Here is a 227523-nt window from a genome sequence, read left to right on the forward strand (position 1 = left end):
GCCCCAGGCAGGCAAGCCCGAGGTCGGCCCGATCGAGGGCGCGCCGCCCGCCGACCTGGTCGTCGAGGACCTCACCGTCGGCGACGGCCCCGAGGCCCGGCCGGGCCAGCTGGCCACCGTGCACTACGTCGGCGTCTCGCACTCCACCGGGCAGCAGTTCGACGCCTCGTGGGACCGGGGCGACGCCTTCGAGTTCCCGCTCGGCGGCGGCCAGGTCATCTCCGGCTGGGACCAGGGCGTCGTCGGGATGAAGGTCGGCGGCCGGCGCAAGCTGACCATCCCGCCGCACCTGGGCTACGGCGCACGTGGCGCCGGCGGCGTGATCAAGCCGAACGAGACCCTGATCTTCGTGGTGGACCTGCTCGGCGTCCGCTGACCCCGGCGCCAACGGACCACGGCGGGGTCGTCGGCCACACCGGCCGGCGGCCCCGCGTCAGGCCACCAGCGCGACGGGCAGGTCGCCCGGCTGCTCCGGGCGTTGGCGGCCCGCGATCCCGCCGCCGATGGCCTGCGTCGGGTCGGCTCCGGTGATCGGGACGACCCGGTGCAGACCGGTGGCCCGCAGCACCCGCAGCACGGTCGGGGTGGGCTCGACCAGCACCAGCTCGCCGCCTTGGGCCCGGATCCGCAGGTGGGCGGCGACCACCGCCCGCACCCCGGCGGCGGAGAGCAGCCGCACGCCGGCCAGGTGCAGGCGCAGCACCGGTCGAGCCGGAGCCGACCAGAGGGCGGCACGCAGCGTGCCCACGGTGGCGATGTCGACCTCGCCGACGGCCCGCACGTCGACCGCCCGGTCGCCCACGCTCACGGTGACCGCGAAACGGTCGCTGCGCTGCTCTTCCATGCCCCGAACCTATCTCCTGCCACCGACATTTCCGGTCGGCTGAGACGCCCGTCTCGGGGTAGGTCCCGGGTAGTCCCCGAGGCACCTCCGGGCTCCGCCCGGATCGGAACTCCCGGCCCGGGCGCGCGCTGCCCGGGCCGGCGGCGCACGGCGCTCCCTTCCGGCCCCGGCGAGCCTGATGCCCGAAACGCCGCATCCTTGCCTGCACCTCGGGATCACACCCCGGAACGCCGCAAACCGGGCCATCACCGGCCCCGGAGACACCCACCTGCCGCGACTCGGCCCGGGTACGAGGGCGTATCCGACGTGCCGGTCGCGGGCCGCCGCCCTTCGACCCGATCGCCGGGGCCGGCGATCCGGGCCGATCGCCGGATGGGCGGGCGGACCGGCCGGGCCACAATGAGCGGATGGCCGTTCCTCATCCGCGTACCCCCCGCCCCCGGGCGCCCCGGCTGATCCGTCCGGTCCGGGAGCCGGCCACGGTGCCGCCGCCACTGACCGGGCCCTGGGCGCCAGCGGACCGCCGGCTGGACGCCGCCGACATGTTCCCGCTGCCGGACGGCGCGCACGGGCCCGAGGACGTGCTGGTCGACCCGGAGGGGCGGGTGATCAGCGGGGACGAGGACGGGCGGCTGTGGTGGTGGCCGGTGGGCGCGGTGGCCGGCACCCGGCCCCGGCTGCTCGCCGAGACCGGCGGCCGGCCGCTCGGCATCGAGCTGGACCCCACCGACGGCAGCCTGGTGATCTGCGACGCGTACCGGGGGTTGCTGCGGGTCACCCCCGACGGGGCGGTACGCCGGCTCAGTGAGGCCGGCGAGCCGGTGCACCTGGCGGACAACGCGACGGTGGGCGCCGACGGGACGATCTACTTCACCGACAGCAGCGACCGGTTCCCCGTCGAGCACTGGCGGCGGGACATCCTGGAGCACCGGCCCCACGGCAAGGTGCTGGCGTACTCGCCGGGCACCGGCCGGACCGAGGTGGTGGCCGCCGGGATGTACTTCCCCAACGGCATCGCGCTGGCCCCGGACGCCTCCGCCCTGCTGGTCGCCGAGACGGCCACCCACCGGCTGCTGCGGGTGTCGCTGCCCGACGGGGCGGTGACCGTGCTGACCGACCTGCCGGCGTACCCGGACAACGTGTCGGCGGTGGGCGACGGCACCTACTGGGTGGCGCTGCCCAGCCCGCGCCGGGCGATCGTGGAACGGCTGCTGCCGCATCCCCGGGTCCGGCAGGTGGTGGCGCTGCTGCCGACGGTGGCGCAGCCGCGGCCCGCCCGGTACGGGCTGGTCGCGCTGGTCGACGGCGACGGTCGGGTGCTGCGGACGCTGCACGGCCCGACCGGGGCGTACCCGATGGTCACCGGGGTCCGCCAGCACGGCGACCAGCTCTGGCTGGGCAGCCTGACCGGCTCGGGGATCGCCCGGGTGCCGTTGGGTTGAGCCGCGGCCGGCCCGCCACCGTGACGGTGGCGGGCCCGCCGATCCCGCGGTCGTTCCTCCCCTGCTGCCGTCAGCCTCCGCTGGCCGACGGGGCCGGTGCGGGCGAGCTGCCGCCGGCCACCGCACCGGGATGCGGGGCGGTGGTGGCCGGTGCGGGCCTCAGCCCGGCCGGCACCGGCAGGGCGCTGCCCTTCGCAAACTCGTCCCAGCTGACGTTCCACGCCGTCCAGCCGTTGCCGGGCCGCAGCGGAACCTCGGTGCCCTTGACGGTGACCAGGTCACCGACCTGGGTGATCCCCATCAGCCAGTCCGCGGCGGCGGAGGAGACGTTGGCACAGCCGTGCGAGGTGTTGGTGTAGCCCTGCTCCCCCTCCGACCAGGGCGCGGCGTGGATGAACTCGCCGCCCCAGGTCAGGCGCTGGGCGTCCTCGACGTCGACCACGTATCCGCCGTCCGGCTCGCCGCGGGTGTCGAACCGGGTCTGCTGGTGCTTCTCCATGATCACCATCTTGCCGCTGGAGCTGGGTGTGCTCGGCTTGCCCAGGCTCACCGGGATCTTGCGGACCAGCTTGCCGTCGCGGAAGACCGACATCTGCTTGGTGGCGTTGTCGATGTCGAGGTTCACCTGCTGGCCGATCTTCGAGGTGGCGGTGTGGTCGGCGTCGCCGACGTACTCCTTGCCGATCGGCAGCCCCGCAAGGCCGGTACGCACGCTGATCGTGGTCCCGGGGCGCCAGAAGTCGGGGGCCCGGTAGTAGACCTGGCTGCCGTCCTCCAGCCACGACCAGGCACCCGGCTGGGGCGGGTTCGTCTTCACGAACAACCGCCGCTGCACCGCCGCCCTGGCCTCCTTGGGAATTGCCGGCTCGAATGCGACGGTTACCGGCATCGCCGTTCCGTAGGTCTGGTTCCCGGCGAAATAGAGCACGCTGTCGACCGCCTGTTTGTCGGATTTCTTGGCGGTGCTGAACGTGGTGGTGCGGGTGGTCGTGCGGCCCTTCGCGCCGGTCGCCGTCACCTCCGCGGTGTAGGTGCGCCCGTTCTCCAACGGGGTGGCCGGCACCCAGCTCGACCCGTCCTCGCGGGGCTCGCCCCGGACCTGGCCGCCCTTGTCGTCGGTGAGCTTCACCGAGGTGACCTTCCCGCCCTGCACGGCGGTTCCCACCTCGGCGCTGACCGGGACGTCGCGACTCTTGTCGGCCGGCGTGACACCGACCGCGACCGGCTGCTCCTTCGCCTGCGCGTGGTCGGCCGCCTTCCGCTGCGCGGTACATCCGGCACCTGCCGACGGCACCAGGACGATGGCCACCGCGAGCAGTCCCACCCTTCGCCTCAATTTCATGACGCGCTCCCCGTTCCGGCTGGATTCCTGCCCATTGTGTGCAGCTCTACAACTGCCGGTATGCAATTCCAAGAAATTGCCGGAAGGCCAGCGTTCGCTATTCAGGCAATTGTTCGGAATGGGTGTGTGTCCGGCCGATCGGGCCGTGCCGTCCCCCGCTGCCACCGGTTCGCGCCACCCGTCGCCGGTGCCCGGTTCCGCCGCCGCCGGCCTCAGGTCCACTCCTCGTCGCCGTGGTTGCGGTCCCATCGGCCACCGACCGGCGGGGTGTCCAGCCGGGTGGGTCCCTCCGCGTTGCCGGCGAGGTCGTTGTCCTCCACCCGGCAGGCGACGCAACTGCCCCGGTCGGTGATCCAGATGCCGTGGCTCTGGGTGGGTCGATCCTGGTTGTCCCAGATCCGGTTCCCCTTGATCGTCGCGCCGTCCAACGCCGCGTTCACCGTGATCCCGGCCCGCGCCGCCGGCCCCGGCGGCAGCTCGTAGCGGGCGCCCGGATCCGGGACGTCACCGCTCCACCCGGTCAACGAGTCCGGGCGGATCGGGGCGAGGGTGAGCTGGGTGGCGTCGTTCGCCGCCACCACCGCGGTCCGCTTGCCGACCCGGACCACCTTGCCGCGGTGCCCGTCGTGCGGCCAGTCGGCCCGGCGGTCGACCACCGTCTTCTCGCTGTAGCGCACCGAGTCGCCCCCGCCGGTCGCCGCCTCGGGGCGCTGCCGCCCGTTGCCCCGGATCCGGTTGCCCACCACGATCGCGTCGCGGATCGGGCGGTCGATGCGGATCGCGTCGCAGCTGTTGCCGTAGAAGTCGTTGCTCTCGACCACGATCTCCTGGGCGCACGGCTGCTCCTCTCCGCCGAACGCCCGCTGGTGGTAGCCGTACCGCCCGTTCCCGCTGATCCGGTTGCCGCGCACCGTGTACGGGCCGGGGGTGTTGCCGATGCTCACCCCGTCGCGCAGGTTGCCGTCGATGACGCAGTCGGTGAGGATGCCGCCCCGTCCGGCGGTGCGCGTGGTGCCCTTCGCGGACACGCTGAAGCCGGCCTCCAGGTTCCCGGTCATCGTGCAGGCGGAGACGATCAGCCCGTTGGCCCCCCAGTCGGAGATGCCGAACCGGTTGCCCTGGGCGTGGCAGCCGATGATCCGGATGCCGCGGGGGCGCAGCCCACCGGCGTACTGCAACTCCAGGAAGATGCCGTTGGTGGCGTTGCCGACCGCCGAGCAGTTGACGATGTTGAGCCGCTCCACGCTGCCCCAGCCGCCGATCCCGATGCCGATGCCGGCCCCGCCCATCTCGGTGCCGTTGTCCAGCCGCCCGCAGCCGGCCACCAGCACCCCGTCGATCAGGGTGTCCTGGAGGAAGTCGCAGCCCAGTCCGGTGGCGGCGGTGTGGTGGATGTACAGGTTGCGGAACACGCCCCGCACCACGTACTGGAGGCCGAGCCCCTTGGCCAGCGGGTTGTACTCGGCCAGCGACACCCCGGACCCGTCGATCTCGAAGTCGGCGAAGGTGCAGTACGCCAGGTGCCGCTGCCGGTCGGCGCCGTGCTGCTGCGCGGTGTAGAACGCCAGCGGGGCCGGGTCGGCCCGGTTGCCGGAGTTGCTGAGCACGAAGCGGGTGGCGCCGGGCCCGGCGCCGACCAGGGAGACCCCGGTCCGCCACACCGTGCCCGCGTCGCGCATCGAGTAGACCCCGGGCGGGCAGTAGATGACCCGGGCGCGGCCGTCGGCGGCGTACGCGTCGCCCAGCCGGTCGACCAGGGCGGCGAACGCCGGCTGGTCGTTGGTCGTCCCGTCCCCGGTCAGCCCGTGCTCGCGGGCGTTGCACATCAGCGGCGCGCCGGCGACCGGGTGCACCCGGACCCCACCCGAGCCGGGCGTGCCGGGATACGCCATCTCGTCCCCTCCCCCTCGACGACCGGGGCCGCATTCCCGGTGCGCGTCCGGGGAAACCGGCGTACCACGGCAACGGCCCCGGCACCGAAGGGTGGTCGGTGCCGGGGCCGTTGCTGTCGCGGGATCAGACGTTGGCGACCAGCAGCGCCGGCTGCTCGACGCAGTCGGCGACGTGTCGCAGGAACCCCCCGGCCACCCCGCCGTCGCAGACGCGGTGGTCGAAGGTGAGGCTGAGCTGGGTCACCTTGCGTACCGCGAGCTGCCCGTCGACCACCCACGGCTTGTCGACGATCCGGCCCACCCCGAGCAGCGCCGCCTCCGGGTGGTTGATGATCGGCGTCGAGCCGTCCACCCCGAACACCCCGTAGTTGTTCAGGGTGAAGGTGCCGCCGGTGAGCCGCGCCGGTGGCAGGGTGCCGGCCCGCGCGGCGGCGGTGGTCTCCGCCAGGGCCGCGGCGATCTCCCGGGTGGTCAGGCGGTGCGCGTCGCGCAGCACCGGCACCACCAGACCCCGGTCGGTCTGCGCGGCGATGCCCAGGTGCACGGCGGCCGACTGGACGATCCGCTCGCCGTCGCTGTCCACCCGGGAGTTGAGCTGCGGGAACCTCCGCAGCCCGCTGAGGCAGATCCGGGCCAGCAGGGCCAGGACGCTCACCGGCTGGTCGGGGGTGGCCGCGTTGATGGCGGCCCGCGTCTCCAGCAGACCGGTGGCGTCCACGTCCACCCAGACGGTGACCTCGGGGATCTCCCGCCGGCTGCGGGAGAGCTTGTCGGCGATGGCCCGGCGGATGCCGGTCAGCGGGATGATCGTGTCGCCGTCGCCGGTGGGGGAAAGCCCGACGTGCGCCGCCGGGGTGTCCGGCACGGCGGTGAGCCGGGCGGCCGGGGCGCCGAACGCCGCCTCCACGTCGGCACGGCGGATGACACCCCCCGGGCCGGTCCCGGTCAGCGACGCCAGGTCGACGCCGCGTTCCTTCGCCAGCCGCCGCACGATCGGCGAGATGACCAGCGGGGCCGCTCCGGCCGCGCCCGTGGCGGCGTCCGCCACCGGGGCGGCGGGTTCCGCCCGGCCGGCGTCCGCGTCCGCCGGCGTTTCGGCGGTACGGTCACCGGCCGTCGCGGCGCCCGGCTCCGGGGCCACGGCGAGCCGTGGCCGGCGGCGCCGCCGGCCCGAGCCGCCGTGGCCGGTGCCGTACCCGATCAGGACGTTGCCGGAGCCCGCCCGCTCCTCCTCGCGGTAGGTCGCGTGGCCCGGCGGCTCGTCGCCGCCGGCGTCCAGCGGCGCGATGGTGATCAGCGGCTGGCCCACCGGGCGCACCTCACCGGCCGCACCGTGCAGGGCGACGACCCGACCGGCGTACGGGCAGGGCACGTCGACGACGGCCTTGGCGGTCTCCACCTCGACCACGCTCTGGTCCACCGTGACCAGGTCACCGACGGCGACCCGCCACTCGACGATCTCCGCCTCGCTGAGCCCCTCGCCCAGGTCGGGCAGGAGGAAGTCGAGGGTCCGGGCGGTGCGTTCGGTCATGCCGCCACCCACCGGGAATCGGGCTGGTCGTCCCACTGGAGGCGGGCGACCGTGTCGAGCACCCGGTCCACCGAGGGCAGGTGGGTGTGCTCCAGCATCGGCGCCGGGTACGGGATGTCCAGCCCGGACACCCGCAGCACCGGGGCGTGCAGGGCGTGGAAGCAGCGCTCCTGCACCCGGGCGGCGATCTCCGCGCCGACCCCGGCGAAGCCCTGCGCCTCCTGGATCACCACGCAGCGGCCGGTCTTGCGCACCGACGCGGTGACGGTGGCGTCGTCGAACGGCACGATGCTGCGCACGTCGACGACCTCCAGGTCCCAGCCCTCCTCGCGGGCGGCCTCGGCGGCCTCCATCGCCACCGGCACGGCCGGGCCGTACGCGACCAGGGTGGCGTCGGTGCCGGCGCGGCGCACCACCGCCTTGCCGAACGGCGCGGTCCGGGCCGGCAGCTCGGCCTCGCCGCTTGCGAAGTAGAGCTTCTTCGGCTCCATGAACACGACCGGGTCGGGGTCGTCGATCGCCTCGCGCAGCAGCGAGTACGCGTCCTCGACGGTGGCCGGGGTGACCACCTTCAGACCCGGGGTGTGCGCGTAGTACGCCTCGGAGGAGTCGCAGTGGTGCTCGACACCGCCGATGCCGCCCGCGTACGGCACCCGGATCACCATCGGCACGCTGAGCGCGCCTCGGGTGCGGTTGCGCAGCTTCGCCACGTGCGAGGCGATCTGCTCGAACGCCGGGTAGCCGAACGCGTCGAACTGCATCTCGACCACCGGCTTGAGGCCGGACATGGCCAGGCCGACGGCGAAGCCGACGATGCCGGCCTCGGCCAGCGGGGTGTCGAAGCACCGCTTGTCGCCGAACCGGGCCTGCAGGCCGTCGGTGATCCGGAAGACGCCGCCGAGCTGGCCGACGTCCTCACCGAAGACGAGCACCCGGTCGTCGTCGAGCATCGCGTCGGCGAGGGCGGCGTTGAGCGCCTTCGCCATGGTGGTGATGGCCATCAGCGCTCACCCTCGGAGTCGGAGTCGGCGGCCAGTTCCGCGCGGACCTGCTCCCGCTGCTCGACCAGCTGCGGGGTGGGTTCGGCGTACACGTGGTCGAAGAGGCTCAGCGGGTCGACCGCCGGCTTGTCGTGCATCCGCTCGCGCAGGTCGGCCGCGTACGCCTCGGCCTCCTCGGCGATGGCCGCGACGGCGGCGTCGTCGAGCACGCCACGGGCCCGCAGGTACGTCTCCAGCCGGGCCACCGGGTCCCGGTCGCGCCACGCCTCGACCTCGTCGGCGTCCCGGTAACGGGTGGCGTCGTCGGCGTTGGTGTGCGCCTCCATCCGGTAGGTGTGCGCCTCCACCAGGAACGGGCCGTGGCCGGCGCGGGCGTGCGCGACCGCGCGGTTGAGCACGGCGAGCACGGCCACCGGGTCGTTGCCGTCGACCTGCTCGCTGGGCACGCCGTAGCCGACGCCCTTGTAGGCCAGGCTCGGGGCGGCGGTCTGCCGGGACAGCGGCACGCTGATCGCGTACTTGTTGTTCTGCACGAAGTAGACGACGGGGGCCTTGAACACGGCGGCGAAGTTGACCCCCTCGTGGAAGTCGCCCTCGCTGGTGGCGCCGTCGCCGATGAAGGCCAGCGCGACGGTGTCCCGCCCCTGGTACGCCTCGCCGTAGGCCAGGCCGGCGGCGTGCACGCACTGGGTGGCCAGCGGGGTGCACTGCGGCGCGGTCCGCCGCTGGGCGGGGTCGTACCCGCAGTGCCAGTCGCCGCGCAGCAGGGTGAGCACCTCGACCGGGTCGATGCCCCGGGCGGTCAGCGCCATCGACTCGCGGTAGGTGGGGAAGACCCAGTCGTCGTCGCGGACGGCGAGGACCCCGCCCACCTGGCAGGCCTCCTGGCCCCGGGAGGACGGGTAGACGGCGAGCTTGCCCTGCTTGGTCAGGGCGGTGGCCTGGGTGTCGAAGCGGCGACCGATCACCATCCGGCGGTACAGCTCGCGCAGCGCCTCGACGGGCGGCTCGGGGTAGTCCTCCCGGGCCGGCAGCGGGGTGCCGGTGGGGTCGAGCAGACGGACCGGCTCGGCGGCGGGCAGCAGCCCGGCCGACGGGTCGGCGGCGGGGGCGGGCGTGGCGCCCGGCAGCCGCTCGTCGGCCGGGGGGCGGGGGCGCGGGGATGCCCTGCGGACCGCCTGGGGTGTGGTCGTCACGGCAAGGACCTCCTGGACGTGTGGTGGCCCTATGCTCCTGCTGTTGGATGATTGACTCAAGATCCCGGATGAACGCGGGACGAATGACCTCCCAGGGGAGCGGATGTGAGCCAGGAGACCGGCCCGGAGCCGGGCAGGCCGGTCGGATCGGGACGTTCGGTCGGACCACTGGACGAGGTCGACCGGCGGATCCTCGACGAGCTGGTCGGTGACGGGCGGATGTCCATCCGGACCCTCGCCGAGCGGGTGCACGTCTCGCGCACCAACGCGTACGCGCGGGTGGAGCGGCTGCTGCGCGATGGCGTGATCACCGGGTTCCGCGCCCAGGTGGCGCCGGAGCCGGCGGGCCTGGGCACGTCGGCGTACATCGCGCTGACCATCGAGCAGAACACCTGGCGGGAGGTGTCGGCCGAGCTGGCCCGGGTGCGCTACGTCGAGCACGTGGCGCTGCTCAGCGGCGAGCACGACGTGCTGGCCCTGGTCCGGGCGCCGGACAACGCCACCCTGCGGGACGTGGTGCTGGACCGGGTGCAGCACATCGGCGGGGTGCTGTCGACGCGTACCTGGCTGGTCTTCGAGGAGTTCGACGGGGATCGGAGCCCGTGGCAGGGTTGACCACCCACGAACGTGATAACCGCTCAAAGCAGGACAGAACGCCCCTAGCATTTGGGCTGTGCTGATAACGACCGAGTCGCGGTCCGAGGCCGGCCTGCCGACGCGGGGGCCCGCACCGGCGTCACACCGGCCGGGGTCGTTCCGCGGCGACATCGAGGGCCTGCGGGCGGTGGCGGTGCTGCTGGTGCTCCTCGGCCACGCCGGGGTGCCCCGGCTGGCCGGCGGCTTCGTCGGCGTGGACGTCTTCTTCGTGATCTCGGGCTTCCTCATCACCGGCCTGCTGCTCAAGGAGCACGACCGGCGGGGCCGGATCTCGCTCACCGGCTTCTACGCGCGACGGGCGAAGCGGCTGCTCCCCGCCGCCGCCACGGTGCTGCTGGCGACCCTGGCGCTGACCTGGCTCCTGCTGCCCCGTACCCGGTGGTCCGCGACGGCCTGGGACGTGGTCGCCAGCGCCGGCTACGCGATGAACTGGCGGATGGCCGCCGAGTCCCTCGACTACGCTACCGTCGGCCAGGCGCCGAGCATCCTCCAGCACTTCTGGTCGCTGGCCGTGGAGGAGCAGTTCTATCTGCTCTGGCCGCTGGTGATGATCCTGCTCGGGTGGATCGCCCGGCACCGACGGCGGAGGCGCGACGGCCTGCTCCTGCTCGGGCTGGCAGCTATCGCGCTGCCGTCGTTCGGCTGGGCGCTGGCCACCGCGCCGACGGACCCGTCCGCCTACTACGTCACCACCACCCGGCTGTGGGAGTTGGCCGTGGGCGCCGCGGTCGCCGTGGCGGCAGGCCGGTCGAGCCGCGTCCCGAGAGCCGTCGCGGCGGTGCTGGCCTGGGCGGGACTCGTCGCCATCGGCGCCTCGGCCGCGCTCGTCGACACCGCGTCCGGCTTCCCCGGGTACGCCGCGCTCGGTCCCACCCTGGGCGCGGCGGCGGTGGTCGGCCTCGGCTCCGTGGCCGGCCGCGCGGGCCCCGCCCTGCTGCTCGGACAGCTCCCCCTGCGCGCGGTGGGGGCCATCTCCTACTCGTTGTACCTGTGGCACTGGCCGCTGCTGGTCGCCGCCGGGGCGTACCTCGGCGACCTGGCCGTCGGACCCGCGCTGGCGGTCGTCGGCGCCTCGTTCCTACCGGCCGTGCTCACCTACCGCTACGTCGAGAACCCGCTGCGGCGGTCGCCGGCCCTGACCCGCCGACCGCTCGCCGCCCTGCGGCTCGGTGTCGCCTGCACGGTGGGCGCGGCCCTGTCCGGACTGCTGTTCCAGCTGCTCGCCGTGCCCGGCACGCCGGGCACCGTCCCGTCCGCGATCCCGGTCCAGGCGCCCGCCGGCCCGGCGGCGTCGGCGCCGGTGCCCTCCTGGGGCGCCGCGGCTCTCGGGTCCTCGCCCCGCGACAGCCCGGCCGGGATCCCCGTCGACCGGGTCGACTCGATCTTCCCCGATCCGCTGCGGGTGGGAGAGGACGTTCCCGCGGCCTACCAGCGCTGCATCGTCGACCAGGCCACGGTGACCGCCCGGCGCTGCGTCTTCGGCGATCCGGCGGGACGGACCACCGTGGCGCTGGTCGGGGACTCGCACGCCTACCACTGGCTCCCCGCCCTCGATCCGGCCGCCAAGCGGAACCACTGGCGGATCGTCCTCTACGCGAAGGCCACCTGCCCCTTCGTCGAGGCGACGGTGATCTTCGCCGGCCGGCCGTACGAGACCTGCACCCGATGGAACGCGTCGGTCCGCGCCGCGCTGCGCGGCCCGGACCGGCCCGACCTGCTGCTGACCAGCGACGCCGGATATCTCGTGGTGGAGAACGGCAGGACCGCCTCGTCCACCATGGCGTTGAGCCCGAAGCTGCGGCAGACGTGGCGCGGGATGGTCGACGCGGGGGTGCCGGTGGTGGTGCTGCGCGACGGGCCGTACCACGAGCGGAACATCGCCGAGTGCGTCGCCGAGAACCGCAAGCGGCTGACCCGGTGCGCCTCGCCCCGGTCCCGCCTGGACAGCGGCGGAGGCCCCGCGCAAAAAAAGGCGGCCGAGGGGCTCGCCGGGGTGCACCTGATCGACCTGACCGACGCGATCTGCCCCGCCGACCGGTGCGCCCCCGTCATCGGCGGTGTCCTGGTCTACAGCGACAACAACCACGTCAGCGCGACGTACATGGCGACGATGGAGCCCCGCCTCGAGGCGGCCCTGCGACCGCTGGTCCCCGCCCGGTGAGGCACGGTTCAACGTCCTTCCGGTGGCGCCTGCAACCCCTCTCCGGACGAATAACCTCCGTCAGCACGCCCCGTTGTACAGGTCGAGAACCGTACATTTGTCGAAACGGGGCACAGAATGCGTCTGGGAATCGCGCCGGAGCAGTCCGCCAAGGCGGCCTTCCGCGGGGACATCGAGGGTTTGCGCGCCCTCGCCGTCCTCATGGTGGTCATCGGTCACGCGGCGCGCGACGTCGTCCCGGGCGGCTTCGTCGGCGTCGACGTCTTCTTCGTCATCTCCGGTTTCCTCATCACCGGCCTGCTCATCGCCGAACTCGAACGCACCGGCCGCATCTCCCTGACCAGCTTCTACGCGCGCCGCGCCAAGCGCCTGCTGCCCGCGGCGGCCATCGTGCTGGTGGCCAGCCTGCTGCTTACCTGGCTCCTGCTGCCCCGGAGCCGTTGGGCGGACACCGCCTGGGACGTGGTGGCCAGCGCCGGCTACGGGCTGAACTGGCGGCTCGCCGTCCAGTCGACGGACTACTGGGCGGCGGACGCCGCGCCCAGCATCGTCCAGCACTTCTGGTCGCTCAGCGTCGAGGAACAGTTTTATCTGTTCTGGCCGCTACTCCTGCTCGCCCTCGCCATCCTCGCCGGGCGTCGTCGGCTGCGCCGGGGCGCGCTGATGATCGGCTTCGCCCTCGTCGCGCTGCCCTCCTTCGCGTGGTCGGTCCATGAGAGTCTGGCCAACCCCGGGCCGGCCTACTTCGTCACCACCACCCGGCTGTGGGAGCTCGCCCTCGGCGGGGCCGTCGCCATCGTCGGAGCCCGGGCGCACCGGCTGCCCCGTGCGCTGGCCGCCGGTCTCGCCTGGGCCGGCCTGGCCATGGTGGCCTCGTCCGCCGTTCTCGTTGATCCGCAACGGGCCTTCCCGGGATATCAGGCGCTGCTGCCGACAGTCGGCACAGCGGCCGTGATCGCGGGGGCCCAGGCCGCCGGTCGAGCGGGACCGGCCGGCGCGCTCGGATGGGGGCCGGTCCGGGCCGTCGGCGCCGTCTCCTACTCGCTCTACCTCTGGCACTGGCCGCTGCTGCTCGCGGCCGAGGCGAGGTTCGGCGAGCTGAGCGTGCCGGCGGGCCTGGCAGTGGTGACGCTGTCCGCGGTGCCCGCCGTGCTCACCTACCGGTTCGTGGAGAACCCGATCCGGACGTCCGAGGCCCTGCGGTCGGAACCGGCCAAGGCGCTGCGGGTCGGCGCAGTCTGCACGAGCGCCGCCCTCGCCGCCGGCCTGCTCTTCCAGCTGACCGTGTGGCCGCCACGGCAGGCGCCGCCACCCCCGGTGGCCCTGGCACCGATCGGCGACACGGCCACCGCGACCGCCACCGCCCGGGCCATCGTCCTGAGCGGGCCGCCCGGAGCGGCGGTCCTCGGTAGGAAACCGTTGGGCGACCGCGCCGGGGCGGCCGTCGACCGGGCCTCCGCCATCACCCCCGATCCGAGCGTCGCCAAGAAGGACGGACCCGAGTACTGGGCCCACCCCTGCGCCGCCTCGGAACGGGACGGAGAGCTGTTCCCCTGCGAATTCGGGGACGGGAACGGGTCGGTCTCCGTGGCACTCGCCGGGGACTCACACATGACCCAGTGGTTGCCGGCCCTGAAGCTCATCGCCGAGGCAGAGGGCTGGCAGCTGCGTTCCTACGCCCGGTCCGCCTGTCCGTTCATCAGCATCGAGGTGGCCTGGCAGGACCGCCCGGAGCCCGGCTGCCTGAGCTGGAATCGCCTCGTACAGAAGGAACTGACCGAGGTCGACAAGCCGGACCTGCTGCTGGTCACCAACACCTTCTACCGCCCGTCGGGGGTGGCCCCCGACGCCGTCGACCAGGCAAACCGCGGCATGGCCGACGGTCTGCGCGCGACCTGGCGGAAGGTTGCCCAGGCGGGAACGCCGGTGGCCGTGATCCGCGACTCGCCCCACCTCAAGCGGGACGCCGCCGAATGCGCTGCCGTCAATCCCCGGAAGCTGACGCGCTGCGCGACGGACCGCGAGTCCGCACTGAGCACAGGCGGTGGCGGGGTCGCGCACGAGTTGGCGGCGAAGGGGCTGTCCGATGTCCATCTGATCGATCTCAACGACGCGATCTGCCCCGTGGATCCCTGTGCGGCGGTCATCGGTGGGGCCCTCGTCTATCGGGACAGCAACCACCTCACCGCCACCTACGCGGCCAGCCTGGCGCCCCGGCTCCGGGACTCGCTGACCAGGCTCCTCAACTGACGGCGGATAGGGCGCTCAGTGTTCGGGCGGGGCCGCCAGGCCCTCCCGGTCGGCCAGCTCCAGCAGCGGCTCCAGCGAGTAGCGCCGCTCGTCGAGGCCGGCGTGCGGGTCGCCCCGCTCGGCGAACCGGGCCGGCATCGTGGTCACGTCGAAGTCCTCCGGGCGTACGTCGGAAAGCTCCGACCAGTCCAGCGGCGCGGAGACCAGCGCCGCCGGCGTCGGCCGGATCGAGTACGCCGAGGTGACGGTGTGGTCGCGGGCCATCTGGTTGTAGTCCACGAAGACCGGCCGGTCCCGTTGCTCCCGCCACCATGTGGTGGTGACCAGCTCCGGCAGCCGGCGCTGCATCTCGCGGCCCAACGCCAGCACCGCCCGCCGGCACTCCCCGAAGCTCCACCGGGGCTCGATGGAGAGGTAGACGTGCAGGCCCCGCCCGCCGGTGGTCTTCGGGTAGCCGGCCAGCCCCAACTCGTCGAGGAAGGCCCGCACCTCGTGCGCCACCGGCACCACCTGGGCGAAGTCCACCCCGGGCATCGGGTCGAGGTCGATGCGCAGCTGGTCGGGGTGCTCCACGTCGCCGGCCGAGACCGGCCACGGGTGGAAGCGCAGGGTGCCCAGGTTGGCCGCCCAGATCACCACCGCCAGCTCGCTCGGGGCCACCTCGTCGGCGGTCCGGCCGCTGGGGAAGGTGATGTGCGCCGTCCGCACCCAGTCGGGCGCCCCCGCGGGCAGCCGCTTCTGGTAGAACGCGTCGCCCTTGTTGGTCTGCCGGGTGGCGACCTTCGCGCCCTCGAACACCCCGCGCGGCCACCGTTCCAGCATGGTGGGCCGGTCGCGCAGGGCGCGCAGGATGCCGTCGCCGACCGCCAGGAAGTAGCGGACCACGTCCAGCTTGGTCAGTCCCCGCTCCGGGAAGTAGGGCTTGTCCGGGCTGGAGACGCGGACCAGCCGCTCCCCCACCCGGATCTCCTCGGCCGCTGTCGCCATGCCTGACACCGTAACGGCCACCGACGCCCGACCGGGGCCGTCACGGCCGGTCAGCCCGCGATCATCACCCCGAGCACCAGCAGCGGCAGCGAGACGAACAGGAAGATGCCGACGCCGGTGAGCACCCGTCCACCGCCCGCGTCCTCCCGCTCGGGCGGCAGCCCGAACGTGGTCCGCGCACCCAGCATGCCGATCCTGCTCAGCGTCAGGTCCCCGGTGATCGCCAGCAACAGGGCGATCGCCACCAGCGCGATACCGAACCGGTGGACGAAGTCGCCGCCGGCGGAGGCCACCCAGATCCCGACCGCCACCGCGGCCACCAGCCCGGCGACGACTATCAGAAACAGGGCTTCCCGCAGCCCCTTGAGCACGGTCATCGACCGACACCTCCCCCGTGACACGACCGGAGCCGGTCGTACCCGACATGGTGCCCCGCAGGAGGCGGTCGCCGCTGTCCCGTCACCCAGGGTGACGGTTGGGTTCTCGCCAGCGCGCCACGCTTACCCGTCGGGTCCGGCTTCCCGCGAGCGCCGCCCGCGCGGGGTTACCGGGCGCGATGCCCGGGTAGGGGTTGGCCATGGCGGAACTGGCAGCCCTCTGGATCGTCCGACACGGCGAGAGCACGGCCAACGTGGCGGCGACCGCGGCGGAGAGCTCCGGCGCGGAGCTGATCGACCTGACCCACCGTGACGCCGACGTGCCACTGTCGGCCACCGGCGAGGAGCAGGCCCGGGCCACCGGCCGCTGGCTGGCCGGGCTGCCGGAGCACCGCCGGCCCGACGTGGCGGTGGTGTCGCCGTACCTGCGCGCGGTGAGCACCGCCGAGCTGGCGCTGGCCGGCACCGGGATCCCGGTCAGCCGCGACGAGCGGCTGCGCGACCGGGAGCTGGGCATCCTGGACGGGCTGACCGGGCACGGGGTGCGCCGGCGGTACCCGGACGAGGCGGACCGCCGGGCCCGGCTGGGCAAGTTCTACTACCGGCCGCCGGGCGGCGAGTCCTGGACCGACGTGGCGTTGCGGCTGCGCGGGCTCCTCGGCGACCTGCGCCGCGACCACGAGGGCCAGCGGGTGCTGCTCTTCGGCCACGACGCCCTGGTCTTCCTGCTGCGTTACCTGATCGAGGGGCTCACCGAGGCGGAGCTGATGGCCCTGACCCGGGAGCACGTGATCGCCAACTGCTCGGTCACCGGCTGGTCGGCGGACGCCGACGGCCGGCTGACCGCGGACACCTTCAACGACGTCGGCCACCTGCACCAGCAGGGCGCCCGGCCGACCAGAGAGGACGAGGTGCATGCCGAACCGGTCTGACAGCCTGGTCATCACCCCGGCGTTGCTGCGCGAGTGGGCGCTGCCCGTGCCGTCCGGCGGCAAGGACGCCCGGGGCACCGTGCTGGTGGTCGGCGGCTCCCGGTTCACCCCGGGGGCGGTGCTGCTGGCCGGGGTGGCCGCGCTGCGCGCCGGCGCGGGCGTGCTCCAGCTCGCCGCCGCCGAGTCCACCGCCGCCGCGCTGAGCATCCAGGTGCCCGAGGCGCTGGTGGTCGGCCTGCCGGAGACCCCGGCCGGGGCGGTGGCCGGCCGGGCGGGCGACCAGCTGCGCGAGCTGGCCGGGGAGGCGACCGTGGTCACCCTGGGCCCCGGGCTCAACGACATCGACGAGACCCGCGAGCTGCTGGAGCTGATCCTGGACGCGACCGGCCCGGAGACCTCGCTGGTGCTCGACGCGTACGCCCTGGGGGCGCTGAGCCACTCCCCCGACCTGCTGGTCGGCTCGGGGCGCCCGGTGGTGCTCACCCCCAACCTGACCGAGGCCCGGCACCTGCTCGACCGCGACCCCGGCGACGACCTGGACGCCGAGGCGGCCGAGCTGGCCCGCCGGTACGACGCCGTGGTGTCGCTGTACGGCCACATCGCCACCCCGCAGGGAGGCAGCTGGCGGGAGGAGAGCGGCGACGCCGGGCTGGGCACCTCGGGCAGCGGCGACGTGCGGGCGGGGCTGTTGGCCGGGCTGCTGTCCCGGGGCGCCGAGCCGGCGCAGGCGGCCTGTTGGGCGGCGTTCGCGCACGCGGTCAGCGGTCAGCGGCTGGTCCCCCGGTACGGCCGGATCGGCTTCCTGGCCCGTGAGCTGCTCGACGAGATCCCGCACACCCTGGCCACCGTATGACGAAGGTGGGTCCTCCGAACGGGTGTGTGTAACACCACAGTCGCTGCCTACGCTGTCCCTTCAGGAAGTGGAGCACCCCGCCCGCTTCCCGCCGGCCGCTTCCCGCCACGGAGCGTCACCCGGCTGGAGACAGCCCCTGGGAGTATGTGTGAAGAACCTCCGTCGCAAGACGCTGGCCGCGGCATCCGCCGTCACGCTCGGCGTCGGCCTCGCCGTCGCCGGCGGGCTGGCCCCGGCGGCGTCCGCCGCCGGACCGGACGCCACGTTCCTGGTCCTCGCCCCGCAGGGCGCCACCACCGCCAAGGCCGCCGCCCGCGTGGCCGCGGCCAACGGCACCGTGGTGGCCAAGTACGACCAGATCGGCGTGCTCGTCGTCCGCTCCACCAACCCGGACTTCGCCACCGCGGTGGCGGGGGCGGGCGTGGAGTCGGTCGCCTCCACCGCCGGCCTCGGCTCCGCCCTCGACGAGAGCGAGACCGTCGAGGTGGCCACGGCCGACGCCGCGGCCATCACCGCCGACCCGACCAAGGAGCCGCTGTACGGCCAGCAGTGGGACATGGACATGATCCACCTCCCGCAGGCCCAGGCGGTCAACGCCGGCAGCCCGAACGTCGTCGTCGGCGTGCTGGACAGCGGCATCTCCAGCACCCACCCGGACCTGGCGACGCAGATCGCCAAGGACAAGTCCACCTCCTGCATCGGCGGGGTCACCGACACCACCGAGGCGGCCTGGAACCCGACCACCAGCGACCACGGCACCCACGTGGCCGGCACCATCGCCGCCGCCGTCAACGGCGTCGGCGTGGCCGGCATCGCGCCCGGGGTCAAGGTCGCCGCCGTCAAGGTGGTCAACGACGACGGCTACATCTACCCCGAAGCCGCCGTCTGCGGCTTCCTCTGGGCCGCCGACCACGGGATGCAGCTGACCAACAACAGCTACTACATCGACCCGTGGGAGCTCAACTGCCGCAACGACGCGCGCCAGCGCCCGGTGTGGCAGGCGGTCCAGCGGGCCATCCGTTACTCGAACAGCAAGGGCGTGCTGAACGTGGCGTCCGCGGGTAACTCGAACTACGACCTCGCCCACAAGATCACCGACACCGCCAGCCCGGACAACTCGGACACGCCGGAGGTGCGGGAGAACCTCACCAACGCCTGCCTCGACCTGCCGGCCGAGGCGCCGGGCGTGGTAACCGTGGGCGCGGTCGGCCCGACCGGGGAGAAGAGCTACTACTCCTCCTACGGGCAGGGCGTCATCGACGTGACGGCGCCGGGTGGCGACACCCGCTTCCGCACCCAGGGCGTCCGCTCCACCCTCACCGACGGAATTCTGTCGACCACGTTCAACACGGCGACGAAGACCAACGGCTGGGGCTACAAGCAGGGCACCTCGATGTCCGGCCCGCACGCGACCGGCGTCGCGGCGCTGGCCCTGTCGGCCCACCCGGGTATGTCGCCGGGTCAGCTGGCGTCGTTCCTCGAGCGGACCTCGGTGACGAAGTCCTGCCCGCAGGGCGTCTACAACCCGGTTCCGCTGAGCGCGGCCGGCCCGCACGCCTACGACGCCACCTGCTCCGGCGGGGCGCGTAACGGCTTCTACGGCGCCGGCATCGTGGACGCGTACAACGTGGTGAAGTAGCAGTCCCGCAGCACCAGCGACGGGCCCGGCGCGAGCGCGCCGGGCCCGTCCGTTTTCGCAGCTCGGGACCGGGGTACCGGAGGGACCACCCGCACAGATCCCTAGGAGGTCCCCCGGTGTCCACCGATGCCATCGTCCTGCTCAAAGAGGACCACAAGGAGATGCGCCGTCTGTTCAAGGAGTTCCAGCAGGCCGAGGACGCGCCGGCGGCGCAGCGCGGCAAGCTGGTCGGCGAGATCCTCGAGGCCCTGACGGTGCACACCTACCTGGAGAACGAGGTGATGTACCCCGAGGTCCGCAAGCTGCTGCCGGACCTGGAGGACGACATCCTCGAGTCGTACGAGGAGCACCACGTCGCGGACCTGCTCTGTGCCGAGCTGTTCGCCATGGACGCCTCCCACGAGCACTACAACGCCAAGACCACGGTGCTTATCGAGAACGTGCTGCACCACGTCGAGGAGGAGGAGCAGGAGTGGTTCCCGAAGGTGCGCGAGGCGCTCGGGCGCAACCAGCTCCAGGAGATCGGTGAGCGGATGATCGCGCTGCGCCCCGACGCGCCGCGTACCCCCACCGACCCGAAGGCGATCAAGTCGGCGAAGGACGCGGTCACCGCCTGAGGCGAGGCTCGCGTCGTGGGGACCCGGCCCCGGTCGGGTCCCCGCCGCGTACCGGGCCACCCGTCGGCGGCTCAGAACCGGAAAACGCCCTTCGGCCCGGCGGGCGGTTCCTCGGGTACGGGCAGGATCTGGCGCAGCCGGCCGGGCGGGTTGGGACGGCGCCGCCACTCCCGGGGGTAGCCCACCGACACCTCCTCGAAGCGCACCCCGTCGTGCCAGGTGGTACGCGGGATGTGCAGGTGGCCGTAGACCATCGCGGCGGCGTCGAAGCGTACGTGCCAGTCGGCGGTGGCGTCGGTGCCGCACCACTGGGCGAAGATCGGATAGCGCAGGATCGCGGTCGGCTCGCGGACCAGCGGGAAGTGGTTGACCAGCACGGTGGGCAGGGCCGGGTCCCGCTGGTCGAGGCGGCGGGCGGTCTCCTCGACCCGGGCCGCGCACCACTGCGCCCGGTCGGCGTACGGCTCGGGGTGCAGCATGAACTCGTCGGTGCAGACCACCCCGGTGCGGTACGCCTCCGCCAGCGCCGCCTCCCGGCTGTCCAGTCCGGCCGGCCGCCAGCTGTAGTCGTAGAGCAGGAACAGCGGCGCGACCAGGGCCGGCCCCCCGGGGCCCCGCCACACCGGGTACGGATCCTCCGGGGTGAGCACCCCGAGGCGCCGGCAGAGCGCCACCAGGTGCTGGTAGCGGGCGACCCCGCGCAGGGTCACCGGGTCGCTCGGCGGCGTCCACAGCTCGTGGTTGCCGGGCGCCCAGACCACCCGGGCGAACCGTCGGGCGAGCAGCCCCAGCGTCCACTCGACGTCGGCCACCGTGTCGCCGACGTCCCCGGCGACCAGCAGCCAGTCCCGGGGCGACCGGGGCCGCAGGGACTCCACCACGGCCCGGTTCTCGGCGTACCGCACGTGCAGGTCGCTGATCGCCCACAGCGTGCCGTCGTCCGCCTCGGCCGTCATGGCTGTCGATCCTAGGCCAAGGATCTCCCGGCCCGCCGCCGCGGGCGGCGGGCCGGGGGCCTCACTCCCCCGAGCCGGGCTCGGCCATCCGGCGGTGCTGCTCGGCCTTCAGCCGGTCCGGGACGATCTTGCCCGCGACGGTCTGCACCTTGTTGATCAGGGAGCCGGCGGCGACCTTCTCGTCGCCCTTCATCAGCGCCTCGAAGGCGTCCTCGGCCACCTCACGCGGGTCGTCCTTCTTACCCTGGCCGACCTTGGTGTCCTGCATGTGGGCGCGGGCGAAGAACTCGGTGTCGGTCGGTCCGGGCATCAGCGAGGTGACGGTCACGCCGGTGTCCTTCAGCTCGTTGCGCAGCGCCTCGGCGAAGGACTGCACGAACGACTTCGAGGCGTTGTAGACGGCCTGGAAGCTCCCCGGCATCGTCGAGGCGATGGAGGAGGTGAAGAGCACCCGCCCCTGACCGCGGTCCACCATGCCGGGCAGCAGGCGCTTGGCCAGGTGCACGGTCGAGCGGACGTTCAGGTCGACGATGTCCAGCTCGTCGCGCAGGTCGGTGCCGCCGACGAAGTCCCCGCCCGCGCCCCGGCCGGCGTTGAGCGCCAACGCGTCCACCGGACGGCCGGTCGCGGCGACCGCCGCCGCCAGCGCCTCCACGCCGTCGTAGCTGGCCAGGTCCGCCCGGACCGGCTCGACCCGGGGCCCGTGGTCGCGGCGCAGGCTCTCCGCCGCCGCCTCGATGCCGTCGTCCTCGGCGGCCACGACCAGGTCGTACCCGTGTCGGGCGAACTGTCCGGCCAGCTCGAAGCCGATGCCGCTGGACGCGCCGGTCACCAGGGCCAGTGGCCGTTCGGTGGTCGGTGTGCTCATGATCGGTGTCCCCTCTCGTCGTCGGGCACCGGGCGCGCTCGCACCTTCCCCGCGCCGGCCCCTCCTCCTCCCAGTGCCCCGCCCGGTGCCGTCCAACCGTCGCGCGCCGGTCGCGGAGGTGCGCCGGGGCGGCCCGGGGCCGACCCGCTAGGATCGGCTGCGGGCCGTGACTGGCGCGTGGGGATGGAGCACCATCGGGAAGCGGTCCCGTCACGAGGACGCACGCCGAGCGCCTGGGCCTTCCGTACGTAACCTGGAGGTCGCATGTCGCCGAACGCCGAGTCCACCGCCTTCCGCAGCGCGCTGGAGGTCATCCGCGCCGTCGAGCCGCGGGTGGCCGACGCCATCGGGGCGGAGCTGGCCGACCAGCGCGAGTCGCTCAAGCTCATCGCCAGCGAGAACTACGCCTCCCCGGCCACCCTGCTGGCGATGGGGAACTGGTTCAGCGACAAGTACGCCGAAGGCACCATCGGGCGCCGCTTCTACGCCGGCTGCCAGAACGTCGACACCGTCGAGGCGCTCGCCGCCGAGCACGCCAGGGAGCTCTTCGGCGCCAGCCACGCGTACGTGCAGCCGCACTCCGGTATCGACGCCAACCTGGTCGCCTTCTGGGCGATCCTGGCCGACCGGGTCGAGTCCCCCGCCCTGAAGAAGGCCCAGGTACGCCAGGTCAACGACCTGACCGAGGCGGACTGGTTCGCGCTGCGCCGGGAGCTGGGCGACCAGCGGATGCTGGGCATGTCGCTGGACGCGGGCGGCCACCTCACCCACGGCTTCCGGCCGAACATCTCCGGCAAGATGTTCGACCAGCGCAGCTACGGCACCGACCCGGCGACCGGCCTGATCGACTACGACCGGGTGGCCGAGGCGGCCCGCGAGTTCAAGCCGCTGATCCTGGTCGCCGGCTACTCGGCGTACCCGCGGAAGGTGAACTTCCGGATCATGCGGGAGATCGCCGACTCGGTCGGCGCGACCTTCATGGTCGACATGGCCCACTTCGCCGGCCTGGTCGCGGGCAAGGTCTTCACCGGCGACTTCGACCCGGTGCCGCACGCGCACATCGTCACCACCACCACGCACAAGTCGCTGCGCGGCCCGCGCGGCGGCATGGTGCTCTGCGGCCCGGAGCTGGCCGACCAGGTCGACCGGGGCTGCCCGATGGTGCTCGGCGGCCCGCTGCCGCACGTGATGGCCGCCAAGGCGGTCGCCCTGGCCGAGGCCCGTCGCCCCGACTTCGCCGACTACGCCCGGCGGATCGTCGACAACGCGCAGGCGCTCGCCGAGGGGCTGACCCGCCGCGGCGCGAAGCTGGTCACCGGCGGCACCGACAACCACCTGGTGCTGATCGACGTCTCCGGCTACGGCCTGACCGGCCGGCAGGCCGAGCAGGCGCTGCTCGACTCGGGCATCGTGACCAACCGCAACGCGGTCCCGCAGGACCCGAACGGCGCCTGGTACACCTCCGGCATCCGGATCGGCACCCCGGCGCTGACCACCCGGGGCCTGGGCACCGCCGAGATGGACGCGACCGCCGAGCTGATCCACACGGTGCTCAGCCAGACCACCTCCGGCGAGTCCAAGGCCAAGTACGTCCTCGACCCGGCCCTGGCCGACAAGGTGAGCAGGCAGGCCACCGACCTGCTCGGCAACTTCCCCCTCTACCCCGGCGTCGACCTCGGCTGACCCACCCGGGTCCCCCAGCGCGCCCGCCCCGCGCCTGCGCGGTTGATCATGAAGTTAGCGGCGATGTGGATCTCTTCCACCGCCGCTAACTTCATGATCAACGCGGTGGGACCGGGCGGGGTGGGGTGCGGGTAGCCCGGGTGGGGTCAGACGATGGGGCGCTTGAGGTGGTAGCGGTGCACCTCGGTGCTGCCCTGGACGTTGTTGACGTCCTCGGCGGCGGAGACCAGCTCCCAACCCTCCCGGCCGGCCCGGTTGAGGTGGGCGATCGCGGTGTCGGCGTACGCGGTGATGTCGGTGCGGGACCCGTCCGGGCCGTACCAGACGAACGAGACGTGGAAATTGCGGCCCTGCCCCTGGTAGCGGCGGACCAACAGGGCGTACTCCCAAGCGACCATCCGTCCATTATGGTGGCCGGATGCGCCCCCTCGGAACACCAGGGGTCACCGCGGCTGGCCCGCACCCCCGCCGACCAGGGCGGCCACCTCGTCGGCGACCAGCTTCGCCAGCCGGTCCAACCCGAGGTCGATCTGGGCCGGGGAGACCGCGCTGATCGACAGGCGCAGGGCGTTGACCACGGCGCCGTCGTCGTAGAAGTGCGCCATCGGGGTCCAGAGCACGCCGTATTCCCGCGCGGAGCGGTGCAGCAGCGCGTCGTCCACGCCGAACGGCACGGTCACCACCACGAAGAAGCCGCCCGCCGGGGCGGTCCAGCTCACCCCCGGGAAGCGCTCCGGCGGGAAGCGCCGGGCCAGGCCGTCGAGCAGGTGCCGCAGATTCCGGGCGTACGCGGCCCGTTCCCGGGTGTTCGCCCCGGCCAGCGAGCAGTCGTGCTCCAGCAGCCGGCCGCCGATCACCGCCTGGGCGATCGGTGAGGTGTTCACCGTGACCATGCTCTTGATCTTGGCCAGGTGGTCGGCGAGCAGCCCCACCGAGCCGTCCGGCGCGGCCACCCGCTGGTCGGCCAGCACGTAGCCGACCCGCGCCCCGGGCAGCACCGACTTGGCGAACGAGCCCAGGTAGACCACCCGGCGGTCGGTGTCCAGGGCCTTGAGCGTCGGCGGCCGCTCGCCGTCCCGGGCCGGGAAGAGGCCGTACGGGTTGTCCTCGATCAGCAGCAGTTCCGCCTCGGCGGCCGACTCCAGCAGCCGGCGGCGGTGCGCGGTGTCCATGCTGACCCCGGACGGGTTGGCGAAGTCGGGCATCACGTAGCAGGCGCGCGGGCGCAGCCCCTCGGCCCGGGCCCGGCGCACCTGCTCGGCCAGGTCGGCCAGGTCGACGCCGGCCGGACCGCCGGCCACCGGACGGACCGGCAGGTCGACCAGCCGGGCCGCCCCGGTCAGCCCCACGTAGGTCGGCGCCACGGCCAGCAGAACGTCCCGCGGGTCGGTACGCAGCGCCCGCAGCACCAGGAACATCGCCTCCTGGCAGCCGACGGTCACCACCACCGCCTCGGGGTCGGCGGTGATCCCCTCGTCGACGGCCAGGTTGCGGGCGACCAGGTGGTGCACGATGCCCTTGGTCCGGCCGTACTGCAACAGGGTCCGGCGTGCCTGCTCCGGGCCGAGCCCCTGCTCCTGCACCAGGTGCCGGTGGAACCGGTCCAACCAGCGGTGCAGCGCGGCGACGTCGAAGTACTCCTCGTAGGGGCGGCCGGCCGCCAGCGACACCGCGTCCGGGTAGTGCTGGGCCACCTCGTTGAGGAAGTTCATCGAGTTCAACGCCGGGTCGTCGACCGAGGCGTGCAGGTCGGCGACCGTCAGATCCACCGGCTTGTCCACCGCTCAGCCTCCCGTGATCGTGCGTAGTGTGCGGGCCGCCGCCGGGTCGGCGCAGCCGGCCAGGGTCAGCGCGTCGCGCAGCTCCGCGGCGAGCAGCTCCAGCGCGGCCCGCGCCCCGGCCCGCCCGCCGGCGGCCAGCGCCCAGAGCATCGGCCGGCCCACCAGCACCCCGTCGGCGCCCAGGGCCAGCGCCCGCAGCACGTCGGTGCCGCCGCGTACGCCGCTGTCCATCAGCACCTGGCAGCGGCCGTCGACCGCCGTCACCACCTCCGGCAGCACCCGGGCGGTGGCCGGGGCGCCGTCCAGTTGCCGGCCACCGTGGTTGGAGACCACCACGGCGTCCACCCCGGCCTGGGCCGCCCGGGCCGCGTCGCGCGGGTCGAGGATCCCCTTGACCAGCAGCGGGGACGTCGTACGGGCCCGCAGCCACTCCAGGTCCGCCCAGCCCAGGGCGGGTGCGAAGACCGCGCCGGTGTGCGCGGCCACCGCCGACACCCCGGGGGTGCCGGCGTGCGCGAGGTCGTCGCGGTCGCCGGGCAGGTTCGCCGCGGCCACGTGCGGCGGCAACGCGAAGGAGTTGCGTACGTCGCGCAGCCGCCGGCCCAGCACCGGCACGTCCACGGTCACCATCACGGCGGTGGCGCCGGCCGCCTGCGCCCGGTCCAGCAGGTCGCAGACCAGCTGCCGGTCGCGCAGCCAGTAGAGCTGGAACCAGACCTGGCCGCCGGCCGCGGTGATCTCCTCGATCGGCACGCTGCTCAGGGTGCTGGCCACGTACGGCACCCCGGCCTCGGCCGCGGCGGCGGCCAGCGCCGGCTCGCCGTCGGGGTGCAGCAGCCGCTGGTACGCCATCGGCGCCACCGCCACCGGCAGGGCCTGCTCCCGGCCGAGCAGCCGGGCGGTGGTGGCGGGCGTGTCGACGCCGGCGAGCACCCGGGGCAGCACCGCCACCGCGTCCAGGGCGGCCCGGTTGGCGCGCAGCGTGGTCTCGGTGCCGCTGCCCCCGTCGATGAAGTCCCACACCGTGGCGGGCAGCACGGCGCGGGCCGCGTCGGCGAAGTCGGCGAGACTCGCCGGCGCCGGTGGGGTGTCAGCCATCGGCGTGCGCCCCGGGCCGCCCGGGACCGGTCGGCGGCGGGCCGACCGGTTCCGCCCCGGCGGCGGGATCGGCGGCGCACAGCCGGTAGCGGAGGAAGTCGGCGGCCTGGTCGAGGGCCCGCCCGGCGGCGTCGAAGGCGCCGGGCATGGCGAAGAAGCCGTGGATCATGCCCGGGTAGCGGGTCAGGTCGGTGAGCACGCCGGCCTCGCGCAGCCGGTCGGCGTACCGCTCGCCCTCCTCGCGCAGCGGGTCGTGCTCGGCGGTGATCACCAACGCCGGGGGCAGGCCGGAGAGGTCCTCGGCGAGCAGCGGCGACGCCAGCGGGTCGGCGGCGTCCGCCGGGTCGGCCAGGTAGTGCCCGCGGTACCAGTCCACCGAGTGCCGGTTGAACAGCAGCGGGTCCTCCGGCCCCCCGGCGGGCGTCGGCCGGGACCGCTGGTCGGTGTTGGGATAGACCAGCAGTTGCGCGGCGAGCCGGGGGCCGGCGTCGCGGGCCAGCAGGGTGACCGCCGCGGCGAGGTTGCCGCCGGCGCTGTCCCCGCCCACGGCCAGCCACCGCGGGTCGGCGCCGAACTCCTCGGCGTGCCCGGCGATCCAGCTGGTCGCCGCGTGGCAGTCGTGCACGGCGGCCGGGAAGCGGTGCTCGGGGGCGAGCCGGTAGCCGACGGTGACCACCTGGCAGCCGGTGGAGTTGGCCAGCCGACGGCAGATCCCGTCGGAGGTCTCCACGCTGCCCAGCGTCCAGCCGCCGCCGAAGAACCAGACCAGGGTGGGCAGCGGACCGTCGCCGGCCGGCCGGTACACCCGCACCGGCAGGTCGCCGGCGGGACCGGGGACGTGGGTGTCGCGTACCTCGTGCACCGGCTCGACGGCGCCGCCGCCGGCGCGGATCGCGGCCAGGTCGGCGGCGCGGGCCTCGGCCAGCGTCCGGGTGTACAGCGGTGGGACGTCGTCGGCGGCGCGGGTCGCCCGGTACGCCACCACCTGCGGGTCCAGGGACATGGTCGGGTCCTCCTACCGGGCGCCGGTGGTGACGAAGAGCTTGTCGATGCCCCGCAGGAAGAGGCTGCCGCTGTAGTCCGGGGTGCGGGTGACGGCCAGCCCGGGGAAGCGCTGGAAGAGCCGGGGCAGCGCGAGCCGGCCCTCGAGCTTGGACACCGCCGAGCCGAGGCAGAAGTGCAGCCCGATGCCGAAGGCCAGCGACGGCGGGCCGGCGCGGCGCGGGTCGAACCGGTCAGGCTCGGGGAACCGGGACGGGTCGCGGTTGGCCCCGGCGATCAGCAGCAGCACGTTCTCGTCCCGGCCCACCGGCACGCCGGCCAGCTCGGTGTCGGCCGGCGCGGCCCGGGCCAGGAAGTGCACCGGGCTCTCCATCCGCAGCACCTCGTCCACGCAGCCCTGGGCCAGCGCGTCGTCACCGGGCAGCGCGGCGACCACGTCCGGGTGCTCCAGCAGCAGCGGCAGGCCGTTGCTGAACATGTAGACGGTGGTGACGAAGCTGGCGTTGAAGAGCACGATCAGGTTGCTGATCAGTTCGGAGTCGGTCAGCTCCATCCCGCCGGCGTCCAGCGCCTCGACCAGGCCGCTGATCAGGTCCTCGCCGGGTCGGCGGCGGCGGTCGGCGATCAGGTCGCGGTAGTAGCCGCGCAGCTCGTCGGCGGCCTGGTTGGCCAGGGCGAGGCGCTGCGGGGTCTTGCCGGCGACGTCCATGAACTCGTCGATCCAGTCGACCCGCTGCCGGTACCAGGCCAGGTCCGCCTCGGGCAGGCCGATGAACTGGGCCATCACCAGCGCCGGTACGGGATAGGCGAAGTCGGCCACGAAGTCGACCTCCGCGCCGCCGGCGCCGGCCTCGGCCATCGCCGCCAGCCGCTGGTCGACCACCCGCTCGATCACCGGTTCCAGCGCGCCCAACCGGCGCGGGGTGAACGTCCTGGCGAAGACCGCCCGCATCCGGGTGTGGTCGGGCGGGTTGACGAACATCATCGAGGAGTTGAAGGTCCGCAGGATCTCCTGCTCCTGCCAGCCGGGCGGGGACTGCTTGTACCACTGCGGGTCGCGCAGCACCCGGTCGACCACGTCGTACCCGGCCGCGACGGCGACGACGCTGCTGTGCTCCGAGCGGCGCGGGATCGCCCCGATCGGGCCGTGCTCGTGCAGGGCCGCGTACCACGGGTAGGGGTTCTGTCTCCCCTGCTCGCTGTACAGGCCGGTCAGGATCTCGTCGAACTCCACGCCTCGTCCTCCCCAGGATCGGTGGTGGGGCGGCGCGCCTCGGCACGCCGCCCCACCGGTGTCACAGACCGAGCAGTCGCAGCGGTACGGCGTCCGCCATCGCCTGCGCGCCGGCGTCGTTCGGGTGGATGTGGTCCCCCGAGTCGTACGCGGGCAGCAGCCGGCTGGGCCGCTCCGGGTCGCGTACGACGGCGTCGAAGTCGAGCACGCCGTCGAACTCGGCCGCCCCCGCCCCGCGCAGCCACGCGTTGACGGCCTGCCGGGTGGCATCCTTCTCCGGCGTCCACACCCCCGGGCCGCCGTTGCCCTCGTACGGGGTGATCGTCCCGACCAGGCTGGTCAGGCCGCGGGCCTTGACCTGCTGGTTGAGCTGCCGCAGGGTGGCGATGATCGCCTCGGACGAGTCGTCGGACATCCAGATGTCGTTGATGCCCAGGTGGGTGACGACGGTCCGCACGCCGGTCTGCGGGAAGACGTCCTCGTTGAGCCGGGCCAGGGCGTTCGGGCCGAGCTCGTAGTAGCCGGGGAAGCCGCCCGCGCCGGGTTCGGTGCCCTCGTGGTTGAGTCGGTTGCCGGAGAGGCTGAGGTTGAGCACGCCGGGGGTGCGCACCTCCGGACGCTTGTCGATCAGCCGGGCGGCGAGCAGGTCCGGCCAGCGCCGGTCGGCGTTGACGGTGCTGCCGTTGCCGTCGCCGATCGAGTCGCTGAGCACGACCACCGACCCGGGGCTCATCCGGCGTTCCACGTCGATGCCGGACAGGAACATCCAGCAGCAGTCGATCTTGCGGGTGAACTCGGTGCTGGTGGCGACCGTCGTGAGGTCGGTCTGGCCGATGAAGTTGGTGGCCCGGGCCTGGCCGTGGAAGGTGACCGGGCCGGTGAGCACCGGGAAGAACAGGGTGACGACCAGGTCCTCCTGCTCGCCCACCGCGAAGTCCAGCGGGTCGCTGACCAGCTCGGCGCCCTTGTTCATGGTGGCCGAGGTGGCGCCGTTGAAGGTCAGCTCGTGGACGGTGGTCGTGTCGATGTCGGAGCGGTCCTCCGGCGTGGTGGTGTCCGGGCGGGCCACGGTGGCGTGGCCGACCTTGACGGCCTGCTCGCCGTAGAGGTTGGACAGCCGGATGCGGACCCGGTCGCCACCGACGGTGGTCTGCACGTTCATCCGGATGCTCTGGTTGTTCAGGCCGGTGTTGGTCAGCCCGACGGTGTTGCCCCGGGTCACCGCGGCGGCCCAGCTGCCCGCCCACTCGGTGCGCCCGTGCCGGGCGCCGTCGAGGTCGGCAGGGCCGGCGCTCGCCGTCACCGCCGGGGTCGCCGCCACCAGCAGGGTGGCCGCGGAAGCTATGAGTTGCCATCTCTTCGGGGTCGACATTGAACCTCCATCGTGGGCAGCCCGGGGCGCCACCCATTGACGGCGCCGTCCGGACGATGGGACAGAAACCTAGCCGCCGGTCCTGACGAGCGTCAATCGACCTGATCGACGTGATCAAATGTCCTGGGGACGGGGTGGCACGCCGTTCGGGCCCTGTGCCCGGTCGGCGCGGCCGGCCTAGGCTCGCAACCGGCGGCGGTGCGGTCGCCGATCGGCGCACCCTTCGTCGCGCCCGGCTCCGGCCTGCCCGTCGCGCTCGGCGACGGTCGGCCTTAGCGCCCTTGACCAGGGCGTACGCCGGTTCCGGTGGCATGTCGACGAAAGGCTGCGCGATGACCGACCGACCGACCTCCTACGTACACCGGGCGCTGGAGCTGTTCGCCGGGTTCGGCGACCGGGAGGCGCTGGTCGGCGACGGCCGCCGGCTGACCTACGCCGAGGTGGCCGCGGAGGTCCGGGCGACCGCCGCGACCCTGCACGGGCTGGGGGTCCGGCCGGGCGGCGCGGTGCTGGTGATGCTCGGCAACGCCGTCGAAGGGCCGCTGGTGCAGCTCGCCCTGCACCTGCTCGGCTGCCGGACGATGTGGATCGCGCCGGTGACCTCCCGCCGGGAGATCGACGAGTTCGTCCGGCTGGCCGCACCGGAGGCGTTCCTCCACGACGCGCGCACCGGGGACGGCCTGGGCGCGGAGCTGGCCGCCGGGCTGACCGGCACGCCGGTGTTCCGGCTCGGCGGCGAGGGTCCGGGCGTGGACCTGGTCGCCGAGGTCGCCGCGCGGCTGGCCGCCGGCCCCGTCGCGGACCCGCCGGCGGGCCCGGCGCCGGAGTCCTTCCTGCAGACCAGCGGCACCACCGGCACACCGAAGCTGGTGCACCACCGGCAGAGCTTCTACGACCAGATCCTGGTGCTCGCCGCCGAATTCCGGGCGGCCGGCTTCCCACTGCTGCGGCACCTGTCCCACTCACCGATGTGGTTGGCCAGCGGCCAGATCACCACCCTGTTCAACCTCTTCACCGGCGGCGTGCTCTTCCTGCGCCAGCGGTGGGACCCGGCAGCGTTCGTCGCCACCGTGCCGGCCGAGCGGATCAACTCGACCTTCGTCACCCCGCCGATGCTCTACGAGGTGCTCGACCATCCGGCGCTCGACGGCGCCGACTTCTCGACCATGTTCATGTTCAACGTGGGCGCGGGGCCCGCGGCGCCGGCCCGGCTGCGCCAGGCGATCGCCCGCTTCGGCCCGTGCCTGCGCATCGTGTACGGGCTCAGCGAGGCCGTGGTGATCTGCGCCCTGCCCGGCCTCACCGAGGACCCGGAGCACCCGGAGCGGCTGCGCGCCTGCGGCCGGCCGTACGGGGACGTGGCGGTGGAGATCCGCGACGCCGACGGGACGGTGCTGCCGGCGGGGGTCGACGGCGAGGTGTGGGTGCGGACGAAACTGAGCTTCGCCGGCTACCACGGCCAGCCGGAGCTGACCGCCGAGACCCTGGTCGACGGCTGGGTACGCACCCGCGACGTCGGCCACCTGGACGCCGACGGCTACCTGTACCTGGTGGACCGGCTGGCCGACCGGATCCTCACCCGGCAGCGCAGCTGGCCGATCTACTCCCGCCCGATCGAGGACGTGCTGGCGGGGCATCCGCAGGTGCGGGCGGCCGCGGTGATCGGGGTGCCGGACCCGGTCGCCGGTGAGCTGCCGTACGCGTACGTGGTGCCGGCGCCCGGCGCCACGGTCGGCGGGGACGAGCTGATCGCCCTGGTGACCGCCGAGCTGAGCGAGACCTGGGCGCCCGGCGCGGTGGAGTTCGTCGACGAGCTGCCGCTTAACCGGTCGGCCAAGGTGGACAAGCTCGCCCTGCGGGCCCGGTACGCGGCCACCCACGGCGAGGACGGCCGGTCGCTGACCGCTGCGGCGATCGGCGGCCCGGCGTGACGCCGCGCCGCCAGCTCTACACCCTGGTCGGCGCCGACCTGATCACCAACCTGGGCACCCGCATCTCGATCGTGGCCATCCCCTGGCTGGTGCTGGAGACCACCGGCAGCCCGACGAGGATGGGGCTGGTGGCCGCCGCGGAGGCCCTGCCGTACATGCTCTCCAGCGCGTTGGCGACCCCGTGGGCCGACCGGTTCGGGGTGCGTCGTACCTCGATCGTCGTGGACGCGGCGAGCGCGGCGGTGGTGGCCGTGGTGGCGCTCGCCCCGTGGCTGGGGTTCGGCGCGTTGGTGGCCCTGGTGGCGGTGGCCGGCGCGTTGCGCGGCATCGGCGACCGGGTGAAGCACGTGATGTTCCGGCCGGCCGCGCAGCGGGCCGGGGTGCCGCTGATCCGGCTGACCTCCGCCTACGACGGACTCAGCCGCGGCATCACCCTCTTCGGGGCGGTGCTCGGCGGGCTGCTCATCGACTGGGTCGGGGTGACCCGGGCGATCTGGATCGACGCGGGCACCTTCGCGGTCTGCGCGCTGATCGTCGCGCTGCTGGTGCGCCCGGCGTCGGTGGCGGCGCAGCCGGCGCCCCGGGAGCCGTACCTGGCGGCGTTGCGCGGCGGCTTCGCCCACCTGCGCACCGACCGGATGCTGATGACCATGTTGCTGGTGGTGTCGGCGTTGAACCTGTTCGCCAACGCCAGCATCGCGGTCTACATCCCGCTCTGGGTGGCCGACGTGCTGGCCGATCCGGCCGGGATCGGGCTGCTGCTGGGGATCTTCGCCGGTGGGGCCCTGCTGGGGAACCTGCTGTTCACCGTGGCCGGTCCCCGGCTGCCACGCCGGCTGCTGTTCGCCCTCGGGGTGGCGCTGAGCGGCGCGCCACGGCTGCTGGCGCTGGCGCTCTCCGACCGGCTGGCCGTGGTGGCGACGGTGACCTTCCTGTCCGGCATCGCGATCGCGGCGGTGAACCCGCTGCTGGGTGCGGCCCTCTACGAGCGGGTGCCGGACGCCCTGCAGACCCGGGTGCTGGGAATCGCCGGTTCGGTGGCCTTCCTGGGCCTGCCGGTGGGCGCGCTGCTGGGCGGGGCGTCGGTGGACGTGTTCGGGTTCACCCCGGCGCTGCTGGGGATGTCGGTGGCCTGCGTGCTGCTGACCGTCGTGCCGCTGGTCGCCGTCGGGGACGCCGAGCGGCCGCCGCCGGCCGACCGGCTGACGGCCGACGCCGGCCGGGACCCGGCGGCGGCCGGGGCGGGTACGACCCCGACCTGATCAACCCGGACGCTCCGGGCGTTCCTCGCCGGTGTCGAAACACCCGCAGCCATCGCGTCCCGGCCTCGCGGGCGTGGGGCCCGCCCTTCCTTCACCGGCCTGATTCCCACGCCAACCGTCGTCGCAGCGGCTTGAATGGCGGTATGCAGGTCGGTAGGGACGGGCGGAACTGGCGCATCGGCGCCGCCGCCGACGTGGGCTGGATCGCTGGTCACACCACTGCCGGCGTCTCGATCACCACCGCCATCCCGCCGGTCTTCGACGCCTACGCCACCACGCACCAGGCCGACGACGTCGACGCCGCCGCCTACGAGCAGGCCCTGATCGAGGACCTCTCCGCGCACACCTCCGACCAGCCGTGGTGGCTGGGCTACCTCGACACCGGCGCCCACGACGTCGTCCTCCCCCACGCCCCACGGGTGTTCCTCTACTGGAACTGGCCGTACGTGCTGGTCGAGGCCGGTCCCGAGCAGGCCCTCACCTGGCGCACCGGTGGTCATATCCGCCACCAGCACGGCGCGCTGCCCGACCTGTTCTTCCCCGCCGACCGGTCATGGCTGGTCTCCGCGCTCTGGGACGACACCTGGACCTGCGTCGGCGGCCCGGCGCCGCTGATCCACACTCTCGAACGCGACCCGGTGGCCAACGCCCGCCAGGTCCGCCCCGACGAGGACGCGCTGCCACCGGGGCTGGTCCGCGAGTGACGGCCAACACCGAGGCGCGGTCAGCCTTTGCTAGCCTCGCCACTTCTCCGCCGGCCGGCAACCACTTGTCGGTTTGCCGTAGATCCGCTTCCCGTCCGGGCCCGCGTAGCAGTGCTCCAGTTCGTCTTCGGCCTGGAACAGCGGACGCCTGTCGATCTCCGTCCCCTCGGCGTCGTAGCTGACCAGTTCGGGGTCGTTGGCGGCCCTGAGTCGGGCGTCGTCGGTCAGCAGACCGAACGCACCTCCGGAGAGCCGGGCCGCGGTGGTGTGGCCGTCGCCGTGGTCGAGCACGAGCCGGTGGACACGCCCGCTGACCCGGCCGCTGACGCTGACATCCCCGCCGTCGGACTCGGTGGAGGTCAGCAGCAGCCGCTGCACCGGTCCGGGCAGCCATTCGCCGTGCGGCCACGGCTCGGTGGCTCCTCCACCGGACTCCCGGGCCGTTCCCGCCCACTCCACGTCACAGGTGGCGTAGCCGGCGTCGTTCATGAACAACACCAGCGCGCGGTCACCCCGCTCGGTAGCCACCGCCAGATCGGCCAGGGACACCGGGACGGGCCGCTCTGCCGGGTCCTGCCGGGTCTGCCGTTGCGGGGAGTTCCACCCAAGGCACCGCTTTGCCGCATCCCGCAGCGTCGGCGACAGCTCCCCGGCCCCCATGGCCAGCACCTGCCCGGTCGAGCGCTCCGGCTGGTCCCACACCACCGCCGCGGCACCGGACGCCACGGCCAGCAGCACCGTGGCGGCCACGGCGATCCGCAGTCGTGGGCTCCGCGCCGCAGGCGGGCGCACGGAGCCGAGGATCCGGGCCCGCATCGCGAGCGCCGCCTCCGGCGGCAGGTCCCGCTCCGCGGGCAGGTCGAGAATGTCGTTCACCGTTTCCCCTCCTGGATCTCCTGCGGCAGCAGACGGGCCAGGCGGCTGCGCGCGCGACTGACCCGGGACCGCACCGCCACCTCACTGATGCCCAACACGGCTGCCGCGTCCGGGTACGACACGCCGGACCACAGGCACAAAGCCACCGCCTCCCGCTCGGCCGGCGGCAACCCGCGGACCACCGAGAGGACCTCGGCCATCCGCCGCTCGTCGTCGAGCCGCGCGGCCACCTCGTCGGCGAGGTGGCCATCGGCGTACCGCTCCGCCGGCAGGCGCCGGAGCAGCGCCAGCCACCGACGCGCCGACCGCCACTCGGAGCGGACCGCGTTGGTGGCGACCACCAGCAGCCACGGCAGCGCCGATCCGTCCACGAGTCGGGCGTCGTGGCGGCGGCGCCACGCGACGAGGAACGTCGCCTGGGTGACGTCCTCGGCGGTCGACCACGACCCGGTCAGCCGGAACGCGTGGTTGTAGACCGGGCGGGAGTACCGGTCGAAGAGCCGACCGAACGCGGACTCGTCACCGGCGGCGATCGAGCACCACAGTTCCTCGTCCGACGGGCGTACCTGATGTCTCACACCACACTATGGCCGCTCCCGCCGACTCTGTTGCAGGTCACGGTCCACCTGTTGAACGAGCGCGGCGGGCGGCCTTCGTCCGGCCCAGGACGGACCGCCTCGTCGTAGGTCGCGGCGGCGATGTCCGGCGATCGGCGTGCGCCCAGGTCCGACGGCTCAGGATCGAGCCGTTAGCCGGTCATCGCCCGGTTGCCCGGAGCACACCGCCGCCGGCCACCCCGCCGGGGGCCGTACCCGTACGCGTGGCGGACCGCCGGTTACGGCCTCCGTGGGGGCTCGCCGGGGCGGCTACTGGCGTTGTACGACTCCTTGGCGGAGAGCACGGCGGCCTGGCGGTGCTCGGGGTCGACGCCGTGCACATTGAGCGGCGGGTGCACACGCGCAACGAGTTCGGCCTCGATGGTCGCCGGTTCCGCGTCTTCCGCCCAGGTCAACCGCAGGTGCGTGTGCATCCACGCGGTCAGCCGCGCCTCATCCTCAGGGACCAGTACGACGCGGTCGGTCCAGGTCGTCCGGTAGCCCTCGGCCACCAGAAGCCCGGCCAAGGTACGGCGCAGCGTCGAGCTGCCCGAACGCCTCAGATGGTTGCGCAGGATACGCCCGCGCAGGCTGGTCGCTCGCCCGAGGTACAGCAGTCGTAGCGACGGGTCGTTCTCATTCGGCGGCCCAGGCAGGTCGGGCAAGATCGAGGGAGCAGCCCACCAGGCGTAGACACCACTGCCACGGCTGAGCCGCTTGACGGCGACATCGAGCTCCACCGGCACGCCGGAGAGCAGCCGCAGGGCCTCTTCGACCCGAGCTTCGTCGGTGGGGACGCGGTCGGGTCGCCGTTCGGGAAGGGTCATCGACACCATCATAGGTTCCGGGCAGATCGTGGCCGGGACGGGAAGGACCGGATGCCCGCACACCGGCACCGACGGCGCGCTCGACGCAACCGGGCCACGGATGCGGGGCGGTCAGCACCCGAACTTCTTCCACTGCCCTTCGGAGACCACGTCGACCGTGCCGTCGACGACCGTGATGGCCGTCTGTTCGTCGATGGCGTAGGCCGGGACACCGATCTCGGCGGCCCACCGTGCCGCGTGGGCCAGGGTGTTCGTCGGGAAGTGGTCCAGGTGCGGGAAGATCGAGAAGTCGACGACTCCCAGGGTGCGGTCGTCCGGGGCGGCCGGCCACTCGACGAAGTACGCGCCGATCCGGGGCGTCATCACCATGCTTCCGGCACTCACCCCCACCCAGAGCGTGTCGGGCAGCGACGGCAGCAGCTCGGCCAGCCCGGACTCCCGCATCCAGTGGCACAGGTACGTCGCGTCGCCGCCGTCGACCAGCAGGACGTCGGCCTCCCGGACCCAGGGGACCCAGCGCTCCGCGCCGATCGTCGGCAGGGCGGCGAGTTCGAGGACGCCGAGCGACGCCCAGCCCAGGCCGGTCAGGTGCCGGAAGGTGGGCTCGGCGGCCACGAGTCCGCGTACCGATGTCGGACCGCACATCGGGTGGCCCCACTGCGCGGTCGGGACGACCAGGGCGTGGCACTCGGCGACCGGCTTGCCGAGGAGCCGCACGAGCGCGGAGTGGATGCTGGGATTCGTGACGCCGCCCGAGGTCAGCAGGAGCTTCACGGTGCCTCCCGATTCGCGCGTGTGGGGGGACGGGGCGTTCGACAGCAGTATGGAGCCTCGGCGGCCGCCGGATGTGCCCGTAACGTCGGTGGGCGGCGTAGGGTCCGGCCCATGGCAACCTGGGACGACGTCCGGCGGCTCGCGCTGGCCCTGCCGGAGACCACCGAGCGGGGGACGTACGACGATCTGCCGGCCTGGCGGGTGCGGGACAAGTCGTTCGTCTGGGAGCGCCCGCTGCGCCGCGCCGAACTCGACGCGCTGGGCGATGCCGCCCCCGGCGGCCCGATCCTCGGCGCCCGGGTGCCAGACCTGGGCGCGAAGGAGGCGCTGCTCGCCGACGACCCGGAGGTCTACCTCACCACGCCGCACTTCGACGGCTACCCGGCGGTGCTGGTCCGGCTCGACCGGATCGACGTCGACGAGCTGACCGAGCTGGTCACCGAGGCCTGGCGCGCCCGGGCCCCGAAGCGCCTCGCGGCCGGGCTGGGGGCGCCGGTGGCGGACCGCCAGCGCCGGTCGCCCTAGGTCCCACCGCAGGGAGGGCGACCACGTGACGACGACCATCGCGCCCCTGGCGTCCCCGGTCACGGGTCTCGATCCGCCCTGCCTGCCCCTCGACCCCACCCCCGAGGATCCGCCGGACAGGGCCTAGCGTCGACGCCATGGCAGAGACACGGCAACCGGTGGCCGGCATCGTCTTCGACATGGACGGCACCCTGATCGAGTCGCACCGGGTGGTGCCCGCGGCGTACCGCGCGGCGGTGCTGGACGGGGGCGGTCCGCCGCGCTCCGACGCCGAGGTGATCGCGGGCTACCGGCTGGGCGCCCCGGTCGACCTGCTCACCCACCTGCTCGGGCGGCCGGCCACCGAGGCGGACCTGACCTGCTATCACGAGCACCTGGCCGCCCGCGCCGAGCACATCACCGTCTACCCCGGGGTGGCGCAGCTGCTCGCCGAGGTGGCCGGCCGGGTGCCCGTGGGCCTCTTCACCGGCGCGAGCCACCGCTCGGCCGAGATCCTGCTCGGCAGCGCCGGGCTGCTCGGGCACTTCCGGGTCGTCCTGGGCGGGGACCAGGTCACCCGCCCCAAGCCCGCGCCGGACGGGGTCGAGCTGGCGTGCCGGCGGCTGGGCGTGGCGCCGACCCGCGCGGCGTACGTGGGTGACTCACCGCTGGACCTGCGGGCCGCCCGGGACAGTGGCGCCCTGGCGGTGGCCGCAGCCTGGGGGCACATGCACGATCCGACCGCACCCGCCGACGTCACCGCCGACCATCCTGCCGACCTGCTGGCCCTGACCGCCTGATCGTCGGTCAACCGGTCCGGCGCAGGGCCACCCGGACGGCCTCCTCGGGGCTGTCGACGTGCTGCGGGCCCGGCACCGGCCCACCGGCGACGTCGAGGACGCGCCAGCCGTCGAGGACCACCACCGGGATCCCGCCGCGCCGCACCGCGAGGGCCACCTCGCTGAGCGTGCCCCACGAGCCGCCGACGGCGATCACCGCGTCGGCGCTCCACACCAGCACCGCGTTGCGGGCCTGCCCCATGTTGGTCAACACGTTCACCGAGACCTCGGCGGGACCCGGGTCGGCGCCGTCGTCGGGGCGTACCCCGACCACCAGGCCGTCGCGGGACCGGGCGCCGGCGGCGACCGCGGCCATCACCCCGCCGCCACCTCCGCACAGGACGGTCGCGCCCCGCTCGGCCAGCAGCTCCCCCACCCGGCGGGCGTGTTCCACCTCGGCCGCCGTGGCCGTCGCCGGCCCGCACACCGCCACCTGCACCGTGACCTCCTCCTGAGGCATTGTCCCCCGCCGCCGGTGAGTCGTTGCGTCCCGGCGCGCGGACGGCCGGTCGGGGCGCGGGCGCGACGCAACGGGCCGGTTACCGCCCGCACGCCGGCCGGCCGCCCCCTGCCGGCCGGCCGCCCGGTCGGCTACCGTGCCGGGCATGGCATCGCTGACCGAATCAACGGATCCGTTCTGCCTGCGCGAGGGGGAGAGCGCCGAGCTGCTGCGGGGGCATCCGTGGCGGCGGTTCGTGGTGCTGGGCGACAGCGTGGCCGAGGGGCTGTGCGAGCCGGCCGACGGCTACCCGGACCTCCAGTGGGCGGACCGGATCGCCGCCGAGCTGACCGCCGCCCGGCCCGGCCTGGCGTACCTGAACCTGGGCCGGCGCGGGCTGCGGGCGCACGAGGTCCGCGCGGCGCAACTGGCCCCGGCGCTGGCCTTCGGCCCCGACCTGGCGCTGGTGGTCTGCGGCGGCAACGACGCGTTCAGCCGGGCGTACGACCCGGACGCGGTGGACGAGGAGCTGGCCGCGATGATCGGCGAGCTGCGGGCGGCGGACGCCGAGGTGATCACGGTCGGCATGTTCGACGTCTCGCACAGCCCGGCCGTGCCGCCGGCCCTGCGCGGCGGCCTGGGCGAGCGGATGCGCCTGCTCGCCGCCCGCACGGCCGCGCTGGCCGCCCGGCTGGGCACCCTGCACGTGCACCTCACCGACCATCCGCTGGTCGCCGACCCGTCGCTCTACGGCAGCGACGGCCGGCACGGCAGCGCCCGCAGCGACGCCGTGGCCGCCGCGGAGACCGTCCGCCGCCTCGGCGCCCGCCTCACCGCCGCCCGCTGACCCCGCTCCCGTGTTGACCAAGGAGTTTGCGTCGAGGCGGGAGCCGATTCCTGACGCAAACTCCCTGATCAACGAGGCGGCCGGCGGGGCGCGGGGTGCGGTCAGGGAGTGAGGAGGATGCCGGTGAGGAGGACGCCGCGGGCGAGGTTGAGGACCTCGTCGCAGCCGGGGTAGCCGACCCGGGCCAGGGCGCCCGAACCGGTGCGGCCGAACAGGTACGGGGCGAGGCTGTACGGGACCTCGGCGGTGACGGTCTCCCCGGTCTCGATCTGCACGAAGTCCATCGGCACCCGGTCGGCGTGGTGGTAGCGCTGCAGGATGTTCCCGCCGGCCTCGATGGCGGCGCGTACGCCGTCCTCCCAGGCGACCGGGCTCAGCTCCCGGCCGATCAGCACGCCGTGCCCGGCGGAGCCACCGGCCGGCTTGGCCACCAGGTCGTGCTGCTCGGCGAGGGCCCGGTCGAGCTGGTCGGCGGTGAGCACCACGGTGTGCGGGACGTACCGGCGGACCAGGGTGCGGTCCGCCTCGGCCAGCTGGTCGAGGTCCGCCCAGAGCCAGGCGAAGTTCACCTTGTTGCCGAGCAGCCAGGCGGCGGCGCTGACGAACATCGGCAGGGTGCCGGCGGCGAGCGCCCCGGCGACGGCGTCCAGGCCGGCGCTGGGGGTGACCCGGTTGGGCACGAAGAGGCGGAACAGCGCGTCCACCGGGGCGCCGTCGACCACCAGCCGCCGCCGGTCGTCGAGGGTGGCCGCGGAGACCGGCCCGATGACCAGGTCGATGCCGAAGTGCCGGGCCCGGTCGGCCAGCGGGGAGAGGATCCGGACGAACGTCTCCGGGTCGTCCAGGCCGGGATAGTCGGCGTCGAAGTCCATCAGCAGCGCCACCCGGGCGCCGTCGGGCAGGTCCAGGGTCTCCCGGATGGCGACGAACCGCTGGTCCAGCAGGGACGGCGCGGGGTGGGCATCGTCGAGCAGGCCGCGGTCGGCGTAGAGCTGCCCGTACCGCTGGATGACCGTGTCGGCGTCGAAGCCGCCGCCGAGGCTGCTGTCGATGTTGTACTCGACGATGCACGGCACCCCTCCGGAGAAGAGCACGTCCGGGCGGTACGCCGCGAGCAGCCCTTCGTGCAGCGGCTCGTCCTCGTCGAGCAGCTTCGTCTCCCCCTGCGGCACGTCCAGCAGCCGGCGCAGCTCCCCGGCGGTGCCGGCCCGCCGCCGGCACGCCTCGAGGATGAGCTGGGCGATCCGGTCGCAGACCCCGTTGAGCTCACGGAACGCGTCGGCGGTGAACACCGGCGGCCGGGCCAGCCGCCACTGCTTGTTGTAGGTGGCCCGACCGTGGAAGACCTGCTCCCAGGCGGCGGCGCCGGCGGCCACCATGCCGGTGCGGGTGGCCTCGGGCAGCTGCTCCCAGGCCTGCCCGAGGGGCGGCCACGAGTAGTCCGGGTCGATCATGATCCGTCCTTCATGCACAGGTGGATGGCGGCGGTGAGCTGGTCCCGTCCGGGCTGCACGGCCCGGTCCAGGGCGGGCGCGAAGGGCAGCACCGCACCGTCGGGGCGGGTGACCCGCCGGGGCGGGGCGGCCAGCCGTACCCGTTCCAGCACGCTGGTGATGATCTCGGCGGCGATGCCGCAGGACCGGTTGGAGTCGTCGACGACCACCAGCCGCCCGGTGCGGGACACCGAGTCGACCAGCCCGTCGACGTCGAACGGGTAGAGGGTGCGCGGGTCGAAGACCTCCACCGACACCTCGCCGGTCAGCTCCTCGGCCACGGCCAGCGCGTCGTGCACCAGGTGGCCGACCGCGACCACGGTGACGTCGTCACCGGCCCGGCGGACCACGCCGCGACCCAGCGGCACCGGCGCGAGGTCGTCCACGTCGGCCCGCACCTCCAGCGCGCCGGCCGGGGCGAAGACCACCACCGGGTCGTCGCAGCGGATCGCGGACACCAGCAGCCCGTACGCGTCGGCCGGGGTGGCCGGCACCACGGTGGTCACCCCGACGTGGGCGAAGAGGCTGTACGGGTGGTCGGAGTGCTGCCCCGCCCAGCCGGTCCGGGAGCCGGATCCGGGCACCAGGTAGGTGACCGGCACCGCGCACTGCCCGCCGGTCATCAGCGGGAACTTGTGCGCGTGGTTGACGATCTGCTCGAAGACCAGGAACAGCAGCGACGGGATCTGGAACTCGATCACCGGTCGCAGCCCGGCCAGGGCGGCGCCGGTGGCGAAGCTGGTGAACGCCTGCTCCGACAGCGGGGTGTCGATCACCCGCTCCGGCCCGAACTTCTTCAGCAGTCCGGCGGTGACGTTCGAGGCGGCCACCCGGATGTCCTCGCCGAGCAGGAAGACGTCGGAGTCGCGGGCCAGCTCGTCGGCGAGCGCCCGGGTGAGCGCCTTGCGGTACGACAACCTGGGCATCAGCCACCTCCGGTCCGGGCGACCAGCCCGCTGGCGTACAGGTGGTCCAGGGCGCCGGCCGGGTCCGGGTGCGGGCCGGCGAGGGCGAACTCCACCGCCGCGGTCAGCGTCGCCTCCACCTCGGCGTCCACAATCCGCCGGGTGGCCTCGGGCAGCCGGTCGCCCTGGATCACCACCGGATCCCGCTCCCGACCGGCCGCCACCTCCTGCGGCGGGCGGTAGTCGAGGCGTACCGAATGTTCGAAGGTGTGGTGGGCGTCGAAGCGGTAGGTGCGGGCCTCGACCAGCTCGGGGCCGCCGCCGGCGCGCATCCGCGCGACGGCGGCGGCGGTGGCGTCGCGGACCCGCTCGGGGTCCTGGCCGTCGACGACGGCGGCCGGCATGCCGAACGCCTCCGCCCGGCCGGTGATGGTGCCGGCCACCGCGCCCTGCACGGGCATGGTGGTGGCGTAGCCGTTGTTCTCGCAGACGAACAGCACCGGCACCCGCCAGAGCGCGGCCAGGTTGAACGCCTCCAGCAGCATCCCCTCGTTGACCGCGCCGTCGCCGAAGAAGGTCGCCCCGACCACGTCGTCGCCGCGCCGCCGGCGCGCCCACACCGCCCCGGTGAGGATCGCGCCGGCGGCGCCGACGATCGCGTTGGCGCCGAGCACCCCGATCGAGAAGTCGGCGGCGTGCATCGACCCGCCCCGGCCCCGGTTCGACCCGGTCTCCCGGCCGCACAGCTCGGCCATCGTCCGGGCCGGGTCGGCGCCCTTGGCGAGCACGTGCCCGTGCCCGCGGTGGGTGCCGGTGACCAGGTCCGTGCCGCGCAGCGCCGCGCACACCCCGGCGGCGATCCCCTCCTGCCCGAGGTACGGGTGGATGCCGCCGACGATGTGCCCGGAGCGGACCAGTTCGATGGCCCGCTCCTCGAACCGGCGGATCAGCCGGACCGTCCGGTAGAGCCGGACCGGGTCGTCGGTCACCGGTCGCGTCCCTCCTTGACGGCGGCCAGGATGTCGTCCCAGAGCCGGGCCCGGGCGGTGAGCGCCAGGTTGACCGTGTCGGCGCACTCCTGCCACTTGACGTCGTCGTCGCCGCACAGGTCGGCGAGCATCTGCATGGCCATCGGGGTGTGCTGCTCCCCGTCGACCTCGATGTGCCGCTCCAGGTAGTCGACGAAGGTGTGCAGCCGGCGGCTGCGTTCGTTGACCGCGACGACCTGGGTGAACATGTCGGGGATCAGGTCCTCGCGGCCGAAGGCGAACGCGGCGGCCTGGCAGTGCACCGGGGTCGACTCGATGATCTGCCAGGTGGTGGCGGCGAACCGGGCCGACGGTGCGGGCACGCCGGCCGCGGTCAGCGCCTCGGTGACGCCGGTGCCGGCGCGCAGCAGGTCGATCAGCGCGTCCACGGCGGTGGTGTCGGCGCCGGCCTCCCGCATGCCCCGCACGTAGAGCTCGAAGTGGCTGATGTAGCCCTCGCCGAGCTCGTCGCTCTCCTCCACCATCACGATGTCGTTGATCAGCCGCCGGCTGCCGGTCGGGCCGGTGGGGATCCACGGCACGGACACGCAGGTCAGCTGCCGCTGCAACGACTTCAGCAGGGACATGAAGTCCCAGACCGCGAAGACGTGGTGCTCCATGAAGGTGACCAGCGCCTCGTGGGTGTCCAGGTTGGCGTAGAGCGGGTGCTGGACGACCGCGTCGCGGCGGTCGGTCACCGCCTGCTCCAGCCGCTCGATGCCCGGGTGGGTCTTCCCCCAGTCGTACCGTGACATGTTCAGCCTCCCTGCGGGGCGCGGTGGCGCCAGATGACCGGGCAGTATTCGGGGTCCGCGTAGTCCGGCCGCCCGTCGTGGGTGCGGCGGACCAGCGTGTCGTGGTTGTAGCCGGCGAGGGTGCCGTCGGAGAGCGGGTACTCCCGCCAGGCGTTGTCGCCGTCCTGCAGGTGCAGCGAGATCGCCCGGCGGGGGCGGCCGCTGACGTTGGCCCCGCTGCCGTGGTAGGTGCGGCAGTGGTGGAAGGACATGTGTCCCCTGGGGATCACCATCGGGATCTTGCGGATCGACGCGCCGTTGTGGGCCGCGTTCTCGGCCAGCATCTCCTCCAGCTGGTCGCGGTCGCGGTCGGCGAAGTGCCGCACCACGGTGTCGTCGGCGCCGATCTCCTTCCACCGGTGCGAGCCGTCGACCATGGTGATGGTGCCCATCTCCTCCCCGCAGTCGTGGAACGGGATGAAGGCGGTGAGCATCTTCTCCGACGACGAGGACGCCCAGTAGTGCTTGTCGAAGTGCCAGGGCACGATGTTCGACGGCTCGCCGGAGATCGGCGGTTTCCAGATCAGCGTGGACTGGAAGACCCGGATCTCCTCGGCCCGGGCCAGCCGGGCGGCGACCGCACCGATCAGCGGCTTGCGCAGGATCGCGCCGATCGCGTCGTGCTCGTGGTGCACGTAGTCGTTGTGCCGCTGTACGTCACCCTTCGACGGGTCCCAGTACGCCAGCTTCGGCGGGCGTACCGGGAGCAGCCGGTCGCGATCGCCTGCGTAGTAGCGGTCGGTGGCGGCGACCAGGGCGTCCACCTCGTCGTCGGTGAGCAGCTTCTTCGACAGGTACCAGCCGTGCTCGGCGTAGTGCCGCACGTCGTCGTCGGAGGGGAGCAGCTCCTGCTCCTCGGCGGTCAGGGTCGGGGAGAACTCGGTGGTGGTCATCGGGCCTTCTCTGATCGCGACTGCGGGGCTCGCAGGACCGGCTCACTCCTCGCGCTCACACCGACACCCCCTGCGGGACGGCCGCGGCCGCGGCGGCCAGCTCCCGTTCCTTGGCCTCGTAGAGCGCCTTGATGTTGCCGCTGCCGAAGGTCAGCGCCCCGCGCCGCTCGATCAGCTCGAGGAAGAGGGTGCGCCGCACGTGCATCGACTCGGTGAAGATCTGGAGCAGCTGCCCGCCGTGGTCGGAGTCGACCAGGATGCTCAGGTCGCGCAGCCGTTGCAGCGGCGCGTCGACCTTGCCGACCCGCCGCTCCAGGTGGTCGTAGTAGGCCGCCGGGGCGCCACCGGCGAAGCGCACCCCGCGCTGGGCGAGGGCGCCCACCGCGGTGACGATGTCGTCGGTGCGCAGCCCGAGGTGCTGCACCCCGGCCCCGGCGTGCCAGCGCAGGAAGTCCTCGATCTGGCCTGGCCGGGCGCTGGTGTCCGGTTCCAGCAGCACCAGCGTGACCCGCCCGGACGGGCTCTGCACCACCTTGGAGTTCATCGCCTGCCCGGCGACCTCGACGTGCTCGGCGAAGATCTCGGCGAAGCCGAAGACCGTCGTGTAGTGCCCGACCGTCTGGTCGAGCTGCCCGGGCGGCACGCAGACCGCCAGGTGGTCGATCTCGGCGAGCAGCCGGTCGTCGTCAACGGCCGGCAGCATGTCGATCGCGCCGGGCAGGAACTGCGTCCGGTCGCCGCGCCGCTGCACCAGCCGGTGCAGCACGTCGCCGAAGCCGCCGACCTCGGCGGTCACCACCTCGGCGTCCGCGCCGGTGTGGGTCCGTGGGGCGGTCACCCCGGTCGCGCCGCGTTCCAGCAGCTCCGCGTACGCCCCGACGACGTCGTCGACCTCCAGCGCCACCACGGCGATGCCGTCGCCGTGGCGTTGCACGTACGCCGACGCCGGATGCTCGGCGGTCAGCCCGGAGGTCAGCACCATCCGGATGTCGGCCTGGGCCAGCAGCAGTGACCGCTGGTCGGCCAGCCCGGTCTCCGGGCCGCCCTGGCCGCGCAGCCGGAACCCGACCGCCGTGCCGAAGTAGAAGGCCGCCTGCCGGGCATCCCCGACGTACAGCTCGATATGGTCTATTCCCTTGATTTCCATCTTCACCCCTTCCCATGTCCCCCCGTGCCAGCCGTCCGGGCCTCGCACCGCCCGGTTGGAGCACCGATCACCTCCCCGGCGCGGTCGCCCGCGTGCCGGCGGTCCGGCGCAGCAGCAGGCTGACGTTCTGGCCGCCGAAGCCGAAGGAGTTGGTGATCGCCAGGTCCGTACCGGTGGCCCGGGGTTCCTTGCGGACGTGGTCCGCCGGGCAGTCCGGGTCCGGGTCGTCCAGGTTGTACGTCGGGGGCAGCAGCCCCCGGGAAAGCGCCAGCGCGGTGGCCGCCGCCTCCAGCACCCCGGAGGCGCCGAGCAGGTGGCCGGTGAGCGCCTTGGTGGAGCTGACCGCCACCCCGCCGACGCCGAAGACCTCACCCAGGGCGGTGGTCTCGGCGATGTCGCCGAGTTTCGTGCCGGTGCCGTGGGCGTTCACGTAGCCGACGTCACCGGCGGCGACACCACCGCTGGCCAGGGCCCGCCGCATGCAGGCCGCCGCCCCGGCGCCGTCGGGCCGGGGAGCCGTCGGGTGGTACGCGTCGGTGTTCACCCCGTACCCGGCCACCTCCGCGTACGAGCCGACGCCCCGGGCGGCGGCGTGCGCGGTGCGCTCCAGCACCAGCAGCGCCGCCCCCTCGGCCAGCACGAAACCGTTGCGCCGCCGGTCGAACGGGCGGCTGGCCTCGGCCGGGTCGTCCCAGCCCCTGGCCAGGGCGCGGGCGTTGGCGAAGGTGTCGGCGAAGGTCGGGAAGAGCGGCGCCTCGCTCGCCCCGCAGACCACCACGTCGGCCTCGCCGGCGCGGATCAGGCGTACCCCGTCGGCGACCGCCTGGGCGCCGGAGGCGCAGGCCGTACCGACCGAGGAGCTGTAGCCGCGGATGCCGTGCGCGATGGCGACCCGCGCCGACGGCATGTTCGGCAGGATCCCGGTGAGCAGGTACGGGCTGACCGCCGCCCGGCCCCGTTCGGCCCGGGCCAGGACCTGCCGTTCCAGGGTGGACATCCCACCGACCCCGCCGATGATCACCGCGACCCGCTCGGGGTCGACGTCGCGCCCCACCTCGATGCCGGCGTCGGCGAGCGCCTCGGCGGCGGTGAGCAGGGCCAGCACCACGACCCGGTCCAGCACCCGGGTCTCCGGGCCGGACGCGACGGTGCGCGGGTCGATCTCCGGCAGCACCCCGGCGACCTCCAGCGACCCGGCCGCCGGATGGTCGGCCGGGGGCCGGACGAGTCCGGACCGGCCGGTGGTCAGCGCGGCGAAGGTCTCCTCGACGCCGTGCCCGGCCGGGGTGCGCAGCCCCATCCCGGTGATGACGGCGGTCATGACGCGGACCCGGTCAGGTACCGCTCGCGCAGCGCCACCTTGCGGACCTTGCCGGTGACGGTGACCGGGATCTGCGCCGCGTCGACCGGCACCACCCGGCGCAGGGTGGCCCCGACGTCGGCGCCGAGGGCGGCGCGGACCTCGGCGGTGCGGTCCCGCTCCGGGTCGGCGCCGGCGGCCAGTTCCAGCAGGGCGTCGGTGACGACGGCGTCGGCCTCCTGCACGATGACCACCGTGCAGTCGGTGACGTCCGGGCAGGCGGCGAGGATCCGCTCCTCGGACAGGGCGGTGAAGAACCGCTTCCCGTCGCCGGCCTCGACCGAGTCGACCGCCCGGTCCAGGTGGTAGTAGCGGCCCTCGTCGTCGGCGTGCACCAGGTCACCGGTGAGGTACCAGCCACGCAGCCGGGACCGCCAGGTGGTCACCGAGTCGTTCCAGTAGCCGCGGAACAGCGACGGAGAGTCGATGCCCAGCCAGCCCACCTGTCCGGGTGGCAGCTCGTTGCCGTCGAGGTCGAGGACGGCGACCTTCGTGAACCGGTACGGGCGGCCGACGCAGCGGCCGTACCGGTCGGTGTCCGGGGTGTGGGTGATGTGGAACATCGAGTGCCCCATCTCGCTGGAGCCCAACCCGTCGATGAAGACCGACCCGGGCACCCGGGTCACCCCCTCGCGGGTCACCACGTCCCGGGAGCCGACCGCGACCAGCCGCCGCACGTGCGGCTCATGCGAGCAGTCGCCGGTGTTGAACCACAGCCGCACCGAGTCCAGGTCGTAGCCGGACAGGTCGAAGCGGGCCAGCTCCGCCCAGGTGACCGAGAAGCCGAACACCCCGTCGGGCCGCCAGCGCGCGATGGCGTCGAGGACCTGTTCGCCGCCCTGGTCGGACACCAGGAACATCTCCGCCCGGTTGCCCAACGCCTGGTTGACCATCAGCACCGTGGCGGTGTGCGGGGCGGGCAGCGCGTTGAGGATCCGGCGGGTGCCCTGCGCCTGCGGCATCGACAGCAGGTGTCGGGTGGCGGCGAAGAGGCTCGAGTGGGAGTGCAGCACCGCCTTCGGCACGCCGGTGGTGCCGGAGGTGTGGGTGATGACGATCGGGTCCTCGGCGTGGTGGCGGTAGTGCGCCGGGGCGGCGGCCGGGTCGCCGGCGCCGGCGTCGGCCGGCTCGCCGAGCAGCGGAGCGCCCAGCTCGTGCCCGGCCAGCAGCGCGGTGTGCGCGGCGTCGGCGAGCACCCCGGCGGCGCGCAGCCGGCGGATGTACTCGGCGGCGATCTCCGGGCGCAGCCTGCCGTTCATCAGCGCCGGGATCGCGCCGAGCCGGGTCAACGCCAGGAAGCTCAGCACCATGTCGGCGGCCCCGGTGGCCCACACCGCGATCGGGTCGCGTGGGCGTACCCCGCGCTCGTGCAGCCAGGCCGCGCGGGCGGCGACCCGCTGGTCGAGCTGGCCCAGCGTGAGCGGGTGCTCGGCCGGGTGCCCGTCGACCGGGGTGTCGAAGGTCAACCCGGGGCCGTCCGGGTCGGCGCCGTGCGCCAGCACCCGGGCCAGCACGTTCCCGGCGCCCAGTTCCCCGTCCGCGGCGAGGGTGCCGCGCAGTCCCTTGGTCCTCATTGGCCAGTTCCTCCCCCCAGCAGCACCGCGACCGCCGTCCCGGGCGCGTCGGGTGCCTGTTCGATCAGGACCAGCAACGCCTCGTCGGCGTCGCCGTCGTGCAGCAGCAGGTCGACCTCGGCGGTGCCGCCGGCCAGCGGGTCGCCGGTCGGGGCGAGACAGACCACCGGGCCGTGCAGCCCGTGCCGCGCGGCCACCAGCCCGGCGACGCTGTTCGGCACCGACTGGAAGAAGAACAGCGGCCCGACCCGGGCGCCGCCGGCCACGGCGGCCCGCACGTGCTCGGCGCTGGCCCGGTCGCCTTGGGCGCTGACCAGCACCACCGCCGTCTGCTCGCCGGGTGGCGTGCCGGCCGGGCGGCGGTCCAGGCAGCGCCGCGCCACGGCGGCCACCAGCGGGTGGAACGGCGAGTGCACGAACCCGGGCAGCGGCGGTGGAGCGCCGTCGCCGGGCTCCGGCCACGCCGCCCGCGCCAGCACCACCGGCCCGCCGACCTCCCCGGCGGTCATGCCGCACCGACCAGCAGCGCGGTGTTCGCGCCGCCGAACGCCGCGTTGAGGCTCAACGCGTACGGCGTGCCGGCCGGGCGGGGCGCGTCGACGATCACGTCCAGCGGGCAGGCCGGGTCGGGGCCGAGCCAGCCGGCGTTGACCGGCAGCTTGCCGTGCCGCAGCACCTGTACGGTGACCACCAGTTCCAGCAGCCCGGAGGCCTCCAGCGCGTGCCCGTGCAGCGCCTTGGTGGAGCTGACCGGGACGCGGTCGGCGTACCCGCCCAGCGCGCCCCGCAGCGCCGCCGCCTCGGAGGCGTCGCTGAAGGCGGTGCCGGTGGCGTTGGCGTTGACGTAGCCGACGTCCGCCGGGCCCAGGCCGGCGCGGCGCAGCGCCGCCTCGACCGCCCGGGCCAGGCCCCGCCCGGTCGGGTCGGGTTGGCAGGGGTGGTACGCGTCCCCCGCCCGCCCCCAGCCGCGTACGGTGGCGACCGGCTCGGCGCGGCGTCGACCGGCCGCCTCCAGCACCACGGCGGCCACCCCGTCGCCCAGCAGCAGGCCGGTGCGGCCGGCGCTGAACGGTCGGACGGCGCCGTCGGTGGCCAGCGCCCGGCCGGCGTCGAAGAGCGCGTACTGGTCCGGCTCGACCAGGTAGCCGGCGGCCACCACGACCCGGGTGACATCGCCGCGGCCGATCAGCGCGGCGGCGTCGGCGACCGCGGTGCTGGCCGAGACGCAGGCGCTGGTGTAGGTCCGGGTGCGCCCGCCCAACCCGCACCGGTCGGCCAGCCAGCCGGCCAGGGCGGGCACCTCGGGGCCGCCGTCGGTGACCGGTCCGCCGTGGGTGGCCAGCAGCAGCGCCGACCCGCGCCGCCCGGTCCGGTCCAGTCCGGCGGCCCGGCAGGCGGCGTCGACCGCGCCGGCCAGCTCCTCGGCGAGCGGCCCCACGTCGCCGGCGGTGGCCCCCACGCCGACCCGCCGGCCGGTGACGTCGAAGCGGCGTACCGGCGCGAACGCCGGCACACCGGCGAGCACCCCGGCCAGCTGCGCCTCGGCGCCCCGACCGAGAGCGCTGACCGCGTGTACGCCGGTGACGGCCACCGGCGTCCGCTCAACCATCCGCGGCGGCGGTGAGCGAGGCGTGGAAGACCGCCAGGGCGTCGTCCACGGTGCGCACCGAGGCGAGCTGCTCGTCGGTGAGGTCGAGCCGCCGGTCGTAACGCTGTTCGACCAGGTGCACCAGCCAGGCCAGCTCCATCGAGCCGACCCGCTCGGAGACCTGCTCCACGGGTGTGGCGTTCAGTTCGGCGAGCATCGTCACCAGGTCAGCTCGCCCCAGGTCGGGCCGACCGGCCATCACGCGTCGGCGCGTCGCGCCCCGGCGACCCGGTCGGCGACCATCGTGGTGAACTCGCCGACCGTCATCAGGGCCAGCTTCTCCGACTCGTCGTCGGCGAACTTCAGGCCGTAGCGGTCCTCCACCCGGACGGAGAGGTCCGCCAGGGCCAGCGACTCCAGGTCCACCCCGGCCGGGCCGAGGGTGGTGTCGTCGTCGATCTCCTCCACGTCGTAGTTCATGTCGGCGAGCTGCTCGATGACGAAGGTGCGGACCTCGTCTCGCATGTCTGACCTCATTTCATTGACCGGCTACCGGTGCCCGGTCGGGGCACCGCGTACGGGGTGGTACTGCCGCGCGCACCGGGTGGGTCGCGCGGTCGTGGTTGGTCATGAGCCGGCGGCGCGCAGCGCGGTGGCGGAGCGGACCAGCTTGCCGGTGGTGGTACGGGGCAGCTGGTCGAGCAGGCGCAGGTTTCGGGGGCGCTTGTAGCCGGCCAGTCGTTGCGCGAGCAGCTCGTCGAGCGCGTCGGTGGTCAGCGGGCCGTCGGGCTGCACGTACGCGGTGATCCCGTCGTCCCAGACCACGACGGCGGAGGCGACGCCGGGCAGGCCGGTGAGGGTGGACTCGACCTCGGTGAGGTCCACCTTCATCCCACCGACCGAGACCTGCGAGTCGAACCGACCCTTGATGGTGACCAGCCCGGTGTCCGGGTCGACGGCGCCGGCGTCGCGGGTGTGCAGCCAGCCGTCGGCCCACCGGGTCGGGTCGGCGAGGCCGACGTACGGGTTGGTGGGGCAGCTGACCCACAGTTCACCGGTGGACGACTCGCGTACCTCGATGCCGGGGGCGGGGGCGATGGCCGGGCGGTGCCGCCCGTACAGGTCGGTGCCGATGACGCCGACCTCGGTCATCCCGTACATGTTGCCCAGCGGGACGCCGTACCGGTCGGTGAAGGCGCGGGCCACCGCGGCGGGCACCAGCTCACCGCCGGTGGTCATCCGCTTGAGCTGCGGCAGCGGCCCGGTCGGGGTGGTGGAGGCGAGCAGTCCGATGTGGAAGGGCACGCCGAGCACGGTGGCGGGGGTGTCCCGCTCGGCCACCGCGGCGAGGATCGCGTCGCCGCTGAGCCGCTGCGGCGGCACCAGCTCGACCCGGGCGTGCAGCCCGTAGAGCAGGCCGCCGACCAGGCCGAGCACGTGCACCATCGAGGGCAACAGGATGATCCGCTCGCCGGGCAGCGCCACCCCGTCGATGTGGGTGTAGCGGAGCACCTCGGCGGCGAGGTCGGCGCCCGTGCGGCCGATCACCTTGGACGGTCCGGTGGAGCCGGAGCTGAGCTGGATCACCGCGTGTCCGGTGCCGGCCGGTCGGTCGGAGTACGCCTGCACGCCGGCGGTCACGTCGTGGAAGATCCGCAGGCCCCCGCCGCCGGTGCGTACCGGCGCCACCACCACCTGCGGGGTGAGCCGTTCCAGCGCCCGGTCGACCTCGTGGTCGGTGAGCCGGTGGTCGAGCAGGATCGCCTGGCCGCCGCTGCGCCAGGTGGCCAGCAGGTGCACCACGTACGCCAGCGACGGCGGCAGGCGCAGCGCCACGGCGCCGCCGCGGCGCAGTCCGGCCCCGGCCAGCCGGGTCCGCGCGTCGGCCACCAGCCGGCGCAGGGTGGCCCGGTCGACGGGGTCGGGCAGCCGCAGGCAGACGTCACCCGGATCGCCGCCGAGCAGCAGCTCGTCGACCCATTCCGGGTCCGTTCCGAGGGCGTTCTCCGCCACAGGTTGCCTGGTCACGACCGCCCACCGCCCAGCATGAAAAGTGGGCGAAATACGCCCAACAGGTGCGTTCTTCGGGGTGCTGACGGAACCCTACGACAGCCGCGCGAGCCATTGCTAGATGCGAATGGCTAGATCAGAAAGAACGCCCGGCGGGATTGCCGACGCTTGATCGGACGGGCAGGATCGAGCGCGAGCGCCGGCCAGCGGGGACCGGCGGGTCGGCCCCGCCGTGCCCGTTCACGGCCCCTGTCCGAAAGCGACCAGGGGCGGTGGGTCAGTGGGCGCCTCCCAGGTTGAGCACCACGACCCCGGCGATCACCAGCGCGACCCCGACCACCTTGGTGACGCTCAACGGCTCGCCGAGGAACACCGCGCCGATCGCCACGATCGCGGCCGTGCCCAGCCCGGACCACACCGCGTAGGCCACCCCGACGGGGATGTCGCGCACCGCCAGGGCGAGCAGCCCGAAGGCGACCGCGTAGGAGGCCAGCATGCCGAGGGTCGGCCAGAGCCGGGTGAAGCCCTCGGTGGCCTTGAGCAGGCTGGTCCCGAAGACCTCGGACGCGATCGCGAGCAGCAGGTAGACGTACGCCATGCCGGTGATCCTCCCCCGGCCGGACCCCGCGCACCCCCGCGACCGCCCGACCGTGCGGCGTGGTGGCCGTGTGGTCCCGACCGCTACCGACCTGACAGCATGGGCGACTCACGGTCGCGGCGGGTCGGTCCGCGCGGCATCACCGGGTGCTGAGTCGTTCGCGCTCTCAGGTCGGTAGCGACGCGGGAGCTCCCTCGACCTGGGGGTCGGCAGCGTGGCGCACGACCGCTCATTCCAGCTCGGCGCGCTGCGCAATTCCGGCCACCATGGGGGTGGCGGCGTGCAGCCGGACCAGCAGCTCCAGCACCTCGGGCACGTCCTGCGGCCGGTGCGGCCCGAACCGGCCGGCGGCACCGTCGACGACCGGGAAGACCGACACCGCGTAGCGGGCGTCGAGCCGGTGCGCCGGCTGCCCGGCCGCGGTGGGCTGCGGGGCGACGACGAACTCCAGGCCCGCGTCGCGGCGCAGGGCCACCGCCGTGCGCAGGGCCCGGGTCAGCGCGGCGTGGACGGCGTCGGCCGGTTCGGGGTCCACGGTCAGGTCGTCGACGGTGACGAACCAGCACCGTCCGTCGTGGTCGGTGACCGTCCAGTGGTACGCCCCGAAGCCCACCGGACGGTACGTCAGCGCATCCGCCCGCCAGCCCCAGCCGGCGGTCAGCGCGGCGGCGAGGTCGGCGTCGTCGAGTCCCTCGGGTCGGTCCAGCACGGTCGCCGATCATGCCACCGCCACCGGCCGGCGCGACAGCGATTTCGCCGCGCCGGCCGGCGGCGGTCAGCGGTCTCGTCCGCGCCGGCCGGCGGCGGTCACGCTTCGGCCGGCCGGCGGGGTCGCGGGGCCGCGCCGCGGACCACCAGGGCGGTGTTGAAGCCGTCGAAGCCGCGGGCGGCGACCAGCGCCACCCGGTGCCGGGGGGTCCGGTGCTCGCGCAGGAAGTCCAGCTCGCAGCCCTCGGCCGGGTCGTCCGGCCCGGCCGAGGCGGGCAGCGTGTCGTGGGCGAACGCGAGCAGCGCGGTGGCCACGTCCAGCGCCGAGCCGCCCTGGTGGGCCCGGCCGGTCAACGGTTTCTGGGTGGACACCGGCGGCGGCCGGTCCCCGAAGACCGACCGCAGCGCGTCGGCCTCGGCCCGGTCGTGCGCCGGCACACCCAACGCGTCGGGGAACACCACGTCGACCTCCGACGGGTCGACCCCGGCCCGTTCCAGCGCCTGCCACATCGCCCGGGCGTAGTGGGTGGCCTCGGCCGCGTCCGGTCGGGTGGGCGCGGCGTCGTGGGTGGCCGCCCACCCGGTCACCTCGCCGTAGATCCGCGCGCCCCGGGACACGGCGTGGCCGAGTTCCTCCACCACGAAGACCGCACCCCCCTCGGCCGGCACGTAGCCCTGCGCGTCCCGGTCGAACGGCCGGTAGGCCCGCCGCGGGTCCGAGACGTCGCTGAGCAGCCCGGAGCGCAGCTGACAGGCCAGCGCGTACGGGCTCAGCGGGCACTCCGTGGCCCCGGCGATCACCACCGGGGTGCCCCGACGGATCGTCCGGACGGCGTGGGCCAGGCTGTCCAGGCCGCCCGCCGCCTCGGCGACCAGCACCCCGCACGGGCCCTTGAACTGGTGGTGGATGGAGAGCTGCCCGACGCTCGCGGCGTAGAACCAGGCGATCGACTGGTACGCCCCCACCGTGCGCGACGTGCCACCCCAGAGCCGTTGCAGCTCCCGCTGGCCGAACAGGTTCCCCCCGGACGAGCTGGCCAGGGTGACCGCGTAGCCGTACGGGTCGGGGGCCCGCTCCGGCAGCCCGGCGTCGGCCAGCGCCAGCCGGGTGGCGGCGAAGCCCAGGTGGGTCCAGCGGTCGGTCTGCACCAGCCGCCGCTGCTCGACCCACGCGGTGGCCTCGAAGCCGGGCACCTCCCCGCCGACCCGGGTCGGGTAGCCCGCCGGGTCGAACAGGGTGATCGGCCCGGTCCGGCGCTCCCGGGCGGTCACCGTCGCCCAGTGCGCGTCGGCGCCGATCCCGCTCGGCGCCACCACCCCGATGCCGGTGACCACCGCCCGGCCGCTCACGCCGTCGCCTCCCACCGGGCTCATCCGGTCACCCCGGCGAGCCGGCGGAACAGCATCGCCGACTGGAAGCCCCCGAAGCCGCTGCCCACGGAGAGCGCCACGTCCACCGGCAGCTCCCGCGCCTCGTTCGGCACGTAGTCCAGGTCGCACTCCGGGTCGCGGGTGGCCCAGTTGGCCGTCGGCGGCACCACCCCGAACTCGATGGCCAGGGCGCAGGCGGCCATCTCGATCGACCCGATGGCGCCCAACGAGTGCCCCACCATCGACTTGATCGAACTGATCGGCACCCGGTACGCGGCCTCGCCGAGGGCGCGTTTGAACGCGGCGGTCTCGTGCCGGTCGTTCTGCCGGGTGCCGGAGCCGTGCGCGCTGATGTAGGAGACCTGCTCGGGGGCGAGCCGGGCCTGTCTCATCGCCGCGCTGATCGCCAGCCCCATCTCCACCCCGTCCGGGCGCAGCCCGGTCATGTGGAAGCCGTTGCTGCGGCTGGCGTACCCGGCGACCTCGCAGTAGACGTGGGCGCCCCGACGGCGGGCGTGTTCGTGCTCCTCCAGCACCAGCACCGCGGCGCCCTCGGCGAGGACGAAGCCGTGCCGGTCGGCGTCGAACGGTCGGGAGGCGTGCGCCGGGTCGTCGTTGTCCGGGCTGGTCGCCCCGATCGCGTCGAACGAGGCCACGGTGACCGGGGAGATCGGCGAGTCGGCCGCCCCGGCGAGCACCACGTCGGCCTCGCCGTCGGCGATCAGCTGGTGGGCGTAGCCGATCGCGTCGATACCGGAGGTGCAGCCGGTGGAGATCACCTGCGCCGGGCCGTGCAGGCCCTGCCGGCAGGCCACGTCCGCGGCCAGGCTGCTGGGCACCAGGGCCTGGTAGAGGTACGGGCCGCCGAGGCGATGGTCGACCAGCCAGTGCCGGCCGGAGTCGCTGACCCGCACGTACTCCTGCTCCAGGGCCATGGTGCCGCCGACGGCGGTGCCGAGCACCACCCCGGCCCGCTCCCGTTGCGCGTCGGTGAGCTCCAGGCCGCTGTCGGCGACCGCCTCCGCCGCGCAGGCCAGCGCGAACTGCACGTACCGGTCGGCGCGCTGCCGCTCGGCGACGGTGATCCCCGCCGCGTCGGGGTCGAAGTCGCACTCGGCGGCGATCTGGGAGCGGAACGGTGACGGGTCGAAGAAGCTGATCCGCCGGGTCGCCGTACGCCCCTCGGTGATGGTCTTCCAGAACCGGTCCCGGGTGACGCCGCCCGGGGCGACCACCCCGACCCCGGTCACCACCGTGCGACGCCCGCTCACGGGTTGGCCGCCTCGGTGTCGACGTGTCCCAGCTCAGGGCGGGGGGCCAGCGGTCCGAGATGGAACACCACCTCGGCCGCCTCGTCGCCGGTGTTGCGCAGCCGGTGCCGCACGTTGCGGGGCACGAACAGCGCCTCCCCGGTGGCCAGGGAGACCGGCTCGTCGTCCAGGTCGACGGTGATCGCGCCCCGGGAGACGTAGAGGAACTCCTCGCTGTACGGGTGGTAGTGCTCGGCGATCCGCTCCCCCGGCCCCAGGGCGGCGACCCCCATGAACCCGGAGGTGGCGCCGACGGTCTTCGGGCCGAGCAGCACCCGCAGCTCGCCGCCGCGCCGCCGGTCGGCCGGTACGTCCCGGGCGGCCACCAGCCCGAGCAGGGTCTCACTCATCGTCGCCTCCCCGGTGGGCGCGCTCGACGCGCTCCTTGATCACGGCCAGCTGCACGACACTGTTGGCGTTGATCCGCGCGGTCATCCCCGCGTTGTCCAACGGCGCGCCGGGCTTCATCGCGAAGTCCTGCACCCAGGTCATCCGGGTGCCGTCCGGCTCGGCGTCGTACATCCACTGGATGTTCATGTACTCGAACGGCCCGGTCTCCACCCGGTGCGCCCGCACCTGCCGGGCCGCCGGGTCGGCGGTGCGTTCGCTGACCCAGCTCCACGACACCCCGTTGTCGTCGGGGACCATGGTCAGCCGGAACAGCACGGTGTCGCCGTCGCGGCGCAGCACCTCCACCGAGGCGTACTCGGTGAACAGCTGCGGCCAGTTCTCCACGTCGTTGGTGATCCGCCAGACCAGTTCCAGCGGCGCGTCGACGACGATGCTGTTCTCGGTGTGCCCGGGCGGGTCGGCCCGGCGGGCGACCAGGTCGGCGACGCCGGCGATGCTCAGCTGCCCGGCCTGCTCGGGGATGCGCACCTGCCAGCGGTCGGCGACCACGGCGGTCAGCTCCAGCAGGGCCAGCGAGTCCATGCCCAGCTCCTCCAGGGAGGCGGCGGGCGAGCGGGCGGCCGCGTCGGCGTCCAGGCCGCAGTGCCGCACCAGGATGTCGGTGATCTCGGTGGTCGGGGGTCGGCTGTCGGCGATGGTCATCGGGTCTCTCCTCAGCTTCGGTGGGGACGCGCGCCGGCCGCGACGGCCGGTTGCGCGGGCAGGGCGGGGGCCGGTACGGCGGGGTCCTCGGCGAGCAGCCGGTCGACCAGCGCGGTGGTGTAGTGCCCGGCGCGGAAGGCGGCGTCGGCGAGCACCCGCCGGGCGAACGGGATGGTGGTCCGCACCCCCGGGCCGTGCACGTCGAACTCGGCGAGCGCCCGGTCGAGGCGGCGCAGCGCCAGCTCCCGGTCCGGCGCCCAGGCGACCACCTTGGCCAGCAGCGAGTCGTAGTGCGGGGAGACCAGGTAGCCGGCGTGGCCGTGGGTGTCGACCCGGATGAACGGGCCACCGGGGGGTTGGAACCGGTCGAGCCGGCCGGGGGTGGGCACGAAGTCGCGGTCCGGGTCCTCCACGTTGACCCGGCACTCCACGGCCACCCCGTGCGGGCGCACGTCGGACTGGCGCAGCCGCAGCGGCGTACCGGCGGCGATGTGCAACTGCTCGTGCACCAGGTCGATCCCGGTGATCATCTCGGTGACCGGGTGCTCCACCTGGATCCGGCAGTTGATCTCCAGGAAGTGGAACCGGCCGGCGTCGTCGAGCAGGAACTCCACCGTCCCCGCCCCGGTGAAACCGACCGACAGGGCGCCGCGCAGCGCCGCCGCGGTGATCGCCGCCTCCGTCTCCGGCGGCAGCGCCGGCGCGGGCGCCTCCTCGACCAGCTTCTGGTGACGGCGTTGCACCGAGCAGTCCCGGGTGCCCAGGTGCACCCCGTTGCCGTGGCCGTCGCAGAGCACCTGCACCTCGACGTGCCGGGCCGCGGTGAGGTACCGCTCGACGTACACCCGGTCGTCACCGAAGGCGACCTGCGCGGCGGCCCGGGTCCGGGTGTACGCCCGGGGCAGGGCGGCCGGGTCGCGGACCACGGTCATGCCCCGTCCCCCGCCACCGGCGGCGGCCTTCACGATCACCGGATAGCCGATCTCGGCGGCCACCGCCACCGCCTGCTCGACGGTGGCGATGGTCTGCACGCTGCCCGGCGGCAGCGGCAGCCCGGCGCGGCGCATCAGCGCCCGCGCGGTGGACTTGTCGGCCAGCGCCGCCATCACCTGCGGCGGCGGGCCGATGAAGGTCAACCCGTTGCCGGCGCAGATCTCGGCGAAGTCGGCGTCCTCGGAGAGGAAGCCGTAGCCGGGGTGCACCGCCTGCGCCCCGCACTGCTTGGCGGCCTCGACGATCGCCGCCGCGTTGAGGTAACTCTGCCGGCTGCCCGCCGGCCCGATCCGGACCGCCTCGTCGGCCAGTCGCACCACCGCCGAGTCGGCGTCCACGCTGGAGTAGACCGCCACCGTGCGGATGCCCAGTTCCCGGCAGGCCCGCAGCACCCGCAGGGCGATCTCGCCCCGGTTGGCGATCAGCACCTTGTCGAACATCGCCGCGCCCCCGCCGTCTCAGGCCGGGTCCAGGGCGACCAGCGGCTGGTCGTACTCGACCGGCTTGCCGTCCTCTACCAGCAACTCGACCACCCGGCCGGCCCGGTCGGCGGTCACCTCGTTGAGCAGCTTCATCGCCTCGACGATCCCCACCACCTGCCCGGTCCGGACCTGGTCGCCGACGGCCACGAAGGGCGCCGCGCCCGGTTCCGGGGACCGGTAGAAGGTGCCGACCATCGGCGCCCGGACCAGCAGGGCGGCGGCCGGCTGCTCGGCGGCGGCGACCGGCTGACCGGCCGGCGCGTCCCGGGGCGTCGGCACCGGCTGGGCGGGCCCGTGCCACTCCACCTCCAGCACGGTGTCGCCGCTGCGCAGCCGTACCCGCCGGACCGGGCCGTCCAGCTCGTCGACCAGCTGACGGGCGTGCCGGCGCAGCTCGGTGAGGACGCCGTCGTCCGGCGTCGGCCCGGCGTTCACCGCTTCACCGCCAGCGAGCCGGCGGCGCCGAAGCGGCGGAACCGTTCCCGTCGGCGGCGCACCAGCGCGGCCCGGGGCACCTCCAGCAGCGGGGCCAGGTTCGCCGACAACGCCCGGCGCAGCTCGTCGGCCGCGCCCTGCGGGTCGGCCTGGGCGCCGCCGTCCGGCTCGGACACGATCTGGTCCACCACGCCGAGGCGGGACAGGTCCGGTGCGGTCAGCCGCAACGCCCGCGCGGCCCGCGGCGCGGCCGGGCTGTCCGGCCAGAGGATCGCCGCGCAGCCCTCCGGGCTGATCACCGAATACACGGCCCGGCGCAACATCAGCACCCGGTCGGCCACGGCCAGCGCCAGCGCCCCGCCGCTGCCCCCCTCGCCGGTGACCACGGCCACGACGGGCGTGGGCAGCGCGGTCATCGTCAGGATGCTCTCCGCGATCGCCGCGGCCTGCCCCTGCTCCTCCGCGTCGACGCCCGGGTCCGCGCCGGGGGTGTCCACCAGGGTCACCACCGGCAGCCCCAGCCGGGCGGCCAGGCGCATCAGCCGCAGCGCCTTGCGGTGCCCCGCCGGGCTGGCCATGCCGAAGTTGCGGGCCACCAGTTCGGCGGTGGTGTGCCCCTTCTGGTGGCCGATCACCATCACCGGTCGCCCGTCCAGCCGGGCCAGCCCGCCGACCACCGCCGGGCAGTCCGCGCCGAGCCGGTCGCCGTGCAGCTCGACGAAGCCGTCGAAGGCGCTGTCCAGATAGTCCAGGGTGGTGGGTCGGCCCGGGTGCCGGGCGGCCCGCACGGTGTCCCAGGCGTCGACCGGGTCGGGCGTGGCGCCGGGTCCGCGCCGGTCCACCGGGGACCGGACGGGTACGTCCGGCGCGGCGCCCGCCGGCTCGGCGGGCGCGGATCCGGCGGCCCGCGGGGCGGGCACGGCCGCGATCGCCGTACCACCGCTCGCCACCTGCGCGGCGGCGCTCCCCGCCGGCGCGGGCCGGGCGGCGCCGGCGGCCGCGGCGAGCAGCGCCGCGAGCCGGCCGCGCAGCGCCCGGCGCGGCACCACCATGTCGACCTGGCCGTGCCGGAGCAGGAACTCGGCGGTCTGGAACCCCTCCGGCAGCGGCCGGCCGGTGACCTGGCGGATCACCCGGGGACCGGCGAAGCCCATCCGGGCGCCGGTCTCGGCGAGCACCAGGTCGGTGTTGGTGGCGAAGGAGGCGGCCACCCCGCCGTACGTCGGGTCGGTCAGCACGCTGACCGTCAGCAGCCCGGCCTCCCGCAGCACCCCGATCGCCTGGCTGACCGTGGCCATCTGCATCAGCGACAGGGCGCCCTCCTGCATCCGCGCCCCGCCGGAGGCGGTGACCAGCACCAGCGGGACCCGGTCGGCCAGCGCCCGTTCCGCCGCGCGGGTGATCAGCTCACCGACCGCGCAGCCCAGGCTGCCGCCGAGGAACCGGAAGTCCATCACGGCCAGCACGGCCGGCTGACCGGCGATGGTGGCGGTGCCGCAGAGCACCGCCTCGTCCAGGCCGGTGCCGGTGCGGGCCGCGGCGAGCCGGTTCGGGTACGGCAGGACGTCGACGAAGCCGATCGGGTCGACCTCGACGACACGGTCCGGCAGCGCCCGGAACGAGTCGGGGTCCACCAGCTGCGCCAGCCGCTGCGGTGCGCCCAACCGGACGTGCGTGCCGCACTCCGGGCAGACGTCCAGGTTGCGCCGCAACCGCTTGCGATAGAGCAGGGAGGAGCAGCCCGCGCAGCGGGACCAGAGCTGCTCGTCGCGCGGAGCGGTGGTGGTCACGGCCGCCACCCGGTGGCCGAGGCTCCCCCGCGCCCGACCCGGTACGCCACCACGGCCCCGGCGACACCTGCGGCCCGTTCCTGCGCAGGGCGGACCCCCCTCGCGGCGATCGGCCAACGGTCCATCGAACATCTCCCCCTCCGGCGCGCGTCCGGCTCCGGCGGTGACGGCCGCAGCCCGGGACAACTGGTCGCGAGCATGCGGCGGGGGCCGTCAACCGGGCGTCACCACAGGCCGCCTTCGGGCCGCGCGCAGTCGTGACGATGCGTTGACGCAAGCTGTGCGCGAGATAAGCGTGAGCCGCACTCGCGTCGCCGCCGCTTACCTCTTATCCGCAGTTCAGAGCCGTTCCAGGAAAGAGCGGCGAGCAGTCGCCATGGCGACCATCTGTTGACTGAGTGTAACTATGATTGATAATCTTCAGCACGGCCAGCCCGGCGCACCGGGGCGGGTGCGACGCTCCGGCCGACGGCCCCGACAGCGGTGTCACGTGCCTAGCCGGGTCTTCTGGTGATTCCGGACTCGCTTCCGCTGCAGGGGGTGCCACGTGGCCTCTGATCCGTCCGCACCCGCCGGCCCGACCGGGGAGACCGTCCACCTGTGCCTGCTCGGCGGCTTCCGGCTGCTGCGCGGTGGCGCCCCCGTGATCGTGCCCCGGGGACTGCAACGGGTCATCGCGCTGATCGGGCTACGGCCCGGCGCCACCCGCAGCAACCTGGCCGGCCTGCTCTGGCCGGACACGTCCGAGGAACGCGCCCTGTCCTCCCTGCGTACCGCCCTGTGGCGGCTGCGTCAGGACCCGTGCTGCCCGATCCGCACCGACGGCGACACCGTACGGCTGGACCCGGTGGTCCGACTCGACGTCGACGACCTGGTCCGCACCGCCGCCCGGGTACGCGAGGGCGAGAACCCGCGTACGCTCGCCGACGCGATCGACGCCGGCCGACACGACCTGCTCCCCGGCTGGTACGACGACTGGGTGCTGCTGGAACGGGAACGACTGCGCCAACTGCGCCTGCACATGCTGGAGCAGATCGCCGGCAACCACCTGACCGCCGGCCGGCACGGCGAGGCGTTGCAGGCCGCCCTCGAGGCGATGGCCGCCGAGCCGCTGCGCGAGACCCCGCACCGGCTGGTGGTCCGCATCCACCTCGCCGAGGGCAACGCCTTCGAGGCCGTGCACGCCTTCTACGTCTACCGCGACCTGCTCCTGCGGGAACTGCGGCTGGAACCCTCCCCCGCGATGTCCGCCCTGCTCGACGACACCCTCGGCCCGATCCGACGGGCCACCCGCGCCACCGGCCGGCCCGGCGCCACCACACCGGCCGACGCCGCGTCACCGGCCCGGCGGGGCACGTGACGACCGGATGACACGCCCACGGCCATGGTGAACGCCCAGGGTGCCGTCGTGGTCCTCGACGGACACCCCACCGGCGGAAGGGGTGCCCCATGAGTCGTCTGCTGATCGTCAGCCGGATCAGTCCCGGGTCCGAGGGCCGGGTCGCGCAGATCTTCGCCGAATCCGACGCCACCGACCTGCCCGCGCTGACCGGCGTCCGGCACCGGTCGCTGTACTGCCTGCACGACCTGCTCGTCCACCTGGTGGAGACCGCGCAGGTGGACGCCGACGCGCTCGCCGCCGCCCGCAGCCACCCCCTCTACCTCCAGGTCAACGAACGGCTCTCCGCCCACACCACGTCCTACCTGCCCACCTGGAGCTCGCCCCGGGACGCCGTCGCCGGCTGCTTCTACCGCTGGGACGCCACCGGACCGGACCTGACCGGCATCCGCCGCTTCGCCGTCGGCGGCTGACCGACCCATCCCGCCGCCACACGCTCGGTCACCCGACCGCCACCGCTGGACACCGGCCGTCCCACCAGCGACGCGAGCCGCCGACCTCCCTGTCGCCCGCGCCGTACGTGTGCAAAGCTGCCCCGGGTTTTCTCGCGACTTTTTCACGTACATAAGAGGGAGGTTCGCCGTGCCGTCGACTGTCGGGCAATGGCTGATCGTGATCCTGGCCCTGCTGGTGGGCCTGGCAGCCGGATGGGTGCTGAATGGCCGGCGCACCACGGCGGATCCGGTGCGGCCCATCGTGGAGGGTGACCCGGTCGCCGGCGTCACCGACCTGGACGCCGAGCCGCCCATGCCGGCCACCGTCGACCAGCAGCGGCCCGAGGTCACCATCGACGAGGCCCCGCCCGCCGCGGTGACCGCCGACGCCACCCCGGTCGAGGCCGAGACCGCCCCGGCCGCCGCCACCCTGGCCGCCACCGCCACCCCGGTTCCCGAGGTCGAGCCGGCCTCCGCCACCACCGGCGCGGTGCCGGCCCCGGGCACCGGCGCGGTCGACACCGCCCCGCTCGCCGACACCTCACCGGCGACCGCCGCGTCGGCCGACCCGGAGACCGCCGACCGCGTGACCGCCGGGAGCGCCGACCTCGCCGAGGCGCAGACGGCTCCGGGCGACGCTTCCGTCCCGGCCACCACGACCCCGACCGACGAGGTCACCGCCGGGCGGTCGGAGACCGACGCCGGCCCGGCGGTCCTGCCCGCCCAGCGCACCGAGGAGGAGCGGGTCGGCTCCGCCCTCGACGAGGAGCAGGCCGGCTCCACGGCCGACGAGGACGCGCCGGCCGCCGGGACGTCCGCGATCGCGGCCGGCACCGTGCCGGCGCCGCGTACCGCCGTCCACGACAGCGACCTGGTCACCGAGACGGACCTCCCGCGCGAGACCGCCACCACCGACCAGGGCGACGCGCCGCTGCCCGCCGTCGCCGCGGAGCCGACCGCGACCGGCACCGACGTCGAGTCGACCCGGGCGACCCCCGCCACGTCCGGTGACGCCGTGACCGGCACCGGGCCGCTCGACGCCGCCACCGGGACCGCACCGGCCGCCCCGGTCACGGTCCCGCCCGCCGCGGAGCCGGCGGCCGACGGGCCGGCGGACGACTTCCGTCGCATCCAGGGCGTCGGCCCGAAGATGGCCGCCGCGCTCCAGGCGGCCGGCATCCGCACCTACGGGCAGCTCGCCGCGCTGGACGAGGCGGCGCTGCGGGACACCATCCGGGCGGCCGGACTGCGCGCCGCCCCCAGCCTGGCGACCTGGGCGCAGCAGGCCAAGGTGCTGGCCGGCGCCCCCGCCGAGGCCGAGCGGGTGCTGCCGGTCGGGACCGGCGCCGACGCCTGAACCACTCCCGCCGGGCCGGTGGCACGCCGCCACCGGCCCGGCGGGTCACCGGTGTCCGACGCGGATCGCGTCGAGCGTCGACCGGGCCGTCGCGGCCTGTTCCGGGTCGTCCCGGGTGATCAGCGCCTTCCACAGCGCCCAGCCCCGGGCCCGCGCCCACGTGTCGTGGGCGTACGGCAGCGCCGCCCGGAACGCCTCCCGGGCGGGGGCCGGCAGCAGGGTCCAGGCCACCGTCAGGTCGCAGGCCGGGTCGCCCATCCCGCAGCAGCCGAAGTCGATGACCGCCGCCAGCCGGCCCTCGCGGACCAGCAGGTTGCCCACGGCGACGTCGCCGTGGAACCAGACCGGCGGACCGGCCCACGTCGAGGCGAGCGCCTCGGCCCAGATCGCGGTGGCCTCGACGGCGAGGCCGCGGTCGGCGAGCTGCCGAACCGCCCGCCGGGTGTCGTCGTCGTAGGTGGACAGGGGCGCGCCCCGGAAGGCGCTGTGCGCCCCGGCGAGCGGACCGCCCGCCGGCTCCGGGCGGTGCAGCGCGGTGAGGAAGCCGGCGAGGTCGACAGCGAACTCCACCGGGTCTGCGATCTGGTCGAGCGTCGCCGTCCGGCCCTCGATCCAGGCGTACACCGACCAGGGGAACGGGTAGCCCTCGCCCGGCACGCCCCGGGCCAGCGGCGCCGGCACCGCCAGCGGCAGCCCGGGCGCCAGCCGGGGCAGCCAGCGCTGTTCCTTGTCGACCTGCGGCACGTACCCGGGGGCGCTGGGCAGCCGTACGGTCATCGTGTCGCCGAGGTGGAAGGTGCGGTTGTCCCAGCCGCCCGCCCGCACCGGCCGCACGTCGAGGTCGCTCCACCCGGGGAACTGCGCGGCGACCAGCCGCCGCACCAGGGCGACGTCGATGGTCGGCGGCTTCTCGTCCGGTCCAGTCATCCGGCCCAGCCTGGAGCGCCCGGGCGGCGCTGGCAATCCGTTTCCCGTGGCGGGATCGCGCGGAAAGCCCGATAACGGACACCTTCCGGCGGGTGGATCGCTAGCGTCGGTGCTGGGCCACCGGCCCACCGACCCGGCCCCAGGAGCAACCGTGCCGAACGCCGCGCCCGGGCCGCCACCGGACCGGGCCCACCCACCGGTACGCGACCCCGAGTCGCCCCGCCGGGTGACGCTGCTCGAGCTCTTCTTCGACCTGGTGTACGTCGTCGCGCTGACGCTGGTCTCCCGTGGACTCGTCCACCACATCGGCTGGGAAGGCGCGCTCCGGTCCCTGATCATCCTGATGGCCGTCTGGTGGACCTGGGCGATCACCACCCTGGTCACCGACATGTACGACCCGGAACGCCCCGAGATCAAAATGCTGATCACCGCGGTGATGTTCGGGGTGCTGCTGATGACCACCGCCATCCCGGAGGCCTTCGACCGGCGCGGGCTGGTCTTCGCCGGCACGTACGTGGCGATCCACCTCGGCCGTGGCCTGTTCCTCATCCCGGCGGTCCGGCGCCACCGGCAGACCCAGAAGCGGGCCGCGCGCATCTTCATCTGGTTCGCCGTGTCGGCCGTGCCCTGGCTGGCCGGCGCCTTCGCCCACGACGACGCGCGGGAGGCGCTCTGGGCGCTGGCGCTCGGCATCGACTACCTGGGGTTCCGGCTGGCCTATCCGGTGCCCGGGCTGGGCGCGGTGCCGGACGCGCAGCGCAACGTGACCGCCGAGCACCTCTCGGAGCGGTACCAGCAGTTCTTCATCATCGCCCTGGGCGACGCGATCCTGACCATCGGCACGATGTTCAGCGTCAACCACTCCGAGATGGAGAACATCGGCGCGTTCACGGTCGCCTTCGCCACCACGCTGCTGCTCTGGCGGATCTACGTGCACAAGTCGGGCCAGCTGCTGCCGGAGGCGATCGCCCGCTCCCGGCAGCCGAACCGGTTCCTGCTCACCGCGCCGTACACCCATCTGTTGATGGTGGCCGGCGTGGTCACCACGGCGGCCGGGTTCGACCTGGTGCTGCACGAACCCACCGGGCGTACGCCGCCGGCCTGGGCGGCGGTCATCCTGGGTGGACCGGCGCTGTTCCTGGCCGGCCGGGCCTGCTTCGAGTACGAGGTGTTCAGCCGGGTGTCGCTGTCCCGTCCCGGTGGCCTGCTGGCGCTGCTCACCATCGCCCCGGCGGTGCTCTTCGTCGCCCCGGTGTGGGCCGCGCTCGGGGCCATGCTGGTGCTGGCCGGGGTGGCCCTGGCCGATCACCGCCGCAGCCGCGGCCGGCCCCCCGAGGACCCCGCGCCGCCGCACTGAGCCCCCGCGGCGGGCCCCCGCACCGCACCTTCGTGGGTCCGCTTGCGAGCACCAACGGATTCGGACGGCGTGACCGACACCGATCACCGTTTGCGCGCGCCCCGGGACTGGGTACAACGCCTGCACCTCGAATCCACCACAACCCCGTGGAGGCAACCCATGCGCGGCACGTCGATCTTCGGTGTCCTGGTCGTCATCTGGCTCGTCATCGGCGCCATCGCCGCCGGACAGCGTGGCTACTTCGGCGGTGACGACACCAACTGCGCCGAGGCGGGCACCATCCTGGTGACCATCGTGGCCGGCCCGCTGAACTACATCGGCGCCAACCCGAAGGTGGACTGCAAGCTGCCCGAGCCGTCGAAGTAGGACGCAGCTCCGCCGGCCCGCGCCCCGCCCCCGGCGGGACGCGGGCCTTCTGCTGCCTGCGGCGGGGACCCCCACACCTCCTATGGCTTCCTAGGAGGATGGGTCGGTGCGGTGGTTCGGTTTGCCGGCGTTCGGAGCGGGAAGGGGCATGTTTTCGACGACGCATCGGGAGTGGTGAGCGGGCATGCAGATCGGCTACAAGCTGGCCTCGGAGGGCTTCGGGCCGCAGGAGATCATCCGGCAGGCGGTCCGCGCCGAGCAGGCCGGTTTCGACTTCGTGGAGATGAGTGACCACTACCACCCCTGGCTGGACGAGCAGGGTCACTCCTCGTTCACCTGGAGCGTGCTGGGCGCGATCGCGGCGAAGACCAGCACCCTCGGCCTGGCCACCGGCGTCACCTGCCCCACCGTCCGGTACCACCCGGCGATCATCGCCCAGGCCGCCGCCACCATGGCGCTGATCTCCGACGGCCGGTTCACCCTCGGCGTCGGCGCCGGGGAACGGCTCAACGAGCACGTCGTCGGGCTGGGCTTCCCCAGCGTCCGCGGCCGGCACGAGCGGCTGCGCGAGGCGCTGGAGATCATCCGACTGCTCTGGCAGGGCGGCTACCGGTCGTACGAGGGCAAGCACCTCCAACTCGAGGATGCCCGGGTCTTCGACCTGCCCGACACCCTCCCGGTGATCGCCGTGGCGGCCAGCGGCAAGGCGTCGGCGACGATGGCCGCCGAACTGGGCGACGGGCTCTTCGTCACCGAGCCGGAGTCGTCCATCATCGAGCACTTCACCGCGGCCGGCGGCAAGGGCCCCCGGTACGCCGAGGTGCCGCTCGCCTGGGCCACCGACGAGCAGCAGGCCGTGCAGGCCGCGTTGAAGACCAACCGCTGGGCGCTCACCGGATGGAAGGTGATGAGCGAGCTGCCCAACCCGGTGAACTTCGACGCCGCGTCCGCCACCGTCGAGGAGCACCACATCCGCCAGCAGTTCGCCGTCGGGCCGGACGCCGAGCAGCACGTGGCCAAGGCCCGGGCCTTCGTCGAGGCCGGCTACGACCACATCGTGCTGATGAACGCCGGCCCGGACCCGGACGGCTTCCTCGACTTCTGCCGCGACGACCTGATCGAGCGGGTCCGCGCCCTCGGCTGAGGCGCGACCCGACGCCGGCCGCCCGGCCCGACGCCGGCTGCCCGGCCCGACGCCGGCCGCCCGACCCGGCGCCGGCTGCGCGCGGCGTTAAGAAGGGGCCCCTGCTATACCGGAGGCGTTAATAAGGGGCCCCTGCTTGCACCTCAGCCGCCGACGTGGATGCCGGGGCGGTGGGTCGGGTCGGGCTCGGACTTGCGGATGATCTCCCGCACCACCGGCGGGGTGTCACCGCGGCCGAGGATCAGATAGCGCAGCAGGTGCGCGATCGGGTTGCCCTCGGACCACTCGAAGTGGGCGTGCGGCCGGACCCCGGTGGCGTCGCGCAGGGCCAGCAGGATCGCCGCGATCGCGTTCGGGGCGGCCGGGCTGCTGGCCCGCAGGATCCGGTAGCCGCCGGCCTCCACCCCGTGCACCCGCAGCACGTGGCTGAACTGGGACGGGTCGGAGACGTCGATCTCCAGGAAGAGCACGTCGGCGGCGCCCGGGACCGGGTTCATGCCGCGCTGCGCCCGCTCCTTGACCTTGTACTCCTTGACCGAGCCGCTCTGCCGCTTGTTGGCGATCAGGTGCAGCCGGCCGTCGTGGGCGATCGAGTCGGCGATGAACCGGCGGGCCGCCTCGTCGAACTCGATGCGCTCGGCCCGCAGCTCGGTGGTCCGGGTGACCCGCGAGATCAGGGAGACCGCGACGATGCCGGCGATGAACAGCCCGGAGATGGTGATGCCGTCCGGCTTCTCCACCACGTTCTCGGCCAGCGCGTAGAGCAGCACCGCGGTCAGCACGGTGAAGCCGATCCCGGCGAACGGGTGCCGGGACCGGTACGCCGAGATGGTCACCGCGATCGCCCCGGAGACCATCATCGCCAGGATCCCGGTGGCGTACGCGCCGGCCTGGGCGTTGACGTCGGCACGGAAGGCCACGGTGATGGCGATGCTGATCAGCGTGTAGACGATCACCACCGGGCGGACCGCCCGACCCCACTCCGGCGCCATGCCGTAGTCCGGCAGGTACCGGGGCACGATGTTGATCAGACCGGCCATCGCCGAGGCGCCGGCGAACCAGAGGATCAGCACGCTGCTGATGTCGTAGACGGTGCCGAACCCCTCCCCCAGGTGCTCGTGGGCCAGCCAGGCCAGCGCCCGACCGTTGGCCGCGCCACCCGGGGCGAACTGCTCCGGCGGGATCAGCACGGTGGTGACGAAGGTCGTCGCGATCAGGTAGACCGACATGATCAGCGCCGCGGTGGCGAGCAGCCGGCGGGTGTTGCGGATCCGGGCCCGCAGCCGGGCCTGCGCGTCCGGGCCGTCCCCCCGAACCAGCGGCATCATGCTGACCCCGGTCTCGAAGCCGGAGAGCCCGAGCACCAGCAACGGGAAGGCCAGCACGCTGGTCCGCAGCACATCGCTCAGGCCACCGATGCGGGTCAGCCGGGAGGTCCAGTCGGCCAGCACCGACGGGTCGCCGGCGATCTCGGCCACCCCGGCGGCCACGATCACCGCGTTGAGCAGGAGGAAGACCGCCACCAGCGGGATGGCCACCTGCACCGCCTCGCTGAACCCCATCAGGAACACGCCGCCCAGCACCAGCAGGAGCAGCACGGTCACCACGACCGCCGCGGTGGCGCCGTGCGGGAACGACTCCGGCAGGTACGGGTTCTCCAGCAGGTGCACGGTGGCGTCGGCGGCGGAGAGGGTGATCGTGACGATCCACGAGGTGGCCACGAAGCCGAGCAGCACCAGGACGAAGAGCTTGCCCCGCCAGAACGGCAGCAGCCGCTCCAGCATCGCCACCGAACCCTGCCCGTGCGGGCTCTCGCCGGCCACCCGCCGGTACATCGGCAGCATCCCGAACAGGGTCAGGGCGACGATCAGCAGCGTGGCCAGCGGGGAGACCGCGCCCGCCGCCACCGCGGCGATGCCGGGGAGGTAGGAGAGGGTGGAGAAGTAGTCGACGCCGGTCAGGCACATCACCTGCCACCAGCTGTGCGACTTCGCCTCGGTCTCCCGGGTCTCCGGGCCGACCGGCTGCACCCGGTGCTGGAACAGCCAGCGGGACAGTCCACTGGCCGGCTCCACCGGGTGGACCGGGCTCTGCACCACCGCCGGCACCGTGCGCGGTCCCGACCCGGGTCCGTTGCCCGGGTCCCGGGCCGCCCGTAACGCGCGACCGGGGCCGGCCGGCGCCGTGTTGCGCCGCCCGCGGTTGCGTCGGGGCTGCGGCCCCTCCCGACCCTGTGTCATGCCTGTGTCCCACCTTCCGGCCCTGAACCGACCGTAGGCGGTACCCACGGCCCCGCCCCGCCGAACCCGGGAAGCCGGGTGTCATCGGAGCGCGCAGGATCGTACCGCCGGGCCGGGAGGACGGCGCGGCGGCACGGCCTTCAGGTGATCAGAGCGCGGCACAACTCCTCGGGGTCGGCCACGGTGACGGTGGCCGCCGGGTGGGTCGGCCAGCGCCCCGGCGCCAGCGCCGGGACCGGGCTGGCGAACCGGACGCAGACCCCGGCCGCGGTGGTGGTGCCGAAGGTGACGCCCGCGTCGGCCAGCGACAGGTGCGGTCCGATCGCCCGCCACCACCGGTACGGGCCGCCGACCTGCGCCCCGGCGACGTTGCCGCGCGGGGTACGCAGTCGCCACGGGCCGAACCGGATCTCCAGCGCCTCGTCGTCGACGAGCACCCAGGAGGTCTCCGGACGGACCCCGAGCAGGGCCAACGGGACTCGGAAGGCCGGGTCGAAACGGAACGCGCTGCGGTGTGCCGGCATGGTCGGGGCGTACCCGTCCCGGGCCCGGGCCACACCCTGCCGCGCACCGGCGTGGACGCGTCCCCGCGCCCCGGTTTCCCCGGAGCGCGGGGACCCCCCGTCCCGGCTACTGCAGGAACGCCCCCAGCGGCGAGAGCAGCAGCCGGCCGAGCGCCGCGGCGTTGTCGTCCAGCCGCGTACGCTCACACTCGCGGGCGTCGGGATCGTGCCGGCAGCGCCAGATCTTCTGGGCGTTGCGCCAGGCCACGTTCCGGGTGTACTCCACCAGTTCGCCCTGGTACCAGTCGTCGATGTCGCCGTTCAACATGTCGATCATGAGCTGCCAGTTGTCCAGGTAGCCGCGGCGCAGCTCCGGGATCCGCTCCGCGAAGATCTTGTTGATCTCCAGGTAGTCGCGGTGCTGGTCGCTGCCGTCCACCGGCTCGGACTCCAGGCTCTCCAGCGTGGTCACCAGCGCGAACGGCAGGTCGTAGTTGATGTGCGCGTTCACCCCGGCGGCCGCCGACGGCAACGGGCGGGCGTCCGGCCCGCGCATCCGCCGGAACAGGCAGGACCAGGCCTTCGGGGTGCTCGGGCTGGACTCCGTCCAGTAGCGCAGCGCGTCGAAGTAGCGGGCCGCGAACTCCACGTCGAGCCGGGCCAGGAAGGCGGGGTCGGCGAAGCGGTCGTCGTACAGGCCGTCCAGGACGCTGCTGGTGATGGTGAGGTACAGCTCGTTGAAGTCCGCCAGCGGGCAGCTGCGTTCCAGCGGAGGCAGCCGGACCAGCAGATCCTGCAACTTGGTGAGATGGTCCACCACCGCCGGCACGTCCGCCGGACGGTCGGCCAGCAGGCCGGCGATGTCCTGGTGGACCGGGCCCCAGACCGGCTCGTCCATGACTCCTCCACTGTGTGCTCGTCAGGCGCCCCCGTGCCGCCCACGGAACTGTCCACAGCCTGTCAGCGCAGGGCGGGACGCCGGATCAGTAGAACGACGTATGTCGGCCGCCGCCGACCGACCTACGTACGCCTCAGCCGGCCGCGTTGCGCAGGAAGATGGCGCTGGCCTGGACCCGGGTGCGTACCTGCAACTTGTCGAAGATGTGGGACACGTGCACGCCGATGGTCCGCTCGCTGATGAACAGCCGCTGGCCGATCTCCCGGTTGGTCAGCCCCTCCGCCACTGCGGCGAGCACCTCCCGTTCCCGGGCGGTCAGACCGTCCAGCTCGTCGCCGCCGGACGCGACCGGCGGCGACACCGCCCGGGGCGCGGCCGGGCGCGCCGCGGCGGCGGGCCGCTCCTCCAGGGCCACCCGGGCCCGGCCGGCCAGGGTACGGATCTCCGAGCTCAGCGGCTCCGCCCCCAGCCCCTGCGCCATCCGGTACGCCTGCCGCAGCAGCTTCCCGGCGGTGGCCACCCGGGCCCGCCGGCCCAGCAGCGCCTCGGCCTGCCGCAGCCGCGAGTACGCCGCCGGGTAGGGGTGGTTGCGCCGGTCCCACTCGGTGACCGAGCGGGCCCACAGCTCCGGGTCGCCACGCCCGTCGTCGAGCCGGCTCACCTCGGCCGCGCAGAGCGCCAGGAAGCCCTCGGCGACGTAGCGGACCGGCCGGGCGGCCTGCTCGCTCTTGGCGGCCACCCGGTCGACCACGCCACGCAGCCGGCGTACCGCCGTGTGGTCCACCTCGGCGGTGCGGTCGGCGTACGCCTCGGCCTCGGCCCGCAGGCCGTGCCAGGCCAGGGTGGCCAGCACGATGACGTCGTCGGAGCGGCTCTCGGTCAGGCCCCGCGCGACGGCCTGCCGGGCCAGGTCGGGCCGCCCCTGCCACATGGCCAGCCCGGCCCGCAGGATCAGCATCGGCAGCACGTGCCGGGCGCCGCCGCCGGCCAGCATGGTGGCCACCGCGTCCAGGTCCCGGTCGGAGGCCTCGACGTCGCCGTAGCCGACGGAGAGCCGGCAGCGGGCCAGCAGCAGCTCCACCGCGTCGGCGCCCGAGGGCCGGTGCCGCAGCGCCGCCGCGACGACCTTCTCCGCCTCGGCCCACTGCCCGACCCGGAACAGCCCGTTGGTGGCGATGGCCAGCAGCCGGGTCTCGTAGGTGCGGCCCAGCCCCAGCTCGGCCACCCGCTCGGCGCCGCGACGGGCGACCACCACGCCCTCCTCGAGGACGTTGAGCGGGCCGGTCAGCAGCTCCGCGAGGTGCAGGTAGGCGCAGGCCACGTCCTCCGGCCGCCCGGATCGCTCGGCGACCTCGAGGGCCTCCCGGACGGCGGCCAGACCGCTCTCCGGATCCTCCAGGTAGGCCTGGCTGAAGCCCAGCGCCGCGCTGGCCAGCACCACCTCGGAGGCGGCGCCCTCGACGTCGGCGGCCAGCGCCAGCGCCTCCCGGGCCCGGTCGCCGGCGTCGGCGTACCGGCCGAGGTGCAGCAGCAGCTCGGCCAGGTGCGCGGCGGCGGTGGCGCGTTCCCGGGGCGAGCAGTCGGCCGCCGCCAGGGCCGACCGGTACTCCGCCTCGGCCGGGGCGGACCGGCCGGCGGCGGCCAGGTAGCGGGCCCGACGGATGTGCAGCTCACAGGTGGTCGGGGCGCCCGGCCCGGCGGCCAGCTCCGCCAGCAGCTCCAGCGCCCGCGCGTGCTCGCCGCAGTGGTGGGCGGCCTCGGCGGCCCGCTCCACCAGGCGCGCCCGGTCCGTCCCGCCCGCCGGGTCGGTCGCCGGCGCGGCCAGCTGCAACGCCGCCGACCAGTGCCGGTGCGCCTCGGCGAAGCCGTGCAGCCGCTCGGCCTCCTCGGCGGCGGCGATCGCTGCGGGCAGCGCGCGGGCCGGTTCCCCGGCCAGCCGCCAGTGGTGGGCCAGCCGGGCCTGGTGCAGGTCGGCGGGGACGGCGGTGAGCGCCTCGGCGTACCGGCGGTGCAGGGCGGCCCGCTCGGCCGGCAGCAGCTCGTCGGCCAGCACCTCGGCGACCAGCCGGTGCCGCAGTCGGTAGCCGTCGTCGGCGCCGACCAGCAGCCGGTGGGCGACCGCGGCCCGGACCGCCTCGATCAGCTCCTGCTCCCCCAGCGGCACCGCCCGGGCCAGCAGCCAGTGCTCCACCGGCTCGACGCCGGCGGCGACCGCCTGCATCACCGACCGGGTGGGGGTGGGCAGCGCCTCGACCCGGGCGAGGAAGATCTCCCGCAGGGTGTCGGAGAGACCGTCGTGGCCGTCGCGCAGGTCGCGGGCGAGTTCCTCGACCACGAACGGGTTCCCGCCGCTGCGCTGCCAGACCAGCTCGGCGGCCTCCGGGGTCAGCGCGGGGCCGGCGACCGCGGCGGCCAGCTCGTCGGTGTCGGCGCGGTCCAGCGGCGCCAGGTCGACCACCCGGACCGAGCGCAGCCGGCGCAGCTCGGTCAGCACCCGGCGCAGCGGGTGGGCGCCCTGCAACGACTCGGCCCGCACCGCGGCCAGCACCGACAGTTGCAGGTCACCCAGGCCGGCGAGCAGATAGAGCAGCAACTGCCGGGTGCTGCGGTCGGCCCACTGGAGGTCGTCCAGGACGAGCACCAGCGGCCGGCCCCCGGCGATCAGGCTGAGCCCGCGGGAGACCCGTTCCAGCAGCGCCCCGGCGCCGTCGGGCCCGGCGCTCTCCTCGGCGAACATCTGCAGCAGGCCGCGCACCGTGGAGGAGGTGCGCGCCCGGGTGGCGGTCAGCTCGGCGTCGAAGCGGCGCAGCGCGTGCCGCAGCGGGTGCAGCGGGGAGGCGTCCCCGATGTCCAGGCAGGAGCCGGTGAGCACCACCGCGCCGCCGCCGCGCAGCCGGTCCCCCACCTCGTGCAGCAGCCGGGTCTTGCCCACCCCGCTCTCACCGGTGAGGAAGACCGCCGCGGTGTGCCCGGGCGGTACGTCGTCGAGCAGCGCGGACCGCAGCGTCGCCACCTGGTCGGCCCGGCCGACGAGAGGCGGACTGTCCACGTCGCTGGCCATGGACGCAGCCTAGTCACAGGGTCGGGCGGCGCTCTACTGCGTTCCGGGACCCTCGGTACTCCTCGCGTCGAGATTGCGACTGAACGGTTGCGGGGGCTCGACATACGTCGTTCGGCAGATCCACCGTCGACCCGGTGGTGCGAGTGTCGGTGACGTCATCAGCCACCAGTGGGGGGAAGGCAGGTGCGACGCCAGTGTCCACACTCGTGACCGGCCCGGAGCCGGAGACGCCGATCCGCTGGCCGGCGCCGGAGGAACGGCGCACGGTCAGCGTGCTCTTCGCCGACATCGTCGGCTCGACCTCGTTGGTCGAACGGCTCGACCCGGAGGACGTCCGGGCCCTGCAGCACGACTATTTCGACACGGTCGCCGTGGTGCTGCGTCGGTGGGGCGGCACGGTCGAGAAGTACGTCGGTGACGCCGTGATGGCGCTCTTCGGCGCCGACCGGTCCGACGGGTTCGACGCGTACCGGGCGGTGCGCGCCGGGCTGGAGATCCAGCGGATGCTGGACGGGCGTCCGCTGGCCGGCGGCTGGCCGGTGCGGATCCGGGTCGGGGTCGCCACCGGTGAGGTGCTGGTGGACGTGCCCGCCACCCGCGACGGGGCGCACGGCACGGCCAGCGGCGCGGTGATCACCACCGCGGCCCGCCTCCAGGAGTACGCCCCGCCGGGCGCGGTGGCGCTCTGCCCGGCCACCCACCGGGCCACCGTCGACCTCATCGAGCAGCGACCGCTCGCCTCGACGTCGATCGCCGGCCGGACGCTGCCGCTGTGGCGGGCCGTCGGGACCGTCGCCCCGCGCCGCGGCCGGCACCAGGGCCCGCTGGTCGGGCGCCGCCGCGAGCTGGCCACCGCCGGTGACGAGATCGTCCGGGCCCTGCGCGACCGTCGACCCGCACGGGTGGCGCTGGTCGGCCCGACCGGCAGCGGGCGCAGCCGGCTGCTGCACGAGCTGACCCGGACGTTGTCGACCGTGGACGGTGCGCCGGTGCGGTGGATCGTCGCGCACTGCCCGCCGTACCCGGAGCAGCCCTTGGCGCCGCTGGCCGCCCTGGTCCGCGACCTGATCGGGGTCCGTGAGGGTGAGCCGCCGGCGGCCGTGCGGCGCCGGCTGGCCGAAGCGCTCGACGGCCTGCTGCCGGCGGCGCTGCGCGCGACCGCGGTGCCCGCGCTGGCCGACCTGCTCGCCGCCGCCGAGGGCGCGGGTACGGCCGGTCACGGGTCGACGGCGTTGCGGCAGGTGCTGCTGGCGCTGGCCGCCGGTCAGCCGGTGGTGGTGGCGGTGGACGACCCGGACCGCGCCGGCCCGGCCCTCGACCGGTTCCTACGGGTGCTCCTCGCCGAGGCGACCCTGGGCCGGGCCCAGCTGGCGGTGGTGACCACCCACGGCCCGGACCGGGCCGACCCGTTGCCGGCCGGCGACCGGGTCCACCGGGTGGCGCTGCCCGCCCTGGGCGCCGTGGAGACCGGACGGCTGCTGCGCCACCTGCTCGACCGGGCGGGCCGGCCGGCCGCGCTGGCCCGACTGCTGGTGCCCCTGGTCGGCGGCAACCCGGGCGTCGCGGACGCCTACGTGCGGTCGCTCGCCGAGGACGGTGCCGTGACGCCGGGCGCCGACGTGCCGGAGCGGGTCCGCCGGATCGCCGACGCCCGGTTGGACCGGCTCGACGGCGGGCAGCGGGCGGTGCTGGCCGCCGCCACGGTGCTCGGCACGGGCGTCACCGGCACCGCCGTGGACCGGCTGCTCGGCTGGTCGCCGGGGCGGGCGGCCGGGTTGCTGCGGCTGCTGGTGGCGGTGGGGCTGCTGCGACGCTCCCGCCGGGGCGGCCACCTGCTCACCGAGCCGGTGCTGGGTCGGGTGGCGCACGGCCGGCTGCCGCGTCCGGTCCGGGCCGAACTGGCCCGCCGGGCCCGCCGGCGTTCCGCGGTGGCGCCGACCGGCCCGGCCGTGGCCCCCGCCGACCTCACCACGGTCCCGGACGGAGTCACGATGGTTTCGGCGGGGGGCACCACGGCTCCGGCCGGAGTCACCACGGTTCTGGCCGCCGTCGCAGCCGTGGCCACCGCCGGCCCGGCCGGGTCGGTCGTGGGCGGGCCGCCGCGCCCGGTGGGCCCACCCTTCCGGGCCGTGCCCGGGTGGACCGGGTCCGGCACCGTCGCCCGGCCGGCCCGCCGCACCGGCCGCGCCACCCGGGCGGCGCCGGCCACCGGGATGACCGCGGCCTGACCCGGCACGCGGCGGTCACCCGGCACGCCCGGTCGGTGCTCCACCTGTGGTCCGGGCCGGCGGGCGCGGCCCGACCCACCGCCGCCGACCGCCGCCACCGCGCCGGCGCGCCGGTCAGCGGCCGTCGCGGGACAGGGTGCGGCTGCGGCCCCGGAACTCGGCGACCACCTCGTCGTCCCGGCGGACCGTCACGTCGTAGATGCCGCTGCGGCCGTACCGGGTGCGCTCGGTGGCGGTGGCCTCCAACAGGTCGCCCTCGCGGACCGGGCGCAGGAAGCTGATCTCGCCGCCGGCCGCGACGGTGACCGGACCGTGGCTGTTGCAGGCCAGCGCGAACGCGGTGTCGGCGAGCAGGAAGACGAAGCCACCGTGGCCGATGGCGGGCCCGTTGAGCATCGCGGCGGTGACCCGCATCCGGGCCACCGCGGCGCCGTCGCCCGCCGAGACCAGCTCGATGCCCAGCCCCTTGGAGGCCACGTCGGCGTCGAACATCGCGTGGGCGGCGGTCCGGTCCGGGTCGGGACGGTCGTCGGTCATCTCAGCGCTCCCGTCGATGGTCGACGATGCGGCGCATCTTGCCCATCGAGCGCTCCACGCCGTCCGGGGCGATCACCTCGACGGCCACGCTGACCCCGATGGTGTTCTTCACCTGCTCCACCAGGGCCCGGCCGGCCCGCTCGGCCTCCTCCGGCGTCACCCCGGGCCGGCGTTCCACCCGGACGGTGAGGCCGTCCAGCCGGCCCTGCCGGTCCAGCACGCACTGGAAGTGCGGCGACAGGGCGGGGGTACGCAGGATCAGCTCCTCGATCTGGGTGGGGAAGACATTCACCCCACGGACGATCATCATGTCGTCGGTCCGGCCGGTGATCTTCTCGATCCGCCGCATCGGGCGGGCCGTGCCGGGCAGCAGCCGGGTCAGGTCCCGGGTGCGGTAGCGGACCACCGGCATCGCCTCCTTGGTCAGCGAGGTGAGCACCAGCTCCCCCTGCTCCCCGTCGGGCAGCACCGACCCGGTGACCGGGTCGATGATCTCCGGATAGAAGTGGTCCTCCCACACGTGCAGGCCGTCCTTGGTCTCCACGCACTCGACCGCGACGCCCGGGCCCATCACCTCGGACAGGCCGTAGATGTCCACCGCGTGCATGTCGAGGCGCTGCTCGATCTCCCGGCGCATGTCCTCGGTCCACGGCTCGGCGCCGAAGATGCCCACCCTCAGCGAGGTGGTCCGCGGGTCGACGCCCTGGCGTTCCATCTCGTCCACGATGGCCAGCAGGTAGCTGGGGGTGACCATGATGACCTCGGGTTCGAAGTCGCGGATCAGCAGCACCTGCCGCTCGGTCATCCCACCGGAGACCGGGATGACGGTGCAGCCCAGCTCCTCGGCGCCGTAGTGGGCGCCGAGGCCTCCGGTGAAGAGCCCGTAGCCGTACGCGACGTGCACCCGGTCGCCGGGGCGGCCGCCGGAGGCGCGGATGGACCGGGCCATCAGCCGGGCCCAGGTCGTCAGGTCCTGCTTCGTGTAGCCGACCACGGTGGGGCGGCCGGTGGTGCCGGAGGAGGCGTGCAGCCGGGCCACCCGCTCCCGGGGCACCGCGAACATGCCGAACGGGTAGTTCTCCCGCAGCTCCGCCTTGCCCGTGAACGGGAAGCGGGCCAGGTCGGCCAGGTCCCGGCAGTCGTCGGGGTGGACCCCGGCCGCCTCGAACGCCCGCCGGTAGTGCGGCACGTTGTCGTACGCGTGCCGCAGCGACCACCGCAGCCGCTGGAGTTGCAGCGCCCGCAGCTCGTCGACGCCGGCCCGCTCGACGGGCTCCAGCTCCTCCGGACGAGGGGTGCGGTCCTGCACGGTGGCCTCCCGGTCGGCGTTCGCCGGTCCACGCCGACCGGCCCTGCGTACCGTACGCCCGTACCCGCGGCGCCGCCCAGGTCGGCCGGCCAGGCAGTGCCGGGCGTCGATGACCACCGTGCGGCAGGGCAGAATGGCGCTCGGTCGAACATCCTGAAGAGACGAGCCTGATGACGCGTACGCAGACGGCGCCGGCGCCGACCGGTGGACGGGGCCGGCGCACCGGTCACTGATTCGGCATGTGGTTGATCGGCAGGCTGTCGCCGTAGCGATGGCCCTCCCCGGTCAGAATCTGCGCCCCGTGCTCCAGCGACGCCAGCACGGTCGTGGCCAGGTCGATCCGACTGGTCGCCCCCAGCCAGTACGAGAGCTCCAACCAGTCCTCGCCCCACGTGGGCAGCACCGCGCAGGCGTCCATCGCCAGCAGCGTGTGGAGGTCTGCGCGGTCCTTCGAATCGGTCACCAGCTTCAATGCCTCAGCCACGGTGACGGCGGTGACGCCGAAGCGCTGCCGGTCGGTGATGACCTCGCCCACCGGCTCCACGGCGTGGATCGACCCGGCCACGTACGCCAGCAGCGCCGAGCGGTCGAGCACGAGCGTGATCGGGGGCAGCTCGCCCTCGGGGGTCACCCGGCCGACGCCGACTGGTCCCCGCCAGCCTGCTCCTGCTCCAGGTGCTGGCGGACCCGCTCGCGGACCGCCGCGAATCTCTCCGCAGGCCACTCGGCCTGCACCGCGTACCGGCGCGCGCGGGCGGCGGCCATGCCCTCCGAGGTCAGCGTCACCCCGCGGCGAGCCTGCTCGTCACGGAACTGCTCCCACGCCCGCTGGGCGCGCACGGCCCCGGTCACATAGGCGCTCGCCTTGCCCGGACCCTGCTGCTCCAACGTCTCAGCTACATCCTGAGGGACGGAGATCGACAGCTTCTTCACCGTGGTCATACCGATCAGCATACTTCGGTAGCACCTCCCCTCATGCCAGCAACACGGGAGCAAAGTCGCCGGCCGCCACACGGTCGCACTCGGCCTGCTGGGCCGCGCGTTGCGGCTGGGCGATGCGGATACGGTCGCCGGGGCGGGAGCGGGTCGACCCGGCGGCCCGAGTCGGCCGGCGGAGCGGCGCTATGCTCGCCGCACCGTGACCACGCCACCGCCCGAGCACCGCGTCGACCCCGACGTCGACCTGCGCGTACCCGCCGACCGGGGGGAGCTGACCGCCCACCCGGCGGCGGTGCTCGGCGCGATCTCGGCCGGCGGGGTGCTCGGCGCGCTGGCCCGGGCGGGCCTCCAGGCCGCCTTCCCGCACCCCGCCACCGGCTTCCCGTGGGCCACCTTCGGCATCAACGTCGCCGGCTGCCTGCTGATCGGGGCGCTGATGGCGGTGGTCACCGGCCGCCGGACCGGCCCGCTGGTCCGGCCGTTCCTCGGCGTCGGGGTGCTCGGCGGGTTCACCACCTTCTCCACGTACGCGGTCGACGCGCAGCGGCTGCTGGCAGCGGGCGCCGCCGGGACCGCGCTGGCGTACCTGGCGGTCACCCTGGTCGGGGCGCTGCTCGCCGTCGGGGCCGGGGACGCCGTCACCACCCGGCTGCTGGCCCGGGGAGCGCGGACGTGATCGTCCTGCTGATCGCGCTGGGCGCGGCCGTCGGGGCCCCGCTGCGCTACCTGACCGACCGGGCGGTGCAGGCCCGGCACCACTCGCCGCTGCCGTGGGGGACGCTGACGGTCAACGTGGCCGGGTCGCTGCTGCTCGGCGCGGTGGCCGCCGTCCCGGCCGACCCGGCGCTGACCGCGCTGGTCGGCACCGGGTTCTGCGGGGCGCTGACCACCTGGTCCACGCTGAGCTACGAGACGCTGCGGCTGACCCGGGACGGCAACCGCCACCTGGCGCTGGGCTACGCGCTGGGCAGCCTGCTCGCCGGGCTCGGCGCGGCGTGGGTCGGCTACGCGCTGACCCACGCCGTCACCGGCTGACCGGCTCGCTCAGCCGCCGACCCGGAAGCTGCGGGTGGCGTACGGGCCGAGCGGCACCCGCTCCCCCACCGCCTCCGCGCCGAGCGGTCGCTCCGCGAGGTCGCACTCCACCAGCTCACCCGGTACGCCCGCGACGGTGGCCACCACCTCGGTCGAGGTGGGGTTGACCAGCCGCAGCACGGCGCCCGCCCCGTCCTCGGCCGGCTTGTACGCCGACACCAGCGCCCCGTCCACCCGCAACCCGGTCGTCGGGGCGGGCGTGGGCGTACCCGGGCGCAGCTGCCAGGCCCGCAGCGGCGCCCGCCGACGGGCCGCCGCCGCGGTCGCGGACGCCTCGTCGTCGTCGAGCCGGACGCCGACCCCGGCGACGATCCGCCGCCGGCACTGCGCCTCCGGCGTGGGCAGCTGCGGCCCGGCGCCGGCGGTGCGGGTACGCAGGTCGGGGCGGGAGAGCCAGCCGACCGCCCGGAGCACGGTGACGGCGAGCGACGGCGGCTCGCCGTCGATGCCCTGCACCTCGGGCAGCCCGGGGGCGAGCACGGCCAGGCCGGGCAGCACGGCCAGCGAGCGCACCGGGGCGACCCCGGCGTCGGCCTCGTACCCGCGCTGCTCGGGCAGCGGGCCCAGCGCCGGCTTGAGCGGCCGGTCCAGCAGGCTGAAGTGGGTGTCGGCGCGCCAGATGGTGGCCGCCGCGTCGGTCGGGAAGTGGGCCTGGAGCCGGTGGTCGTCGGCGGTGTTGTCGAACTCGACCCGCCAGTCCAGCTCCGGCATGTCGGCCCACACGGTGGCGGTGACGGTCAGCGGGATGGTCACCCGCTCGGCGGAGCGGGCGGTGCGGTCGGCGGTCAGCCCGGCCGGCACGGTCAGCTCGGCGCGGGCCACGATCCGGGAGGCGACGGCGCTCTGGTGGACCCGGGCGTCGCGCAGCACCGGGCTGACCGCCTCGTCGAGCCGCGGCGGGTCGTAGGTGTAGGTGTCCCCGGCGTCGCCTGTGTCGACCAGCCGGCCCAGGCCGGGCAGGGTACGCCCGCTCGCCGCGTCGACCAGGGTGAACGAGGCGTCGTCGGCGACGGTCAGCGTCCAGTCCCCCCGGGTCACCGTCCGGCCGGGCACACCCGGGTCCGGGGTGGCCGGCCCGCCCGGGACGACGGTGGCGGTCCAGCCGGCCCAGCCGCCGGCCGGCGGGTCGGCGACGAACGCGATCCGGTGCCGCAGGGTGTCCCGGGTGTCCGGGAGGATGTCCAGGTCGGCGCAGAACAGCGGGGTCGGCTCGGTCTCCAGCAGCTCGTACGGCACCGGGGCGCCGGCCGCGTCGACCAGGCCGCCGACGGTGTGCCCCGGCGCGGTGTACACGTCCACCGTCACCGGTCCGGCCGCCGGCGCGGCGTGCGGGTTGACCACCACCAGGGCGGCGGCGTCGGTGACCGGGTCACCGGCGAGCCGGGTGTCCAGCCCCAGGTCGAGCAGGGCCCGCTCGACCAGGTGCTCGCCGGCCTGCCGGGCCCGGTCGAAGCGGACCTCGTTCTCCCGGTGCACCTCGTCGACGGAGCAGCCGCAGATCGAGTCGTGCGGGGCGTTGCGCAGCAGCAGGTCCCAGGCGTGCCGCAGCAGCCCTACCGCCTCGCCCCGCCCGGCGCGTACGGTCAGCGGCTCGGCCCACGACTCCAGCAGCGTCTCGGTGGCCGCGTTGGCCTGCTTGAGGTAGAGCCGGGTGGAGAGCGTGCCGGCCAGCACGAAGGTCAGCCAGTCCCCCGGGTAGCGCAGCTCGCCGTCGACCACCGCGTCGGCGGGCACGGCGTCGCGGACCGCGGCGAAGTACTCGGCCAGGGTGCTCTCCCGCGCGGCACCGTCGGCCAGGCCGGCGGGCAGCGCCCGGGGCGCCAGGTGGTCCCCGCCGTTGAGCAGCAGGTACGGCCCGTCGGCGTCCCGGCCGGCCTGCTTGGCGCGGAACGTCGCCAGCCGGTCGGCCGCCGAGGCCGCCTCCCAGAGCACCTCCGGCTCGTAGTAGCCCTGGTTGACGGCGGTGACCGTCGAGCCGTCCGGGGAGCGCCAGGTGAACCGGGGGTACGCCGGCGGCGCGCCCCGCCAGACCAGCGCGGTGTCCAGGCCGAAGCCGCGCAGCACCCGGGGCAGGTCGGCGGGGTGACCGAAGGCGTCCGGGCAGTAGCCGATCGGGGCCAGCTCCAGGCCGAGGTCGGCGGCGACCCGGCGGGCGGTGAGCAGGTTGCGGATCAGGTTCTCGCCGGAGACCAGCTGGTTGTCGGCCAGCACGTGCCAGGGGCCGACCTGGATCCGGCCGGCGGCCGCGTGGGCGCGTACCCGCCCGGCCAGGTCGGGGCGGATCTCCAGGGCGTCCAGCGCGGTGATCGTCTGCCCGTCGAGGTGGAAGCGACCCAGCTCACCGGCGTCGAGCTGGTCGCAGACCCGGGCGACCAGCTCGGCCAGCCGGGCCCGGAACGACTCCATCGGCCGGTACCACTCGCGGTCCCAGTGGGTGTGGTTGACGACGTGCACGGTCATGACATCTCCGGGCTGGTGACGAGGGCGGCGGCGAAACGGGCGGTGACCACGGCCGGACGGGTGATGGCGGTGCCGACGACCACGGCGTGCGCGCCCCGGCGCAGCGCCGCGGCGGCCTCCTCGGGGGTGTTGATCCGCCCCTCGGCCACCACCGGCACGGGCAGCGCCGCGGCCAGCGCGCCGACCAGCGCCAGGTCCGGGTCGTGCGGCACCGCGCCGCCGGTGTAGCCGGCGAGGGTGGTGCCGACCAGGTCGACCCCGGCGGCAACCGCGGCGTACGCGTCGGCCTCGGCGGCCACGTCGGCCATCACCAGCACGCCGGGGTGCCGCTCGCGCAGGGCGGCGACGGTCTCGGCGAGGGTGCGTCCGTCCGGGCGGGGGCGGCGGGTGCCGTCCAGCGCGACCACGTCGACGCCGGTGTCGGCGACCGCCTCGGCGTGCGCCAGGGTCGGGGTGATGTAGACGCCGGAGGCGCCGTCCTTGACCAGGCCGATCAGCGGGGTGTCCGGCAGGGCGGCCCGCAGGGCCCGCAGGTCGCGCAGGCCCTGGGCACGGATGGCGGCGGCGCCGCCGTTCACCGCCGAGCGGGCCAGCGCCACCATGTGCGCCGGGTCGTCGAGCGGCTCCCCGGCGTCGGCCTGGCAGGAGACGACGAGCCGGCCACGGATGTCGTCGAGCACGGTCATCGGGTGAGGTCCTCCAGTACGGCGCCGAAGGCGCGATCGGTGTCCACGACGGACGGGTCGGCGCCGAGGGCGGTTGCGGCGCGGCGGGCGGCGTCGGCGTCGGCCGGGCCGGCGGGACGGTCGGGGTCGACCGCGAGGGTGGCGGCCCGTTCCCCCTCCAGGGCCCCGTGCGCCGCGGCGAGCTGCACCGCGGCGAACCGTGGGTGGTCAAGGTCGACGTCGGCGACCCAGGCCAGCGGCACTCCGGCGGCGACCAGGTCCCGCTGGACGGCGAGCAGGAAGGCCGGGTCGTCCACGGCGTTCACCGGCCGGCGGTCGCGGACGGCGCGGGCGGCGAGCGTGCCGGCCGCCTCCCCCACCGCCCACTCGCCGTGGTGCACCCGGTACGCCGCCGCGGCGACCTGGGTGGCGCCGAGGTTCTTCGCCGCGGCGAGCAGGTTCTCCGCGCCGGCCGGCACGAGCGCGGCGGCGGGGATGGTGAACGGCGCGGTCTCCCGGTACACCGGCGCCGGATGTCCGGTGCGTTCGTGCAGGTCGACGTGGTACCAGGTGACGCCGAGCGAGCCAGACAGGTGCCGGGCCCGGGCCCGGCCGTCGACCGGGGCGAGGTCGTGCCCGGTGACCGGGGTGTCGACCACGATCCGCCGGGACTCCCGCAGGTACGGCGCCTCGGCGAAACCGTCCGAGGTGCCGGCCGCCTCGGGGGCCAGCCGCAGGCCGGGGAAGCCGTACCCGCCGTCCTCGCGGGGAGCCTCGGTGCGCAGCCAGTGCACGAACGCGGCGGTCAGCTCGCGCCCGGCGCGTTCCGCCCCGGCCGGGTCGCGCAGCGGGTCGTGGCCGGCGCAGTCGTTGGACGCCCAGTTCAGCACGGCCAGCTCGGGTGCGGTGGCGCGCAGCCGGCGGTAGGTCCAGAACGGCGGCCGGCCGTCCGGGCCGTCGGTGAACATCCGGTACCGGTGCACGCCGCCGTCCCAGCCGGCGATGTCGAAGCCGAGCCGGTCGCGCAGGGCGGCGTAGTTCGCCGGGGCGGGTCCGGTGAAGTCGGCGCCGGGGTGGTGCTCGACCAGGGCGCACCAGGTGAAGGACTGCTGGGCGGCCGGGTCGGGGCCGCCGGGTACGGCGTCGGGTTCGCCGTACGCGTCGGAGCCCTCGGAGCCGGTGACGGTGGCGAAGCCGGCCAGCGGGGTCAGGTCGCCGCGTTCGGTGGCGTCGCAGAAGACGGTGGCGGCGAGCACGGTGCCGTCGGTGAGGGTGACGTCCCGGATCCGGGCCCGCTCGACCCGGGCGGCGACCGGTGCCAGGCCGGTCAGGACGGTCACCTTCGCCTCCGCGAGGCTCGTGTCGAGCACCCGCTGGGCGACGGCCGGCTCCACGCAGAGTCGGCTCACCCAGCCGCCGCCGGGGTTGGCCGTCCCGCCGTACGCGGCGCGCAGCGCGTCGCGGAACGCCCGGTAGCTCGCCGAGGCGCCGAAGCTCTCGATGTGCGGGTGCTCGTCGAGGGCGGGCAGGGCCTGGGTGGTGACCTGCCCGCCGATGCGGGAACACTCCTCGACGAGGACGACGGAGGCGCCGGCCCGGGCGGCGGCGAGCGCGGCGGCCACCCCGCCGAGCCCGCCGCCGACCACGGCCACGTCGGCGGTCAGCGTCGGGTCAGGACTGGTCACCGGTCTCCTCCAGGGCGAAGTCGATCTCGTACGTGCGCTGCCAGGGCAGGGTCACCGAGCCGGCGGTGAGGGTCAGGCCGGGCACCGCGGCCAACTCCCGCCAGCGTGCGGTGAGCAGTTCCTCGATCCGGGCGGTGACCGCCGGGACGTCGACGTCGGCGACGTGGTCGTGCCGGGTCGGGTCGGTGCCCAGCTCGGCGCGGAGCCGGGGCCGGGCGTACGACATCCAGGCGTGGTCGTCGAGGAGCCGGTGGGCGAGCAGCCGCCGCGCGGCGGACTCGTCGAGGGTGCCGGCGGCCCGCCCGACCTGGTACGCGACCAGGGTGGCCAGGGCGCTGCCGACGGTGTTGCCGGCGGTGTTCCAGCCGGCGTACCCGGCCAGCCGGGCGTAGCTGCCGTCGGCGGCGAGGTCGGCGACCAGCCGGGGGTCGGCGCCGTTGCCGAGGGCGCAGTCGGCCAGCGCCACGGTCCGCCCCTCGGCGAGCAGCCGGCGGACCAGGGCGGCGGTCCGGGCGGCCGGGGCCGGGTCGGTGTCGGCGGGCGGCGCGGTGGCCCAGTCGGCGTCGCCGGGCTGCGGCGGGTGCACCACCAGCACCGCGTCGGCGTCCTCCCCGTCCACCACGGTCGCGCCGGCCGCGGCGGCCTGGCTGGCGATCCCGGCGCCGACCGGCACCGGCTCGTAGCGGGCGATCCGGTCCAGCCCGTCCGGCTCGGCGCAGGCCACCGCGATCCGGGGCGAACGCCCGGCGGCGGCGGTGAGCGCCCGGGCCACCAGCACCGCGCCGATCTCGTCGGCCCCCGGGTGGGCGAGCACCCGGTCGCCGAGCTCCAGCCAGCCGGTCCAGGTGCGCAGCCACTGCCACTCGGCGGTGCCGACGGCGGCCACGGCGGTGTCGTCGGCGCCGACCACCAGGGTGTCCAGCGCGCGATCGGCGGCCAGCCCGAGGGCGACCTGGTTGAGCACGTGGTTGCGCTGCCTGCGGCGCAGGAAGTCGTGCCGGATCTCCGCCGGCACGTCGGTGGGCGGCCTGTCGCCGGTGCCGAGCGTCCGGTGCAGCGCCGCCGACCAGGCGTGCAACGCCCGGCCGTGGTGCGCCCAGTAGTCGGGCTCCTCGCCGGCGTCGTCGGCGTCGGGGGTGCGTTGCACGACGGTCGAGGCGTACACCGGTCCGGTCACGTCGGCCAGCGCGGCCCAGCGGCGCAGCACCGCCGGGACGGGGTCGTCGCGCAGCCGGGAGGCGATCAACCCACCCAGGCCGAGGGTCTCCAGGGCGACCACGGCGGCGTCGGCGCGGCGGGTGCCGAGCCAGCCGGCGAGCGCGTCCGGGTCGCCGGGGCGGCGGCCGGCGGGCAGCAGCGTGGCCGGGGGCGTCTCGACGGTGGCCCCGGCGACGGCGGCGACCAGGCCGGGCAGGGTCCGGCACACCGGCCGGTCGTCCAGTGGCAGCAGCGCGATCCGGATCATCGGGCCGCCCCCGCGGCCAGGGCGCGGAGCGCGGCCTCGGCGGCGCCGACCAGCTGGGCGTCGGTGCCGAGGGCGGCGGGCACCAGCGGCACCACGCCGAGCACCGGCATGCAGGCCGCGGCGAACGCCGGCCGGGCGGCGGCGAGCAGTTCGGGCACGGCGGCGCCGCCGCCGACCACCACCCGGTCCGGGTCGAGGGTGTTGGCCAGCCCGGCCAGCGCGGTGCCGAGGGCCGCACCGGCGTGGGCGATCACCTCGGCGGCGACGGGGTCGCCGGCCCGGGCCCGGCGGACCACCTCGGGCAGGTCGACGGCCGCGCCGGTGCGCTCGGCGTAGGCGGCGGCGATCGCCGGCCCGGCGGCGACGGCCTCGACGTGGCCGACCGCGCCGCACGGACAGGGCCGCCCGGTGGCCTGCGGCACCGGCACGTGGCCGAGGTGCCCGGCCGCGCCGAGCCGCCCGACGAGCAGGGTGCCGGCGGCGTGCACGCCGCCGCCGACGCCGGTGCCGACGGCCACGCCGAGCACGGTGGGCAGGCCCCGGCCGGCGCCGTGCACGGCCTCGCCGAGGGTGAACGCCTGCACGTCGTTGAGGACCACGCCGGGCAGGTCGAGCCGGCCGGCCAGCCCGCCGGGGACGTCGACGGCGGACCAGCCGTGGATCGAGGAGGTGGCGGCGGTGACCAGGCCGGTGGCCGGGTCGACCAGGCCGGGCGCGCCGACGCCGACGGCGACCGGCGCGTCGCCGAGCGAGCGGACCAGGGCGGCGGCGGTGTCCAGGACGGCGGCGGCGCCGTCGCGGGCCGGGGTGGGCGCCTGGGTACGGGTGAGCACGGCGCCGCCCCGCACCAGCGCGGCGGCCGTCTTCGTGCCGCCGATGTCGACGGCGGCGACGAGGGGGACGGTCATGGTGTCCTTCGGGTCACGGTGATACGGAAGTCGTACCGGTCGGCGCGGTAGATGCTCTCGGCGCGCTCGACGGCCCGTCCGGCGTCGTCGTAGGTGATCCGGTCCACCCGCAGCGCGGGCGAGTACGCGGCCACCTGCAACAGCCGGGCCTGGTCGTCGTCGACGACGGTCGCGGCGATCACCTGGTCGGCGTGGTGCGGGCGGACGCCCCGCGCGGCGAGGGTCTCGTAGAGCGACCCGGCGACGGTGTCGGCGTCGAGCTCGCCGACCCGTTCGGTGGGCAGCCAGACCTCCTCGACGCACATCGGCAGGCCGTCGGCGAGCCGGAGCCGGCGGATGTGCACCACCTCCGCGCCGGGCGAGACGGACAGGTCGCGGGCGACCACCACCCGGGCCGGTACGACGGTGAGGTCGAGCAGCCGGGAGTCGGGGGTGAGCCGGCGGCTGCGCATGTCCTCGCTGAACGAGGTGAGCGCGAGGGACTTGGAGATGGTGGCCGGGTCGGCGACGAAGGTGCCGGAGCCCTGCGCCCGGTAGACCAGGCCCTCCTCCTCGAGCCGGCCGACGGCCTGCCGGACGGTGGCCCGGCTGACCCCGAACCGGGTGACAAGTTCCCGTTCGCTGGGCAGCGGGTCGTGCGGGCGCAGGGCGGAGCCGATCTCGGCGCGCAGCGCGGTGTAGAGCGCCTCGTGCTTGAAACCGACCTTGTTGGCGACGCTCATCCCTTGACCCCACCCTCTCCGATGCCCCGGAAGAACAGCCGTTGCAGCGCGAAGAAGACGGCGAGCAACGGAACGACCGCGATCATCGTGCCAGCGGCGACGACCCGCTGGTCGTTGGTGAAGGTGCCGGAGAGGTACTGCAGGCCGACGGTGAGGGTGAAGTTGTCCGGGTTCTTCAGCACGATCAGCGGCCAGAGGAAGTCGTCCCAGGCGAACAGGAAGCTGAACACGCCGACCACCGCCAGCGAGCCGCGGACGCTGGGCAGGGCGACCCGCCAGAACCGGGCCCACTCCCCCGCGCCGTCCATCGCGGCGGCCTCCTCGGTCTCCTTGGGCAGGGCGAGGAAGGCGGTCCGCATGACCAGGATGGACAGGCCGGAGATCGCGCCGGGCAGCAGCACGCCGAGCAGGGTGTCGACCAGGCCGAGGCTGCGGACGGTGAGGAAGACGTTCACCATGATCACCTCGAAGGGGACGACCAGCGAGGCGAGCACCGCGGCGAAGACCGCGCCCCGGCCGCGGAACCGCATCCGGGCCAGCGCGTAGCCGGCCATCGCGCCGAAGATGCAGTTGGTGACCACGCTGGCGACCGCGACGATGGCCGAGTTGCCGATGTAGCGCCAGACCGGGATGACCTCGGCGACCTTGCCGAAGTTCCCCAGCGTCGGGTCGGCGGGCAGCCAGGTGGTGTCCGGGCCGTAGATCGGCTCGCCGGTGCTCTTGAGCGAGGTGAGCAGCTGCCAGAGGAACGGGCCGACCAGCAGCACGGTCATCAGCACCAGCAGCAGGTAGCGCAGGGTGTGGCCGGCGTACCGGGCGGCGTCGCCGGGGCGCCGGGTGCGGCGCGCGGGCGGGGTCTGCTGGGCGCGCGCCGGGGCCGGGGTGGTCGCCGTGCTCATGCCTCGCTCCGCTCGCCGCGCCGGCGCAGCACCAGGGCCAGCACGGAGAGGCCGAGGGTGCCGACGAAGAGCACCAGGCTCATCGCCGAGGCGTACCCGATCTCGCCGTCGACGCCGAGGCCGACCTCGCGGATGTAGTAGACGATCGACTTGGCCTGCCCGCCGGGGCCGGCGGTGCCGGAGGACATCACGTAGATCTCGGCGAAGACCTTGGTGGCCGAGATGGCGGCCAGCGTGCCGACCAGCAGCATGGTGGGGCGGACGGTCGGCACGGTCACCGAGCGGAACCGGCGGACCGCCCCGGCGCCGTCGACCCGGGCCGCCTCGTGCAGCTCACCCGGCACGTTGGCCAGCGCGGCCAGGTAGATCACCATGTAGTAGCCGAGGCCCTTCCAGACGGTGACCAGCATGCAGGAGAGAAGCAGCAGGGTGGAGTCGGTGAGGAAGGGCAACGGTTCGGCGACCACCCGCAGCTTGAGCAGGACCGCGTTGACCAGGCCGTCGGAGGAGAGCAGCCAGCTCCAGATCAGCCCGACGACCACCATCGAGGCGATGACCGGCGAGTAGAACACCGCCCGGAACGCGCCGATGCCGGGCAGCTTCGTGTGCACCAGTTGGGCCAGCAGCAGCGGCAGCAGCACCAGCGCGGGCACCACCACGGCCAGGTAGAGGGCGGTGTTGCCGAGCGCCCGGAAGAACTGGTCGTCGTGGGCCAGCCGGGAGAAGTTCGCCAGGCCGGTGAACTCACCGCCGCCGAGGGCCTGGGCGTCGGTGAAGGCGAGCACGCCGGTGTTGGCCAGCGGCCCCCAGGTCATCGCCGCGGTGACGATCAGCGCCGGGGTGAGGAAGAGCCAGGGTACGTACCATCGACGGCCGATCACGTCGGTGAGCTCCTGTCGTTCGCAGGTGGTGGCGCCGCCCGGTGGTGGTCCCCGCCGGGCGGCGCCGGTGTCGCGTCAGCGGGCGAGCAGCGTGTTGGCCTCGTCGACGGCCTGGTCGAGGGCGGTCTTCGGGTCGAGGTCGCCCTTGACCGCGAGCTGGATCTTGCCGATCACGGCGGCCTTGGTGCGGTCGTCCCACTGCACGGGGGTGAGGTTCTGCGCCTTGGCGATCTGCTCGGCGGAGATCTTCCGCGCCTCCGAGGTCGGGTCGCTCGCACTGACCTGGGTGAAGTACGGGTCCTTGAGCGAGTCGGCGGTGGACGGCAGGATCGTCACGATCTTGGCGAAGGCGAGCTGGTTCTCCGCGTTGCTGACGAACTTGGCGAACTCCAGCGCGGTGGCCGGGTTCTTGCTCTTCTTGGGCACCAGCAGGCCCATCACGGACATGTTGGTGGTGCCGTCGGCGCTGGCGATCTGCGGGGCGACGGCGGTGGCCTTGGCGACGGCGGGGGCGTTCTCGCCGATCACCTTGAGGAAGTTCGGCCCGGAGGGGAAGAGCGCGACCCGACCGGCGGAGTACGCCTCGGTCTCCTTGGCGTGGTCCTGGGTCAGCCAGTCCGGCGCGATGGCCTTGCTGGTGTAGAGGTCGCGCACCTTCGTCACGTAGTCGACGGCCTCGGGGGTGTTGAACGTCCACTTGCTGGCGTCGTCGTTGAGCAGCGGCACGCCCAGCTTGGCCAGGTTGGGCACGAAGCTGTTCTCCAGGGCCGGGTGCCAGCCGTAGAACTGGCCCTTGCCGGCGGTGGAGAGCTGCCTGGCCTGCGCCAGCAGCTCGTCGACGGTCTTCGGCGGGGTGGTGGCGTCGAGGCCGGCCTTGGCGTAGAGGTCCTTGTTGTACATGGTGACCTCGCTGGTGAGGTACCACGGCAGGCCGTACGAGCCGGCCTGGCCGGGGACCTTGAAGGCGTCCCAGGCGCCCGGCACGTAGGTCGGCTTCACGTCGGCCGCGTTGGCCTCCATGTCGACGAAGACGCCCTGCTTCTCCAGCTTCTGGGCGAAGTTCGGGTTGAGGTTCACCACGTCCGGCAGGGTGCCCGCCTGGGCGTCGTTGGTGATCTTCTCCTGGGCGCCCTGGAACGGCAGGTCGATCCAGTTGACCTTGGTGCCGGGGTGCTTGGCCTCGAAGTCGCCGATCAGCTTGGTGATGTAGTCGTCGAAGGTCGGCTTGAGGGCCAGCGTGGCGAAGGTGATGTCACCCTTCACGTCGCCGCTGATCTTGTCGCCGGAACCGCCGCCCGCGGCGGTGTCGTCACCGCTGGACAGGCCGCAGCCGCTGAGGAAGAGCGCGGCCGCCGTCGCGACGGCTGCGAAGGCGCGGGTACGCCTCATAGGGGTCCTCCATGCGTGGGGGAGTTAGGTGGTACGGACCAGTGCCGTGACTCTGGACCACGATCACCCTCCAGGTCAAGCCCCAGCAGCGAATTCACGCTGAGCGTCCCGTTTGACTACCGATCCGAGGTCTTGACTTGTCCGTACCACTCGGCACACGATGGCCCGCATGCCATCCCCCACACCGCTGCGAAGGACCGCCGTGACCGGCGCGGCCGGAGCCGTCCTGCTCGGACTGCTCACCGCCCCGGCCGCCGCGCGGGCCACCGAACCCGCCACCACCACCGGCCAACCCACCGTGGTCACCGCCGACGGCGACACCGCGGTCATCGACGCCATCGACCCCTCGTCCCGGGCCGCCGGCATGCTCGCCCTGTTCACCCCCGACGCCGGCGCCGAGACCCGGACCAACGCCTTCGGCGGCGAGGCCGTGCTGCGCGCCCTCGGCGGCGGCTCCTACCAGGTGCTCAGCGTCTGCACCGTCTTCGACGCCTGCGCCAAACCCGGCAACAACGCCATCCCGGCCGACGGCGCGGTGCTCTCGGCGTCCCCGCCGGAGACCGGCGGCACCGACGACCGGCGGTTCCTGCGCGACCAGCTGCGCGCCGGGGAGACCGTGCAGCTGCGCAACCTGCTGATCCGCCGGGCCACCAGCACCCTGTCCGCCACCGACCCGACCGCCGCCGACAACCCCGACGGCGTCGACCCGGCCAAGGGGCAGTGCTTCCCCGGCTGTCGCGGGGCCGAGCAGCTGATCGCGTACACCCCGGCGGCCGGCCGGGAGAAGACCGGGACCAACGACTACGGCTTCGAGGTCACCGTCCGCGACGGGCGGGTCGTCGCCCGGCAGGGCGGCGACAGCGCGATCCCCGCCGACGGCTTCGTCCTCTCCGGGCACGGCACCCGCGGCTCCTGGCTCGACGGCAACGCCCCGCTGGGCGCGAAGGTCACCCTGGACGGGAACACCGTCACCGTCGACGTGGACGCGCAGAGCTACCTGCTCGGCGCGGAACGGGCCGTCGCCGCGGCCCGAGCCGCGAAGGGCGCCGCCGTCGCCTCCTGCCTCGACATCGACCCGGACGCCGTGGACGCCGCACTGGCCGACGCCGCCCGGCTGCTGGAGCAGGCCCGCGCCGCCGCCACCGACCAGCCGGAACGCGCCGCCGAACTGGCCCGCGACGCCACCCGCCGGGCCGACGTGGCCGGCTACCGGACCCGCGAGTCCCGCCCCGTCGAGGGCCGCGGCCTCTGGGTACGCCCGATCGAGACCAGCCCCGAACAGATCCGCGCCTCGCTGGACCGGATCGAGACCGCCGGGTTCAACATGGTCTTCCTGGAGACCGTCTGGGGCGGCTACACCATCTACCCCAGCGCGGTCGCCGAGCGGGCCGGCATCCCCGCCCAGCGCCCCGAGATGCGCGGCTTCGACCCGCTGAAGGTCTGGATCGACGAGGCGCACGCCCGCGGCATCGAGCTGCACGCCTGGACGCACACCTTCTTCGTCGGCATCGAGTCCGGTGGCGGGCCGGTGCTGCGGGCCCACCCCGAGTGGGCCGCCGTCGAGCGGGAGGACGTCGGCAAGACCGGACCCCAGCCGTCCCGGATGGAGCCCGGCTACTTCTGGGTCGACGCCGCCATCCCCGCCGTGCGCCAGCACGTGCTCGCCACCTACGACGAGATCCTGCGCGGCTACGACGTCGACGGGCTGCACCTGGACTACATCCGCTACCCGGTCTCCCTGCCGTACGGCGCCGACTTCTCCTACTCCGCCTACAGCCGGCAGACCTTCGAAGCAGAGCACGGCGTCGACCCGTACACGCTGAACCCGGACTCGCCGCAGTGGCCGACCTGGAACGCCTGGCGGGAGAAGCAGATCACCACCTTCGTCGACCAGGTACGCCAGCTCCAGCGGCGGGTCGCCGCCGACCGGAAGCTGTCCGCGGCCGTCTTCGCCGACCCGACCGACGGGCTGGCCAAGAAGTTCCAGAACTGGGCCGCCTGGGTCGACGCCGGCACCCTGGACTTCCTCACCGGGATGTCCTTCGGCACCTCCGCCGGCTCGGTGGGGCACGACACCGCGGTGATGCGCGAGCGGGTCGGCGACGTGCCGCTCTACACCGCGACCTACGGACCGCTGCGCGGCTCCGCCCCGGACCTGATGCTCGACCAGGTGCAGGCGGTCAACGACGCCGACTCCGACGGGGCGGCGCTGTTCGCGTACAACCAGCTCAACGCCCGCCAGCAGGAGGCGCTGCGGGAGGGCACCTTCCGTACCCGGTCGGTGGTCCCACACGCCGACCACCGCGCGGCGGCCCGGTCCGGGGCGGCGGCGCTGCGCGCCTCGCTGGAGCGGGCCACCGGCTGCGCCCCGGCGGACGTCACCGCCGAGGTCCGCGCCCGGCTGACCACCGCGCAGCGGCTGCTCGCCGACGGCCGGCCGGCGCCCGCCGTCGACGCGGCCGCCGCCCAGCTCGACAAGGCCGCCGCCGCGGCGGCCGGCTGGGGCGCCGCCGTACCCGCCGAGCTGACCCGGCGCACCGTCCGCGACCTGCGGATGTACGCCCGCTGGGCCGACCTGGCCTGAAAGCAGGGGCCCCTTCTTAACGCCTGGCGTATAGCAGGGGCCCCCTGTTAACACCTGCTGTTGCGGGGCGACCCGGGCAACCCGGGCCGCCCCGCAACACGTCGACCGGACGCCGGCCAGGGCCCACCGACCCGGTCCGCCCGGGCCGCAGCGCCGGATCAACCCGGTGACGGCGTATGGTCGAGCCGGGCGACCGGCCCGAGGGTCCGAACCGGAGCGAGGTGGCGCGTGGAGTGGTTGCTGGCTCCGCCGACGGCCGCGGCAGCCAGCGCGCTGCGCGGCGAGGTGACCGCGTTCCTGCGCCGCCACGCCGACTCCCCGGACACCGTCGACGACGCCGCGCTGATCGTCTCCGAGCTGCTCGGCAACGCCGTGCAGCACGCCGGTGGCCCGGTCTGGGTGACCCTCGACTGGTCGACGGACCGGCCCGAGCTGGTCGTGCACGACCTCGGCGCCACGGTCGACCTCGCCGACCTGCCCGCCGTGCCGGACACCGCCAGCATCCGCGGCCGGGGGCTGTGGCTGGTCTCCCGACTCAGCCCCGAGCTCGACGTGGTGGCCAAGCGCGGCGACGGCAAGCGGATCCGCACCGTGTTGCCGGTGCGGCGGCGGGTGGAGCCCTCCTTCGACCCGCCCCGGCGCCAGGTGAATCCGCTGCCGGCGCTGGACGAGGCCGGCCCGGACGGGTTCGGCCGCGAGCCGTTCCTGCGGGCCCTGGTCGTCGAGCTGGCCCGGACGGCCGAGAACAGCCATGGACCGGCCTCCGCCGAGCAGATGGTGGCGCAGGTGGGCGCCACCGTCGGCGGCCAGATGGAGCAGGAGTACCGGCGGGCCCGGGAGGTGGCCGGCCGACTCACCCCCGGACAGCTCGCCGAGTGCTACCTGCGGCTCAAGTCGGCCATCGACGGTGATTTCTACGTCATCTCCGTCGACGAGGACCGGATCGTGCTGGGCAACCGGCGATGTCCGTTCGGCGACACCGTCCGGCGGGCGCCGGCGCTGTGCCGGATGACGTCCAGCGTGTTCGGGGGCGTGGCCGCCCGCAACCACGGCGAGGCCGTCGTGCTGCTCGACGAGCGGATCGCCGTCGGCGACCCGGAGTGCCGGGTCACCGTGCTGCTCGGCCCGGCCGCTCGGGACAACCCCGGCGGCCACCACTACCGGGACGGCTCCTGACCGTTCGCCGTCGCCGGGTCAGCGGGCCCGGCGCTCCGGGTGGGCCCGGTTCCAGGCCCGCATCCGCTCCGGGTAGCCGGTCCGGGCCGCCTCGTAGAGCGGCACCGCGTGCCGGTGGGCGAGCTTGGCCGCCACCCCGGGCGAGCCGGTACGCCGCCTGATCCACTCGCCGTCGTGGGCGATCGCCACCACGGTGGTGTCGGTGGCGGTGGTCTCCGGCTCCAGGTAGAACTCCACCCCGCGCCGGCTGGCCACGAAGTCGGCCAACGCGGCCAGGTCGTCCCGGTCGCCCTCCCGGTCCAGTTTGGTGGGGATCGTCCCGTCCGGGCGGGACCGCCGGTTGAACCAGCCCATGTCGGCTCCTCTCGCTCGGCGCTCCCCCAGTGCAGCACCCGGGGCTGGCAGCCGGCTGCGAGCCGGATGGGAGATCCCTGCGACCCGCGGCAATATCGCGCGACACCGGCCGCCCGCCACCCCTACCCTGCCCCGGTGGATCCGATCGTCGCCGCCGCCCGGGACAACGCCGACTGGTGCGCCGCGGTCTGCGCCGGGCACGGCCTGACCGGCGTCGTCGACGCCGACGCCTGGTCGGTGCCGCGCCGCTCCCCACCGCTCTACCCGGACGCCGTCACGCTCCGCCGGGGCGTGGATCCCGACGCGCTGCCGGCCCGGATCGACGCCGGTCCCGGCGCGTCGGTGAAGGACAGCTTCGCCGACCTCGACCTGCGCCGGTACGGCTTCCGGGTGCTCTTCGCCGCCGACTGGATCCACCGCCCGCCCGTCGACCCACCCGCCGGACCGGCGCTGACCCCGGTGACCACCACGGGGGCGCTGGCCCGCTGGGCGGCGGCACACGGCGGCGGCCCGGTGTTCCGGCCGGCGCTGCTCGCCGACCCCCGGGTCACCCTGCTCGCCCGGTACGCCCCCGACGGCGGGGTCACCGGCGGCGCCGTGCTCACCCGCGGGCCGCGGGTCACCGGGGTGTCGAACGTCTTCGGCGCCGACGTGTGGCCGGCGGTCTGCCGATCCGCCCCGCCGGGCGTCGCGCTGGTCGGCTACGAGTCCGGCGACGACCTGGCCGCCGCCGCCCGGGCTGGCTTCTCCACCGTGGGGCCGCTGCGGATCTGGCTGCGCGACTGACCGCCCGCGCGCCGGGCGCACCCGTGACCGGCCGGGAACCGAGCGGTCAGCGCGCGCCGGCCGGGCGGCGGGTGACCGGGACCAGCAGCAGCGCGGGCAGCAGCAGGATCGGCACCAGCAGCAGGGCGCGCAGCGTACCGGTGCGGTCGCCGAGCAGGCCGAGCAGCGGCGGCCCGGCGAGGAAGGCGGTGTACGCGATCGCCGCCACCACACTGACCCGGGCCGGTGCCCGGTCCTCCTCGTCGGCGGCGGCGCTCATCCCGACCGGGAACCCCAGCGAGGCGCCCAGCCCCCACATGGCCACCCCGACCACGGCCAGCGCGCCGGAGCCGGCGAGCACCGTCAGGGCCGCGCCGGCCACGGCGAGCAGGATCGTCGCGAGCAGCACCGGCACCCGGCCCCAGCGGTCCAGCGCCACGGTGCCGGCGGTGCGACCCACCGTCATGCCGACCACGAACACCCCGAACACCGCCGCGCCGGCGGCCTCGCTGAGCCCGTACCCGTCGATGAAGGCCACCGCGAGCCAGTCGTTGGCGCTCCCCTCGGTGAACGCCATGATCAGCACCAACACGCCGATGAGCAGCGTCCGCGGCTCCTTCCAGGCGGCCAGCGCGCCCCGCCGGCCGGTCGGCGCGCCGCCCGCGGTGGCCGGGGCCGACGGCGTGGCCGGCAGGAAGTGGCGGGCGCCGGCCAACGTCCCGGCCAGCACCGCCACGGCCAGCACCGCCAGGTGCACGCCGATCGGCACACCCCATCGGGCCGACCCGGCGCCCAGCCCGGCGCCGGCCACCGAGCCGAGGCTCCAGGCCGCGTGGAAGCGGGGCATCACGGTCCGCCCGAGTCGCCGCTCGACCGCCGCGCCCTCGACGTTCATCGCCACGTCGCAGGTGCCCGAGCCGTAGCCGATGGCGAACAGGGCCGCCGCCACCCCGGGCAGCGATCCGGCGGCCCCGGCGGCCAGCCCGGCGCCGGCCAGGCCCACGGCCAGCAGGGTCGTCGCGGCGCGCACCGTGCGGGCCGCGCCGAACCGCTGGGCGATCAGGCCGGCGGTGGGCAGGGCCAGCAGCGCGCCGCACGACATGGCCAGCAGCAGCAGGCCGAGCCGGCCCGGGTTGAGCGCCAGCGCCTCCCGTACCGCCGGGACGCGGGAGAACCAGGAGGCCACCGCGAGCCCGTTGAGCGCGAAGACGACGGCGACGCCGGTACGGGCGGCGCGGACCCGGCGGGCGTCCACCGGTTCGGCGCCGGCCGGGACGACCGGCGTGTCGGTGCTGCTCACGGTTGGCGGTTCCTCTCCTGGGGCGGGCGGTCCGGTGGGGATCCCCGGGCGCCTGGGCACGATCCCATACCCCCGGGTGCCCCCGGCGCAACAGGGTTGCGGCGGGTGAGCTGCGCCAACCGGCGGGATCATGGGCGGTCGGCGCAGGTGGGGGCCGGGAGCGCCGGTTAACCCCGCCCACGCCGGGTAGACCGCTCCGGACGCCGCAGCGACCCGGAGGAGACAGCCACGTGGCCGAGCCCGCGCCACCGCACCGGCAGCCGGAGGAGAACCCCCGGCACGGGCGGCTGACCGCCCGCCCGGCCCCACCGGTGACCGCGGGCGGTTCCGGCCGGATGCCGCTGACGGGCCCGGACGGGGAGGCGCTGGGGCTGGCGTACGCGCCGGCCGGGGCGGGCGACCGGCCGCTGCGGCTGGTGCTGCTGCTGCACGGCGCCGGGGGCACCGCCGAGCAGGGCCTGGACCTGCTGCTGCCGCTGGCCGACCGGCACCGGCTGCTGCTGGTCGCGCCGCAGTCCGTGGCGAGCAGCTGGGACCTCGTCGTGGAGGGCTTCGGCCCGGACGTACGCCGGATCGACATGCTGCTGGCCGCCGCGTTCCAGGCCTGGCCGGTGGAGTGCGTGGTCGCCGGCGGCTTCTCCGACGGCGCGTCGTACGCGCTCAGCCTGGGCCTGACCAACGGTGACCTGTTCGCCGCGGTGCTGGCCTTCTCCCCCGGCTTCGCCGCGCCGATGGTGACCCACGGCCGGCCCCGGGTCCTCGTCTCGCACGGCACCGGTGACCAGGTGCTCCCCGTGGACGTGTGCAGCCGACGCCTGGTGCCCCGGCTCAACACCCTCGGCTACCAGGTCGACTACCACGAGTTCGACGGCGGGCACGAGGTGCCGACGGCGATCCGCCAGCACGCGGTGGAGTGGCTCTCCAGCGTCGCCGGCCGGCGCACCCGGCTGCGCTGAACCGGTCCCGGCCGCGCCGGGTCAGCGCACCGACAGGCCGATCGCCTCGTCGACCCGGTCCAGCACGGCCGCGTCGTCGTCACCGCGTACCCCCCGGAGCAGGTCGATGGCGGTGGCCCGGACCTGACCGATGACCATGGCCAGCGGCAGGGTGGGGCCCGGGGCGTAGAGCCGCCCGGCGGTGCGTACCGCGGTCAGCGCGGCGCTCTCCGCGGCGGCGGCGTGCCGGTCGGCGGCGTCGGCCGGGCCGGTCAGGTCGGCGGCGAACGCGGCGCCGCCGGCCCGCACGGCCTCGGCCAGCGAGCGGACGGCCGTGCCCAGGTCGGCGGGGACCGGGGACGGCTGTCGGGTCAGGGTCACCCCGGCCCGGGCCAGCACCCGGACGTTGCGCACCACGTAGTCGATCTGTCGGATGGAGGCGTCGACCGAGCGCAGCCGGCCGATGTCCCTGCGGCGGCGGACGTTGAGCCGCAACGCCTCGCCGGCGGCGAGCACGGCGTCCCGCAGCCCCTGCACCGCCGCGTCGGCCCGGCGGGCCCGGTCCAGGGCGGCGAGCGCGGCGGTCTCGTCGGCGCGGTCCAGGGCACCGGCGACCTCCTCCAGCAGGTCCCCGATCTCGGTGAAGGTCTGCCGGAGCTGACCGACCAGCGGAGCCAGCGGCCGGCGGGCGTCGACGAGTTGGCTGGCGGCCAGCGCCACCGCGCCGCCGATCAGCGCGTCGACGAACCGGAACGGCACCAGCGACTCCGTCGGCGGCGAGACCACCACCAGGTACAGCGCGGAGACGGCGGCCTGCACCACGGAGACGCTGCTCGCCCCGATCGCCACCGCCAGGGCCACGGTGAGCAGGATGACGGTGAACACGGTCCAGGTCGTGCGCGGGCCCAGGGCCTGCACCACCAGGTCGGCCACCAGCACCCCGGCGGCCACCCCGAGGACCACCTCCACGGCCCGGCGCATCCGCTGGCCCCGGGCCTGACCGAGGACGATCAGCGCCGCGGCCGGCGCGAAGAACGGCTGCGGGTGGCCGACCAACCGGGTGGCGAGCAGCCAGGCGATGGTCGCGGCCAGGGTCGCCTCGACCACCGGCAGCCAGCCGGCCCGCAGCCGCCGCAGGGCCGTACGCAGCCAAGTCCACCGCGCCATCGCCGCATCCTCCCGGGTTGATCGACCCACCCAGGGTGCTCCTCGCCCGCCCCGCTCGCCAGCGCGGCGCGTCCGACGGGCGCCACGTCACGTCCCGGTGAACCCTCGCAACGCCGCCCGCACGGCGGCGCGCAGGTCGTCCCGGCTCCGGGGGCTGCCCGGCGGCGGGGCGTCGAGGGCGCCCGCGCCCACCAGCCGGTCGAAGAGCAGGCCGTCGACGAAGGCGACGAACTGGTCGCCCTGCCGCCGGGGGTCGGGGGCGCCGGCCCGGGCGAGCAGGTCGCGGGCCTGCACCCGGAGCACCGTGCCGTGGTCGAGGATGCGGCGCAGTTCGGGGCGGTGCACCGCCTCGAGCAGGCAGGCGTACCGGGCCAGGGTGCGGTCGCGGCCCACGGTCAGCCAGTGGTCGAGCACCGCCGCGATCCCGACGGCGAGCCGGTCGAGGTCCGCGGCGGTGAGCCGGGCCGGGAGGGCGGTGGCCTGCGGGTCGGCGGGGAGTTCCTCGGCGGCGATGTCCGCCCGGTCCAGGTCGGCCAGCCGCTGCACCACCGCCTCGATCAGCGCCTGCCGGGTGCGCAGATAGGCCGAGGTGGTGCCGAGCGGCATGCCGGCGCGTGCGTCCACCGCCCGGTGGGTCAGTGACCGCATCCCGCCCTCGGCGAGCAGCGCGATGGCCGCGTCGGCGAGCGCCGCCACCCGGGCGCTCCGACCGCCCGAGCGCTGCTCCCCTGCCACCGGTGCCACGGCGGTAGTATGAGCTTCTACAGATGTAGAAGAAGCGGGAGGGCGCCATGACCTCGGGACGGGCGATCGTGGTCGGCGGCGGCATCGGCGGTCTCGCGGCGGCGCTGGCGCTGCACCGCCACGGCTGGCGGGTCAGCGTGCTGGAGCGCACCGCCGAGCCACGGGAGATCGGCGCGGGCCTGTCTCTGACGGCCAACGGCCTGCGCGCCCTCGACGCGCTGGACCTCGGCGTCGCCGTCCGGGCCCACGGTCGGACCGACACCGCCGGCGGCCTGCGCGACCGGAGCGGGCGCTGGCTGTCCCGGGTGCCCGCGGCGGAACTGGAACGCACGCTGGGCACCAGCGCGGTCGGCATCCACCGGGCCGAGCTGCACGCCCTGCTGCGCGCCGCGCTGCCGGCGGACACGCTGGTCACCGGCGCCCGGGTCACCGACGTGGAGCCCGCCACCGGCGACGTCCACTACCGCGCCGCCGGCAGCGCCGCGACCGTCCGGGGCGATCTGGTGGTCGGCGCCGACGGCCTGCGCAGCGTGCTGCGCACCCGGCTCTGGCCCGACCTTCCGCCCCCGCTGTACGCCGGCTCCACGGCCTGGCGCGCCGTGCTGGCCTGGCCGCACCCGCTGCCCACGGCGGTCACCTGGGGCCCGGGCGCCGAGTTCGGCATCGTGCCGATGGGCGACGGGCGGATCTACTGGTACGGCGCGGTGACCGCCCCGCCCGGTGGCCGCGACACCGACGGTCGGCGCGCCGTGCTCGACCGCTTCGGGTCCTGGCACGACCCGATCCCGGCACTGGTCGCCGCCACCCCGACGGAGGCCGTGCTGAGGCACGACATCCAGCACCTCGCCACCCCGCTCCCGTCGTACGTCCGGGGACGGGTGGCGCTGCTCGGCGACGCGGCGCACGCCATGACCCCCAACCTGGGACAGGGCGCCCAACTGGCGCTGGAGGACGCGGTGACGCTCGGCGCGGCGTGCGCCACCGGACCGGCCCACGTGTCGTCCGCGCTGGCCGCGTACGACCGGCAGCGGCGGCCGCGTACCCAGGAGGTGGCCCGGGCGTCGCTGCGCGCCGGCCGGTACGGCCAGCAGCTGCGCAACCCCCTCGCGGTGGCCGCCCGCGACACCGTCCTGCGACTCACCCCGGCCCGGATGGCGCTGCGGGCGATGGCCCGGTACGCGGACTGGACCCCACCGCCGGCCTGATCCACCGACCCGGCGGGGTCACGGCGCCGACTCCTACTGGCACGATGACGACGGGGCACTCCGGCCCACTGCGGCCGGCGAGCGCGGGAGGCGGCCATGGAACCCACCGGCGACGACCGGTACGACCGCACGATCGCCCGGTGGCGGGCCGCCGGGGAACGGGCCGACGCCGCCGAGGCGGTGCGCTGCCTCGCCCCCGACGTGGCGGTGATCTCCCCGCTGACCGCCCGGTTCCGCTTCCACGGGCCGGCCCAGGTGGGCGACATGCTGGCCGCCGCGTACGGGGTGATCGACGGCATCCGGTTCCACACCGCCGTCGGCTCCGGGGACACCCGGGCGCTGTTCTTCCACGGCACGGTCGACGGCCAGCAGGTCGAGGAGGCGCAGCTGCTGCGGCTGGACGCTGCGGGGCTGATCCGGGAGCTGACCCTCTTCGGCCGGCCGCTGCCGGCGCTCACCGCGGTGATGCAGCGGCTCGGGCCGCCCCTGCTGCGCCGGCAGGGCCGCCCCGGGCTGGCCCGGCTCGTGGCCCTGGCCACCCGGCCGCTGGCCACGATGACCCGGGTTGGCGACCGGCGGGTGGTGCCGCTGGGCGATCCGGCGCGGGGCCGCCGGGCGAGCTGACCGGCCCGCGACGACGGGCCCCTCGGCCCTGCCGCCACCGGCGCGGCAGCGGTCCGATGAAGGGGCGGTCGGCAGAGGGAGGGTCGCGATGGACACCAGGAGCCCCGGCGGGCTGTTCGCCCGGCACCGGCGGTGGATGTACCGGGACGGCCGGCCGAACTGGCTCGCCCGGTCGCTGAACCGGTTCGCCGCCCGGCAGTTCTCCGTCGGGTGGGCGCCCCGGAACTGGGTCACCCTGGAGGTGCCCGGTCGGCGTACCGGCCGGACCGTGGAGGTGCCGGTGGTCGTGGCGGACCACGGGGGTGGGCGTTACCTGGTCTCGATGCTCGGCGAGGACGCCAACTGGGTCCGCAACGTCCGGGCCGCCGGCGGCCGGGCGGTGCTGCGGCACGGCGACCGGGAGCAGGTCCGCCTCGACGAGGTGCCGGAGGCCGAGCGGGCCCCGATCCTGCGCCGCTACCTGGCCCTCGCCCCGGGGGCCCGGGCGCACCTGCCGGTGGACCGGCACGCCCCGGTCGCCGAGTTCGCGCCGATCGCCGCCCGCTATCCGGTCTTCCGGATCATCCCCGGGCCGACGCCGCCCGCCGCAGGGGCGGGCGGCGCGCAGGCACACTGACAGCCGGCTGGGAGGTGATCGGCGTGGGCTTCGGCATCCTCACCGCGCTGGTCCAGGTGGTGGCCGGCGCCCTGCTCGGCGCGGCGGCCGGTGGCCGGCCGGGACTGGCGGTGGGCGTCGTCGCCGGGCTGCTGCTCGGCGTGCCGTTCGGCTGGGCGGTGGCCACCACCGGCGCGTACCGGCCGGACGCCCGGGGCGTGCTGCTCTTCGCCGTCGACCACACCTGGAGCCTGCCGAACACCGCGCTCGGCGCCGCGTTCCTCGCCGGGCACCTGGCCGCCGGGCACCGACTCGACCGCGAGACCTGCCGGCACCGGGGCCGGATCAACCTGGTCGAGGGGGTCTGGCCCCGGTACGCCACCACCGTCGGCACGGTCTGCGCGGGCGCGTCACCGGGCATCCAGCGGCACGAGGACGTACACATCCTCCAGGCCCGGCTGCTCGGCCCGCTCTACCTGCCGCTGGTGGCCGCGAACTGGGTGCTGTTCACCGTGGCGCCGGTCTGGCTGCTCTGGCACGACCACGCCAACGCCCCGATCAACCGGTTCCGCCGCTACTTCGAGGTGGGCGTCTATCCGCACACCTGGCACGAGGCCATCGCGTACCGGGTGCAGGGCCGGCCGCCGCACTGAACCCGGCCGGTCAGCCCCGGTGCCGCGCCGACCTGCGGTGCCGCCAGAACCGGACCAGCACCACCACGACCACCAGCGCCAGCAGCGCCTCGCCGCCGAGCCCGAGCCGCCGCTCCACCAGCCGGTACGACGCCCCCGCCAGGTAGCCGAGCCCGCTCACCGCGACGGCCCAGAGCGCGCCGCCGGCGAGGTTGGCCAGGGTGAACGCCCGCCGTGGGATGCCGCTGAGCCCGGCCAGCCCGGGCACCAGCGCCCGCAGCGCCGCCGCCCACCGCCCCACCACCACCGCCGCCGCTCCCCGGCGCCGGACCAGGTCGAGGGCGCGGGCCAGTTCGTCGGAGCGGACGAACCGGCGCGGGGTCCGGTCCAGTAGCCGGCGGCCGTACCGGCGGCCCACCAGGTAGCCGACCTGGTCGCCGAGGACCGCCCCGGCCAGCGCGGCGAGCACCACCGCCACCAGCGGCAGCCGCCCGTCGTGGGCGTACACGCCGCCGAGCAGCACGGCGATCTCCCCGGGCACCAGCAGCCCGAGGAAGGTCGACGCCTCCAGCGCCGGCAGCAGGAAGGCCAGGAGGAGGACCAACGCGGGCGGCAACCCGAGCAGTGCCTCCCACAGGCGGTCCATCCGTCGATTCTGCGCCGGTCCGGACGCCCGCGCGGCGTGGTTGCGCCGCTCCGGTGCGGGGCGCGCGCCAGCTCACAGGCGGGTGGGCGTTCGAACTGGTCGCGCAGTGGGGACAATGGGTGCCGCGGGTACCGGTACGGAGGCGTACGCCCGGGCGACGAGGACGGAAGGTGGCCGCCAGTGACCGGTGGGACGGGCGACGACGCGACGGGGCGGGACGCCCTCGCGCGGCTCTTCCCCGGCCACGACCCGACCAGCGCGGCGCACCGGGCGACCGACTGGGCCGCCACGCCGTTGGGGCCGGTGGACACCTGGCCGGCCGAGCTGCGGGCGGCGATCCGCACGGTGCTCCCGTCGACCATCCCCATGCTGGTCTGGTGGGGGCCGGAGCTGGTGCAGATCTTCAACCACGCCTACACCCCGATGCTCGGCGACAAGTACCCGGCCGCCATCGGGCAGCCCGCCGCGCAGTGCTGGCCGGACGTGTGGGACGCGATGGGCCCGCTCGCCGACGGGGTGCTGGCCGGGGGCGGGTCGGCGCACGGCGATCGCACCATGCTCTACATGTACCGGCGCGGGTACTGGGAGGAGACGTACTGGACGTTCTCCTACAGCCCGATCCACGACGACTCGGGGGCGGTGGTGGGGGTCTTCGTGGCCACCTCCGACGTGACCGGCCCGGTGGTCGGCGACCGCCGGCTGGCGCTGCTGCGCGAGTTGGGTGACCTCTCGATCGCCGAGGCCGACACGGCGGGCGACGCCGCCCGCGCGGCGGCCCGGGTGCTGGCCGGGGACGGCGCGGACCTGCTGGTCGGCCAGATCCACCTGTACGACCACCTGTTCGCCGCCGTCGGCGAGGAGGAGCAGGGCGGGTCGGCGCCCGGCGAGCTGACCCTGGTCGCCTCGTTCGGCGACACCATGCCCGACGGGCTGACCGAGACGCACCGCCGACCCGAGGTGATCGAGGCGCTGCGCACCGGCCTGCCGACCCGGATCACCGGCCTGGGTGACCTCCTGCCCCAGACGCGGCGGCCGGAGCAGCTGGCCGGTCCACCGCCGGTGGTCGACGCGGTGGTGCTGCCGCTGCTGGCCACCGGGCGCAGCCGCACGGTGGGGGTGCTGGTGCTCGGGGTGAGCCCCTACCTGCCGCTGGACGAGCCGTACCGGCACTTCATCGAGCTGGTCGGCAGCCGGGTCTCCACGGCGCTGACCGACGTGCTGGCGTACGAGGCCCAGCGGCGGCGGGCGGTGGCCCTGGCCGAGCTGGACCGGGCCAAGACCGAGTTCTTCACCGACGTCAGCCACGAGCTGCGCACCCCGCTGACCCTGATCAGCGCCCCGGTGCAGGAGAGCCTGGCCGACGAACGGGACCCGCTGCCGGCGGTGCAGCGGCAGCGGCTGGAGCTGGTCAGCCGCAACGTGGGGCGGCTGCGCCGGCTGGTCAACGACATGCTGGACTTCGCCCGGATCGAGGGCGGCCGGCTGGACCCGGAGCGCAGCCCGACCGACCTGGCGGCGCTCACCACCGGGGTCGTCGAGTCGTTCGACCACGCCGTACGCCAGGCCGGGCTGACCTACCGGGTGGACGTCGACCCGCTGCCGCGTACCGGCCACGTCGACCGGGACATGTGGGAGAAGGTGATCACCAACCTGCTCTCCAACGCCCTGAAGTACACCCTGCACGGCGGGATCGAGGTGCGGCTGCGCGGTGACGCCGAGCAGGTCACCCTGACGGTCACCGACACCGGGATCGGCATCCCCGCCGACCAGCAGCCGCTGCTGTTCCGCCGCTTCCACCGGGTGCCGGGGGCGGTCGGCCGTTCCGCCGAGGGCACCGGCATCGGGCTGGCCCTGGTCCAGCAGCTGGTCCGGCTGCACGGCGGCACGGTGGCGGTGCGCTCGGTGCAGGGCGAGGGCTCCACGTTCACCGTCCGGCTGCCGTACGGCGAAGCGGGGGGCGAGCCGGCGGCGGACGTGCTGCGGCGGCCGGACCGGGCGGCGTACCCGGCGCTGGAGCCCGCGACCGCGACGCCGGGCGGCGGTTTCGGCGCCGCCGCGGTCGCCCACCCCCGGGACACGCCGACGGTGCTGGTGGTGGAGGACAACGCCGACCTGCGGGCGTTCCTGTCCGGCCTGCTGGCGCCGCACTACCGGGTGCGCACGGCGACCGACGGGCGCGACGGCCTGGCCTCGGCGCTCGCCGACCCGCCGGACCTGGTGCTGACCGACATGATGATGCCCCGGCTGGACGGGACGGGGCTGCTGCGGGAGTTGCGCGCGGACCGGCGCACCGCGGGCCTGCCGGTGATCGTGCTCTCGGCCCGGGCCGGCGAGGAGGCCGCGGTCGAGGGGTTGCGCGCCGGCGCCGACGACTACCTGGCCAAGCCCTTCTCCTCGGAGGAGCTGCTGGCCCGGGTGCGGTCGCACCTGGAGCTGTCCCGGTTGCGCAGTCACGAGGCGACCTGGCGGGCGGCGCTGATCGACTCGTTGCAGGACGCGTTCGCGGTGGTGGAGCCGGACGGCACGCTGGTGGAGGCGAACGACGCGTACTTCCGGCTGATCGGGTCGGAGCGGATCGAGCTGCCGGCCCCGACCGCGCGGTGGTGGCCGGACGCCGAGCTGGAGCCGGCGCAGCACCACCGGATCGTGGCCGCGTTCGCCGACGCGCTGCGGGTGGGCAGCGGTCGGGTGACGCTGCCGATGCGGCACACCGACGGGCACCGGATCTGGGTGGAGGCGGTCTACAACTCGGTCCGTGAGCCGCGCACCGACCGTCGGCTCTACGTGGCCACCCTGCGGGACGTCACCACCGAGGTCGGTGCGGTGGCCCGCAGCGAGGCGCTGGCCACGCTGGCCTCCCGGCTCGCCGGGGCGTCGGACATCGCCGAGGTGCTGGACGCGGGGCTCGGTGAGCTGTGTGAGGTGGTCCGCGGGGCGCGCGGCGTGGCCGTCGCCCTGGACGGGGCGGGGGCGCCGGTGGTGGTGGAGGCCGGGATCGGCCTCTCCGCCCGGGTCCGCGAGGTGCTCGCCGGGCTGCGGCCGGACGGGGAGCCATACCTCGACCGGGACGCCGGGGGCCGGTTGACCGGCGTGGGCACGCGGATCGAACCGGGTGCCGAGGGCGGGGTGTGGCTGGAGGTGGACCCGCCGCGCCCGGTGGCCGCGGTGGACCTGCCGCTGCTGCGGCAGCTCTGCGCGGCGCTGGCGCAGGCGCTGGTGCGGGCCCGGGCGTACGAGACGCAGCGGGCGGTGGCGTTGGCCATGCAGCGGGCCATGCTGGGGCCGGTTGAGCTGCCGACCGGGTTCGCGGTCCGCTACGAGCCGGCGGTGCGTCCGCTGGAGGTGGGCGGCGACTGGTACGACGTGGTGCCGCTGCCGGGTGACCTGGTCGGTGTGGTGGTCGGCGACTGCGTCGGCCGGGGCCTGCCCGCGGCGACCGTGATGGGTCAGCTGCGCAACGCCTGCCGGGCACTGTTGTTGCAGGCCAAGAGCCCGGCGGAGGTGCTCGGGGCGCTGGACGACTTCGCCCGGATGGTGCCGGGCGGCGGCAACACCACGGTGTTCTGCGCGATCGTCGACCGGTCGTTGGGGGTGCTGCGCTACTCGTGCGCGGGCCACCCGCCGGGCGTGCTGATGCATCCGGACGGCAGCCACGAGCTGCTGGACCGGGCCGGTTCGGTGCCGCTGGCCAGTGTGGCGGTGAGTGGCCGGCCGGAGGCCGGCGCGCAGCTGCGGGCCGGGTCGACGCTGCTGCTCTACACCGACGGGCTGGTGGAGCGGCGGCGGGAGCTGATCGACGCCGGCATCTCCCGGGCGGTGGACACGCTGGCCGTCGGGCGTGGCCTGCCGGAGGGGCAGCTGGTGGACCGGCTCTGCCGGGACCTGCTGCCGGAGGTACGCGACGACGACGTGGCGGTGCTGGTCTACCGGCACCGGGAGCCGGTGGTGTTCCACGCCACGCTGGCGGCCGAGCCGGCGCAGCTGCACCCCACCCGGGAGGCGCTGCGCGACTGGCTGGCCGAGCTGGGGGTGGGCGCGTCGGACGCGGAGGCGGTGCTGATCGCGGTGGGTGAGGCGTGCGCCAACGCGATCGAGCACGGCTACCGGTTCGCCGCGGGCGGCACGACGACGGTGCGGGGGCGGCTGCGCGCCGACCGGCTGGAGATCGAGGTGACCGACACCGGTGGGTGGCGGGACACCGCGGCGAGCGGGTTCGACCGGGGCCGCGGCCGGCTGATCATGGCCCGGCTGATGGACGAGGCCCGGGTCGAGGGCTCCCCGACCGGCACCACGGTCCGGCTGGTGAAGCGGGTCTCCGGCGACTCCTGAGCCGGGCCGGTCGTGTCGTGCCGGTGACGGCGGGGTCCCGGTGGGTAGTGAAGATCCGCTATAAGTGATCCATGACGTTCCCCGCGTACCTCGCGACCATGCCGATGCACGCGATCACCGAGATCCACGGGGAACCGGGGCTGCTGGAACGGTTCCGGATGGAGACCGACGCGTTCGGTCCGGCCGCCCGGGAACGCCTCACCGCGGCCCTCGACCTCGCCGCCGAGCTGCACCGCGACGACCGGCGGGTGCGCGAGCCGTACCTGAACCACCTGCTGCGGGTGGCGATCCGGATGATGCACCACTACCAGGTGCGCGACGTGGACGTGATCGTCGCCGGGTTGCTGCACGACGCGGTGGAGGACCACCCGGCGGAGCTGGCCGGCCCCGGCGCCGACGGGGACCTCACCGGGGCCGCGCTGGCCACGCTGACGGCCCGGTTCGGCCCGCGGGTGGCGGGCCTGGTCGCCGCGGTCACCAATCCCGAGTACGACCCGGACCGCGACCGGCACCAGCAGTACCGCGAGCACGTGGCGGCCAGCCTGGACGCCGACCCGTGGGCGCGGGTCATCAAGGTCTCCGACTTCACCGACAACGGGGTCGGGGTGATCCACACCCTGGGCCCCAAGGTGGCCCGGCTGGCGGCCAAGTACCGGCCGCTGGTGCCGGTCTTGCGGGAGCTGATCGGGCGGCCGGACACCCCGCTGTCGGCGCCGGTGAAGCGGCACATCTTCGGTCAGCTGGACCTGGCCGAGGAGCGGTTCGCCGCGATCCTCGACCAGCCGGACTGACCGGCGGTCAGGCGCCGCCACCGGGCTGCCCGGACAGCGCGACGGCCACCCGGCGGCGCGGCTCGCCCAGCTCCGTACGGTCGGCGTCACCGCGGGCCGTCGCGACCGCCGCCGGTGGGGCAGAATCGCCGGGTGCGGCCGGCGACGATCCTCGCGGCGCTCGCCGACCTGGCCCCGGCCGGCGCCGAGCGGGTCCTCGACGTGTCCGGCGCCGGCCGCCCGCTGATCTGGCTGCCCGCCCCGGACCGGGCGCCCCGCGACGCCCGCACGGACCGGCTGGCCGCCCTGGACGCCCTGCACCGCGACGAGCGGATCCTGCGCCGCGGGCTGGCCTTCGTGGTCGGCGCCGTGCCGACCGACGCGGGCTCCCGGCGGGTACGTACCCCGCTGCTGGCCCAGCCGGTGCGGCTGGAACGCACGATGCGCGGCTACCGGGTGGCCCCGGCCGGCGACCTGGAACTGAGCCCGCTGGTCGAGGACCGGGAGCTGGCCGCCCGGCTGGAGGCGGCGCCGGGCCTGGCCGAGCCGGGCTGGCTGGCCGCGCCGGGCACGGCCGCCTGGCTGCGGACCGCGGCGCAGGCCGTCGGGCTGATCGTGGCCGAGGTGGCGGCCCGGGCGCCGGCCCGGATCGACGACACGACGCTGACCGGGCTCGCCGTGGCCGGCCTCTTCGTCAGCCGCGACGTGGTGGCCGGTGGGCTGCGCGACACCCTGCTGAGCTGGGCGGGCCGCCCCGGGCTCGCCGACACCGCGCTGGCCCGGGTGTACGTCGACTCCCCCGCCCCGCCCGCGCCGGCCGGCCCCGCCGATCAGGGCCGGCTCGCCGACCCGCAGGCGCGGGTCGGCGCCGACGACGACGGCCTGCTGTCGCCGCTGCCGTTGAACGCCGCCCAGCGGGACGTGGTGCGCCGGACCCGGACCGAGCCGGTGGTGGTGGTCTCCGGGCCGCCCGGCACCGGCAAGAGCCACACCCTGGTCGCCGCCGCGCTGGACGTCGTGGACCGGGGCGGGTCGGTGCTGGTGGCGACCCGCTCGGTGCACGCGGCCGACGTCCTCGGCGAGCTGCTGCGCCGCCGGCCCGGGCCCGCGCCGGTGCTCTTCGGCGACGCCGAGCGGCGGGAGACCATCGCCGTCGAGCTGGCCGGTGGGGCGCCCGCGGGTGCGGACGACGCGCGACTGCGCGACGCCGACGCGGCGGTGGCCGAGGCCCGGGAGCGGGTGCGGGTGATCCGGGCCGGCATCGACGCCGCCCTGGACACCGAACGGCTCGCCGCGGAGCTGCCCGACTGGCAGCCGCTGCTGCCCGCCCTGGCGGCCGACGCGCCCGCGCTGTTTCACCCGGACGCCGACCTGCCGGCGGCGCGGGCCGCCCTCGACGCCGTCACGGCCGAGGCGGACGGGTGGTGGCGGCGGGTGCGGCGGGGCCGGGCCCGACGTCGGCTGGCCCGGCTGACCGGCGCCGCGGCGGACGTACCCGTGGACCGGTTGCGGGCGGCGGTGCGGGCGGCGGCCGCCGGACGGGCCGCGGGCCGGCTCGCCGCCGGGGGCGGCAGCGACCTGGGGTCCGCCTGGCGGGCGTTGGTGGACGCGGACGCCGCGCTGGCCACGGCGGTCGGCACGGCGATGCGGCACCGGGCGGCCAGTGCCCGGCGGTGGGACGGCCCGGGCCGGCGCAGCGCGGCGGCGCTCGGAGCGGCACTGCGCGCCGGGCGCAACCGCCGCCGGGAGCTGCTGGCCGACCTGGACGCGCCGGCGCTGGTCCGGGCGCTGCCGCTGTGGGTCGGCACGGTCACCGACGTGGAGGACCTGCTGCCGCCGGTGCCCGGCATGTTCGACCTGGTGGTGCTGGACGAGGCCGCGCACGTCGACCAGCTGCGGGCGGCGCCGGTGCTGGCCCGGGCCCGCCGGACGCTGGTCGCCGGGGACCCCCGGCAGCTGCGGTTCGTCTCCTTCGTCGCCGACGTGGACGTCACCGCCACGCTGCGCCGGCACGGCCTGGCGGCGTTGGCCGACCGGTTGGACGTCCGCCGCTCCAGCGCCTTCGACGTGGCCGCCGGCGCGGCGCCGGTCACCTGGCTCGGCGAGCACTACCGCTCCGCGCCGCACCTGATCGGCTTCTCCGCCCGCCGGTTCTACGCCGGCCGGCTGGAGCTGGTGACCCGGCATCCCGGCAACGAGCGGGCCGACGTGATCGACGTGCTCCGGGTGGCCGACGCCGAGGTGGTCGACGGGGTCAACCGGGCCGAGGTGCACGCCGTGGTCGATCTGCTCCGGAAGCTGGCCGACGACCCGCCGGCGGGCGGGATCGCCGTGCTCAGCCCGTTCCGGGCGCAGGCCGACGCCCTCGAGGCGGCGCTGCTGGCCGCGTTCGAGGCGCCGGAGATCGAGCGGCTGGGCCTGCGCTGCGGCACCGTGCACGGCTTCCAGGGCAGTGAGGCGGACCTGGTGGTCGCCTCCCTCGGCCTGGTCGACGCCGACCCGCCGGCCCGGCACCGGTTCGCCGCCGAGCCGAACCTGTTCAACGTGCTGGTCACCCGCGCCCGGCAGCGGCTGACGATGGTCACCTCGCTGGACGCGCCGACCGGGCTGCTCGCCGACTACCTCCGGTACGCGGCGCGGGGCCCCGAGCCGGCCGACGCCGGGCCGCAGACCCCCGACCACGAGTGGGTGGCGCGCCTCGCCGCGGAGCTGCGCCGGATGGGGTTGCCGGTCCGGGTGGACTACCCGGTCGGGCGGTGGCGGGTGGACCTGTGCGTCGGCGACGACGCGCGGGCGGTCGGGATGATCTGCGCGGTCCACCCCGACGGGATAGCGGCACACGTGGAGAGGCAGCGCACCCTGCTGCGCGCCGGGTGGCGACTCCTCGACGGCTTCGCCGGCCGGTGGTCGGACGACCCGGTCCGCGCCGCCCTCGACCTGGCCACCCGACTCGACCCGACCCCTACGAGAGGTTGACCGATGGAACAGGTGACGGTGCAGGTGCCGGACGGCACGCTGAACGCGCTACGGTTCGGCACCGGCCCGAGGATCGCCGTGGCCGCGCACGGCATCACCGCCTCCGGCATGGCCTTCCGCACCGTCGGGCGGCACCTGCCCGACGACTGGAGCCTGATCGCGCTGGACCTGCGCGGCCGGGGCGGCAGCAACACGCTGCCCGGCCCGTACGGGATGTCCCGGCACGCCGAGGACATCCACGCCGCCGCCGTCCAGTTCGGCCAGGGCCGGCCGGTCGCGCTGGTCGGCCAGTCCATGGGGGCGTACGCGGCCCTGCGCGCCGCCGCCCGCGTGCCGGAGCTGTTCACCCGGCTGGTCCTCGTCGACGGCGGGCTGCCGCTGCCGGTGCCCCCCGGGTTCGATCTCGACGTCGACGCGGTGCTCACCGCCACCCTCGGCCCGGCGATCGCCCGGCTGCGCGAGACCTACCCGTCCCAGGAGGCGTACGTCGACGTGTTCCGGAACCATCCGGCGCTGGCCGCGCAGTGGAGCGACGACCTGACCGCCTACGCCCGCTACGACGCGACGGGTGCGCCGGGTGCGGTGCGCTCCCGGGTCGACCCGGAGGCGGTCCGCGCCGACGGGCGGGACCTGCTGACCGGGAACGACTCGTTCGGCGACGACCTGCTGGCGCTGCGCGTGCCGACCGCGCTGCTGTACGCCCCGCGCGGGATGTTCGGCCAGCCGCCCGGCATGCTGCCCGAGCCGGTGGTCGCGCACTGGCGGCAGCGGGCCCCGTGGCTGGTCACCGAGCTGGTCGATGCCAACCACTACACGATCCTGATGACCGACGGGCCGGCGGCGACGATCGTGCGCCACCTGACCGCCGACTGATCGCCTCCGCGCGGCGGCCGAGCGGCCGGCCCACCGCTTGTTAGCGTGACGAGCGGCCGCCGCGAGGCGCGCCACCGTCACCCACCCCCGCCTGCGCGACGTGCCGAGCCTCCTGTCCGGGGCACGGCGGACAGGGGTGCCATGACCGAGACCGTCGGCCCGGAGCCGTCCGACCACCGCCCGGGCCCACCGCCACCCTTGCAGCCCAGGTCCCCCGAGCCGTCCGACGAACGCCCGCGTCCACCTGAGCCGTCCGACCGCCGTCCGCGTCCGCCCGGGCCGTCCGGCGACCCGGCGCGCGCCGGTGGGCCGTATCGTCCGCGCCCGGCCGAGCCGTTCGACGACCCGGCCCGTCCCGGTGCGCCGTTCCCTCCGCGCCCGCCGTGGGCCGGTCACCGTACGGCGGGGCCGGCACCGGCGGCCGGACCGGCGTCGTCGGCCATGACGGTCGGTGCCCGGTGGTGGCGGGCGGCCCGCGCGCGGATCGCCGACGCCTGGCGGGACCTGGTGGTGGACCTGCCGGTCAGCCCGCCCCCACAGCCGGCCCCACCACCGCCGTCGCCCGCGCGGCCCACGCAGCTGCGGGACGCCGCCGGGGCGATCGTCGTACCGGCCCGCGGCTACGTCTTCCAGTTCACCGTGCACGCCACCCTCACCTGGACCGGTACCGGGCTCTCCACCGACCTGCTGGGCTGGCACGTCCGGCAGGTGCGGCCCAGGGCGATCCTGCGGCTGACCCGGCTCGCCGCGGCGGCCGCCCGGACGTTTCCACCGCACCAGGCCGGCGAGCTGGAGGTGGCGCTGCAACGCGCGGTGGCCGGCCAGCCGCCGTGGCAGTTCCGCGACGGCGACACCGAACTGACCTGCCGGGTCGACGTCTGGGTACGCCTCGACGAGGCGGTCCGGCAGGCGCTGCTGCCGTACAGCGAGCAACTGGTCAACCTGGAAGGTCAGTACGAGGTGCAGCTGAGACGGGCGGAGTGCGTGGAGCAGCTCAACCGGCGGTGGGTGGACCTGCTGGAGGAGTTCACGGCCGGACCGGTGTCCGGGGCGGTCGACCGGGAGACGCGGGAGGCGCTGGACGACGCGGCGCGCAGGATGGCCGAGGACCAGCGGGCCGCCGCCGAGTGGAGCGGGGAGCTGCTGCGCCAACGGCAGCGGGACCGGGACGTCTTCTGGCCGCTGCTGGCGGTCGACGTGCCCTCCCCCGCGGCCGGTGGCGGCGTACCCGCGCAGCCCGGACCCGCGTCCGAGCCGGCGGCGGACGATTCGGCGACCGAGCCGGTGCGCCCCGGCGAGGCCGGGCCGGAGACCACCGGTGCCGGCTCCTGACAGGCGGCAGCGGTACGACTGCACCGGACCGCCGACCTGGAGCGGCGGCGCGCCCTGTGGCGGCGCGGCGCGCTCCTCGCCGCCGCCGGACCGATGCTGGCGGTCGCGGCGGTCCTCATCCTGGGTAGGACGACCTGGGACGACCTTCACCATTGACGAGCAGTAATCGGCGTTGGTCGCGGTCAGGCAGCCTTGAAGACGGAATCGAGGTGCCACTCCAGAAACTCGACGTTCGGCCGATCGCCTCGCCGTGCCGGGAGCGCGATCTGCTGGCCCGCCTTGGCGTAGAACTGATCGCCGTTGCCGAACTCGCTGCGCAGCCGAGGGCTGACCAGCAGCCGGTACTTCGGGTCCACGGCTAGGTATCCCCGGTCGAAGAGAATGTGCACGTCCGACTTGAGCAGGAGGCCGTTGTCGATCCGGTGTTCGCCCCCGTTGGGCAGCGGCCGAATGTGCGCCGCCTGCAACACGGGCTGGACCTTGTTGCCGGTGATCGCGCACCGACGCTCGTAGGCACCGAGCACGACGGCCTTGAACGACTGCTGGCCCAGTCGCTGCGGCACAAGACGAGGGTCGCCGTAGACGGGCCCGGGACGGTGCCAGGGCTCGCTGAGGTCGAGTTCGACGGTGGTGCCGATCAGGCGGTGGATCAGCAGGTCGAAGTAGCCCGCGACGGATCTGTCAGCGAGGTCGTAGGTCTTTCCCTGCACGACGTTCGGGGCGAAGCGTGGCGGCGGGTCCACCGTCGACTCATCGGGGAAGAACCTCGTGCCCCGGACGAAGATGCAACCAATGACGGGGTCCTCGTCGAGTGCGATCGGTTGCTTGCGGTACCGGCCGACACTGGCTCGCATGGCGTCGAGGCTGGTCACGCCGTTGGCCTCACCGAACAGCTCCCACGCCTCGGATATCCGCAGTCGGGTGAAGCCGCTGAAGAAGCCCCCGCCGACCACCCGGTTGAGCGGGTGGTGTGCCTTGAAGAAGAAGGGCTCGCCGGGGATGAGCGCCTGGAAACCGCCGCCAGACGGCCGCCAGAAGTTGACCTCGTCGACCTCGGGGCGCGCGGCGAGGAAGCGGTACCACTTCTGGTCGGTGACACCGACAAAAGCCCTCATGTCAAAAAGCTTTCACCACAGTGGATCTCTGGGCCACCATCCGAACGGGTGACGGTCAGGGCTCACGCATCCAGGTCTGTGGGTCCGTGACGAAGATGCCTTTACCCTGACGCCGCCGGATCACCCGCAGGGCTTCCAGCCGGACGTAGACCATCTGGATCGTTGACGAGCTGACATCGAAGCGGTCGGCCATCTCGGCGATTGAGGGCAGCTTCTCCCCCGGCTGCACCTTTCCGCTGTGCAGGTCGTCGATGATCTCATCCGAGATCCGGATGTAGTCCGGCGTCTGTGGCATGGCGCTCCTTGCGTGGCACGCCAATTTGATCACGACACGAACCCGACAGACAACTGAGTGTTGCGACGGACGACTTAGGCATATATGTTTGATCGGCAGCCGCTCCTCGCGTGGCAACGAGTTCGGCTCATCCCCCGGTCGGGGCGGGTGCGCGTGCCCGTCCCGACCCATCTCATCGATCCTGCCTACTCCGACCTGCCCCGGAAGGACCATCGTGGCCCAGGTCTATCGATCCGGCCGGCTCTACGGGACCGGCCGCCCGGCCCGGTTGACCCCGCACGAGGTACGGACCCGCACGTTCGACCCGCGCCGCCGGGGCATCGACCCTGATCAGGTACGCGAGTTCCAGGCCCGGGTCGCCGACGAGCTGACCGACCTGCACCGGTGGGTGGACCTGTTGACGCAGGAGAATGACCGGCTCAAGCGGGCACTGCGCGACTGGCAGACCATGCACGCGCGGGAGTGCCGACCACCGAACGACGGTCCCTGGTAGTGGTGCGCCCCAAGCCTGGCGACCTGCTGCGGATCGACGGCCGGGCCTCGGTGCAGTTCGCCGGCGACCGGACCCTCAACCTTCGCGTCGTGTCCGTGTCCGACCTGCCGACCTATCACGGCTGGCTCTGGGTGACCGGCTATGTCATCGACCGCCGGGGGCGGGCCACCACCAAGCGCGAGATCTACGTCCAGCTCGCCGGCCTCCGCCCGACGGCGGACAGCAACCTCGGACCGGCCGGCGGGCCCGCCACATCGGCCGGCCCACCTGCCACGTCTCAGGAGGTTGCGACCGTCCGCCCCGCCGCGATCCGCTCCATGGCGGCGACTGTGCCCAGCTCCGGCCGGAGGTCGGGACGGGAGTGATAGAACGCCAACGCGTGGTAGACCACCACGGGATCGCCGGCCAGCCAGTAGGGCCGGACCGCCACGAACGGCAGCAGCCGGGACTCCAGCGTGCCGAACCGACCCGTCAGCCGCCGCATCCGGGTGCCGTCGGACATGTTCGCCTTGACCACCAGCAGCGGGGTGTTCACCCTCTTGGCCGAGACCTGGTAGACGTCCCGCCAGGGCACGAACTGGGTGTGGACCAGGCCCCGGTGCCGGATCCCGGCCGGCGACAGCACCAGCTCCCCCGGTGCCAGCCGGAGCATGGTCACCAGGAACCACCCGAGCAGCACCGCGAGGGCGGCGAGACCGACGCCGAGCAGCACGCCGACCACCCCGGCGAACATCGCGGTCACGGCCACGGCCGTGGTGACCAGCGCGGCCAGCGCCAGCAGGCCACCGAGTGAGACGTACGGTGCGGTCGCGTAGCCGAACCGCACCCCCTGCCCGCCGTGCGGGTCGTCGACCAGCGTGGGCGGGCGGCCACGGCCGGGGCGCAGCCGGCGCGACCGGACGGAGAAGCCGACCACCAGGACCAGGAAGACCGCCCCGAACGCCAGCAACGCCACCGCACCCGAGTCGCCGGATCGGGCCGCGGAGACCAGGCCGGCGACCATGCCCAGGGCGAGCACGGCCAGGCCGACCATCGAAGCAGTGAAGGGTACGGAGATCTGTCGCCCGGCCCAGCCGGTGGGCACCGGCAGCACGGGAACGCCGGCCTGCCCTCGGACCGCGCCCTGCTCGGAGGACATCCACAGACCCCCTCGACGACGGTGGGACCGCTGGCACGCGGCTCGACAGGCTCGGTATCTCACCATGCCGCTCCTTCGATCGGGCGGCACGTCGAGCGGCCCGCTTCGCGGCTTATCCCCGGTACGTGAGCATCCGACCCCGGTGGCAGATTGTTCATCAACCCTTCGACAGGGGGTAGTCGGTGGGGGCCACAGAGCGGCGTCCTGCCCCTACGATGCGTTCCATGCTCACCTCTCCCCCGCCTGGCGGCCTCGGGCTACCGCCCCGCCGGCCGGACTGCTCCTGCCCGGAACACGCCGACGAGCTGACCGATCTGCTGCTGCCGGTCGACGAGGCCGGCGAGCCGCCGGTGCGCCTGGCCGACCTGATCGAGGCGAGGAAGGTGGGTGTCAGCCCGGCGGAGCCGCAGGAGCACTGGCTGGAGCCGCACGACGAGTCCGACGCCGGGCCGGAGCGGCTGGGCCCGTTCCACTGGGGACTGCGGGTCGGCGACGAGGCGCACGACTGCTACTCGGACGAGGCGCCGTGGTCGCTGGACCAGGCGCTGCTGGACCGGCCGGGGGTGGAGCAGGTGGAGTGGATGGACCGGGAGGAGTTCCTGGTCGGCGCGCCGACGCTCTGCGCGAGCGGGGTGCTCGCCGCCGCGGCCCGCGCCCTCGCCGACCCCCGGGTACGCCGCCTGGCCGCCTGAACCCCGCAGCGGGGCGCGACCGTGGTCCGGGGCCGGCTCACGAGGCCAGGGTGGCGTAGCGGCCGGCGCGGTCGAGCAGCGTGTCGTGGGTGCCGGTCTCGACGATCCGGCCGTGGTCGAGCACGGCGATCTGGTCGGCGTTGCGCACGGTGGAGAGCCGGTGGGCGATGGTGATCGTCGTACGCCCCTGCGCCAGGGCGTCGAAGGCGCGTTGCACGGCCCGTTCGGTCTCGGTGTCCAGCGCGCTGGTGGCCTCGTCGAGGATCAGCACGCGGGGGTTGCGCAGCAGCGTACGGGCGATGGCCAGGCGTTGCTTCTCGCCGCCGGAGAACCGGTGGCCCCGCGAGCCGACCATGGTGTCGTACCCGTCGGGGAGCGCGACGATGAGGTCGTGGACCTGTGCCGCGCGGGCGGCCTCGACGATCTCGTCGTCGGTGGCGTCCGGCCTGGCGTAGCGCAGGTTCTCCCGCACGGTGGTGTGCAGCAGGTACGTCTCCTGGCTGACCACGCCCACGACGGCGGCCAGGTCGTGCAGCCGCAGGTCGCGCAGGTCGATCCCGTCGATGGTGATCCGACCGGCGGTCGGGTCGTGCAACCGGCTCAGCAGGGCGGCGATGGTGCTCTTGCCGGAGCCGGTCTCGCCGACCAGGGCCAGGCTGCCGCCCGCCGGCACGTCGAGGGTGACCCCGGCGACGGCGGCGGTGTCGCTGCCCGGGTAGCTGAAGGTGACGTCCTCGAGCCGGACGTGGCCGCGGATCCGGGCCGGGTCGACGGTCACCGGGTGGGCCGGCTCGTCGACCTCGACGGGCAGGTCGAGGTATTCGAAGATGCGGGCGAACAGGGCCAGCGAGGCGGTCAGCGAGACGCCGACGTTGAGCAACCCGGTCAGCGGCCGGAACAGCGCGCCCTGCAAGGCGGTGAAGGCGACCAGGGTGCCGATGCTCAGCGTGCCGGCGGTGCCGGGCAGGCCGGCGCTGAGGTAGATGACCGCCGGGATGGCGGCGAAGATGATGCTCATCGAGGCCATCCGCCACCGACCGGCCAGCTCGGAGCGGAGCTCCAGGTCGACCAGGCGTGCCGACGAGGCGGTGAAGCGGTCGACCAGGGCCGGGCCGGTGCCCAGGGTCTTGCTCAGCTGGACCCCGCTGATCGACAAGCTCTCCTCGACGGTGACGTTGAGGTCGGCCAGTTCCCGCTGGCGCTGCGCGGTGATGGTCCGGCGCAGCCGGGCGACCCGCCGGGACAGCCAGATCGACGGGGGCAGCACGACCAGGGAGACCAGCGAGAGTCGCCAGGAGAGCGCGGCCATGGCCACGGCCGTGGCGACCACGGTGGTGAGGTTGGCGGCGATCGAGGTGGCGGTGGAGGTGACCACCGACTGCATCCCGCCGATGTCGTTGGTGATCCGGGACTGCACCTCGCCGGTGCGGGTGCGGGTGAAGAAGGAGACCGACTGGCGCTGGAGGTGGCGGAAGACGTCGGTGCGCAGCCGGTGCATGACCTGCTGGCCGACCCGGGTGGAGATCCAGGTCTGCACGACGCCGAGGGCGGCGGTGACGGCGGCGACCGCCACCATGCCGAGCACCAGCCGGACCAGCAGGGTCAGGTCGCGCTCGGGCAGCGCGCGGTCGATGACGGCACGGAGCAGGAACGGTGAGGCCATGGCGAGCACCGATGAGGCCACGATGATCGCCGTGACGGCGGCGAGCTGCCAGCGGTGGTCGGTGAAGAGCCGGCCGATCCGGCGCAGTGACACCTCGCGGGCCTGGGCCTTCTCGGCGGGAGTGGCCTGCCGGCCGGCGTCGCGGCCGCCCCGGCGGCCTTCGGTGGGGTACGGGGTGGGTGAGTCCAAGGGGAGTGCCTCTTTCCTGTCGACTGATGCTGAGGTTGCCTCATCGTGAGGCTGCAACAGGAACTCCTGCTACCGTATTCCCGTGACCGCGGCAGCACCTCGAGACGACGACGAGCAGCCCCTCGCCGAGGCGTTCTGGGAGGTCGCCCGCCGGCTGCGGCACCGCTCCCGGCAGACCCTGGAGCCATTGGAGATCACTCCCGGGCAGGGCCGCGCCCTGCAGGTGCTGATCCGCCACGGCGGGATGCGCCTCGGTTCGCTCGCCGACCACCTGCGGATCGCCCCGCGCTCCGCCACCGAGGTGGTCGACGGGCTGGAGGAGCGGGGGCTGGTCGAACGCCGTCCCGACCCGGTCGACCGGCGGGCCACGCTCGTCGCCCCCACCGCCGAGGGGAGCCGGGTGGGCGAGGCCGTGCGGGCCGCCCGCGCCGCCGAGGCCGAACGGCTCTTCGGCGAGCTCAGCGCCGCCGACCGCGCCGACCTGGCGCGCATCCTGCGCACCCTGGCCGCCGACCGTCCCGACTGAGCCGACCACCCGGCCGGGGCGGGTCCGGCGGCAGCCACCGCAGCGGGCCGATCATGGTGGCCGGAACGCGGACCCACCTCGCAGTTGCGGCCCACGTCACTCGAAACGAGGACCGACCTCGCGGTGCCGGCCGGTGGCACTCCGGAGGCGGACCGACCTCGCAGTGCCGGCCAGTGTCACTTCGACACGCGGACCGATTCAGCAATGCCGGCCGGTATCACCCGGGACGCTATCGACCTGAGAGCACGAACGACTCAGGGAACTCCGGGATGCCCGGCCCGCCTCGCCACAGGCCGACGCCGCAAACCGGGCAGCCAACGGTGACGCCCCGCCGGCGCTTCCCGTGACCGGGTGCCGGTGACCTCGCCCCCTCGGCTCGTCGGCGACCGGCAGGGCGTCGACCACTCCGTGAGTCGTTTATGCCATCAGGTCGATAGGCAGCGACGCGACCTCCCCGGCCCAGGGCCGCCACGGGTCCACGCGCGGAGGAGCGCCGAGGAGGGCCTGTGACGTCTCAGGAGGCAGGTGCCGGGCCCACGGTCCCCGAACAAACGTCACCCAGGGTCGTCCAGCAGGTCACGGCGGCGCAGCAGGAAGTCGCGCTCGGCCAGGTTGCCGGTCCGGGCGGCGGCGGCCGCGTACTCCTGTCGGGCCTCGTCGCGGCGGTCCAGCCGGCGCAGCAGGTCGGCCCGGACCGCGTGGAAGACGTGGTAGCCGGCCAGGTCGAGGCGGTCGACCTGGGCCAGCGCGGCGGCCGGGCCGGCCACCTCGGCCACCGCGACGGCCCGGTTCAACGCCACGACCGGTCCGGGGGCGCCGGCCAGCAGCTGGTCGTACAGCTGGAGGATCTGACCCCAGTCGGTGCCGGCGGCGTCCGGCGCGTCGCTGTGCACGGCGTTGATCGCCGCCTGGATCTGGTACGGGCCCGGCCGGTCCCGCCGTAGGCAACGGCGGACCAGGTGCTGCCCCTGCCGAACCAGGTCCCGGTCCCAGCGTCGCCGGTCCTGCTCGGCCAGCGGCACCAGGGCGCCGTCCGGTGCGGTGCGGGCCTCCCGCCGCGCCTCGGTGAGCAGCATCAGGGCGAGCAGGCCCAGCGCCTCCGGCTCGTCGGGCATCAGCTCGACCAGCAGCCGGCCCAGCCGGATCGCCTCCGCGCAGAGCTCGGCGCGGGCCAGCCGGTCCCCCGCGCTGGCCGTGTGCCCCTCGGTGAAGATCAGGTAGACCACCGCGAGCACCGCGTCCAGTCGGGCCGGCAGGTCGGCGTCGCGGGGCACCCGGTACGGGATGGCGGCGTCGCGGATCTTGGCCTTGGCCCGGACCAGGCGCTGGGCCATCGTCGGCTCGGGAACCAGGAAGGCGCGTGCGATCTCGGCGGTGGTCAGGCCGCCGAGCAGGCGCAGGGTCAGCGCCACCCGGGTAGGAGCGGCCAGCGCCGGATGGCAGCAGGTGAAGATCAGCCGGAGCCGGTCGTCGGTCACGGGCCCCTCCTCGGCGGGGACGTCGGGGGCGTGCAGCAGGGCGGCCTGGGCGTGCCGTCGGGGACGGGAAGCCTCCCGCCGCCACCGGTCGACGGCCCGGTTGCGGGCGGTGGTGATGATCCAGCCCGCGGGGCTGGGCGGCACCCCGGTCGACGGCCAGCGCAGCAGCGCGGCGACGAAGGCCTCCTGGACCGCCTCCTCGGCGAGGTCGATGTCGCCGAGGAGGCGGACCAGCACCGCGACGGCGCGCCCGTACTCGGCGCGGAACACCCGCTCGACGGTCTCGGTGGGTGGCACCGGAGGCGGTCAGGCCTCGCCCTGGAAGGGGCGGACCTCGATCGGCAGGGTGGTGGCCAGGGCGTAGCGGCGGCCCCACTCCAGGGCGGCGTCCAGGTCCGGCGCGGTGATGATGGTGACGCCGCCCAGGTGTTCCTTGCCCTCGGCGTACGGGCCGTCGGTGACCAGCACGTCGCCGTCCTTGGGCCGCAGCACGGTCGCGGTGTCCGGGGCGTGCAGCCCCTGCCCGAAGACCCAGGAGCCGGCCGCCCGCAGCTCGTCGCCGATGGCCTGGACCTCGCGCATCACCCCGGCCAGGAACTCCGGGTCCGGCCGGCCGCCGACGGGCTGGTACATGCTGATCAGGTACTGCTTCACGGTCTCCTCCTCACGGGACGCCGGCCCGTGCCGGACGCCCACCCTTCATACGAGCGGGACCGCCCGGGATCGACAGGACACACCGGATCGTCCTGTCCGCGCAACTATGTACTCGGGGTATACACCGGGTGTATGGTCGCCGCATGAGTGTTCCTCTGACCCTCCTCGGCCTGCTCGAACAGGAGCCGCGCCACGGGTACGACCTGAAGCGCGACTACGACACCTTCTTCGGCCGGGGCAAGCCGCTGCCGTACGGCCAGGTCTACTCGACGTTGAGCCGCCTCGCCCGCGACGGCAAGGTCGTCATCAGCGAGGTGGAGGCCGGGGCCGGGCCGGACCGCAAGCGCTACGTCATCACCGACCGGGGCGCCACCGAGGTCGACCAGTGGCTGACCCAGCCGGTCGAGCCGGAGCCGCACCTTCAGACGGTGCTCTTCGCCAAGGTCGTGCTGGCGCTGATGCTCGACCGTCCCGCCGAGGACTACCTGGACACCCAACGCCGCGCCCACCTGCAACGGATGCGCGAGCTGACCGAGGTCAAGCGCACCGGCGGCCTGGTCGACGCGCTCCTGGCCGACCACGGCCTCTACCACCTGGAGGCGGACCTGAGATGGATCGAGACCACCGGCGCCCGACTGGACGCCCTACGGAGGACGGTGCGGCCATGACCACCATGATCGAGGCCCGGAACGTGGAGTTCTCGTTCGGCAGCACACCGGCGCTGCGCGGGGCGAGCCTCGCCATCGACGCCGGCGAGATCGTCGCCGTCATGGGCCCCAGCGGCTCCGGCAAGTCGACCCTGCTGCACTGCCTGGCCGGCATCCTGGTGCCCGACGCCGGGGAGATCCACTTCGACGGCGCCCGGATCGACGCCCGCTCCGAGCAGGAGCGCAGCGCCCTGCGCCGGGAACGGTTCGGGTTCGTCTTCCAGTTCGGACAGCTCGTCCCCGAACTGACCGCCGCGGAGAACGTCGCCCTGCCGTTGCTGCTCGGCGGGGTCCGCCGGGCAGAGGCGCTGCGTACCGCGCACGGCTGGTTCGACCGGCTCGGCCTGGCCGGCCTGGAACACCGCCGGTCGGGAGAGCTCTCCGGCGGTCAGGCCCAGCGCGTCGCCCTGGCCCGCGGCCTGGTCGCCGGACCGCGGGTGCTCTTCGCCGACGAGCCCACCGGCGCCCTCGACTCGCTCACCGGCGAGCAGGTGATGGACCTGCTGGTCACCGCCGCCCGCGAGCAGGGCACCACGGTCGTCCTGGTCACCCACGAGCCGCGGGTCGCCGCGTACGCCGACCGCGAGGTCATCGTCCGCGACGGCCGGATCAACGCCCCCGACCGGGTGGCGTCGTGATCCGCCTCGGGCTGCGCCTGGCCGTGGCCGGCGGCCGGGAGTCCCTCACCCGCCTGATCCTCATCGCCGCCGCCGTCGCCGTGGGCGCCGGTCTGCTGCTGACCACCCTGGCCAGCGTCAACGCCGTCGACGCCCAGCTCACCCGGTACGCGTCGCTGTATCCCGGCGTATCCGTCGGCGGCGACGCCGATCCGCTGTGGTGGTCGACCCGCGAGGACTACTTCCAGGGGACGCAGATCGTCCGGGTCGACGTCGCCGCCACCGGCCCCGACGCGCCCACGCCGGTCGGCGTGCCGAGGACACCCCGGCCCGGGGAGTACTACGCCTCCCCCGCGCTGCGCGAGCTGATCGCCACCAACCCCGCCGACCAGCTCCGCGACCGCTACCCGGCCCGGGACCTCGGCACGATCGGCGCGGCCGGACTGCCCTCGCCCGACACCCTGCTGGTCATGGTCGGTGGCACCCCCGACGAGGTGGCCAAGCAGCCCCGGGCCCGACAACTCACCAGCGTCGGCGACACCACCCCGCCGATCCCGGAGACCATCGTGGACCTGATCCTGGGGGTGGTCGCCGGCGGCCTGCTCTTCCCGGTGCTGATCTTCATCGGCACGGCCACCCGGCTCAGCGCCGCCCGTCGTGAGCAGCGGTTCGCCGCGTTCCGCCTGGCCGGCGCGACTCCCCGGCAGATCTCGACGATCGCCGCGGTGGAGGCGGGCCTGGCGGCCGTCGCCGGCACCGCCGTCGGCTTCGCCCTCTTCCTCGCCTGCCGGGGTCAGCTCGCCGAGATCCCGTTCACCGGCATGCGGTTCTTCCCCGGCGACCTGTCGCTGGACCTGCGGGACGTCCTGATCGTGGCGCTCGGCATCCCGGCCGGCGCCGCGGCCGCCGCACACGTCTCGCTGCGCCGGGTACGGATCTCCCCGCTCGGCGTCACCCGACGGGTCACGCCGCGCCCGCCGCGGGCGTACCGGCTGATCCCGCTCGTGCTCGGCCTCACCGTGCTGTTCGTCGCCTACGGCTACCGCCCCCGCACCTCCGACGGGCAGACGGCAGTGTTTCTGCCCGCGATCCTGCTGGTGATGGCCGGCCTGGTGCTCGCCGGGCCCTGGCTGACCATGGTGGGCGCCCGGCTGCTCGCGGCCCGGACCCGCCGTCCCGCCGGACTGATCGCCGCCCGGCGGCTCGCCGACAACCCGAAGGCCGGCTTCCGGGCGATCAGCGGCATCATGGTCGCGCTCTTCGTCACCACCGTGGCCGTCGGCGTGATCACCACGATCGTCGCCAACCGGGGCCCCGCCCAGCTCGGCTCCACCGAGGCCGGCACGCTCTCGGCCAACTTCAACGAGAAACCGCTCGCCGTTCCCGACCGGGTGCTGGCCGACATACGCACGATCCCGGGGGTGCGGTCCGCAAGCGTGGTCCGGGAGAACCCCGTCCGCAGCGGAGAGGGCGACGGGGTGATCGCCTGCGCCGACCTGCCGCCGGCGTACGGCCGGTGCACCCCCGGTGCCACCGTGGCCCAGCTCTCCTCCAACTTCCTCCCCTGGCGGGAGTCGGCGTCGCCGGACCGGCAGTGGCCCGCGTCATCGATGTCCCCCGCTGACCTGCGCCGGTTGCCGGTGACGTCGGTCGTCGTCGGCACGGACGGCAGGACTGCCACGGTGGAACGCGCCCGCACCGTCCTGGAGATCGCCTACCCGGTGCAGTTCTGGGTGGCGCCGAACGTGCCCGGTGACTTCGAGTCGGACTTCGCCAACACGATGCGCGGCTGGCAGCAGCTGGCCGACGTCGTCATCGTCGGCAGCCTGGCGCTGGCCGGGTGCAGCCTCGCCGTCAGCGTCGTCGGCGGGCTGAGCGAACGCCGCCGCCCGTTCAGCCTGCTGCGGCTGAGCGGCGCCCCGGTACGCGTCCTGCGCCGGGTGGTCCTGCTGGAGAGCGCGGTGCCGATGCTCGCCGTCGCCGTGCTGGCGGTGGCCATGGGCCTGCTCGCCGCGCACCTGTTCCTGCGGGCGCAGATGCACTACACCCTCACCCCGCCCGGCCCCGGCTTCTACGCCGTCGTGCTGGTCGGGCTGGTGGCCTGTCTGGGCATCATCGGCGCGACCCTGCCGCTGCTGGAGCGGGTCACCGGCCCGGAGACCGCCCGCAGCGAGTGACGGAGGCCGCCGCGCCGGGCTCGGGGCCGGCGCGGCGGCGGATCCAGCCGGGTACGTCGCCTCGCCCGAAGATCATGGACCACCGGTACGACAACCGGCACCCATGGCGGCCCGCTAACCGGGTATGCGGCGCCGGTGTCCCGAGGCAACCTGGTGGTGGTGGTCGGCGCCGGATTCTCCGGTCTCGCCGCCGCGCTGGCGCTGGCCCGGGCGGGGGCGCAGGTGCGGGTGCTGGAGGCCCGGGACCGGGTGGGCGGCCGGGTGCTGACCGGGTGGCTGGACGACGGCACCCAGCTCGATCTGGGCGCGCAGTGGATCGGCCCGACCCAGGACCGGATGTACGCGCTGGTGTCCGCGTACGGTGTCGACACCTTCCCGTCGGCCGCGTACGGCGCCGGGTACGTGCGGCGCCCGGGCGGCCGGTCGACGGAGCCGCCGCCGGGGGCGGAGGAGCTGTTCGCCGCCCTGGACTCGTTGGGCGCCGCGGTGGACCCGGCCGAGCCGTGGCGGGCCGCCGGGGCGCCCCGGTGGGACCGGATGTGCCTGACCGACTGGCTGGAGCGGACGGCGGTGGACCCGGAGTCCGCCCGGTACGCCGGCCGACTGCTCGCCGGCGGCCTGCTGGCCGCGAGCCCGGACGAGATCTCGGTGCTCCAGACGGTGTTCTACCTGCGCGCCGGCGGTGGCTCCCGGTCGTTGCTGGGGATGGCCGGCGGGGCGCAGCAGGACCGGCTGGTGGGTGGCCCGGGGGCGCTGGCCGAGCGGATGGCGGCGGCGCTGCCCGAGGGCTCGGTGACCTGCTCGGCGCCGGTGCGGGCGATCGAGCAGGACCGGGCTGGGGTGCTGGTGCACACCGACCGGGAACGCGTCGCCGGGGACGCGGTCGTGGTGGCGTTGCCGCCGGCGCTGGCCGGGCGGATCCGCTACACCCCGGCGCTGCCGGCGCTGCGCGACGGGCTGACCCAGCGGGCGCCGATGGGTTCGGCGTTCAAGGTGCACGCGGTCTATCCCGAGCCGTTCTGGCGGGCGGACGGGCTCTCCGGGGTGGGCACCGCCGTGGTCGGCCCGGTGACCGAGACGGTGGACAACGGGACGCCGGACTCGGAGCGCGGGGTGCTGACCGCGTTCTGCTACGGCGACGAGGCGCGGGAGCTGCGCGGGATGTCCGCCGCCGCCCGCCGGGACGCGCTGCTGGACGCGCTCGCCGCCGTCGTGGGCCGGCGGGCCCGCCGCCCCGACGAGCTGATCGAGTACGACTGGTCGGCCGACCCGTACACCCGGGGCTGTTTCTGCGGCGCGCTGACCCCCGGCTCGTGGACCCGGTACGGGCCGTTCCTGCGCCGCCCGGTGGGGCGGATCCACTGGGCGGGCACGGAGACGGCGACCCGCTGGGCGGGTTACCTGGAGGGCGCGGTGCGCGCCGGTGAGCGTGCGGCGGCCGAGGTGACCGGCGCGGGCCATCGGGCCAACCAACCTTCACAAAGATAATCCTCTATACAATCTTGTAGAGGATCTTCGATCTGTGTCGTAATACTGGCAGTTCTTTTCGCCTCCGCCGTTCCCCCGCGGCACCCCCCTGGGAGGAAAGATGAAACACCCCCTGCGTACGGCCGTCCGGGCCGCCACCGCCACCCTGCTCACCCTGGTCACGGCGGTCGCCGCCAGCACCCTGGCCGCCGCTCCCGCGAGCGCCGCCCCGGCCGGGCTGCCCGGCATGGACGTCTCCAGCTACCAGGGCAACGTCAACTGGTCGGCGGCGTACAGCAACGGCGCCCGGTTCGCCTACGTCAAGGCCACCGAGGGCACCTACTACACCAACGCCTACTTCGCCCAGCAGTACAACGGCTCCTACAACGTCGGGATGATCCGGGGCGCGTACCACTTCGCCCGGCCGGACACCACCAGCGGCGCCACCCAGGCCAACTACTTCGTCGACCACGGCGGCGGCTGGTCCCGGGACGGTCGGACCCTGCCCGGCGCGCTGGACATCGAGTACAACCCGTACGGCTCGACCTGCTACGGGCTGAGCCAGGCCTCGATGCGCAGCTGGATCGCCTCCTTCGTCAACCAGTACTACGCCCGCACCGGGCGCTGGGCGACGATCTACACCACCACCGACTGGTGGAGCACCTGCACCGGCAACACCTCGCAGTTCGCCGCGAACAACCCGCTCTGGATCGCCCGGTACTCCAGCACCGTGGGCACCCTGCCGGCGGGCTGGTCGACGTACTCCTTCTGGCAGTGGTCCTCCTCGGGCGTCTTCCCCGGCGACCAGAACGTCTGGAACGGAACCCTGGACCGGCTCCGGGTGCTGGCCTGCAACGGCACCTGCTGACCCGCGACGGCGGCGGGCCAACCGGCCCGCCGCCGCCCCCCGGCCGTACCCCGTGAGGAGATCCCGTGTCCGTTCCCCTGTCCCGGCGGTCCGTGCTGCGCGGCGCGGTCCTGCTGGGTGCCGCCGCCGGCGGCACCGCCCTGACCCAGCTCGGCGACGACCGCGGCGCCCGGGCCATGACCACCCAGGTCGACCAGCCGGTGATCGCCAACTGCGCGACCTGGCGCGCCCGGCCGCCGTCGTCGGCGGTGACCGTGCTGCAGAACCGGCCCAACAAGATCATCGTGCATCACACGGCGTTCCCGAACTCCACCGACTACAGCCTGGCCCACGCCTACCAGAACTCCCGCGACATCCAGAACCTGCACATGGACACCAACGGCTGGCTCGACTCCGGGCAGCACTTCACCAACAGCCGGGCCGGCTACCTGACCGAGGGCCGGCACGGCAGCCTCTACGCGCTGCTGCACGGGCAGACCATGGTGCAGGGCGCGCACTGCGTCGGGCAGAACAGCCAGGCCATCGGCATCGAGAACGAGGGCATCTACCTCGACGTGCAGCCGCCGCAGGCGCTCTGGGACAGCCTGGTGCTCTTCTGCGCGTTCACCTGCCAGCAGTACGCCATCCCGGCCACCGAGATCTACGGCCACAAGGACTTCAACTCCACCCAGTGCCCGGGCCTGCTGCACGACCGGCTGCCGGAGCTGCGCAGCGCGGTCGCCGCCCGCCTCGGCTGACGGTACGGCCCCGCCTGCCACCCACCGGCACGATCACGCCAGCCTGAGTTGTCGCTTATATAAGTCTGGTCTGATATAAAGACCGGGTGCACGCCTTCGACGTCCTCGGCGACCCGGTCCGGCGCCGGATCCTGGAACTGCTCGCCCCCGGCGAGCTGACCGCCGGGGAGATCTGCGCGACCGTCGGCGCCGAGTTCGGCATCAGCCAGCCCGGCGTCTCCCAACACCTGCGGGTGCTGCGGGACAACGGCTTCGCCACCGTACGCGCGCAGGGCACCCGCCGGCTCTACGCGGTCGACCCGACGCCGCTGCGCGAGGTCGACCGCTGGCTCGACGGTTTCCGCCGCTTCTGGAGCCCCGCCCTGGACGCCCTCGGCACCGAGCTGGCCCGCGGCCGGCGGCAACGGCGCGCCCAGGCCCCGACCGACGACTAGGAGAGACACCGTGACCGACGTGACCCACGAGATCGACGCCGTACGGCGCGCCGTCGGCAGCCGCGCCCTGGAGGCCGGCCAGGCGCGGGTGCTGACCATCGCCCGCACCTACGACACCACACCGGAGGACCTCTGGGACGCCTGCACCAACGCCGAGCGCATCCCCCGCTGGTTCCTGCCCGTCTCCGGCGACCTGCGGCTGGGCGGGCGCTACCAGTTCGAGGGCAACGCCGGCGGCGTCGTGGAACGCTGCGACCCGCCGAAGAGCTTCGCCGCCACCTGGGAGATGGGCGGGGACGTCAGCTGGGTCGAGGTGCGGATCGTCCCGGTCGACGCGGGGCGTACCCGGTTCGAGCTGGAGCACGTCGCGCACGTCGACGACGAACGCTGGGTGCAGTTCGGCCCGGGCGCCGTCGGCATCGGCTGGGAGATGGGGCTCTTCGGCCTCGCCAACCACCTGCGCGGCTCCGGGATCACCCCGGAGCAGGCCGCCGAGTGGATGGCGACCGAGGAGGCCCGCCGGTTCATCACGCTGAGCAGCGAGCGCTGGGTGGCCGCGGACGTCGCCGACGGCACCGACGAGGCGGCGGCCCGGGCGGCGGGCGCGCGGACGACCGCGGCGTACACCGGCCAGCCGGTGGAGTGAGACAACCGCAGGGGTACGCCGGAGATCACGGGGCTCCGGCGTACCTCATGCGGTGTCGGTGGAGTCGGGGCGGAAGGAGTGGACCACTTCGATCTTCCCCACGATGTGCCGGTTGAACTCCGGCAGCTCGTCCGCCGGCACCCAGAGCTCCAGGATGTCCCGGCCGCCGGCCTGGCGCACCGGGTAGCGGGCGACGAACTCGCGGTCCACCTCGAAACGCGTGACGAAGCCGGCACCCGAGGCCGGAACGTTCCAGTCCCGGGCGATCATGATCGCGTACGCCTCGTTGAGCACCGGGTAGAAGATCGGCTGGTCGAACAGGCGCGGCGGCCAGGCCGTCCAGCCGGCTGGCCTCGACCAGTGCCAACTCCTCGGGCCCCGTCGGTCGCCACAGAGTCGTCGTCTTCCGCATGCCATCCCCTCCCCGGTGCGCGCCGGACGCTACCCGCGCGGCCTGCGGACGGCGAGGCAATAAGCATTCATCCCCAAGCTCACTCAGTTTGTCGGTGGCCGATCCCGACCATCGGCACGCCGACCGCCAGCTCGTAGCGGACCACCTCGCTGAGCCGCACCCGTCGGCCGTCCGGCAGGCTGCGGCACGTCGTCCACATGATCGACCGTAGTGCCGGGTTCTCCACGGCCCCCAACGTCTCGGCCGGTTCCAGCTCGACCCCGGTCTCGTCGCACCAGGCCACGACGGTGGCCCAGAAACGGTCCACGGTCTCCCACGCCTCGACGGTGCGGGGCCCGCGCAGCGGCAACAGCTCCTCGACGGTGAGCAGACCGTCCGTGCCGTGCGACGCCGCGTTCTGCAGATCCTCGATGAAGTCGTACGCCACCTCGGCGGCCGCGCCCTCCTCGGCCAGCAGCTCCTCCACGACGCCGAGGACCGCCGCGACCCGCCGGTTGCGCCGCACCACGTCCATCACGACGTCGCGCACCGGGACCTCGCCGCCCGCGGTGGGAAGGCCGGCGGCGGCCATCAGCCGCTCGACGGGAGTCCGCGATCGCCGCCTGAACAGTCCCACTGGTCGCACCTTCCGGTAGTCGCGGCGTCCTGGCCCGGCCGCGTAAGTCGCATGATCATGCCAGTCAGGTCCGTTGCCCGGCACCCTCTTCCGTCCCCACAGGACACGTTCGCTTCACGTGCAGCCGGACGGTTGGGGGGCGAGGTGCGACATCAGGTTCGTGTCGGAGGGGTCTGTCAGGATGCGCCGGTGGATCCAGTAGAGGTGGCACGGACCGGCCCCGGCGAATACTCCCTGACCCTGGCGGCCGGGACGACCGAGGTGGACGACCTGATTTCTGAGCTCGGCCACGAGCCCAACGGCTATTTCTGGGAGGGGATCGTCGAGCTGCTCGTCTCCACGGAGGTCCCAGCTCTCGACGGCCGCTTCGTCTCCGACCCCGAGGGTGGCGCCTACTTCGCCACCGGCGAGGATCGTCAGGCACTCGACGAGCTGGCGGTCCTGCTCCGGGCGGTGGCGGCTGACCGGGACCGGCTGCGACGACTCGTCGCGCATGCCCGCGCGACCGGCTTGGAGTTCGACGACTGAACCGGAGCGAGGCCGCGGTGGCTGCCGCACCCGACGGGCTCCCGTCCGTCGGGATCCGGCGGCGTGCCGTGAGGATGCAGGCCTCTCCTACCGTGGCGGCATGCAGTGGTATCTCGCGTTCGCCGGCGTCGCGCTCGCCACGGGGATCACCGTCCTGCTCTTCGGACGTCGACGGCGTCGGCCGCAGACGGTGGAGGAGAAGGCAGCCGCTGCCCGGGCCGCCATGCGCGCGATCCGCCGCAGTTCGCCACGTCCCGGGCGCGACGTCTTCGAGCGGGGGTGGGGCGTACCCGACCGGCACTCCGCAGCCGTCGTGGACAACGCGGCATACGGCGACGCGGCGACCTTCGACTCGGGCGGCGGCGGTGGGACGGACTGAGGTCGCCGTCCGGTCGGCCCCGCCCGACGTGTCGGACCGGTAGGCCACACTGTGGAACATGTCCTCACCCCGCAGCGTCGCGAGCTGACCGACCTCGCCCGCACCGGTCGACGAATCAGATATCTGCACTTCTGGGGCCACCAGCCGCAGCGGAACGGCAGCGTCGGCGCCGGCTGCCTGAGTCAGTGGTGGCCGGCGCCGTTCACGGTGGACGGTCGGACGTTCGCCACCGCCGAGCACTGGATGATGTGGCACAAGGCGGCGCTCTTCGGGGACGAGGAGACCGGCGAGCGGATCCTCGCCGCCGGGCATCCGCACCGGGCCAAGGTCCTCGGCCGGCAGGTGCGCGGCTTCGACGAGGCGACCTGGACCGCCCGCCGCTATCCGATCGTGGTGGCGGGCAGCGTCGCGAAGTTCGGCCAGCACGACGCGCTCCGGGCATATCTGCTCGGCACCGGTGACCGGGTGCTGGTGGAGGCGAGCCCGACGGACCGGATCTGGGGCATCGGGTTGACCGCCGACGACGCACGCGCCGCCGACCCGGCCGAGTGGCGGGGCGAGAACCTGCTCGGTTTCGCCCTGATGGAGGCCCGGGAGGAGCTGCGAGGCGGGTGATGGCCGGCGCGGTGGGCGGCCGGCCGCCCGGCCCGGTAACGTGCGGCGACATGACCGGCGCACCGTACTCGCACTGCTCGTACTGCGGCTCGGCCTACCCGGCGGGGGCCGGCTGGCCGCGGATCTGTGCGGTCTGCGGCCAGACGGTCTGGCGCAATCCGCTGCCGGTGGCGGTGGCGCTGCTGCCGGTGCGCACCGATGCCGGGGTCGGCCTGGTGGCGGTCCGCCGGGACATCGAGCCCGCCCGCGGCGAGCTCGCGCTCCCCGGCGGCTTCATCGAGTACGGCGAGGAGTGGTCCGACGCGCTGGTCCGGGAGCTGCGGGAGGAGACCGGCCTGATCGGCCGGGCCGACGAGGTGGAGCTGTTCGCGGTGCACGGGGCGCCGGCCGGCGGCACCATGATGGTCTTCGGGGTGCTGCCCGAGCGGCCGGCCGCCGAGCTGCCGCCGTCGGCGCCGACGGAGGAGGCCACCGAGTGGGTGGTGCTCACCGAGCCGGTGGAGCTGGCCTTCTCCACGCACACCAAGGCGATGGCCGACTTCTTCGCCGGCCGGGGCTGACCGGCCGCCGTTCCCGGCGACCGGTCGGGCCGCCCCGGCTCAGACCCGGGCGGGCTGGGGCGCGAAGGGCACGGCGGCGGTCAGCTCCTGCTGCGGCTCCCCGGCCGGGTGTCGCCACAGGCCGCGGGCGCGCAGGATCGGCAGCACCCCCTCGCCGAACCAGTACGCCTCCTCCAGGTGCGGATGCCCGGAGAGGATGAACTCGTCGATGCCCAGGGCGTGGTACTCGGCGATCCGGTCGGCCACCTCGGTGTGGCTGCCGACCAGGGCGGTGCCCGCCCCGCCGCGGACCAGGCCGACCCCGGCCCAGAGGTTCGGGGCGATCTCCAGCCCGTCGCGGGAGCCGCCGTGCAGGTCGAGCATCCGCCGCTGCCCCTCGGACTCGCTGCGCCGCAGCCCCTCCTGGGCGGCCCGGATGTCGCTGTCGGAGATGCCGTCGAGCAGCCGTCGGGCCTGCGTCCAGGCCTGCTCGGCGGTGTCCCGGGCGATGACGTGCAGCCGGATGCCGAAGCGGAGCTCCCGGCCCGCGTCGGCGGCGAGGTTGCGGACCCGGTCCAGCTTGCCGGCCACCTGGGTGGGCGGCTCGCCCCAGGTCAGGTAGACGTCACTGTGCCGGACGGCGACCGGTAGCGCCGCGGCGGACGAGCCGCCGAAGTAGACCGGCGGGACCTGGACGGGCAGCCGGCTCAGCCGGGCGCCCTCGACCCGCAGGTGCTCCCCCGCATGGTCGACGGTCTCGCCGCGCCACAGCGCGCGCACCACACGCAGGAACTCGTCGGTGCGGGCGTAGCGGGCGTCCTTGTCGAGGAAGTCGCCGTAGGCGCGCTGCTCGGTGGACTCGCCGCCGGTGACGACGTTGAGCAGCAGCCGGCCGCCGGAGAGCCGTTGGAAGGTGGCGGCCATCTGCGCGGCGAGGGTCGGTGAGAGCAGGCCGGGCCGGAACGCCACCAGGAACTTCAGCCGCTCGGTGACCTCGGCGAGCATCGCGGTGGCCAGCCAGGCGTCCTCGCACCACGCGCCGGTGGGGGTGAGCGCGCCGACGAAGCCGAGCTGCTCGGCGGTGCGGGCGATCTGCCCCAGGTAGGCCACGGTCGCCGGCCGGGCGCCACCCGCGCTCCCGATCGGCGTGCCGTGCCCGCCGCCGACGATGTCCCGGCTGTCGCCGTAGGTGGGCAGGAACCAGTGAAAGGTCAACGACATCGGAGAGTCCTCCTGGGGGGGTGGGACGGCGACCGCCACAGGCTACCCATTAAACCTACCGGCTTGGTAGGTTGGCCCGGATGCGAGTTCAGCATGCTGGAGCCCGACCCCCTGGTCGTCCACGCTCCGCTCCGCTCGGACCGATATCCGACCGTGCGGTGCGGGTGCCGGAGAGGAGGATGGGGACACCCGCGCTCCCCCGACCGACCGGACGTCGCCGCCGGCTGCTCGACCGCCTCGGCGTGCCCGCCGCCTGACCACCGGAGCCCCCGATGACCCGTTGGACCCCCGACCCGACCTTCTATCCCTCCCCCCGCGAGGCCGCCACCGCGCCGGCCGAGAAGCTGGCCTACGTGGCCGCCTTCGACCGCGACGCCCAACGCCCCGACGCGATCGTCGTGCTCGACACCGACCCCGACTCCCCCGACTACGGCCGGGTGGTCGGCTGGACGGAGCTGCCGAACACCGGCGACGAGCTGCACCACTTCGGCTGGAACGCGTGCAGCAGCGCGCTCTGCCCGACCGCCCCGCACCCGCACGTGGAACGCCGCTACCTGATCGTGCCCGGGCTGCGGTCGTCCCGGATCCACGTCATCGACACCAAGCCCGACCCGCGGGCGCCGAAGGTGGTCAAGGTCGTCGAGGCGGAGGAGCTGGCGAAGCGGGCCGGCTACTCCCGGCCGCACACCGTCCACTGCGGACCCGACGGCATCTACGTCTCCGCGCTCGGCGGTGCCGACGGCGAGGAGGGCCCGGGCGGCATCGCCATCCTGGACCACACCACCTTCGACGTCCGCGGCGCCTGGGAGGCCGACCGGGGGCCGCAGTTCCTCGCGTACGACGTGTGGTGGCACCTCACCCAGGACGTGCTGGTCACCAGCGAGTGGGGCACCCCGTCGATGATCGAGGACGGCATCGTCGGCGAGCTGCTGCTCGGCCGGCGCTACGGCCACGCCATCCACTTCTGGGACCTGGCGAAGCGGCGGCACGTGCAGCGGGTCGACCTGGGCGACCAGTACCAGATGCCCCTCGAACTACGCCCGGCGCACGACCCGACCAGGTCGTACGGCTTCGTCGGGGTGGTGGTCAGCGTCGAGGACCTCTCGGCGTCGGTGTGGCTGTGGCACCGCGACGGCGACGGCCGGGACGCGCCCTGGGCGGTGACCCGGGTGATCGACATCCCGGCCGAGCCGGCCGACCCGGCGGACCTGCCCGACCTGCTCAAGCCGTTCGGCGCGGTGCCACCGCTGGTCACCGACATCGACCTGTCGGTGGACGACCGGTTCCTCTACGTCTCCTGCTGGGGCACCGGCGAGCTGCGCCAGTACGACGTCACCGACCCGTTCCACCCGGTGCTCACCGGCTCGGTGCGCCTCGGCGGCGTCGTGGCCCGCACCGCCCACCCCGCCGCCCCGGACGAGCCCCTCGCCGGCGGCCCGCAGATGGTGGAGATCAGCCGCGACGGCCGCCGGGTCTACGTCAGCAACTCGCTCTACGGCTCCTGGGACGACCAGTTCTATCCCGACGGGGTGGGGGCGTGGCTGGCCAAGCTGGACGTCGACCCGGAGCGCGGCGGGCTCACCCCGGACCCGCGGTTCTTCCCGCGCGGCGAGCAGTTCCGCGGGCTGCGGGTGCACCAGACCCGGTTGCAGGGCGGGGACGCCAGCTCCGACTCGTACTGCTTCCCGTGACCGGCACGACCCTGGCGACGCTGGCCGCGCTCGGCGCCTTCCACGGCCTGAACCCGGCGATGGGCTGGCTGCTGGCGGTGGGCCGCGGGTTGCAGGAGCGGCGGCGGGCGGCGCTGCTGGCGGCCCTGCCGCCGATCGCGCTGGGCCACCTGGCCTCGGTGGCGGTGATCGCCGCGCTGGTCACCGCCACCCGGTCGGTCACCGCCAGCCGGGCGCTCGCGGTGGCCGGCGGAGTGCTGCTGGTCGGGTACGGGTTGTGGCGGCTGCTCTCCGAGCGGCACTTCCGCTGGGCCGGGATGCGACTGTCCGCGGGACAACTGGCCGGCTGGTCGTTCCTGATGTCCTCGGCCCACGGCGCCGGGCTGATGCTGCTGCCGGTGCTGCTCGCCGAGCCGACCCCGGCGGGCGGGCCGCACGCCGGGCACCTGGCCGCCGCCCCGGCCGGCGCGCTGACCGGCCTGGCCGCGGCGGGCGTGCACACCGTCGCCATGCTCGCCGTCGCCACCGTGATCGCGCTTGTGGTGTACGAGGTGCTCGGCGTCGGCGTGCTGCGGAAGGCGTGGTTCAACGTCGACCGGCTCTGGGCCGGGGTGCTCGTCGCCGCCGGGGTGGTGACGCTGGTCGGGGCGAGCTGAGCACCGCCGCCGGGGCCGGCAATTCCTACTGCTTGAATGGGGATGGCAACGTCGCTGAACGGTCAGGAGGCCGGCATGTCCCGTACCCCGTCGTGGGAGGAGGCCCGGCACGACGACCTGCGGGCCCGGCAGTGGCTGGCCGGCCGGGCCGACGGCGGCGGGGTGTCCCGGCAGGGCCTGCTGGAGCTCGGCGCGGCGATGGGCGCGCTGACCGCCGCCGCGCGGGAGCGGGAGCCCGTGGCGGTCGCCGCCGACCCGGTCGGTGTCGACCCGGGCGGCATCGTCAAGCCGCTTCCCCCCGAGCTGCTCACCCCGCTGGACACCAACGCGGAGATGCGCTGGGCGGCGATGGCCGGGCAGGGGTACGTCGTCCCCACCGACCGGTTCTTCGTCCGCAACCACACCCGCACCCCCGCCATCGACCCGGACCACTGGCGGCTGAGCCTGCACGGCACCGGGCTGCGCGGCCGGCCCGGGCGGGACCGGCCGGTCGAGTTCGGTCTTGCCGACCTGCGGCGGCTGCCCGCCGAGCGGATCACCGCGCTTGTCGAGTGCGCCGGCAACGGGCGCCGGTTCTTCGACACCCAACAGGGCACTCCCGCACCGGGAGTGGCCTGGGGCCTGGGCGGCGTCGGGGTGGCCAGCTGGACGGGAGTACGGCTGTCGACGGTGCTGCGGCTGGCCGGGCTCACCGACGCCGCGGTCGACGTGATGCCGGAGGGTCTGGACCCGGCGTACGTCACCGGCGGGGTGGACCTGGGCCGGGTACGCCGGCCGCTGCCGCTGCGCAAGGCCCTCGACGACGTGCTGTTGGCCTACGCGATGAACGACGAACCGCTGCCGCCGGACCACGGCTTCCCGGTGCGGCTGGTGGTGCCCGGCTGGATCGGCATCGCCTCGATCAAGTGGGTCGGCCCGGTGGAGGTCTCCGCCAGCCCGCTCTTCTCCCCCTGGAACACCCGGTTCTACCGGATGTTCGGCCCCGGGCACGCCGCCGACGGTGACCCACTCACCGCCCAGTCGGTGAAGAGCGCCTTCGAGCTGCCCTGGGACGCCCGCGTCCCGGCCAGCGCCGACCTGCTGCTGCGCGGCCGCTCCTGGTCCGGCAACGGGCCGATCCGCACTGTGGAGGTGGACACCGGGGACGGGTGGTGTCCCGCGGAGCTGGTCGCCGCCGACGCCGGTGGCCCCTGGCAGCGGTGGACGGCCCGCTGGCGCCCGCCCGCGCCCGGTGCGTACCGGTTGCGGGCCCGGGCCACCGACGTCACCGGCGCGGGCCAGCCCGACCGGGCCGCCCCGAACGCGCTGGGCTACCTCTTCGACGGGGTGGTCCGCCACCCGGTCACGGTGGCCTGACCGGGCCGGACCTGGGCCGCGCCCGGCCCGGGTAAGGCCCGCAGGGTGAGGGTGGTCATAACGACTGGACGATCACCGGTGACAGCTCCTAGATTTCTGGTCAGGTCATGAGTGCCAGCGCGAAGCCCCGGCTCGCTGGCCGGCAACCCTCCTCCACGGTGGGGTGCTCCGGGTGAGGACCGGGCACCGGCGTCGCGCCGGTGCAAGCGTGGCCTGGTTCCCAGGTCAACACACCGACCCAGGGAGAACCATGCCTGCCTTTCCTTCCGCGTCACCCGTCGCGCCGTCCGCGACCGGCCCGATGCTGGTCAAGCGGCGGCACGTCGACCTGATGCGGGTCTGCAGCGACGGCTGTCGTCGCCGCCCCACGCTCTGATCCACCCCTCCCCTGCTCGTACCACCCGAAGCGGTGCGCCCTCGTGCGGCGCACCGTCGGTGGCGTGCGCCCGTGCGCCGCCCGACATCCCTCGGAGAGACCCGTGCGATTCCTTCCCGCCCTGTCCAAGGTGGCCGCCCTCGGCGCCGCCGCCGTGCTCGCCGCCACCACGCTCACCGCCTGCGGCGGCGACGACTCCACCGCCTCGGCCGACAACCCGTACGGGTTGCAGCAGGCGGGCGTGCTGCGGGCCGGCACCCTGACCGACGCCCCGCCGAACGTGTATCTCAAGGACGGCAGGTTCACCGGCTTCGACAACGACCTGCTCACCGCGGTGGCCGGCAAGATCGGCCTGAAGGTGGAGTTCGTCGGCACCGACTTCTCCGCGCTGCTGTCGCAGGTCAACAACCGCAAGTTCGACGTGGGCAGCTCGTCGATCACCATCACCGAGGCGCGGAAGAAGACCGTCGACTTCGGCAACGGCTACGACTTCGGCTACTTCGGACTCGACGTGCCGGCCGGCTCCCCGGTCACCGGCTTCGACCAGCTCGCCGGCAAGCGGGTGGTCGTCGTGCAGGGCACCGTCCAGGACGACTACGCCACCGGCAAGGGCCTCGACCCGGTGCGGGTGCCCGACTACAACGGCGCGCTCAACCAGCTCAAGGCGGGCACCGCCGACGCCTGGATCGCCCCCGCCGAGATCGGGGAGAAGTCCGCCGCGGACAGCGCCGGCAAGATCACGGTGGCGGCCAAGGAGCTCAGCCCCGCGCCGACCGCGTACGCGGTGGCCAAGGGGAACGACAAGCTCCGCGAGGCGCTGAACAAGGGCCTGGACGAGGTGATCGCCGACGGCACCTGGACGAAGCTCCAGGCGCAGTACTACCCGGGCCGGCCCATCCCGGCCGACTTCAAGCCGGGCAGCGGCACCGTGGCGGCGCCGTCGCCGTCGGCGGCTTCCTGAGACACGCACCAGACGAGCGGGGCGGTGGGAGAACACGATGGATCCGTTGAGAACCCTGTGGGAGACCTTCTTCGACTGGGACTCCATGCGCGAGGCGCTGCCCGACATGCTGACCGTCGGGCTGCCCAACACGCTGATCCTGGCGGTCTCCGCCGCCCTGCTCGGCTCGGTGCTGGGCATGCTGCTGGCGGTCGCCGGCATCTCGCGTACCCGGTGGTTGCGCTGGCCGGCGCGGGTCTACACCGACATCTTCCGGGGCCTGCCGGCCGCGGCGACGATCCTGCTGATCGGCGTCGGGCTGGCGCCCTTCGGCCTTCAGGTGTGGGGGCCGAACCCCTACCCGCTGGGCATCCTGGCGCTGTCGCTGATCGCCGCGGCGTACATCGGGGAGATCTTCCGGGCCGGCATCCAGAGCGTCGAGGCGGCGCAGCTGGAGGGCGCCCGGGCGCTCGGCTTCTCCTGGGGTGAGGCGATGCGGCTGGTGATCGTCCCGCAGGGCGTACGGCGGGTGCTGCCGGCCTGGGTGAACCAGCTGATCGCCCTGATCAAGGACTCCAGCCTGGTCTACTTCCTCGGCCTGCTGGCCAGCCAGCGGGAGTTGTTCCGGATCGGTCAGGACTACGCGGCCAACACCGGCAACCAGTCGGCGCTGCTGCTGGCCGGGCTGTTCTACCTGGCGCTGACCGTGCCGCTGACCCACGCGGTCAACGCCATCGACCGGCGGCTGCGGCAGGGCCGCGCGGCCACCGTGGACCCCGACGACGACGGTGGGTTGGCCCTCGCCGGCTCCACCGCGCTGCCGCCGGAGACCGCCGCCCCGAGCACGAAGGAGCCCCGATGAGCACCGCGACCGCCACCTCGGTGAGCCTCGCCGTCCGCGACGTGCACCTGGCCTTCGGCGCCAACAAGGTGCTGCGCGGCGCCGACCTGGACGTCGCCCGGGGCGGCACGGCCTGCGTGATCGGTCCGTCCGGCTCCGGCAAGTCCACCCTGCTGCGCACCATCAACCGGCTGATCGAGCCGGACGCCGGTGACGTGCTGCTGGACGGGCGCAGCGTGCTGCGCGACGACCCGGACGCGCTGCGCCAGCGGGTCGGCATGGTGTTCCAGCAGTTCAACCTCTTCCCGCACATGACCGTACTGCGCAACGTCACCCTGGCCCTGCGCCGGCTGAAGAAGCTCGGCGAGGACGAGGCGGCACAGGTGGCCCGGGAGCAGCTGGAGCTGGTCGGCCTGGCCGGCAAGGCCGACTCCCGGCCGGCGCAGCTCTCCGGCGGGCAGCAGCAGCGGGTGGCGATCGCCCGGGCGCTGGCCCTGCGCCCCGAGGTGATGCTCTTCGACGAGGCCACCTCCGCGCTGGACCCGGAGCTGGTCAAGGGCGTCCTCGGGGTGATGGCCGACCTGGCCGCCGCCGGGATGACGATGGTGGTGGTGACCCACGAGATGGGCTTCGCCCGGAAGGTCGCCGACACGGTGGCGTTCATGGACCGGGGCGTGGTGCTGGAGGCCGGGGAGCCGGCCGCCGTCTTCGAGCGGCCCGAGCATCCCCGGCTGCGCCAGTTCCTCTCCCAGGTGCTCTGACCCGCTCTCAACCGGCCGGCGCCGGCACCCGCTCCATCCGGTTCCAACCGTTCCAGCCACGCTCCCGCATCAGGTCCCGCAGCCGCTCGGAGCGTGGGTCGTACTCGTCGGTGAGCGAGTCGAGCAGGTCGAACGGCAGGTCGTCGTCCCCCACCTCGCCGAGGTCGAGCTGGCCGGCGGCCTCCGCCTGCTCGGCCAGGGCGACCATGAGGTCGGCGACCTCCGGCAGCCGGGAACAGTCGGCCGGGTCGCCGTCGAAGATCTCCGACAGCAGCCGGTAGAGGCGGACGACCTGCGGGTCGTCGAGCTCGGCGAGCTTGCCGGGCATCCACTCGCGGACGCGGTCGGGCCAGCGGGCGGCGATCAGGATCCACCCGTCCCGCTCGCCCTTGAGCATCCGCTCGGACACCCCGATCTCCCGCAGCCGGTCGAGGTAGTGGGCCACCTCGGGTGGCAGCACCAGGCGGTCGCCGGCAGCGAGTTGGGCTATCTGCCGACGGCTGGTCTCCAGCCTCTCGATCTCGTCGCGCAGGCGACTGTCGATCCGCCGGACGGCGTCGGTGAAGGTCGACTCGTCCGCGTCGAGCAGCACACCGATCCGGGACAGCGGCACGCCGGCGTTGGCCAGGGTACGGATCCGGATCAGCGACACCACCGCCGTGGCGCCGTACCGCCGGTAGCCCGAGGCGTCCCGTTCCGGCTCGGGCAGCAGCCCGACCTGGTGGTAGTGCCGTACCGCCCGCACCGTGACGCCCGCGTACGACGCCAGTTGACCGATCGTCAGCATGGTCAGGATCCTGCCTCAGGAGATCCGGCGCCGGTACGCGACAGCGGCGAGCAGGTAGGCGACGACCAGGATGCCGGCGCACCAGGCCAGGGCGACCCAGAGGTCCGCACCGACCGGCTGCCGGGTGAACAGGTGCCGGATCGCGTCGACGATGGCGGTCACCGGCTGGTGCTCGGCGAAGGCGCGTACCGGACCGGGCATCGACCCGGTGGGCACGAACGCCGAGCTGACGAAGGGCAGCAGGATCAGCGGGTAGGAGAACGCGCTGGCGCCGTCCACCGACGTGGCGGTGAGGCCGGGGATCACCGCGAGCCAGGTCAGGGCCAGGGTGAACAGCACCAGGATCCCGGCGACCGCGAGCCAGCCGAGCACGTTCATGCCGGTGCGGAAGCCGATGAGCAGGGCGACGCCGACCACGACCACGAGCGAGACCAGGTTGGCCACCAGCGAGGTCAGCACGTGCGCCCACAACACCGCCGACCGGGCGATCGGCATGGACTGGAAGCGTTCGAAGATGCCGCCCTGGATGTCGAGGAAGAGCCGGTAGGCGGTGTAGGAGATGCCCGAGGCGATCGTGATGAGCAGGATGCCGGGCAGCAGGTAGTTGACGTACGAGTCGGCGCCGGTCTCGATCGCGCCGCCGAAGACGTAGACGAAGAGCAGCATGAAGGCGATCGGCATGATCGCGGTGGTGACGATGGTGTCCGGGCTGCGGCCGATGTGCCGCAGCGACCGGCCGAGCAGGGCGGCGGTGTCGCCGAGGAAGTGCCTGTTCATCGCTGTCCCTGCTCCGTTCCGGCGCCGACGAGGGTGAGGAAGACGTCCTCGAGGGTGGGCTGCTTCTCGACGTACTCGACTGTGGCGGGTGGGAGGAGCCGCCTGAGCTCACCGAGGGTGCCGTCGACGACGATCCGGCCCTCGTGCAGGATCGCGATCCGGTCGGCGAGCTGCTCGGCCTCGTCGAGGTACTGGGTGGTGAGCAGCACCGTCGTGCCGCCCGCGGCGAGCTCCCGGACGGCCTGCCACACCTCGAGGCGGGCCTGCGGGTCCAGCCCGGTGGTCGGCTCGTCGAGGAAGACCACCGGCGGGTTCCCGATCAGGCTCATCGCGATGTCCAGCCGGCGGCGCATGCCACCGGAGTACGTCCCGACCCGGCGGCCGCCCGCCTCGGTCAGCGAGAAGCGCGCCAGCAGGTCGTCCGCGATCCCGCCCGGGTCCTTGAGGTGCCGCAGCCGGGCGATCAGGACGAGGTTCTCCCGCCCGGTGAGGATCTCGTCGACCGCCGCGAACTGCCCGGTGAGGCTGATCGAGGCGCGTACGTCGGCGGCCCGGGTCGCGACGTCGAGGCTGTTCACCCGGGCGGTCCCGGCGTCGGCCCGCAGCAGGGTGGCCAGGATCCTCACCATGGTGGTCTTGCCGGCGCCGTTCGAGCCGAGCAGGGCGACGATGCTGCCGCGGGCCACGTCGAGGTCGACGCCGCGCAGCACCCGCAGGTCCTTGTACGACTTCTCCAGGCCCCGCACGTGGATCGCGGGCTCCGGAGTCGGTTGTGTTGCGGAAGGGATGTCCATGCCGGTGAGCATGGAGGGTTGACGCAGCGTCAGGGTCAAGCCCGCGGTCCGAGTCGCTCACCCATGCGTACGGTGGCCCCGTCCGCCAGCGGTTCGATCGTCCCGGCGTCTCGTGAACACACCAGAACGACCGTGGAACCGAACTCGAAGTGTCCGAGGGCAGCCCCCGTCTCCACCGCGACCGGCGGATCGTACCGACGGTGCTGCACCTGACGCCGCCGGGCGTTCGTGTGCAGGTCGTCGAACGCGAGGCGGGTCATGCCCACCATGGTGGCGCCGACCGCGACGATCGCCATGCGGCCGCCGCGCTCACCGTCGACCTCGACGACAATGCGCTCGTTCACCGCGAAGAGATTGGCCACGTTGGCCACTGCGGCGACGTTGACCGGCCAGAGTTCACCAGGGATGTAGGTGGCCGCGGTGACATTCCCGGACACCGGAAAATGGATGCGGTGGTAGTCCTTGGGCGAGAGATAAAACGTGGCGTATGTGCCCCGCTCGAATCTGTGCGCCAGTTCGCGATCGCCGAGCAGCGCGGCGAGGGAATAATTGCGCCCCTTTGCCTGCACGAGTGTGTCTGAATCAACGGTTCCGTACGCTCCGACGGTGGCGTCCACCGGGGAGACGATGGCGTCCGACGCGAGGGGACGGAGCCCTGGCCTGAGGGTTCGGGTGAAGAACGCGTTGACGGTCGGGTACTGCTCGAGGGGCAGGGCCGCCTCCTCCGGCCGGGCGCCGAAGATGCGGCTGTAGCTGCGGTAAGCCGGGCCGCGCCACGGGACAGGAACGGTGCGCGTGGCAAGCCATCCGGCTCCGCGACTGAGCGCATGCTTGGGAAGAACCGAGAGGACAAGAATGAGCATTCGGCCGAGCATCGAGGAATTCTAACACGCTTCTCGTTCACCGAGATCGGGTGCTCGATCCTGATGAATGAGGTCGATTTCCTGATAGTCGACGCCGCGACGAGCATCCCAATCTCGAGCCCGTCGATCCACTGGCAACGCAGACCCGCCGGGTGACGTTGGAGCACTAGGGTGGTCGATGAGCCGACACCGGGAGGGCGGTCATGGCGGGCGCGACGACCGACGGCGTACGACGGGCGACGGTGCTGCTGGCGCTCGCCGGATCGGCGTTGCTGTTCAACACCACCGAGAACCTGCCGATCGGCCTCCTGCCGCTGATCGCCGCCGACCTGGACGTGCCGCTGCCCTGGGTGGGCTGGCTGGTCGGCGGGTACGGGCTGGCGGTGGCCGCGGTGTCCCTGCCGCTGGCGCACTGGACCCGGGACGTGCCCCGACGCTGGCTGCTCGGCGGGGTGCTCGCCGTGCTGACCGCCGCCACCCTGCTCGGCGCGCTGACCGGGACGTACCCGGTGCTGCTCGGCGCCCGCATCGCCACCGCGGTGGCCCAGGCGCTGTTCTGGGCGGTGACCGCGCCGGTGGCGGTGGGGCTCTTCTCCCCCGGCGTGCGCGGCCGGGTGGTCGCCGTGATGTCGGTCGGCGGCTCGCTGGCCACCGTGGCCGGGGTGCCGGCCGGCACCTGGCTCGGCCAGCGCGACGGTTGGCGGCTGCCGTTCCTGCTGGTCGCCGCGGCGGCGCTGGTCACCCTGGTGGTGGTCGTCGCGCTGCTGCCGACCACCGCCCCGGAGCACAGCCACGGCGCGTACGCGCAGGCGCCACACACCGGACGGTTCGCGGCGCTGCTGGTGGTCACCGCCGTCTCGGTGACCGGGATGTTCACCGGCTTCACCTACGTGACACAGCTGCTCGACCGGGCCGGCCTGACCAGCGCGGCGGTCGGCCCGCTGCTCGGCGTCTTCGGCGTCGCCGGGATCGCCGGGGTGGCGCTGGTCGGCCGACTGGTGGACCGGCATCCGCGGGCGGTGCTGGCGGGGACCGTCGGAGGGCAGGCGGTGGCGCTGGTCGGACTCGGCCTGCTCACCCATCGCGTCGTGCTGGTCGCCCTGCTGGCCCTGCTCGGCCTCGCTGCGGTGCCGATCTTCATGATCACTCAGGCGCGGGTGCTGCACGTCAGTCCGGGCCGCACCGAGCTGGGCTTCGCGGCGAACTCGGCGATCTTCAACGTCGGCATCGCGGCGGGCGCGCTGCTCGGCGGGCTCGTGCTGTCGTCGCTCGGTGCCCGGGCGGCGTTCCTGGCCGGCGGGCTGGTGACCGTCGTGGCGCTGGCGGTGGTGCTGGCCGAGCCGCTGGTCACCGGCGCCGATCCGGACTCCCGAGCGGTCTCGGTGGGTTCGCCGGATCACTCCGTCGCCCCGGCCAGGTAGCCGCTGGCCTGCAGCTCGAACAGCTCCCGGTAGAGGCCGCCGGCGGCCATCAGCTCGTCGTGGTTGCCGCACTGGACCAACCTGCCGTGGTCCATGACGAAGATCTGGTCGGCGTGCCGGACGTTGGCCAGCCGGTGGGTGATCAGGACGACCGCCCGGTCGGGGCGGCGGCGCAGGTGCTGGAAGAGCGCGTACTCGGCGCGGGCGTCCAGGGCGGCGGAGGGTTCGTCGCAGATCAGCAGCCGGGCGTCCCGGTAGAGGCCGCGGGCGGCGACCAGCCGCTGCCACTGCCCGCCGGAGAGGTCCTGACCGTTCTTGAACTCCCGGTCCAGCAGGGTGTCGTAGCCGAACGGCAGGCCGGCGATCATCTCGTGCGCGGCGGCGGCCCGGGCGGCCTCCTCGACGCTGGGTCCGGCGCCCCCGTCACGGTCGTGCCGGCCGACCCGGATGTTCTGCCCGGCGGTGAACGGGAACTTCCAAACCCCGGCGGCCAGGGTTGAGCCCGATCGCCGCCGCGGTGTCCCGGCGGCTGGTGGCCCAGGCCAGCGTCACCGCCTCCCGGACCAGGTGGGGCAGGCGCCGGGCGACCGCGGCGAAGCTGGTGTGGGCGAACTCGGTGGCGTGGTGCATCCAGTGGCCGTCCTCCAACTCCGGGAGGTCCAGCTCGCCGTCGTCGTCGGGGGCGCCGTCGGGCTCGGACGCGCGGCGGGGACCGATCACCGTCGCCATGGGAGTACCTCCTCGGGGGCCGGGCACCGGAAGCAGGCAGAGAATACTTTCCGCAACCTGGTGGTGTCATTGGGTGACCGGCGTGTCGTACAGGTGTCCCAAGAGCGTGTCGCCGACCACCTTGCGGTACGGGTCGGCGGTGTCGCGTCGCGCGGTCGTCCGGGGGGTGGCAGGCTGGACGGTGAGCCGCCGGACGGCCCGAGGACGGTCACCGGCGAACCGTGGTGAAGGAGAGAAGCGACCCGATGGCTGCGAGTGTGACCACCACCGACGAATGGCAGGCGCTGCGCAAGCACGCCGAGACGATCCGCGGCACCCACCTGCGGGAGCTGTTCGCGGCCGACCCGCAGCGGGGTGAGCGGCTCACCGGCGAGATCGCCGACCTGCACGTGGACTACAGCAAGAACCGGGTCACCGACGAGACGCTGGATCTGCTGGTGGGGCTGGCCGGGCGGGCCCGGCTCACCGAGCGGATCGCCGCCATGTTCGCCGGCGAGCACATCAACTCCACCGAGGACCGGGCGGTGCTGCACACCGCGCTGCGGCTGCCGCGGGACGCCTCGCTGACCGTCGACGGGCAGGACGTGGTCGCCGACGTGCACACGGTCCTCGACCGGATGTCGGCGTTCGCGCAGCGGGTGCGCTCCGGGCAGTGGCGCGGGCACACCGGCGAGCGGATCCGCACCGTGGTCAACATCGGCATCGGCGGCTCCGACCTGGGCCCGGTGATGGCGTACGAGGCGTTGAAGGCGTACCGGGACGGCGGGATCAGCTGCCGGTTCGTCTCCAACATCGACCCCACCGACATCCACGACAAGACCCACGACCTGGACCCGGCGACCACGCTGTTCGTGGTGGTCTCCAAGACGTTCTCCACCCAGGAGACGCTGGCGAACGCCAACCAGGCCAAGACCTGGCTGCTCTCCGGGCTGGACGCCGACGACGACGCGGCGATCGCGAAGCACTTCGTGGCGGTCAGCACCAACGCCCAGCGGGTCGGCGACTTCGGCATCGACCCGGAGAACATGTTCGGCTTCTGGGACTGGGTGGGTGGGCGATACTCGCTGCCCTCGGCGGTCGGGCTGGCGGTGATGCTGGCGATCGGGCCGGACCGGTTCCGCGAGCTGCTGGCCGGCTACCACGCCGTCGACGAACACTTCCGCACCACGCCGATCGAGCGCAACGTGCCGGCGCTGCTCGGCCTGCTCAACGTCTGGTACGTCGACTTCCTGGGCGCGCAGACCCACGCGGTGCTGCCGTACTCGCAGTACCTGCACCGGTTCCCTGCGTACCTCCAGCAGCTGACCATGGAGAGCAACGGCAAGTCGGTCACTCTGGACGGGACGCCGGTGGACTACGCCACCGGTGAGATCTTCTGGGGCGAGCCGGGCACCAACGGGCAGCACGCTTTCTACCAGCTCATCCACCAGGGCACCCTGCTCATCCCGGCGGACTTCATCGGGTTCAGCCGGCCCAACCACGACCTGGCCGACATGCACGACCTGTTCATGTCGAACTTCTTCGCCCAGACGGCCGCGCTGGCCTTCGGTCGGACGAAGGAGCAGGTGGAGGCGGAGGGCACCGATCCGGCGGTGGTGCCGCACCGGGTGATGCCGGGCAACCACCCGACCACCTCGATCATCGCTCCGATGCTGACCCCGGGCACGCTGGGCCAGCTGATCGCCCTCTACGAGCACGTCGTCTTCACCTCCGGCGCGATCTGGGACATCAACCCGTTCGACCAGTGGGGGGTGGAGCTGGGCAAGGTGATGGCCAACCAGCTCGCCCCGAAGCTCACTGGCGACACCGCCGATCTGTCCGACGTGGACTCGTCGACGGCGGCGTTGATCCGCCGCTACCGGTCGCAGCGCGGCCGGTCCTGAGCACCGCGCGACGGCGGCCGGGTCACCACGACCCGGCCGCCGTCTTCTTTCGTACGGGAAAACTGGTCCAACCAGTTGACGGGTTGATGTGCTCGCCGTCACACTGCTGCCGTGGCCTTCGTTCCCGTCCCCCGCGCCTCGGTCTCCGACCACGTCTTCGCCCAGCTCCGCGACGCCGTCGTCAGCGGCCGGTACCGGCCGGACGACCCGCTGCCCGGCGAGCGGGAGCTGGCCGCCGCGTTCGGGGTCAACCGGCACGCCGTGCGGGAGGCGCTGCGCCGCCTCCAGCAGCTCGGCCTGCTGCGGATCAGTCAGGGCGGCGCCACCCGGGTGCTGGACTGGCGGGCGCACGCCGGCCTGGACCTGGCGCTGTCCCTGGTCCGCGACGGCGACGTGCTGCCGGTGGAGCACCTGGTCCGGGACATGCTGGAGATGCGGGCCTGCATCGGCGTCGACGCCGCCCGGCGCTGCGCCGAGCGGGCCCCCGACGAGCTGCGGCGACGGCTCCCCGGGCTGGTCGAGGAGTTCGCCGCGCTCGCCCCCGACCTGGTTGCGATGGGCGAGGCGAACATCGCGCTCTGGCGGCGCATCGTCGACGGCTGCGGCAACACCGCCTACCTGCTGGCCTTCAACAGCCTGGTGGCCGGGGCGGTGGCGGTCGGCGACGTCCCGCCGCAGCGCCGCGCCACCGAGCTGCTCGACGTCGCCGGGCACCGCCGGCTCGGCGCGGCGATCGCCGCCGGGCACGGTGACGAGGCCGCCGCGCAGGCCCACACGCTGCTCACCGCCGACCTCACCACCACCACCCCCACCACCGGACCGGAAAGGGAATGCCGAGCATGATCCCCGCCGTGCTCTACGCCGTACCGGCGTTCCTGCTGCTCATCGTCGTCGAGGCGCTGTCCTACCGGTTCGCGCCGGACGACGACGAACGCGGCTACGAGCTGCGCGACACCACCACCAGCCTCTCCATGGGCGCCGGCAGCCAGCTGATCGGCTTTCCGTGGAAGCTGCTCACCGTCGGGGCGTACGCGGCGCTCTGGACGGTGGCGCCGGTGCACCTCTCCCCCACCAGCGTCTGGACCTGGGTGCTGCTCTTCTTCGCCGACGACCTGGCCTACTACTGGTTCCACCGCACCCACCACGAGGTACGCCTGTTCTGGGCCGGACACGTGGTGCACCACTCCAGCCGGTTCTTCAACCTCTCCACGGCGCTGCGGCAGAGCTGGACCCCGATGACCTCGCTGCCGTTCTGGCTGGGCCTGGCGCTGCTCGGCATCCCACCCTGGATGATCTTCCTCCAGCAGTCGATCAGCCTGCTCTACCAGTTCTTCCTGCACACCGAGCGGGTCGACCGGCTCCCCCGGCCGATCGAGTGGATCTTCAACACGCCGTCGCACCACCGGGTGCACCACGGCGCGAACGCCGAATACCTGGACCGCAACTACGGCGGCATCCTGATCGTCTGGGACCGGCTCTTCGGCACCTTCGAGCCGGAACGCGCCACCGTCCGGTACGGACTGACCAAGAACATCGCCAGCTACAACCCGCTGCGGGTGGCCACCCACGAGTACGCCGCCATCTGGGCCGACCTGCGCTCGGCGCGGTGCTGGCGGCACCGGCTCGGCTACCTGTTCGGCCGGCCCGGCTGGCAGCCGCTGACCCCGGCCGTCCCGCCGGCCCCCGCGGTCACCCGGTGAACCGGGCCGGCGGTGGGCCCGGCGACCGGGCTGGCGGCAGCGGGCCGGTGCTGCGCGCCTGGCCCTGGATCTTCGGTGCGGTGGTCGTCGTCGAACTGGTCGGCGTGGCGTTCGACCTGCCCGCCCTCCAGTGGGTGGCCAAGCCGCTGCTCGCCCCGCTGCTGGCGGTCCGGCTGCTGGCCGTACGCCGGCGGTGGGAGCTGGTGGCGACGGGCCTGGTGTTCGCGACGGCGGGCGACGTGGCGCTGCTGCTGCCCGGCACCACCGCGTTCCTGGTCGGGATGGGCTGTTTCCTCGGCACCCAGCTGGCGTTCCTGACCGCGTTCCTGCGGCACCGACGGGCCCCGGCCGTGGTGTTCGCCGGCTACCTGGCGCTCTGGGCGGGCGCCAACGCCCTGCTCTGGGGCCGGCTGGCCGACCTGCGGCTGCCGGTGCTGGGTTACAGCCTGGCGCTGAGCCTGATGGCCACCGCGGCTGCCGGGGTGTCCCGGCGGGCCGCCGTCGGGGGCGCGCTGTTCCTCCTCAGCGACCTGTTGATCGGCGTGGGAGCGGCCGGCGTCGAACTGCCCGGCCGCGGCCTGCTGGTGATGGTCACCTACGTCGCCGCGCTCCACCTGCTCACCCACGCCTGGAGCGAACGGCGCGACGGCCGGGTGCGACCCGCCGGCCGGACCGTCGAGATGGCCACCGCCGACCACGTTCTGTGACCTCGTCCGCCGTCCGGCGGCTTCACCCTTGGTGAACGCCCCCGCCACCCGCACGGGGTCCCACCGCCGCCTTTGCTCTGCTGCCACGACGCAACACCGCACCGACCAGCACCGACGTTCGCGGGCCGCCGGCGGAGGCTGGCGTCAGCCCGCAACGGACGGTGACTGTCGCGTGCGGGGCAGCAGAGCAAAGGGACGCGGGATGGTCCCGCCGGCCGGCGAGGCACTCACCCTGCATGCGGGGCGGTCTCGCCGGCCGGGAAGGCGCTCACCCTGAGTGCGGGGCGGTCCGACGGCCGGCGCGAGGTGGCAACCCCGGGTTCGCGCCGGCCCCGACCCGCTCAGCCGTTCATCTGGTACGTCCCGGACAGCGCCTCGACCTGGGACCAGACCCGGGCGGTGCGCTCCGGGTCGACGGTGGGCCGGCGGACGTGGGCCAGCGCCCAGGCGGCCTGGGCGTCGGTGGTGGCCGCCTTGCCGTGCAGCTCGGTGGCGTGGGCGGAGAAGTCCCGGACCAGCACGTCGAAGATCTCGTCCAGCAGGTCGCCGTCCAGGCCGGTCAGCTCGGCCTGCTCCAGGATCAGCTGCCCGTAGACGACCAGCGCGAAGAGCTGCCCCAGGGCGAGCAGGAAGTCCAGGTCGCGCTGCTGCTCCTCGGTCGGCGGGTGCGCGACCAGCAGCGCCGTCAGGCCGTCGGCCTGCTCGCGGAACCGGGCCACGTTCGGCACCTGCGCGTGCGCGTCGTACGCGGCCCGCCAGTCGTGGAAGCGGATCGCCCCCAGCCCCCGGGCCGGGCCCTGGCGGAACAGGAACTCGTCGTCGGCCGGGTCCTGGCGGGTCGGCACCGGCGGGTGCTCGACGGGGTGGAACAGGTAGTTGGCCATGAACTTGACGATCAGGGCCAGGTTGACGTGCACGGTGCCCTCGAGCTTGGGCAGGCCGCGGATGTCCCGGGCGGCCTTGTCGAAGTAGGTGTCCGCCTCGAAGCCCTTCGCCGCGATGACGTCCCAGAGCAGGTCGACGACCTTCTCCCCCTCGGTGGTGACCTTCATCTTGGTCATCGGGTTGAACAGCAGGTACCGCCGGTCGTCCGGTCCCGCGCTGCGGAAGTAGTCCACCGCCCGGTCGCTGAACAGCTTCATCGCCACCAGCCGGGCGTACGCGTCGGTCAACTCCCGGCGTACGTGCGGGAAGTCGGTGACCCGCCGGCCGTAGAGCACCCGGTTGTGGGCGTGGGTGACCGCCTCGTACATGGCGTGCTCGCAGATGCCGATCGAGGCGGTGCAGAGGTTGAACTTGCCGACGTTGACGGTGTTCAGCGCGGCGTCGAAGGCGGCCCTGCCGGTGTGCAGCACGTCCTGCGCGCGCACCGGGTAGTCCGCCAGGCGGAATTCGCTGACGTACATCTGGGCGTTGACCACGTTGCGGACCAGCCGGTACGCGGGGTGCCGGCTGTCGGCGGCGAAGAAGACGTACCCATCGGGCCCCTCGACGTCGGCGCGGCGGCCGAAGACGGAGACCAGCCCGGCGACGTTGCCGTTGCCGATGTAGTACTTGCCGCCGGTGGCCCGGAAGCCGCCCTCGTCGTCCGGGGTGAGCAGCATGTCGGTGGAGTAGATGTCCGCGCCGTGCGGCCGTTCGGAGAGGCCGAACGCCATCACGTGCCCCTCGTCGAGCAGCGCGGCGGCGCGGGCCCGGGCGGCGGCGTTGTCGCTCTGCCAGACCGGGCCGAGGCCGAGCACCGTGACCTGCCAGGTGTACCAGTAGCCGAGGCCGTAGAAGCCGAGGATCTCCGACAGCGCGGCGTTGCGGGCGGTGTCCCAACGCTTGGCCGGGTCGCCCGCGCCGTCGGCGGCCGGGGTCAGGAAGGTCGCGAAGAGCCTCTCCTTGGCGGCGAAGTCGAGGAAGTCGGCGTACCACCGCTGGTGGTTGTAGCTGTCGACCAGCTCGCGCTTGCCGCGGGACTCGAACCAGTCGACGGTGGCGCGCAGCAGCCGGCGGGACTCGTCGTCCAGCTGGGTCGGGTCGTAGGTGCGCGGGTTGAGCAGCGGCGAGTCCGCCATGGCGGCGTCTCCCTTCCTCACGGGGTGGGGGGGTGGTCAGCGGTCCAGGTCGTGCAGGGTGGCCAGGACGTCGTCGAGCCAGGCCAGAACCATCCGCTCGTACGCGATGCCGCCGCGCAGCACCACGTGCTGCAGCGCCGCCCGGGCGTCGGCGGTGGCGCCGTCGGGGAAGTCGCGGCGCTCGCCGGCGAGGTAGCCGGCGAGGGTGGCCTCGTGGTCGGCTCGGTAGCGCTCGACCTCGGCGCGCAGCGCGGTCCGGCCGGCGGGGTCGTCGAACGCCGCGCCGCGGATCTTCACGGCGAGCTCGTGCCGGACGGCCTCCGGTTCGACGGGGGCCCGCAGCCAGGTGACCAGCGTCGCCCGCCCGGCCGGCGTGGCCGACCAGACCTTCTTGTCCGGCAGTCCCGCCTGACCGACCTCCTCGGCCACGATCCAGGCGTCGGCCTCCATCCGCCGCAGCACCCGGTAGATCTGCTGGTGGGTGGCGGTCCAGAAGCGGCCGATCGAGCGGTCGAAGCGCCGGGCCAGCTCGTAGCCGGAGGCGGGCTGCTCCAGCAGGGAGACCAGGATGGCGTGCTCCAACGACATGCCGGCCATCCTGCTATGCAACTCGTTGCATAGCAAGCCTCAGATGATGAAGTGGGTCCAGTAGGTGAGCCAGACCGCGAACAGCGCGCCCTGCAGCAGCGCCAGCGCGGCGGTCAGCCAGCTGTCGACGCCCCGCCCCCGGGCCCACCGGGCCAGCACCAGCGCCACCGGGAAAGCCGCGAGCAGGTAGCGCAGGAGGCTCTTGTAGACCGGCGGCCCCATCGACAGCGGCGCCAGCACCACCACGACCGTGTAGACGAGGTACGGCCACTGGGCCCGGCGGCGCAGTCCCACGACGGCGACCACCAGCACCGCCAGGGCCAGCCCCACCCGCAGCACGTCGGTGAGGTAATCGCTGGTCAGGCCGCTCCAGATGGTGCCGAACGGGTTCTGCACCCGGATTCCCCAGCCCCTCTCCTGCGCGCGCTGGTAGGCGAACCAGTCCCCGCCCTGCCACCGGCAGAACGCCATGAAGCTCAGCCAGCCGGCCGGCACCAGCAGCAGCGGCCAGCCTTCGCGCAGACAGCGCCGCAGCGTACGCGGGTCCAGCCGCCAGCCGTGCTGGTCGAGCAGCACCAGGGCCAGCGGGAGAACCACCAGGAAGCCCACCGAACGGCTCAGCGCCAGGAAGTAGCCGACGATCCCGACCAGCAGCCAGCGCCGCTGCTCGGCGTACCAGAAGGCGGCCAGGGCCAAACAGACGAAGAGCGACTCGGTCAGCGCCGCCTGGAACAGGAAGGCGGTCGGCAGCAGCAGCAGGTAGCGGGTGAACCGCCGCCCGGCCGCCGGCCCGGGGCCGCTCGGGTGGTCGCCGTCCGGGGCGGCGTCGGCAGTGCCGGCGTCGGCCGCGGCTTCGGCCGGGCCGAGCAGGTGGGCGCCGAGCCGGTGGGCGTAGTACAGCTGCCCCAGCAGGGCGAGGTTGGCCACGAGCAGCAGCGCCCACGCGGTGTGCCCGCCGAGCAGCGCGGCGAACGGCCGGGCCAGGAACGGGTAGAGCAGCGGGAAGCCGAAGTCGGGCCACGGACGGTCCAGCGGCAGCTGGGCCAGGTGCTCGTAGAGGAACGAGTCCCAGGCGAACCAGAGGGAGAACCAGCGGTGCGACGAGACGGCGTCCTGCTGGGCCCGCATCATCGTCTCGTCGGCCGGCGGCGCGCCGGGCACCGAGTCCCAGGCGGTCAGCACCAGCACGCCGAGCAGGCTGAGCACCAGCTTGGCGCCGACGAAGACGGCGAGCACCGAACCCCAGGGTTCGGGCAGCCGCCCGGTCAGCCGGGACACCGCCCGGCCCACCGCCGCGGACCGGCCGGCCCGGTCCGGGCCGTCGACCGTGCCGGCCCCTCGCTCCTGCGCCATCCCGCTCCCACCGGTCGGCCCGCGACCCACCGTCGACCGGCGGACCGCCGACCCGCATCCCCGTTCCGCGCCGCTGCACACCTGGCCCGCCTGACGCTGTTCGCGCAGGTCTCGCGCAGGTCGGGCCGGTGCAGATCGTCGGTCGGCGGCGGGTGAGTCCGGGGCCAGGACGGGTAAGGGCGCTGCCGCAGCAAGGGCGTCGACGGGCGGGGGCACGGACGGCATGGGTGAGAAGAACGGCACCGTGGTCATCGGGGCTGGGCCGGCGGGGCTGACCGCGGCGTACGAACTGCTCCGGCACGGCGAGCCGGTGCGGGTCTTCGAGGTCGACGACGTGGTCGGCGGGATCAGCCGCACCGTGGAGCGGGACGGGTGGCGCTTCGACATCGGCGGGCACCGGTTCTTCACCAAGGTGTCCCGGGTGGAGGCCTTCTGGCACGAGATCCTGCCCGACGAGGACTTCCTGCTGCGCCCCCGGATGAGCCGGATCTACTACCGGGGCGCGCTCTACGACTACCCGCTCAACGCCGGCAACGCGCTGCGCAACCTCGGCCTGGTCGAGGCGGTGCGCTGCATGGGGTCGTACGCGCGGGCCCGGCTGCGCCCGCCACGGGACCAGTCGCACTTCGAGGGCTGGGTGTCGGCCCGGTTCGGCTGGCGGCTCTACTCCAAGTTCTTCAAGACGTACACCGAGAAGGTCTGGGGCATGCCGGCCGACCGGTTGCAGGCCGACTGGGCGGCACAGCGGATCAAGAACATGTCGCTCTCCACCGCGGTCCTCAACGCGCTGCTGCCGCGCCGCAACCGCAAGGACGTGACCAGCCTGATCGAGGAGTTCCAGTACCCGAAGTTCGGGCCGGGGATGATGTGGGAGCGCTGCACCGAGCAGGTCCGCAGCCGGGGCGGCTCGGTGCGGACGAACACCTGGGTGCGGGCCGTTCACCGCGACCCGGCCGCGCGCCGGGCGACCGCGGTGACGGTGGCCGACGCCGACGGCGAGCGGACCGAGGCGGCCGACCACGTGATCTCGTCCATGCCGATCTCGGCGCTGGTGCGGGCCATGCGGCCGGAGGCGCCGGCGCACGTTCGGGCTGCCGCCGACGACCTGCGCTACCGGGACTTCCTGACCGTGGCGTTGATCGTGCCGGAGGAGTTCTCCTTCCCGGACAACTGGATCTACGTGCACGACCCGGCCGCGAAGGTGGGGCGGATCCAGAACTTCGGCTCCTGGTCGCCGTACCTGGTCAAGGACGGCCGAACCTGCCTCGGGCTGGAGTACTTCGTCTTCGAGGACGACGAGATGTGGCGGAAGCCGGACGCCGAGCTGGTCGCGCTGGCCACCGCCGAGCTGGAGAAGCTCGGCCTGGTCCGGCCGGGCTGCGTGGAGGCCGGCCACGTCGTCCGGATGCCCAAGGCCTACCCGGTGTACGACGAGCGCTACCAGCACAACGTGAACGTGATCCGGGACTGGCTGGCCCGGGAGGTGCCGAACGTGCACCCGGTGGGCCGCAACGGCATGCACCGCTACAACAACCAGGACCACTCGATGCTGACCGCCATGCTGACCGCGGAGAACATCGCCCACGGCCGGGCGCACGACGTCTGGTCGGTGAACGTGGAGCAGGACTACCACGAGCAGCGCTCGGCGGGCCGGAACGACGGCCGGGCCGGCACCGGCCGCGACGCGCCCCTGGTGCCCGCGCGTCCGCTCACCCCAACCCGGGCCGGCGCCGCCCCGAACGCGTACGCCCGGCCGGAAGCAGCCCGGCCGGACGGCGGTCGACCCGACGGGGTCCGGCCCGACGGCGGGCGGCCGGTGGGCACGCCCGTGCGGGGCGGGGCCGCCGGGGCGCGGCGCCCGGCCGCCACGGCCCGACCCGATCGGCCCTGAGGCACTGTCAGTCGGTCACCCGGGCCAGGAAGGCGACGACGTTGGCCACCGTCCGTTCGGCCTTCTCGGTCACGGTGAGGGACTCGGCGAACCGCGCTCCGGCCCCGGCGTCCTTCTTCCCGCGTACGTAGAGCGAGCAGGCCAGGTCGGCGCAGATGTAGGTGCCCACCGAGTTGCCCTGCTGCCCCGCGGCGCCGGCCTTGCGCGCCGCCATCAGGGGCACGCCGCCGGAGTGCGTGGTCAGGCACATCGAGCACATGCCCCGGCGCACCGGCCGGGGCGAGCGCAGGGCCACCCCTCGGGGTACGCCGGCCACGCGCATGACGAGGTAGGCCCGGTCCGGGGCCTGCGGGTCACGCCAGCCGAGGAAGTCCAGGTCCGCCCAGGGCCGCTGGGCCAGGTCGCGGGGCACGGCCAGCCGCTTGGCCTCGCCCTTGGTGCAGTTGACGAACGCGGCGCGGATCTCGGGCTCGGTCAGGGGTTCCATGAAAGGCAACGGTAGTTTGCCTAATGCCTTTAGGCAAATGCATAATGGGCCATGCTCAACGGAGGAGTCGCATGGCGCGCGCGGGACTGACCACGGCGGGCCTCACCCGGGCCGGCGCCGAACTGGCCGACGAGGTGGGCTTCGAGCAGGTGACCGTCTCGGAGCTGGCGCGGCGCTGCGGCGTCAGCGTCCCCAGCCTGTACTCGCACCTGGCCAGTTCGCGGGACCTGAAGACCCGGATCGCCCTGTTCGCCCTGGAGGAGCTCGCCGACCGGGCGGCCGACGCGGTGGCCGGGCGGGCCGGCCGGGACGCCCTGGTGGCCCTCGGGAACGTCTACCGGGACTACGCCCGTCAGCATCCCGGCCGCTACGCGGCGGCCCGGTTCCGCCTGGATCCGCAGGCCGCGGCCGGCAGCGCCGGTGCCCGGCACAGCCGGCTCACCCGCGCGATCCTGCGCGGTTACCGGTTGGGCGAGGAGGACCAGACCCACGCGGTACGCCTGCTCGGCGGCTTCTTCCACGGTTTCGTCGACCTGGAACTGGCCGGTGGCTTCGGGCACAGCGTCCCGGACAGTCAGCAGTCCTGGCAACGCTCGCTGGACGCCCTCGACGCCCTGCTGCGGAACTGGCCGCCGGCGGCGCAGGGCCCCTCCGGACGATAGAAAACTATCAGCGCCGGGCCCCGCGCACCATCGGGTGGCCGGCCGAGTGCGCCACCCTTGCCCGGTGGCCTACCTTCGCCGGATGCCCACACCCGACATCACCGCGGCAGCCGCGGGCGACTGGACCCTCGGCGACCTGACCGTACGACGCATCGGCTTCGGCGCGATGCGACTGACCGCGACCGCCGACGGCTCCCCCAGCGACCGGGACCGGGCCGTCGCCGTCCTGCGCCGGGCCCGGGAGCTCGGCGTCGACCACGTCGACACCGCCGCGTTCTACTTCTCGCCGCTGCGCTCGGCCAACGAGCTGATCAACCGGGCCCTCGCACCGTACCCGGACGACCTGGTGATCAGCGCCAAGGTGGGACCCGGGCGGGACCCCTCCGGCGAGTGGCTGCCGCTGGCCCGGCCCGACCAGCTGCGTGGGCAGGTGGAGGAGAACCTGCGGCAGCTCGGCCGGGACCACCTGGACGTGGTGAACCTGCGGCAGGCCGGCCTGGAATCGGTCGCGGAGCACTTCGGCGCCCTGGCCGAGCTGCGGGAGGCCGGGCTGGTCCGGCATCTCGGCCTGTCCAACGTGCGGGCGGAGCACCTGGACCAGGCCCGGGCGATCGCCCCGGTGGTCTGCGTGCAGAACCAGTACGGCCTGCACCTGCGCCGCTCGGAGGTGCTGCTGCGCCGCTGCGGCGAGCTGGGGATCGCCTTCGTGCCGTTCTTCGCCATCACCGGCTCCGGCCGGGAGTCCGGTGGGGTCTCCGACGACCCGACGGTCGCGGCGATCGCCCGGGAGCACGGCGTGACGCCCGCCCAGGTGCGGCTGGCGTGGACGCTGCACCAGGGGCCGCACGTGCTGGCCATCCCCGGCACCGGCGACCCGGCGCACCTGGAGCAGAACGTCGCCGCGGGAGCGCTGCGACTGACCCCGGCCGACCTCGACCGGCTCGGTTAGCGGCGGCCGGACCGTCAGGCGGCGTCGCCCGACAGTGGTCCGACCGCCCGTGGTCCGGCATCGGCGGCGACCGCCGGCGACTCGGCAGCCAGCTCGCGGATCAGGTCGGCGTGCGCGGCGCGCAGTCGGGCCAGCGCCGGATCCCCACCGGGGCGGGCCCGTCGGTCCAGCTCCGCCCACGCCTCGGCCAGCGCGGTGGTCACCGCGCGCAACTCGGCGGCGTGCCGTCGGCTGCTGTGCCGGTGCGCCTCGTCGAGGCGGCGGGCCCAGCCGGCGGTGACCGCGGCCACCCGGTCGGCGTCCGCGCGGGCCTGCGCGCCGCTGCGGGCGCCGGCGGCCGGCACGATCGCGGCGACCGGCCGGTGGTCGCCGTCGCGGGTGAGCACCGTGACGGTGTCGGTCAGCTCGGCGAGGGAGACGAGCTGGGTGAGTCGGGTGCGGGCCTCGCGCAGCGGCACGGAGCGAGGCTGGTCGGAGTGGTGCAGCGGGGCGGAGGCAACCATGCCGCCCATGCTGCACCGGGGGTACGACAATCGATGTCCGACCGTCCGGAGGGGACGGACCGGGTCGGTCCGTCCCCTCCGGGTCGGCGGGTCAGCTCGCCTGGAGGCTGACGTCGTCGATCACGAAGCTGGTCTGCAGGGAGGCGTCCTCCACCCCGGTGAACTTCAGGGTGACGGTCTGGCCGGCGTACCCGGCCACGTTGAACGTCCGAACCAGGTAACCGGTGGCGGCGTTCAGGTTGGAGTACGTCGCCAGGGTGGTGGTGCCCAGCTGCACGGTCAGCTTGTCGTACGCCGTCGAGGTGGTGGTCTCGGCGGTGTCGACGTGCAGGTAGAAGGCGAGGGTGTAGGTCGAGCAGCCGGCCGGGACGGTCACCGACTGGGACAGCGTGTCGGTGTGCGACGAGCCATACCCGTCCAGCCAGGCCTTGTAGGAGCCGGTCCGGGCCGCCTGGCTGGCCGAGTTGGTGATCACGCCCGAGCTGGCGGTCCACGGCGTGCTGCCGGACTCGAAGCCGCCGTTGCCGACCACCTGGCCGCCGGCGCAGCCGCCGGTGCCGGTGACGGTGACGCTGTAGCTGGCGCTGCGGCTCACCGAGCCGGTGCCGGTGACCGTGATGGTGAAGGTGCCGGTGGTGGCGGTCGACGAGGCGCTGACGGTCATCGTCGACGAGCCGCCGGAGGTCACCGACGACGGGCTGAACGACACGGTCACCCCGCTCGGCGCGCCGGTCGCCGACAGGGCCACGGTCTGGGCGCTGCCGCTGGTGGTGGCGGTGCTCACCGTGGCGGTGGTGGAGGCGCCCCGGGCGACGCTGCCGGAGGTCGGGGAGACCGCCACCGAGAAGTCGTTGGTCGGGGTGCCGGAGCCCACGGCGAGCTGCCAGATCGCGTACGCGACGCCGTCGGCGCTGCGGTTGAGGATTGTGGTGTTGATGTTGGCGGTGGTGTCGCAGGAGCGGTGGTAGCACCCGTCGTACGCGGCGCCGGCGGTGCCGCCCCACTTGCCGGCCTGCGCGGAGCTCTTGGTGGCGCTGGCCCCGGCGGCGTACCCGGAGGTGGGAATGCCGGCGTTGGCGAACGAGTAGTCGTCCGAACGGCCCTGACCCTCGACGTTCTCCTCCGGCTGGATGCCGAACGAGTCCCAGTACGCCTTCAGCGGCGCCGCCGTGGTGGAGGTGATCCGGTTGATGAAGTACCCGCCGTTGGGCGAGCCCACCATGTCGAAGTTGTAGTAGCCCTTGATGTAGCCCTTCTGGGTGGCGCTGAGCGAGTTGACGTAGAACTTCGAGCCCTGCAGGCCCTGCTCCTCGCCGTTCCACCAGGCGAACCGGATCCGCTTGGTCATGGTCGGGTTCTGGCCGGCCAGCACCAGCGCGTTCTCCAGCAGGGTGGCCGAGCCGGAGCCGTTGTCGTTGATGCCCGGGCCGGCGGAGACGCTGTCCAGGTGGGCGCCGAACATCTGCACCTGGTCGGCGGGGCCCTGCGGCCACTCGGCGATCAGGTTGCTGCCCGGGTAGGTGCAGGTGGTGCAGGTCTGCTCGGTCACCGTGTAGCCGGCGGCCTGGAGCTTGCCCTTCACGTACGCCACGGATGCGGTGTAGCCGGCCGAGCCGGCGCGGCGGGTGCCCCCGTTGTTGGTGGCGATGGTGTTGAGCTGGGTCAGGTGGGCCTGGACGTTGGTGACCGAGACGTCCGGGGCGGCGAGGGCGGCGACCGGTGCGGTGCCGGTGACCGTTCCCGACGGTGCGGTGGCGGAGGCGTGCGGCGCGGCCAGGGTCACCGTGGTGGTGGCGGTGACGAGGGCGAGCGCGATACCCGCGGTCAACGTTGTGCGTCTCATGGGGCTCCTCGGGGCGGGGTAGGGGTGACGCGAAGCAAACACTGACACGCATCGATCTGTAGGTCAACAGTGGACCTTCGGCCCTGCCCGTCCGCCCGAACAGCCAACCGATGATCGCTTCATGGTCCGGAGCGTGACTGATCGATTACCGATCGCCCGCCGGGGGAATACCATGTGCGCAAGCGTCGATGGCTTGAACGAGGTGCGGATGTTCGAAGCCCTGGGCATCAACAAGCTGACCGAAGCCGTCTACCTCGAGATGCTGCAACACCCGGAGGCGGACATCGTCGCCCTGGGCGAGCGGCTCGGGCTGACCGAGGAGCAGGTACGCGAGGCCCTCGACGACCTGGCCCGGATGTCCCTGCTCCGCGCCTCCTGGGCCGACCCGGAGGCGCTGCGGCCGGTCGATCCCGAGGTGGGTCTCTCCATGCTGCTGGCCCGGGAGGAGGCGGACCTCGCCCGCCGCCAGCAGGACATCGAGGAGAGCCGCGCCGCGTTCACCCTGTTGATGGCCGAACAGGCGGAGCTGCGCGGGCAGACCACCAGCTCCGGCGTGGAACGGCTGGAGGGGATGGAGGTCATCCGCCACCGGATCCGGGAACTGGCCCAGGGTTGCCGCTGGGAGGCGTCCTCGTTCATGCCCGGCGGGGCCCAGTCGGCCGCCAGCCTGGAGGCCAGCCGGGCGCTGGACGCCGACGCCGTCGAGCGGGGCGTCCGCCTGCGCACCGTCTACCTCGACAGCGTCCGCAACGACCCGGCCACCCTCGACTACGCCCGCTGGCTGGCCGAGCTCGGCGGCGAGGTCCGCACCGTGCCGGCGCTGCCGTTGCGGCTGCTGATCGTCGACCGGGACGTGGCGGTGGTGCCGGTCAGCGCCGCCGACGACGCGCCGGTGGCCCTGGTGGTGACCACCGAGGGACTGCTCACCGCGTTGGTCGCCCTCTTCCAGACCGTGTGGAAGCAGGCCGCTCCGCTGGGCTCGGCGCGCCGCCGCGACGACGAGGGGCTCTCCCCGCAGGAGCGGCAGGTGCTGATCCTGCTCGGCGAGGGGCACACCGACGAGCGCATCGCCCGCCGGCTCGGGGTGTCGGTGCGGACCACCCGGCGGATCGCCGCCGACCTGCTCACCCGGCTGGGCGCGCGCAGCCGGTTCCAGGCCGGGGCGCTGGCCGTGACCCGGGGCTGGATCGACGAGTCCGACCTCGGGTGACGGGCGGCCACCGCCGCGCTCAGAGCAGCGCGGTGGCCCGCAGCCGCCAGCGCAGCTGCCCGCCGTGCACGGCCATCGTGCGCCGGCACAGCTGCCGGGCCGACGCCACCGCCCGGGCCGGGTCCGCCACCTGCACGTAGAGCGAGAAGACGATCAGCTCCCCCACCACGGCCACGTGGGCGTGCTCCAGGCGGTCGACCTCCGCCGCCGACCGGTACACCGTCTCGCGCAGCGTCCCCGCGCCCACCGGCCGGTCCGGCCCCTCCACCGCCACCACCACCAGGTACATCTCGCCGTTGCCTTTCAGTGCGCTCTGGTGAGCACACGATTGGCAGTCTCGCCTTGCGGCGGGACGGTCCCGGTCTGACCGGCGGATGCCGTGCCGGGTTGACGCTTCGTGGCCACCTGCCCGCCGATGTGGGTCTTACGGTCGGCTCCACGTCCAGCCACCGGGCCACTCCCGGCGGTGTCGTACTGATCCGCGAGTGCGGCCAGGTTCGCGGCGGCGTTGCCGTCGCGGTCCCTGATCAGGCCGCACGTCTGGCAGTGATACTCACGCTCGGACAGGGCCAGCTTGGCTTTCACCGTGCCGCATCCCGAGCAGGTCTTGCTGGACGGATACCAGCGGTCGGCCACCAGCAGCCGGCCGCCGTTCCACGAGGTCTTGTAGGTGAGCTGTCGGCGGATCTCGGCGAAACCGGCGTCGGCGATGCGCCGGGCCAGTCGGCGGTTGGCCAACATGCCGGTGACGTTGAGGTCTTCGACCACGACGGTGCCGTGTTCGCGGGCCAGCCGGGTGGTGAGCTTGTGCAGTCCGTCGCGGCGCAGGTTCGCCACCCGGGCGTGCGCCCGACCGAGGCGGGCAGCCGCCTGCTGCCACCGGCGCGACGGCCGCCGGCCGGTGCGCCGGTCCGGGCCGGTCTTGCGGGACAGCGCCCGGCCGAGCTGCCGCAGTCGGTACTGGCCGGCGGCGAAGTGGCGGGGGTTGTTGATCAGTTCACCGGTTGACAGCACGGCGAGGTGCGTGATGCCGACGTCCACACCGACCACTGACGCGGGCCGGTTCGGGCGCCGGTCGGCGCGGTCCGCCTCGACGCAGAATGCGACGTGCCAGCGTCCGCCGTCACGGCGCACGGTGGCCGACAGGATCCGGGCGGTGCCGGCCTCCAGGCGGCGAGCCAGTTTGCGGGCCGATTCGTGCAGCTTCAACCGGCCCAGCCGCGGCAGCACCACATGCGTGCGGTCGGGCTCCACCCGGATGGTGCCGGTGGTGAACCGCACGGACGGGGTGGTGCGGCGGCGGGACTTGTAGCGGGGGAACCCAACCGTGCGGCCATGGCGTTTACCGGTGCGCGAGTCGGCCCAGTTCTTCAGGGCGCGGGCGAGCGCGTCCAAGCCGGTGTTGAACGCTTCCTTGGAGCACTCCGCCCACCACGGCGCGACGTCAGCCTTGGCGGCGTTCCACGCTTTGCGCAGCGCGGGAAGCGACCAGGACATCGCCGCGGTGAGCTGGTCGTCCGGGATGCCATAGGTACGTTCAGCGGCCCGCTGATCCATCACCGCCTTCACCCGAGCCAACGCCCAGTTGTGCGCCACCCGGGCCGCGCCGGCGTGCGCCAGCACCGCACGTTCCTGGCGTGGGTTGAGGTCCAAGGCGAACCGGTACGCCTGCATCGTCTTCACGCCGGTTCCTCGATCACGGCCTCAACCGCCCACCGGGGCGCGGACGGCTGGCGCCCGGCAGCCGTACAGGCCAGCGCACCACGACGTGACGAAAGCGGTGCCATCGCCGACTTCCTGCGGTGCCTGTTGAGCGCCGATCCGACCTGCGTCACCACACGAGACACCACGAGATGCACGCCCAAGGCCCCCACGACCCAGGCGAGCCGACACTCCAGGCCGGACCTCCGATCGGCCGACGACACCCGGGCACACACCACCACCCGTCCCCCAACCGCCGCCACACCAGTCACCAGCCCGCCGAACACGATGAGCCGCCCAACCGGTAGGTCACAACGGACAGCATCCCAGCCTCGTAACGACAACGCGAGTCACATACACAACACCGGCCACAGCTACCCGCTCCTTCAGCTTCACACCGTCACGCCATCGCACTTGTGAACGCCACTGGCGCTTTAAATATCAGCAGCGGCAACCCCCGTCCAGCGCGGCCCGGTGCCGTCAGGCCGGGTCGCGCTCCGCCACCACATGGAACAGCCGGGCCACCCGCCGGTACGGGTCGCGCCGCCCGGCCTCCCACTCCAGCTCGCAGAGCTGGTCCAGCTCGGCCTCCCCCGGCACGTCCCGCAGGTGGTCGGTGAAGATCCGCAGGCCGTACCAGGCCCGGGGACGGGCACCGGCCGCGGCGAGCAGCCCCGACACCCCCTCGACGGTGTCCGCTCGGGTGTCGACCGTCCGGCCACCGGCGTCCACCCCGGTGCGCAGGGTGGCCACCGCGTCGGACCAGCGGCCCTCCAACGCGGGGCGCATCGCCACCGACTCGGCGTTCTTGGCCAGCACCGACAGCAGGCCACCCGGGCGGGCCAGCGCGGTCACCGAACGCAGCAGCAGTGCCGGGTCGTCGACGTACATCAGGATGCCGTGGCAGCAGACCAGGTCGAAGCCGCCGCCGACCAGCTCGGGCGCCTGCTCGCCGTACCCCTGCACCAGCCGGACCCGGTCGCGGACCTGGCCCGGCTCGTCGGCCAGCCGCCGCGCGGCGTCGGCCAGCATCGCCGGGTCCGGATCGAGCAGCACCACCTCGTGCCCGGCGCGGGCCAGGCCCACGGCCTGGAACCCGGCGCCGCCGCCGACGTCCACCACCCGCGCCGGACCGGGCGGCAGGTGGGCGGTGATCGCCCGGTCCAGCAGGCGCTGCCGGACCACGCCGGGCAGGTCGTCGTTGTGCCGGGCGTACGCCTCCAGCAGCGCCGCCGAGTTCGCCATCCACGAGTTGCCCATCACCGGATCTCCCGTTCGTCGTCGCAGGTCCAGCCGCCGGCCCGCCAGCGCAGCAGCAGCGGCACGAGGGTGGCGGCCAGCAGCCCGCCGGCCACCAGCAGGGTGGCCCGCGACCCGACCAGGCCGCCCAGCAGGCCGCCGCCGAGCGCGCCGAGCACCGTCGCCACCTGGAGGAAGGTCATCGCCAGCGCCATCACCCGGGCCACCCGCCCGGCCGGCGCGGCGCCCTGCAACTGGCCGAAGACCGTGGCCACCAACAGGGTGCCGCCGAGGCTGCCGGCGAGCTCGAACAGCACCACGCCCACGGCGCCGCTCGGCCCCCGGGTGGTGAACGGCAGCACCGCCAGCGAGGCCAGGGTCACCGCGGCGCCCACGGCGCGGGTGCCGCCCGGCCCCCAGCGGGACATCGCCCGCCCGACCAGCAGGCCGCCGCTGATCCCGCCAACCGCGCCCAGCCCGAGCAGCAGGCCGATGGCCGACGCCGGCAGCCGCAGGTCGTCGACCATGAACAGCACCAGCACCGGATCCACCACCCCGTTGACCAGGGAGACCACCACCAGCGCCCGGATGCCACCGCGGGACAGCAGCGCCCAGGCCAGGGCGAGCGTCCCGCCGGGCGGCGCCGGCTCATCGGCCGGTTCCCACGCCGGGACGGCCGGTTCGGGAGGCGTCTCCCGCACCCGGGCGTAGAGCAGGGCCGCAAGCAGGAACGACAGCGCGTCGACCAGCACCACGAACGGGGCCGCGAGCACCGCCAGCAGCAGCCCACCCAGCCCCGGTCCACCGATGTCGGCCACCCCGCGGGTGGCGCTGAGCCGGCCGTTCGCCGTGACCAGGTGCGCCCGGGGCACCACGCCCACCAGCACCGGGCTGGACAGCGACGAGGAGATCCCGGTCAGCAGGGAGGCCGCCGCGACCACCACCAGCAGGGCCGGCAGGCCCAGCATCCCCCGCCACCAGAGCAGCGGCACCGCGCCGATCACCGCCACCTGGGCCAGGTTGACCGCCACCAGCCACGGCACCCGCCGGGGCAGCCGGTCCGACCACGCCGCGGCGGGCACCCGGACCAGGAACGACGGGATCATCCCCAGCGCGGAGAGCAGCCCCATCTGCTGCGGTCCCGCACCCAGGCTGACCACCGCGATCACCGGAATGGTGACCACGCTGACCGCCGAACCGAACTGGGACACCCCCACCGCGAGCCAGAGGGCCCGGAACCCGGCACCGGGGAAGGTCGGCTCCGGCCGACCGTCCGGGCCGGCGGACCGGGCGGTCGCGTCCACCGCCGTCATGGTGATCTCCTCTCCGCCCCCGGGGGCCGGCGGCGCGTCAGAGTGTCGGGACGTGGATGCCGGCGCTCGCGGCGCGGCACCGGAACCAGTCCGGGAAGTCGTTCGGGAAGCGCAGCCGGGCGATCTCGGCCAGCCGGGGGATCACCCCGGAGATGCCGTTCATGGTGCGGACCCGGTTGGCCGCCAGGTTGGTCAGGAACCGGCTGTTGTCGCGCAGGTCCTGCCGGCCGTAGCTGAAGAAGACGCCGTACTTCTGCCGGTCCACCTTCACCTGGACCGGGGTGCTGGCGTGCATCAGCCGGCCGTGCCAGAGCACCACGTCGCCGGCGCGGATGTCCAGGGTCTCGCGCAGCGAACTGGCCCCCACCGTCCAGTTCGGCGTGTCGAAGTCGGCCGGCACCCGGCCGTACCCGTCGAAGGACATCAGGTGCGAGCCGCGGACCACGTCGATCGCGCCGCCGGTGACCGGGTCGTTGTCCTGAAGGTAGAGGCCGCCCTGGACGTGGACGAAGTCCGGCTCCCAGGCGTACTCCCGGCCGGGGCCGACGAAGGTGTCGTCGACGTGCAGCGGCACGTACACGTTCTTGCGGGCGGTGCAGTTCGGGTAGAGCGCCGGCGGGCCGTCGACGAGCCGGCGTACGGTGCTCACCACCTCGTCGCGCAGCGGGATCTCGGCCAGCTCCCGGATCTGGAGGAACTCGCTGGTCAGCATCTCCTCCTCGCCCCGGCCGGTGAGCCGGTCGGCGATCAGCTCGCGGGCGCGGGCCACCCCGTCGGCGTCGAGCACGCCGCGCAGCAGCAGGTAGCCACGGTCGAGGAACTGGGCGCGCAGGTCGGCGCCGGTGGTCTCGGGGCGGGTGGGCAGGGTCGTGGTCATCGTCGGCTCCTCACCGCTGCACCGGGCAGGCCAGGTTCCGCAGCTGGCCGTAGCCCATGCCGCAGCAGTCGCCGGTGATGTCCTCGTCGAGCGCGTCGACCGGGTGCGGCGCCGTCGAGGGCGTCACGTGGGACAGGTCGATGGTCTCGGGGTCCTCGTCGACCTGCACCCGCGCGCCGGCGGTGATCAGGTCCAGGTGTACGTCGGCCACGTACGGCACCCGGGTCAGGCTCTGGTTGTGCTGCCCGAAGCCGAGGTGCACGCCGCAGCGCCGCTCGTTGATGTGCGAGTTGGCGGTGATGAAGGCGTCGATCCCGGCGTTGGTGCCGAGGCCGAACTCCCCCACGTTGCGCCCGTGCGGGCTGTCCAGGCAGAGCGTGAAGAGCTCCTCCAGCTCCTTGTCGGCGCAGGTGAGGTTCACCGCCACGCTGTCCTTGATCTCCACCCGGACCGGGTTGTCGGCGAGCCGGGCGTTGAGCCGGGTGATGATGTTGGCGTTGAACGCGCCGTCGGCGACCAGCACCCCGTCGACCTTGGCCGGGTAGGTGGCGATCTCACCGGCCGGCAGGATGGTGAAGCCGCCCGGGCGCCACATGCCCCGGTTGCTGACCCACTGGTACCTCGTCGAGTCGATCTCCACTCGCAGGTCGGTGCCGCCGTCGCTGGTGACGTGCACCGAGCGGGCCGGGGCGATCCGCTCCAGCAGCGCCGCGTTGAGCGCCGACAGCTGCGCCGGGGTGCGGTTGAGCGCCCGGGTGAACAGGTCGGCCGAGGCGCTGATGATGCGGTAGACGTGGCAGCGGTCGTGGCCGTACCGGTTCATCACCGACTCGAAGACGTCGAAGTGGGACATGGTGTCCTTCTCCAGCGTGAGCACGATCAGCCGGCCGGCCAGGGTGGCCGGGTCCGGCAGCGCCGCGGCGAACCGGTCGCCGAACTGCTCGTCGGTGAGCGGCCGCATCGCCACGATCGCCGGCGCCAGGCCCCGGGCCTGCAACGCCACCGCCACCCAGGCGGCCGGCTCGCGGCTGTCCGGGGTGTACGCGATGACGACCCGGTCGCCGTCGCGGACCGCCATGTAGTCGTCGAGCAGGACCCGGACGCCCTGCATGACGCGCTGGTCGATGGGTGGAAGGCTCATCTCGTTCCTCCTTGCTGCTTCGGGTGGGTCGCGGGATCCGCCGAGGACCGGCGCCGGACGGAGCGCGAGGGCGCCCCCCGCCGGTGCCGGACGGCCCTGCCGGGTCATCCGGCGGCCGAGGGACGCCCTCGTCGCCGATGGAGAACGATCAGGCGCGGTAGGTGCTGTACGAGATCTTCCAGGCGACCTGGCCGCCCTCGTCGTCGGTCTCCTCCGGCATCTGCGACTCCGCCGCGGTCATCTGCTCCAGCAGGTCTTCCAGCTGCTCGGCCATGGCCGGCTCCCTTCGTCGGTGTCAGCTCAGGTGCTGACGGGATCCACCGTGCGCGCCGCCGGCGGTCGGCGGGAAGAGGGCAGAACCGGCCAGCGCGGCCGGTGGCCGGAACCGGACGGCGGCGGAAGCGGCGGCACGTTCCTGCCCGGGCAGGCTCCGGCCAGCCGCCACCGATGGTCCCGTCCGGCCGGGCACGGTAGACACATGGATGGACGTGATTTCCCCATCCTGTCCGGGAGGTACGAAGATGCTCGGTTCCCCGCGGATCCACCCGCTCGCCGCCGCCGTCGCCGCGCTGGCCCTGTTGCCGGTCACCGCGTTGCTGGCGCTCGCCGCCCTGCTCGTCACCGTCGGCCCCGCCGCGGTGCTCACGCCGGTGCAGTCGCTGACGAACGGATTCGGCTGGGACGTGGCACCGGCCACCCTGCTGACCCTGCTCGGCTGAGCAGACCCCGGCCCGCCGTCCGGTTCGGACCCTGGCGACGGCCGACCCACCGGGACCGCGCGGACCGACCGCCGGTCCCGGTGTCCGTTTACGACACCACCGGTCCGGGGTACGAACCCAGCCGCGAACCCGGCGGCGGCGCGCACCGGTACGCCCCGCCCCGGACGCCAGAGCGGCAGGGGGCCGAGCGGTGCGAGGGTGGTGGCGGTCCGGGTGGGAACGGCTGCGGGGCAACTGGCGACCGGTCGTCGAGGCGACGGTGGCGGCCACGGTCGCCTGGGTGGTGGCGGCGAAGCTGATCGGGCACCCCGATCCGTTCTTCGCCCCCAGCGCCGCGCTGGTGGTCGCCGGTGAGGCGCGTGGCCGACGGATCCGGCAGACCGTGGAGATCGTCCTCGGGGTCGCCGCCGGGGTGCTGGTGGCCGAGCTGGTGGTGCACGCGCTCGGCCCCGGCTACCTCACCATGTTCCTCGTCCTGCTGGCCACCCTCGCCCTGATGGCGCTGGTCGGCGCGAGCAGCACGCTGACCGTGCAGGCCGCGGTCTCCGCGCTCTACCTGGTGATGGTCGCCGCGCCGAAGGGCACCTTCATGCCGCTGCGCTTCCTCGACGCGTTGATCGGTGGGGCGGTGGCGCTCGTCGTGGGTCGGCTGGTGGCGGCCCGCGACCCGCTCGCCCCGCTGGTCGCCGAGGCCCGCCGGACCTTCTCCGACCTGGCCGACGTGCTCGGGGACATCGACGCGGCGATGTCCGACTGCGACGAGCCGGCGGCCCTGGCGGCCCTGGACCGGGCCCGGCAGGTCGACGGCTGCGTCGAGCGGCTGGACCAGGCGGTCGGGGCCTGCGCCGAGTCGCTGCGGCTGGGCCTGCGCCGCGGGCGGCGGCTGGAACGGATCGGCCAGGCGCAGGCGACCGTCCACCAGCTCGACTTCGCCGCCCGCAACATCCGGGTGCTGGCCCGGGCCGGCTCCACCCTGGCCCGGCGGCACAAGGCCCCGCCGCCGGAGCTGAGCGCCGCGCTGCGGGCGCTGGTCCGGGCGGTCACCGCCGCCGGCGAGGCGACCGCCACCGGCCTGGCCGGCACCGACGAGGCCGAGCGGCACGCCAGCCGGGCCGACGAGGCGGCGCTGGAGGCGGTCCGGATCGCCGCCCGGATGCTGGAGACCGATCCGCCGCTGCCGCTGGTCATGATCATCGGTCAGATCCGGGCCACCGCGGTCGACCTGCTGCGCGGCACCCTCGGTGAGGATGCCGCCGTGGTGGACCGGGTGGACGAGGCGCTGGGCCTGCCCACCACCGACGCGCCGACCCTGGAGATCTGCCCGGTCCGGTCGGAGACGCCCGAACCGGCCCGGTGAGCCACCCGGCTCAGTCGGCGTCGCAGCGCGGCGACAGGGCGTACCGCACCAGCACCACGTCGTCGATCTGGCGTACCTCCACCACCCGGGCCCGCCGGCCCGGATGCCACGGGAACCGTCCGTCGCCGACGAACCGGGGCGCCCGGCCGTCGCCCACGAAGAAGGGCGCGAGCACCAGGTGCAGCTCGTCGGCGAGTTCCGCGGCGAGGAACTGGGCGTGCACCGACGCCCCGCCCTCCACCATCAGCCGGCCGATCCCCCGGTCGGCCAGGTCGGCCAGCACCCGGTGGGGGTCGATCGGGTCACCCCCGTCGACCACCGCGGCCAGGTGTCCCAGCCGCTCGCGGGTCTTCTCCAGCACCGCCGTGGCGCAGTAGACGATCTTGTCGGCGTCGCCGACGGTGAAGAACCGGGCGCCCGGGTCCAGGTCGCCGCTGCCGGTCACGGTCACCTTGACCGGTGACGGGGGCAGGCCCCGCGCGGCACGGCCCTCCCGGTGCCGGGGCGAGCGGACCAGCAGCCGCGGGTCGTCGCGGCGGACGGTGACCGCCCCGACCAGGATCGCGTCGGCCTCGGCCCGGACCGCGTCCACCCGGTCCAGGTCGGAGTCGTTGGAGAGCATCAGCCGCTCGTCGGTGGCGTCGTCGATGTAACCGTCGATGGACATGGCGCAGCTGAGCAGCACGTAGGGGCGCCGGGCCGGCACGGGTGCCACCGCTCAGCCGACGATCGGCAGGTCGGCGACGTGCGCGCCCCGGCTGGCCTTGGCCGCCAGGTAGCCGGCGTTGGCCGGGGAGAGGTACACCCCGGTCGCCACCTGCTCGGTCACCGCCACCCCGTACCGGCGCAGCTGGTCGGCCTTGTCCGGGTTGTTGGTCAGCAGCGCCGCCCGGCGTACGCCCAGCGCGGTGAGCATCTGCGCGGCCACCGAGTAGTCCCGCTCGTCCTCCCGGTGCCCCAGGGCCACGTTCGCCTCGTAGGTGTCCAGCCCGGCGTCCTGCAACGCGTACGCGTCGAGCTTCGGGTACAGCCCGATGCCCCGCCCCTCCTGTCGCAGGTAGAGCAGGAAGCCACCGGCGTCGGTGATCCGCTCGACCGCCTCCCGCAGCTGCGGGCCGCAGTCGCAGCGCTGGCTGCCGAAGACGTCCCCGGTCAGGCACTCGCTGTGCGGCCGGACCAGCGGTGTGGCCTGCCGCTCCAGCGTGGCCGGCCAGTCCCCCAGCCCGAACGCCAGGTGCTCCCGGGCGTCGACCAGGCCGTCGAAGGAGAAGACCCGGCCGGTGGTCGCGTAGCCGTCGGGGAAGCGCAATGGCACCGTGACCTGGGTACGGATCGTGGCAGCGGGCAGCGTCTCGTCCATGGCTCTCCTCCGTACGGCGCCGCCGGTCCCACGACGGCACGGGCTCACAGGGACACTCAACCACCGATCGTGGCCCCGTGTCGGGCCCCGGCCCGACCCGGCCACCACCGCAGCACCAGCACCACGGCGCCGGGCAGGCTGCCGACCAGCACCAACGCCCCGTACACGGTCGCCGTCGCCACTCCCTGGGCGGCGCCCAGGCCGGCCGCGCCGAACGCCCACGCGGCCACCCCCTCGCGCGGCCCGAAACCGCCCACGTTCGCCGGCACTCCCATCGCCAGCAGCGCCAGCAGGGTCAGCGGCAGCAGCTCGGAGACCGGGGCGGTGGCGCCGGCGGTGCGGGCCGCCACCACGAAGGTGGCCAGGTGCCCGGCGACGGCGCCGACGGAGGCGAGCACCACCCCGACCCGGGTGCGCCGGGCGAGCAGCCCGGCCCGCAGGTCGGCGGCGGCGACCCGCAGCGGCCGCGCCCAGCGGGCCGGTGACCGGGCCGGGGCCAGCCGGGCCAGCAGGACCGCGCCGAGCAGGACCGCCGCGAGCACCCCGAGCACGACCGGCAGCAGCGGTCGCACCGGCGAGGGGAACGCCAGCAGCAGCACCGCCGCCAGCCCCACCTGCACCACCTGCCCGGCGGTCCGCTCCCACACCACCGCCCGCACACCGGTGGCCACGTCCCCGGCGTCGTGGCCGCTGCGCACCGCGCGGTCCACGTCGCCGAGCACCCCGCCGGGCAGGGTGGCGTTGAGGAAGACCGCCCGGTAGCAGTGCCCGACGGCGGCGCGCAGCGGCAGCCGTACGCCGAGTCCCTCGGCGACCAGCCGCCAGCGCCAGGCGCAGCAGACCGTGGTGAACAGCCCGACGCCGAGCGCCACCGCGACCGCCGGGGCGTCGATCAGCCGCAGGCCGTGCAGGAACGGCCCGACGCCGACGCCCCACACCAGCAGGGCGAGCAGGCCCAGCCCGAGCAGCAGCCGGGCCGCCGGGCCGCGCAGCGCCGACACCGCCGGGACGCTCGGGAGCACCGCCGGCGGGGCGGGCGCCACCGGCGCGTGGCAGATCGCCTCCATGTGCCTCCCAGCCGTGCCGTCACCCTTGGGTACGCACCGGGGGCCGGGGCGGTTCAGTCCACGCCGGCGAGAAGATCGTCGTGCCCGAGTTCCACCCGCAGCCGGCCGGTCGCCGCCTGGCCCAGCCGGCGGCGCAGGTACGCCTCGGCCTCGCCGGCCAGCTCCGGACGCTGCTCGCAGGCCGCGGCCACCCAGCCGGTGAGCCAGGCGACGGTGAGGTCGGACTGCTCCGGACCCAGCCGCCACGGGCTGGGCCGGCGGCGTACCGGCAGGCCGTGCCGGTCGAAGGCGGCGGCGCACGCGTCCACGGCGTCCGGGCCGAGCAGGGTACGACCGTCGACCGTGCGCCGCTGGTGGTCGTTGAAGGCGGCGGCGAACTCGGCGTCCAGGGGTTCGACCGGGGTGAACGCCACCGTGCCGGTCACCGAGACCATCAGCAGCGCGGGGCAGCCCGCCCCGGCGCAGGCGGCGACCATCCGGTCCAGCTCCGCCGCGGTCAGCATGTCCAGCAGCGCGGACGCGGTGATCAGGCTCGCGCCGGCCAGGTCGGCGGCGGTCAGCGCGGTCAGGTCGCCGGGGCGGGTCCGTACGGTCACCGGGGCGCCGTCGGCGGCGCGTACCCCCGCCATGCCGGCGGCCGCCCGGGCCAGCAGCGCCTCGTCCCGGTCGTGGAAGATCCACTCCTGGGCGCCGGGCAGCCGCGGGGCCAGCCAGCGGCCCATCGACCCGGTGCCGCAGCCCAGGTCGTGCACCACCCGGGGGCCCGGGCCGGCCCGGACCAGGTCGACCAGCTCCGCCGCCCGGGCCGCCGCGTCGGCGGCCTCCCGCAGCCGCAGCCACTCCGCGAACAGGATGGAATCGTCGACGCTCATGCCGCCGCCTTCGTCAGGGCGTCCGCCAGGGCCGCCGAGGTGGTCGTCCAGTCGGTCAGGGTGCTCCGCCGCGCCCGGGCCGCCGTGCGCAGCGCGGCCCGCAGCCCGGCGTCACCGAGCCAGTCCCGCAGCGCCCCGGCCAGCGCGTCCGGGTCCCCCGGCGGCACCAGCCGGCCCGGGAGACGGCCGTCCGGCGCCCGGCCCAACGCCTCGGGCAGCCCGCCGACGTCGCTGGCCAGCACCGGCACGCCCCGGGCCAGCGCCTCGGTCACCACCATCCCGTACGTCTCCCCCCGGGAGGGCAGGACCAGCAGATCCGCGGCGGCGTACGCGGCGGCCAGCTCCGCACCGGTCAGCGGCCCGGCCAGCCGCACCCGGTCGGCCAGCCCGGCGGCGGTGATCCGCCCCCGCAGCCGGTCGACGAACTCCGGCGCGCGGGTCAGCGCACCGACCAGCAGGCAGCTCCACGCCGCCCCGGCGACCGCGGCCAGCGCCTCCACCAGCACGTCGTGCCCCTTGTGCGGGGCGACCGCCGCGACGCAGAGCAGGGCCGCGCCGTCCGGCGAGCCGGGTGCGAGGGGCGCCGGGTCGACGCCCGGCCGGGCCACGTGCACCCGGTCGGCCGGCAGCGCGTACCGCTCGCGCAGCCGGTCGCGGGTCCATCCGCTGGTGGTGACCACGGCCGCGGCGGCGGCCAGGGCCCGGGCCTCGGACTCGTCGCCGAACGCCATGTGCACCAGCACCACCAGCCGCAGCCGCCCGGCCTGCGGCGCCAGGACCTCCGGCGCGACCGAGGCGATGAGGCCGTCGAGCAGCACCGTCGCCCCGTCGGGCAGGGCGGTCAGCAGCGCGGCCAGCGCGGCCCGGTCCGCCGGGGTCGGGTGCGGCCACGCCCCGGGCACGTGGTGCTCGCGCACCGACCAGCCGGCCGCCGCGAGCCCGTCGCAGACCCGCCGGTCGTACGCGTTGCCGCCGCTCGGGGTGGCCGGATCGTCCACCCCGGCCGGCAGCACCACGTCCACCCCCATGGCAGGGCTGGTCTTCGTTCGCGACTGCGGGGCTCGCAAACCCGGCTCACTCCTCGCGCTCACGGGGGCCACCCTTCGTTCGCGACTGCGGGGCTCGCAAACCCGGCTCACTCCTCGCGCTCACGGGGGCCACCCTTCGTTCGCGACTGCGGGGCTCGCAAACCCGGCTCACTCCTCGCGCTCACGGGGGCCACCCTTCGTTCGCGACTGCGGGGCTCGCAAACCCGGCTCACTCCTCGCGCTCGCCGAGCGACCGTTCGTAGCTCGCCCAGGCGATGTGCGACTCGTGCAGGGTGACGGTGATCCCGGCCAGCTCCCGGGCGCCGGGGCCCAGGTCACCGGCGCGGACCCGGTCGGCGAGCCGGTCGGCGATCGTGCGGCACAGCACCTCGGTGGTGGTGTTCACCCCGTGGAACGCCGGTTCCTCGTCGAGGTTGCGGTAGGTCAGCTCGCCGAGGACGGCCCTGAGCTGCTCGGTGGCCAGGCCGATGTCGACGACGATCCCGTCGGAGTCCAGGCCGGGACGGCGGAAGGAGGCGTCGACGACGAAGGTCGCCCCGTGCAGGCGCTGGGCCGGGCCGAACACCTCGCCCCGGAAGCTGTGCGCGATCATGATGTGGTCCCGGACGGTCACGCTGAACACGGATCACTCTCCGTCGTAGGTGATGAGGTGGCAGAGCGCGGGCAGGCTGCCCGCGGTGAGCCGGGCGAGCACGTCCGGCAGCTCCGCGAAGGGCGAGCGGCCGGTGAGCAGGACGTCGAAGACCGGGTCGGCGAGCAGTTCCAGGGCCAGCGCCAGCCGGTCGGCGTACGAGCGGGACGCCCGGCGGGCCGGCGCCACCATGCCCACCTGGCTGCTGCGCACGGTGAGCCGGCCGGAGTGGAACGCCCCGCCCAGCGACACCTGCACCGGGCGGTCGCCGTACCAGCTCAGCTCCAGCACCGTGCCCTCCGGCGCGAGCAGGTCCAGGGCGCGTTGCAGCCCGGCGGAGCTGGCGCTGGCGTGCACCACCAGGTCCCGCCCGCCGGCGGCCCGCTCCGGGGCGGCGAAGTCCACCCCGAGCGCGGCGGCGATCGGGGCCCGGGAGGGGTCGGTGTCGACCAGCTGCACGCGTACCCCGGGGAAGCGGGCCAGCAGGGCGGCGACCGTGCAGCCGACCATGCCGGCGCCGATCACGGTGACCCGGTCGCCGAGCAGCGGCGGGGCGTCCCAGAGCGCGTTCACCGCCGTCTCCACGGTGCCGGCGAGCACCGCCCGCCGCGCCGGGACCCCGTCCGGCACCGGGGCCACCGCGTCGGCCGGCACCACGTACGCGCTCTGGTGCGGGTAGAGGCAGAACACGGTCCGCCCGCGCAGCCGCTCCGGCCCGGCCTCCACCACCCCGACGTTGAGGTAGCCGTACTTCACCGGTGCCGGGAAGTCGCCCTCCTGGAACGGGGCGCGCATGGTCGCGTACTGGCCGGGCGGGACCCGGCCGGCGAAGACCAGCGTCTCGGTGCCCCGACTCACCCCGGTGAACAGGGTCCGGACCAGCACCTCGTCGGGACCGGGCTCGGGCAGCGGCACCGGGCGGAGCTCCGCCACGCCGGGCGACCGCAGCCAGCAGGCGCGGGCCTGTCGGGTCACCGCCTCGCTCCTCCCGCCGTCGGCCCGCCGCAGGCGCGCGGGCCGGGGACCGAACCGATCGGTCACGTCATCCGTGTTGATGGTCAGGGCTTGTCGATCATAGACACGGAGGAACGGTGCGCACGGTTCGAAACGGTCCGCTCGCCGGGTTGGCCTGCCAGGTCGCCCTGCTGACGGCACTCGCCGCCACGGTCGGCCTCGGCGTCGCCGGCTGGCTGGTCGGCCTCGTACACGCCCTCGCGCAGTACGCGCTGCTGCGGCACGGGCTGCGCCGCTCGGGCGCGGCCGGGCTGGGTCCCGCCGACCGGGTGACGCTGACCCGGGCGGTGCTCGCCGGCGGGGTGACCGCGCTGGTCGCCGACTCCTTCGCCCACCCGGCGCCGGTGGCCGTGCTGGTGGCGCTGACGGCGGTGGCGCTCGCGCTGGACCGGGTCGACGGAGAGGTGGCCCGGCGCACCGGCACGGCCAGCGCGTTCGGGGCGCGGTTCGACATGGAGGTCGACGCCTTCCTGATCCTGGTGCTCAGCGCGTACGCCGCGCCGACGGTCGGCGGTTGGGCGCTGGCCATCGGCGCCATGCGGTACGCCTTCGTCGCGGCGAGCGGGCCGCTGCCCTGGCTGCACGGCACGCTGCCGCCCCGGCAGTGGCGCAAGGTGGTGGCCGCCGTGCAGGGGGTGGCGCTGGCGGTGGTGGCCACCGGGCTGCTGCCGGCGGGCCTGTCGGTGGCGCTGGTGGCGGCGGCGCTGGCCCTGCTGGTCGAGTCGTTCGGGCGGGACGTGTGGTGGCTGTGGCGGCGCCGCCCGCGTTCGCTCCCCGCCGGCCGCGCTCCCGGCGATGCGGTCGCGCTGCTTCCCCACTCTCCCCCGGGGCTGCCCGCCGCGCGCCGAGCCGCCTGACCCCGTCGACCAGGAGGACACCGTGCGGACCGACACGACACCCCGTACCCCCGCCGAAGCGGAACCGGCCGACCAGCCGGACGGCGCGGCGGCGCAGGCCGGCCCCGGCCGGCGGTCGCGGGCCGCCGCGCTCGTCACCACCGGGCTGGCCGCGCTGCTGGTGCTGGCCGCGCTCACCGCGCCCGACCGGCTGGGCGGGCTCGACGCGAGCGGGTTCGTCCGCATCCCCGCCGAGGCGCTGCTGACCGCGGCGCTGCTGCTCGCCCTGCCCTGGCGGGCCGGCCGGGTGGTGGCGGCGTCGGCCGGTGCCGCGCTCGGCCTGCTGGCCGTGCTGAAGCTGCTCGACATGGGCTTCTTCGAGGCCCGGGACCGGCCGTTCGACCTGATGCAGGACTGGACGATGCTGGACGACGGGCTGAGCTTCCTCGCCGACTCGGTGGGGTCGGCGGGCGCCTGGGCGGTCGCCGTCGCGGCGGTGCTGCTCACCGCCGGGCTGGTGGTGGCGACCGCCCGGTCGGTGCTGCGGCTGGGCCGGTCGGCCCGCCGGCACCGCACCGCCACCACCCGGGTGGTGGCCGGCTTGACCGTCGTGTGGACGCTGTGCGCGCTGCTCGGGGTGCGGACCGCGCCGGGCGGACCGGTCGCCGACGCCAGCGCCAGCGCGCTCGTGGCCGACCACGTCGCCCAGGTACGCGCGGGTCTGCGCGACCGGGACACCTTCGCCGCCCGGATCGGCGTGGACGCCTTCGCCGACACCCCCGGCGACCGGCTGCTCGGCGGGCTGCGCGGCAAGGACGTGGTGGTCTCCTTCGTGGAGAGCTACGGGCGGGTGGCCGTCGAGGACCCGGCCATCTCCCCCGGCGTGAACCGGGTCCTCGACGACGGCACCCGGCGGCTGCGGGCCGCCGGCTTCGCCGCGCGCAGCGCGTACCTCACCTCGCCGACGGCCGGCGGGGGCAGCTGGCTGGCGCACGCGACGCTCCTGTCCGGCCTGCGGGTCGACAACGAGCAGCGGCACCGCGACCTGCTGGCCAGTGACCGGCTCACCCTCAACGGGGCGTTCCGCCGGGCCGGCTGGCAGACCGTCGGGGTGCTGCCCGCCGCCACCCAGCCCTGGCCGGAGGCGCGCTTCTACACCTACGACCGCTACTACGACGCGGCGCGGCTGGCCTACCGGGGGCCGAAGTTCAGCTACGCGCCGATGCCCGACCAGTACACATTGGCCACCTTCCAGCGGCTGGAGCGGGGCCGGCCCGGGCACGCCCCGCTGATGGCCGAGATCCCGTTGGTGTCCAGCCACACCCCGTGGGCGCCGCTGCCCGAGGTGGTCGGCTGGGACCGGGCCGGCGACGGTGGGGCGTACGCCGGGATGCCGGAGCGCGGCGAGTCACCCGACGAGGTGTGGCAGGACCCGGCCCGGGTACGCGCGGCGTACGGCCGGTCGATCCAGTACTCGGTCGGCGCGCTGGTCTCCTGGCTGGAGCGCTACGGCGACGACGAGCTGGTGCTGGTCTTCCTCGGCGACCACCAGCCCGCCCCGATCGTCACCGGCCCCGGGGCCAGCCGGGACGTGCCGGTGACCGTGGTGGCCCGGGACCCGGCGGTGCTGGACCGGATCGCCGGCTGGGGTTGGCAGGACGGGCTGCGCCCCGGCCCGGACGCGCCGGTGTGGCCGATGGACTCGTTCCGGGACCGCTTCCTCACCGCCTTCGCCCGCTGACCCGTCCCCGGGCCCGGGCGGTCAGCCGGGCAGGAGGGCCTCGGCGCGGACCAGCCGTTCCAGCTCGGCGGTGGGGCGCACCCCGAGCTCCCGGTCCAGCGTCGCCCGGAACACCGCCAGCCGGCGCACCGCCTCGCTGTAGTTGTGCTCGGCCAGGTGCGCGACGATCAGCGCCCGGGTGGCGCTCTCCCGCAACGGCTCCAGGTGCACGGCGGTCAGCGCCACCTGGATCGCCTCACCCACCCGACCCTCGGCGGTGAGCCGGGCGGCCAGCGCCTCCAGGGCGGACAGCCGCAGGTGGCGCAGCCGTTCCCGCTCGGCGAGCACCCAGTCGTCGTACCAGCCGGGGAGCAGTTCGCCGCCGAGGACGTCGCCGGCGCGCACCGGCCCGGCGGCGGCGTGGGCGAGCCGGTCGGCGGTGGCCGCCAGCGCCGCGACGTCGGTGCTCACGGCGTCGGAGAGGGCCAGCCGTTCCTCGCCGGTGACCAGCGGCACCGGGGCGAGCCGGTGCGCCCGCCACAGCGCGGTGCGCAGGTTGGCCCGGGCGCGTTCCTCGCCGGAGTCGGGCCAGAGCAGACCGGCCGCCTCGGCCCGGGCACGGTGCGGGTGCACGGCGAGCAGGGCGAGCAGCCGGCGGACGCTGTGCGGGGTGGGCAGGGAGCGGCCGTCGCGGTCGAGGACGAAACCGCCCAGCAGCCGCAGGGTGTACGGGACACGGTGCGTCGAGACCATCGGGTGTGCCCTTCGGAGATCCCGCGTCGGGCTTCCCACGGTCCGCGCCGGCCCGGCACCCCGTCAACGCAGTGTCGCGACCATGACCACGGAGCGAACCGAACGGCGGCCCGGTCCGGCCGTTCAGCGCGGCGGGCCGCCCTCGGTCCGGGCCGGTCAGCGCAGCCGGGTCAGGGTCTGCGCGTACGCCGTCCACTCCGCCGCGTCGCCCATGCTGGCGCCGACCTGGTTCTCCTTCATGATGGAGACGACCCGCTCCGCCGGCAGCTCCGCCAGTTGGCCGATGGTGTTCACCCCCGACTTGGCCAGCGCCGCCCGGGCCCGGGTCGGTACGGCGGTGAGGGTGGCCACGTCGCCCTCGGCGACGCTCTGCAGGGCGGTGTCGACGCCGAGCGCGGCGGCCACCGCGGCCGGGGCGCCGGTGGTGGTCCGCACCATCGCCGCCTCCCGCTCGCCCAGCTCGACGACCATCGCGTCGAGGTTCTCGTAGACCCCGTCGGCGGGCAGCGCCTTGAGCACGTCGCGGACGTTGCGCCCGTCGGCCAGCTCCTCCTCGCCGAAGACCCGCACGAACTCGTCGATCCGCACCTGCTGCGGGAAGCGTCGCCGCGGGTCGACGTTCTCGTTGAGGTAGCGGCTGATCTGCCCGGCGCCGCGCAGCTTGGTGCCGGCGACCGCGTCCACCCCGACGGTCTCCACGGCGGGCAGCACGATGGTGCCCTGCTTGGTCTGCCAGACGCTGACCTTCTTGTCGAGGAACATGGTGGTGCCCATGTACCGGCCGAAGTCCAGCGCCGCGAGCGGGTAGTTCGGGTACGTGTCGATGGTCAGCGGGCCGCCGGTGATCGCGCCGGAGTCGTGCACGGAGCTGTTGAGCCGGTTGAGTTCGGCGCGGATCTCGTCGAGCAGCTTGCGCACGCTGGCCCGCATCGCCGCCAGGCAGGAGAACGCCTTGGCCAGGTCGGTGCCGAGGTGGTCGAGGTCGTGCTCGATGCGGTGGAACCGCTCGTTGAAGCCCAACTCCCCGGTGGTCTGCCCGGCCTGCACCACGTCCTCGCCGTCGACCCAGTCGGTGTGGGCGAAGGTGCGGGCGAACGCCGGCGGGGCGCAGCCCGGTTCGACGGCGGGGAACGGCTCGGCGTAGTTGAAGACCCGCCTGGCGCTGCCGACGTTCTCGTAGATCCAGGAGGAGACCAGGACGCTGGCCTCCGACCTGTCGATCCCGGCCTTGGTGAAGGTCTCGTAGAGCTGGCCGACGGTCAGCCCGTCGTAGTTGATCTCGGTGGCCATGGGTGCCCCTCTCAGAGCTGGTCGTACACGCCGCGCGCTCGGCGCTGCCGGTACTGGCGGAAGGTGCGGGCGACGGCCGGGCGCAGCGGCTCGGCCACCCCGTCGCCGTCGAGGTCGACGTGGTCGCGGCGCAGGGCGTACGTGTTGATCTCGACCCCGAGCGGGCAGACCCGGCTCAGGACGTTCATCAGCCGCTCGTACTGGGCCAGGGTGAGCGCCACCCCGTCGGGCAGCTCCATCCGGAACTCGTACGGGTCGGTCCGGCCGGTGCGGACGTAGGAGAGCGCGACCACGGCGACCAGGCCGGGGGCGGTCGGCCGGAGCACCGTCCGGCTGCCCACCGCCTTGATCTCCCCCGCCGCGCCGCCGAGGCCGACGGTGTACCAGCGGAACCCGGTGGCCCGCCGCTCGGCCAGGTTGATCCCGGCCTCGGGCAGGCCGATGACGCTGACCACCAGCAGCACCCGGTTGCCCGAGTCGACCAGGGGCAGCACCGCGGCGAGCCGGTTGTCCCGCAGCACGCCGACCAGCCGGGCCAGCCGGGCCACCGCCGCCGGCTGGTTGGCGACCAGGTCGGCGGAGAAGGCGGCGGGCAGCTCGACGGTCTCCACCAGCTCGTCGGGGAGCTGGTTCAGCGCGGCCACCACCGGCGCGGGGTCGCCGACGGCGGGCAGTCCGGCGGCGGCGAGGGCCAGCAGCACCGGCTGGCCGGCCGGTCGCGCCGGGACGGTGGCCCAGCGGCCGCGGGCCTGCGCGTCGGTCATCCCGGCCCACCCGGCCTCGCCGGCGCCGGTCCACGCCGCCGCCGCTCCGGCCAGCCCGGCGACCAGCAGGGCGTTGTTGCCCGGGTCGCCGGGGGCGTGGAACCGGGCCTGCACCGGGACCGCCGCCTGCACCGCGCCGGTGGCCGGGGCGGTGACCACCAGGCCCCGGGTGGGCAGGTGGGACAGGTAGAGGGTGGTCGAGTCGACCCGGTGCGCGGTCGGCAGCCCGCAGGCCCGCCAGAGCCAGGCCGCCTCCGGGTCGGCGGCGGCGGTCGGCACCCCGGCGGCGCGGGCGGCGGCGACCAGCGCCTCCGCGGTGCGGTCCGCCGTCGCGGCCCGCGCGGTGTCCAGCACCCGGGTACGCAGGTCGGCCAGCTGGGCCGCGGTCGGCGGGACGACGTCGACGCCGAGGCCCAGCTCGTAGCGGCTGCCGCCGGCGTCGTCCTGGGCCCGCTTGACCTGCCAGGTGACCCCGGCGCCGAGGGCGCGGCAGACCCGCCCGGCCCGGTCCAGGGCCAGCGCCAGCGGCGGCGCGACGCCGTGCCCGCTGTCGAAGGTGTACGACTGGCGCAGGCTGGCCCGCAGCGCGGTGATCTCGGTCAGCCGCCGGGCCGGCAGCGCGCGGGCGGCGTGGACGGTGTTGTTGGGTGGGGTGTTGGCCGGCAGGACCAGCCGGTCGCGGCGCAGCTGGGCGAGGAAGTTGGTGCGGTGCTGCGCCCCGCCCACCGCGACCAGGGCCACCGCCACGGCGAACTGGTCGTCCTCCTCGCGCAGGGTGAACCGGGCGCCGCCGGGCAGGTCGGCGAAGAGTCCGGCGTTCGGGTCGGCGGCCTCCCCGGGCCCGTTGAGCAGCCGGCGTACCGCGCCGGGGGTGGGCAGCAGCAGCCGGCGGTACGGGCCGAGCCGCGCGGCGTACGCGGCGTCGGGTTCGCGGACCCGGTCGGGCAGCCGCCGGGCGTAGACCTCGCCGGCGCCGGCGTCGTACGCCAGCTCGTCGACGAACCGGGGCACCCCGACGTCGGCGCCGATCCGGTCCAGCGCGTCGCGGCGGGCGTGCGCCAGGGTCCGGTACGCGTGCACCTCGCGCAGCGTGCGGCGCAGCCGGTTCTTCTCGTACGCCAGCGCGTAGAGCAGCCGGCCCAGGTTGCCCTCGACCACGGCCAGCTCCACCAGCGCCCCGGCGGCGGCCCCGGTGACCGGGGTGAAGGCGCCGCCCTCGCCGGCGCGCTCCACCGCCACGCTCACCCCGAACGCGGCGACCAGCGGCTCGGTGGCGGTGTCCGGGGCGAGCGCCGGCACCGAGGCGCCCGCCGTCGACCAGGGCGCGAAGACCCCGGCCGGCAGCGCGGACCCGCCGGTCGGGGTGACCCGGACCCGGACGCTCTCCTCGCCGAGGTCGCGGCGGAGCACCACGGTCAGCAGCGGGTGCCGGGTGGTCCAGTCGACCCGGGCGGTGCCGTCGGCGGCCAGCGGCACCACCACCCGTCGGACGGTTCCCGGGTAGGGGCCTTCGAGTTGGTCGACGAGGTTGCGTTCGACGGACGGGTCGGCGCCGTCGACCGGTACGCGCGGGTCGGTCATCGTCGCCTCACACGATCCGGAACGGCCGGGGGTCGTCCCGGTCGACGTAGACGGGCACCTGGTTGGCGGAGAGCACGGCGTTGGCGCCGACGGCCAGGCGCTGCACCCCGTCGCCGGTGGGGGCGGTGCCGGTGACCAGGGTGGCCGAGTCGGCGGGGAAGCGGACCAGCCGCAGGTCGCGGACGTCGGCGACGCCGGGCTCGTTCATCAGCGTCCAGATCACCTCGGCCACCCGGACCGGCTCGCCGAAGGGCAGCTCGTCGACGTAGCGGCGCAGCCGGGCGTGCAGCCGGGCGCGCAGCTCGGTGGCGGCGGTGGAGGCGTTGACGGTCTCCTTGGAGCCGGTGGGCAGCGGCAGGCCGCGGATCACCAGGTCGGCCTCCACCCCGATGCCGACCTCCTCGGCGCGTTCCACGGCGGCGAAGATGCCCACCGGGCGCAGGTCCTCGATGACCGACTCGACGGCGGCCTGCAACCCGTCGGGGCCCTCCCAGATCGCCGCGGCGGTGGGGGCGACCAGCACCGAGAAGTAGTACGGGTTGCCCAGGTCGCGTTCGGTGCTGAAGACCCGTTCGATGAAGTTGAAGTTGCCGAAGATGGACTGGTTGAGGTCGAGCCCGCCCCGGCCGTCGAAGACCTGCACCTGCCGTACGCCGGGAACGGTCGCCACGGCGAGCCCGATCGCCTCGGAGGTCCAGACCGACCGGGGTGCGGCGAGCAGCAGCTGCCGGTAGCGGACGTCGCCGACCTGGAGCTCGCCGCCGGTCAGCGGCGCGGTGTGGGTGATCTGGACCAGTTCGGAGCCGGCGGCCTGTTCGGCGTCGTCCAGGTCGGCCAGCAGGGTGTCGGCCCGGTTCCACCGGTCGATGCGCTGGCCGGGTTGGGCCGGGTCCAGGTTGTGCGACGGTCCGGGGTGGAACGCGGCCACGGCGGGGGTGCGTTGCGGCGTGGCGGCGGTGAGCACCACCGTCTCGTCGAGGGCCACGTGGTGCCCGCCGGGGGTGGAGAGCCGGGCCCCGCGGGGCAGGGTGAGCTGGTTGCGTCCGGCCGGCAGCGGCGCGGCCAGCTTCAGCGTGATCGTGCCGCGGGCCTGCTGGTAGGGGCGCGGGATGCCGAGTTCCTCGCCGAGGCGGGTCAGTCCGTCCCCGGTGGCCGAGACGGCGTAGGAGTTGTCGTAGACGGCGGCGGCGACGGCCCAGTGCCGGGCGTCCTCCAGGGCGGCCAGTTCGAGGACCTTGCGCAGCACGGAGCCGGAGCCGAGGTCCACGTCGTCGCCGAGGAGCAGCCGGGCGGTGGCCAGCTTCTCGGCGAGCAGCCGGGCGAAGGACTTGGGCACGAAGCCGGTGTCGACGATGCCGAAGCCGGCCGATCCGGTGCTGCGCAGCGCCGCCGCGTCGACGGCGAGCACGTCGGCCAGCTCGGCCGGGAGGATGGGTTCAGACACCGGGCAGCTCCCCCAGGCGCACCGCGAGCCGGTCGTCGGTGACGGTTTCGAACTGGACCTCCACCCGCAGGGTGCGGGAGGCGCGCAGGGCCGGGTCGGCGTCGATGCCGAGCCGGCCGTCGTCGAGGTTCACGTCGACGATCCGGCGGACCCGGGGATCGCGGTGCAGCAGGGTGATCACGGCGACCCGGACCTGCTCGCGGATCAGCACCGGCTCGATGTTCTCGGCGAGGGCGTTGAGCCCGTCGAAGCCGAACTCGGCGTCGAAGACGTTGGAGCCGCGCAGGGTGGTCAGCGCGACGGCCAGCGCCTGGGTGACGTTGTCCGGGCCGCGTACCAGGTCCAGCACCCGGCCGTCGGGGCCGGCGGAGAAGGAGATGTCGCGGGTGATGTCGATGCCGGGCAGGGTCTCGGCGAAGGCGAGCCCCCAGCCGAGGTAGCGGTTGCGGGCGGTCTCGCGCTCGCGTTCGGTGCGGTCCATCTCAGACCGCCGTCAGCTTGCTCTGCCCGGCGGTGAAGCTCAGCGTGGGTTGGCTGCCGCTGGTGCTGCCGGTGCTCGTCTCCAGGGCCACCCCGGCGCCGTCGACCCTCAGCTTCCCGGCGGCGCTGCCGACCGAGACGACGGTCTGGCACTGGACGCTGGACGTGTTCGGGTCGGTCGGGGTGGTGCAGCCGGAGACCGTCTTGCCGTTGATCCCGTCGAGGCGGACCACCGGCGTGCCGCCGACGGTGAGGCGGGGTCGGCCGGTGGGGGTGACCGTGCCCTGGGCGGGGCAGCTCACGGTGCTGGAACTGATGAGGACCTTTGCCACGGCTGCTCCTCAGTGGACGTTCATCGAGCCGCTGACGTGGACGTCCACGTTGGCGGCGGTGAGGTTGATGTTTCCGGTGCCGGCGTCCAGGTCGATCCGGGTGCCGGTGATGGTGATCGAGCCGTCCTGCTTGAGGACGATCTTCGAGCCGCCGCCGGCGTGCTCGATGGTGATGCTGTCGGCGGCGGCGGCGCGGGCCGGGCGGTGCCCGCGCCCCTGGAGCTGCGCGCGGCCGACCCGGACGGTCAGCTCGCCCAGCTCGATGACCCGGTTGCCGTCGCCGTCGGTCAGGTCGTGGGCGACCTTGCCGGCGTGGTCGGCGGGGACCGCGGTGTCGGCGACCGAGGAGCGGTCGGCGGCGGCCACCCCGACCGGCAGGGAGAGCCACCAGTCGCCCGGCTGGGAGACCGGCGCGTGTCCGGAGGGCCAGAGGGCACCCACGTCGACCGGGTCGTCGGGGCGGCCGTTGCGGTAGGCCAAGGCCACCCGGGTGCCCGGGTAGCGGGGCAGGATCAGCCCGCAGCCGCCCCAGGCGAACGGGGTGAGGTAGCTGACCCCGGGCAGCGGGGCGGGCTGTTCCCGGCGGGGCGGCAACCGGCGGGCGCCGTTGGGCCGGCCGTCCGGGCGGACCAGCCCCTCCCACACCGTCTCGGTCTGGGCCGGCGGCTCGACCGCGCCGGAGGCGTTGGTGGCGACCGCGCGCACCTCGCCGACCTCCAGGCCGCGGGCCTCGCCGGTGGCGGCCCGGGCGGCCCGGCGGACCGCCTCGGCGGCGGCGGTGCCGGGTGAGCCGCCGGCGGCCGGTCCCGGGGTGGGGCCGGGACCGGCGTCGGACCAGCTGTCCCAGGCCGACGCGGTGGAGTCGATCTCCACCCCGTGCACCTCGGTGGCGAAGCCGGCGGACTTCGACAGCTGGTGGCGTACGGAGCTGACGTAGAGCAGCTTCGCGTCCGGGCCCAGCTCCCCGGTGGACGGGGCGAACGGGGCGGCGAACGAGCCGAGCAGGGCGGCGCCGACGCTGCCCAGCGTGTTCGCCTCCTGCTGCGGGGGCGGGTCGAAGCGCAGCACGTCACCGGGCTTGACGTCGGGGCGGCCCTTGCAGGTCAGCGTCCACCCGGTCCGGGTGGGTGGCGCGGCGCCGGTGGACTCGGTGGCCGCGTACGGGTCGGTCTCCCGGGGTTCGTCCTCGGTGCACTCCAGCAGGCCGGTGGCGAGCGTCATCGGCTTCGGCGACCCCTCCGGGTACGGGATGGGCCGCTCGCCGACGTGCACGGTGCCGTCGCGGATCAGCAGCATCGACCGGCCGAACCGGTTGACCGAGTGGGCGATCGCCGTGCCGATGCGGTCCAGCGCGGCGGTGTAGAGCAGCCCCGGGCCGAGGACGAGGCGTTCCGCCCCGGCGGCCTCCGCGGTGGAGCGGGTCATCGTGCCGTCCGGGGCGGCTCCCCAGGTGGCCACCGACACCCCGGTACGCCGGCCGATCTCCCGGACGGCGGCGGAGAAGGTCTGCGCCTCGAAGCGTTCGGTGACCCGCTGGCCGAGCCGGGCGTACGCCTGCTCGACCAGGGTCAGTTCGGTGTCGTACGTCTTGTCGCCGGTCAGCCGACGGATCTTGCGAACCCGCAGCTCGGCGACCAGCGCCTGGTCGAGTTCGGCGGCCGACGGGCCGGCGTTCAGCCCGACCAGGTTGGTGAAGAACGCCCCGACGCTGGTGTTGGCGTCGCGCCAGTAGAGGTAGAGCTTCGCCACCAGGGGCTGGTCGCCGGCGCGCAGCGCGGCGTAGTGCTCGTCGCTCAACCCCTCAATGGTGATCTTGAAGGCGCCGGGGCGGAGTCCCTCCTCCAGGGTGGCGTCGATCGAGGCGTAATGGCTTGCGCTGGAGAGGGTCAGCGGCAGCGGCGCCGTGCCGGTCGGCGTCTGCCGGTGGAACTCCAGCGTCCAGCCGGCGTCGTTGCCCACCGCGCCCTGCTTGACCTGGCTCGACTGGAACGGGGTCAGCGTCATCGGACAACCCTCCGTAGCTTCTTGTCCACCAGGTAGCGGTAGCGGAACCGGGCGCTGCCCTGCTCGGACTCGATCCGGGTGCCCGGTGGGCGCCGGCGCCAGACGAAGGCGTTGATCGGGGGCGGCCCGAACGTGTCGACGGCGCGGTCGGCGACCCGCCAGCCGACCCACAGCCAGGAGCCGTAGTCACCGGCGCCGCGTACCGTGCCGGCGGTCAGGTGCCAGCCCAGCACGACCACCTCGACCGGGCCGCAGGCCCGGCGCAGCCCGGCGGCCAGCGGCACCGAACCGAGGATCCGGGTGCCCTGGCGCACCACCAGCCGCAGCGGCGCGCGGGCCCCCACCGCGGGCAGCGGTCGTGGCGCCGGGACCGGGCGGGCGGCGGACTCGTCGGCGGAGGCGCTGACCACGGCGAGCGGGTCGGCGTCCAGCCACTGCCGGGCCAGCCCGGTGGGCAGGATCAGCACCCCGTGGGTGCCGTCGGCCAGCTCCACCCGCTGCGGCAGCCCGGCGGTCAGCGGCCGGCGCACCTCGGTGAACCCGGCGGGCGGCGCGACCGGCGTCTCGGGGACCAGGAAGCGGTCGATCGGGAAGGCCATCACGACCCCAGCCCGTCGGCGAGCGCGCCGACCCCGATGCTGGCCACGTCGAGCAGCTTGCCGAGCAGGCTGGGCCGGGGCACGTGGGCCATCGCGACGCTGACGTCCAGGACGTCGCGGCGGGCGGCGGAGGCGGAGACGGTCAGCGACTGCACCTGCATGTCGGTCCGGATGGTCATCGAGGTGACCAGGATCAGGCCGCCGAACCGGCCGCCGGAGTACGCGGCCAGCGCGGTGCCCCGCTTGCTGGCCTCGGCCATCGTCTCCAGGGCCAGTTTCCAGGCGTACCGTTCGGCGCCGACCAGGACCCCGGTGAGGGTGATGGTGTCGTCGTGGGTGGCCACGATCGCCTTGTGGGCGGTGGAGCCGATCGGCGGCAGGTGGTACGTCTGGGTCAGCGAGATCGCGGTCACCGCCCAGAGCGGGATGGGCAGCACCCCGTCGCTGATCACCGCCGACGGCACGGTGCCGTACCTCATGAAGCTGCTGGTGATGCCCATGCTCAGCGTCCTCCCGGGTTGGGCCAGGGCACGGCGGTGCCGGTGGGCTCGACGGCCAGGCCCAGGTCGCGCAGTGCCTGGCTGATCTGCGTGACCTGGCCGGCGGCGCTGGTCACCCGCATCCGCAGCCGCCGGTCCTCCAGCGCCCCGGCGATCCGGGCCGCCCGGGTGCCCTCCGGGCCGGTGCGGTTGATCCGCTCGATGTCGGCGGCGGCGTCCTCCATCCGGCCGATCGCGTCGAGCACCCGGGGGTCGGGGGTGAAGCCCGGGTCGCGGGTGCGCAGCTCGGCCAGGGCGGCCCGGAAGTTCGCCGCGTCGGTGCGCAGGTTGGTGGCCAGGTTGTCGGTGAGCGCGGTGACCGAGGAGACGCTGGCGGCCCGGTGGGATTTGTCGTCGATCAGCCAGAGCCAGCCGTCGTGACCGATCCCGATCAGGTCGATGCCGGCCGACCGGACGTTCGCGTCGGGGCCGCGCAGGAAGAGCTCCACGCTGCTCAGCGAGAAGGCGGCGGTGTACTCGCCGACGGCCGCCCGGCCGTAGTGGGTCATCTCGCCGCGCACGTACCCCCGGAAGCCGGCGGCGTCGTCGGCGGCCCCGCCGCCCCGGCGGAAGTTGCGCCACAGCTCGGTCAGCGCCTCCGGGTTGTGCGCGGCGACCTGCTGGAGCAGCCAGACGTCGCCGCGGGCGACCACGGCGCGCAGGTCGGCGTCGCCGATGCGGGCCAGCGCCTCGGCCAGCCGGGCCGGGTTCATCTGGAGGGCGGCGTTGCGGGCCCGGCCCAAGTCGTCCAGCGCCGCCCGCAGCCGGGCCAGTTCCTCGGCGGGGAGCCGGCCGGCGAGCGTGGCCTCCAGCTGCGCGCCGGCCTGCCGGGCGGCGTCCTCGCCCTCGGCGGAGATCCGCCGCCAGACGCCGCGCGGGTCCAGCTCGGCGGCCCGGCGCAGCGCCGCCGCCTGCTCGGGCGGGAGCCGGCGGAACGCCCCGGCCAGCTCGGCGGAGGGCTCCAGGTGCAGGCCACCCGGACCACCGTCGGGTACGCCCTCGAACTCGTGCAGCAGGGAGCCGGCGTACGACCCGGCGTCCTCGTAGAGCCGCAGCGGTTCGTCGCCGACGATCGCCTCGCGGGGCCGGGAGAGCTCCCGCATCTCGCTGTTGAGCTGCTCGAAGTACTCGCCCAGCGTCTCCAGCCGGACCCCCTCGGGCAGGTCGCCGCCGTCGAGCACGTGGTCGAGGATCGCGGCGATGTTGTCCCGCAGCACCGCGATGCGCTCCAGCCGGGCGCTGGCGTTGCCCAGGTGCAGGTCGCCCACGTCGTCGACGACCCGGCGGATGATGAACTCCAGCAGCGCCCGCGACCGGGGCTCGCCGCGTTCGCCGTGCTCGGCGAGGGTGCGGACGAAGGCGCGCAGCCGGGGATGGGCCTCGGCGGCGGAGCGGACCGCCGCGGCGTCGAGCATCCGGCCCACCCGGAACCGGCGCGGCGGGGTCACGGCCGCACCACCGGCGCGCGGACCGGCCCGGCGGGGGCGGCGGGCGCCCGCTCGTGGGCGAGCACCATCAGGATGAACCGGGCGCCGTCCGGTCCGCCGACCGACTCGGTGAGCATCGCCTCCCGTTCGATGTGGGCGAGCACCGGTTCCAGGGCCTTCTGGATGATCCGGCTCATCACCTCGTTGACCAGGATCTCGGTGACGAAGGCCTGGAGCAGGTCGCGGGAGGCGGCCTCGACGATCTGCCGGCTGATCCGCCGGGCCACGTAGCCGCGCGCGGCGCGCAGGCCCGACCGCAGGCCGGCGCGGAGCCCGACCCGGCCGCCGCGCAGCACCGCGCCGCCGACCGTGCCGGCCTCGGGCAGCAGGGACAGCACCAGGCCGAGGTACGCGGCGAAGAGCTCCACCTCCACCTCGGCGCGGGTGAGCACCAGCTCCGGGTCCAGCATGGAGCCGTAGAGGCGTTCGCGTTCCTTCGCGTGCCGGACCTCGTTGGCCGCCACCACCACGCCGGCCAGGAAGCCCAGCGGCGGGCAGAGCACCGCCAGCAGCACGATCCCGACGGTGAGTCCGAATCCGGTCAGCTCCTCCCGGCCCAGTTCGGCGCTGAACAGGGCGTCGATGCCGAGGGCGTAGAAGGTGTCCCCGCCGAAGAACTCGCCGAGTTCCTGGTGGACCTGCAGGTGGATGCCCTGGAGGGCGTACCGGCTGCCGGGGACGGTGGCGGCGGGGATGTTGTCGCTGATCCGGCTGGCCCGGAAGGCGAACATCGCGTCGGCGCGGGCCTTGCCCAGCATCTCGGAGTTGTTGTCCCGCATCTCGTCGAGCAGCCGGCGCAGCTCGCGGCGGATCGCGGTGGGGTCGGTGCGGAACCGCTCGATCACGTCGGGCAGGTCGGTGATCTGCTTGACCAGCGGGTCGATCCCCTCGGCCTGGCCGCGCTGCATCACCATGGCCTGGTCCAGGTCGGACTCGCTCCACATCACCCCGTGCGCGTCGCGGATCCGGGCCACGCCGCCGGTGGTGACGATCTCCCCGGCGGCGCCGGCGGTGGTCAGGGTCTGCTCGGTGGCGAGGAACGCGCCGGACAGGGCGTGGGCGGCGCCGAACCAGGCGGTGGCCGGGTGCAGCTGCGAGGCGGCGGCGACCGCTCCCCCGCCCTGGCCGGTGTGGCCCTGCACCCAGGCCGCGGCGGTGTGCCGGCGCAGCCGTTCGCGCAGCCGGGACAGCTCGGCGTAGTCGGTGAGCTGGGAGACCAGCAGCCGCTCGAAGATCGGCGCGTACCGGTCGAAGTTGGCGATCCGGGCGTTGATCCCGGTGCGGGAGCTGAGCAGCAGTTGCAGCAGCAGCGCCTGGCTGCCGCTGACCAGGATCTGCCCCACCGCCGCCTCGGTGGCGGGGGTGAACTCCTCCAGGAAGTGCAGGTCCCAGGAGGCGGTCGAGTCGATCCACCCGCCGTGCACCTTGGCCCACTGCTCCGGCTGCTCGTAGGTGCGCATCACGGCCAGGGCCAGCGCGTGCAGCCGGGGCACCACCCCGGCGAGGTGCCGCAGAAACTGCACGGCCGGTGAGGCGACCGGCCGGAAGTTCAGCGACCCGAGCGCCCCGTCCCCGTCCGGCGTGGGCTGGGTGAAGCCGTCCCGTTCGGTGACGCCGATGTACGCGCTGATCGACACCGCCCGGCCGAGCAGCGCCTCGGCGGCCTGGAGGCAGAAGTTCGCCGGGTAGTCGCAGATCTTGCCCATCTGGAGCCGGAAGGCGATGTCCTCCATCGCGCGACGCAGGCCCTCGCCCGCCCGGCCCAGGTCGTCGAGGGACGGCTCGCCGTTGAACGGGGCGCAGCCGCGGGGCTCCCGGCCGAACAGGCCACGGCGGACCGTCGGGAACCGGCCGGGCTCCTTGCCGGGTGGCGGTGGCGGGGTGGTGGGGGCGGTGGGATCCCAGACGAAGGCCCGCCCGCCGGAGCCACTGCCCGTGCCGACGCTCGGGCCGCCGGTGCCGTCGGTGTCGCCGTCCCCGCCGCCGTCGCCGTCCCCGCCGGTGCCGCCGTCCCCGCCGGTGCCGCCGCCCGGGCCACCGGAGCCGGTCCCGCCGCCCCCGCCGGGCGGGCCACCCGGACCGGCGGGGTGGCCACCGCGGCGCTCGACGGTGACCGGGAGCAGGTTCGCCGGGCCGGTCCAGTGCAGCTCCCGGTCGAACTCCTCGGTGCTGACCAGCAGCAGATAGCTGCCGCCGAGGGTGAGCACGATGACCGAGGTGGGTGCGGCGCCGCCGAGGCCGGCGAGGACGGCGTCGACCCGCCGGTTGATCTCCGCGTCGACCGCGGCGTCGATCTGGTTGCCGTACTCGGCGACGCTGGTCGTGGAGCCCTGCGGCCGGGCCCGGCCGATCACCGCCCGGATGTCCGGGCCCATCAGCTCGGCGGCCGTGGCGACCAGGGCGGCCCGGTCGGTGACCAGCCGGCGCACGGCGGTCGCCGGTCCGGCCGGCGGGTCGGTCGTCCGTTGCTCGAAGTGCGCGTGGGGGCCGGGCACGAAGACCATCTGCCGGAAGCCGGGGAAGCCGAACCGGCTCCACGGCTGGGTGAAGACCACCACCGCCCAGGCCGGATGCCCGGCCGGGTCCGTCACCTTGGCGAGCAGGCCGCCCGGGACGCCGTCCGGGACCGGGCCGTACTGGCGCAACGCCTCGCGGACCGCGTCGCGCAGGTGCGTCCAGAGGTCACCGATCGGGCGGACCACCCAGTCGTGCGACACCGGCGTGATCACCGCCGGCTCGTCGGTGAAGTCGATCACGGCCGGATCGCCGCCGCCGGCGTAGGACGGCAGCTCGTAGGTGCGCAGCAGCGCGCTCTCCCGCATCGGGTCGGCGGTCTCCACCGGCGGCTCGCTCAGCGGCGGCGCCACCTGCTCGGGCAGACCCGGGTCGAGCCGGGCCGCGTCGACCGCCTCGGCGACGACGGCGCGCAGCAGGTCCTCGAAGGCCCGCCGCGCCCCGCCGGGCACGGCCGCCGCCGCGTCGCCGGTCCAGGTGAAGACCGGTTCGGTGGTACGCACCCCGAGGTAGCCGCCGCGCGGCTCGACGGCCTCGCGCCGGGACCGGTCCAGGGCGCGGGCCAGCGCGACGGCCAACGCCTCGGCGACCCGCTCCGGCGTGTCGGCCAGCGATCGCGGGTCGAGGCGGATCCGCACGGGCACGCGCACCTGCACCGGCACCGGTCACACCCGCCCTTCCAGATGCTCGGCCAGCCGGCTCAACGCCAGGTCGGCGAGGTGATCGGCGTCCAGCGCCGCCCCGGCGGCGACCACCTCGATCTCGACCGGGAACTGGTAGACGATGCTGGTCCGGTCGTCCTCGGTCACCCGTTCGGCCTCGGCCTCGCTGCCGGCGGCCGGCAGCACCAGCTCACCCGCGTGCACCAGGGCCAGCCCGGTACGCGTCACCCGGGCCGCGCGCCCCTCACCACCGGCCACCGGTCGCCTCCCTCCCGGCTGGACGGTCGGTCATCGCGGCAACGTGGACGCGTCGCCGACCTTCGGGTCCACCGAGGCGGCCAGGCTGAAGCCGCTGAACGTCGCCGCCGGCGCGCCGGAGATGGTGGCGGTCGTCGGCGTCGCGCTGGTGATCAGGCAGTCCCGCAGCACGAACGACGAGAACGACCAGTCGTCGCCGGTGTACTCCAGCAGGGCGATGTCGAACAGCTCGCCGTCGAGGGCCAGCTTGGTCAACCGGCCGGCCACGTCCCCGATCGCCTTCACGGTCATCGTGAAGTTCATCGACACCGGCGCGTGCACCGCGCCCATGTGGGTGACGTGGATCGAGTGCAGCGGCTCGATGTTGAGCGAGAACGACGGGGTGAACGAGTCGATCGGGCTGATCAGGACCGTCTCCGTGCCCTTGGTGTACTGCACGGCGAGTCGGGTCTTCCACTCCATGGCGGGTCTCTCCTCAGAACTTGGCGACGAGCGTGACCAGCAGCCGGCTCACCGCGGGCCCGTAGGTGACCGTCACGACCAGGTCGACCGTGCGGTCGGCGCGGGCGGCGGTGACGATCGCCGTGTCGGTGGCGTCGCGGGCGGCCTCGGGCAGGGCGAGGATGTCCAGCACCGGGATCTGCACCGTGAAGTCGTCGATCACCGCCGACCGCTTCAGCGGGCCGAGGATCCCCTCGACCTGGGTTTTGAGCAGGGTCATCCCCGGCTTGGTGATCCGCGCGTCGCCGATCAGCCCGATCAGCCCGGCACGGAGCATGAACTCGATCTGGTCGAGGGTGCGCACCAGGTCCACGTGCAGCAGGCTGGCGTCGGTGGTGAAGAGCCGCCCGTCGGCGAAGTGCAGGCTCTCGCCGGTGATCAGGGCCGGGTCGATGATCGGCACGATGTCGGCCTCGGACAGGCCCTTGATCTCGGCGGGGCTGTACTGCCGGGCCACCGGGATCGCCACCCCGCGGATCTTCTTCAGCACGATGCTGTAGTGCACCGGCAGGCCGGCGACGGCCGCCATCGCCGCGGTGGCGACGTCACCGTCGGCGCCCCGCGCGGCAACCATCATCATCCGGCTGGTGCTGCTCTTCAGCGCCGAGACGGCGGTGACGGTGTCGGCCACGTACGTCGCGCTCTTGGCGGCGGCCGGATCGGTCATCGCGAAGCCGATCCGCCGTTGCCCCGCCGCCGACATCGTCTCCACGTGGGCCTTGAGCGCGTGCAGGCCGGTCGGCGGGTTCGCCCCGGCCGGGTTGCCGACGGTCACCTCACCCGCCAGGGAGACCATGGTGACGTCGTCGGCGGCCTCCAGGCCGGACAGCGCGGCGGCGTAGTCGTCGCCGGTGACCTTGACCCCGTACACCTTCGCCGGCCGCGGATCCTGCGACAGCGCCAGTTCCAGCGAGTTGTAGAGCGCGTTGCGGACCACGTTGCCGGCGTTGCGACGGGCGAAGTTGGTCACCGCGTCGTCCAGCGTCTCGATCCGCACCGGGGTGTTGGCCGGGGCCGCGCCACCGTCGGCGGTCGACGGGGCCTTGCCCACCACGGCGATCACGCCGGGTGAGCGCTGCGCCAGCGGCGGTGCCGGCGGCACGATCCTGACCTCGATGAACGGGAATGCTGCGGTGACGGGCACGGGTCCTCCCAGCGGGGATTCGTTGCTGCGGTTCGTGGGGGTCAGGGCACGGCGACCAGGCCGATGCCCTCGGCGGCGAGCCACCGGCCGGCCCGGGCGTACCGGTCGGCGCGTTGCTGCTGCGGGGTGCCGGTGGTGCCGCCCGGCCAGGCCGGGTCGTCGAAGGTGGCCGCCGGCACGATCCAGACCACCACCACCGCCCGACGCCGGCGTACGTCGTCGGCGGCCGGCACCTCCAGCCCCAGCTCCTCGGCCCGGCTGCGGGCCAGGCGGCTGGAGAGCAGCAGGTCGGCCAGGGAGAAACCGGCGCCGCGGACGAACACCGCGGCGGCCAACGGCAGCACCCGGGGCGTCGGCGGGGTCGCCGCCGGGGGCGCGTACCGGAGCTGGACGGTGGCCGTGCCGGCCTGCCCGCGTACCCGGGTGACCAGTTCGGAGACGCTGCCCGCACCGACGGAGCGCAGCAGCCGGTCGACGTGCGCGTCGGTGAACGCGGCCGGTTGGTCCAGGCCGGAGCGCAGCCGGTCCACCAGCCGGCTGCGCCGCTCGGTCTCCAGCACCGCCGGGTCGGTGGGGAGCGCGCCCAGGTCGGCGACGATCTCCGGGTCGACGTCGAAGGAGGGCAGCTGCACGGCGAGCGCCTGGACCCGGTCCCGGGCGGTGCTGGTGCGCACCACCAGGCCGCCGCGCCACAGCGCGTCCACCCGCAGCGGGGCCGGGCCGAGGCCGTGCAGCCGCAGCCGCAGCTCGGTGCGGTCCTGCCCGGCGGCGCCCATCCACTCGCCCTCGACCACGGTGACCGGCGGGGTGGCGTACCCGACGGTCAGCTCGTCGAAGACCGCCGAGTAGGGCGGGCCGACCGGCATCGCCTCGGTGTCGTAGGCGGCGGCGACGAGGTTGGCCAGGGCCGCGTCGTCGAGGACGCCGGAGCGGGTGGCCGGGTCACCGAGCCGGACGAGCACGGAGTCGACGAAGTCCACCTGCTCCCCCTCGGTCGCGGACGGCGGGACGTGCCAGGGCAGGATGACCGGCCGGCCGTCTCGTGATCGTCACCGGCCACGTCGCACCACCGTCGCCACGGCGTTACCGCCCTGTTGACGGGGCGCGACCGATGGTCGGCCATCGTGGACCTGGGCGGGATCGGCCATCCGGCGCGCCGGCGGGGGCGGCCCGGACGGCGTCCCGTCCCGGATCGCGGGGCCGGGGGTTCAACCGCGGCGCGGGCGGCGGTAGCGTTGCGCCACGCCATGTCCGCCGGCACCCCTCGCCGGATGGGATGGCGTTCGATCGTACGGAGGATGGCGGATGTCCCACGGCGAGGAGCCGTTCACGGTACGCGACGACGGCTCGTCACGGCCGAGCTTCGATCTCGCGTTGCGCGGGTACGACAAGCGGCAGGTGGACCGCTACGTCGAGCACCTCGACGAGCAGGTCACCGCGCTCACCGCCGAACGGGAGCGCACCGCCGGCCGGGTCACCGAGCTGACCGGTCGGGTGCACCGGCTCCAAGCGGAGCTGACCGAGGCGCGCCAGCGTACGCCGCAGGTGGAGCGGGCGTCCTTCCGCGACCTGGGTCCGATGGTCGACCAGATCCTCGCCCTGGCCGAGAAGCAGGCCGGGGTGATCACCGAGACCGCCACCCAGCGGGCCGAGAAGCTCCAGGGCGAGGCGGAGAAGGCGCTGGCCGACGCGAAGGAGCGGGGTGACGAGGAGCTGCGCGAGCTGGCCGAGCAGCTGGAAGCCCGGCGGGCCGAGCAGGACAAGGCCGACGAGGAGCGGCGGGCCGCGGCCGAGGCGGAGCTGACCGCGATCCGGGAGCGGGCCGAGCAGTTGCGGGCCGACGGTGAGGCCGCGTACGAGCGCGCCCAGCAGGAGGCCAAGCGGATCAGCGAGCAGAGCGCCCGGCAGATCACCCAGACGAGGGCGGCCAGCGAGGCGCTGACCAAGGCGGCGCGGACGCAGAGCCAGCAGGAGATCCAGGCGGCGCGTACGCAGAGCCAGCAGGAGCTGGCGCAGTGGCGGGCCGGGGTGGAGAAGGAGATCGAGGACCGGCGGGCCGCCGCGGAGCAGGAGCTGGCCGAGGCGCGGGCGGCGGCCGAGCAGGAGCTGGCCAGCCAGCACAGCGCCGCCGAGCAGCAGATCACCGGTCTGATCGCCGAGGCGCAGCAGTACTCCACCGAGGTGCGGCAGCGGGCCGACGAGCAGGCGACCCTGTTGCAGGAGCAGCTCTCCTCGGTGCAGCAGGAGCTCACCGAGCGGCAGGCGGCGCTTGCCCAGGTCCGGTCGGACCTCGAGGGCGCCCGGGCGCAGATCGCCCAGGCTCGGGACGAGGAGACCACGCTGGGCCGGGAGCTGGCGCAGATCCGCCAGCAGCTCGGCGACGTGCGGCGGGAGCTGGGTGGCGAGGTGGCCCGGCTGGAGGAGGCCCGGCGGGCGGCGGAGCTGGCCGAGCGACACGCCAAGGACGTCCGGGCGCGGGTGCAGCGAGAGGCGAAGCGCGTGGCCGACCTGGCCGCGGCGGCGGTGATGGCCGCGGCGGCGGGCGGGTCGGAGACCGCGGAGTTCCCGATGGTCACGCCCCGGCGGGAGGCCACCGTGGAGCTGGCCCGGGTCGACGAGGAACAGCCGGCGCCAGGCGGGGCGCACCGCGGCGGCCCGGCGATCGCCCTGCCGGGCCGGGCCGAGGAGCAGCCGGCGCTGGCCGGTTCACCGGCCGAGGACGGGTCGGGGCCGCGACGCGGCCCACGGTCGGGAGTGGAGCTGCCGGCCTGATTGTGGTTACATCCATCCAGATCTATGGGAGCGCTCTCTCGTCCCGGAGGGCGCGGGATGGAGAACCCGATGCGACTTCCACGTACCCTGGCGGCCCTGCTGCTGGCCGCGGCGGCCGCGCTGGCGGCCCCCGCCGTCGGCGCGACCCCGGCCCAGGCCGACACGCTCATCTGCGACCAGTACGGCTCGACCACCATCGGCGGCAAGTACGTCGTGCAGAACAACCGCTGGGGCAGCAGCGCCACCCAGTGCATCAACGCCACCGCCACCGGCTTCCAGATCACCACCCAGAACGGCTGGACCAGCGGCGGCGCGCCGCTGTCGTACCCGTCGGTCTACCTGGGCTGCCACTACGGCAACTGCTCCCCCGGCACCAACCTGCCCCGCCAGCTCTCCCAGATCGGTAGCGTCCCCTCCTCGATCTCCTACGGCTACGTCGGCGGCGGCGCCTACGACGCGTCGTACGACATCTGGCTGGACCCGACCGCGAAGACCACCGGGGTCAACCAGATGGAGCTGATGATCTGGTTCAACCGGCTCGGCGGCGTCCAGCCGGTCGGCAGCCGGGTCGGCACCACCACCATCGGCGGCCGCAGCTGGGAGGTGTGGCAGGGCTGGAACGGCGGCAACGACGTCGTCTCGTACGTGGCGCCGTCGGCGATCGGTAGCTGGTCGTTCGACGTGCTGGACTTCGTCCGCGACGTGGACGCCCGCACCCAGGTCACCACCAGCTGGTACCTGACCAGCATCCAGGCCGGCTTCGAGCCCTGGCAGGGCGGGGTGGGGCTGGCGGTGAACAGCTTCTCCGCGGCCGTCAACGCCGGCTCGGGCGGCGGCACCGGCACCACCGGGCAGCAGCTCGTCGGCCAGGGCAGCGGCCGGTGCGTCGACATCGCCGGCAACCCGGGCGGCGACGGCACCCCGGTGCAGCTCTGGGACTGCTGGAGCGGCGCGACGAACCAGCGCTGGACGCGTACCGGCAGCACCTTCGTCAACCCGGCGACCGGCAGGTGCCTGGACGTCTCCGGCGGCTCCACGGCCAACGGGGCGAAGGTCCAGTTGTGGACCTGCAACGGCAGCGGGGCGCAGAACTGGCAGGTCAACGCCAACGGGACCATCACCAACCCGCAGTCCGGCAAGTGCCTGGACGCGGCCGGGCAGGGCACCGCGAACGGCACCGGCCTCCAGATCTACGCCTGCTACGGCGGGGGCGGCACCCAGGCCAACCAGGTCTGGTCGCTGCGCTGAGGCGATGCGGGCGGGACCAATGAGTCCCGCCCGCTCTCGTCGGCTCAGCCCTGAGTGCTGCCGCTGGCCCAGGTCACCGCGCCGTCGCCGTCCCGGTAGAGCACCAGGTTGCCGTCCTCCTGCATCCAGAGCGTGGACGGGCCGTTGCCCCAGGTGCCACTGGACCAGGCCGGCGTGCCGTCCGTCCGGTACAGCACCAGGTTGCCGTCGTCCTGGTTGATCAGGACGACGCCGTCGTGGGTGCCGCTGGCCCAGGTGGCCGCGTCGTGCCGCCGGTAGACCACCAGGTTGCCGTCGCCCTGCAGGTTGAGCTGGTAGCCGCCGTCGACGGAGAGCAACGAGGCCCACCGCCGGATGCGCTCGCCGCTGCGCAGGGCCGGCCGCCAGGCCTCGGTCAGCGCGTCCCGCAGGTCGTCGTGCAGGCCGGCCTTCGGGGTCAGGTCGCGGGTGACCACGCCGAAGTTGCACTCCGGGTCGCCGGTCGAGACGCACGCGTCCCGGTACGAGTAGAGGAACAGCGGCCCGGCGTACGGCAGCGACCGCCACATGGACACGCCCTCGACCAGGTGGTCCCGGACGGCGGTGATCGGCAGGCCGGTGGCGCCGGCGGTCGGGTAGCCGTACTCGGTGGCCCAGATCTTCTTCGCCCCGTCGCCCCACTTGACCATGATCGAGCGCAGGTACGCCAGCTCACCGCAGGCCGGTGTCGTGCCGGGTGGCCCGAACAGGTTCCACCACCGGGTCGCACACTCCGGGTCCGCCGGCCCCTTCCCGGCGCTCCACGCCGGATAGGGATGGTGGGCCACCGCGTCGAAGTCGGTGCCGTAGCCGTTGCCGTACGCCCAGTCCAGCCAGGCCCCGGACTCGTTCGGGTTGGCGGTCGCGGTGTTGGGGGTGCCCGCCCCGGACGCGCCGGCCAGCACCACGCAGGTCGGGCAGAGCGCCCGGACAGTGGTGGCGGCGAGCCGGACGAGCTGCCAGTACCGGGCCCGCCGGTCCCCGTCGTAGTTGCCGAATCCCTCGTAACCCGTGGTCGCCGAGTTGTTCGGCTCGTTCCACACCTCGTAGGCGACCACCGTGTCGCCGACGTGCCGCACGGTCGCCTCGACGATGGCGGTCCAGTCCGCGTCGCTGGTGGGGAACCACTTGTCGCTCCCGTGGCCGCCGTTGGCCCAGGGCGGGGCGTACCCGAGCATCAACAGCACCCGGATGCCGCGGGCCTTCGCCGCGGCCAGCACCGGGTCGAGCCGATCCCAGCGCAGCGCGCAGCGGCGGCAGTCCTGCACGTACCACCAGTCCAGGTCGATCCGGAGCAGGGGCGAGCGGCCGGGCAGGTAGGAGACCATCCCGTCCAGTCGCCGCGCGAGGTCGGCGTCGTTCAGGCCCGCCCCCTCGGCGAAGCCGACATCCCACCGGTTGAAGGTGTCAGTGGTCACCGCGACTGGTGCCGGCGCCTCGCCGCCGCGCGTCGGCACACCGGACAGCAGCGCCGCGAGCAGGGACAACGCCAGCAGCAGTGGTGTCACCCTCCCGCGTCGTATCGGGCCGGAGGTGGGTGGTGTCGCACTTGCAGTCATGCCGGCTCCCCGTTCGGTACGTCCCGCGCAACCTCCCTTGAGGAGCGCACGGTCAGTCAGCCTAGCCTCGGCGGGGCGGAACGGGCGCCCGTCGACCGTCCGCTGGGGACGGCAGGGCGCGAGGACATCGGAGCGGTGTCAACGCTTGCGCAGCAGCGGCCGGTAGTCGGCGCCGGTCAGCGGCTCCCGGGACAGTGACCCGTCGGCCTTGGGCACCTCCAGCGGCCGGTCACCGCGCCGGAAGCTCACCCGGTCCACGTCACCTCGGGCGGTCAGGGTGCAGACGATCTGCCCGTACGCCAGGATCTCGTCGCTGCGACCGATCTCCTCGCCGACCGGCTGCACGGTCACCTCGGCGAGCCGGCCGGCGAGCCGCGCGCCGGTCACGGTCAGCGTGCCGGGCAGCGCGGTGGCCAGCCCGCGGTCGCGCTCCGGGCCGTCCGGGCCGGCGAGCAGGCGTTGCAGGTGCACGTCCAGCGCCGGCAGCGCCTGCACCTGCCGGACCACGGTGTCCAGACCGTCGTCGCGGACGAAGCAGAGGGTCTCGTCGACCGGCCCGGCGGCCACGCTGGGGCTGCCGGTGCCCGCGGTGGGAAACGGGCCGGGCGGCGCCTGCACCGGGCGGGGACGGTCGTCGACCGGCACCCCGCAGCCGGCGAGCAGGGCGACGGTCAGCAGCGCCGCGAGTCGCCGGCTCACGGCAGGCTCCCCGGCAGCTCGACCCGGAACCGGGCGCCGCCGCCCGGGCGGTCCTCGACGCGCGCCCGGCCGCCGTGCGCGGCGACGTGCGCGGAGACCAGGGCCAGGCCGAGGCCGGTGCCGTCGGTGCCGGCGCGGGCGTGCGCGGCCCGGCCCCGGACGAACCGGTCGAAGATCACCTCACGGTCCGCGGGGGGCACCCCCGGCCCGGCGTCGTCGACCTCGACCACGCCGGTCTCCGCTGCGGCCCGGGACAGGCGTACGGCCACCGGACCATCGCCGTAGCGGACCGCGTTGTCGAGCAGGTTGAGCAGCACCTGTTCGAGCCGGCGCCGGTCGACCCGCCAGTCGGCCGGGGTGTCCGGGGCGAGGCGGACCAGCTCGGTCGGCAACCCCCGCGACCGGCACGCCTCCCTCGCCAGGGCCGCCACGTCGACGGTCTCCCGCTGGGCGGGCTGCTCGGTGCGGGCCAGCTGGATCAGGTCGTCGACCAGGCGCTGGAACCGGGCGACCTCGTCGGCCACCAGCCCGGCCGCCATCGCGGTCCGCTCGTCCTGGTGGACGCGACGGCTGGTGAGCACGCTGGCGGCCGCGGCCAGGGTCTGCAACGGCGAGCGCAGCTCGTGGCTGACGTCAGCGGCGAACCGGCGGTCCCGCTCGATGCGGCGGGCGAGCTGGTCGACCATGTGGTTGAACGAGGTGGAGAGCCGGGTCAGGTCCGGGTCGGTGGTGGCGTCGAGCCGGGTGGTGACGTCTCCGGCGGCGATCCGTTCGGCGGCGTCCGCGACGGCGGTCAGCGGGCGTACGCTGCGCCGGGTGGCGTACCAGCCGAGGGCCGCGCCGGAGCCACCGACCATGATCGCGACGGCGGTCAGGGTCAGCGCCAGGACTGCGAAGGTCTCCTCGACCTCCCGCAGCGAGGTCAGCTCGTAGTAGCTCGCCCGCTCCGACAGCGGCACGCCGACCAGCAGGGTGGCCTGCCCGTCGACCCGGACCCGCTGCACGGCCGGCTCGCCGGCGGCGACCAGGCGGCGCAGCTCGGCCGGGACGATGTCGCCGCTGACCTCGGCGGCCCGGGCGTGCGGCTGCCCGTCCAGGAACAGCAGGGGTCGCCGGCTGCCGCCGGTGTCCAGCGAGCGCAGCACCTCCACCACGTCCGGCTCGTCGGTGTCGAGGCCGCCGCGGACCACCTCGGCGTCGAAATAGGCCACCCGCACGGCCGTGCGTTCCCGCTCCTCGAGCAGCGAGCGCCGGGTCAGGTCGTAGGTGAACAGGGCCATCACGGCGGCGAGCGACAGCGCGCCGACGGCGAAGCCGGCGGTCACCCGGGCGCGCAGTCCGAGCCGGTTCATCGTTGCAGCTTGTAGCCGAGCCCGCGCAGGGTCACCAGGTGGCGCGGGTTGCCCGGGTCCTGTTCGATCTTCTGCCGCAGCCGCCCGACGTGCACGTCGACCAGCCGTTCGTCGCCGGTCTCGTAGCCCCAGACCCGGCGCAGCAGCTGCTGGCGGGAGAGCACCCGGCCGGCGTGGTCGGCCAGCTCGCACAGCAGCCGGAACTCGGTGCGGGTGACCGCGACCGGCTGCCCGGCCCGGCGTACCTCGCCGGCCTCCTCGCTGATCTCCAGGTCGCCGAAGGTCTGGGCGCTGACCGGGGCGGCCAGCGCCCGGCCGCGCCGGCGCAGGGCCCGCAGCCGGGCGGAGAGCTCCTTGACCGCGACCGGCTTGACCAGGTAGTCGTCCGCGCCGGCCTCCAGCGCGGCGACGATGTCGGAGGTGTCGTCGCGGGCGCTGACCACCACGATCGGCACGTCGTCGTCGCGGCGCAGCTGCCGGATGCACTCGTACCCGTCGATGCCGGGCAGCATCAGGTCGACCAGCACGTTGTCCGCGGGGGTCTCCCGCTGCCGGCGCAGCCCCTCCTCGGCGGTCGCCGCGCCGTAGGCGGTCCAGCCCTCCTCCTCCAGGGCCAGCAGCAGCGCGAGCCGGATCCGGTCGTCGTCCTCGATCACCAGTACGGCCGTCATGTTGCCATCCTCCCCGGCTCGGGTCCGAGCTCCCAACTGCGCCGGCCGCTGCCGGGTTTTGTCACACAACCGTCATCCGACCGCCGGACGGCCGCCACGGTGCGCGCGCACGGTGGGACGCGGGGCACGCCGACGGGAGGGAGCCGAAGCGATGACCGGACCGCGACCGCCCGTCGTGGCGCGCGACCGTCGGCTCCCGGCCGCCTCCGGCCCGGGTCCGGGCGGAGGCCGGGGGTGACCGGGGCGGCGCTGGTCAGCGCGCTGCTGGTCGGGCTGGTCGTGGGGACACTGGGGCGGCTCGTGGTGCCCCGGCGCCGGGCTGTGCCGGTCTGGCTGACCGTCGCCGCCGGGGTCGCCGCGGCGCTGCTCGGCACGATTGTGGCCCGCCTCGACGGCGTCGACGTGCGGGATTCCGGGGTGCGGCTGCTGGTCCAGGTGGCCGCCGCCGGGGTCGCGGTGCTCCTCGCGGTCCGCGCCGGCGCCGGCCGGCGGCCGGCCGAACCGGCCGAACCGGGACGACGTCCGGCGGATCCCGCCGTCCGGTAGGAACCGGGCCGGGCCGGTGCCCGTCGAACGGGCGCGGCAGCTGTGCCGGCGGGCCGTCGAACGGTCCGCCGGTGAACGAGAGGAGAGGTCATGACGGTCGTACCGGCCGATCACCGGATGACGTTGATCTGTGACGGCTGCGGCGACACCGTCACCGGCACGGCGTGCGTCCTGCCCGACGCGGAGGTGGTCTGGACGCTGGTGTTCGACAACGGCTGGGCCGGTTCGCCGTTCGCCTCCGGGCCGCACCACTGCCCGCGCTGCGAGGTCGACTCCCCGGCGCGCTCCGGTGGGCGGCGTGCCGTCGACGACCCGCTCGGCCTCGGCGCGACGGAGGACGGCGACGACCCGCGGGAGCCCGCCGAGGGTGTACGCCGGGCCCTGGCCGGGACGGTCGACCTGGGTGACCGGCTGCTGGTGGACCTCAGCGACGTCGAGGTGATCGACCCGGCCGGCCTGGGGCTGCTGGTCCGGGCGCACCAGGACGCGCGGGCCCGGTCGGCGGCGTTGTGCCTGGTGGCGCCGTCGAGGTTCGTGCTGACGGTGCTGCACACCATGCGCCTCGACGGCGTCTTCCCGGTCTTCCCCAGCCGCGCCGCAGCGGCGACGGCGGTCAGCGGGTGACGGCGGTCAGCGGGTGACGGCGGTCAGCGGGTGACGGCGGTCAGCGGGTGACGGTCACCTCGACCGGGCCGACGCGCAGGACGCCGTCGGTCAGCGGCGCGCAGCGGATGCCGCCGCGGCCGCGCAGCGCCCTGAAGGCGCCCGGTCCGATGGTGGTGTCCATCCAGGCGCAGGGTCGGGCCGGGCGGTGCACCCGCAGGCTGACCGGGCCGTCGCCGCAGTCGAGGGTGAGCACGGCACCGACCAGGTCGTCGACGGCGATGCCGCTGGTCAGGATGTTGCGCCGGACCTCCAGCAGGCCGGCGCCGGCCGGCAGGGACTCCTCGGCGATCAGCGTGACGGCGGCCTCGCGGTGGGCCGGCCGGCCGAAGTAGCGGTCGCCGACGATGCCCAGGCCGGCCCGGATCGTCACCCGGTCGACCAGCTCACCGGGCGGGGCCGGGGCCGGTCCGTCGGCGGGACGGCCCACGTACCGGTGCACGGGCGAGGCCAGCAGGGCGACGATGTGCGGCACGGCGGTCGATCCTACGGTCGTCGGCGACCCGACCGGCAGTACACGTCGCCGGAGTTGGCGGCGTGCGGCAGGGCACGCAGCCGCTCGGCCATCCGCACGGCGGGCACCCAGTCGGGCAGGAGCAGGGACCGGCTGTCGCCGAGGGCGACGTTGAAGTCGTCGAAGCCCAGCCCCACGAGCCGGTCCAGGCAGCGGTACGCCACCGGCCGGGCGATGGTGGTGAACTCGAAGGAGAGCACGGGCGGTGGCCGGCTCAGCCCGGCCAGCACGGCGTCCTCGAAGCCCTCCACGTCGATCTTGACGAACGCCGGCACGCCGTACGCGTCGATCAGCGCGTCGAGGGTGACCACCTCGACCTCGACCTGGGCGTCCCAGCGCTCGTGCCGCCAGCCGGCGGCGCCCTGCGCGGCCCGGCGGAAGTCGGCGGCGGCGGTGGAGACGGTGGGGTTGGCGGTGTTGACCGCGAGCGGGATCCGGCCGGCGGCGGCGCCGCAGGCGGCCTCGACCAGGGTGACCCCGGCGTCGTCGGCGTAGAGGGTGCGCAGGGCCCGCGAGCAGGCCGGCTGCGGCTCCACCGCCACCACCCGGGCGCCGAGGCGGCGGAAGCAGCCGGTGTGGTCGCCGACGTGCGCGCCGACGTCGAAGGCGAGGTCCCCGGCGGTGAGGAAGCGGGCGTAGAAGGCGTCCAGGGTGGCGTCGCGGGCCGGGTCGCCGTAGTAGAAGTCCAGCGAGCGGCGCAGCGACGAGGTGGCCGGGTCCTGTTTGAGCGCCTCGATCGCGACCGTCCGGGCGTCCATGTCCCGACCGTAGCCCAGCCAGGCGGGCGCGACCCGGCGTTCGCCATTCGCTGCGCGTGCAGATGCTGCGCGATCGATGCGCGGAAATGCTCTCTTAGGTTGAACTTCGAGCAGTAACGTGCAACAGTGCTCGCAGAACCTGTTCCGCGGGCGGGGCCCGACCGGGCCGCCGACGCGGACGTGAGCATGTGGGAGAGTCGTGGTGGCAGAGGCCGGCCAGGGGATGGCGACCGACATCGGCGAGCAGCCGACGACCTATCAACGGATCCTCGACAACGCGGCCGCGGTGCGGGAGGTCGCCCGCGAGGTGGCCCGGCGCGAGCTGCGGCACGTGGTGCTGGTCGCCCGGGGCACCTCCGACCACGCCGCGCTGTACGGGTCGTACCTGAGCCAGATCCGGCTGGGTCTCCCGGCCGGGCTGGCGTCGCCCAGCGTGGTGTCGCTCTACGGCGCCCACCCGGACATGTCCCAGGCGCTGGTGATCGGGGTGTCGCAGAGCGGCCGCTCCCCCGACCTGGTCGAGGTGCTGGACAGCGCCCGCCGCTCCGGGGCGACCACGCTGGCGCTGACCAACGCGCCCGACTCGGAGCTGGCCCGGGTCGCCGAGCTGCACGTGGACATCCTCGCCGGGCCCGAGCGGGCGGTGGCGGCCACCAAGACGTACACCGCGGAGCTGCTGTCGCTGCTGCTTGTCGTCGAGGGCATCCGCACCGGCACGGGGGCGCCGGAGCCGGACGTCGCCCCGGAGCTGGACCGGCTGCCGGAACTGGCGGCGCAGACCCTGGTCGGGCGGGACCACGAGGAGGTGGCGGCCCGACTGAGGTATGCCAATCAGCTGGTCGTGACCGGCCGTGGCTACGCGTACGCGACGGCCCGGGAGGCCAGCCTCAAGATCATCGAGACGTCGTACCTGTCCGCGTTGGCGTACTCGGGGGCGGACCTGCTGCACGGCCCGGTGGCCATGGCGGACCGGGAGATGCCGGTGCTGGCCATCGTGGGCGACGGTCCGGGCGGCGCGGCGATGGCCGAGGTCATCGAGCGGCTCCGTACGCTGCACGCCGACGTGGTCACCGTGGGACCGGCCCGGACGGCGGCCGAGCAGGCGCACATCGGCGTCCCGGCGGTGGATGAGCGCTACTCGCCGCTGCTGGACATCATCCCGCTGCAGCGGCTGGCGCTGACCCTGGCGCTGGCGCGGGGCGAGGACCCGGACAGCCCGCGCGGCCTCAGCAAGGTCACCCACACCCGCTGAGCCCGGATCCACCCGCGCGCGCCGAGCTCAGGGTCACCCACCTCCGGTGAGCCGGGCGGCGCGCCGGGCAGGTCTCGGACCCACCCGGCGCGCCGGTGCGCATCAGCGGGCGAGCAGGGCGCCCGCCACCTCGCCGACCGAGCCGACCAGCACCTTCTCCACCGGCACCTGCTCCAGCATGGCCGGGTCGAAGGTGGCCTCGGTCTCGGTCACCGCGGCGTCGATCTCCGCGAGCCGGGTGCCGCTGGTCTGCAGCGCGTTGGTCAGCGCCGCGGCGCTCGCCGCCGGGACCAGCGCGACGTGCAGCAGGGTCAGGCCGGAGACGTGCGCGCCGACCTGCTCCGGCACCATCAGCACCAGCCGGTCGTCGGTCCGGCCGCGCACCAGCTGGATCATCCGGGCGTCGACGGCGTACCGCTTGGAACCGGTCAGCCGGGTGCCGTTGTCGGCCCGGCTGGGGGTGTCGGCCACCTCGCCCGACTTGGCCAGCACCCGGATGGTGCTCTCGTCGCCGGCCCGGTCGACCCGGTAGCGCACCGCGCCGGTCACCTCGCCGACCAGCGGCGCGTGGGCGCGCAGCGCCAACAGCACCGGGTAGGTGAGCAGGTTGACGTCGCTGCCCGCGGCGACCAGCGCCTGAGTGAGCGGGTTCTCCAGCAGGTCGTTGTCGTCCCGGGAGGTGCCCACGGTGACCGTCTTGGCCTGGTGCTTGACCGAGTCGATCGAGCGGGTCAGCTCCTCCACCGCCGCGGTGAGCTGGTCGCGGACGTAGTCCAGCGGCTCCCCCAGCTCGTCGGCGCGCATCGGCAGGCCGGCGTTGAGGCCGCGCAGCGACAGCAGCACGTTGGCCAGGCTGAGGGTGGCCTCCGGGGAGAGCACGCCCCGGGTGCGGCCGGTGGCGACCTCGGCGAGGAACTCCTCGACCGGCTCGGCCAGCTCCGCCACGTCGGTGAAGTGCGCCGCGCCCTGGTCGACCCGCTCCTCCAGCAGGGTCAGCGCCTGCCGCAGCGGCAGGGCCAGCTCGTCGATCGCCCGCGCCGAGTGGTACGAGATCAGGTGCCCCACCGCGGTGCTGAGCAGCCAGGCCAGCGCCGGGTGCGCCCGCGGCACCCGGATCACGTGCTGCGCCGCCCAGGCGATGTCGACGCCCTCGTCGGCGATCACCACCGGCGCGTTCTTGTGCGCCGCGTAGATCTCGATCTCCTTGGCCATGTCCCGCACCTGCTGCGGCGGGGTGCCCGCCGCGCAGACGATGATCATGGCCTCGGCGGAGAGGTCGATGTGCTTCTTGTCCTCCAGCGCGTCGGTGGAGACCGTCCGGTAGCACAGCTCGGAGAGCTTGATCCGGACCTCGGCGGCGGCGACCCGGTTCGGGCCGGAGCCGACCACCGCCCACGACGGGTACGCGGCCATCTCCGCCGACGCGGCGGCGACCTGGTCGGTCAGCCCCTGCACGGCGGTGAGGTGGGCCGGCATCTCCAGCAGGCCGACCAGCAGGTCGTTCTCGATCTCCGGCCGCAGCTTGCCCCAGGCCCGGGCGATCTGCAGGCCGAGCAGGACGCCGGTGGCCACCTGCGAGTAGAACGCCTTGGTGGAGGCGACGGCCATCTCGACGTCCCGGCCGTCGGAGGTGTAGAGCACCCCGTGGGTCTTGTGGGCCAGGTCGCTGTCGCGGCGGTTCACGATCGCCACGGCGGCGGCGCCCCGGCGGACCACCAGGTCGACGGCCCGGTTGGTGTCGGTGGTGGTGCCCGACTGGCTCACCGCGATGAGCAGGATGCCGCTCATGTCCTGCGGCAGGTCGGTGGCCGACAGCTCGGTGGCCGGGACCGCCCGGACCGCCAGGCCCGGCAGGTGCGGCCGGATCACCTCGGCGATGCCCTGGCAGGCGACCGCGGCGGTGCCCTGCCCGACCAGGACCACCTCGCGGAACCGGCCCCGGGCGATGTCCTCGCGGATGGCGGCCGGCAGGCCGCTCTCGCCGACGGAGACCTGGAGCAGCCCGTCGACCTCGGCGATCCGGCCGCGCAGGCTGCGCCGGAACGAGCGGGGCGCGCCGGCGATCTCCTTGACCAGGTAGTGGTCGAAGTCGCCGCGGGCCACGTCCCGGGTGGTGATCTCGGCGGTCTGCACCCGCTCCGGGGCGGCCACGCCGGCGGAGGTCACCTCGGTGATGCCCTCCAGGGTGCCGGCGTTGTCGCCGTCGAGCACCACGACGACGCCGCCGTCGGTCGCCGAGCCGTCCACCCGCAGGTAGCGGTCGGTCAGCGCGACCAGGCCGTACACCTCGCTGGCCACGAGGTAGCACCAGTCGGCCAGGCCGACGTAGAGGCCCTGGCCGCTGCCCTTCTGGGCGAGGGTGAGGTGCCCGGCGTCGTCCTGCACGCCGATGGCCATCGAGCCGTGGAACTGGGCCACGCAGGCGGTCAGCGCCTCGCCCGGGTCCATGGTGCGGCGCAGCGCCGCGGAGTACATCACCGGGATCAGCTTGGCGTCGGTGGTGATCTCGTCGGTGACGATGTTGTGGTTGCGGCGCAGCTCGACGTGGTTGTCGATGTCGCCGTTGAGCACCGCGGCCGAGTACGGCAGCTCGGTGTCCCCGGCGACGCTGTTGACCGGGTGCGCGTTGGCCTCGCTGATCCGCCCGACGCTGGCCCAGCGGGAGTGGGCCAGCACGGAGATCCGGGCGCTGGGCAGGCGCAGCGCGGTGGCCAGCCGCTCGTCGGCGGCGATCGAGGCGCGCAGGTGGGCGACGTTGTCGCCGAGGGAGCCGAGGATGGCGGCGCGCTTGTAGACGAAGACGACGCCGTCGCCGACCATTTCCACCGCGCCGGAGCGGAACTTCGGGTCGGAGGCCGGGGCCAGGGTGTCCATGGTCTTGCGGTCGGCGTCGTCGAGGCCGACCCAGAGCTGCACGCCGGCGGAGTCGCGGCCGCGCACCTCCAGCCGGTCGATGGCGTCGAGGACGGAGTCGACGCTCAGGTAGGACACGGCCAGCTTCGCCTCGGCGTTGTCACCGAAGCCCAGCTCCCGCATGCGGCGGGCGGCGGCGAGCCGGTCGTTGCGCAGCATCCAGAGCAGGTCGCGTACGGCCACGGCCTGCGCCTGGGCCGCCTCGACCTCCTCCGGGGAGCCCTGCGCCTGACCGTCGAGCACGGCGTCCCAGCCGTCGAGCCAGCGCTGGATCCGGTCGAGGGCGGTGATCGCCTCGCCCTGCAGGGCCGGGTCGGCGGCGAGCAGGCCGAGGGTAGCCGGCGCGGAGAGCAGCGCGAGGGCCTTCTCGGCGCGCCGGTGCGCGTCGGTGAGCAGTTCGGACGCGCCGGCCACGGTGACCGTCCCCACCGCCTCCGGGGAGGCCAGGTCCCACGTCAGGCTGCCGAGGACATGGTCGGCCGCCACCGCCTCACCTAGGCGGTCGTACCGGGGCAGCAGGGCAACAATGCCACACATCGTGGGCGTCTCCTCAACCGTCGACTCAGACTCCGGCCACTATAGTGCGCAAGGTTGCTGCGCAAAAAGCACCGAATCGCACACGAGCACTGAGCGGTTTTCTCGTTACGGGCAGTCATCGGCGTACGTCTCCGACCTGGACGACCGTCAACGCCGGTGCAGCCGGCCGCGGGCCACCAACTCCACGGTCAGCACCACCGCCACCGCCTCCACGGCAAGCAGCCCCACCAGCACGAACAGCTGCGTCACCCCCGCCGCGAGTGGGCTCGCCCCGCCCAGCAGCACCCCGACGAACGCGCCCGGCAACGTCACCAGCCCCACCGTTCGGGTCTGGTCCAGCGCCGGCACCAGCGCCTGCGCCGCCGCCGGACGGCAGACCAGCAGCGCCGCGTCACGGGGCAGCAGGCCCAACGCGAGCGCCGCCTCCACCTCACCCCAACGGCCGGTCAACTCGTCGACGGCCCGGCGGCCGGCCAGCGAGGTCGCCGTCATCGCCCCGCCGATCAGGATCCCGGCGACCGGGATGACGGCGATCCCCCGCGCCGGCACCAGCCCGGCCAGCAGCAGCCCGGCCACCACCGGCAGGCTGCCCGCCGCGATCGGGACGGCGGCCCACCAGCCGTACCGGCCTCCGGTGATCCGGCGGGCCGAGGTCGCCGAGGCGACCGTCCACATCAGCGCGACGAACCCCGCGGTCGCCCACGGCGACGAGACGATCGCGGTGATCAGCAGGGAGACGGCCGCGAGCTGGACGGCGGCGCGGACGGCCGCGACGGCGATCTGCCGGCCGTGGCCGAGCCGCCCGACGGTCGCCACGGCGGCTGCGGCGGCGGTGAGCAGGACCAGCGCCACGGCCAGGCGGGGACCGGTCACCAGCATCGTCGACGACATCCGGCCAGTCTGGCGCGCGGCGTCGCCGCCTGCTCGGGGACGCCTGATGCCACCGCGACGGGCCGAAGCCTCAGCGGCGCAGGCGGCGGGTGCAGGGGCCGTCGTGGTCAGCGGCGAGCAGACAGCGCCGGCCGCCGGTCAGCAACAGGTCGCAGAAGACCCGATGGCGTACGTTCTGGTCGTCCTCGGCGGAGACTGTGGTCTCCCCCGGGTCGGTCTGCGGCAGCAGCACCGACCAGCGGGCGACCACCCGGGCCAGGCGCTGCGCGGCGGGCAGGTCGGTGGCGACGACCGGCAGGTGGATGACGTACCGCCCGGTCACCGCGTGGCTTCCCGGCTGCTCCGGACGAGGGCGAGCCGGGCGAGGGCGACCTCGCGGCGGCTGGCGGCCAGGGCGGCGTGGACGGCGGCGAAGTCGACGGCGACACGGTCGAGGAACGCGTACACCTCGGCGGGGTCGAGGCCGCGGCGGCCGAGCCCGGCGGGCTTGAAGCGGCGCTCGCCCACCTGCCAGGGCAGCAGGCTGGGGTACGCGGTTCCGTTGCGGATGGTCATCGGCCTGCCTCTCGTCGTGGCGTGGAAGGGCGGGTCCGCCCGCCCGCCGCGCACGGGCGGACCCACCCGGCACCTGCCACCGCAGCCTTCGATCGGCGGTACGGCACCAGGGCTTCTGGTGGTCAGCTTGTGACACTCCGAAGTGTTCCTGCAACGTTCCACGGCGACATTTCTGCCAGATTCATTGACTTTCTTTACTGCAACCTGTACGAGTTGCAGGGGTGAGTCACGCAGTGTTGCGCCGTGGAATCAGGGAGTGTCCGGATGGCCGACGACCTCGGATCGACCGTGCCGCGTCGTCAGCTCGGGCGGCTGCTGCGGCAGTACCGCACCGAGGCGGGGGTGACGCTGGACGCCGCCGCCGAGGCCCTCGAATACAGCCGGCAGAAGATCTGGCGCATCGAGTGCGGGATGGGCGCGGTGCGGATGCTCGACGTCAAGGCGATGTGCGAGCTGTACGGGGTCTCGGGCGAGATGACCGAGGCGATGCGGGGGTTGGCGGCGGAGACGAAGTCGAAGGGGTGGTGGCACGCGTACGGGGACGCGGTGCCGAGCTGGTTCGAGCTGTACGTGGGGCTGGAATCGGCCGCCGCCCACCTACGGCAATACGAGGAAACCCTGATACCCGGACTGCTCCAGACGCGCCCCTATGCCCTCGGGCTCGCCCGCCTCGATCGCCCATCGGTCCGGGAGGAGGAGCGTGAGCGAGCGGTCGAGGTGCGGCTGCAACGCCAAGGGCTGCTCACCCGGCGACTCCCCCAGCCGCCCCGGCTCGACGCGATCCTCTCGGAGGCGGTGCTCCGCCGCACCGTCGGCAGCCGAGGCGTGATGATCGGGCAGCTCAGCCGACTGCTGGAGGTCGCCGATCTACCCAATGCCTGCGTGCGGGTGCTGCCCTTCACCGCCGGCCCGCACTCCGGCGCGGTCGCCGGCTCCTTCGTCATCCTCGACTTCCCCGCCAGCAAGGGCGGGCGGGCTGCACCGGAGCCGTCGGTGGCCTACAGCGAGTCTCTTACCGGGGCGCTCTACCTCGAAAAGCCCGACGAGCTGGCCGCATACCGAGACGCCTGGAAGAGCCTGGAGGGGCTTGCCCTCGATGAGGCACAATCGATCGACATGATCAAAACGATCATCGGGGAGTTGCGGCATGACTGACCTGGACGGCGCCGTGTGGCGCAAGAGCACCCGCAGCGGCGGCAACGGCGGCAACTGTGTGGAGGTCGCCACCAACCTCCCCGGCATCGTCGCCGTACGCGATTCCAAGGACCCGGACGGACCGCGGCTGACCTTCACACCTACAGCATGGTCCGCCTTCACCAAGCGGCCAGCCGCCCGATAACCGCCACCGCCTGGGGTGGCGGCATGCATGGCCCCGCTGCCGTCGGTGAATCGACGGGCTGCCAGCTGACCCGGCGGACGATATGTCGGTCCGCTGGAGCTCAGTAGTTGGGTCGCATGTCGACGGCGGGGATCGATCTTGCGAAGGGCTGACAGCATGCCTGAGGAACACTCCTTGGGGGAGACCCCGGCTGGGTGGCCCGTTCCGGATGATGCCGCGCTGGCTGCGGCTCGCGAGGCGGCGCTTGGCGCGCTGACGAACACCGAGCGGACAGGGCGTCGACTCGGCCGCTACTACGACCCGACGGGCAATTTCGCCGGGGCGACCTACCGGACCGTCACACCGAACGACCCGGGGCAGATCACGGCCGCCGACCTGTTCGCGGTGACACTGCTCAGTGTCCGGCTCCGCGCAGCCTCCGCCCGCCGTGTACTTGATGACGAGCTCCATCGCGAGACAGTGCAGCGCCACTTGGCGGCCGTACCGGAGAACGCCGACCTGGCACAGGCCGACGCCACCACCCTGGTTGACGCCAGTTCGCTGTACGAAGGCGTTAAGAGAGCGCTAGCGAGCCCACGGACAGCCAAGTCGGACCCCTGGGTGACCGCCAGCAAGCTCTGCGCGCGGAAGCGGCCAAGCCTGCTTCCGGTAAGGGACCGGAAGGTGCGAGAGCTTCTCGGCATACCGCCAAAGTCCGACCACCGGCATGACTGGCTGATCCACCGCGCACTGATGCGCGACAGCATGATCCTCAACCTGCTCAGGGATGCAAAGAACAACGCGACGACCCGGGACGGCATCCGAGTGGACGTTCAAGACCCATCCCTCCGGACGCTCGACGTCGTGCTGTGGACGCACGCCATCAACCTCGATGCTGCATAGGCCCCGAACGCCGTTCGCCTCAGCATCCAAGATTACGTCGCAGCTGCGCCGATGGTCGCCTGCCGCCTTCATACAAGGTGCGTTGTCATTTCCGCTGGGGGGACGCGGGATCGTTGTCGTTCGTCCCTTCCGACTTCCAGGACCCAGCCGGCAGAAGGCGCTCAGCCTCACTGAGGAATTGGCTTCGGTCAGCCGGCGCGTTAAAGCGGAAGGTCGCCCTTCCACCGCTGAGGCGCCAAGACTCGGCGGACGTCCCTCCCCACGAGATCTGCGGATGCTGTCCCACATAGCAATGCTGTGTCAGTGCGCGGAGCATGTGCAGGACGGCCAAGTCATCCGTCTGTAGGGTCACGCTGTACCTGCAGGCAGCGTAATTAGCAGCAGCCATTGCTAGCCTCCTTCCTACTGGCGATCGAGGATAGAGGACAGGAACGGGCTGGGCTGCCCGCTCCATGACACCTTCAGCGCCTCCCGCGCCCGCGTGCTAGCCACAAACAGCAAACACCGCTCCCGGAGCAGGTCGCTCTCGTGCTGGATCGGATCCACCCCGGCCGACGTGACCTCCTTCGCGAACGGCACCGCCCGCGCCGTAACACCGACCACCGCCACGCACCGGAACTCCAGCCCCTTCATCGCGTGCATCGTGGCCAGCCGCACCCCGTCGACGTCCGCCCCAGGCTGGTCCCGCACCCGGACCGCCGGAATCCCGGCAACGGCCAACTCCTCCTGCACGTCGCCCAAGGTGGTGTTGAAGCGGGCGCACACCGCGATCTCACTCGCCGCGACACCCTGCTCCAGCCACTCCCCCACCCACTCCACGAGCGCCGCGATCTCGGCCAGGCTCGTCGGGTATCCCGCAGCGTGCGGTCGCTTGCCGTGCAGCAGCGACCGGTAGCCAACGAGGCTGTCGTCACCGTCGCCACCAAGGTCCTCGACCCGCGACCCGACGAGTACGCCCGTCGACCAGGAGAGGATCTCCTCGGTGCTGCGGTAGTTGACCCGCAGGCGGCTGCTGCGCCCGGCGACTGAGATGCCGAGAACGTTGAGCGAGACCCGGGAGTCGTAGATCCGCTGGTGCGGGTCGCCGGTGATGAAGAGGTCGTCCGGGCCAGATGCCACCGCGGCCCGCAGCACCCGCCACTGCGCCGGATGCAGGTCCTGCGCCTCGTCGACCACGATGTGCTCGTAGCCGTGGACGGTGAGGTCGGCGTCGCCGAGCAACTGCGCCGCCCGGGCGCAAATCTGCAGGTGCGTGGCCGTGCCGGCGGCGGACAGCTCCTTCTGAAACAAGTCCACGGCGTCCCACACCCGGTCGCGCTGGCGCAGTCCGAGGGCCGACCCTCTTCCCCGCCGGCTGGCCGCGCGGTACTCCTCCCGGCTCTGCACGTTGTGAGCGAGGACCACCTGCCGGAACTCCTGGGCGAGGAACTGCTCCGTCCAGGGCAGGCTCAGCCTGCGGCTCACCCGCCGCCAGGCCTGCCGCTCGTCCACGTCACCGATCAGGGTCGGTACCCGCCCGACGAGGGCCCGCACGGTGCGGTGCGCGAAGGCGTTCACCGTGGTGATCTCCACCCGCGCAAGCTGCTCCTCGTCGTCGAGGAGCAGCGCCAGGTTCTCCCGCAGGGTCGCGGCCAGGGCATTGGTGTACGTGGTCAGCAGCACCCGACTGTCGGGCGTACGGGAGAGCAGGTGCTTGACCCGGTGCAGCGCCACCACCGTCTTGCCGGTGCCCGGCCCGCCCGTCACCTGGGCCGGCCCGTTGTAGGAGACCCGGTACGCGACCCGCCGCTGCGATGGGTGGAGGAACACCCGCCAGGCGGCGAAGGGTTTGTCGAGGATCTCGGCGAGTTCGTCCGGCCGGGTCACCAGGGTGATGCGGTTGCCGGTGTTGGCGATCGCCACCGCCAGGCTCTCGCTCGGCTCCGGCGTGGCGTCCACCGGCCGGCGTTCGGCCACGACGTCGCGGTAGACCTCGTCCGGCGTGAAGCCCTCAGCGAGGTACTGCAGCACCTCGAACTGGTCTTCAGGCAATAGCGTGCCGAAGGCGTCCAGCTGGGGCTTGTCGATGATGGTGCGTGCGGCGCGCAGCACCTGGTCGTCGATGCCGAGGTGGCGCAGCACGGTGTCGGAGTGCCGGGCGAAGAGCAGCGCGCGAGCATGGGCGGCGGCCTGCTCCAGCGCCGGGGTGAGTTGCTCGATGGCGGCGACGTTGCGTACTTCCAGCGCTCGGGTGGCGGTGTTGACGGTGTAGAGCCGCTTGGCCGCCCAGTCGTACGCGTCGTCGTGCGACACGACGTTGAGCAGCAGGAAGGTGTCGCTGCCGTCGTCGGGCGCCAGCACCACGCCACGCCAGAAGTCGTTGATCCGGATGGTCCGCATCCGCGGGTCGCGGGCGTTGGTCACCGACTCCAGGTGCAGGCCCTTGTCGGCGCGCAGCTCGGCGATGGTGAGCTGCTGGAACTTGTCCATCGCCTTGCGTACACCGGCCTTGACCGGCTTTTCCAGGACGTCGTAGCTCTGCCAGAAGCTGTTGGCGAAGGCGAGCTGCGGCACGGGTGCTCTCCTGCATGGTCGGTCGGAAGGGTGGACGTGACCCTACCGGCGGACGGCGATTTTCGTGCCAGGCAGCCCCACGTCTTGTCGATGGGGTGACGCGACCGACGGTATCCGTCCACGATCAGCACCAACCCGTCGCGTGCAGCGACTGTCTATAAACCGACAGTGACTCACCTTCGCGTTCGACAATATCCAAACTGATGTATGGCCAGCTCGGACGGTACGCCCAACGGAAGCCGAAGCCGCCACAAGCCAGTCACGCCAGGGGTGGATGCATCCGAAGGCTTCCCCGCCTCGTTGCAGCCGCTGCTGGCGCGCATCGCAGATCGCCACGCTGCGCGTAGCGAGGCAACCCTCCAGGCCGACATTCGACAGCTCCTGCTGGCCGGTGACTTCGGCCTCGTCGACAGTCATCTCGACGTCGAGCTTGAGGCTCCGGCCGGCGGTGGTCAGCGCATCGACATCGACATCGGCTTCACCGTCATCGAGGTGAAAAAGCAACTGCGCGCCGGGCGGACACTCCATGAGGCCGAGCGCCAACTCGCTGGGTACGTCAGATCGCGAAGCCAGGAGACCGGGCAGCGGTACGTCGGCATCCTCACCGACGGCGCCACTTGGCGCGCCTATCAGCTGCGAAGCGGCTCGCTGACCCTGGTCGACAGCCACACCGTTGCCGCCGCCCGCCCCGACGGGCTGGCCCTGTTCTACTGGCTGGAGGGCGTTCTGGCGACGAGCCAGCGCGTCCCTCCGACTCCCGCCGAGGTGGCTCGCCGTCTCGGCGCGGAGAGCACTTCCCACAAGCTGGATCTCACGGCACTGGCCGCTCTCCATGAAGAGCACGCACAGCTGCCGACCGTGGAGTTGAAGCGACAGCTGTGGGCGGAGCTGCTGGGAAGCGCGCTGGGCACGCAGTTCGTCAACGATCCGGGCCTCTTCGTGGAGCACACGCTGCTCATGAACAGCGCGCACATCATCGCGCACCTGGTCGTCGGCATCGACGTCATGGAGTTGCAGCCGGAGGGCTTGATCACCGGGGAGCGGTTTGATCAGGCCGGCATCCTCGGCGTGGTCGAACACGACTTCTTCGGCTGGACGACGGAGGTGCCCGGCGGTCGCGAGTTCATCCACGGCCTCGCCCGCCGACTCGCGCGGTTCGAATGGACAAGGGCCGACCACGACATCCTGAAGGTGCTGTACGAGTCAATGATCGGCGCCGAGACGCGCAAGCGGATGGGCGAGTATTACACGCCGGACTGGCTCGCCGAGCATCTCGTTGAGACAGTCGTCACCGATCCGCTGAGGCAACGGGTGCTGGATCCCTCCTGTGGCTCCGGCACCTTCCTCTTCCACGCCGTACGCCGCTATCTCGCGGCGGCCGAGGCGGCGGACGTGCCGATGGACGCCGCCCTGACGCAGCTTTCCCACCACGTGGTCGGCGTCGACCTGCACCCTGTCGCCGTGGCGCTCGCGCGGGTGACCTACCTACTCGCGATCGGGCATGACCGCCTCACCGATGACAGGCGGGGGCCCATCACCATCCCCGTGTACCTTGGCGACAGCATGCAGTGGCGGGAGCGACTGGACCTCTTCACGGAGGACCACGTGCGGATCAGCGCCGGCCACAACGCGAGCCAGGTCGAGGACTGGTTACGCTTCCCGCAACACCTGCTCGACGATCCCGGCCACTTCGACCGGATCGTCGCCACCCTCGCCAGCATGGCGGCGAAGCCACGAGATCCGGACAACCCGCCCTCGCTGGAGGGGTTCTTCCATCGGATGGATATCGCGGCTGACGACCAGCCGATGATTCTCGACACCTTCGACGCGATGTGCCGACTGCACGACGAAGGACGCGATCACATCTGGAGCTACTACCTGCGCAACCTGGCCCGACCGGTCTGGCTGGCCAGGAGGAAAAGCCGGGTGGACATCCTGATCGGCAACCCGCCGTGGCTGTCCTACCGCCACATGCCGCGGGAGATGCAGGCAAGTTTCAAGAAGTTCTCTCACGACCGCGGGCTGTGGCACGGCAGCAAGTTCGCGACGCACCAGGACCTCTCCACCCTCTTCGTCGCGAGAGCGGTCCAGCAGTACCTTCGAGAGGGCGGTGCGTTCGCCTTCGTCCTGCCCAACTCGGTGCTCGACCGCGAATACTTCGAGGGCTTTCGCAGCGGCTGGTATGAGGATCCCGGCGAAATGACCGGCGTCGCCTTCACCGCCTCCTGGGACCTGCGGCGCCTTCGTCCCCATCCCTTTCCGCGGGGTGCCAGCGTCGTCTTCGGTGACCGGGCCACCCTGAGCACCTACCGACGGCTGCCGTCGGTGACCGAGCGGTGGACCGGACGTCTGCTGGCGAGTGCCAAAGCATGGAAGTCGGTCGTACCCTTCATCACCCGAGAGTCAGCCCAGCTCGTCCATGGCGAACCAGCCCTCGCCGAGTCACCGTACGGGCCGCGGTTTTCGCAAGGCGCCACGATCGTGCCGCGCATGCTGTTCTTCGTCGAAGCGGAGACGGGAGGGCCACTCGGCCTCGGCGCCGGCCGTCGAGCAGTTCGCTCGGCGCGCAGCAGCCTCGAGAAGACGCCGTGGAAGGGTCTCCCCGCTCTCGAAGGCATCGTGGAAACGGAGTTCATCCGGCCGGTCCTGCTCGGCGAGAGCATCGTTCCGTACCGGATCCTGCCCGCCCGACAGGCTGTGCTTCCGCTGGACGGGTCCTACCTGATGACCGGCACCAACCACAGGCTCGGCTACCACCCCGGCCTCGCCAACTGGTGGCGGCAGGCGGAAGCCGTCTGGGAGGCCCATCGCAGCAGCGACCGTCTCACCCTGGCGGAGCAGCTCGACTTCCGGCGCAAGCTCACCGCCCAGTTCCCCACGCCGCCACTGCGGGTGGTGTACGGCAAATCGGGCATGCACATCGCCGCCGCCATTGTCGACGACCCGGCCGCGCTCATCGATCACAAACTCTACTGGGGCCCGGTCGCATCCCGGGACGAGGGCCTGTTCCTGTGCGCGATCCTGAACAGCCCCACGCTGACCGAGCTTGTCCGGCCGATGATGTCCTACGGCAAGGACGAGCGCGACGTCGACAAGCACCTGTGGAAGCTACCCATCCCCCTGTACGACGCGGGGAACGCGATGCATCAGCGTCTCGCGAAACTCAGCCGGGAACAACACGTGACCGTTGCCGAGGGGTGCTTCGACGAGGGCATGAGCTTCGTGACAATGCGCCGCCGGATTCGCACTGAACTCGCCCGACACCCGGCCGCTGCCGAGATCGAGGCCATCGTCAGGGAGATGCTCGGTTGACGAACCCGGGCGCCTCCTGCTGGCACTCCTCCGGCCCTGGCAGCGCGGCAGCCCTGGCCAGCACCTGTCGGAACGCACCGTCCTGGTTGTCCGGCCCGATCTCGACGCCTTCGAGCCACACCCACTGGCCGTCGTACCACTCGCTGAGGTCCAGTCGGACCCGGACGATCCGCAGCCGAAGCGGACCGGCTGAGTACCGGTAATCGGATTCGGCGAGCCGGACCACGTCCCCAGGGACGACGGACACGCGCGGGATGACCGGTACGCGGGTCACCGCCACCGCGGGCACCACCTCGACAGGACCGTGCGGGCGCACCCACGGCTGTGGTCGGGGTCCGGCGGCCGGCGCCGCCCGCCGCGCCAGCAGGATCAGCCGGTTGCGGACCTGCGCGGGCGACAGGTCAAAGGCGTTCATCTCCAGTACGTCCGCAGGCAGCGCGTAATGATCGAGTCGGCCCAGGCCGCCCGGGGACAGGTGCCGTCGGCCCGGCAGTCCTGGCACTTCATGGTGCGCGGGTCCTCCGTAGGGCGCCGCCAGTGCTGATCGGCCAGCCGGTTCGCCCGCGCGATCTGAGCCGGGGTGACGAAGAGGGCGTCGTCCGCGTCCCGCTTGATGGGCTCAACCGGCTGAACGCCGGGCGACGGCTCGCCGGCCGGCGTTGCGAATCTCCCCCGGTTCCGCTCGCCGAGCCGGTCCGGCCCGTAGCGGTCCGCGCGCTGGTTCCGCGCAGCAGACCCCGCCGCCCGCTCCTCCGGCCGCTCGTAGACGAGTGCACCGTCGCACCGCGAGGTCACCCGAAACTCTGGTACGACGTGCTCGACCGCCAGCCGCCGGAAGCGCCCCGGCACGTCCCCATCCGGCACCGCCCGCCCGGTCAGGTCGATCACGACCATCCGAGGCCGCAAGAACCACTTCCAACGCCTGCCCATGTCCCCTGCCTGCCCTTCGCTCGCTGGCGAGTCTACCGCGCTTTCCTAGGTTTCCTAGCAAACCTAGGGTTACCCGTCTACCGGCCAACGGCGGGTGATGCCATTCAGGGCATGCCCTACGCCGCGCCTCTCTGGAGATCAATACGTGATGATCTCCGAGCCAGGATCAGGGCGGAGTTGTTGAAGCCGGGCGAGAAGATCCCCACGACGCAGAAGCTCATGGAGCAGTACTCGACGAGCTCCGCAACGGTCCGGAGAGCCGTCGACTCCATGATCGAATCCGGAGAGCTTGTCGGCAAGCAGGGGTTGGGCGTTTTCGTGGCCGACGCCTCAGAGCAAGACTCGTAGCTGCCGATGAAGACGTACTTGGTCATCCTCGGTCACCGCGAAGCCATCTCGTGGGTGCTGCGTGAGCAGCGGATGGCCTTCCCTGCGACGCCACGCGCCGAGGTCGCTGCGCTTGCCGCCGACGACCGCTTATTCCTCTACGCCACCCGAGGCGCCTGGCGCAATCCGACCCGAGATCGCGGCCGAATCATCGGCACGGCAATGACTGCATCCGCCGTCCGAAGGCTGGACGCACCGATCGAGATTGCTGGCCGTACCTTCGTCTCCGGCTGCGACCTGCGGATCGACAGCCTGGTGCCCTACCCGGGTGGGCTGGAGTTGCAGCCGATTGTGGAGCACCTATCCGCCTTCCCCAAGCCAGAGTCGTGGAGCATCTACCTGCGCAGAGCGTTGCTGGCCATCCCAGGACCGGATGTCGACCTACTTGATCGCCTCCTGGATCCCCTGCTTAAGACGAGGTCCCGGGCGCTGCCGACCTACCCGTCAGCGCGTGCGGCGGAGAAAGCTTGAAGACGAGGCAAGCGGCTCTTCGAGACTGGTTCGAGGACACCCAGGGATTTGCTCACTTCCCTGGGTGTCCTCTTGGCAGCACGTCTAACCGGGTCGAACCTGGCTTGCTCGCTGCGGTTCGGACTCCCCCGCCCGCTGCCGAGGAATGGTCGGGGCTGCCGGGTGACGGGGACCGTGCCCGGGCGGCGGGGTAAGGGTTGACGTGTAGGTCTCGCCGTCGATCAGCGGGTTGGTCAGGCTCACTTCGGCAGCAGCCATCCGGTCGTACTCGACGAGGATCAGCTCCTTGGTCCGGTACGTGCCGTGCTTCGCCTCGTCCTTGCGCTTGACGATCGGGAACGTCTCCATGAGGTAGTCCACATCATCGCGGGAAACCCCGTAAAGGTGCAGGAACAGCGCGTCTAGCTCGGCCCGGATAATCGCCCGCCGGCCCTCGTCCCATCGAAAAGGTGGACCTTCGTCGCCAAGATCGCGCGCAAACGGCGCCATGTCATGGGAAATAAAGGCCAGCTCCAGGATTCGGGACGAGACCCATTCACTGTGCCGCCTCAGCGAGCTGGGTGTGAGTACGGGCAGTTGTTGCCAGAGGAAGATGTTCATCGTAGTCCCGCCAACCTTCTGACGAGTGGCGAAGTCGTGAGCGAACGATGATTGGCATGAAATTAGCGAAGCTAGCAACTGGGGACTGTTGTTGGAATACATGAGCGGCACTTTGTTGCCAACAGCGGCTTTAGGGAATACGAAGGAAATAGCAGTCCGCTCATTAGTAGAATTGGTGATGTCGCGCCACCCGAGGAGCCAGTCACGCTTCCAATGCCTGGAGGCAAGCTTCTCGTCTACCTCCCGCTCCCTAACCCAGTAGCGAGGCAACACTACCGCCGCCGCGTCCTGCTTCTCTTCTAGTCTTAAATCGCGGGTCGTGTCGTCCTCACGATAGGTGGCCCAGCGGTGGTCGTAGTGGTGCAGCATCTTCGCTTCGTAGAGCGGAAGCATCTTAGCAGCACCCTTGGCAAACACGTTGCCAGTTAAGGCCCAGCCATCGGATTCGAGTTCCTCCCGCATATGGAAGAGGTGCGACTCATGGGACATATGGAACATCGTCATGAACGAAACATTCCACGGGTTGCCCGCCGGAGCGCCCTCCTCCACAAGCACTGGCACTCGACGGTAAATGCCGAGCGTGATCTCCGCATCGCGACGGGAGCGGAACACGGGGCAGGTGCCGGTGTTCGGATTGAGCAGATTAATTTCCTGAGGGGTGAGCGTGAAAGATTTGCCGGCGTCGGCTAGTTCGGTGGGATCGTGGAGGAAAAACGCGAACCTGGCAGCCGGTTCGTGGAGCCCGCGCCCGGCGATAGACAGAATCGCAAACTTCATGCGCGAATCGACGGCGGGGAAAAGACCGCTGCGGTTTTCGAAGTCGTAGAGTGATGTGATCGAGCCATTGGCCACGAGATCCTTGAAGAAGTATTGGGTTCTGGCGTCGGTGGCGATCCCTGTAGGAACGATGACACCTGCACGGCCGCCCGATCCGATCAGAAGGCGGCCGGTCTCCGAAAAAACCGCGTAGGTGTTCAGGTTGCCCTGGCCAGTGAGTGGGACACGGCCCGATCGGCGCAAGAAGTGACTCTCTGCATAGACCGTACGTTTGGCTTCTGCATACTCGTTGTACAGTGACAGTGTGTCGGGGTCGCACTGAAGCTTGGCGATCAATTTCTTGCGGGCGTCTGCCTTTGAGACTGCGGCGATCGCGGGAGAACGCCGTGCGAAGAATTCCTGTTCCTTGAGTTCTATGCTGTCCCAAGGCGGATTCCCCAGAACACAATCGAAGCCGCCAGCCCAACCTGTCGCGGAGGAGACTCCCCGACCGTCCTCCGGTACGGAGAACACCTCCGGGAACTCCAGGTGCCAGTGGAAGAAGGAGTACTGGTGACGGAGACGGACGATCTCGTCGTGGGTTGCTATCGACGCGCCGTAGGCCGTCGGATCCTCAAGCGAGCGGAAGACACCGTGTGTAACAGCCCTCGGCGCATCTGGCTTCTTTATCCACATGAATGACGAGCACCAGGCGTCCGCGAGGTACAGAGCGTTGACGTAGTCGGGCGACTTGACCCACCTGGCATATTCTACGGCCTGATCGCGGACCTCGCGGAGGGTGCCCGAAGGGGCACCTGCAATGCATCGCACGCTGGAAGCGAAGGATGCATTGGCGACCTTTACAGCCTTATCCTCGATATCGAAAAGATTCGACTGACCCCGGCGTTCCTCGAGGTTGATCTTTTCCAAAGCTTTGGCGTGCTTCTTATCGTCACCTTCCGTCGCTATAAACGCCTCGTCGGGGATGCCTCGCTTAAGCAGCGCGGGCGTGGCTCCGATCAGGGAGTTGCCACATTTCACGTGTGCGTCGAGGAAGCTCAGCGGGTTGCCCGGCTCCAGGGCCTCCATCCAGAGCGACACCTTGGCTAGTTCGACGGCCATCGGGTTGAGGTCGACGCCGTAGATGCAGCCGGCGACCACCTCGTGCAGGGCGTGGCGTACGGCGTCGACGGTCGGCTCGGGGTTGCGTTCGCGGACCGCGGCGACCTGCTTGGCGATCCGGCGGGCCGCGGCGACCAGGAAGTGGCCGGAGCCGCAGGCCGGGTCGCAGACGGTCAGCGACAGCAGTTCGGAGACGATCGCGTCGGACGGGTCGGGCTGCCCGGCCGCCGTGGCGGCCTGCTCGCCTCGCTTCACCGCGTCGTCGATCACCGGGTCGAGCGCCGAGTCGAGCAGGCACTCGATCAGCGAAGACGGGGTGTAGTAGGAGCCGGTGGTCTTGCGGGTGTTGCCGGCGAGTTCGACCAGCTCGAAGGTGCGGTCCACCGCGCTGTGCTTCGGCACCAGCTCCAGCAGGGACTCATAGATCGAGCCCAACTCCTCCGCGTCTAGGTTGCGGTAGTCGACCGACCGCCAGCGCCGCGAGTCGGTGTCTCGCACCAGCGACAGGTGCCGGATGGCCGTCAGCAGGGCGTCGTTCGACAGCGTCAGGCCGTGCAGCGGGGCGTCGGCGTCGTTGTCGTCGAAGAGGCCGCCGAGGCCGGGCAGGCCCAGCTCGGGGCGGCCGTTCTCGTCGCCGAGCGCGTCCAGGACGATCCGCAGCGCCTGGTAGAGGTCGCTGTGCGAGGTGCCGCGGCGGCGCCTGGCCTGCGCCCGCAGCCGGGCGGACGAGAAGTAGCCGGCGTACCGTTCGCGGGCCTGCTCGTCGGCGTCCGGGGCGTGCAGCGCGTCGCGGTCCTCGGCGACGAAGAGGAAGAGCAGCCGGTAGACCAGGCGCAGCAGGGCGTTGTGCAGGGCCTGCGGATCGACGTCCTCCCGCAACGCGCCGTTGTCGGGGTGCCGCAGGAAGCCGGTGCCGAGCGCAGTGATCGCGTCCTGGACGCCCTTGCGGAGCTGGTCAAGGGCGCGGGTGCCGGCGGCGATCGCCTCCGCGCGCCACTTCTCCAGCCAGCAGCTCGACGGGGCCGCGCCGTCGGCGACGTCGAAGCGGGAGACGTGCAGCAGCCGGTAAAGCAGCACGAATTCGCTGAACAGCTCGCCGTCGAAGATCGCCTCCAGGTCGAACTCGACGTACGCGGCGGTGGCCATCGCGCTGGAATCGCGCAGCAGCCGCAGCTGCCGACCGTTGGTGAGCACACCCCACAGGTGGGCCTCGGAGCGGTTCAGGCATTCCTGCACCAGCGACTGCGGCGGCACGGTGCCGGCACCGCCCGGTCGCTTGTCCAGCGTGGCGTTCCACGGGGCCAGGTGGATGGGTGTGTGATTCCAACGGTGGCTGATCGCGAACGTCTTACTGCCGTCGTCCGACGCGATGCCGGCGGCGCCGAGCGCGGCCAGCCGGCCGAAGCCGAGCTCGTCGAAGAGCGGTTCGAGCCACTGCGTGACCGCCAGGCCGGTGGGATCGGCGGGCGTCTCCGCCTCCGGGGCGACGGGAAGCTTGTCGCGCAGGTCCTTCCAGATGGACTTGAGGTAGTCCCAGTGCCGTTCGGCGTCGTCGCGCACCGACCGGGAGCCCACCACGCGGTAGTCGGCGGGCTTGGAACCGGTGACGTCCCTGCCCTCGGCGATTCGGAGCAGCATGTCGGCGGGGATCAACCCGCCGATCGTGTGGACGGCGGAAAAGACCTGGTTGCGAGCGGTGGCGGACATCAGGCGACTCCTCCGGCGGCGGGGGTGGAAGCCGGCAGATAGACATACGCGCCGAGGATGTCGGCGGGCTTCTGCGCGGTGACGGTCAGGCCGCGGACGATCTCGCCGGCGGCGCTACGCACCCGGCGGTGCGAGGCGAGGAGTTCGGCGGCAAGCTCCTCGCCGTACGCCTCAAGGTGGTCGGTGGCGGCGGGCAGCCCGTCGAGGATCCGGCTCATCGTGCGCTCGCCGAAGTCGCGGTCGGTGTTCTCGTCGGCGGTGGCGTCGAGCAGCCTCAGCGCGTCCTCGGTGGGCAGCCAGGTGGCGTTGTTGGGTGCGCCGGCGAAGGCGAGCAGCCGGGCGTCCTCGGCGACGAGCTGCCGTACGCCGGCCCGGGACGGCAGGGTGAGGTGGAAGCGGTAGCGGACCAGCAGCAGCGTGGTGCGACCGGTGACGGCCCGGGTCCGGATCACGCCGCAGCGGCGGGCCGGGCGGGGGCCGGCGGCCTTCTCGTCCAAGGCGGCGTTGAGGACGTAGCCGGCGAGCGCGACC

Annotated in this window: 213 protein-coding genes, 2 pseudogenes and 2 riboswitches (2 of these 217 only partly in view); of the genes and pseudogenes, 84 read left to right on the plus strand and 131 right to left on the minus strand. The window is 73.9% G+C overall.

Going from position 1 to position 227523, the window contains the following annotated elements:
* A protein-coding gene (locus GA0070564_RS08660) for an FKBP-type peptidyl-prolyl cis-trans isomerase (RefSeq protein WP_088973803.1) crosses the window boundary here: on the plus strand, nt 1-376 show its 3' portion. It extends 2 nt beyond the left edge of the window; the window shows 376 of its 378 coding nt (coding positions 3-378); the start codon is cut by the window's left edge — 1 of its three bases falls inside, at nt 1; the stop codon is at nt 374-376.
* A gap of 57 nt (nt 377-433) precedes the next feature.
* Here GA0070564_RS08660 and GA0070564_RS08665 read toward each other — a convergent pair whose 3' ends face one another.
* Nucleotides 434-844, minus strand: a complete 411-nt coding sequence (locus GA0070564_RS08665; protein WP_091605428.1) for an STAS domain-containing protein — start codon at nt 842-844, stop codon at nt 434-436.
* A gap of 407 nt (nt 845-1251) precedes the next feature.
* Between GA0070564_RS08665 and GA0070564_RS30185 the strand changes: the two genes are divergently transcribed.
* Complete coding sequence (locus tag GA0070564_RS30185) at nt 1252-2286, plus strand: SMP-30/gluconolactonase/LRE family protein (RefSeq protein ID WP_091605433.1); 1035 nt, start codon at nt 1252-1254, stop codon at nt 2284-2286.
* A 70-nt stretch (nt 2287-2356) separates the two neighbouring features.
* Here the strand turns inward: GA0070564_RS30185 and GA0070564_RS08675 are convergent, their stop codons facing one another.
* The 5 genes from GA0070564_RS08675 to pdhA form a co-directional block, all read right to left on the minus strand.
* Nucleotides 2357-3628 (minus strand): L,D-transpeptidase, encoded by a 1272-nt coding sequence (locus GA0070564_RS08675; protein WP_091605437.1) that lies wholly within the window; start codon nt 3626-3628, stop codon nt 2357-2359.
* A gap of 212 nt (nt 3629-3840) precedes the next feature.
* Nucleotides 3841-5520 carry a right-handed parallel beta-helix repeat-containing protein gene (locus GA0070564_RS08680; RefSeq protein WP_091605440.1) on the minus strand — a complete coding sequence of 560 codons (1680 nt, stop codon included), beginning with the start codon at nt 5518-5520 and terminating at the stop codon, nt 3841-3843.
* A gap of 124 nt (nt 5521-5644) precedes the next feature.
* On the minus strand, nt 5645-7063 hold the full coding sequence (locus GA0070564_RS08685) for a dihydrolipoamide acetyltransferase family protein (protein ID WP_091605443.1): 1419 nt from the start codon (nt 7061-7063) through the stop codon (nt 5645-5647).
* A complete protein-coding gene (locus tag GA0070564_RS08690; RefSeq protein ID WP_091605447.1) occupies nt 7048-8052 on the minus strand; it encodes an alpha-ketoacid dehydrogenase subunit beta in 1005 nt (334 codons plus the stop codon). Before GA0070564_RS08690 ends, GA0070564_RS08685 begins: the two co-directional genes overlap by 16 nt.
* The gene (gene pdhA / locus GA0070564_RS08695; protein WP_091606995.1) at nt 8052-9281 is read right to left on the minus strand and encodes a pyruvate dehydrogenase (acetyl-transferring) E1 component subunit alpha; all 1230 of its coding nucleotides are present in this window, start codon (nt 9279-9281) and stop codon (nt 8052-8054) included. The genes GA0070564_RS08690 and pdhA overlap by 1 nt, the downstream gene beginning before the upstream one ends.
* A 72-nt stretch (nt 9282-9353) precedes the next feature.
* Here pdhA and GA0070564_RS08700 point away from each other — a divergent pair, with 72 nt between their 5' ends.
* The 3 genes from GA0070564_RS08700 (at nt 9354) to GA0070564_RS08710 (ending at nt 14316) form a co-directional block, all read left to right on the plus strand.
* Nucleotides 9354-9863 carry an Lrp/AsnC family transcriptional regulator gene (locus tag GA0070564_RS08700; RefSeq protein WP_091605450.1) on the plus strand — a complete coding sequence of 170 codons (510 nt, stop codon included), beginning with the start codon at nt 9354-9356 and terminating at the stop codon, nt 9861-9863.
* A 58-nt stretch (nt 9864-9921) separates the two neighbouring features.
* Nucleotides 9922-12066 (plus strand): acyltransferase family protein, encoded by a 2145-nt coding sequence (locus GA0070564_RS08705; protein WP_245669874.1) that lies wholly within the window; start codon nt 9922-9924, stop codon nt 12064-12066.
* Between the two features lie 117 nt (nt 12067-12183).
* Nucleotides 12184-14316: an acyltransferase family protein gene (locus GA0070564_RS08710; protein ID WP_091605456.1), complete on the plus strand. Its 2133-nt coding sequence runs from the start codon at nt 12184-12186 to the stop codon at nt 14314-14316.
* A gap of 15 nt (nt 14317-14331) precedes the next feature.
* On the opposite strand, the gene GA0070564_RS08715 is transcribed toward GA0070564_RS08710, so the two are convergent.
* Entirely contained in the window at nt 14332-15303 is a 972-nt protein-coding gene (locus GA0070564_RS08715; protein ID WP_091605459.1) for a DNA polymerase domain-containing protein, read from the minus strand.
* Nucleotides 15304-15353: 50 nt separating this feature from the next.
* Nucleotides 15354-15680 (minus strand): hypothetical protein, encoded by a 327-nt coding sequence (locus GA0070564_RS08720; RefSeq protein WP_091605462.1) that lies wholly within the window; start codon nt 15678-15680, stop codon nt 15354-15356.
* Nucleotides 15681-15880: 200 nt separating this feature from the next.
* On the opposite strand from GA0070564_RS08720, the gene GA0070564_RS08725 reads away from it, so the two are divergent.
* The 4 genes from GA0070564_RS08725 to GA0070564_RS08740 all read left to right on the plus strand — a co-directional run bounded on the left by GA0070564_RS08725 (nt 15881) and on the right by GA0070564_RS08740 (nt 19721).
* Entirely contained in the window at nt 15881-16612 is a 732-nt protein-coding gene (locus GA0070564_RS08725; RefSeq protein ID WP_091605465.1) for a histidine phosphatase family protein, read from the plus strand.
* Nucleotides 16596-17465, plus strand: coding sequence for an NAD(P)H-hydrate dehydratase (locus tag GA0070564_RS08730; protein ID WP_091605468.1), 870 nt, complete (start codon nt 16596-16598; stop codon nt 17463-17465). The genes GA0070564_RS08725 and GA0070564_RS08730 overlap by 17 nt, the downstream gene beginning before the upstream one ends.
* A 148-nt stretch (nt 17466-17613) precedes the next feature.
* Nucleotides 17614-19104, plus strand: a complete 1491-nt coding sequence (locus GA0070564_RS08735) for a S8 family peptidase (RefSeq protein ID WP_091605471.1) — start codon at nt 17614-17616, stop codon at nt 19102-19104.
* Between the two features lie 116 nt (nt 19105-19220).
* Nucleotides 19221-19721 carry a hemerythrin domain-containing protein gene (locus GA0070564_RS08740; RefSeq protein ID WP_091605474.1) on the plus strand — a complete coding sequence of 167 codons (501 nt, stop codon included), beginning with the start codon at nt 19221-19223 and terminating at the stop codon, nt 19719-19721.
* A 71-nt stretch (nt 19722-19792) separates the two neighbouring features.
* Here GA0070564_RS08740 and GA0070564_RS08745 read toward each other — a convergent pair whose 3' ends face one another.
* Both GA0070564_RS08745 and GA0070564_RS08750 read right to left on the minus strand, forming a co-directional pair.
* Nucleotides 19793-20677, minus strand: a complete 885-nt coding sequence (locus GA0070564_RS08745) for a metallophosphoesterase family protein (RefSeq protein ID WP_091605477.1) — start codon at nt 20675-20677, stop codon at nt 19793-19795.
* Between the two features lie 61 nt (nt 20678-20738).
* Nucleotides 20739-21545: an SDR family NAD(P)-dependent oxidoreductase gene (locus tag GA0070564_RS08750; protein WP_091605481.1), complete on the minus strand. Its 807-nt coding sequence runs from the start codon at nt 21543-21545 to the stop codon at nt 20739-20741.
* A gap of 156 nt (nt 21546-21701) precedes the next feature.
* A riboswitch (ZMP/ZTP riboswitch) is annotated at nt 21702-21791 on the plus strand.
* 18 nt (nt 21792-21809) lie between these two features.
* Here GA0070564_RS08750 and GA0070564_RS08755 point away from each other — a divergent pair.
* Nucleotides 21810-23228 carry a glycine hydroxymethyltransferase gene (locus GA0070564_RS08755; RefSeq protein ID WP_091605485.1) on the plus strand — a complete coding sequence of 473 codons (1419 nt, stop codon included), beginning with the start codon at nt 21810-21812 and terminating at the stop codon, nt 23226-23228.
* A gap of 146 nt (nt 23229-23374) precedes the next feature.
* Here GA0070564_RS08755 and GA0070564_RS08760 read toward each other — a convergent pair whose 3' ends face one another.
* The 6 genes from GA0070564_RS08760 to GA0070564_RS08785 form a co-directional block, all read right to left on the minus strand.
* Nucleotides 23375-23626, minus strand: a complete 252-nt coding sequence (locus tag GA0070564_RS08760; protein WP_091605490.1) for a hypothetical protein — start codon at nt 23624-23626, stop codon at nt 23375-23377.
* A gap of 45 nt (nt 23627-23671) precedes the next feature.
* Nucleotides 23672-24940: an aminotransferase-like domain-containing protein gene (locus GA0070564_RS08765; RefSeq protein WP_176730635.1), complete on the minus strand. Its 1269-nt coding sequence runs from the start codon at nt 24938-24940 to the stop codon at nt 23672-23674.
* 72 nt (nt 24941-25012) lie between these two features.
* Nucleotides 25013-26107 carry an alpha-hydroxy acid oxidase gene (locus GA0070564_RS08770; protein WP_091605498.1) on the minus strand — a complete coding sequence of 365 codons (1095 nt, stop codon included), beginning with the start codon at nt 26105-26107 and terminating at the stop codon, nt 25013-25015.
* Entirely contained in the window at nt 26100-27110 is a 1011-nt protein-coding gene (locus GA0070564_RS08775) for an alpha/beta hydrolase (RefSeq protein ID WP_091605501.1), read from the minus strand. Before GA0070564_RS08775 ends, GA0070564_RS08770 begins: the two co-directional genes overlap by 8 nt.
* Nucleotides 27111-27122: 12 nt before the next feature.
* Complete coding sequence (locus tag GA0070564_RS08780) at nt 27123-28343, minus strand: cytochrome P450 (RefSeq protein WP_091605504.1); 1221 nt, start codon at nt 28341-28343, stop codon at nt 27123-27125.
* Between the two features lie 61 nt (nt 28344-28404).
* Nucleotides 28405-29688: an SGNH/GDSL hydrolase family protein gene (locus GA0070564_RS08785; RefSeq protein WP_176730636.1), complete on the minus strand. Its 1284-nt coding sequence runs from the start codon at nt 29686-29688 to the stop codon at nt 28405-28407.
* A gap of 359 nt (nt 29689-30047) precedes the next feature.
* Here GA0070564_RS08785 and GA0070564_RS08790 point away from each other — a divergent pair, with 359 nt between their 5' ends.
* From GA0070564_RS08790 to GA0070564_RS29250, 3 genes are all read left to right on the plus strand, one after another.
* Complete coding sequence (locus tag GA0070564_RS08790; RefSeq protein WP_091605512.1) at nt 30048-31646, plus strand: class I adenylate-forming enzyme family protein; 1599 nt, start codon at nt 30048-30050, stop codon at nt 31644-31646.
* Complete coding sequence (locus GA0070564_RS08795) at nt 31643-32908, plus strand: MFS transporter (RefSeq protein WP_091605515.1); 1266 nt, start codon at nt 31643-31645, stop codon at nt 32906-32908. The genes GA0070564_RS08790 and GA0070564_RS08795 overlap by 4 nt, the downstream gene beginning before the upstream one ends.
* 143 nt (nt 32909-33051) lie before the next feature.
* Nucleotides 33052-33612 carry a hypothetical protein gene (locus GA0070564_RS29250; RefSeq protein WP_176730608.1) on the plus strand — a complete coding sequence of 187 codons (561 nt, stop codon included), beginning with the start codon at nt 33052-33054 and terminating at the stop codon, nt 33610-33612.
* Nucleotides 33613-33642: 30 nt separating this feature from the next.
* Here the strand turns inward: GA0070564_RS29250 and GA0070564_RS08805 are convergent, their stop codons facing one another.
* From GA0070564_RS08805 to GA0070564_RS08820, 4 genes are all read right to left on the minus strand, one after another.
* On the minus strand, nt 33643-34488 hold the full coding sequence (locus GA0070564_RS08805) for a hypothetical protein (RefSeq protein WP_091605518.1): 846 nt from the start codon (nt 34486-34488) through the stop codon (nt 33643-33645).
* Nucleotides 34485-35066 (minus strand): RNA polymerase sigma factor, encoded by a 582-nt coding sequence (locus tag GA0070564_RS08810; protein WP_091605522.1) that lies wholly within the window; start codon nt 35064-35066, stop codon nt 34485-34487. Before GA0070564_RS08810 ends, GA0070564_RS08805 begins: the two co-directional genes overlap by 4 nt.
* A 257-nt stretch (nt 35067-35323) precedes the next feature.
* Nucleotides 35324-35911, minus strand: a complete 588-nt coding sequence (locus GA0070564_RS08815; protein WP_245669876.1) for a GIY-YIG nuclease family protein — start codon at nt 35909-35911, stop codon at nt 35324-35326.
* Between the two features lie 111 nt (nt 35912-36022).
* Entirely contained in the window at nt 36023-36685 is a 663-nt protein-coding gene (locus tag GA0070564_RS08820) for a Type 1 glutamine amidotransferase-like domain-containing protein (protein WP_091605525.1), read from the minus strand.
* A 111-nt stretch (nt 36686-36796) separates the two neighbouring features.
* Here GA0070564_RS08820 and GA0070564_RS08825 point away from each other — a divergent pair, with 111 nt between their 5' ends.
* Both GA0070564_RS08825 and GA0070564_RS08830 read left to right on the plus strand, forming a co-directional pair.
* Nucleotides 36797-37210: an MmcQ/YjbR family DNA-binding protein gene (locus GA0070564_RS08825; RefSeq protein ID WP_091605530.1), complete on the plus strand. Its 414-nt coding sequence runs from the start codon at nt 36797-36799 to the stop codon at nt 37208-37210.
* Between the two features lie 137 nt (nt 37211-37347).
* Nucleotides 37348-37989, plus strand: coding sequence for an HAD family hydrolase (locus tag GA0070564_RS08830; protein ID WP_091605533.1), 642 nt, complete (start codon nt 37348-37350; stop codon nt 37987-37989).
* Between the two features lie 7 nt (nt 37990-37996).
* On the opposite strand, the gene GA0070564_RS08835 is transcribed toward GA0070564_RS08830, so the two are convergent.
* Nucleotides 37997-38467, minus strand: coding sequence for a TIGR00725 family protein (locus tag GA0070564_RS08835; RefSeq protein ID WP_245669877.1), 471 nt, complete (start codon nt 38465-38467; stop codon nt 37997-37999).
* A gap of 166 nt (nt 38468-38633) precedes the next feature.
* Here GA0070564_RS08835 and GA0070564_RS08840 point away from each other — a divergent pair, with 166 nt between their 5' ends.
* Entirely contained in the window at nt 38634-39314 is a 681-nt protein-coding gene (locus GA0070564_RS08840; protein ID WP_176730609.1) for an SGNH/GDSL hydrolase family protein, read from the plus strand.
* 101 nt (nt 39315-39415) lie between these two features.
* Here GA0070564_RS08840 and GA0070564_RS08845 read toward each other — a convergent pair whose 3' ends face one another.
* The 22 genes from GA0070564_RS08845 to GA0070564_RS08950 all read right to left on the minus strand — a co-directional run bounded on the left by GA0070564_RS08845 (nt 39416) and on the right by GA0070564_RS08950 (nt 60846).
* Entirely contained in the window at nt 39416-40768 is a 1353-nt protein-coding gene (locus GA0070564_RS08845; RefSeq protein ID WP_176730610.1) for an ATP-grasp domain-containing protein, read from the minus strand.
* Complete coding sequence (locus tag GA0070564_RS08850; RefSeq protein ID WP_091605543.1) at nt 40765-41733, minus strand: alpha-ketoacid dehydrogenase subunit beta; 969 nt, start codon at nt 41731-41733, stop codon at nt 40765-40767. The genes GA0070564_RS08845 and GA0070564_RS08850 overlap by 4 nt, the downstream gene beginning before the upstream one ends.
* Nucleotides 41733-42701 carry a thiamine pyrophosphate-dependent dehydrogenase E1 component subunit alpha gene (locus tag GA0070564_RS08855; RefSeq protein WP_091605548.1) on the minus strand — a complete coding sequence of 323 codons (969 nt, stop codon included), beginning with the start codon at nt 42699-42701 and terminating at the stop codon, nt 41733-41735. The genes GA0070564_RS08850 and GA0070564_RS08855 overlap by 1 nt, the downstream gene beginning before the upstream one ends.
* On the minus strand, nt 42698-43495 hold the full coding sequence (locus GA0070564_RS08860; protein ID WP_091605552.1) for a DUF3050 domain-containing protein: 798 nt from the start codon (nt 43493-43495) through the stop codon (nt 42698-42700). The genes GA0070564_RS08855 and GA0070564_RS08860 overlap by 4 nt, the downstream gene beginning before the upstream one ends.
* 2 nt (nt 43496-43497) lie before the next feature.
* Nucleotides 43498-44427 (minus strand): phytanoyl-CoA dioxygenase family protein, encoded by a 930-nt coding sequence (locus GA0070564_RS08865; RefSeq protein ID WP_091605556.1) that lies wholly within the window; start codon nt 44425-44427, stop codon nt 43498-43500.
* A 55-nt stretch (nt 44428-44482) separates the two neighbouring features.
* On the minus strand, nt 44483-45574 hold the full coding sequence (gene hppD / locus GA0070564_RS08870) for a 4-hydroxyphenylpyruvate dioxygenase (RefSeq protein WP_091607005.1): 1092 nt from the start codon (nt 45572-45574) through the stop codon (nt 44483-44485).
* 67 nt (nt 45575-45641) lie between these two features.
* Complete coding sequence (locus GA0070564_RS08875) at nt 45642-46895, minus strand: beta-ketoacyl-[acyl-carrier-protein] synthase family protein (protein WP_091605560.1); 1254 nt, start codon at nt 46893-46895, stop codon at nt 45642-45644.
* A complete protein-coding gene (locus tag GA0070564_RS08880; protein WP_091605564.1) occupies nt 46892-48508 on the minus strand; it encodes a class I adenylate-forming enzyme family protein in 1617 nt (538 codons plus the stop codon). Before GA0070564_RS08880 ends, GA0070564_RS08875 begins: the two co-directional genes overlap by 4 nt.
* Nucleotides 48505-49017: a beta-ketoacyl synthase chain length factor gene (locus GA0070564_RS08885; RefSeq protein ID WP_091605568.1), complete on the minus strand. Its 513-nt coding sequence runs from the start codon at nt 49015-49017 to the stop codon at nt 48505-48507. The genes GA0070564_RS08880 and GA0070564_RS08885 overlap by 4 nt, the downstream gene beginning before the upstream one ends.
* On the minus strand, nt 49014-50117 hold the full coding sequence (locus GA0070564_RS08890) for a beta-ketoacyl-[acyl-carrier-protein] synthase family protein (protein ID WP_091605573.1): 1104 nt from the start codon (nt 50115-50117) through the stop codon (nt 49014-49016). The genes GA0070564_RS08885 and GA0070564_RS08890 overlap by 4 nt, the downstream gene beginning before the upstream one ends.
* Nucleotides 50110-50355 carry a hypothetical protein gene (locus GA0070564_RS08895; protein ID WP_091605577.1) on the minus strand — a complete coding sequence of 82 codons (246 nt, stop codon included), beginning with the start codon at nt 50353-50355 and terminating at the stop codon, nt 50110-50112. The genes GA0070564_RS08890 and GA0070564_RS08895 overlap by 8 nt, the downstream gene beginning before the upstream one ends.
* The gene (locus GA0070564_RS08900) at nt 50355-50621 is read right to left on the minus strand and encodes an acyl carrier protein (RefSeq protein WP_088971801.1); all 267 of its coding nucleotides are present in this window, start codon (nt 50619-50621) and stop codon (nt 50355-50357) included. The genes GA0070564_RS08895 and GA0070564_RS08900 overlap by 1 nt, the downstream gene beginning before the upstream one ends.
* 102 nt (nt 50622-50723) lie before the next feature.
* Nucleotides 50724-52109: a class I adenylate-forming enzyme family protein gene (locus GA0070564_RS08905; protein WP_425412446.1), complete on the minus strand. Its 1386-nt coding sequence runs from the start codon at nt 52107-52109 to the stop codon at nt 50724-50726.
* 274 nt (nt 52110-52383) lie between these two features.
* Nucleotides 52384-52704, minus strand: a complete 321-nt coding sequence (locus GA0070564_RS08910; protein ID WP_091605584.1) for a DMT family transporter — start codon at nt 52702-52704, stop codon at nt 52384-52386.
* Nucleotides 52705-52933: 229 nt separating this feature from the next.
* Nucleotides 52934-53413 carry a hypothetical protein gene (locus GA0070564_RS08915; protein ID WP_091605588.1) on the minus strand — a complete coding sequence of 160 codons (480 nt, stop codon included), beginning with the start codon at nt 53411-53413 and terminating at the stop codon, nt 52934-52936.
* Nucleotides 53414-53511: 98 nt separating this feature from the next.
* Nucleotides 53512-54762: a beta-ketoacyl synthase N-terminal-like domain-containing protein gene (locus tag GA0070564_RS08920; RefSeq protein ID WP_091607008.1), complete on the minus strand. Its 1251-nt coding sequence runs from the start codon at nt 54760-54762 to the stop codon at nt 53512-53514.
* A gap of 20 nt (nt 54763-54782) precedes the next feature.
* Entirely contained in the window at nt 54783-56054 is a 1272-nt protein-coding gene (locus tag GA0070564_RS08925; RefSeq protein WP_091605592.1) for a beta-ketoacyl-[acyl-carrier-protein] synthase family protein, read from the minus strand.
* Nucleotides 56051-56443: a cupin domain-containing protein gene (locus tag GA0070564_RS08930; RefSeq protein ID WP_091605598.1), complete on the minus strand. Its 393-nt coding sequence runs from the start codon at nt 56441-56443 to the stop codon at nt 56051-56053. Before GA0070564_RS08930 ends, GA0070564_RS08925 begins: the two co-directional genes overlap by 4 nt.
* Complete coding sequence (locus GA0070564_RS08935; protein WP_091605601.1) at nt 56436-57146, minus strand: SRPBCC family protein; 711 nt, start codon at nt 57144-57146, stop codon at nt 56436-56438. The genes GA0070564_RS08930 and GA0070564_RS08935 overlap by 8 nt, the downstream gene beginning before the upstream one ends.
* Nucleotides 57147-57157: 11 nt before the next feature.
* Complete coding sequence (locus GA0070564_RS08940) at nt 57158-58579, minus strand: acetyl-CoA carboxylase biotin carboxylase subunit (RefSeq protein WP_091605604.1); 1422 nt, start codon at nt 58577-58579, stop codon at nt 57158-57160.
* Between the two features lie 18 nt (nt 58580-58597).
* A complete protein-coding gene (accB, locus tag GA0070564_RS08945) occupies nt 58598-59056 on the minus strand; it encodes an acetyl-CoA carboxylase biotin carboxyl carrier protein (protein ID WP_091605609.1) in 459 nt (152 codons plus the stop codon).
* On the minus strand, nt 59053-60846 hold the full coding sequence (locus GA0070564_RS08950) for an acetyl-CoA carboxylase carboxyltransferase subunit alpha (RefSeq protein ID WP_091607011.1): 1794 nt from the start codon (nt 60844-60846) through the stop codon (nt 59053-59055). The genes accB and GA0070564_RS08950 overlap by 4 nt, the downstream gene beginning before the upstream one ends.
* A 547-nt stretch (nt 60847-61393) precedes the next feature.
* Here GA0070564_RS08950 and GA0070564_RS08955 point away from each other — a divergent pair.
* The 3 genes from GA0070564_RS08955 (at nt 61394) to GA0070564_RS30445 (ending at nt 64036) form a co-directional block, all read left to right on the plus strand.
* Nucleotides 61394-62206, plus strand: coding sequence for an AfsR/SARP family transcriptional regulator (locus tag GA0070564_RS08955; protein ID WP_091605613.1), 813 nt, complete (start codon nt 61394-61396; stop codon nt 62204-62206).
* An 89-nt stretch (nt 62207-62295) separates the two neighbouring features.
* Nucleotides 62296-62658, plus strand: coding sequence for a TcmI family type II polyketide cyclase (locus GA0070564_RS08960; RefSeq protein ID WP_091605616.1), 363 nt, complete (start codon nt 62296-62298; stop codon nt 62656-62658).
* Between the two features lie 169 nt (nt 62659-62827).
* Nucleotides 62828-64036: a hypothetical protein gene (locus tag GA0070564_RS30445; RefSeq protein ID WP_091605620.1), complete on the plus strand. Its 1209-nt coding sequence runs from the start codon at nt 62828-62830 to the stop codon at nt 64034-64036.
* Nucleotides 64037-64081: 45 nt separating this feature from the next.
* On the opposite strand, the gene GA0070564_RS08970 is transcribed toward GA0070564_RS30445, so the two are convergent.
* Nucleotides 64082-64963 (minus strand): aminoglycoside phosphotransferase family protein, encoded by an 882-nt coding sequence (locus tag GA0070564_RS08970; RefSeq protein ID WP_091605624.1) that lies wholly within the window; start codon nt 64961-64963, stop codon nt 64082-64084.
* A gap of 151 nt (nt 64964-65114) precedes the next feature.
* On the opposite strand from GA0070564_RS08970, the gene GA0070564_RS08975 reads away from it, so the two are divergent.
* The 3 genes from GA0070564_RS08975 (at nt 65115) to GA0070564_RS08985 (ending at nt 67830) form a co-directional block, all read left to right on the plus strand.
* Nucleotides 65115-66320 carry a low temperature requirement protein A gene (locus tag GA0070564_RS08975; protein WP_091605628.1) on the plus strand — a complete coding sequence of 402 codons (1206 nt, stop codon included), beginning with the start codon at nt 65115-65117 and terminating at the stop codon, nt 66318-66320.
* A gap of 159 nt (nt 66321-66479) precedes the next feature.
* Complete coding sequence (locus GA0070564_RS08980; protein ID WP_091605631.1) at nt 66480-66686, plus strand: hypothetical protein; 207 nt, start codon at nt 66480-66482, stop codon at nt 66684-66686.
* 184 nt (nt 66687-66870) lie between these two features.
* Nucleotides 66871-67830, plus strand: coding sequence for a TIGR03557 family F420-dependent LLM class oxidoreductase (locus tag GA0070564_RS08985; protein WP_091605634.1), 960 nt, complete (start codon nt 66871-66873; stop codon nt 67828-67830).
* A gap of 143 nt (nt 67831-67973) precedes the next feature.
* Here the strand turns inward: GA0070564_RS08985 and GA0070564_RS08990 are convergent, their stop codons facing one another.
* The 4 genes from GA0070564_RS08990 to GA0070564_RS09005 form a co-directional block, all read right to left on the minus strand.
* A complete protein-coding gene (locus GA0070564_RS08990) occupies nt 67974-70070 on the minus strand; it encodes an APC family permease (RefSeq protein ID WP_176730611.1) in 2097 nt (698 codons plus the stop codon).
* A 140-nt stretch (nt 70071-70210) separates the two neighbouring features.
* Nucleotides 70211-70594: a hypothetical protein gene (locus GA0070564_RS08995; protein WP_091607016.1), complete on the minus strand. Its 384-nt coding sequence runs from the start codon at nt 70592-70594 to the stop codon at nt 70211-70213.
* A gap of 106 nt (nt 70595-70700) precedes the next feature.
* On the minus strand, nt 70701-71471 hold the full coding sequence (locus GA0070564_RS09000; RefSeq protein WP_091605640.1) for a DUF5995 family protein: 771 nt from the start codon (nt 71469-71471) through the stop codon (nt 70701-70703).
* A gap of 133 nt (nt 71472-71604) precedes the next feature.
* The gene (locus tag GA0070564_RS09005) at nt 71605-74532 is read right to left on the minus strand and encodes a helix-turn-helix transcriptional regulator (protein WP_091605643.1); all 2928 of its coding nucleotides are present in this window, start codon (nt 74530-74532) and stop codon (nt 71605-71607) included.
* A 194-nt stretch (nt 74533-74726) separates the two neighbouring features.
* Between GA0070564_RS09005 and GA0070564_RS09010 the strand changes: the two genes are divergently transcribed.
* Nucleotides 74727-76760: an adenylate/guanylate cyclase domain-containing protein gene (locus tag GA0070564_RS09010; RefSeq protein ID WP_091605646.1), complete on the plus strand. Its 2034-nt coding sequence runs from the start codon at nt 74727-74729 to the stop codon at nt 76758-76760.
* Nucleotides 76761-76874: 114 nt separating this feature from the next.
* Here GA0070564_RS09010 and paaI read toward each other — a convergent pair whose 3' ends face one another.
* The 4 genes from paaI to GA0070564_RS09030 form a co-directional block, all read right to left on the minus strand.
* The gene (gene paaI, locus GA0070564_RS09015) at nt 76875-77297 is read right to left on the minus strand and encodes a hydroxyphenylacetyl-CoA thioesterase PaaI (RefSeq protein ID WP_091605649.1); all 423 of its coding nucleotides are present in this window, start codon (nt 77295-77297) and stop codon (nt 76875-76877) included.
* Nucleotide 77298: 1 nt separating this feature from the next.
* Entirely contained in the window at nt 77299-78606 is a 1308-nt protein-coding gene (gene paaK, locus GA0070564_RS09020; RefSeq protein WP_091607020.1) for a phenylacetate--CoA ligase PaaK, read from the minus strand.
* A 226-nt stretch (nt 78607-78832) separates the two neighbouring features.
* A complete protein-coding gene (locus GA0070564_RS09025) occupies nt 78833-79237 on the minus strand; it encodes a hypothetical protein (protein ID WP_091605652.1) in 405 nt (134 codons plus the stop codon).
* A complete protein-coding gene (locus GA0070564_RS09030; RefSeq protein ID WP_091607024.1) occupies nt 79234-79548 on the minus strand; it encodes a hypothetical protein in 315 nt (104 codons plus the stop codon). The genes GA0070564_RS09025 and GA0070564_RS09030 overlap by 4 nt, the downstream gene beginning before the upstream one ends.
* Nucleotides 79549-79744: 196 nt before the next feature.
* On the opposite strand from GA0070564_RS09030, the gene GA0070564_RS09035 reads away from it, so the two are divergent.
* Both GA0070564_RS09035 and crcB read left to right on the plus strand, forming a co-directional pair.
* Nucleotides 79745-80221 (plus strand): FluC/FEX family fluoride channel, encoded by a 477-nt coding sequence (locus tag GA0070564_RS09035; RefSeq protein WP_091605655.1) that lies wholly within the window; start codon nt 79745-79747, stop codon nt 80219-80221.
* Nucleotides 80218-80580 carry a fluoride efflux transporter CrcB gene (gene crcB, locus GA0070564_RS09040; RefSeq protein ID WP_091605658.1) on the plus strand — a complete coding sequence of 121 codons (363 nt, stop codon included), beginning with the start codon at nt 80218-80220 and terminating at the stop codon, nt 80578-80580. Before GA0070564_RS09035 ends, crcB begins: the two co-directional genes overlap by 4 nt.
* A gap of 9 nt (nt 80581-80589) precedes the next feature.
* Here the strand turns inward: crcB and GA0070564_RS09045 are convergent, their stop codons facing one another.
* The 9 genes from GA0070564_RS09045 to GA0070564_RS09085 form a co-directional block, all read right to left on the minus strand.
* Nucleotides 80590-83100: a glycoside hydrolase family 38 N-terminal domain-containing protein gene (locus GA0070564_RS09045; RefSeq protein ID WP_091605664.1), complete on the minus strand. Its 2511-nt coding sequence runs from the start codon at nt 83098-83100 to the stop codon at nt 80590-80592.
* A complete protein-coding gene (locus GA0070564_RS09050) occupies nt 83097-83786 on the minus strand; it encodes an N-acetylmannosamine-6-phosphate 2-epimerase (protein ID WP_091605667.1) in 690 nt (229 codons plus the stop codon). The genes GA0070564_RS09045 and GA0070564_RS09050 overlap by 4 nt, the downstream gene beginning before the upstream one ends.
* On the minus strand, nt 83783-85450 hold the full coding sequence (locus GA0070564_RS09055) for an FAD-dependent oxidoreductase (protein ID WP_091605670.1): 1668 nt from the start codon (nt 85448-85450) through the stop codon (nt 83783-83785). The genes GA0070564_RS09050 and GA0070564_RS09055 overlap by 4 nt, the downstream gene beginning before the upstream one ends.
* Nucleotides 85437-86915, minus strand: a complete 1479-nt coding sequence (locus GA0070564_RS09060; RefSeq protein ID WP_091605674.1) for a DUF4127 family protein — start codon at nt 86913-86915, stop codon at nt 85437-85439. The genes GA0070564_RS09055 and GA0070564_RS09060 overlap by 14 nt, the downstream gene beginning before the upstream one ends.
* Nucleotides 86912-87823: an ROK family protein gene (locus tag GA0070564_RS09065; protein ID WP_091605678.1), complete on the minus strand. Its 912-nt coding sequence runs from the start codon at nt 87821-87823 to the stop codon at nt 86912-86914. The genes GA0070564_RS09060 and GA0070564_RS09065 overlap by 4 nt, the downstream gene beginning before the upstream one ends.
* Nucleotides 87820-88545: a GntR family transcriptional regulator gene (locus tag GA0070564_RS09070; RefSeq protein ID WP_091605683.1), complete on the minus strand. Its 726-nt coding sequence runs from the start codon at nt 88543-88545 to the stop codon at nt 87820-87822. The genes GA0070564_RS09065 and GA0070564_RS09070 overlap by 4 nt, the downstream gene beginning before the upstream one ends.
* Nucleotides 88542-89444 (minus strand): carbohydrate ABC transporter permease, encoded by a 903-nt coding sequence (locus GA0070564_RS09075; protein ID WP_091605688.1) that lies wholly within the window; start codon nt 89442-89444, stop codon nt 88542-88544. The genes GA0070564_RS09070 and GA0070564_RS09075 overlap by 4 nt, the downstream gene beginning before the upstream one ends.
* A complete protein-coding gene (locus GA0070564_RS09080; RefSeq protein WP_176730612.1) occupies nt 89441-90325 on the minus strand; it encodes a carbohydrate ABC transporter permease in 885 nt (294 codons plus the stop codon). Before GA0070564_RS09080 ends, GA0070564_RS09075 begins: the two co-directional genes overlap by 4 nt.
* Nucleotides 90326-90400: 75 nt before the next feature.
* Nucleotides 90401-91714 (minus strand): ABC transporter substrate-binding protein, encoded by a 1314-nt coding sequence (locus tag GA0070564_RS09085; protein ID WP_091605693.1) that lies wholly within the window; start codon nt 91712-91714, stop codon nt 90401-90403.
* Between the two features lie 169 nt (nt 91715-91883).
* Here GA0070564_RS09085 and GA0070564_RS09090 point away from each other — a divergent pair, with 169 nt between their 5' ends.
* Together GA0070564_RS09090 and GA0070564_RS09095 are read left to right on the plus strand one after the other, a co-directional pair.
* Entirely contained in the window at nt 91884-94298 is a 2415-nt protein-coding gene (locus tag GA0070564_RS09090) for a glycoside hydrolase family 10-like protein (RefSeq protein WP_141714727.1), read from the plus strand.
* Between the two features lie 228 nt (nt 94299-94526).
* Entirely contained in the window at nt 94527-95474 is a 948-nt protein-coding gene (locus GA0070564_RS09095) for a methanogen output domain 1-containing protein (RefSeq protein WP_141714728.1), read from the plus strand.
* An 18-nt stretch (nt 95475-95492) separates the two neighbouring features.
* Here GA0070564_RS09095 and GA0070564_RS09100 read toward each other — a convergent pair whose 3' ends face one another.
* Nucleotides 95493-95828, minus strand: a complete 336-nt coding sequence (locus GA0070564_RS09100) for a hypothetical protein (protein WP_091605702.1) — start codon at nt 95826-95828, stop codon at nt 95493-95495.
* Between the two features lie 135 nt (nt 95829-95963).
* Here GA0070564_RS09100 and GA0070564_RS09105 point away from each other — a divergent pair, with 135 nt between their 5' ends.
* Nucleotides 95964-96614, plus strand: a complete 651-nt coding sequence (locus GA0070564_RS09105; protein ID WP_091605705.1) for a hypothetical protein — start codon at nt 95964-95966, stop codon at nt 96612-96614.
* A 46-nt stretch (nt 96615-96660) separates the two neighbouring features.
* On the opposite strand, the gene GA0070564_RS09110 is transcribed toward GA0070564_RS09105, so the two are convergent.
* Entirely contained in the window at nt 96661-97893 is a 1233-nt protein-coding gene (locus GA0070564_RS09110) for an MFS transporter (RefSeq protein ID WP_425412432.1), read from the minus strand.
* A 230-nt stretch (nt 97894-98123) separates the two neighbouring features.
* On the opposite strand from GA0070564_RS09110, the gene GA0070564_RS09115 reads away from it, so the two are divergent.
* Nucleotides 98124-98849 carry an alpha/beta hydrolase gene (locus tag GA0070564_RS09115; protein ID WP_245669878.1) on the plus strand — a complete coding sequence of 242 codons (726 nt, stop codon included), beginning with the start codon at nt 98124-98126 and terminating at the stop codon, nt 98847-98849.
* Between the two features lie 21 nt (nt 98850-98870).
* Here the strand turns inward: GA0070564_RS09115 and GA0070564_RS09120 are convergent, their stop codons facing one another.
* Nucleotides 98871-99995, minus strand: a complete 1125-nt coding sequence (locus GA0070564_RS09120) for an FUSC family protein (protein ID WP_091605712.1) — start codon at nt 99993-99995, stop codon at nt 98871-98873.
* 87 nt (nt 99996-100082) lie between these two features.
* Entirely contained in the window at nt 100083-100739 is a 657-nt protein-coding gene (locus GA0070564_RS09125; protein ID WP_245669879.1) for a TetR/AcrR family transcriptional regulator, read from the minus strand.
* 47 nt (nt 100740-100786) lie between these two features.
* On the opposite strand from GA0070564_RS09125, the gene GA0070564_RS09130 reads away from it, so the two are divergent.
* The 4 genes from GA0070564_RS09130 (at nt 100787) to GA0070564_RS09145 (ending at nt 103816) form a co-directional block, all read left to right on the plus strand.
* Complete coding sequence (locus GA0070564_RS09130; RefSeq protein ID WP_091605720.1) at nt 100787-101944, plus strand: FAD-dependent monooxygenase; 1158 nt, start codon at nt 100787-100789, stop codon at nt 101942-101944.
* Between the two features lie 96 nt (nt 101945-102040).
* Nucleotides 102041-102568 (plus strand): nuclear transport factor 2 family protein, encoded by a 528-nt coding sequence (locus GA0070564_RS09135; protein WP_091605724.1) that lies wholly within the window; start codon nt 102041-102043, stop codon nt 102566-102568.
* Between the two features lie 88 nt (nt 102569-102656).
* Nucleotides 102657-103184 carry a nitroreductase family deazaflavin-dependent oxidoreductase gene (locus tag GA0070564_RS09140; RefSeq protein ID WP_245669880.1) on the plus strand — a complete coding sequence of 176 codons (528 nt, stop codon included), beginning with the start codon at nt 102657-102659 and terminating at the stop codon, nt 103182-103184.
* A 23-nt stretch (nt 103185-103207) separates the two neighbouring features.
* The gene (locus GA0070564_RS09145; RefSeq protein ID WP_091607040.1) at nt 103208-103816 is read left to right on the plus strand and encodes a glycine zipper family protein; all 609 of its coding nucleotides are present in this window, start codon (nt 103208-103210) and stop codon (nt 103814-103816) included.
* A gap of 10 nt (nt 103817-103826) precedes the next feature.
* On the opposite strand, the gene GA0070564_RS09150 is transcribed toward GA0070564_RS09145, so the two are convergent.
* Nucleotides 103827-104441 (minus strand): DedA family protein, encoded by a 615-nt coding sequence (locus tag GA0070564_RS09150; protein ID WP_091605727.1) that lies wholly within the window; start codon nt 104439-104441, stop codon nt 103827-103829.
* Nucleotides 104442-104621: 180 nt separating this feature from the next.
* Here GA0070564_RS09150 and GA0070564_RS30190 point away from each other — a divergent pair, with 180 nt between their 5' ends.
* The 5 genes from GA0070564_RS30190 to GA0070564_RS09175 all read left to right on the plus strand — a co-directional run bounded on the left by GA0070564_RS30190 (nt 104622) and on the right by GA0070564_RS09175 (nt 114721).
* Nucleotides 104622-108770: a SpoIIE family protein phosphatase gene (locus tag GA0070564_RS30190; protein WP_091605730.1), complete on the plus strand. Its 4149-nt coding sequence runs from the start codon at nt 104622-104624 to the stop codon at nt 108768-108770.
* A 71-nt stretch (nt 108771-108841) separates the two neighbouring features.
* Nucleotides 108842-109561: an HD domain-containing protein gene (locus GA0070564_RS09160; protein ID WP_091605733.1), complete on the plus strand. Its 720-nt coding sequence runs from the start codon at nt 108842-108844 to the stop codon at nt 109559-109561.
* Nucleotides 109562-109693: 132 nt separating this feature from the next.
* Nucleotides 109694-112516 carry an AAA domain-containing protein gene (locus GA0070564_RS09165; RefSeq protein WP_091605736.1) on the plus strand — a complete coding sequence of 941 codons (2823 nt, stop codon included), beginning with the start codon at nt 109694-109696 and terminating at the stop codon, nt 112514-112516.
* A gap of 3 nt (nt 112517-112519) precedes the next feature.
* Nucleotides 112520-113389, plus strand: a complete 870-nt coding sequence (locus GA0070564_RS09170) for an alpha/beta hydrolase (RefSeq protein WP_091605739.1) — start codon at nt 112520-112522, stop codon at nt 113387-113389.
* Nucleotides 113390-113830: 441 nt separating this feature from the next.
* A complete protein-coding gene (locus tag GA0070564_RS09175; RefSeq protein WP_176730613.1) occupies nt 113831-114721 on the plus strand; it encodes a hypothetical protein in 891 nt (296 codons plus the stop codon).
* A gap of 182 nt (nt 114722-114903) precedes the next feature.
* On the opposite strand, the gene GA0070564_RS09180 is transcribed toward GA0070564_RS09175, so the two are convergent.
* Complete coding sequence (locus GA0070564_RS09180; RefSeq protein WP_091605744.1) at nt 114904-115836, minus strand: HNH endonuclease; 933 nt, start codon at nt 115834-115836, stop codon at nt 114904-114906.
* 55 nt (nt 115837-115891) lie between these two features.
* A complete protein-coding gene (locus tag GA0070564_RS09185) occupies nt 115892-116131 on the minus strand; it encodes a winged helix-turn-helix domain-containing protein (protein ID WP_091605748.1) in 240 nt (79 codons plus the stop codon).
* Nucleotides 116132-116345: 214 nt separating this feature from the next.
* Here GA0070564_RS09185 and GA0070564_RS09190 point away from each other — a divergent pair, with 214 nt between their 5' ends.
* Nucleotides 116346-116624: a DivIVA domain-containing protein gene (locus GA0070564_RS09190; RefSeq protein ID WP_091605753.1), complete on the plus strand. Its 279-nt coding sequence runs from the start codon at nt 116346-116348 to the stop codon at nt 116622-116624.
* Nucleotides 116625-116901: 277 nt separating this feature from the next.
* Here GA0070564_RS09190 and GA0070564_RS09200 read toward each other — a convergent pair whose 3' ends face one another.
* A complete protein-coding gene (locus GA0070564_RS09200; RefSeq protein WP_091605756.1) occupies nt 116902-117762 on the minus strand; it encodes a hypothetical protein in 861 nt (286 codons plus the stop codon).
* Nucleotides 117763-117986: 224 nt separating this feature from the next.
* On the opposite strand from GA0070564_RS09200, the gene GA0070564_RS09205 reads away from it, so the two are divergent.
* Entirely contained in the window at nt 117987-118454 is a 468-nt protein-coding gene (locus GA0070564_RS09205) for a hypothetical protein (RefSeq protein WP_091605761.1), read from the plus strand.
* Nucleotides 118455-118491: 37 nt separating this feature from the next.
* Here the strand turns inward: GA0070564_RS09205 and GA0070564_RS09210 are convergent, their stop codons facing one another.
* Complete coding sequence (locus GA0070564_RS09210; protein ID WP_176730638.1) at nt 118492-120210, minus strand: ABC transporter ATP-binding protein; 1719 nt, start codon at nt 120208-120210, stop codon at nt 118492-118494.
* A gap of 178 nt (nt 120211-120388) precedes the next feature.
* On the opposite strand from GA0070564_RS09210, the gene GA0070564_RS09215 reads away from it, so the two are divergent.
* The gene (locus tag GA0070564_RS09215) at nt 120389-120832 is read left to right on the plus strand and encodes a MarR family winged helix-turn-helix transcriptional regulator (RefSeq protein WP_091605770.1); all 444 of its coding nucleotides are present in this window, start codon (nt 120389-120391) and stop codon (nt 120830-120832) included.
* A 554-nt stretch (nt 120833-121386) separates the two neighbouring features.
* On the opposite strand, the gene GA0070564_RS09220 is transcribed toward GA0070564_RS09215, so the two are convergent.
* The gene (locus tag GA0070564_RS09220; protein WP_091605774.1) at nt 121387-122607 is read right to left on the minus strand and encodes an RNA polymerase sigma factor; all 1221 of its coding nucleotides are present in this window, start codon (nt 122605-122607) and stop codon (nt 121387-121389) included.
* Nucleotides 122608-122616: 9 nt separating this feature from the next.
* Nucleotides 122617-122964: a YciI family protein gene (locus GA0070564_RS09225; RefSeq protein ID WP_091607043.1), complete on the minus strand. Its 348-nt coding sequence runs from the start codon at nt 122962-122964 to the stop codon at nt 122617-122619.
* Nucleotides 122965-123107: 143 nt separating this feature from the next.
* Here GA0070564_RS09225 and GA0070564_RS09230 point away from each other — a divergent pair, with 143 nt between their 5' ends.
* From GA0070564_RS09230 to GA0070564_RS09265, 8 genes are all read left to right on the plus strand, one after another.
* Entirely contained in the window at nt 123108-123632 is a 525-nt protein-coding gene (locus tag GA0070564_RS09230) for a PadR family transcriptional regulator (RefSeq protein ID WP_091605777.1), read from the plus strand.
* On the plus strand, nt 123629-124309 hold the full coding sequence (locus GA0070564_RS09235) for an ABC transporter ATP-binding protein (protein ID WP_091605781.1): 681 nt from the start codon (nt 123629-123631) through the stop codon (nt 124307-124309). Before GA0070564_RS09230 ends, GA0070564_RS09235 begins: the two co-directional genes overlap by 4 nt.
* Nucleotides 124306-126465 carry an ABC transporter permease gene (locus tag GA0070564_RS09240; RefSeq protein WP_091605785.1) on the plus strand — a complete coding sequence of 720 codons (2160 nt, stop codon included), beginning with the start codon at nt 124306-124308 and terminating at the stop codon, nt 126463-126465. Before GA0070564_RS09235 ends, GA0070564_RS09240 begins: the two co-directional genes overlap by 4 nt.
* Nucleotides 126466-126600: 135 nt before the next feature.
* Nucleotides 126601-127953 (plus strand): flavin monoamine oxidase family protein, encoded by a 1353-nt coding sequence (locus GA0070564_RS09245; RefSeq protein ID WP_091605789.1) that lies wholly within the window; start codon nt 126601-126603, stop codon nt 127951-127953.
* Between the two features lie 100 nt (nt 127954-128053).
* Nucleotides 128054-128800, plus strand: coding sequence for a lysozyme (locus tag GA0070564_RS09250; protein ID WP_091605792.1), 747 nt, complete (start codon nt 128054-128056; stop codon nt 128798-128800).
* 65 nt (nt 128801-128865) lie between these two features.
* Nucleotides 128866-129537 carry a peptidoglycan recognition protein family protein gene (locus GA0070564_RS09255; protein ID WP_091605795.1) on the plus strand — a complete coding sequence of 224 codons (672 nt, stop codon included), beginning with the start codon at nt 128866-128868 and terminating at the stop codon, nt 129535-129537.
* A gap of 86 nt (nt 129538-129623) precedes the next feature.
* Nucleotides 129624-129971 (plus strand): ArsR/SmtB family transcription factor, encoded by a 348-nt coding sequence (locus GA0070564_RS09260; RefSeq protein WP_091605799.1) that lies wholly within the window; start codon nt 129624-129626, stop codon nt 129969-129971.
* 10 nt (nt 129972-129981) lie between these two features.
* Nucleotides 129982-130617 carry an SRPBCC family protein gene (locus GA0070564_RS09265; protein ID WP_091605804.1) on the plus strand — a complete coding sequence of 212 codons (636 nt, stop codon included), beginning with the start codon at nt 129982-129984 and terminating at the stop codon, nt 130615-130617.
* A 45-nt stretch (nt 130618-130662) separates the two neighbouring features.
* On the opposite strand, the pseudogene GA0070564_RS09270 reads toward GA0070564_RS09265, so the two are convergent.
* Both GA0070564_RS09270 and GA0070564_RS09275 read right to left on the minus strand, forming a co-directional pair.
* Nucleotides 130663-131029: pseudogene (locus GA0070564_RS09270) on the minus strand (ADP-ribosylation/crystallin J1).
* A gap of 79 nt (nt 131030-131108) precedes the next feature.
* The gene (locus tag GA0070564_RS09275) at nt 131109-131645 is read right to left on the minus strand and encodes a hypothetical protein (RefSeq protein ID WP_141714729.1); all 537 of its coding nucleotides are present in this window, start codon (nt 131643-131645) and stop codon (nt 131109-131111) included.
* A 189-nt stretch (nt 131646-131834) separates the two neighbouring features.
* On the opposite strand from GA0070564_RS09275, the gene GA0070564_RS09280 reads away from it, so the two are divergent.
* From GA0070564_RS09280 to GA0070564_RS09295, 4 genes are all read left to right on the plus strand, one after another.
* The gene (locus GA0070564_RS09280; RefSeq protein ID WP_245669881.1) at nt 131835-132173 is read left to right on the plus strand and encodes an Imm51 family immunity protein; all 339 of its coding nucleotides are present in this window, start codon (nt 131835-131837) and stop codon (nt 132171-132173) included.
* Between the two features lie 100 nt (nt 132174-132273).
* Nucleotides 132274-132552 (plus strand): hypothetical protein, encoded by a 279-nt coding sequence (locus tag GA0070564_RS09285; RefSeq protein ID WP_091605812.1) that lies wholly within the window; start codon nt 132274-132276, stop codon nt 132550-132552.
* An 84-nt stretch (nt 132553-132636) separates the two neighbouring features.
* Nucleotides 132637-133167 (plus strand): riboflavin biosynthesis intermediates N-glycosidase, encoded by a 531-nt coding sequence (locus GA0070564_RS09290; protein ID WP_425412447.1) that lies wholly within the window; start codon nt 132637-132639, stop codon nt 133165-133167.
* A gap of 50 nt (nt 133168-133217) precedes the next feature.
* Complete coding sequence (locus GA0070564_RS09295) at nt 133218-133727, plus strand: NUDIX domain-containing protein (RefSeq protein ID WP_091607049.1); 510 nt, start codon at nt 133218-133220, stop codon at nt 133725-133727.
* A 39-nt stretch (nt 133728-133766) separates the two neighbouring features.
* Here the strand turns inward: GA0070564_RS09295 and GA0070564_RS09300 are convergent, their stop codons facing one another.
* Nucleotides 133767-134927, minus strand: a complete 1161-nt coding sequence (locus GA0070564_RS09300; protein ID WP_091605821.1) for an LLM class flavin-dependent oxidoreductase — start codon at nt 134925-134927, stop codon at nt 133767-133769.
* Between the two features lie 272 nt (nt 134928-135199).
* Between GA0070564_RS09300 and GA0070564_RS09305 the strand changes: the two genes are divergently transcribed.
* The 7 genes from GA0070564_RS09305 to GA0070564_RS09330 all read left to right on the plus strand — a co-directional run bounded on the left by GA0070564_RS09305 (nt 135200) and on the right by GA0070564_RS09330 (nt 141527).
* Nucleotides 135200-136618, plus strand: a complete 1419-nt coding sequence (locus GA0070564_RS09305; RefSeq protein WP_091605826.1) for a selenium-binding family protein — start codon at nt 135200-135202, stop codon at nt 136616-136618.
* Nucleotides 136615-137253, plus strand: coding sequence for a hypothetical protein (locus GA0070564_RS09310; RefSeq protein WP_091605830.1), 639 nt, complete (start codon nt 136615-136617; stop codon nt 137251-137253). The genes GA0070564_RS09305 and GA0070564_RS09310 overlap by 4 nt, the downstream gene beginning before the upstream one ends.
* A gap of 75 nt (nt 137254-137328) precedes the next feature.
* Entirely contained in the window at nt 137329-138609 is a 1281-nt protein-coding gene (locus GA0070564_RS09315) for a sulfite oxidase (protein WP_091605834.1), read from the plus strand.
* Between the two features lie 103 nt (nt 138610-138712).
* A riboswitch (SAM riboswitch) is annotated at nt 138713-138824 on the plus strand.
* 35 nt (nt 138825-138859) lie between these two features.
* Nucleotides 138860-138985 (plus strand): hypothetical protein, encoded by a 126-nt coding sequence (locus tag GA0070564_RS30195; RefSeq protein WP_281182122.1) that lies wholly within the window; start codon nt 138860-138862, stop codon nt 138983-138985.
* Between the two features lie 103 nt (nt 138986-139088).
* Nucleotides 139089-139946, plus strand: coding sequence for an ABC transporter substrate-binding protein (locus GA0070564_RS09320; RefSeq protein ID WP_091605837.1), 858 nt, complete (start codon nt 139089-139091; stop codon nt 139944-139946).
* Nucleotides 139947-139983: 37 nt separating this feature from the next.
* On the plus strand, nt 139984-140787 hold the full coding sequence (locus GA0070564_RS09325; protein ID WP_245669882.1) for an amino acid ABC transporter permease: 804 nt from the start codon (nt 139984-139986) through the stop codon (nt 140785-140787).
* Nucleotides 140784-141527: an amino acid ABC transporter ATP-binding protein gene (locus GA0070564_RS09330; RefSeq protein ID WP_091605842.1), complete on the plus strand. Its 744-nt coding sequence runs from the start codon at nt 140784-140786 to the stop codon at nt 141525-141527. Before GA0070564_RS09325 ends, GA0070564_RS09330 begins: the two co-directional genes overlap by 4 nt.
* Before the next feature lie 7 nt (nt 141528-141534).
* Here the strand turns inward: GA0070564_RS09330 and GA0070564_RS09335 are convergent, their stop codons facing one another.
* The 4 genes from GA0070564_RS09335 to asd are packed head-to-tail and all read right to left on the minus strand — an operon-like array spanning nt 141535 to nt 144760.
* Nucleotides 141535-142314 carry a MerR family transcriptional regulator gene (locus tag GA0070564_RS09335; protein ID WP_091605846.1) on the minus strand — a complete coding sequence of 260 codons (780 nt, stop codon included), beginning with the start codon at nt 142312-142314 and terminating at the stop codon, nt 141535-141537.
* Between the two features lie 15 nt (nt 142315-142329).
* Nucleotides 142330-143091, minus strand: a complete 762-nt coding sequence (locus GA0070564_RS09340; protein WP_091605851.1) for an ABC transporter permease — start codon at nt 143089-143091, stop codon at nt 142330-142332.
* Nucleotides 143088-143885, minus strand: coding sequence for an ABC transporter ATP-binding protein (locus tag GA0070564_RS09345; protein ID WP_218104900.1), 798 nt, complete (start codon nt 143883-143885; stop codon nt 143088-143090). The genes GA0070564_RS09340 and GA0070564_RS09345 overlap by 4 nt, the downstream gene beginning before the upstream one ends.
* A gap of 35 nt (nt 143886-143920) precedes the next feature.
* Entirely contained in the window at nt 143921-144760 is an 840-nt protein-coding gene (gene asd / locus GA0070564_RS09350; RefSeq protein ID WP_091605857.1) for an archaetidylserine decarboxylase, read from the minus strand.
* 191 nt (nt 144761-144951) lie between these two features.
* On the opposite strand from asd, the gene GA0070564_RS09355 reads away from it, so the two are divergent.
* Nucleotides 144952-146169, plus strand: coding sequence for an MFS transporter (locus tag GA0070564_RS09355; RefSeq protein WP_091605860.1), 1218 nt, complete (start codon nt 144952-144954; stop codon nt 146167-146169).
* Here GA0070564_RS09355 and GA0070564_RS09360 read toward each other — a convergent pair.
* Together GA0070564_RS09360 and GA0070564_RS09365 are read right to left on the minus strand one after the other, a co-directional pair.
* Nucleotides 146145-146645 (minus strand): annotated as a pseudogene (locus tag GA0070564_RS09360) (ATP-binding cassette domain-containing protein); the annotation flags it as partial. The gene GA0070564_RS09355 and the pseudogene GA0070564_RS09360 sit on opposite strands and share 25 nt — an antisense overlap.
* Nucleotides 146593-146898 carry a hypothetical protein gene (locus tag GA0070564_RS09365; RefSeq protein ID WP_091605863.1) on the minus strand — a complete coding sequence of 102 codons (306 nt, stop codon included), beginning with the start codon at nt 146896-146898 and terminating at the stop codon, nt 146593-146595. The pseudogene GA0070564_RS09360 and the gene GA0070564_RS09365, both read right to left, overlap by 53 nt.
* A 245-nt stretch (nt 146899-147143) precedes the next feature.
* Between GA0070564_RS09365 and pgi the strand changes: the two genes are divergently transcribed.
* The 4 genes from pgi to GA0070564_RS09385 all read left to right on the plus strand — a co-directional run bounded on the left by pgi (nt 147144) and on the right by GA0070564_RS09385 (nt 151188).
* Complete coding sequence (gene pgi, locus GA0070564_RS09370) at nt 147144-148781, plus strand: glucose-6-phosphate isomerase (RefSeq protein ID WP_091605865.1); 1638 nt, start codon at nt 147144-147146, stop codon at nt 148779-148781.
* Between the two features lie 111 nt (nt 148782-148892).
* Nucleotides 148893-149624, plus strand: coding sequence for a FadR/GntR family transcriptional regulator (locus GA0070564_RS09375; protein ID WP_091605869.1), 732 nt, complete (start codon nt 148893-148895; stop codon nt 149622-149624).
* On the plus strand, nt 149621-150481 hold the full coding sequence (locus GA0070564_RS09380) for a sterol desaturase family protein (protein ID WP_091605872.1): 861 nt from the start codon (nt 149621-149623) through the stop codon (nt 150479-150481). Before GA0070564_RS09375 ends, GA0070564_RS09380 begins: the two co-directional genes overlap by 4 nt.
* Nucleotides 150478-151188 (plus strand): lysoplasmalogenase, encoded by a 711-nt coding sequence (locus GA0070564_RS09385; RefSeq protein WP_245669883.1) that lies wholly within the window; start codon nt 150478-150480, stop codon nt 151186-151188. The genes GA0070564_RS09380 and GA0070564_RS09385 overlap by 4 nt, the downstream gene beginning before the upstream one ends.
* A 341-nt stretch (nt 151189-151529) precedes the next feature.
* Here GA0070564_RS09385 and GA0070564_RS09390 read toward each other — a convergent pair whose 3' ends face one another.
* Genes GA0070564_RS09390 through GA0070564_RS09400 form a run of 3 tightly spaced genes read right to left on the minus strand, consistent with a single transcriptional unit; the run spans nt 151530 to nt 155192 of the window.
* Nucleotides 151530-153251 carry an acyl-CoA dehydrogenase family protein gene (locus GA0070564_RS09390; RefSeq protein ID WP_091605875.1) on the minus strand — a complete coding sequence of 574 codons (1722 nt, stop codon included), beginning with the start codon at nt 153249-153251 and terminating at the stop codon, nt 151530-151532.
* A 36-nt stretch (nt 153252-153287) separates the two neighbouring features.
* Nucleotides 153288-153839 (minus strand): PadR family transcriptional regulator, encoded by a 552-nt coding sequence (locus GA0070564_RS09395; protein ID WP_091607056.1) that lies wholly within the window; start codon nt 153837-153839, stop codon nt 153288-153290.
* Nucleotides 153840-153878: 39 nt separating this feature from the next.
* Nucleotides 153879-155192 carry a hypothetical protein gene (locus tag GA0070564_RS09400; RefSeq protein WP_091605878.1) on the minus strand — a complete coding sequence of 438 codons (1314 nt, stop codon included), beginning with the start codon at nt 155190-155192 and terminating at the stop codon, nt 153879-153881.
* 223 nt (nt 155193-155415) lie between these two features.
* Between GA0070564_RS09400 and GA0070564_RS09405 the strand changes: the two genes are divergently transcribed.
* Nucleotides 155416-157083, plus strand: coding sequence for an NAD(P)/FAD-dependent oxidoreductase (locus GA0070564_RS09405; protein WP_091605883.1), 1668 nt, complete (start codon nt 155416-155418; stop codon nt 157081-157083).
* 7 nt (nt 157084-157090) lie between these two features.
* On the opposite strand, the gene GA0070564_RS09410 is transcribed toward GA0070564_RS09405, so the two are convergent.
* Nucleotides 157091-157570 carry an FBP domain-containing protein gene (locus GA0070564_RS09410; RefSeq protein WP_091605887.1) on the minus strand — a complete coding sequence of 160 codons (480 nt, stop codon included), beginning with the start codon at nt 157568-157570 and terminating at the stop codon, nt 157091-157093.
* Nucleotides 157571-157641: 71 nt separating this feature from the next.
* On the opposite strand from GA0070564_RS09410, the gene GA0070564_RS09415 reads away from it, so the two are divergent.
* Nucleotides 157642-158232 carry a TetR/AcrR family transcriptional regulator gene (locus GA0070564_RS09415; protein WP_091605891.1) on the plus strand — a complete coding sequence of 197 codons (591 nt, stop codon included), beginning with the start codon at nt 157642-157644 and terminating at the stop codon, nt 158230-158232.
* An 82-nt stretch (nt 158233-158314) separates the two neighbouring features.
* Nucleotides 158315-159181, plus strand: coding sequence for an aldo/keto reductase (locus GA0070564_RS09420; RefSeq protein ID WP_091607061.1), 867 nt, complete (start codon nt 158315-158317; stop codon nt 159179-159181).
* 14 nt (nt 159182-159195) lie between these two features.
* Here GA0070564_RS09420 and GA0070564_RS09425 read toward each other — a convergent pair whose 3' ends face one another.
* Together GA0070564_RS09425 and GA0070564_RS09430 are read right to left on the minus strand one after the other, a co-directional pair.
* A complete protein-coding gene (locus tag GA0070564_RS09425) occupies nt 159196-159684 on the minus strand; it encodes a type II toxin-antitoxin system Phd/YefM family antitoxin (protein WP_245669884.1) in 489 nt (162 codons plus the stop codon).
* Nucleotides 159685-159775: 91 nt separating this feature from the next.
* On the minus strand, nt 159776-161527 hold the full coding sequence (locus GA0070564_RS09430) for a M28 family peptidase (protein ID WP_091605894.1): 1752 nt from the start codon (nt 161525-161527) through the stop codon (nt 159776-159778).
* Between the two features lie 208 nt (nt 161528-161735).
* On the opposite strand from GA0070564_RS09430, the gene GA0070564_RS09435 reads away from it, so the two are divergent.
* Entirely contained in the window at nt 161736-162737 is a 1002-nt protein-coding gene (locus tag GA0070564_RS09435) for a helix-turn-helix transcriptional regulator (protein WP_091607064.1), read from the plus strand.
* A 19-nt stretch (nt 162738-162756) separates the two neighbouring features.
* Here GA0070564_RS09435 and GA0070564_RS09440 read toward each other — a convergent pair whose 3' ends face one another.
* The 7 genes from GA0070564_RS09440 to GA0070564_RS30200 all read right to left on the minus strand — a co-directional run bounded on the left by GA0070564_RS09440 (nt 162757) and on the right by GA0070564_RS30200 (nt 169282).
* A complete protein-coding gene (locus tag GA0070564_RS09440; RefSeq protein ID WP_091605897.1) occupies nt 162757-163026 on the minus strand; it encodes a hypothetical protein in 270 nt (89 codons plus the stop codon).
* Between the two features lie 14 nt (nt 163027-163040).
* A complete protein-coding gene (gene tnpB, locus GA0070564_RS09445) occupies nt 163041-164411 on the minus strand; it encodes an IS607 family element RNA-guided endonuclease TnpB (protein ID WP_218104916.1) in 1371 nt (456 codons plus the stop codon).
* A 507-nt stretch (nt 164412-164918) separates the two neighbouring features.
* Nucleotides 164919-165698 carry a class I SAM-dependent methyltransferase gene (locus tag GA0070564_RS09450; protein ID WP_091605902.1) on the minus strand — a complete coding sequence of 260 codons (780 nt, stop codon included), beginning with the start codon at nt 165696-165698 and terminating at the stop codon, nt 164919-164921.
* The gene (locus GA0070564_RS09455) at nt 165698-166990 is read right to left on the minus strand and encodes an MFS transporter (RefSeq protein ID WP_091605905.1); all 1293 of its coding nucleotides are present in this window, start codon (nt 166988-166990) and stop codon (nt 165698-165700) included. Before GA0070564_RS09455 ends, GA0070564_RS09450 begins: the two co-directional genes overlap by 1 nt.
* Nucleotides 166991-167027: 37 nt before the next feature.
* A complete protein-coding gene (locus GA0070564_RS09460; RefSeq protein WP_091605909.1) occupies nt 167028-167867 on the minus strand; it encodes a phytanoyl-CoA dioxygenase family protein in 840 nt (279 codons plus the stop codon).
* A 10-nt stretch (nt 167868-167877) separates the two neighbouring features.
* Complete coding sequence (locus GA0070564_RS09465) at nt 167878-169008, minus strand: 2,5-dihydroxypyridine 5,6-dioxygenase NicX family protein (protein ID WP_141714730.1); 1131 nt, start codon at nt 169006-169008, stop codon at nt 167878-167880.
* 148 nt (nt 169009-169156) lie between these two features.
* A complete protein-coding gene (locus GA0070564_RS30200) occupies nt 169157-169282 on the minus strand; it encodes a hypothetical protein (protein WP_281182124.1) in 126 nt (41 codons plus the stop codon).
* A gap of 247 nt (nt 169283-169529) precedes the next feature.
* Here GA0070564_RS30200 and GA0070564_RS09470 point away from each other — a divergent pair, with 247 nt between their 5' ends.
* Both GA0070564_RS09470 and GA0070564_RS09475 read left to right on the plus strand, forming a co-directional pair.
* Nucleotides 169530-169727: a hypothetical protein gene (locus GA0070564_RS09470; protein ID WP_091605915.1), complete on the plus strand. Its 198-nt coding sequence runs from the start codon at nt 169530-169532 to the stop codon at nt 169725-169727.
* Nucleotides 169728-169917: 190 nt separating this feature from the next.
* Entirely contained in the window at nt 169918-171084 is a 1167-nt protein-coding gene (locus GA0070564_RS09475) for an FUSC family protein (protein ID WP_091605918.1), read from the plus strand.
* 10 nt (nt 171085-171094) lie between these two features.
* Here the strand turns inward: GA0070564_RS09475 and GA0070564_RS09480 are convergent, their stop codons facing one another.
* The 7 genes from GA0070564_RS09480 to GA0070564_RS09510 form a co-directional block, all read right to left on the minus strand.
* Nucleotides 171095-171790, minus strand: a complete 696-nt coding sequence (locus tag GA0070564_RS09480; protein WP_425412448.1) for a RibD family protein — start codon at nt 171788-171790, stop codon at nt 171095-171097.
* Nucleotides 171791-171802: 12 nt separating this feature from the next.
* Nucleotides 171803-172444 (minus strand): GTP cyclohydrolase II, encoded by a 642-nt coding sequence (locus GA0070564_RS09485; protein WP_091605925.1) that lies wholly within the window; start codon nt 172442-172444, stop codon nt 171803-171805.
* Between the two features lie 56 nt (nt 172445-172500).
* The gene (locus GA0070564_RS09490) at nt 172501-173511 is read right to left on the minus strand and encodes a lysylphosphatidylglycerol synthase transmembrane domain-containing protein (protein WP_091605930.1); all 1011 of its coding nucleotides are present in this window, start codon (nt 173509-173511) and stop codon (nt 172501-172503) included.
* Nucleotides 173512-173564: 53 nt separating this feature from the next.
* On the minus strand, nt 173565-174383 hold the full coding sequence (locus GA0070564_RS09495; RefSeq protein ID WP_091605934.1) for a methyltransferase domain-containing protein: 819 nt from the start codon (nt 174381-174383) through the stop codon (nt 173565-173567).
* Nucleotides 174380-175411 (minus strand): glycosyltransferase family 4 protein, encoded by a 1032-nt coding sequence (locus tag GA0070564_RS09500; RefSeq protein WP_091605937.1) that lies wholly within the window; start codon nt 175409-175411, stop codon nt 174380-174382. The genes GA0070564_RS09495 and GA0070564_RS09500 overlap by 4 nt, the downstream gene beginning before the upstream one ends.
* Before the next feature lie 229 nt (nt 175412-175640).
* Nucleotides 175641-176054 (minus strand): 6-pyruvoyl trahydropterin synthase family protein, encoded by a 414-nt coding sequence (locus GA0070564_RS09505; protein ID WP_091605942.1) that lies wholly within the window; start codon nt 176052-176054, stop codon nt 175641-175643.
* Nucleotides 176055-176057: 3 nt separating this feature from the next.
* The gene (locus tag GA0070564_RS09510; RefSeq protein ID WP_091607069.1) at nt 176058-177038 is read right to left on the minus strand and encodes a zinc-dependent alcohol dehydrogenase; all 981 of its coding nucleotides are present in this window, start codon (nt 177036-177038) and stop codon (nt 176058-176060) included.
* A gap of 116 nt (nt 177039-177154) precedes the next feature.
* Between GA0070564_RS09510 and GA0070564_RS09515 the strand changes: the two genes are divergently transcribed.
* Together GA0070564_RS09515 and GA0070564_RS09520 are read left to right on the plus strand one after the other, a co-directional pair.
* A complete protein-coding gene (locus tag GA0070564_RS09515; protein ID WP_091605947.1) occupies nt 177155-177934 on the plus strand; it encodes a CDP-alcohol phosphatidyltransferase family protein in 780 nt (259 codons plus the stop codon).
* Nucleotides 177935-177956: 22 nt separating this feature from the next.
* Nucleotides 177957-179654: an alkaline phosphatase family protein gene (locus tag GA0070564_RS09520; RefSeq protein WP_245669885.1), complete on the plus strand. Its 1698-nt coding sequence runs from the start codon at nt 177957-177959 to the stop codon at nt 179652-179654.
* A 21-nt stretch (nt 179655-179675) separates the two neighbouring features.
* Here GA0070564_RS09520 and GA0070564_RS09525 read toward each other — a convergent pair whose 3' ends face one another.
* From GA0070564_RS09525 to GA0070564_RS09595, 15 genes are all read right to left on the minus strand, one after another.
* Complete coding sequence (locus tag GA0070564_RS09525; protein WP_091605952.1) at nt 179676-180386, minus strand: AfsR/SARP family transcriptional regulator; 711 nt, start codon at nt 180384-180386, stop codon at nt 179676-179678.
* A 156-nt stretch (nt 180387-180542) separates the two neighbouring features.
* On the minus strand, nt 180543-181676 hold the full coding sequence (locus GA0070564_RS09530; RefSeq protein ID WP_091605955.1) for a hypothetical protein: 1134 nt from the start codon (nt 181674-181676) through the stop codon (nt 180543-180545).
* 11 nt (nt 181677-181687) lie between these two features.
* Entirely contained in the window at nt 181688-184021 is a 2334-nt protein-coding gene (locus tag GA0070564_RS09535) for a hypothetical protein (RefSeq protein ID WP_091605958.1), read from the minus strand.
* 7 nt (nt 184022-184028) lie between these two features.
* Nucleotides 184029-185465: a baseplate J/gp47 family protein gene (locus GA0070564_RS09540; RefSeq protein ID WP_091605963.1), complete on the minus strand. Its 1437-nt coding sequence runs from the start codon at nt 185463-185465 to the stop codon at nt 184029-184031.
* Entirely contained in the window at nt 185458-185946 is a 489-nt protein-coding gene (locus tag GA0070564_RS09545; protein WP_091605966.1) for a GPW/gp25 family protein, read from the minus strand. The genes GA0070564_RS09540 and GA0070564_RS09545 overlap by 8 nt, the downstream gene beginning before the upstream one ends.
* A gap of 1 nt (nt 185947) precedes the next feature.
* Entirely contained in the window at nt 185948-186277 is a 330-nt protein-coding gene (locus tag GA0070564_RS09550; RefSeq protein WP_091605971.1) for a hypothetical protein, read from the minus strand.
* A gap of 9 nt (nt 186278-186286) precedes the next feature.
* Nucleotides 186287-188281 (minus strand): hypothetical protein, encoded by a 1995-nt coding sequence (locus GA0070564_RS09555; protein WP_091605976.1) that lies wholly within the window; start codon nt 188279-188281, stop codon nt 186287-186289.
* Nucleotides 188278-188880: a hypothetical protein gene (locus tag GA0070564_RS09560; protein WP_091605980.1), complete on the minus strand. Its 603-nt coding sequence runs from the start codon at nt 188878-188880 to the stop codon at nt 188278-188280. Before GA0070564_RS09560 ends, GA0070564_RS09555 begins: the two co-directional genes overlap by 4 nt.
* Nucleotides 188880-189380, minus strand: coding sequence for a hypothetical protein (locus tag GA0070564_RS09565; protein ID WP_088971932.1), 501 nt, complete (start codon nt 189378-189380; stop codon nt 188880-188882). Before GA0070564_RS09565 ends, GA0070564_RS09560 begins: the two co-directional genes overlap by 1 nt.
* Nucleotides 189381-189382: 2 nt before the next feature.
* Nucleotides 189383-190867 (minus strand): hypothetical protein, encoded by a 1485-nt coding sequence (locus GA0070564_RS09570; protein WP_091605984.1) that lies wholly within the window; start codon nt 190865-190867, stop codon nt 189383-189385.
* On the minus strand, nt 190864-194064 hold the full coding sequence (locus tag GA0070564_RS28825; protein ID WP_141714731.1) for a hypothetical protein: 3201 nt from the start codon (nt 194062-194064) through the stop codon (nt 190864-190866). Before GA0070564_RS28825 ends, GA0070564_RS09570 begins: the two co-directional genes overlap by 4 nt.
* A 21-nt stretch (nt 194065-194085) precedes the next feature.
* Nucleotides 194086-194340 carry a hypothetical protein gene (locus GA0070564_RS09580; RefSeq protein ID WP_091605987.1) on the minus strand — a complete coding sequence of 85 codons (255 nt, stop codon included), beginning with the start codon at nt 194338-194340 and terminating at the stop codon, nt 194086-194088.
* Nucleotides 194341-194370: 30 nt separating this feature from the next.
* Nucleotides 194371-194802: a hypothetical protein gene (locus GA0070564_RS09585; protein ID WP_088971936.1), complete on the minus strand. Its 432-nt coding sequence runs from the start codon at nt 194800-194802 to the stop codon at nt 194371-194373.
* A gap of 13 nt (nt 194803-194815) precedes the next feature.
* The gene (locus GA0070564_RS09590; RefSeq protein ID WP_091605990.1) at nt 194816-195985 is read right to left on the minus strand and encodes a hypothetical protein; all 1170 of its coding nucleotides are present in this window, start codon (nt 195983-195985) and stop codon (nt 194816-194818) included.
* Nucleotides 195986-196026: 41 nt separating this feature from the next.
* Nucleotides 196027-196965, minus strand: a complete 939-nt coding sequence (locus GA0070564_RS09595) for a hypothetical protein (RefSeq protein WP_091605993.1) — start codon at nt 196963-196965, stop codon at nt 196027-196029.
* A gap of 325 nt (nt 196966-197290) precedes the next feature.
* Here GA0070564_RS09595 and GA0070564_RS09600 point away from each other — a divergent pair, with 325 nt between their 5' ends.
* Nucleotides 197291-198757: a DivIVA domain-containing protein gene (locus tag GA0070564_RS09600; protein WP_091605996.1), complete on the plus strand. Its 1467-nt coding sequence runs from the start codon at nt 197291-197293 to the stop codon at nt 198755-198757.
* 69 nt (nt 198758-198826) lie between these two features.
* Entirely contained in the window at nt 198827-200005 is a 1179-nt protein-coding gene (locus tag GA0070564_RS09605) for a GH12 family glycosyl hydrolase domain-containing protein (protein ID WP_176730614.1), read from the plus strand.
* Nucleotides 200006-200049: 44 nt separating this feature from the next.
* On the opposite strand, the gene GA0070564_RS09610 is transcribed toward GA0070564_RS09605, so the two are convergent.
* The 4 genes from GA0070564_RS09610 to GA0070564_RS09625 form a co-directional block, all read right to left on the minus strand.
* Nucleotides 200050-201531, minus strand: coding sequence for a cellulase family glycosylhydrolase (locus tag GA0070564_RS09610; RefSeq protein WP_176730615.1), 1482 nt, complete (start codon nt 201529-201531; stop codon nt 200050-200052).
* 189 nt (nt 201532-201720) lie between these two features.
* Entirely contained in the window at nt 201721-202281 is a 561-nt protein-coding gene (locus GA0070564_RS09615) for a GerMN domain-containing protein (RefSeq protein ID WP_091606001.1), read from the minus strand.
* Nucleotides 202278-203633: a sensor histidine kinase gene (locus GA0070564_RS09620; protein ID WP_091606004.1), complete on the minus strand. Its 1356-nt coding sequence runs from the start codon at nt 203631-203633 to the stop codon at nt 202278-202280. Before GA0070564_RS09620 ends, GA0070564_RS09615 begins: the two co-directional genes overlap by 4 nt.
* On the minus strand, nt 203630-204304 hold the full coding sequence (locus tag GA0070564_RS09625; RefSeq protein ID WP_091606007.1) for a response regulator transcription factor: 675 nt from the start codon (nt 204302-204304) through the stop codon (nt 203630-203632). The genes GA0070564_RS09620 and GA0070564_RS09625 overlap by 4 nt, the downstream gene beginning before the upstream one ends.
* Before the next feature lie 234 nt (nt 204305-204538).
* On the opposite strand from GA0070564_RS09625, the gene GA0070564_RS09630 reads away from it, so the two are divergent.
* Nucleotides 204539-204850, plus strand: a complete 312-nt coding sequence (locus GA0070564_RS09630; RefSeq protein WP_091606010.1) for a hypothetical protein — start codon at nt 204539-204541, stop codon at nt 204848-204850.
* A gap of 90 nt (nt 204851-204940) precedes the next feature.
* Nucleotides 204941-205474: an STAS domain-containing protein gene (locus GA0070564_RS09635; protein ID WP_091606012.1), complete on the plus strand. Its 534-nt coding sequence runs from the start codon at nt 204941-204943 to the stop codon at nt 205472-205474.
* Between the two features lie 40 nt (nt 205475-205514).
* On the opposite strand, the gene GA0070564_RS09640 is transcribed toward GA0070564_RS09635, so the two are convergent.
* Both GA0070564_RS09640 and GA0070564_RS09645 read right to left on the minus strand, forming a co-directional pair.
* Nucleotides 205515-205988: a molybdenum cofactor biosysynthesis protein gene (locus tag GA0070564_RS09640; RefSeq protein WP_091606015.1), complete on the minus strand. Its 474-nt coding sequence runs from the start codon at nt 205986-205988 to the stop codon at nt 205515-205517.
* A gap of 11 nt (nt 205989-205999) precedes the next feature.
* Nucleotides 206000-206785 (minus strand): FkbM family methyltransferase, encoded by a 786-nt coding sequence (locus tag GA0070564_RS09645; RefSeq protein WP_091606018.1) that lies wholly within the window; start codon nt 206783-206785, stop codon nt 206000-206002.
* Nucleotides 206786-207008: 223 nt separating this feature from the next.
* Here GA0070564_RS09645 and GA0070564_RS09650 point away from each other — a divergent pair, with 223 nt between their 5' ends.
* Nucleotides 207009-208037 (plus strand): SIS domain-containing protein, encoded by a 1029-nt coding sequence (locus tag GA0070564_RS09650; RefSeq protein ID WP_091607079.1) that lies wholly within the window; start codon nt 207009-207011, stop codon nt 208035-208037.
* A 102-nt stretch (nt 208038-208139) separates the two neighbouring features.
* On the opposite strand, the gene GA0070564_RS09655 is transcribed toward GA0070564_RS09650, so the two are convergent.
* The 4 genes from GA0070564_RS09655 to GA0070564_RS09670 all read right to left on the minus strand — a co-directional run bounded on the left by GA0070564_RS09655 (nt 208140) and on the right by GA0070564_RS09670 (nt 212933).
* Nucleotides 208140-211487: an SIS domain-containing protein gene (locus GA0070564_RS09655; RefSeq protein WP_091606021.1), complete on the minus strand. Its 3348-nt coding sequence runs from the start codon at nt 211485-211487 to the stop codon at nt 208140-208142.
* Between the two features lie 147 nt (nt 211488-211634).
* The gene (locus tag GA0070564_RS09660; protein ID WP_245669886.1) at nt 211635-212378 is read right to left on the minus strand and encodes an ABC transporter permease; all 744 of its coding nucleotides are present in this window, start codon (nt 212376-212378) and stop codon (nt 211635-211637) included.
* 70 nt (nt 212379-212448) lie between these two features.
* The gene (locus GA0070564_RS09665; protein WP_091606027.1) at nt 212449-212700 is read right to left on the minus strand and encodes a hypothetical protein; all 252 of its coding nucleotides are present in this window, start codon (nt 212698-212700) and stop codon (nt 212449-212451) included.
* Complete coding sequence (locus GA0070564_RS09670; protein ID WP_091606030.1) at nt 212697-212933, minus strand: DivIVA domain-containing protein; 237 nt, start codon at nt 212931-212933, stop codon at nt 212697-212699. The genes GA0070564_RS09665 and GA0070564_RS09670 overlap by 4 nt, the downstream gene beginning before the upstream one ends.
* Before the next feature lie 264 nt (nt 212934-213197).
* Here GA0070564_RS09670 and GA0070564_RS09675 point away from each other — a divergent pair, with 264 nt between their 5' ends.
* The 3 genes from GA0070564_RS09675 (at nt 213198) to GA0070564_RS09685 (ending at nt 215154) form a co-directional block, all read left to right on the plus strand.
* Nucleotides 213198-214088 (plus strand): helix-turn-helix domain-containing protein, encoded by an 891-nt coding sequence (locus GA0070564_RS09675; RefSeq protein WP_091606033.1) that lies wholly within the window; start codon nt 213198-213200, stop codon nt 214086-214088.
* Nucleotides 214081-214272 (plus strand): DUF397 domain-containing protein, encoded by a 192-nt coding sequence (locus GA0070564_RS09680; protein ID WP_091606036.1) that lies wholly within the window; start codon nt 214081-214083, stop codon nt 214270-214272. The genes GA0070564_RS09675 and GA0070564_RS09680 overlap by 8 nt, the downstream gene beginning before the upstream one ends.
* Nucleotides 214273-214428: 156 nt before the next feature.
* Entirely contained in the window at nt 214429-215154 is a 726-nt protein-coding gene (locus GA0070564_RS09685; RefSeq protein ID WP_091606039.1) for a DUF6308 family protein, read from the plus strand.
* Nucleotides 215155-215556: 402 nt separating this feature from the next.
* On the opposite strand, the gene GA0070564_RS09690 is transcribed toward GA0070564_RS09685, so the two are convergent.
* Nucleotides 215557-217707: a UvrD-helicase domain-containing protein gene (locus tag GA0070564_RS09690; RefSeq protein WP_091606042.1), complete on the minus strand. Its 2151-nt coding sequence runs from the start codon at nt 217705-217707 to the stop codon at nt 215557-215559.
* 207 nt (nt 217708-217914) lie between these two features.
* Here GA0070564_RS09690 and GA0070564_RS09695 point away from each other — a divergent pair, with 207 nt between their 5' ends.
* Nucleotides 217915-221019: an N-6 DNA methylase gene (locus GA0070564_RS09695; RefSeq protein WP_091606045.1), complete on the plus strand. Its 3105-nt coding sequence runs from the start codon at nt 217915-217917 to the stop codon at nt 221017-221019.
* On the opposite strand, the gene GA0070564_RS09700 is transcribed toward GA0070564_RS09695, so the two are convergent.
* Together GA0070564_RS09700 and GA0070564_RS09705 are read right to left on the minus strand one after the other, a co-directional pair.
* Nucleotides 221000-221434 carry a hypothetical protein gene (locus GA0070564_RS09700; protein WP_091606048.1) on the minus strand — a complete coding sequence of 145 codons (435 nt, stop codon included), beginning with the start codon at nt 221432-221434 and terminating at the stop codon, nt 221000-221002. The two genes, GA0070564_RS09695 and GA0070564_RS09700, sit on opposite strands and share 20 nt — an antisense overlap.
* Entirely contained in the window at nt 221431-221907 is a 477-nt protein-coding gene (locus GA0070564_RS09705; protein WP_141714732.1) for a hypothetical protein, read from the minus strand. Before GA0070564_RS09705 ends, GA0070564_RS09700 begins: the two co-directional genes overlap by 4 nt.
* Before the next feature lie 153 nt (nt 221908-222060).
* Between GA0070564_RS09705 and GA0070564_RS09710 the strand changes: the two genes are divergently transcribed.
* Both GA0070564_RS09710 and GA0070564_RS09715 read left to right on the plus strand, forming a co-directional pair.
* Complete coding sequence (locus tag GA0070564_RS09710) at nt 222061-222297, plus strand: GntR family transcriptional regulator (protein WP_091606056.1); 237 nt, start codon at nt 222061-222063, stop codon at nt 222295-222297.
* A gap of 6 nt (nt 222298-222303) precedes the next feature.
* Nucleotides 222304-222807 (plus strand): hypothetical protein, encoded by a 504-nt coding sequence (locus GA0070564_RS09715; RefSeq protein ID WP_176730616.1) that lies wholly within the window; start codon nt 222304-222306, stop codon nt 222805-222807.
* Between the two features lie 84 nt (nt 222808-222891).
* On the opposite strand, the gene GA0070564_RS09720 is transcribed toward GA0070564_RS09715, so the two are convergent.
* Nucleotides 222892-226992: an Eco57I restriction-modification methylase domain-containing protein gene (locus GA0070564_RS09720; RefSeq protein ID WP_091606060.1), complete on the minus strand. Its 4101-nt coding sequence runs from the start codon at nt 226990-226992 to the stop codon at nt 222892-222894.
* Nucleotides 226992-227523 carry the 3' portion of a DEAD/DEAH box helicase gene (locus tag GA0070564_RS09725; RefSeq protein ID WP_091606064.1) on the minus strand. 2402 nt of this gene lie beyond the right edge of the window, so only the last 532 of its 2934 coding nucleotides appear in the window; its start codon lies off the right edge, out of view; the stop codon is at nt 226992-226994. Before GA0070564_RS09725 ends, GA0070564_RS09720 begins: the two co-directional genes overlap by 1 nt.

It is taken from the genome of Micromonospora mirobrigensis (assembly GCF_900091555.1).
Classification (GTDB): domain Bacteria; phylum Actinomycetota; class Actinomycetes; order Mycobacteriales; family Micromonosporaceae; genus Micromonospora; species Micromonospora mirobrigensis.

Coding starts and splice junctions, on each gene's coding strand:
- GA0070564_RS08665 (WP_091605428.1), bottom strand. CDS start 844: ATGGAAGAGCAGCGCAGCGACCGTTTCGCGGTCACCGTGAGCGTGGGC.
- GA0070564_RS30185 (WP_091605433.1), top strand. CDS start 1,252: ATGGCCGTTCCTCATCCGCGTACCCCCCGCCCCCGGGCGCCCCGGCTG.
- GA0070564_RS08675 (WP_091605437.1), bottom strand. CDS start 3,628: ATGAAATTGAGGCGAAGGGTGGGACTGCTCGCGGTGGCCATCGTCCTG.
- GA0070564_RS08680 (WP_091605440.1), bottom strand. CDS start 5,520: ATGGCGTATCCCGGCACGCCCGGCTCGGGTGGGGTCCGGGTGCACCCG.
- GA0070564_RS08690 (WP_091605447.1), bottom strand. CDS start 8,052: ATGGCCATCACCACCATGGCGAAGGCGCTCAACGCCGCCCTCGCCGAC.
- GA0070564_RS08710 (WP_091605456.1), top strand. CDS start 12,184: ATGCGTCTGGGAATCGCGCCGGAGCAGTCCGCCAAGGCGGCCTTCCGC.
- GA0070564_RS08715 (WP_091605459.1), bottom strand. CDS start 15,303: ATGGCGACAGCGGCCGAGGAGATCCGGGTGGGGGAGCGGCTGGTCCGC.
- GA0070564_RS08720 (WP_091605462.1), bottom strand. CDS start 15,680: ATGACCGTGCTCAAGGGGCTGCGGGAAGCCCTGTTTCTGATAGTCGTC.
- GA0070564_RS08725 (WP_091605465.1), top strand. CDS start 15,881: ATGGCGGAACTGGCAGCCCTCTGGATCGTCCGACACGGCGAGAGCACG.
- GA0070564_RS08730 (WP_091605468.1), top strand. CDS start 16,596: ATGCCGAACCGGTCTGACAGCCTGGTCATCACCCCGGCGTTGCTGCGC.
- GA0070564_RS08745 (WP_091605477.1), bottom strand. CDS start 20,677: ATGACGGCCGAGGCGGACGACGGCACGCTGTGGGCGATCAGCGACCTG.
- GA0070564_RS08750 (WP_091605481.1), bottom strand. CDS start 21,545: ATGAGCACACCGACCACCGAACGGCCACTGGCCCTGGTGACCGGCGCG.
- GA0070564_RS08755 (WP_091605485.1), top strand. CDS start 21,810: ATGTCGCCGAACGCCGAGTCCACCGCCTTCCGCAGCGCGCTGGAGGTC.
- GA0070564_RS08760 (WP_091605490.1), bottom strand. CDS start 23,626: ATGGTCGCTTGGGAGTACGCCCTGTTGGTCCGCCGCTACCAGGGGCAG.
- GA0070564_RS08765 (WP_176730635.1), bottom strand. CDS start 24,940: ATGAACTTCCTCAACGAGGTGGCCCAGCACTACCCGGACGCGGTGTCG.
- GA0070564_RS08770 (WP_091605498.1), bottom strand. CDS start 26,107: ATGGCTGACACCCCACCGGCGCCGGCGAGTCTCGCCGACTTCGCCGAC.
- GA0070564_RS08775 (WP_091605501.1), bottom strand. CDS start 27,110: ATGTCCCTGGACCCGCAGGTGGTGGCGTACCGGGCGACCCGCGCCGCC.
- GA0070564_RS08790 (WP_091605512.1), top strand. CDS start 30,048: ATGACCGACCGACCGACCTCCTACGTACACCGGGCGCTGGAGCTGTTC.
- GA0070564_RS29250 (WP_176730608.1), top strand. CDS start 33,052: ATGCAGGTCGGTAGGGACGGGCGGAACTGGCGCATCGGCGCCGCCGCC.
- GA0070564_RS08815 (WP_245669876.1), bottom strand. CDS start 35,911: ATGACCCTTCCCGAACGGCGACCCGACCGCGTCCCCACCGACGAAGCT.
- GA0070564_RS08825 (WP_091605530.1), top strand. CDS start 36,797: ATGGCAACCTGGGACGACGTCCGGCGGCTCGCGCTGGCCCTGCCGGAG.
- GA0070564_RS08830 (WP_091605533.1), top strand. CDS start 37,348: ATGGCAGAGACACGGCAACCGGTGGCCGGCATCGTCTTCGACATGGAC.
- GA0070564_RS08840 (WP_176730609.1), top strand. CDS start 38,634: ATGGCATCGCTGACCGAATCAACGGATCCGTTCTGCCTGCGCGAGGGG.
- GA0070564_RS08845 (WP_176730610.1), bottom strand. CDS start 40,768: ATGATCGACCCGGACTACTCGTGGCCGCCCCTCGGGCAGGCCTGGGAG.
- GA0070564_RS08850 (WP_091605543.1), bottom strand. CDS start 41,733: ATGCCCAGGTTGTCGTACCGCAAGGCGCTCACCCGGGCGCTCGCCGAC.
- GA0070564_RS08860 (WP_091605552.1), bottom strand. CDS start 43,495: ATGTCACGGTACGACTGGGGGAAGACCCACCCGGGCATCGAGCGGCTG.
- GA0070564_RS08865 (WP_091605556.1), bottom strand. CDS start 44,427: ATGACCACCACCGAGTTCTCCCCGACCCTGACCGCCGAGGAGCAGGAG.
- hppD (WP_091607005.1), bottom strand. CDS start 45,574: ATGGAAATCAAGGGAATAGACCATATCGAGCTGTACGTCGGGGATGCC.
- GA0070564_RS08875 (WP_091605560.1), bottom strand. CDS start 46,895: ATGACCGCCGTCATCACCGGGATGGGGCTGCGCACCCCGGCCGGGCAC.
- GA0070564_RS08880 (WP_091605564.1), bottom strand. CDS start 48,508: ATGAGGACCAAGGGACTGCGCGGCACCCTCGCCGCGGACGGGGAACTG.
- GA0070564_RS08885 (WP_091605568.1), bottom strand. CDS start 49,017: ATGACCGCCGGGGAGGTCGGCGGGCCGGTGGTGCTGGCGCGGGCGGCG.
- GA0070564_RS08890 (WP_091605573.1), bottom strand. CDS start 50,117: ATGGTTGAGCGGACGCCGGTGGCCGTCACCGGCGTACACGCGGTCAGC.
- GA0070564_RS08895 (WP_091605577.1), bottom strand. CDS start 50,355: ATGGCCGGTCGGCCCGACCTGGGGCGAGCTGACCTGGTGACGATGCTC.
- GA0070564_RS08900 (WP_088971801.1), bottom strand. CDS start 50,621: ATGCGAGACGAGGTCCGCACCTTCGTCATCGAGCAGCTCGCCGACATG.
- GA0070564_RS08910 (WP_091605584.1), bottom strand. CDS start 52,704: ATGGCGTACGTCTACCTGCTGCTCGCGATCGCGTCCGAGGTCTTCGGG.
- GA0070564_RS08930 (WP_091605598.1), bottom strand. CDS start 56,443: ATGAGTGAGACCCTGCTCGGGCTGGTGGCCGCCCGGGACGTACCGGCC.
- GA0070564_RS08935 (WP_091605601.1), bottom strand. CDS start 57,146: ATGACCATCGCCGACAGCCGACCCCCGACCACCGAGATCACCGACATC.
- GA0070564_RS08940 (WP_091605604.1), bottom strand. CDS start 58,579: ATGTTCGACAAGGTGCTGATCGCCAACCGGGGCGAGATCGCCCTGCGG.
- GA0070564_RS08960 (WP_091605616.1), top strand. CDS start 62,296: ATGAGTCGTCTGCTGATCGTCAGCCGGATCAGTCCCGGGTCCGAGGGC.
- GA0070564_RS08970 (WP_091605624.1), bottom strand. CDS start 64,963: ATGACTGGACCGGACGAGAAGCCGCCGACCATCGACGTCGCCCTGGTG.
- GA0070564_RS08980 (WP_091605631.1), top strand. CDS start 66,480: ATGCGCGGCACGTCGATCTTCGGTGTCCTGGTCGTCATCTGGCTCGTC.
- GA0070564_RS08985 (WP_091605634.1), top strand. CDS start 66,871: ATGCAGATCGGCTACAAGCTGGCCTCGGAGGGCTTCGGGCCGCAGGAG.
- GA0070564_RS08990 (WP_176730611.1), bottom strand. CDS start 70,070: ATGACACAGGGTCGGGAGGGGCCGCAGCCCCGACGCAACCGCGGGCGG.
- GA0070564_RS08995 (WP_091607016.1), bottom strand. CDS start 70,594: ATGCCGGCACACCGCAGCGCGTTCCGTTTCGACCCGGCCTTCCGAGTC.
- GA0070564_RS09000 (WP_091605640.1), bottom strand. CDS start 71,471: ATGGACGAGCCGGTCTGGGGCCCGGTCCACCAGGACATCGCCGGCCTG.
- GA0070564_RS09005 (WP_091605643.1), bottom strand. CDS start 74,532: ATGGCCAGCGACGTGGACAGTCCGCCTCTCGTCGGCCGGGCCGACCAG.
- paaI (WP_091605649.1), bottom strand. CDS start 77,297: ATGACCGACGACCGTCCCGACCCGGACCGGACCGCCGCCCACGCGATG.
- GA0070564_RS09030 (WP_091607024.1), bottom strand. CDS start 79,548: ATGACCACGGTGAAGAAGCTGTCGATCTCCGTCCCTCAGGATGTAGCT.
- GA0070564_RS09045 (WP_091605664.1), bottom strand. CDS start 83,100: ATGACCGTGCACGTCGTCAACCACACCCACTGGGACCGCGAGTGGTAC.
- GA0070564_RS09050 (WP_091605667.1), bottom strand. CDS start 83,786: ATGACCGTGCTCGACGACATCCGTGGCCGGCTCGTCGTCTCCTGCCAG.
- GA0070564_RS09060 (WP_091605674.1), bottom strand. CDS start 86,915: ATGATCCGGATCGCGCTGCTGCCACTGGACGACCGGCCGGTGTGCCGG.
- GA0070564_RS09065 (WP_091605678.1), bottom strand. CDS start 87,823: ATGACCGTCCCCCTCGTCGCCGCCGTCGACATCGGCGGCACGAAGACG.
- GA0070564_RS09070 (WP_091605683.1), bottom strand. CDS start 88,545: ATGAGCGTCGCCAACAAGGTCGGTTTCAAGCACGAGGCGCTCTACACC.
- GA0070564_RS09075 (WP_091605688.1), bottom strand. CDS start 89,444: ATGAGCACGGCGACCACCCCGGCCCCGGCGCGCGCCCAGCAGACCCCG.
- GA0070564_RS09085 (WP_091605693.1), bottom strand. CDS start 91,714: ATGAGGCGTACCCGCGCCTTCGCAGCCGTCGCGACGGCGGCCGCGCTC.
- GA0070564_RS09090 (WP_141714727.1), top strand. CDS start 91,884: ATGCCATCCCCCACACCGCTGCGAAGGACCGCCGTGACCGGCGCGGCC.
- GA0070564_RS09100 (WP_091605702.1), bottom strand. CDS start 95,828: ATGGGCTGGTTCAACCGGCGGTCCCGCCCGGACGGGACGATCCCCACC.
- GA0070564_RS09120 (WP_091605712.1), bottom strand. CDS start 99,995: ATGGCGCGGTGGACTTGGCTGCGTACGGCCCTGCGGCGGCTGCGGGCC.
- GA0070564_RS09130 (WP_091605720.1), top strand. CDS start 100,787: ATGACCTCGGGACGGGCGATCGTGGTCGGCGGCGGCATCGGCGGTCTC.
- GA0070564_RS09135 (WP_091605724.1), top strand. CDS start 102,041: ATGGAACCCACCGGCGACGACCGGTACGACCGCACGATCGCCCGGTGG.
- GA0070564_RS09140 (WP_245669880.1), top strand. CDS start 102,657: ATGGACACCAGGAGCCCCGGCGGGCTGTTCGCCCGGCACCGGCGGTGG.
- GA0070564_RS09150 (WP_091605727.1), bottom strand. CDS start 104,441: ATGGACCGCCTGTGGGAGGCACTGCTCGGGTTGCCGCCCGCGTTGGTC.
- GA0070564_RS09160 (WP_091605733.1), top strand. CDS start 108,842: ATGACGTTCCCCGCGTACCTCGCGACCATGCCGATGCACGCGATCACC.
- GA0070564_RS09170 (WP_091605739.1), top strand. CDS start 112,520: ATGGAACAGGTGACGGTGCAGGTGCCGGACGGCACGCTGAACGCGCTA.
- GA0070564_RS09175 (WP_176730613.1), top strand. CDS start 113,831: ATGACGGTCGGTGCCCGGTGGTGGCGGGCGGCCCGCGCGCGGATCGCC.
- GA0070564_RS09180 (WP_091605744.1), bottom strand. CDS start 115,836: ATGAGGGCTTTTGTCGGTGTCACCGACCAGAAGTGGTACCGCTTCCTC.
- GA0070564_RS09185 (WP_091605748.1), bottom strand. CDS start 116,131: ATGCCACAGACGCCGGACTACATCCGGATCTCGGATGAGATCATCGAC.
- GA0070564_RS09200 (WP_091605756.1), bottom strand. CDS start 117,762: ATGTCCTCCGAGCAGGGCGCGGTCCGAGGGCAGGCCGGCGTTCCCGTG.
- GA0070564_RS09205 (WP_091605761.1), top strand. CDS start 117,987: ATGCTCACCTCTCCCCCGCCTGGCGGCCTCGGGCTACCGCCCCGCCGG.
- GA0070564_RS09230 (WP_091605777.1), top strand. CDS start 123,108: ATGAGTGTTCCTCTGACCCTCCTCGGCCTGCTCGAACAGGAGCCGCGC.
- GA0070564_RS09235 (WP_091605781.1), top strand. CDS start 123,629: ATGACCACCATGATCGAGGCCCGGAACGTGGAGTTCTCGTTCGGCAGC.
- GA0070564_RS09250 (WP_091605792.1), top strand. CDS start 128,054: ATGAAACACCCCCTGCGTACGGCCGTCCGGGCCGCCACCGCCACCCTG.
- GA0070564_RS09285 (WP_091605812.1), top strand. CDS start 132,274: ATGCAGTGGTATCTCGCGTTCGCCGGCGTCGCGCTCGCCACGGGGATC.
- GA0070564_RS09295 (WP_091607049.1), top strand. CDS start 133,218: ATGACCGGCGCACCGTACTCGCACTGCTCGTACTGCGGCTCGGCCTAC.
- GA0070564_RS09300 (WP_091605821.1), bottom strand. CDS start 134,927: ATGTCGTTGACCTTTCACTGGTTCCTGCCCACCTACGGCGACAGCCGG.
- GA0070564_RS09305 (WP_091605826.1), top strand. CDS start 135,200: ATGACCCGTTGGACCCCCGACCCGACCTTCTATCCCTCCCCCCGCGAG.
- GA0070564_RS09315 (WP_091605834.1), top strand. CDS start 137,329: ATGTCCCGTACCCCGTCGTGGGAGGAGGCCCGGCACGACGACCTGCGG.
- GA0070564_RS30195 (WP_281182122.1), top strand. CDS start 138,860: ATGCCTGCCTTTCCTTCCGCGTCACCCGTCGCGCCGTCCGCGACCGGC.
- GA0070564_RS09325 (WP_245669882.1), top strand. CDS start 139,984: ATGGATCCGTTGAGAACCCTGTGGGAGACCTTCTTCGACTGGGACTCC.
- GA0070564_RS09330 (WP_091605842.1), top strand. CDS start 140,784: ATGAGCACCGCGACCGCCACCTCGGTGAGCCTCGCCGTCCGCGACGTG.
- GA0070564_RS09335 (WP_091605846.1), bottom strand. CDS start 142,314: ATGCTGACGATCGGTCAACTGGCGTCGTACGCGGGCGTCACGGTGCGG.
- GA0070564_RS09340 (WP_091605851.1), bottom strand. CDS start 143,091: ATGAACAGGCACTTCCTCGGCGACACCGCCGCCCTGCTCGGCCGGTCG.
- GA0070564_RS09345 (WP_218104900.1), bottom strand. CDS start 143,885: ATGGACATCCCTTCCGCAACACAACCGACTCCGGAGCCCGCGATCCAC.
- asd (WP_091605857.1), bottom strand. CDS start 144,760: ATGCTCGGCCGAATGCTCATTCTTGTCCTCTCGGTTCTTCCCAAGCAT.
- GA0070564_RS09355 (WP_091605860.1), top strand. CDS start 144,952: ATGGCGGGCGCGACGACCGACGGCGTACGACGGGCGACGGTGCTGCTG.
- GA0070564_RS09365 (WP_091605863.1), bottom strand. CDS start 146,898: ATGGCGACGGTGATCGGTCCCCGCCGCGCGTCCGAGCCCGACGGCGCC.
- pgi (WP_091605865.1), top strand. CDS start 147,144: ATGGCTGCGAGTGTGACCACCACCGACGAATGGCAGGCGCTGCGCAAG.
- GA0070564_RS09380 (WP_091605872.1), top strand. CDS start 149,621: ATGATCCCCGCCGTGCTCTACGCCGTACCGGCGTTCCTGCTGCTCATC.
- GA0070564_RS09390 (WP_091605875.1), bottom strand. CDS start 153,251: ATGGCGGACTCGCCGCTGCTCAACCCGCGCACCTACGACCCGACCCAG.
- GA0070564_RS09395 (WP_091607056.1), bottom strand. CDS start 153,839: ATGTCGTTGGAGCACGCCATCCTGGTCTCCCTGCTGGAGCAGCCCGCC.
- GA0070564_RS09400 (WP_091605878.1), bottom strand. CDS start 155,192: ATGGCGCAGGAGCGAGGGGCCGGCACGGTCGACGGCCCGGACCGGGCC.
- GA0070564_RS09405 (WP_091605883.1), top strand. CDS start 155,416: ATGGGTGAGAAGAACGGCACCGTGGTCATCGGGGCTGGGCCGGCGGGG.
- GA0070564_RS09410 (WP_091605887.1), bottom strand. CDS start 157,570: ATGGAACCCCTGACCGAGCCCGAGATCCGCGCCGCGTTCGTCAACTGC.
- GA0070564_RS09415 (WP_091605891.1), top strand. CDS start 157,642: ATGGCGCGCGCGGGACTGACCACGGCGGGCCTCACCCGGGCCGGCGCC.
- GA0070564_RS09420 (WP_091607061.1), top strand. CDS start 158,315: ATGCCCACACCCGACATCACCGCGGCAGCCGCGGGCGACTGGACCCTC.
- GA0070564_RS09425 (WP_245669884.1), bottom strand. CDS start 159,684: ATGGTTGCCTCCGCCCCGCTGCACCACTCCGACCAGCCTCGCTCCGTG.
- GA0070564_RS09430 (WP_091605894.1), bottom strand. CDS start 161,527: ATGAGACGCACAACGTTGACCGCGGGTATCGCGCTCGCCCTCGTCACC.
- GA0070564_RS09435 (WP_091607064.1), top strand. CDS start 161,736: ATGTTCGAAGCCCTGGGCATCAACAAGCTGACCGAAGCCGTCTACCTC.
- GA0070564_RS09440 (WP_091605897.1), bottom strand. CDS start 163,026: ATGTACCTGGTGGTGGTGGCGGTGGAGGGGCCGGACCGGCCGGTGGGC.
- tnpB (WP_218104916.1), bottom strand. CDS start 164,411: ATGCAGGCGTACCGGTTCGCCTTGGACCTCAACCCACGCCAGGAACGT.
- GA0070564_RS09450 (WP_091605902.1), bottom strand. CDS start 165,698: ATGGGCAACTCGTGGATGGCGAACTCGGCGGCGCTGCTGGAGGCGTAC.
- GA0070564_RS09455 (WP_091605905.1), bottom strand. CDS start 166,990: ATGACGGCGGTGGACGCGACCGCCCGGTCCGCCGGCCCGGACGGTCGG.
- GA0070564_RS09460 (WP_091605909.1), bottom strand. CDS start 167,867: ATGACCACGACCCTGCCCACCCGCCCCGAGACCACCGGCGCCGACCTG.
- GA0070564_RS09465 (WP_141714730.1), bottom strand. CDS start 169,008: ATGAGCCTTCCACCCATCGACCAGCGCGTCATGCAGGGCGTCCGGGTC.
- GA0070564_RS30200 (WP_281182124.1), bottom strand. CDS start 169,282: ATGGCCGAGCAGCTGGAAGACCTGCTGGAGCAGATGACCGCGGCGGAG.
- GA0070564_RS09470 (WP_091605915.1), top strand. CDS start 169,530: ATGCTCGGTTCCCCGCGGATCCACCCGCTCGCCGCCGCCGTCGCCGCG.
- GA0070564_RS09485 (WP_091605925.1), bottom strand. CDS start 172,444: ATGGACGAGACGCTGCCCGCTGCCACGATCCGTACCCAGGTCACGGTG.
- GA0070564_RS09490 (WP_091605930.1), bottom strand. CDS start 173,511: ATGGAGGCGATCTGCCACGCGCCGGTGGCGCCCGCCCCGCCGGCGGTG.
- GA0070564_RS09495 (WP_091605934.1), bottom strand. CDS start 174,383: ATGAGCGTCGACGATTCCATCCTGTTCGCGGAGTGGCTGCGGCTGCGG.
- GA0070564_RS09500 (WP_091605937.1), bottom strand. CDS start 175,411: ATGGGGGTGGACGTGGTGCTGCCGGCCGGGGTGGACGATCCGGCCACC.
- GA0070564_RS09525 (WP_091605952.1), bottom strand. CDS start 180,386: ATGGTCTCGACGCACCGTGTCCCGTACACCCTGCGGCTGCTGGGCGGT.
- GA0070564_RS09530 (WP_091605955.1), bottom strand. CDS start 181,676: ATGGCCACCGAGATCAACTACGACGGGCTGACCGTCGGCCAGCTCTAC.
- GA0070564_RS09535 (WP_091605958.1), bottom strand. CDS start 184,021: ATGACCGACCCGCGCGTACCGGTCGACGGCGCCGACCCGTCCGTCGAA.
- GA0070564_RS09545 (WP_091605966.1), bottom strand. CDS start 185,946: ATGGACCGCACCGAACGCGAGCGCGAGACCGCCCGCAACCGCTACCTC.
- GA0070564_RS09555 (WP_091605976.1), bottom strand. CDS start 188,281: ATGACGCTGACCCCGTTCCAGTCGAGCCAGGTCAAGCAGGGCGCGGTG.
- GA0070564_RS09560 (WP_091605980.1), bottom strand. CDS start 188,880: ATGGCCTTCCCGATCGACCGCTTCCTGGTCCCCGAGACGCCGGTCGCG.
- GA0070564_RS09565 (WP_088971932.1), bottom strand. CDS start 189,380: ATGGGCATCACCAGCAGCTTCATGAGGTACGGCACCGTGCCGTCGGCG.
- GA0070564_RS09585 (WP_088971936.1), bottom strand. CDS start 194,802: ATGGAGTGGAAGACCCGACTCGCCGTGCAGTACACCAAGGGCACGGAG.
- GA0070564_RS09600 (WP_091605996.1), top strand. CDS start 197,291: ATGTCCCACGGCGAGGAGCCGTTCACGGTACGCGACGACGGCTCGTCA.
- GA0070564_RS09605 (WP_176730614.1), top strand. CDS start 198,827: ATGCGACTTCCACGTACCCTGGCGGCCCTGCTGCTGGCCGCGGCGGCC.
- GA0070564_RS09620 (WP_091606004.1), bottom strand. CDS start 203,633: ATGAACCGGCTCGGACTGCGCGCCCGGGTGACCGCCGGCTTCGCCGTC.
- GA0070564_RS09625 (WP_091606007.1), bottom strand. CDS start 204,304: ATGACGGCCGTACTGGTGATCGAGGACGACGACCGGATCCGGCTCGCG.
- GA0070564_RS09635 (WP_091606012.1), top strand. CDS start 204,941: ATGACGGTCGTACCGGCCGATCACCGGATGACGTTGATCTGTGACGGC.
- GA0070564_RS09645 (WP_091606018.1), bottom strand. CDS start 206,785: ATGGACGCCCGGACGGTCGCGATCGAGGCGCTCAAACAGGACCCGGCC.
- GA0070564_RS09650 (WP_091607079.1), top strand. CDS start 207,009: ATGGCGACCGACATCGGCGAGCAGCCGACGACCTATCAACGGATCCTC.
- GA0070564_RS09655 (WP_091606021.1), bottom strand. CDS start 211,487: ATGTGTGGCATTGTTGCCCTGCTGCCCCGGTACGACCGCCTAGGTGAG.
- GA0070564_RS09660 (WP_245669886.1), bottom strand. CDS start 212,378: ATGTCGTCGACGATGCTGGTGACCGGTCCCCGCCTGGCCGTGGCGCTG.
- GA0070564_RS09670 (WP_091606030.1), bottom strand. CDS start 212,933: ATGACCATCCGCAACGGAACCGCGTACCCCAGCCTGCTGCCCTGGCAG.
- GA0070564_RS09675 (WP_091606033.1), top strand. CDS start 213,198: ATGGCCGACGACCTCGGATCGACCGTGCCGCGTCGTCAGCTCGGGCGG.
- GA0070564_RS09680 (WP_091606036.1), top strand. CDS start 214,081: ATGACTGACCTGGACGGCGCCGTGTGGCGCAAGAGCACCCGCAGCGGC.
- GA0070564_RS09685 (WP_091606039.1), top strand. CDS start 214,429: ATGCCTGAGGAACACTCCTTGGGGGAGACCCCGGCTGGGTGGCCCGTT.
- GA0070564_RS09695 (WP_091606045.1), top strand. CDS start 217,915: ATGGCCAGCTCGGACGGTACGCCCAACGGAAGCCGAAGCCGCCACAAG.
- GA0070564_RS09700 (WP_091606048.1), bottom strand. CDS start 221,434: ATGAACGCCTTTGACCTGTCGCCCGCGCAGGTCCGCAACCGGCTGATC.
- GA0070564_RS09710 (WP_091606056.1), top strand. CDS start 222,061: ATGCCCTACGCCGCGCCTCTCTGGAGATCAATACGTGATGATCTCCGA.
- GA0070564_RS09715 (WP_176730616.1), top strand. CDS start 222,304: ATGAAGACGTACTTGGTCATCCTCGGTCACCGCGAAGCCATCTCGTGG.
- GA0070564_RS09720 (WP_091606060.1), bottom strand. CDS start 226,992: ATGTCCGCCACCGCTCGCAACCAGGTCTTTTCCGCCGTCCACACGATC.